Annotated in this window: 172 protein-coding genes, 4 tRNA genes, 1 pseudogene and 1 riboswitch (1 of these 178 only partly in view); of the genes and pseudogenes, 89 read left to right on the top strand and 88 right to left on the bottom strand. The window is 64.4% G+C overall.

The window, feature by feature from the left end; all coding sequences use genetic code 11:
* Positions 1–152: 152 nt before the first annotated feature.
* Complete coding sequence (gene rirA, locus FJW10_RS02865) at positions 153–614, bottom strand: iron-responsive transcriptional regulator RirA (RefSeq protein WP_140898202.1); 462 nt, start codon at positions 612–614, stop codon at positions 153–155.
* Between the two features lie 210 nt (positions 615–824).
* Here rirA and FJW10_RS02860 point away from each other — a divergent pair, with 210 nt between their 5' ends.
* From FJW10_RS02860 to FJW10_RS02850, 3 genes are all read left to right on the top strand, one after another.
* A complete protein-coding gene (locus FJW10_RS02860; protein WP_140898200.1) occupies positions 825–2,120 on the top strand; it encodes a DUF445 domain-containing protein in 1,296 nt (431 codons plus the stop codon).
* A gap of 65 nt (positions 2,121–2,185) precedes the next feature.
* Positions 2,186–2,614, top strand: a complete 429-nt coding sequence (phaP, locus tag FJW10_RS02855) for a TIGR01841 family phasin (RefSeq protein WP_140830831.1) — start codon at positions 2,186–2,188, stop codon at positions 2,612–2,614.
* A gap of 180 nt (positions 2,615–2,794) precedes the next feature.
* Entirely contained in the window at positions 2,795–3,286 is a 492-nt protein-coding gene (locus FJW10_RS02850; protein WP_140830830.1) for a MaoC family dehydratase, read from the top strand.
* 226 nt (positions 3,287–3,512) lie between these two features.
* Here the strand turns inward: FJW10_RS02850 and cml are convergent, their stop codons facing one another.
* Positions 3,513–4,706: a CmlA/FloR family chloramphenicol efflux MFS transporter gene (gene cml / locus FJW10_RS02845; RefSeq protein ID WP_140898198.1), complete on the bottom strand. Its 1,194-nt coding sequence runs from the start codon at positions 4,704–4,706 to the stop codon at positions 3,513–3,515.
* Positions 4,707–4,996: 290 nt separating this feature from the next.
* On the bottom strand, positions 4,997–6,418 hold the full coding sequence (locus FJW10_RS02840; RefSeq protein WP_140898195.1) for a PLP-dependent aminotransferase family protein: 1,422 nt from the start codon (positions 6,416–6,418) through the stop codon (positions 4,997–4,999).
* 101 nt (positions 6,419–6,519) lie between these two features.
* Between FJW10_RS02840 and FJW10_RS02835 the strand changes: the two genes are divergently transcribed.
* Positions 6,520–7,383 carry a DMT family transporter gene (locus tag FJW10_RS02835; RefSeq protein WP_140898193.1) on the top strand — a complete coding sequence of 288 codons (864 nt, stop codon included), beginning with the start codon at positions 6,520–6,522 and terminating at the stop codon, positions 7,381–7,383.
* 66 nt (positions 7,384–7,449) lie between these two features.
* On the opposite strand, the gene FJW10_RS02830 is transcribed toward FJW10_RS02835, so the two are convergent.
* From FJW10_RS02830 to FJW10_RS02815, 4 genes are all read right to left on the bottom strand, one after another.
* Positions 7,450–8,490 (bottom strand): zinc-dependent alcohol dehydrogenase family protein, encoded by a 1,041-nt coding sequence (locus tag FJW10_RS02830; protein ID WP_140898191.1) that lies wholly within the window; start codon positions 8,488–8,490, stop codon positions 7,450–7,452.
* A gap of 171 nt (positions 8,491–8,661) precedes the next feature.
* A complete protein-coding gene (locus FJW10_RS02825; RefSeq protein WP_140898189.1) occupies positions 8,662–9,135 on the bottom strand; it encodes a DUF4262 domain-containing protein in 474 nt (157 codons plus the stop codon).
* Entirely contained in the window at positions 9,125–9,775 is a 651-nt protein-coding gene (gene maiA / locus FJW10_RS02820) for a maleylacetoacetate isomerase (protein ID WP_140898186.1), read from the bottom strand. Before maiA ends, FJW10_RS02825 begins: the two co-directional genes overlap by 11 nt.
* Complete coding sequence (locus FJW10_RS02815) at positions 9,772–10,470, bottom strand: fumarylacetoacetate hydrolase family protein (RefSeq protein ID WP_140898184.1); 699 nt, start codon at positions 10,468–10,470, stop codon at positions 9,772–9,774. Before FJW10_RS02815 ends, maiA begins: the two co-directional genes overlap by 4 nt.
* Positions 10,471–10,675: 205 nt before the next feature.
* Here FJW10_RS02815 and FJW10_RS02810 point away from each other — a divergent pair, with 205 nt between their 5' ends.
* Entirely contained in the window at positions 10,676–11,359 is a 684-nt protein-coding gene (locus FJW10_RS02810; RefSeq protein ID WP_040981753.1) for a response regulator transcription factor, read from the top strand.
* Between the two features lie 11 nt (positions 11,360–11,370).
* Here FJW10_RS02810 and FJW10_RS02805 read toward each other — a convergent pair whose 3' ends face one another.
* Positions 11,371–12,708 carry a hybrid sensor histidine kinase/response regulator gene (locus tag FJW10_RS02805; protein WP_140830814.1) on the bottom strand — a complete coding sequence of 446 codons (1,338 nt, stop codon included), beginning with the start codon at positions 12,706–12,708 and terminating at the stop codon, positions 11,371–11,373.
* Between the two features lie 4 nt (positions 12,709–12,712).
* Positions 12,713–13,708, bottom strand: coding sequence for an FIST N-terminal domain-containing protein (locus tag FJW10_RS02800; protein WP_246674093.1), 996 nt, complete (start codon positions 13,706–13,708; stop codon positions 12,713–12,715).
* On the opposite strand from FJW10_RS02800, the gene FJW10_RS30680 reads away from it, so the two are divergent.
* The 5 genes from FJW10_RS30680 to FJW10_RS02780 all read left to right on the top strand — a co-directional run bounded on the left by FJW10_RS30680 (position 13,697) and on the right by FJW10_RS02780 (position 19,162).
* Complete coding sequence (locus FJW10_RS30680) at positions 13,697–14,143, top strand: hypothetical protein (protein ID WP_246674089.1); 447 nt, start codon at positions 13,697–13,699, stop codon at positions 14,141–14,143. The two genes, FJW10_RS02800 and FJW10_RS30680, sit on opposite strands and share 12 nt — an antisense overlap.
* Before the next feature lie 16 nt (positions 14,144–14,159).
* Positions 14,160–14,660, top strand: a complete 501-nt coding sequence (locus tag FJW10_RS02795; RefSeq protein WP_140898180.1) for a (2Fe-2S)-binding protein — start codon at positions 14,160–14,162, stop codon at positions 14,658–14,660.
* A 112-nt stretch (positions 14,661–14,772) separates the two neighbouring features.
* Positions 14,773–17,121, top strand: a complete 2,349-nt coding sequence (locus FJW10_RS02790) for a xanthine dehydrogenase family protein molybdopterin-binding subunit (RefSeq protein ID WP_140898178.1) — start codon at positions 14,773–14,775, stop codon at positions 17,119–17,121.
* A gap of 12 nt (positions 17,122–17,133) precedes the next feature.
* Positions 17,134–17,931 (top strand): xanthine dehydrogenase family protein subunit M, encoded by a 798-nt coding sequence (locus FJW10_RS02785; protein ID WP_140898176.1) that lies wholly within the window; start codon positions 17,134–17,136, stop codon positions 17,929–17,931.
* A 208-nt stretch (positions 17,932–18,139) separates the two neighbouring features.
* Positions 18,140–19,162, top strand: a complete 1,023-nt coding sequence (locus tag FJW10_RS02780) for an acyltransferase (RefSeq protein ID WP_140898174.1) — start codon at positions 18,140–18,142, stop codon at positions 19,160–19,162.
* 133 nt (positions 19,163–19,295) lie between these two features.
* On the opposite strand, the gene FJW10_RS02775 is transcribed toward FJW10_RS02780, so the two are convergent.
* Together FJW10_RS02775 and FJW10_RS02770 are read right to left on the bottom strand one after the other, a co-directional pair.
* Complete coding sequence (locus FJW10_RS02775; protein ID WP_181177379.1) at positions 19,296–19,805, bottom strand: GNAT family N-acetyltransferase; 510 nt, start codon at positions 19,803–19,805, stop codon at positions 19,296–19,298.
* Positions 19,805–20,560, bottom strand: coding sequence for a copper homeostasis protein CutC (locus tag FJW10_RS02770; protein WP_140898172.1), 756 nt, complete (start codon positions 20,558–20,560; stop codon positions 19,805–19,807). The genes FJW10_RS02775 and FJW10_RS02770 overlap by 1 nt, the downstream gene beginning before the upstream one ends.
* Before the next feature lie 181 nt (positions 20,561–20,741).
* Between FJW10_RS02770 and FJW10_RS02765 the strand changes: the two genes are divergently transcribed.
* Positions 20,742–21,197, top strand: coding sequence for a carboxymuconolactone decarboxylase family protein (locus tag FJW10_RS02765; protein ID WP_140898170.1), 456 nt, complete (start codon positions 20,742–20,744; stop codon positions 21,195–21,197).
* 42 nt (positions 21,198–21,239) lie between these two features.
* Here FJW10_RS02765 and FJW10_RS02760 read toward each other — a convergent pair whose 3' ends face one another.
* The 10 genes from FJW10_RS02760 to FJW10_RS02715 all read right to left on the bottom strand — a co-directional run bounded on the left by FJW10_RS02760 (position 21,240) and on the right by FJW10_RS02715 (position 31,364).
* Positions 21,240–21,671: a cupin domain-containing protein gene (locus FJW10_RS02760; protein WP_140898168.1), complete on the bottom strand. Its 432-nt coding sequence runs from the start codon at positions 21,669–21,671 to the stop codon at positions 21,240–21,242.
* 220 nt (positions 21,672–21,891) lie between these two features.
* Positions 21,892–22,182, bottom strand: coding sequence for a hypothetical protein (locus FJW10_RS02755; protein WP_246674088.1), 291 nt, complete (start codon positions 22,180–22,182; stop codon positions 21,892–21,894).
* 148 nt (positions 22,183–22,330) lie between these two features.
* Positions 22,331–23,947, bottom strand: coding sequence for a DHA2 family efflux MFS transporter permease subunit (locus tag FJW10_RS02750; RefSeq protein WP_140898167.1), 1,617 nt, complete (start codon positions 23,945–23,947; stop codon positions 22,331–22,333).
* Positions 23,944–25,038, bottom strand: a complete 1,095-nt coding sequence (locus FJW10_RS02745) for an HlyD family secretion protein (protein WP_140898164.1) — start codon at positions 25,036–25,038, stop codon at positions 23,944–23,946. Before FJW10_RS02745 ends, FJW10_RS02750 begins: the two co-directional genes overlap by 4 nt.
* A gap of 212 nt (positions 25,039–25,250) precedes the next feature.
* Positions 25,251–26,024 carry a glucose 1-dehydrogenase gene (locus FJW10_RS02740; protein WP_140898162.1) on the bottom strand — a complete coding sequence of 258 codons (774 nt, stop codon included), beginning with the start codon at positions 26,022–26,024 and terminating at the stop codon, positions 25,251–25,253.
* Positions 26,025–26,029: 5 nt separating this feature from the next.
* Complete coding sequence (locus tag FJW10_RS02735) at positions 26,030–27,364, bottom strand: dihydroorotase family protein (protein WP_140898160.1); 1,335 nt, start codon at positions 27,362–27,364, stop codon at positions 26,030–26,032.
* Between the two features lie 4 nt (positions 27,365–27,368).
* Positions 27,369–28,292 (bottom strand): polysaccharide deacetylase family protein, encoded by a 924-nt coding sequence (locus FJW10_RS02730; protein WP_140898158.1) that lies wholly within the window; start codon positions 28,290–28,292, stop codon positions 27,369–27,371.
* A gap of 70 nt (positions 28,293–28,362) precedes the next feature.
* Positions 28,363–29,385 (bottom strand): NAD(P)-dependent oxidoreductase, encoded by a 1,023-nt coding sequence (locus FJW10_RS02725; protein WP_140898156.1) that lies wholly within the window; start codon positions 29,383–29,385, stop codon positions 28,363–28,365.
* Between the two features lie 27 nt (positions 29,386–29,412).
* Positions 29,413–30,177 (bottom strand): SDR family oxidoreductase, encoded by a 765-nt coding sequence (locus FJW10_RS02720; protein WP_140898154.1) that lies wholly within the window; start codon positions 30,175–30,177, stop codon positions 29,413–29,415.
* Positions 30,177–31,364, bottom strand: coding sequence for an MFS transporter (locus tag FJW10_RS02715; protein ID WP_246674087.1), 1,188 nt, complete (start codon positions 31,362–31,364; stop codon positions 30,177–30,179). Before FJW10_RS02715 ends, FJW10_RS02720 begins: the two co-directional genes overlap by 1 nt.
* A 293-nt stretch (positions 31,365–31,657) precedes the next feature.
* Here FJW10_RS02715 and FJW10_RS02710 point away from each other — a divergent pair, with 293 nt between their 5' ends.
* From FJW10_RS02710 to FJW10_RS02680, 7 genes are read left to right on the top strand one after another with little or no spacing between them, the layout of a single operon-like run.
* Entirely contained in the window at positions 31,658–32,008 is a 351-nt protein-coding gene (locus tag FJW10_RS02710) for a RidA family protein (RefSeq protein WP_140898152.1), read from the top strand.
* 22 nt (positions 32,009–32,030) lie between these two features.
* Positions 32,031–33,461, top strand: a complete 1,431-nt coding sequence (gene hydA / locus FJW10_RS02705) for a dihydropyrimidinase (protein ID WP_140898150.1) — start codon at positions 32,031–32,033, stop codon at positions 33,459–33,461.
* The gene (locus tag FJW10_RS02700) at positions 33,446–34,360 is read left to right on the top strand and encodes a nitrilase-related carbon-nitrogen hydrolase (RefSeq protein WP_140898148.1); all 915 of its coding nucleotides are present in this window, start codon (positions 33,446–33,448) and stop codon (positions 34,358–34,360) included. The genes hydA and FJW10_RS02700 overlap by 16 nt, the downstream gene beginning before the upstream one ends.
* 7 nt (positions 34,361–34,367) lie before the next feature.
* Positions 34,368–35,687, top strand: coding sequence for a Coenzyme F420 hydrogenase/dehydrogenase, beta subunit C-terminal domain (locus tag FJW10_RS02695; protein ID WP_140898146.1), 1,320 nt, complete (start codon positions 34,368–34,370; stop codon positions 35,685–35,687).
* Positions 35,684–36,844: an FAD-binding oxidoreductase gene (locus FJW10_RS02690; RefSeq protein ID WP_140898144.1), complete on the top strand. Its 1,161-nt coding sequence runs from the start codon at positions 35,684–35,686 to the stop codon at positions 36,842–36,844. Before FJW10_RS02695 ends, FJW10_RS02690 begins: the two co-directional genes overlap by 4 nt.
* On the top strand, positions 36,841–38,124 hold the full coding sequence (locus FJW10_RS02685; RefSeq protein WP_140898142.1) for a Zn-dependent hydrolase: 1,284 nt from the start codon (positions 36,841–36,843) through the stop codon (positions 38,122–38,124). The genes FJW10_RS02690 and FJW10_RS02685 overlap by 4 nt, the downstream gene beginning before the upstream one ends.
* The gene (locus tag FJW10_RS02680; RefSeq protein WP_140898140.1) at positions 38,121–38,786 is read left to right on the top strand and encodes an isochorismatase family cysteine hydrolase; all 666 of its coding nucleotides are present in this window, start codon (positions 38,121–38,123) and stop codon (positions 38,784–38,786) included. The genes FJW10_RS02685 and FJW10_RS02680 overlap by 4 nt, the downstream gene beginning before the upstream one ends.
* On the opposite strand, the gene FJW10_RS02675 is transcribed toward FJW10_RS02680, so the two are convergent.
* The 9 genes from FJW10_RS02675 to FJW10_RS02635 are packed head-to-tail and all read right to left on the bottom strand — an operon-like array spanning position 38,771 to position 50,073.
* Positions 38,771–40,261, bottom strand: coding sequence for a D-aminoacylase (locus FJW10_RS02675; RefSeq protein WP_140898138.1), 1,491 nt, complete (start codon positions 40,259–40,261; stop codon positions 38,771–38,773). The two genes, FJW10_RS02680 and FJW10_RS02675, sit on opposite strands and share 16 nt — an antisense overlap.
* A 12-nt stretch (positions 40,262–40,273) precedes the next feature.
* On the bottom strand, positions 40,274–41,815 hold the full coding sequence (locus FJW10_RS02670) for a trimethylamine methyltransferase family protein (RefSeq protein ID WP_140898136.1): 1,542 nt from the start codon (positions 41,813–41,815) through the stop codon (positions 40,274–40,276).
* A gap of 20 nt (positions 41,816–41,835) precedes the next feature.
* Positions 41,836–42,804, bottom strand: a complete 969-nt coding sequence (locus FJW10_RS02665; protein WP_140898134.1) for a D-2-hydroxyacid dehydrogenase — start codon at positions 42,802–42,804, stop codon at positions 41,836–41,838.
* 8 nt (positions 42,805–42,812) lie between these two features.
* Complete coding sequence (locus FJW10_RS02660; protein WP_140898132.1) at positions 42,813–43,721, bottom strand: dihydrodipicolinate synthase family protein; 909 nt, start codon at positions 43,719–43,721, stop codon at positions 42,813–42,815.
* A complete protein-coding gene (locus FJW10_RS02655) occupies positions 43,718–44,305 on the bottom strand; it encodes a sarcosine oxidase (RefSeq protein ID WP_140898130.1) in 588 nt (195 codons plus the stop codon). The genes FJW10_RS02660 and FJW10_RS02655 overlap by 4 nt, the downstream gene beginning before the upstream one ends.
* Complete coding sequence (locus FJW10_RS02650) at positions 44,306–47,161, bottom strand: 2Fe-2S iron-sulfur cluster-binding protein (protein WP_140898128.1); 2,856 nt, start codon at positions 47,159–47,161, stop codon at positions 44,306–44,308. It lies immediately after the preceding gene.
* Complete coding sequence (locus FJW10_RS02645) at positions 47,158–47,424, bottom strand: sarcosine oxidase subunit delta (RefSeq protein WP_140830763.1); 267 nt, start codon at positions 47,422–47,424, stop codon at positions 47,158–47,160. The genes FJW10_RS02650 and FJW10_RS02645 overlap by 4 nt, the downstream gene beginning before the upstream one ends.
* A gap of 2 nt (positions 47,425–47,426) precedes the next feature.
* The gene (locus tag FJW10_RS02640) at positions 47,427–48,668 is read right to left on the bottom strand and encodes an FAD-dependent oxidoreductase (RefSeq protein ID WP_140898126.1); all 1,242 of its coding nucleotides are present in this window, start codon (positions 48,666–48,668) and stop codon (positions 47,427–47,429) included.
* A 7-nt stretch (positions 48,669–48,675) separates the two neighbouring features.
* Positions 48,676–50,073: an MmgE/PrpD family protein gene (locus FJW10_RS02635; protein ID WP_246674086.1), complete on the bottom strand. Its 1,398-nt coding sequence runs from the start codon at positions 50,071–50,073 to the stop codon at positions 48,676–48,678.
* A 170-nt stretch (positions 50,074–50,243) separates the two neighbouring features.
* On the opposite strand from FJW10_RS02635, the gene FJW10_RS02630 reads away from it, so the two are divergent.
* The 3 genes from FJW10_RS02630 (at position 50,244) to FJW10_RS02620 (ending at position 55,536) form a co-directional block, all read left to right on the top strand.
* A complete protein-coding gene (locus FJW10_RS02630; protein WP_140898124.1) occupies positions 50,244–51,131 on the top strand; it encodes a LysR substrate-binding domain-containing protein in 888 nt (295 codons plus the stop codon).
* Between the two features lie 184 nt (positions 51,132–51,315).
* The gene (locus FJW10_RS02625; RefSeq protein WP_140898122.1) at positions 51,316–52,971 is read left to right on the top strand and encodes an ABC transporter substrate-binding protein; all 1,656 of its coding nucleotides are present in this window, start codon (positions 51,316–51,318) and stop codon (positions 52,969–52,971) included.
* Positions 52,972–53,118: 147 nt separating this feature from the next.
* Positions 53,119–55,536, top strand: coding sequence for an FAD-dependent oxidoreductase (locus FJW10_RS02620; RefSeq protein WP_140898120.1), 2,418 nt, complete (start codon positions 53,119–53,121; stop codon positions 55,534–55,536).
* 50 nt (positions 55,537–55,586) lie between these two features.
* Here the strand turns inward: FJW10_RS02620 and FJW10_RS02615 are convergent, their stop codons facing one another.
* The 3 genes from FJW10_RS02615 to FJW10_RS02595 form a co-directional block, all read right to left on the bottom strand.
* On the bottom strand, positions 55,587–56,504 hold the full coding sequence (locus FJW10_RS02615) for an allantoinase PuuE (protein WP_246674085.1): 918 nt from the start codon (positions 56,502–56,504) through the stop codon (positions 55,587–55,589).
* 27 nt (positions 56,505–56,531) lie between these two features.
* Positions 56,532–57,608, bottom strand: a complete 1,077-nt coding sequence (locus FJW10_RS02610; RefSeq protein ID WP_246674084.1) for a histidinol-phosphate transaminase — start codon at positions 57,606–57,608, stop codon at positions 56,532–56,534.
* A gap of 1,044 nt (positions 57,609–58,652) precedes the next feature.
* Positions 58,653–58,727, bottom strand: a tRNA-Asn gene (locus FJW10_RS02595).
* Between the two features lie 211 nt (positions 58,728–58,938).
* On the opposite strand from FJW10_RS02595, the gene FJW10_RS02590 reads away from it, so the two are divergent.
* The 9 genes from FJW10_RS02590 to FJW10_RS02550 all read left to right on the top strand — a co-directional run bounded on the left by FJW10_RS02590 (position 58,939) and on the right by FJW10_RS02550 (position 70,266).
* Positions 58,939–59,199 carry a hypothetical protein gene (locus FJW10_RS02590; RefSeq protein WP_140830754.1) on the top strand — a complete coding sequence of 87 codons (261 nt, stop codon included), beginning with the start codon at positions 58,939–58,941 and terminating at the stop codon, positions 59,197–59,199.
* 117 nt (positions 59,200–59,316) lie between these two features.
* Positions 59,317–59,390: transfer RNA gene (locus FJW10_RS02585), tRNA-Cys, on the top strand.
* Between the two features lie 93 nt (positions 59,391–59,483).
* A complete protein-coding gene (locus FJW10_RS02580; protein WP_140898116.1) occupies positions 59,484–60,158 on the top strand; it encodes a protein-L-isoaspartate O-methyltransferase in 675 nt (224 codons plus the stop codon).
* A gap of 186 nt (positions 60,159–60,344) precedes the next feature.
* The gene (locus FJW10_RS02575; RefSeq protein ID WP_140898114.1) at positions 60,345–61,727 is read left to right on the top strand and encodes a TolC family outer membrane protein; all 1,383 of its coding nucleotides are present in this window, start codon (positions 60,345–60,347) and stop codon (positions 61,725–61,727) included.
* 275 nt (positions 61,728–62,002) lie between these two features.
* Positions 62,003–62,800, top strand: coding sequence for a PopZ family protein (locus FJW10_RS02570; protein WP_140898112.1), 798 nt, complete (start codon positions 62,003–62,005; stop codon positions 62,798–62,800).
* Positions 62,801–63,035: 235 nt separating this feature from the next.
* Complete coding sequence (locus FJW10_RS02565; RefSeq protein WP_140898110.1) at positions 63,036–65,819, top strand: valine--tRNA ligase; 2,784 nt, start codon at positions 63,036–63,038, stop codon at positions 65,817–65,819.
* A gap of 361 nt (positions 65,820–66,180) precedes the next feature.
* Complete coding sequence (locus tag FJW10_RS02560) at positions 66,181–67,425, top strand: OmpP1/FadL family transporter (RefSeq protein ID WP_140830745.1); 1,245 nt, start codon at positions 66,181–66,183, stop codon at positions 67,423–67,425.
* A gap of 290 nt (positions 67,426–67,715) precedes the next feature.
* Positions 67,716–69,440 (top strand): dihydroxy-acid dehydratase, encoded by a 1,725-nt coding sequence (gene ilvD / locus FJW10_RS02555; RefSeq protein ID WP_140865561.1) that lies wholly within the window; start codon positions 67,716–67,718, stop codon positions 69,438–69,440.
* Positions 69,427–70,266 carry a tetratricopeptide repeat protein gene (locus tag FJW10_RS02550; protein ID WP_140830743.1) on the top strand — a complete coding sequence of 280 codons (840 nt, stop codon included), beginning with the start codon at positions 69,427–69,429 and terminating at the stop codon, positions 70,264–70,266. Before ilvD ends, FJW10_RS02550 begins: the two co-directional genes overlap by 14 nt.
* Before the next feature lie 71 nt (positions 70,267–70,337).
* On the opposite strand, the gene FJW10_RS02545 is transcribed toward FJW10_RS02550, so the two are convergent.
* The 3 genes from FJW10_RS02545 to erpA all read right to left on the bottom strand — a co-directional run bounded on the left by FJW10_RS02545 (position 70,338) and on the right by erpA (position 72,003).
* A complete protein-coding gene (locus tag FJW10_RS02545) occupies positions 70,338–70,631 on the bottom strand; it encodes a hypothetical protein (protein WP_140898108.1) in 294 nt (97 codons plus the stop codon).
* A gap of 71 nt (positions 70,632–70,702) precedes the next feature.
* Positions 70,703–71,497, bottom strand: a complete 795-nt coding sequence (gene xth, locus FJW10_RS02540) for an exodeoxyribonuclease III (RefSeq protein WP_140830739.1) — start codon at positions 71,495–71,497, stop codon at positions 70,703–70,705.
* A 158-nt stretch (positions 71,498–71,655) separates the two neighbouring features.
* Positions 71,656–72,003, bottom strand: a complete 348-nt coding sequence (erpA, locus tag FJW10_RS02535; RefSeq protein ID WP_140646699.1) for an iron-sulfur cluster insertion protein ErpA — start codon at positions 72,001–72,003, stop codon at positions 71,656–71,658.
* Between the two features lie 70 nt (positions 72,004–72,073).
* Here erpA and FJW10_RS02530 point away from each other — a divergent pair, with 70 nt between their 5' ends.
* The 13 genes from FJW10_RS02530 to FJW10_RS02470 all read left to right on the top strand — a co-directional run bounded on the left by FJW10_RS02530 (position 72,074) and on the right by FJW10_RS02470 (position 88,131).
* The gene (locus FJW10_RS02530; protein ID WP_140898248.1) at positions 72,074–73,303 is read left to right on the top strand and encodes a deoxyguanosinetriphosphate triphosphohydrolase; all 1,230 of its coding nucleotides are present in this window, start codon (positions 72,074–72,076) and stop codon (positions 73,301–73,303) included.
* A gap of 61 nt (positions 73,304–73,364) precedes the next feature.
* Complete coding sequence (gene argS, locus FJW10_RS02525; protein ID WP_140898106.1) at positions 73,365–75,122, top strand: arginine--tRNA ligase; 1,758 nt, start codon at positions 73,365–73,367, stop codon at positions 75,120–75,122.
* A 103-nt stretch (positions 75,123–75,225) separates the two neighbouring features.
* Positions 75,226–78,675 (top strand): SPOR domain-containing protein, encoded by a 3,450-nt coding sequence (locus FJW10_RS02520; RefSeq protein ID WP_140898104.1) that lies wholly within the window; start codon positions 75,226–75,228, stop codon positions 78,673–78,675.
* Positions 78,676–78,808: 133 nt separating this feature from the next.
* On the top strand, positions 78,809–79,828 hold the full coding sequence (nagZ, locus tag FJW10_RS02515; RefSeq protein WP_140830732.1) for a beta-N-acetylhexosaminidase: 1,020 nt from the start codon (positions 78,809–78,811) through the stop codon (positions 79,826–79,828).
* Positions 79,829–79,890: 62 nt separating this feature from the next.
* Complete coding sequence (locus tag FJW10_RS02510; protein WP_140830894.1) at positions 79,891–80,691, top strand: ScpA family protein; 801 nt, start codon at positions 79,891–79,893, stop codon at positions 80,689–80,691.
* Positions 80,688–81,443 carry an SMC-Scp complex subunit ScpB gene (gene scpB, locus FJW10_RS02505; protein ID WP_140830730.1) on the top strand — a complete coding sequence of 252 codons (756 nt, stop codon included), beginning with the start codon at positions 80,688–80,690 and terminating at the stop codon, positions 81,441–81,443. The genes FJW10_RS02510 and scpB overlap by 4 nt, the downstream gene beginning before the upstream one ends.
* 181 nt (positions 81,444–81,624) lie before the next feature.
* A complete protein-coding gene (locus FJW10_RS02500; RefSeq protein ID WP_140830728.1) occupies positions 81,625–81,843 on the top strand; it encodes a twin-arginine translocase TatA/TatE family subunit in 219 nt (72 codons plus the stop codon).
* A gap of 83 nt (positions 81,844–81,926) precedes the next feature.
* Entirely contained in the window at positions 81,927–82,655 is a 729-nt protein-coding gene (tatB, locus tag FJW10_RS02495; protein WP_140898102.1) for a Sec-independent protein translocase protein TatB, read from the top strand.
* On the top strand, positions 82,652–83,515 hold the full coding sequence (gene tatC / locus FJW10_RS02490; protein WP_140830725.1) for a twin-arginine translocase subunit TatC: 864 nt from the start codon (positions 82,652–82,654) through the stop codon (positions 83,513–83,515). Before tatB ends, tatC begins: the two co-directional genes overlap by 4 nt.
* 191 nt (positions 83,516–83,706) lie before the next feature.
* Positions 83,707–85,011, top strand: a complete 1,305-nt coding sequence (gene serS / locus FJW10_RS02485) for a serine--tRNA ligase (RefSeq protein WP_140830723.1) — start codon at positions 83,707–83,709, stop codon at positions 85,009–85,011.
* 4 nt (positions 85,012–85,015) lie between these two features.
* Positions 85,016–85,774, top strand: coding sequence for a 5'/3'-nucleotidase SurE (surE, locus tag FJW10_RS02480; RefSeq protein ID WP_140898100.1), 759 nt, complete (start codon positions 85,016–85,018; stop codon positions 85,772–85,774).
* Between the two features lie 47 nt (positions 85,775–85,821).
* A complete protein-coding gene (locus FJW10_RS02475; protein ID WP_140830720.1) occupies positions 85,822–86,475 on the top strand; it encodes a protein-L-isoaspartate(D-aspartate) O-methyltransferase in 654 nt (217 codons plus the stop codon).
* A 138-nt stretch (positions 86,476–86,613) separates the two neighbouring features.
* Complete coding sequence (locus FJW10_RS02470; protein WP_140898098.1) at positions 86,614–88,131, top strand: peptidoglycan DD-metalloendopeptidase family protein; 1,518 nt, start codon at positions 86,614–86,616, stop codon at positions 88,129–88,131.
* A gap of 133 nt (positions 88,132–88,264) precedes the next feature.
* Here FJW10_RS02470 and FJW10_RS02465 read toward each other — a convergent pair whose 3' ends face one another.
* Complete coding sequence (locus FJW10_RS02465) at positions 88,265–89,137, bottom strand: ATP-binding protein (protein WP_140898097.1); 873 nt, start codon at positions 89,135–89,137, stop codon at positions 88,265–88,267.
* 266 nt (positions 89,138–89,403) lie between these two features.
* Here FJW10_RS02465 and yajC point away from each other — a divergent pair, with 266 nt between their 5' ends.
* The 7 genes from yajC to FJW10_RS02430 all read left to right on the top strand — a co-directional run bounded on the left by yajC (position 89,404) and on the right by FJW10_RS02430 (position 96,284).
* Entirely contained in the window at positions 89,404–89,742 is a 339-nt protein-coding gene (gene yajC / locus FJW10_RS02460; protein WP_140830714.1) for a preprotein translocase subunit YajC, read from the top strand.
* A gap of 51 nt (positions 89,743–89,793) precedes the next feature.
* On the top strand, positions 89,794–90,807 hold the full coding sequence (locus tag FJW10_RS02455) for a hypothetical protein (RefSeq protein WP_140898095.1): 1,014 nt from the start codon (positions 89,794–89,796) through the stop codon (positions 90,805–90,807).
* Positions 90,808–90,895: 88 nt separating this feature from the next.
* A complete protein-coding gene (gene secDF, locus FJW10_RS02450; protein WP_140898093.1) occupies positions 90,896–93,445 on the top strand; it encodes a protein translocase subunit SecDF in 2,550 nt (849 codons plus the stop codon).
* Between the two features lie 124 nt (positions 93,446–93,569).
* Positions 93,570–93,959, top strand: coding sequence for an Mth938-like domain-containing protein (locus FJW10_RS02445; RefSeq protein ID WP_140830707.1), 390 nt, complete (start codon positions 93,570–93,572; stop codon positions 93,957–93,959).
* Positions 93,960–94,826, top strand: a complete 867-nt coding sequence (locus FJW10_RS02440; protein ID WP_246674083.1) for a phytoene/squalene synthase family protein — start codon at positions 93,960–93,962, stop codon at positions 94,824–94,826.
* An 82-nt stretch (positions 94,827–94,908) separates the two neighbouring features.
* Positions 94,909–95,334, top strand: coding sequence for a hypothetical protein (locus FJW10_RS02435; RefSeq protein WP_140898091.1), 426 nt, complete (start codon positions 94,909–94,911; stop codon positions 95,332–95,334).
* Positions 95,334–96,284: a sterol desaturase family protein gene (locus tag FJW10_RS02430; RefSeq protein ID WP_181177378.1), complete on the top strand. Its 951-nt coding sequence runs from the start codon at positions 95,334–95,336 to the stop codon at positions 96,282–96,284. Before FJW10_RS02435 ends, FJW10_RS02430 begins: the two co-directional genes overlap by 1 nt.
* Before the next feature lie 7 nt (positions 96,285–96,291).
* On the opposite strand, the gene FJW10_RS02425 is transcribed toward FJW10_RS02430, so the two are convergent.
* The 5 genes from FJW10_RS02425 to FJW10_RS02405 all read right to left on the bottom strand — a co-directional run bounded on the left by FJW10_RS02425 (position 96,292) and on the right by FJW10_RS02405 (position 99,117).
* Positions 96,292–96,624 carry a type II toxin-antitoxin system RelE/ParE family toxin gene (locus FJW10_RS02425; protein WP_181177377.1) on the bottom strand — a complete coding sequence of 111 codons (333 nt, stop codon included), beginning with the start codon at positions 96,622–96,624 and terminating at the stop codon, positions 96,292–96,294.
* On the bottom strand, positions 96,608–96,898 hold the full coding sequence (locus tag FJW10_RS02420; protein WP_140646717.1) for a type II toxin-antitoxin system ParD family antitoxin: 291 nt from the start codon (positions 96,896–96,898) through the stop codon (positions 96,608–96,610). The genes FJW10_RS02425 and FJW10_RS02420 overlap by 17 nt, the downstream gene beginning before the upstream one ends.
* Positions 96,899–96,969: 71 nt before the next feature.
* Positions 96,970–98,379, bottom strand: a complete 1,410-nt coding sequence (gene trmFO, locus FJW10_RS02415; protein ID WP_140898087.1) for a methylenetetrahydrofolate--tRNA-(uracil(54)-C(5))-methyltransferase (FADH(2)-oxidizing) TrmFO — start codon at positions 98,377–98,379, stop codon at positions 96,970–96,972.
* Between the two features lie 405 nt (positions 98,380–98,784).
* Positions 98,785–98,925, bottom strand: coding sequence for a DUF1127 domain-containing protein (locus FJW10_RS02410; RefSeq protein WP_084508100.1), 141 nt, complete (start codon positions 98,923–98,925; stop codon positions 98,785–98,787).
* A 51-nt stretch (positions 98,926–98,976) separates the two neighbouring features.
* Entirely contained in the window at positions 98,977–99,117 is a 141-nt protein-coding gene (locus FJW10_RS02405) for a DUF1127 domain-containing protein (protein ID WP_006335194.1), read from the bottom strand.
* A 234-nt stretch (positions 99,118–99,351) separates the two neighbouring features.
* Here FJW10_RS02405 and FJW10_RS02400 point away from each other — a divergent pair, with 234 nt between their 5' ends.
* The gene (locus FJW10_RS02400) at positions 99,352–100,470 is read left to right on the top strand and encodes a DUF2157 domain-containing protein (RefSeq protein WP_140898085.1); all 1,119 of its coding nucleotides are present in this window, start codon (positions 99,352–99,354) and stop codon (positions 100,468–100,470) included.
* A complete protein-coding gene (locus tag FJW10_RS02395; RefSeq protein ID WP_140898083.1) occupies positions 100,467–101,048 on the top strand; it encodes a GDYXXLXY domain-containing protein in 582 nt (193 codons plus the stop codon). The genes FJW10_RS02400 and FJW10_RS02395 overlap by 4 nt, the downstream gene beginning before the upstream one ends.
* A gap of 115 nt (positions 101,049–101,163) precedes the next feature.
* Here FJW10_RS02395 and FJW10_RS02390 read toward each other — a convergent pair.
* Positions 101,164–101,248 (bottom strand) — tRNA-Leu (locus tag FJW10_RS02390).
* Between the two features lie 440 nt (positions 101,249–101,688).
* On the opposite strand from FJW10_RS02390, the gene tig reads away from it, so the two are divergent.
* The gene (tig, locus tag FJW10_RS02385) at positions 101,689–103,173 is read left to right on the top strand and encodes a trigger factor (protein ID WP_140898081.1); all 1,485 of its coding nucleotides are present in this window, start codon (positions 101,689–101,691) and stop codon (positions 103,171–103,173) included.
* A gap of 195 nt (positions 103,174–103,368) precedes the next feature.
* Entirely contained in the window at positions 103,369–103,878 is a 510-nt protein-coding gene (locus tag FJW10_RS02380) for a type VI secretion protein (RefSeq protein ID WP_246674092.1), read from the top strand.
* A 9-nt stretch (positions 103,879–103,887) separates the two neighbouring features.
* On the opposite strand, the gene FJW10_RS02375 is transcribed toward FJW10_RS02380, so the two are convergent.
* The 4 genes from FJW10_RS02375 to FJW10_RS02360 form a co-directional block, all read right to left on the bottom strand.
* Complete coding sequence (locus FJW10_RS02375; RefSeq protein ID WP_140898077.1) at positions 103,888–104,502, bottom strand: isochorismatase family cysteine hydrolase; 615 nt, start codon at positions 104,500–104,502, stop codon at positions 103,888–103,890.
* 20 nt (positions 104,503–104,522) lie between these two features.
* The gene (gene radC, locus FJW10_RS02370) at positions 104,523–105,284 is read right to left on the bottom strand and encodes a DNA repair protein RadC (protein ID WP_140898075.1); all 762 of its coding nucleotides are present in this window, start codon (positions 105,282–105,284) and stop codon (positions 104,523–104,525) included.
* A 137-nt stretch (positions 105,285–105,421) separates the two neighbouring features.
* A complete protein-coding gene (gene map, locus FJW10_RS02365) occupies positions 105,422–106,249 on the bottom strand; it encodes a type I methionyl aminopeptidase (protein ID WP_140898074.1) in 828 nt (275 codons plus the stop codon).
* A 142-nt stretch (positions 106,250–106,391) separates the two neighbouring features.
* Positions 106,392–106,550 carry an ATP-binding cassette domain-containing protein gene (locus FJW10_RS02360; RefSeq protein WP_140898071.1) on the bottom strand — a complete coding sequence of 53 codons (159 nt, stop codon included), beginning with the start codon at positions 106,548–106,550 and terminating at the stop codon, positions 106,392–106,394.
* Between the two features lie 209 nt (positions 106,551–106,759).
* Here FJW10_RS02360 and FJW10_RS02355 point away from each other — a divergent pair, with 209 nt between their 5' ends.
* Positions 106,760–107,065 (top strand): DUF982 domain-containing protein, encoded by a 306-nt coding sequence (locus tag FJW10_RS02355; protein WP_140898069.1) that lies wholly within the window; start codon positions 106,760–106,762, stop codon positions 107,063–107,065.
* A 32-nt stretch (positions 107,066–107,097) separates the two neighbouring features.
* Here FJW10_RS02355 and FJW10_RS02350 read toward each other — a convergent pair whose 3' ends face one another.
* From FJW10_RS02350 to FJW10_RS02315, 8 genes are all read right to left on the bottom strand, one after another.
* Positions 107,098–107,784 carry an aspartyl/asparaginyl beta-hydroxylase domain-containing protein gene (locus FJW10_RS02350; protein WP_140830681.1) on the bottom strand — a complete coding sequence of 229 codons (687 nt, stop codon included), beginning with the start codon at positions 107,782–107,784 and terminating at the stop codon, positions 107,098–107,100.
* A 106-nt stretch (positions 107,785–107,890) separates the two neighbouring features.
* Positions 107,891–109,384 (bottom strand): efflux transporter outer membrane subunit, encoded by a 1,494-nt coding sequence (locus FJW10_RS02345; protein ID WP_140898067.1) that lies wholly within the window; start codon positions 109,382–109,384, stop codon positions 107,891–107,893.
* Positions 109,385–109,397: 13 nt separating this feature from the next.
* On the bottom strand, positions 109,398–112,541 hold the full coding sequence (locus FJW10_RS02340; RefSeq protein WP_140898065.1) for an efflux RND transporter permease subunit: 3,144 nt from the start codon (positions 112,539–112,541) through the stop codon (positions 109,398–109,400).
* Positions 112,542–112,545: 4 nt separating this feature from the next.
* Positions 112,546–113,838, bottom strand: coding sequence for an efflux RND transporter periplasmic adaptor subunit (locus tag FJW10_RS02335; protein ID WP_140898064.1), 1,293 nt, complete (start codon positions 113,836–113,838; stop codon positions 112,546–112,548).
* On the bottom strand, positions 113,822–114,352 hold the full coding sequence (locus FJW10_RS02330; RefSeq protein WP_246674082.1) for an efflux RND transporter permease subunit: 531 nt from the start codon (positions 114,350–114,352) through the stop codon (positions 113,822–113,824). The genes FJW10_RS02335 and FJW10_RS02330 overlap by 17 nt, the downstream gene beginning before the upstream one ends.
* Positions 114,349–114,657 carry a hypothetical protein gene (locus FJW10_RS02325; RefSeq protein ID WP_140898062.1) on the bottom strand — a complete coding sequence of 103 codons (309 nt, stop codon included), beginning with the start codon at positions 114,655–114,657 and terminating at the stop codon, positions 114,349–114,351. The genes FJW10_RS02330 and FJW10_RS02325 overlap by 4 nt, the downstream gene beginning before the upstream one ends.
* Positions 114,638–114,841 (bottom strand): hypothetical protein, encoded by a 204-nt coding sequence (locus tag FJW10_RS02320; protein ID WP_246674081.1) that lies wholly within the window; start codon positions 114,839–114,841, stop codon positions 114,638–114,640. The genes FJW10_RS02325 and FJW10_RS02320 overlap by 20 nt, the downstream gene beginning before the upstream one ends.
* Before the next feature lie 107 nt (positions 114,842–114,948).
* A complete protein-coding gene (locus FJW10_RS02315; protein WP_140898060.1) occupies positions 114,949–115,602 on the bottom strand; it encodes a hypothetical protein in 654 nt (217 codons plus the stop codon).
* Positions 115,603–115,844: 242 nt separating this feature from the next.
* Between FJW10_RS02315 and FJW10_RS02310 the strand changes: the two genes are divergently transcribed.
* From FJW10_RS02310 to FJW10_RS02300, 3 genes are all read left to right on the top strand, one after another.
* Positions 115,845–116,591 carry a response regulator gene (locus tag FJW10_RS02310; RefSeq protein WP_140898058.1) on the top strand — a complete coding sequence of 249 codons (747 nt, stop codon included), beginning with the start codon at positions 115,845–115,847 and terminating at the stop codon, positions 116,589–116,591.
* Positions 116,588–117,832, top strand: a complete 1,245-nt coding sequence (locus FJW10_RS02305) for an ATP-binding protein (RefSeq protein ID WP_140898056.1) — start codon at positions 116,588–116,590, stop codon at positions 117,830–117,832. Before FJW10_RS02310 ends, FJW10_RS02305 begins: the two co-directional genes overlap by 4 nt.
* Positions 117,833–117,983: 151 nt before the next feature.
* Entirely contained in the window at positions 117,984–118,277 is a 294-nt protein-coding gene (locus tag FJW10_RS02300; protein WP_140652393.1) for a hypothetical protein, read from the top strand.
* 1,083 nt (positions 118,278–119,360) lie between these two features.
* On the opposite strand, the gene FJW10_RS02295 is transcribed toward FJW10_RS02300, so the two are convergent.
* The 3 genes from FJW10_RS02295 to phaC form a co-directional block, all read right to left on the bottom strand.
* Positions 119,361–119,435: transfer RNA gene (locus FJW10_RS02295), tRNA-Glu, on the bottom strand.
* A 448-nt stretch (positions 119,436–119,883) separates the two neighbouring features.
* On the bottom strand, positions 119,884–121,044 hold the full coding sequence (locus FJW10_RS02290) for a YcbK family protein (protein ID WP_246674091.1): 1,161 nt from the start codon (positions 121,042–121,044) through the stop codon (positions 119,884–119,886).
* Between the two features lie 326 nt (positions 121,045–121,370).
* A complete protein-coding gene (gene phaC / locus FJW10_RS02285) occupies positions 121,371–123,206 on the bottom strand; it encodes a class I poly(R)-hydroxyalkanoic acid synthase (protein ID WP_140898051.1) in 1,836 nt (611 codons plus the stop codon).
* 151 nt (positions 123,207–123,357) lie between these two features.
* Between phaC and FJW10_RS02280 the strand changes: the two genes are divergently transcribed.
* The 5 genes from FJW10_RS02280 to recJ all read left to right on the top strand — a co-directional run bounded on the left by FJW10_RS02280 (position 123,358) and on the right by recJ (position 129,465).
* A complete protein-coding gene (locus tag FJW10_RS02280; RefSeq protein ID WP_246674080.1) occupies positions 123,358–123,708 on the top strand; it encodes a hypothetical protein in 351 nt (116 codons plus the stop codon).
* 47 nt (positions 123,709–123,755) lie between these two features.
* Positions 123,756–124,973, top strand: a complete 1,218-nt coding sequence (locus FJW10_RS02275) for an LL-diaminopimelate aminotransferase (RefSeq protein ID WP_140898049.1) — start codon at positions 123,756–123,758, stop codon at positions 124,971–124,973.
* 57 nt (positions 124,974–125,030) lie between these two features.
* A complete protein-coding gene (locus FJW10_RS02270) occupies positions 125,031–126,344 on the top strand; it encodes a homoserine dehydrogenase (protein ID WP_140898047.1) in 1,314 nt (437 codons plus the stop codon).
* 215 nt (positions 126,345–126,559) lie between these two features.
* The gene (glpX, locus tag FJW10_RS02265; protein WP_140898044.1) at positions 126,560–127,543 is read left to right on the top strand and encodes a class II fructose-bisphosphatase; all 984 of its coding nucleotides are present in this window, start codon (positions 126,560–126,562) and stop codon (positions 127,541–127,543) included.
* Between the two features lie 137 nt (positions 127,544–127,680).
* Entirely contained in the window at positions 127,681–129,465 is a 1,785-nt protein-coding gene (gene recJ, locus FJW10_RS02260; RefSeq protein ID WP_140898042.1) for a single-stranded-DNA-specific exonuclease RecJ, read from the top strand.
* Between the two features lie 18 nt (positions 129,466–129,483).
* Here recJ and FJW10_RS02255 read toward each other — a convergent pair whose 3' ends face one another.
* The 3 genes from FJW10_RS02255 to folE form a co-directional block, all read right to left on the bottom strand.
* On the bottom strand, positions 129,484–130,449 hold the full coding sequence (locus tag FJW10_RS02255) for a patatin family protein (RefSeq protein WP_140830655.1): 966 nt from the start codon (positions 130,447–130,449) through the stop codon (positions 129,484–129,486).
* 84 nt (positions 130,450–130,533) lie between these two features.
* Positions 130,534–130,992: a phosphoribosyl-AMP cyclohydrolase gene (hisI, locus tag FJW10_RS02250; protein ID WP_140898040.1), complete on the bottom strand. Its 459-nt coding sequence runs from the start codon at positions 130,990–130,992 to the stop codon at positions 130,534–130,536.
* A 40-nt stretch (positions 130,993–131,032) separates the two neighbouring features.
* Positions 131,033–131,662, bottom strand: a complete 630-nt coding sequence (gene folE / locus FJW10_RS02245) for a GTP cyclohydrolase I FolE (RefSeq protein WP_140648134.1) — start codon at positions 131,660–131,662, stop codon at positions 131,033–131,035.
* A gap of 236 nt (positions 131,663–131,898) precedes the next feature.
* Here folE and FJW10_RS02240 point away from each other — a divergent pair, with 236 nt between their 5' ends.
* Entirely contained in the window at positions 131,899–132,345 is a 447-nt protein-coding gene (locus tag FJW10_RS02240; protein ID WP_140707979.1) for an iron-sulfur cluster assembly scaffold protein, read from the top strand.
* Between the two features lie 2 nt (positions 132,346–132,347).
* Positions 132,348–132,818 (top strand): cell envelope integrity protein TolA, encoded by a 471-nt coding sequence (locus tag FJW10_RS02235; protein WP_140898038.1) that lies wholly within the window; start codon positions 132,348–132,350, stop codon positions 132,816–132,818.
* 19 nt (positions 132,819–132,837) lie between these two features.
* Here FJW10_RS02235 and FJW10_RS02230 read toward each other — a convergent pair whose 3' ends face one another.
* Positions 132,838–133,755 carry a LysR substrate-binding domain-containing protein gene (locus FJW10_RS02230; protein WP_140830651.1) on the bottom strand — a complete coding sequence of 306 codons (918 nt, stop codon included), beginning with the start codon at positions 133,753–133,755 and terminating at the stop codon, positions 132,838–132,840.
* A gap of 92 nt (positions 133,756–133,847) precedes the next feature.
* Here FJW10_RS02230 and FJW10_RS02225 point away from each other — a divergent pair, with 92 nt between their 5' ends.
* The 4 genes from FJW10_RS02225 (at position 133,848) to blaOXA (ending at position 135,666) form a co-directional block, all read left to right on the top strand.
* Positions 133,848–134,006, top strand: a complete 159-nt coding sequence (locus tag FJW10_RS02225; RefSeq protein ID WP_181177375.1) for a hypothetical protein — start codon at positions 133,848–133,850, stop codon at positions 134,004–134,006.
* A gap of 68 nt (positions 134,007–134,074) precedes the next feature.
* Complete coding sequence (yidD, locus tag FJW10_RS02220) at positions 134,075–134,449, top strand: membrane protein insertion efficiency factor YidD (protein WP_140830647.1); 375 nt, start codon at positions 134,075–134,077, stop codon at positions 134,447–134,449.
* A gap of 75 nt (positions 134,450–134,524) precedes the next feature.
* A complete protein-coding gene (locus tag FJW10_RS02215) occupies positions 134,525–134,731 on the top strand; it encodes a hypothetical protein (protein WP_140898034.1) in 207 nt (68 codons plus the stop codon).
* A gap of 122 nt (positions 134,732–134,853) precedes the next feature.
* Positions 134,854–135,666: a class D beta-lactamase gene (gene blaOXA / locus FJW10_RS02210; protein WP_140898032.1), complete on the top strand. Its 813-nt coding sequence runs from the start codon at positions 134,854–134,856 to the stop codon at positions 135,664–135,666.
* A 95-nt stretch (positions 135,667–135,761) separates the two neighbouring features.
* Here the strand turns inward: blaOXA and FJW10_RS02205 are convergent, their stop codons facing one another.
* From FJW10_RS02205 to FJW10_RS02175, 7 genes are all read right to left on the bottom strand, one after another.
* Positions 135,762–136,730, bottom strand: a complete 969-nt coding sequence (locus tag FJW10_RS02205; protein ID WP_140830642.1) for an ABC transporter permease — start codon at positions 136,728–136,730, stop codon at positions 135,762–135,764.
* Entirely contained in the window at positions 136,727–137,635 is a 909-nt protein-coding gene (locus FJW10_RS02200) for an ABC transporter permease (RefSeq protein WP_348639746.1), read from the bottom strand. Before FJW10_RS02200 ends, FJW10_RS02205 begins: the two co-directional genes overlap by 4 nt.
* Positions 137,636–137,715: 80 nt before the next feature.
* Positions 137,716–138,465, bottom strand: coding sequence for an ATP-binding cassette domain-containing protein (locus tag FJW10_RS02195; RefSeq protein WP_140898028.1), 750 nt, complete (start codon positions 138,463–138,465; stop codon positions 137,716–137,718).
* Positions 138,455–139,216, bottom strand: a complete 762-nt coding sequence (locus FJW10_RS02190; RefSeq protein ID WP_246674078.1) for an ATP-binding cassette domain-containing protein — start codon at positions 139,214–139,216, stop codon at positions 138,455–138,457. Before FJW10_RS02190 ends, FJW10_RS02195 begins: the two co-directional genes overlap by 11 nt.
* Before the next feature lies 1 nt (position 139,217).
* A complete protein-coding gene (locus tag FJW10_RS02185) occupies positions 139,218–140,168 on the bottom strand; it encodes a pyridoxal-phosphate dependent enzyme (RefSeq protein ID WP_140898026.1) in 951 nt (316 codons plus the stop codon).
* Positions 140,165–141,181, bottom strand: a complete 1,017-nt coding sequence (locus FJW10_RS02180) for a succinylglutamate desuccinylase/aspartoacylase family protein (RefSeq protein ID WP_140898024.1) — start codon at positions 141,179–141,181, stop codon at positions 140,165–140,167. Before FJW10_RS02180 ends, FJW10_RS02185 begins: the two co-directional genes overlap by 4 nt.
* Before the next feature lie 75 nt (positions 141,182–141,256).
* Positions 141,257–142,444: a substrate-binding domain-containing protein gene (locus FJW10_RS02175; protein WP_140898022.1), complete on the bottom strand. Its 1,188-nt coding sequence runs from the start codon at positions 142,442–142,444 to the stop codon at positions 141,257–141,259.
* A gap of 130 nt (positions 142,445–142,574) precedes the next feature.
* On the opposite strand from FJW10_RS02175, the gene FJW10_RS02170 reads away from it, so the two are divergent.
* The 4 genes from FJW10_RS02170 to FJW10_RS02155 all read left to right on the top strand — a co-directional run bounded on the left by FJW10_RS02170 (position 142,575) and on the right by FJW10_RS02155 (position 147,691).
* Positions 142,575–143,444: an IclR family transcriptional regulator gene (locus FJW10_RS02170; protein ID WP_140830632.1), complete on the top strand. Its 870-nt coding sequence runs from the start codon at positions 142,575–142,577 to the stop codon at positions 143,442–143,444.
* Between the two features lie 269 nt (positions 143,445–143,713).
* On the top strand, positions 143,714–145,687 hold the full coding sequence (thrS, locus tag FJW10_RS02165) for a threonine--tRNA ligase (protein WP_140898020.1): 1,974 nt from the start codon (positions 143,714–143,716) through the stop codon (positions 145,685–145,687).
* A gap of 83 nt (positions 145,688–145,770) precedes the next feature.
* Positions 145,771–146,712, top strand: a complete 942-nt coding sequence (locus FJW10_RS02160) for a 1-acyl-sn-glycerol-3-phosphate acyltransferase (RefSeq protein WP_140898018.1) — start codon at positions 145,771–145,773, stop codon at positions 146,710–146,712.
* A gap of 151 nt (positions 146,713–146,863) precedes the next feature.
* Positions 146,864–147,691, top strand: a complete 828-nt coding sequence (locus tag FJW10_RS02155) for an outer membrane protein (protein ID WP_140898016.1) — start codon at positions 146,864–146,866, stop codon at positions 147,689–147,691.
* A 13-nt stretch (positions 147,692–147,704) separates the two neighbouring features.
* Here the strand turns inward: FJW10_RS02155 and FJW10_RS02150 are convergent, their stop codons facing one another.
* On the bottom strand, positions 147,705–148,670 hold the full coding sequence (locus tag FJW10_RS02150; protein WP_140830623.1) for a hypothetical protein: 966 nt from the start codon (positions 148,668–148,670) through the stop codon (positions 147,705–147,707).
* A gap of 283 nt (positions 148,671–148,953) precedes the next feature.
* Between FJW10_RS02150 and FJW10_RS02145 the strand changes: the two genes are divergently transcribed.
* A complete protein-coding gene (locus tag FJW10_RS02145; RefSeq protein WP_140898014.1) occupies positions 148,954–149,538 on the top strand; it encodes a nitroreductase in 585 nt (194 codons plus the stop codon).
* 280 nt (positions 149,539–149,818) lie between these two features.
* Here FJW10_RS02145 and FJW10_RS02140 read toward each other — a convergent pair whose 3' ends face one another.
* Positions 149,819–150,700, bottom strand: coding sequence for a CoA ester lyase (locus FJW10_RS02140; protein WP_140898012.1), 882 nt, complete (start codon positions 150,698–150,700; stop codon positions 149,819–149,821).
* Positions 150,700–151,152: a MaoC family dehydratase gene (locus tag FJW10_RS02135; protein ID WP_140830616.1), complete on the bottom strand. Its 453-nt coding sequence runs from the start codon at positions 151,150–151,152 to the stop codon at positions 150,700–150,702. Before FJW10_RS02135 ends, FJW10_RS02140 begins: the two co-directional genes overlap by 1 nt.
* Before the next feature lie 152 nt (positions 151,153–151,304).
* On the opposite strand from FJW10_RS02135, the gene FJW10_RS02130 reads away from it, so the two are divergent.
* On the top strand, positions 151,305–152,426 hold the full coding sequence (locus FJW10_RS02130; RefSeq protein WP_140898010.1) for a DUF2336 domain-containing protein: 1,122 nt from the start codon (positions 151,305–151,307) through the stop codon (positions 152,424–152,426).
* 14 nt (positions 152,427–152,440) lie between these two features.
* Here FJW10_RS02130 and FJW10_RS02125 read toward each other — a convergent pair whose 3' ends face one another.
* The 3 genes from FJW10_RS02125 to parE all read right to left on the bottom strand — a co-directional run bounded on the left by FJW10_RS02125 (position 152,441) and on the right by parE (position 157,143).
* Entirely contained in the window at positions 152,441–152,878 is a 438-nt protein-coding gene (locus FJW10_RS02125) for a VOC family protein (RefSeq protein WP_140898008.1), read from the bottom strand.
* Positions 152,879–152,964: 86 nt separating this feature from the next.
* A complete protein-coding gene (locus tag FJW10_RS02120) occupies positions 152,965–155,046 on the bottom strand; it encodes an FUSC family protein (RefSeq protein ID WP_140898006.1) in 2,082 nt (693 codons plus the stop codon).
* Positions 155,047–155,088: 42 nt separating this feature from the next.
* Positions 155,089–157,143, bottom strand: coding sequence for a DNA topoisomerase IV subunit B (gene parE / locus FJW10_RS02115; RefSeq protein WP_140898004.1), 2,055 nt, complete (start codon positions 157,141–157,143; stop codon positions 155,089–155,091).
* Between the two features lie 254 nt (positions 157,144–157,397).
* Between parE and cpaB the strand changes: the two genes are divergently transcribed.
* The 9 genes from cpaB (at position 157,398) to FJW10_RS02070 (ending at position 166,782) form a co-directional block, all read left to right on the top strand.
* The gene (gene cpaB / locus FJW10_RS02110) at positions 157,398–158,318 is read left to right on the top strand and encodes a Flp pilus assembly protein CpaB (protein WP_140898002.1); all 921 of its coding nucleotides are present in this window, start codon (positions 157,398–157,400) and stop codon (positions 158,316–158,318) included.
* Between the two features lie 101 nt (positions 158,319–158,419).
* Positions 158,420–159,787 carry a type II and III secretion system protein family protein gene (locus FJW10_RS02105; protein WP_246674077.1) on the top strand — a complete coding sequence of 456 codons (1,368 nt, stop codon included), beginning with the start codon at positions 158,420–158,422 and terminating at the stop codon, positions 159,785–159,787.
* Between the two features lie 4 nt (positions 159,788–159,791).
* Positions 159,792–160,067: a hypothetical protein gene (locus tag FJW10_RS02100; RefSeq protein WP_140897998.1), complete on the top strand. Its 276-nt coding sequence runs from the start codon at positions 159,792–159,794 to the stop codon at positions 160,065–160,067.
* 13 nt (positions 160,068–160,080) lie between these two features.
* Positions 160,081–161,295: a CpaE family protein gene (locus FJW10_RS02095; RefSeq protein WP_140897996.1), complete on the top strand. Its 1,215-nt coding sequence runs from the start codon at positions 160,081–160,083 to the stop codon at positions 161,293–161,295.
* Positions 161,292–162,713, top strand: a complete 1,422-nt coding sequence (locus tag FJW10_RS02090; RefSeq protein WP_140897994.1) for a CpaF family protein — start codon at positions 161,292–161,294, stop codon at positions 162,711–162,713. The genes FJW10_RS02095 and FJW10_RS02090 overlap by 4 nt, the downstream gene beginning before the upstream one ends.
* Before the next feature lie 4 nt (positions 162,714–162,717).
* A complete protein-coding gene (locus FJW10_RS02085) occupies positions 162,718–163,683 on the top strand; it encodes a type II secretion system F family protein (protein WP_140897992.1) in 966 nt (321 codons plus the stop codon).
* A 1-nt stretch (position 163,684) separates the two neighbouring features.
* On the top strand, positions 163,685–164,647 hold the full coding sequence (locus FJW10_RS02080) for a type II secretion system F family protein (RefSeq protein WP_140897990.1): 963 nt from the start codon (positions 163,685–163,687) through the stop codon (positions 164,645–164,647).
* A gap of 308 nt (positions 164,648–164,955) precedes the next feature.
* The gene (locus FJW10_RS02075) at positions 164,956–165,429 is read left to right on the top strand and encodes a hypothetical protein (protein WP_140542191.1); all 474 of its coding nucleotides are present in this window, start codon (positions 164,956–164,958) and stop codon (positions 165,427–165,429) included.
* A gap of 180 nt (positions 165,430–165,609) precedes the next feature.
* The gene (locus FJW10_RS02070) at positions 165,610–166,782 is read left to right on the top strand and encodes a GGDEF domain-containing protein (RefSeq protein ID WP_140897988.1); all 1,173 of its coding nucleotides are present in this window, start codon (positions 165,610–165,612) and stop codon (positions 166,780–166,782) included.
* Positions 166,783–166,796: 14 nt separating this feature from the next.
* Here the strand turns inward: FJW10_RS02070 and gcvP are convergent, their stop codons facing one another.
* The 3 genes from gcvP to gcvT are packed head-to-tail and all read right to left on the bottom strand — an operon-like array spanning position 166,797 to position 171,100.
* Complete coding sequence (gcvP, locus tag FJW10_RS02065) at positions 166,797–169,607, bottom strand: aminomethyl-transferring glycine dehydrogenase (protein ID WP_140897986.1); 2,811 nt, start codon at positions 169,605–169,607, stop codon at positions 166,797–166,799.
* A gap of 17 nt (positions 169,608–169,624) precedes the next feature.
* Complete coding sequence (gene gcvH / locus FJW10_RS02060) at positions 169,625–169,993, bottom strand: glycine cleavage system protein GcvH (protein ID WP_140647821.1); 369 nt, start codon at positions 169,991–169,993, stop codon at positions 169,625–169,627.
* A 6-nt stretch (positions 169,994–169,999) separates the two neighbouring features.
* Positions 170,000–171,100: a glycine cleavage system aminomethyltransferase GcvT gene (gcvT, locus tag FJW10_RS02055; RefSeq protein ID WP_140897984.1), complete on the bottom strand. Its 1,101-nt coding sequence runs from the start codon at positions 171,098–171,100 to the stop codon at positions 170,000–170,002.
* Between the two features lie 149 nt (positions 171,101–171,249).
* A riboswitch (glycine riboswitch) is annotated at positions 171,250–171,336 on the bottom strand.
* Between the two features lie 223 nt (positions 171,337–171,559).
* On the opposite strand from gcvT, the gene FJW10_RS02050 reads away from it, so the two are divergent.
* A complete protein-coding gene (locus tag FJW10_RS02050) occupies positions 171,560–172,564 on the top strand; it encodes a hypothetical protein (RefSeq protein WP_140897982.1) in 1,005 nt (334 codons plus the stop codon).
* A 1-nt stretch (position 172,565) separates the two neighbouring features.
* Here the strand turns inward: FJW10_RS02050 and FJW10_RS02045 are convergent, their stop codons facing one another.
* Positions 172,566–173,429: a transporter substrate-binding domain-containing protein gene (locus FJW10_RS02045; RefSeq protein WP_181177374.1), complete on the bottom strand. Its 864-nt coding sequence runs from the start codon at positions 173,427–173,429 to the stop codon at positions 172,566–172,568.
* 87 nt (positions 173,430–173,516) lie between these two features.
* On the opposite strand from FJW10_RS02045, the gene FJW10_RS30640 reads away from it, so the two are divergent.
* Positions 173,517–174,119: a DUF3011 domain-containing protein gene (locus FJW10_RS30640; protein ID WP_210239782.1), complete on the top strand. Its 603-nt coding sequence runs from the start codon at positions 173,517–173,519 to the stop codon at positions 174,117–174,119.
* A 50-nt stretch (positions 174,120–174,169) separates the two neighbouring features.
* Here FJW10_RS30640 and FJW10_RS02030 read toward each other — a convergent pair whose 3' ends face one another.
* The 7 genes from FJW10_RS02030 to FJW10_RS02000 form a co-directional block, all read right to left on the bottom strand.
* Positions 174,170–174,625 (bottom strand): GNAT family N-acetyltransferase, encoded by a 456-nt coding sequence (locus tag FJW10_RS02030; protein WP_246674076.1) that lies wholly within the window; start codon positions 174,623–174,625, stop codon positions 174,170–174,172.
* Positions 174,597–175,388 carry a molybdopterin-binding protein gene (locus FJW10_RS02025; RefSeq protein ID WP_140707945.1) on the bottom strand — a complete coding sequence of 264 codons (792 nt, stop codon included), beginning with the start codon at positions 175,386–175,388 and terminating at the stop codon, positions 174,597–174,599. The genes FJW10_RS02030 and FJW10_RS02025 overlap by 29 nt, the downstream gene beginning before the upstream one ends.
* A 1-nt stretch (position 175,389) precedes the next feature.
* Positions 175,390–176,271: a cytochrome b/b6 domain-containing protein gene (locus FJW10_RS02020; protein ID WP_140897978.1), complete on the bottom strand. Its 882-nt coding sequence runs from the start codon at positions 176,269–176,271 to the stop codon at positions 175,390–175,392.
* A 99-nt stretch (positions 176,272–176,370) separates the two neighbouring features.
* Positions 176,371–177,042: a DUF1345 domain-containing protein gene (locus FJW10_RS02015; protein WP_140897976.1), complete on the bottom strand. Its 672-nt coding sequence runs from the start codon at positions 177,040–177,042 to the stop codon at positions 176,371–176,373.
* 26 nt (positions 177,043–177,068) lie between these two features.
* Positions 177,069–177,536 (bottom strand): YaiI/YqxD family protein, encoded by a 468-nt coding sequence (locus FJW10_RS02010; RefSeq protein ID WP_140897974.1) that lies wholly within the window; start codon positions 177,534–177,536, stop codon positions 177,069–177,071.
* Between the two features lie 66 nt (positions 177,537–177,602).
* The gene (gene gfa / locus FJW10_RS02005; protein ID WP_140897972.1) at positions 177,603–178,172 is read right to left on the bottom strand and encodes an S-(hydroxymethyl)glutathione synthase; all 570 of its coding nucleotides are present in this window, start codon (positions 178,170–178,172) and stop codon (positions 177,603–177,605) included.
* 64 nt (positions 178,173–178,236) lie between these two features.
* Positions 178,237–179,364: an S-(hydroxymethyl)glutathione dehydrogenase/class III alcohol dehydrogenase gene (locus FJW10_RS02000; protein WP_140897970.1), complete on the bottom strand. Its 1,128-nt coding sequence runs from the start codon at positions 179,362–179,364 to the stop codon at positions 178,237–178,239.
* Between the two features lie 252 nt (positions 179,365–179,616).
* On the opposite strand from FJW10_RS02000, the gene FJW10_RS01995 reads away from it, so the two are divergent.
* Positions 179,617–181,629 (top strand): acetyl/propionyl/methylcrotonyl-CoA carboxylase subunit alpha, encoded by a 2,013-nt coding sequence (locus FJW10_RS01995; protein WP_140897968.1) that lies wholly within the window; start codon positions 179,617–179,619, stop codon positions 181,627–181,629.
* Between the two features lie 120 nt (positions 181,630–181,749).
* A complete protein-coding gene (gene dnaE / locus FJW10_RS01990) occupies positions 181,750–185,274 on the top strand; it encodes a DNA polymerase III subunit alpha (RefSeq protein ID WP_140897966.1) in 3,525 nt (1,174 codons plus the stop codon).
* A gap of 9 nt (positions 185,275–185,283) precedes the next feature.
* On the opposite strand, the pseudogene FJW10_RS01985 reads toward dnaE, so the two are convergent.
* Positions 185,284–186,162, bottom strand: a pseudogene (locus FJW10_RS01985) (DMT family transporter); the annotation flags it as partial.
* Between the two features lie 176 nt (positions 186,163–186,338).
* Between FJW10_RS01985 and FJW10_RS01980 the strand changes: the two are divergent.
* A complete protein-coding gene (locus FJW10_RS01980; protein ID WP_140830570.1) occupies positions 186,339–186,842 on the top strand; it encodes a hypothetical protein in 504 nt (167 codons plus the stop codon).
* 4 nt (positions 186,843–186,846) lie between these two features.
* Here FJW10_RS01980 and FJW10_RS01975 read toward each other — a convergent pair whose 3' ends face one another.
* Positions 186,847–187,178 carry the 3' portion of a DNA polymerase IV gene (locus FJW10_RS01975; RefSeq protein ID WP_140897964.1) on the bottom strand. The gene runs 997 nt beyond the window's last position, so the window shows 332 of its 1,329 coding nt (coding positions 998–1,329); its start codon lies beyond the right edge, outside the window; the stop codon is at positions 186,847–186,849.

The raw sequence follows: 187,178 nt of genomic DNA, 5'->3' as shown, positions 1-187,178 counted from the left end.
GATCCTCGGGTCTGCGCTGCGCCGCTTCGCTCCTTGCTCCGCCCTAGAATGACGAAGTCATGGGCGGCGCCCCACCCGGGAAGTCATGGGCGGCGTCGCACCAGGGAAGGCGTGGGGTGGCAGCCCTCGAGAATCAAGCCGCCAAGGCCCGATCACGCCGCCGGGGCGCGCCGCTCCAGAAGGTCGATGCCGAGCAGATGCCGGACATTCGGCCGCGCCGCGACGAGATCTGCGATCGTGTAGCGTGAAAGCACGGCGAAGAAGGCGTTGAGCGCCTCGCGCAGTGCCGAATTCAGGGCGCAGCTGTCGACCAGCGGGCATTCGGCGGCGTCGTTCTCGAAGCACTCGGCCATGGCGAAGCTCTCTTCGGTGACGCGCACGACATCGAACAGGTTGATCTGTTCGGCCGGACGGCCGAGCCGCACGCCGCCATTCCTGCCACGCACGGTTTCGACCAAGCGGGCCTCGACCAGCGGCTGCAGGATCTTGAACAGGAACAGTTCCGACACCGAATAAGCGGCGGCGATCTCGGGGATGCGGCTCAGCCTGTCGGTGTTTGCGGCGCAATACATCAGGATGCGCATCGCATAGTTGGTCTGGCGCGTGAGCCGCATGGTATCCTCGCGAAATATTAGCTTGAGCCGAATATGGCCCATAGTTTGGAACAATTCCAGACTGGACCGGGTACATAGCTGAATAATCGCGTCAACTTTTTGTGCAAGCTGGCGCGGATAGTCGCCGGATATCGCTCCTGCGCTTCGAGCGAGCGTTTTGGCAGCGCAGCCACTAGATAGATGCGGGTGCAAACAGGAAACGGCCTTTCCATGTCACAGTCAGCTCCGGCTTTCGCGCCGGTTCGATTCGACGCCGATGCCAAGGCGAAGCTATCGGCGTTGCGGCGGACCAAGTTCATCGCCGCCGCAGCGCTCACGCTGTGCATCCTCGTCTTCGCGCTCGCCAAGTCCTTCGAGGGCAGCCATCCGTGGCTCGGCTTCGTCGCGGCCTTTGCCGAGGCGGCGACGATCGGCGGGCTCGCCGACTGGTATGCGGTGGTGGCGCTGTTCAGACGGCCGCTCGGGCTGCCGATCCCGCATACGGCCATCATTCCGGAAAACCAGCATCGGATCGCCGACAATCTCGGCCGCTTCATCGAGGCCAATTTCCTGGCGCCGGAGCCGGTGCGCGAAAAGCTCGCCGAGGTCGACTTCGCCGCCCTGGTCGCCGACTGGCTGGCCGATGCCGAGCGCGCAGCCGGCCTGTCGCGATTCGTCGCGCGGCTGGTGCCGCAGACATTGACGGCGGTAGAGCAATCCGGCCTGCGCGACTTCGTCACCAGCCGCATGCTGGAGCAGATCGAAAAGGTGCCGCTGGCGCCGCTCGCGGCGGATCTTTTGTCGGCGCTGACCGACGATCGCCGCCACCAGAAGCTGTTCGACGAGTTCACCCGGGTCGTCGGGCGTTTCCTCAACGACGAACAGGCGCTCGAGACGATGCGCGAAAAGATCCGCGAGGAGTTGCCGTCGCTGTTCAACCTGTTCCGCGCCGATGCCTATCTCTTGAAGAAGATCGTCGCTTCGGCGGGCTCCCTGCTCGATGAGGTACGAGCCGATCCCGATCATCCGATGCGCGCCGAATTCGATCGTTTCGCGCTCGGCTTCATCGAGCGGCTCAGGACCTCGAAGCAATATGCAAGGCGCGCGGAGAAGCTGAAGCGCGATTTTCTCGGCCGTCCGGAGGTGAAGGCGCTGGCCGGCGATGCGTGGACAAGCCTGCGCCTGTTCATCGAGCAGGATATCAATGCGCCGAATTCGACGATCCGCGCGCACCTCGCCAACATGTTCGTCGAGGTCGGCAGGCATCTGGCCGACGACGCCCAGATCAGGGCCGACATGAACCAGGGCTTTGTCGTGGCGCTGGCTTCATTCGTGGAAAGCCAGAAGAGCGGCGTGTCGACATTCATCGCCGACCAGGTCAAGCGCTGGGACCTGACGCAACTGACACGGCTGATCGAGACGAACATTGGCAAGGACCTGCAATATATCCGTTTCAACGGCATGATCATCGGCGGGCTTGCCGGGCTGGCGCTCTATACGGCGGAGCGGCTGTTTCTCGTCAATTGACGCTGGCCCAAGGCGCACTATTCTCCTTCGGGGACGCCGCAAACGTGGCAAAACGGGAGGCAAGCATGGCAAAACAACCGGAATCCGACTCGTTCCTCGACATGTTCAGCAGGTTCGGCCGCGACCTCAAGCTGCCGAATGTCGATGTCCAGGCGATCCTGGATCATCATCGCAAGAATCTCGAAGCCCTGGAAAAATCGGCAAGGGCGGGCGCGGCAGGGGCATCCTCGGTGCTGGCGAGGCAGCATGAGATGGTGCAGAATGCCATGCACGAGATCACGCGGATGGCGCAGAACTACCAGACGCCCGGCAATCCGCAGGACCTCATGACCAAGCAGGCTGAATTTGCCCGCAGGTCGTTCGAGACGACGCTGAAGAATGCCAGCGAAGTGGCTGGCCTTGTGCGCAAATCCAGCACCGAATCGGTCGAGATACTGCGCGAGCGGATCAGGGATGCGATGGCGGAGATCCGCGCCGGTTACGAAAAGAAATAGCCTATCCGGCGGTTTCGGACCCACCATCGACCGATATGCGATGCAACCGGTCCAGTCGCCCGAGCGTTCTCGGCATGCCGTAAAAGCATCAACTCTACCGGCGAAAATCGCGGGGCGGCGAATTGACAGAGGCCGCCGCTTCATGGTCGGGAGACAGGCAAGTGTGATGGGAAAGCCGGAATGACGGAAGCACGGCCGAGAACGCCGCCGACCTTCGAACAGTTGCGCACGATGTCCGGGCAGGAACTCGGCGTGTCCGACTGGACGACGGTCGACCAGCAGCGCATCGACCAGTTCGCCGAATGCACGGGCGACCATCAGTGGATCCATGTCGACCCCGAAAGGGCGAAACGGCAGAGCCCGTTCCGCACCACGATCGCGCATGGTTACCTGACTTTGTCGATCATCGGCGCGCTGGCGCTGGAGATGGGCATCGTGCCGGAGAACACCCAGGCCGCCTTCAACTACGGCTTCGACAAGGTGCGCTTCCTGGCGCCGGTCAAAGCCGGCGCGCGCATCAGGCTGCGCACCACGCTGCTTTCGATGGAGGACCGCGGTCCCGGCCAGTATCTGATGAAGGCGGCCAACACCGTCGAGATCGAAGGCGAGCAGAAGCCGGCGCTGACGGCCGAAACGCTGGTGATGATGTACGAGCGCCGCAAGCGGGCCTAAGGTCTGCCGATATTCAGGTGGGGTCGGCCTGCGAACGGTGGCGCCCAGCGCCTCAGGTGCTCACGTACTTGAAGTACGCTCCGATCCGGCCTTCGCCGGCCGTAGCCTTCATTGAGCGGAGACACTTATGAGGACTTCGGCCGGCGTAGGCCGGTTCTCGGAAGCCACCATCCTCGGCTCGGCCTGACCTGAATCTCGACAGACCCTGGGATGCCGATCGCTTCCTTCAGGTCAATTTCGGCCTAAACTGCCCCAATGCAAACAGTGTCGCTAGCGCGAAGCTCGCGGCAAAGCCCGCCAGCGGCCATGCCGTATCGCCACCCAACAAGAAGATGAACAGTGTTCCCGCCGTCGCGACGATCACGCTCTGCGCGCAGAAATAAAGCGCGACCGCTGTCCCTGCTGCTTCGCCGAACGGCGCCAGGGCGCCGTTGGCGGTGACTGAAGCGGTCAGCACAATGCCGATGGCGATGACCCACATCGGCATGACGAAGCTCGCGAAGGATGGCTCGGCGAACAACTGTCCTATGGCCAGCAGGGCAGCACCCAGGAGCAGCATCGCCATGCCGCGCCTGACGCTGCCTTCGATGCCCCAGCGCGCGACGAAGCTTTTGGCGAAGCGGGTGGCGGCGATCATCACCAGTGCCGCGCTGGCGAAGGCCAGGCTGAAGCCGATCTGGGAAAAGCCGGCCTTGCCGATGAGCACCCTGGGCGCCGTCGAAAAGAACACGAAGAACGAGCCCATGGCGGTGGCGAAGGCCAGCGTGTAGGTCCAGAAGCCGAAGCTGCGCAGGATCGGCCCGAAACCAGCCCGGGCAGGGCAATGGGTCAGCGGGCGCGTTTCGCGCCATCTTGGCCAGGCGTTGAGCGTGGCGGCGACGGCAAGAATGCCGAGGGCGACGAAGATCGCCCGCCAGCCGAAACCATTGGCGATCAAAGCCCCGGCGATCGGTCCCAGCGCCGGCACGAAGGACAGCAGCGAGCCGAGCGTGCCATAGATGACGGCGCCTTCCGGCCTTTGCGCATAGACGTCGCGGACAGTGGCGAAGACAGCGACCAGCATGGCCGAGGCACCGAGTGCCTGCGCGATGCGAAGGGCAAGGAAGACCGGTGCAAGCGACGTGACGGCGAGCAGGAAGGAGGTGGCCGCGAACGACAGGGCGCCGCCGATCAGCACCGGGCGCCGACCGATCCTGTCGGAGATCGGTCCGAAAGCAAGTTGGCCGAGCCCCAGACAGATCATGTAGAGGCTGAGCGTCAGCTGCACCACGGCCGTCGAGGTGCCGAGCGCGCCCGGCATGATCGGCACTACGGGCAAGTAGATATCCATGGCGAGGGAGGCCAGGACGTCGAAGGGAGACAAAAGCAGCAAGGCTGCTGGCATGGACAAGGTCCATGTCGGCTGGTTCGGAGAAGACATGAGGAGAGTTCCGCTCAAATGGTGACATTCGGCGGCGATCTGCCTGAGTCTTTTCTGAAGCAATTCCGGACGGAAGGCGAAGGACCGAGCCCAACCACTTTACACTTTTCCTGGAATTGCTCACGGACGGGACAGACTGCCGCAACAACGAAGCGCTGTTGCGGCTTACTTGTCTGCTGACTTGCTGGATCCCATGGCCATCGGTCCCGGTGACGATGCGCATGCCGGCTGGCATGCGTGCTCGCGGTTTCACTACCAGCCGAAGACCGCTCGGGCAACCGACGTCGCGCTTATGCCGCCTTGCGGCGGGATGCGGCGACCGCTCTTTCCAGGGCGGTGAAAATCCGCTCATCCCCGCACTGGGCCACGTTGAAGCGCATGAAGCGGCCGGCGGTGTGCGACAGGCTGAAGGCGTTGCCGGGCGCCAGCACGACATTGTCCGAAAGCGCATGGCGGGCAACGTCGGCGGCGTCGATGCCGTCGGGCAGCCGGCACCAGAGGAACATGCCGGCAGGCTGGTCGATCCAGGGCGTGATGCCCATCGCCTTCAGCCTGCCGGCCGTCTCGGCCATGGCGCGCGACAGGCGGGTGCGCAACTGCTCGACATGTTTGCGGTAGCTGCCGTCCTTCAACAGGCTCAGCACCAGTTCCGAGGACAGCCGGGTGCCGCCGAATGTCGTGGCGATCTTGAGATCGGTGAGGCCCTCCATCCAGTCGCGGGGCGCGGCGATGAAACCGCAGCGCACGGAAGCCGACAACGTCTTGGAAAAGGAGCCGATCTGGACGACGCGCTGCAGCCCGTCGAAGGCAGCAAGCCTTGGCGCGGGACTGTGCTCGAAGTCGGCGAAGATATCGTCCTCGACGATGGTGAGGTCCGCCTGGTCGGCGAGTTTCAGGAGCCGATGCGCGGCGACCGGCGACAGGATCGCGCCGGTCGGATTGTGGATGCCGGAATTGGTGATGTAGAGGCGCGGCCGGTGCTCAGTCAGTGCTTCGGCGAAGTGCTCGATATCCGGCCCCGAAGGTGTGTACGGCACGCCGATCACCTTGGCCTGATGGGCGCGCAACAGGGCGTGGAAGTTGAAATAGCAGGGGTCGTCGACCAGCACCGCGTCGCCGGGCTCGAGCAGGAAACGGCACAGAAGGTCGATCGACTGGGTGCCGCAATCGGTCAGCATGATCTGGTCGGGCGAGGCTTCGACGCCGTGCTCGGCCATGCGCCGCGCCAGCAACTGGCGAAGCGGCGGCAGGCCAAGCGGGGTGCCGTAGTCCGCAAGCGCCACGTCGTCCGCACGGGCCGCGGTCCTCAGTGCCCGGCGCAAGGCGGCCTGCGGCATCCAGGACGCGGGCAGCCAGCCGCAGCCGGGCTTCAGCATCTCCTCGCCCGCTTCCAGCGATTGCCTCGACACCCAGAGCGGATCGACGGTCCGGTCGAGCTTGGGACCGATCTCAGCAAGCGACAGCGGCGCGAGCTGGCCGGCGGCGTAGAAACCCGAGCCCGGCCGCGAACGGATCGCGCCTTCCGCCGCAAGCCGCTCATAGGCTTCGACCACCGTTGATTTCGACACTTGCAAGGATTTGGCGAGAGCCCGGATCGACGGCAGGCGCGCGCCGGGCGTCAGCGTGCGTGCCGCGATGCGATGGCGGATCGTCGCCATCACGCTTTCGACGCGCGTGCGCGAGCCGTCATTTTCAAGAGCGAGATCTGTCATCCGTACTGCCCGAACTACCATTACAGTTTCGTGGAATTGTACCCCATTGTCTCTGGTAATGCCATGACCTGCCTCGTACGGAAGCGCAAACGGAGCAGATGATGGACAAGAGTTTTGACGGCTGGCTCAGCGGCTTCATCGGGGTGCTGATCTTCAGCGGGTCGCTGCCGGCGACGCGGGTGGCGGTGATGGATTTCGACCCGACCTTCCTGACGGCGGCCAGGGCGGCAATCGCTGGTCTGCTCGGGATTGCGATGCTGCTGCTGTTCCGCGAGAGACGTCCGGAGCGCAGCGACCTGATCTCGCTCGTCGTCGTCGCGCTGGGCGTCGTGGTCGGCTTCCCGTTGCTGACGGCGCTGGCGCTGAAGCATGTCACCTCGGCGCATTCGATCATCTTTGTCGGCCTGCTGCCGCTGGCGACCGCGATCTTCGGCGTGCTTCGCGGAGGCGACCGTCCGCGCCCGGCCTTCTGGCTGTTCTCGTGCCTAGGCAGCGCTTTGGTCGCGAGCTTTGCCCTGTCGCAAGGCTTGACTGCCTCGCCGGTCGGCGACGGCCTGATGCTCGGCGCCATCATCGTCTGCGGGCTGGGCTACGCCGAAGGGGCCAAGCTGTCGCGCAAGCTCGGCGGCTGGCAGGTGATATGCTGGGCGCTGGCGCTGTCGCTGCCGGTCATGCTGGCGCTGAGCTTTTTGACGCTGCCGCCGTCCTTCGCCGGCATCGGCTCCGGCGCCTGGATCGGCCTCGCCTATGTCTCGCTGTTCAGCATGCTGATCGGCTTCGTGTTCTGGTATCGCGGCCTCGCGCAAGGCGGCATCGCCGCAGTCGGACAGCTGCAATTGCTGCAGCCCTTCTTCGGCCTGGCGCTGGCGGCGAGCCTGCTGCACGAGAAGGTCAGCCCGATGATGGTGGTCGTCACGCTCGGCGTTGTGGCCTGTGTGTTCGGCGCGAAGAAGTTCGCGCGGTAGGCGCCTAGTGATTTGTTTTGACGCAATTCCGGACGGAAAACCGTTTCCTACTTTTCCTGGAATTGCTCAGAACTTCGTCACCACCCCGATGCCGATGCCCTCGAAACCGCCCATCGCCATCAGGGCCGCGGGCGCTTCCTCGAGGCTGATCTTCTTGCCGACCAGCAGTTCGGGTTTCAGCTTGCCGGTGCGGATCATCTCCATCATCGCGGAGTAGCGATAGGCCTGCATGCCGTGGCTGCCGAGGATTTCGAGCTCGAAGGCGATCACCTTGTCCATCGGCACCTGCGGCCGGGCGTGCTCGCCTAGCATCAGGCCGACCTGAACGTGGCGGCCGCGCCGGCGCAGATTGGCGATCGAGTTGAAGGACGTGGTCGGGTGTCCCAGCGCGTCCATCGACATATGCGCGCCGCCATTGGTGATCTGCTTGACCGCCTTGACCACGTTCGGCGTCGTCGCGGCGTTGATCGTCGCCACCGCGCCGATCTTCTCCGCAAATTCCAGTTTCTCGTCGGTGAGGTCGATGGCGATCACATTGGCGCCCATGGCGCTGGCGATCATGATCGCCGACAGGCCGACGCCGCCGCAGCCATGCACCGCCACCCATTCGCCGGGCGTAACCCGGCCCTGGTCGACGATGGCCCGGAACGAAGTGACGAAGCGGCAGCCGAGGCTGGCGGCGGTAGCGAATTCCATCTCTTCCGGCAGGCGCACGAGATTGGTGTCGGCGTGCTCGATGCCGACATATTCGGCGAACGAGCCCCAGGCGTTGAAGCCCGGCTGGGATTGATGCTCGCAGACCTGATGGTTGCCCGACGTGCATTCGAAACAGCGGCCGCAGCCGACCGCGAAGGGGACCGTGACACGGTCGCCGGCCTTCCAGCGGCTGACCTGCTTGCCGGCGGCGACGACGACGCCCGCCAACTCGTGTCCGGGAACATGCGGCAGCGTGATGCCGTCGTCATGGCCCATCCAGCCATGCCAGTCGCTGCGGCAAAGACCGGTCGCCTCGACCTTGATGACCACCCCGTCCGCGGCCGGCTTCGGATCGGGCACGGTCTGGATCGTCGGCGCCTCGCCGAATTTCTCGAAGACGACGGCTTTCATCGGCAACTCCCACCGTTGGTGCGTTTTGAGTTGACGATAGCCGATTCCACCGCTGGTCGGCCGGAAATCGATTCTGCCAGGGCCGCGACTGGCGGACTGATCAGTTACTCCGGTTGCTGGCGGAAGTCGGCGCTGGCGTTCTGGGCCGCGACGGTGAGGGTAGGGCGCTAGTTATGGCGGCGGAGTATCGAGCAGCGGCTGCCGTTCGCGAAACCATTCATCAGCCTCGACATCCCACGGCCAAATCCCGGAAGTTGTCGGAAAGATAAGCTGCACGATCCGGAAATCCGGCCCGTCGTAGAACCATATGTCCCAACCGAAATATTCCGGGTAGTGATCGGGATGGACCGCACCGAACTGACAATCGAAGCCTCCTCCCAGGAAACCCGACGCCCGCGCACCGACGCTGAACCTCTCGCCGCCGCGCACGCGTCTGCAGTACTCGTTGATGATGGTTAGCGAAAGGTCCGGCTTGTGCCCGATAACGACCAATTCAGGGACGCCAAAATTGTGCTCTATCCCGACCGAGTATGCGAATGGCGGATGCTCGTCCTCCTCCAGCACATAGAGAATGTGGCAGCCGTACTCTTCGATGTCGGCGAGTGCCTTGGCCTCCTCGGCGTCTTTGGCTTCCCTACTCGGCATCGATCTGATTCTGCGGCGCAGCCTTCTGGAACGCCGGCAGCGCCATGCAGGCGGCGTTGATGCGCGCGATCACCGGATAGGGCGCCATGTCGACGCCGAAACGTGCATTGTTGGTCACCTGGGCGGCGAGGCAGATGTCGGCCAGGCCCGGCGTGTCGCCATGGCAGAACGCGCCGGTCTCGGGCGACGAAGCCAGAATCTTCTCAAGCGGCTGGAAACCTTCATTCACCCAATGCCGGAACCAGTTGACGACGTCCTCGTCGCCGGCGCCGAACAAGGTGCGCAGCGAGGTCAGCACGCGCAGATTGTTCACGGGATGGATGTCGCAGGCGATCATCTGCGCCAGCATCCGCACCCGCGCCCGGCCCAGCGCATCCTTCGGCAGCAGCGGCGGTTCGGGCCGGATCTCGTCGAGATATTCGATGATCGCCAGCGACTGGGTCAAAAGCTTGCCGCCGTCGAGCACCAGCGCCGGCACCAGTCCTTGCGGGTTCACAGCGAGATAAGCGGGCTCGAGATGTTCGCCGTGGCGCAGGTGGTGCGGCACATAGGTGTAGTCCAGTCCCTTCATCTCCAGCGCAATCCGCACCCGGTAGGAGGTGGAGGAGCGGTAGTAGTTGTGAAGGACGAGGTCGCTCATCGCCTCGGCTGCCCGATGGTCACCGTGATCTCGCCGATGCCGTCGACGCCGCCGGTGATCCTGTCGCCGGCCTGGACCGCTCCGACGCCGGCCGGCGTGCCGGTGAAGATCAGGTCGCCGGGCCGAAGCTCGACCGCTTCGCTGCAAATCGAGACCATATCGGCGATCGGCCAGATCAGCTCGGCAAGGTCGCCGTCCTGTTTCACCGCGCCGTTGACGGCAAGCCAGATGCGGCCTTTTTCCAGATGTCCTGATTTCGCGGCCGGAACCAGCGGGCCGCAAGGCGCCGACTGGTCGAACGCCTTCGACCAATCCCAGGGACGCGCCGCCTTCTTTGCCTGATCCTGCAGGTCGCGGCGGGTGAGGTCGACGCCGACGCCATAGCCCCAGACATGGGCGAGCGCATCGGCGCGCGGAATGCGGAAGCCGGCCTTGCCGATGGCGACTACCAATTCGATCTCGTGGTGCAGGTTCGAGGTCAGCGGCGGGTAGGGGATCTCGGCGCCGCTGTCGACCACCGCGTCGGCGGGCTTGGTGAAGAAGAAGGGCGGATCGCGCTCGTCATTGCCGAGCTCGCGCGCATGCGCGGCGTAATTGCGGCCGACGCAGAAGATGCGGCGCACGGCAAACCGCTCCGCCGAGCCTGCGACGGCAACCGAAGCAATCGCCGGTGGCGGAAGGACGAATTCTGGCATGATTTTTCTCTGTGCTGGCATGAATCGTTAGCACCTTCGGCCGATTTTGCCGGGCGGGCAAGTCTCGGGCGTCCCTGCACATCGGCCTGTCGTTTCAGTGACAATGCGCCGTACCATTGGGCGTGTACTATTTGCCAATAATCTGGCCATGATCACGGGACTATCCTGTGCCGGCTGAAACCGAACCGAAGCCTGAACCCGTGCAATGACCTCCGTCAGCGATCGCGCCCGCTTCCTGATCATCGACGACCACCCGCTGTTTCGCGAGGCGCTGCACAGCGCGGTGCAGATGGCCTATCCGGACGTCGACACGGTCGAGGCGCGCTCGATCGCGGAAGCGATCGAGCTTCTTGCCGACGCCAAGCCGTTCGACCTCGCGCTGCTCGATCTGAGCATGCCCGACGTGCATGGCTTCGAGGGCCTGCTGCAGCTGAGGACCCGTTATCCGCGGCTGCCGGTTGTGATCGTGTCGGGCTATGAGGAGCCGAAGATCATCTCCGAGGCGCTGTCCTACGGCGCCGCCGGCTTCATCCCGAAATCGGCCCGCAAGAGCGATCTCGCCGCCGCCATCCGCTCGGTGATGGATGGCGCGGTCTATGTGCCGGAAAATTACGAGGGCCAGCCGCCCGATCCCGACAGCACCGACCGCGCCGACATGGTGCAGCGCCTGGCCAGGCTGACGCCTCAGCAGCTCAGGGTGCTGCAGATGCTGCGCCAGGGCATGCTCAACAAGCAGATCGCCTACGAGCTGCAGGTGGGCGAGACCACGGTGAAGGCGCATGTCTCGGAGATTTTGCGCAAGCTCAACGTCTACAGCCGCACGCAAGCGGTGATCGAGGTGTCGAAGCTCGACAATGCGGAGCTGTTTCGCGACCAGGCCGGGTTTTGAGGGCGGCATTTCTAAGCCAACAAATGCGCCAGCAGCGCGCGCAATTGCGCCGGCTTCAGCGGTTTGCGCATCAGCTCTATGCCGGCGGCGCGGGCGGCCTTGGCGACGAACTCCGAGCCGTCGGCGGTGACGATCAGCGCCGGTACGGGGCGGCCGAGATAGTCGCGCACCTCGGCGATCGTCGCGGTGCCGAGGTCGCCGCCGTCGAGATGCTGGTCGGCGATGACTATGTCGGGCACCCAGGCGGTGTCGCCGAGCAGGTCGAGCGCGTCGTCGGTCGAGGTGGCGGCACGTACCTGGCACTGCCAGCGCTCGAGCAGCGAGGTCATGGCGGCGAGCACATCGGCGTCGTTCTCGACAAGCAGCACCTTGGTGCCGAACAGGCCGTAGCCGCGGGGGCGATCCATGTCGGCGCTGGCCGTCGCCGGTTCGGCCGGCGCCATGCCGATCGGTACGTCGATGTGGAAGATGGTGCCGCGTCCCACCTTCGAGGAAAAGGTTACCGGGTGGCCGAGCGCAGCCGCCATGCGGCGCACGATGGCAAGGCCGAGGCCAAGGCCGCCGGCAAGTCCGGCATCGGCAAGCGTCGCGGTGCCGCGGTGGAATTCCTCGAAGACCGCCTCGCGCTGGTCCTCGGCAATGCCGCAGCCGGTATCGGCGACGTCGATGCGGATGGTGTCGCCGCGATGCCTGGTGCCGACCAGCACGCCGCCGGAGCGGGTATAACGGAGCGCGTTGGAAAGGATGTTCTGCAGGATACGTCTAAGCAGTGTGCGGTCGGAGCGCACGACGACGTTGACCGGCCGGAATTTCAGCGACAGGCCTTTCTTTTCCGCTTCGGGAAGGAAGTCCGAGCGTAGCGAGGAAAACAGCGCCTCCAGGCCGACATCGCCTATTTCGGGCTGCACTACGCCGGCGTCGAGCTTGGAGATGTCGAGCAGCGTGCGCAACAGGTCTTCCATCGTCTCCAGCGAGCGCTCGACCTGGCGCACCAGCTTCCTGCCTTCGTCGCTGGTCTGGACCTCGGCCAACGCCGAGACCGAAAGATGCGCGGCGTTCAGCGGCTGCAGCACGTCGTGGCTGGCGGCGGCGAGGAACCTGGTCTTGGAGAGGTTCGCCAGTTCGGCGCTCTCCTTCGCCTCGCTGAGGTCGATGTTCGACTGTTCGAGCCGGCGCAGCGTCGCGTGCAGTTCCTCGGTGCGGTTGCGCACCCGGTTTTCCAGCGAGATGGCGGTCTGGAACAGCGAGAAGGCATTGCCTTGCTGGTCCATCGAACGCTCGACGCGGCTGACAAGGGCCGCGTTGATCTTCTTCAGCCGTTCGAGGTCGTTGATGTCGCGAAGCGGCATCTCGCTACTCGGCTGCCCGGCGCTCGCCGAAGGCGATGCCGGTAAAGGTCTGGTTGAGGTGCATCGAGCGGTACTGCTCGCCATAGGTGCCGAAGCCGACGACCTTGTTGGCCCGGTAGAGCTCCGAAATGTCACGGTAGACCTGGCGGTTGCGCGCATCGAGCCGGCGCAGCACGCAGTCGAAGCCCAAGATCATGTCGATGCCGCCGAGCTTGCGTTCGGCGTCCTGCAACGCGGCGCGCGTCGCTTCCACCATGTTCTTCGGCTGGGCTATGGACAGAACGACGCCGTCGTCGATGGCGCAGAAGAACGACAGCGAGCCGTCGACATGCATGCGCTGGATGGAGCGGCAGTAATATTCGCCGCCGACCTTCACCACGACCGGGTGCGAGGCGAAGCTCAGCGGCGTCAGCGTCTGCGGCACGATGCCGACGGAGGCGGCATATTCTTCCGCCGCGTTGGTGGCGTTGAATTCGCGCACGATGCGATGATCGGGGTCGGACGCCGTCACCACCAGCTTCTCGTCGGTCGGAATGAAATTGTCGGTCTTGAAGACGTGGAAAGGGATCTCGGTCGCGACCAGCACGATGATGGCGCTGTCGGAAGTGACCTTGCCGTTCGAGATCAGGCTGGTCGTCTCGAATTTCAGGTCGTCGCCCGCCGAGCCGCCGATCAGCGGGATGTCGTCAAGCCCCCAGTGGATGGCCGAGGTCACCGCTTCCTCGGCATAGGAAAGCCCGTCGATGAAGCAGAGGGCAAAGAAGCTCTTCGCCCGTTCCTGACCGGCGCGGCAGCGCAGCAGGCGCCGCAGTTCCACGACCTCGCCGGTGATCCCGTCCATGCCGGAGGAGGAAAGGTTTTCGACCATGGTGCTGACGGTCGAAAACGACGCCGACGGCAAAAGCAGGGCAAGGGCATGCCCTTCCTCCAGTCCCTGCGGCGTGATTTCGCCGGCGGTCGAGCAGCCGGCATAGGCGAGCGACGGCGCATGGACCTTCAGCGCTTGCGCAAGAGCCGCCGCGTCGACCAGGCTTTGGGAGAAGAACAGAAGCGCAAAGCCGGCGTCGACGGCTGCCGCTTCGGCCGCGATGGCTCGTGCAAAGGCATTCGGGTCGGGCTCATCCGTGGTGAGCGCCGAAAGGCCCGATGCATAGCGTGTGCTCGAACTGGCCAGCTGCCGTCCTCCGCAATTTCCTCCAACGCTGTTTTGTGCGTGTCTTTTTCTTGTGCGTGTCAGGCACGCTTCGCGTCGAAGGCATCTTTGCCTTCAATCCCGGTTTTGGCAATGGGGCCGGTTGCTGCGCTGCACATAGCCTTTGCCATGATCGAAAGTACAATGGAACCGGCGCTGGCAGCACTGTTTTGCCCGTTGTACGCTACCCGAATAACGCACTGCCGAAGCACAAGCGCGGCATTCGGCAATGACCAAGGTTGATACCCAGGGAGGTAGCATGTCGGACGTGTCGTTGACTGTGAACGGGAGGCGGGTCAGCGGGAACGCCGAGGACCGAACGCTTCTGGTGCATTTCCTCAGGGAACATCTCGGCCTCACCGGCACGCATGTCGGCTGCGATACCTCGCAGTGCGGCGCCTGCGTCGTGCATGTCGACGGCAGGGCGGTGAAATCCTGTTCCATGCTTGCAGTGCAGGCGTCCGGATCGACCATCGTCACCATCGAGGGGCTCGCCGACGGCGCCGAGCTGCATCCGGTGCAGGCCGCGTTCAAGGAGCATCACGGGCTGCAATGCGGCTTCTGCACGCCGGGCATGATCATGACGGCGACCGACCTGATCGCGCGCCATCCCGAGGGCCTTGACGAGGCGACGGTGCGCGCCGAGCTCGAAGGCAATATCTGCCGCTGCACGGGCTACCACAACATCGTCAAGGCGATCCTCGCCGCGTCGGAGACCATGGCGAAGGGCGCCAAGGGCAGGGCGAAACAGGCAGCTTAGGGAGTAGGCAGTAGGCAATAGGGAATAAGGCAAACGGCGATACGACCGGGAGCCCCTCACTACTGCCTAACCCCTACTGCCTATTCCCTTAATTCCGGAGGAATTTCCGCAAATGGGTATCGAAGGCGTCGGCGCCCGCGTGGCGCGCAAGGAAGACAAGAGGTTCATTACCGGCGGCGGCCGCTATGTCGACGACATGGTGGTTCCCGGCATGAAACATGCCGTGTTCGTGCGCAGTCCGCACGCGCATGCGCAGATCAAGAAGATCGATGTGAAAAAGGCGCAAGCGATGCCCGGCGTCGTCGGCGTGCTCACCGGCAAGGAGCTCAAGGCCGACGGGATCGGCAATCTGATCTGCGGCTGGATGATCCATTCCAAGGACGGCACGCCGATGAAGATGGGCGCATGGTCGCCTTTAGCCGTCGACAAGGTGCGCTATGTCGGAGATGCCGTGGTCATCGTCGTCGCCGACACCAAGGGCCAGGCGCGCGACGCGGCGGAAGCGGTCGAGATCACCTACAAGGAACTGAAGGCCGTGGTCGACGCGACGAAGGCCATTCAAGCCGGCGCGCCGCAGATCCACGCCGAGTCCGACAACAATCTGATCTTCGACTGGGAGCTTGGCGACGCCAAGGCGACCGACGCGGCGATCAAGTCGGCGGCCCATGTCACGCGCATGAAGATCGTCAACAATCGTCTCGTGCCCAACGCCATGGAGCCGCGCGCGGCGCTCGGCCATTACGACAAGGCCGAGGATCACTATACCTGCTGGACGACGTCGCAGAACCCGCATGTCGCGCGGCTGGTGATGAGCGCCTTCTACAACGTCGCCCCGGAGAACAAGCTCAGGGTCATCGCGCCGGATGTCGGCGGCGGCTTCGGCTCCAAGATCTACATCTATCCGGAAGAGATCGTCTGCCTCTGGGCATCGAAGAAGACCGGCGTTCCCGTCAAATGGGTCGCCGACCGCACCGAAAGCTTCCTTTCCGACGCGCATGGCCGCGACCATGTCTCGACGGTGGAGATGGCCTTCGACAAGGACAACCGCATCACCGGTCTGAAGGTCGACACGATAGCCAATCTCGGCGCCTACATGTCGCTGTTCTCGTCCTGCGTGCCGACCTATCTTTACGCCACGCTGTTGTCGGGCCAGTACAACATCCCGGCGATCCACGCCAATGTGCGCACCGTCTATACCAACACCGCGCCCGTCGATGCCTATCGCGGGGCAGGGCGGCCGGAGGCCACCTACGTGCTCGAGCGGATGATGGAAACCGCGGCGCGCGAGCTTGGCGTGCCGCCGGCGGAACTCAGACGCCGCAACTTCATCACGTCCTTCCCGCACCAGACTCCGGTGATCATGGCCTATGACGCGGGCGATTATAACGCTTCGCTCGATGCGGCGATGAAAGCCGCCGACTATGCCGGCTTCACCAAGCGCCGCGCCGACGCCGCCAAGCAGGGCAAGCTGCGCGGCATCGGCATGAGCTGCTACATCGAGGCCTGCGGCTTGGCGCCGTCGTCGGCGGTCGGCTCGCTCGGCGCCGGCGTCGGCCTCTGGGAATCGGCGGAGGTGCGCGTCAATGCCGTCGGCACGATCGAGGTGCTGACCGGCTCGCACAGCCATGGCCAGGGCCATGAGACGACCTTCGCGCAACTGGTCACCGAGCGCTTCGGCGTGCCGATCGACTCCGTCTCGATCGTGCATGGCGACACCGACAAGGTGCAGATGGGCATGGGCACCTATGGTTCGCGATCCGGCGCCGTCGGCATGTCGGCCATCGTCAAGGCCCTCGAGAAGGTCGAGGCCAAGGCCAAGAAGATCGCCGCGCACCTTCTCGAAGCGGACGAGGGCGACATCGTCATCGAGAATGGCGAGGTCAAGGTCGCGGGCACCGACAAGAGCCTGCCCTGGTTCCAGGTGGCGCTTGCCTCCTACACCGCCCACAACCTGCCGGCGGGCATGGAGCCCGGGCTGAAGGAAACGGCCTTCTACGATCCGTCCAACTTCACCTTCCCGGCCGGCTGCTACATCTGCGAGGTCGAGATCGATCCGGAAACCGGCGTGACGGAAATCATCCAGTTCGTCGCGGCGGACGATTTCGGCAACATCATCAATCCGATGATCGTCGAGGGGCAGGTGCATGGCGGCATCGCCCAGGGCGTGGGCCAGGCGTTGCTGGAAGGCACGCATTACGACTCAAGCGGCCAGCTTCTGACGGCAAGCTACATGGATTACACCATGCCGCGCGCGGGCGACCTGCCGTCCTTCAAGGTCTCGACCTCGAACACGCCATGCCCTGGCAATCCGCTCGGCGTCAAGGGCTGCGGCGAGGCCGGGGCCATCGGTTCGCCGCCGGCGGTCATCAACGCCATCACCGACGCGCTCGGCGTCGTCGATATCGCCATGCCGGCGTCGCCCGCGACGGTGTGGGCAACCATCCGCGCGACGAAGCACTGAGGAGGAACGAGCATGTATTCCGTCAACTACCATCGCGCTTCCTCCGTCGCCGACGCCGCCAGGCAACTCAAGAATGGCGACGCCAAGCTGCTCTCCGGCGGCATGACACTGATCCCCGCCATGAAGACGCGGCTCGCGGCGCCCTCGGACCTTGTCGACGTCTCGCGGTTGAAGGACCTGCAAGGCGTCAAGGTGTCCGGCAAGACGGTCACCATCGGCGCCGGGACGACGCATTACGACGTCTCCACCGACGACAAGCTGAAGAAAGCCTGCCCGGCGCTTGCGCATATGGCATCCCTGATCGGCGATCCGGCGGTACGCTATAAAGGCACGATCGGCGGCTCGATCGCCAACAACGATCCGGCCGCCGACTATCCGGCTGCGCTGCTGGCCCTGGACGCGACGATCGTCACCAACAAGCGCGAGATCGCGGCGGACAAATTCTTCAAGGGCCTGTTCGAGACGGCGCTGAAGGAAGGCGAGATCGTCACTGCGGTAAGCTTTACCGCTCCGGCCAAGGCGGCCTACCAGAAGTTCCGCAACCCGGCTTCGCGCTACGCCATCGTCGGCGTGTTCGTGACCAAGGGGAAGGATGGGGTGAGGGCGACGGTGACCGGCGCCGGCGAGGACGGCGTTTTCCGCTCCAAGGAAATCGAGGCGGCGCTGGCGAAGAATTTCGACGTCGCGGCGCTCGGCGGCCTCAAAGTGTCGGCAAAGGGGCTGATGAGCGATATCCATGCCTCCGCCGACTATCGCGCCAATCTGATCGCGGTGATGGCCAAGCGTGCCGTGGCCGCCGCCAACGCCTGAACGCTCTCAGCCTGGGTGAAGGAAAGGGGCCCTCGCGGCCCCTTTTTCTTTTGTATTCGCAACGACTTGGCGGGAATTACCTGAGTATCCGCGGTTTCGCACTTGCACAATAATATCCCGCACTGCAAAATGACCGCGGCGGGAATACCAGACGGTCCCAGACGCGGGCAACGCTTCGCATCCGGACCTCGAGTTGCGAAGGCACGGTATGACCGACATCTCCGCAGCGTCCGTTGTCCTGCCGCGGGCCGCAATCGACAGGGAAGCCAGGGCAAGACTGGCTTACCTCGACGGCTGGCGAGGCCTGTCGATCGCCATGGTGCTGATCGGCCATTTCTTTCCGGTCCCGGGACTCAATCTCGGCGTGCTCGGCGTCGAGTTCTTCTTCGTGCTGAGCGGCCGGCTGATGGGCGAGATCCTGTTCATCGAGCGCTTTCCGCTGAAGAAATTCTTCAAGCGCCGCTTCTCGCGCATCTATCCCGCGCTGCTGGTGTTCGTGATTGCCGCCATGATCGGCCTGATCGGGACCTTCATCGCCTTCAAGTGGAAGGCGGCGCTGACGGCGCTGACCTTCACCTACAATTACGCCGGCGTCCTGATCACCCGTGCCGGCGCGCTCGACCACATCTGGTCGCTCTGCGTCGAGGAGCATTCCTATATCCTGCTCGCGCTGATCAGCGTGGTGGTTACCGGAAGAACGAACGTCGTGCGGCTGCTGATCGTGCTGGCGCTGCTGGCGATGGCCAACGGCGCCATTTCGTACGGGGTTCTCGGCATGAGCTACGAGACCACCTACTGGCGCACCGACGTGCATATCGCCTCGATCCTGCTGTCCGCCGCGATCTGCCTGCTCAAGGCCGACGGGCGCCTGCCGGCTTTCCTGCAAAGCCAGCATGTGGCGCTGGCAGCGGCCGTTGGCGGCGTGTTGCTGTTCCTCGATCCGGTGCCGACCACGATCCACTATCTTGTCGGCGTGCCGCTGCTGGCGCTCGCCGTCAACACGCTCGACTTCGCGGGCGGCTATGTGAAGGGGCCGTTGTCGTCGCGGCCCATGGTTGTGCTCGGCCTGTGGTCCTATTCGCTTTATCTGTGGCAACAGCCTTTCTACAAGTTCGTCGATGAACACGGTCGCGCGCCGATGCCGATGCTGGCGGCTGTTTTCGCCTGCGCGCTGGCCAGCTACTACATCGTCGAAAAGCCCGCACGCAGCTGGCTCAACCGCAACTGGTGAGATCAGGTTCCTGCGGCGTGCCTTCGGGGATGTCCCAGCTTTCGTCGAAGCGGAAGACATTGCTCGCCATGATGTCGCCCCAGCCAGCGGAGCCGCTATATTAGCTGTGGCTTGTTTTCCTGGCCAGCAGCGTTCAGGCGGCGATGGGCTTCGCCCAATAGCGCACCGATTTCTTGCCGCCATGGATCACAGCATCGCCGACCTCGGCGAAACCTAGCGCGGCATGGAAGGCGTCGGAGGCCGGGTTGGGCGGATCGGCATTGACCTCGCAAGTGACGATGGTGTGGCCGGCGAGGCGGGCCTGCTCGAACAGGTGCTCATAAAGCCGGCGGGCATGGCCCCGGCCACGGGCGTCCGCGGCCACGACGACACGATCGACATAGACGAAGCGCGGATAGCGCTCGCGAAACCAGAGGAAGTTCGGACTGTCGTAGCTTGCATCCTGGTCGAAGCACAGGATGAAGGCCTCGAGCGCGCCGATGCGGCGGGTGTAGAACGCTTCGCTGAGCAGGAATGAGAGCCGTTCCGGCTCGAGCCAGGACAGTTCGGCCGCATGCTCGTTGTTGAGCGCGAGGATGACGGCCTCGTCGGCGGGCGAAATGCGTTCGATCGGCAGCAATTCCTTGCTCATCGTCTTCGCCATCAGGTTCTCGCGGCTGCGATCGTCGCCGCCACCTTGGCTTGGTCGGTCACCGTGTTGCGGTATTCGCGGTCGAGGTCGGCGCCGCCCATGCCGACATTCGGGTTGCGGTAGCGCATGGCGCTCGGCACGTCCGCCAATGCCGCGAAATGCATCTCGGTCAGTCCGGTCCGCCTGCGCACCTCGCCGATGGTGTCGGGCGCGAGGGCGCCGCAGCCGAGGATGACGATGCGCGCGCCCGCCTGGCGAACAAGCTCCGCCAAAAGCTTTACGCCTTCAACCGCCGTGTCGCGCTGGCCGCTGGTCAGCACGCGGCCGACCTTGCAGCGGATCAAGGCTTCGAGCGCCTCGGCCGGATCGCGCGTCATGTCGAAGGCACGGTGGCAGGTGACGTTGAGCGGGCCGGCAGCCTCAACCAGCGCGCCCATGCGCGTCTCGTCGATGGCGCCGTCGGCGGTCAGGCAGCCGACGACGACGCCGGCCACGCCGAGCTCGCGAAGCGCTTCGACATCGGCGAGCATAGAGCGGTATTCGGCCTCGCTGTAGAGGAAATCGCCGCCGCGCGGACGCACGATGACATGGAAGGGAATGGTCGCGCTTTCGACCGCGGCGCGCACCGTGCCCATGCTCGGCGTGATGCCGCCTTCGATGAGGCTGGCGCAGAGCTCGACCCGGTCGGCGCCGGCGGCCTGGGCGGCAAGCAGCCCGTCAATGCCTTCGACGCAGATTTCGATCAGGGGTTTTTGCGTGTCCGCCACCGTTTTCCACCCATGCTTTCGACCAGATGCGCAGCCCTAGCATCGGGCGGGTCGTCGCGAAAGCCGCAACGATCGGTCCAGCCATGGAGGTGCTTGACAATACATAACTGTAAAGTTATGGATAACTCATAACTGAAAGGTTATTGATTGATGCGAGCCTTATTGGCCAAGGAGACCGACGATGGAAGCAAGATTGAAGAACCCGGTGATGCTCATCCCCGGCGCGCTGCAGGCGCTGCTGGCGCTCGACAAATCGACCGAAGCCGGCGACGTGCCTTATGTGACGCGCAAGCTCGTTCATCTGCGCGCCAGCCAGATCAACGCCTGCGCCGTCTGCGTCGACATGCATGCGCGTGAGCTGAAGAAGGCCGGCGAGAAGGACGAGCGGATTTTCGCGGTGTCGGCATGGCGGGAGATGCCGTACTTCAACGAAGCCGAACGTGCGGCGCTAGCGCTGACGGAAGCCGCGACGCGCTTGGCCGATCGTTCCGACGCGGTGCCGGACGAGGTCTGGAACGAGGCCGCGCGCCACTATGACGACAAGGCGCTCGCCGCCCTGGTGATCCAGATCGCGCTGATCAATGCGTTCAACCGGCTGAACGCCACCACGCGGCAACCGGTAGGCGCCTGGGGGTGAGGCGAGAGGAGGGTGCCCGCTTCGAAGCCGGCGCTTCGCCGGCTACTGTTTCAGGATCGTGTTCTTGGCGCCTTGCTCGACCTGGTCGATCACCAGAAGCTTCACCGGATCGACACCGATATTGGTGGCCTGGTGCCACTGGCCGATCATCTCGACGATGAAGTCGCCTGTCTTGTAGGTGTTGGCAGCACCGGTCTCGACATTGGTGACCTTGAGCGTGCCTTGCTCGACATAGGCGTAGCGCGGGAAGGGGTGCTTGTGCACAGGCAAGGTCGCCCCCGGCGCGATCTGGTAGGACGAGACCTGAACCTCGACGTTCTTCTGTGGCAGCGTGATCGGCTGTCCGGAAGCGGTCGTGGTCTTCGACGCCAGCGGCGTCACGACGACCGGCGTATTGCTGCTGTCCAACGCGTTGGCCGCGGTCGCATGGACGGTGGCTATCGCCAGCAGCGCCGATATCGTGATGTTGCGCATGGTCCCCTCCAAGTTGCCGCACCATCGCCCGACGGAAATTGACGCGCAAGCATCCTTTTGCACGTCAGATTTCGGACGCTGCGGTCTAAGCTGCTCTGGAAGACGTGAAAGGCCCCGGACATGCCGGGGCCTCGCCACTGTATCATCGCCTCAGCCGTTCGGCCGGCTGTTTCGCTGTGCGATGGAAATCAGGGACGCGCCGGGAAGGTGATCCGGCGGATCAGCTCGGTGCCTTGCCGCCGTTCTTCTTGCAGGCCGAGCGGAACTTCTCGCGATCCTTGCCGTGGAGACCTTTTTGATCCGCGAGCGTCGAGCATTGCTTTGAGATCGCGGTCTTTTCGGGCGTCATGGCGGTTTTCGGTTTCTTCGTGATTGGCGCCATGGTCGTTGTCGTGGTGGCGGCGGGCGTGGTTGTCGTTGTCGACGTCGCCGCCATGGCTCCGGTGGTGACAAATCCCGCGAGAGCGAAAGAGGCAAGAAGACGAGCTGCTACTTTCATTGCGATCTCCATTGTTTTGAGCTCCCCCCAAGCGGCGGCTAGCATCGGACTGAGGCTCTACCGTGCCGAGCCGTAGCGCGGGGTGGACACTTTGTCGTTACCGGGAGTGGCGCTTAGTGAGCACGCCATCGTGTTGCGGTGAACACTCCAAGCGGCTCTGTCACGCGGCGGGGCTGTCCTGCTGTTTGGCAGGCCCGGGCTTCGGCGCCCGGAGCAGCAAAGCGAGCGGCACGAGCAGCGCCGTCGCTATCGCGCAATAGAAGAAGACGTCGACATAGGCGAGCAGCGAAGCCTGGCGACCGATTTCCTGTCCGATCCAGCCGACGGCCTGCTGCCTGGCTTCGACCAGCGGCGAGCCCTCGGCGACGAAATGGTCCGTCACCTGGCGGAGAGTCTGCTGATAGGCCTCGCTCGACTGCGCCGTGTGGCCGACCAGCACCGACTGATGCAACTGGGCGTCCTGGGCGATGACCGTGTTGGACAGCGATACGCCGATGCTGCCGCCGATGTTGCGGGCGACATTGATCAGCGAGGATGCCTGGTCGGTCTTCTGCGGCGGCAGGCCGACATAGGCGGCGGTGGAGATCGGAATGAACAGGAATGGCAGGCCGATCATCATGTAGACGCGGGCATAGGCGAAGAAACCGAAGCTGACGTCGGGCGTCAGCGAGGTCATGTGCCAGAGCGCGACCGCGACCACCGACATGCCCATCATGATGAGATAGCGCGGCTGCACGACACCGGCGGCAAAGCCCGAGATCGGCATCAGCATCAGCATGGCGATGCCGCCCGGCATCATCGACAGGCCGGAAAGGGTGGCGGTATAGTCGAAGGTGGTCTGCTGCAGCTGCGGCATCAGCTGCGTGGTGCTGAAGAGCACGGCGCCAACCGCCATCATGACCAGGAACGACATGCCGAACTGCCGGCTGAAAAGCAGGCGGATGTCGACGATCGGATCGCGCCTCGTCCACTCCCACGGAACAAGCAGCAGGAACGACACCGCCGAGATCACGGCGAAGGCGGTGATGAAGGTCGAGGCGAACCAGTCGTTGCGCTGGCCCTCGTCGAGAAAGACTTCGAGGCAGCCAAGCGCCATCGCCACCAGGATGAAGCCGATCCAGTCGACTTTCAGCCCCTTGCTCAACCGCTCGCGGCGCTCGCGTTCGAGAATGTCGGGCTCGATCACCAGCCATTGCACGAGCGCCAGCGACATGATGCCGAACGGCACGTTGATGAAGAAGATCCAGTGCCAGGAGAAATTGTCGGTCAGCCAGCCGCCGATGGTCGGCCCGACCGTCGGCGCGACGATCACGGCAATGCCGTAAAGCGCAAAGGCCTGGGAGCGTTTCTCAGGCGGGAAAGTGTCGGCGAGGATCGATTGCTCGCTCGGCGCCATGCCGCCGCCGCCGAGCCCCTGCAGGATGCGGAAGGCGATCAGTGTCGGGAGATTGGGGGCCAGCCCGCAAAGCAGCGACGCCAGCGTGAAGGTCGCCACGCAGATCATGTAGTAGCGCTTGCGGCCGATGACGCTGGTGAGCCAGCCGCTGACCGGGATGATGACGGAGTTGGCGACGAGATAGGTGGTGATCACCCATGTGCTCTCGTCCATGCCGGCGGCGAGGCTGCCGGCGATGTTGCGCAGCGCGACATTGGCGATCGAGGTGTCGAGCACCAGCATGAAGGTCGCGATCGAGACGACGATCGCGATCAGCCAAGGGTTGCGCCCGCCGGCCGCCGACCGGCTTTCGTTACCCTGGGCTGCTGCGGCATCGCTCATCGTACCTTGACCGTCGGCACCACCGACATGCCGGGGCCGAGATAGACGCCGGGCGGCTGGTCGAACACGATCTTGACCGGCACACGCTGCACCACCTTGACGAAATTGCCGGTGGCGTTTTCGGCCGGGAGCAGGCTGAATGCCGTGCCGCTGCCGGCCTGGACGCTGTCGACATGGCCGTGGAAAGTCTTTTCCGGATAGGCGTCGATGGCGATGTCGACGGGCTGGCCGGGCCGCATCAGATCGAGCTGCGTCTCCTTGAAATTGGCCTTCACCCAGACGTCGTTGGGCACGAACATCATCAGCACCTGGCCGGGCTGCGCATAGGTGCCTTTCGCCGCCGTGATGTTGGTGGCATGGCCCGCCACTGGCGCCGTGATCATCGTGCGGGTGAGGGTGGTCTTGGCCTGATCCTCGGTGGCCTCGGCCTGCCGAAGCTTGGCCTCGGCGCTCTTGCCTTGTGCTTGCAATACCGCAACCTGGCTTTTCGCCGCCTCGGCATTGGCGTTGGCCGTGTCCAGCGCTGCCTGGTCCTGGCGTAAGGTCGAAGCGGCCTGCTGTGCCTGCTGTTGCGTCGCCGTGCCCTTGGCGAGTAGCTCGCGGTTGCGCTGGTCCTCGGATTTGGCGAATTCGAGCGCTGCCTGCGCCTGGGCGACCTGTTTCTCAGCGGCATCGATCTTGGCGTTCTGCGCCTGGGTCTGGGCCTGGACGTTGGCGATCTCGGCCTGCGCCGCCACCACGCCGGCTTCCGCTTGTTTGAGCGAAGCCTGATAATCGCTGTCGTCGATGCGCAGAAGCACGGCGCCGGCCTCGACCGGCTGGTTGTCTGTGACGGCAACATCGGTGATGCGCCCGGCAATTTCCGCGCCGATCGTCACCGTGCGGGCGTCGATGAAAGCGTCGTCGGTCCATTCGTACTGACGCGCGTTGATCCACCAGATGACTACGGCTGCGATGACCAACAGAACAAGGATGGCGACGATCGCCGCTATGTAGGGATGGCGTCTGAGGAGGCCGGGTTTGTTGTCGTCCGACGGGCTGTCATTCGACTGCGTGTCTTGCGCTCGCTCGCCGTCGCGCTCGTTATCCATGCCCTTTTCGTCATCCGGCGGGCGTTGCTGCCGATCGGACCGGGGCCGAACCCGCGTTTCCTCGGCGGGAGCGGTTTCGCGCTCTTTTCTTTCAGTTTTTGCGTCCAAGGCAACGGGTCCCAGATATCGTTGGCCCCCTCGCAGCAGGGTCAACGGGTGGTTTCCGCAAAAGTTCCTGCCCTCGGATGCCGGCCGTGGCCCGGCTGGCAGCGTCAGCCCGCCATCCAGCCGCCGTCCACCATCAGGTTTATGCCGGTAACATAGCTCGCCATATCGCTGGCGAGAAAGAGCGCCGCGCCTGCCACGTCGTTCGGATGACCGAGCCGTGGCCAGGGCGTGCGGCGGCGCGAATAGTCGAGCGCGTCGGGATCGTTGGCGACGCCCGGCTTGCCGGTGATGATCTTGCCGGGAGCAATCGCGTTGCAGACGATCAGGTCGTCGGCATGGTCGACGGCGATCTGCCGGGTCATCTGCACGATGCCGCCCTTGCTCACCGAATAGGGCAGGTCGCCGGGGCAGGCGACCATGCCGTGCTGCGAGGAGATGTTGATGATGCGGCCGCGCACCTCGTTAACCGCCGCCTGGGTCAGCATCTGCATGACCGCGCGTTTGTTGCAGTAGAAGAAACCGGTCAGGTTGACGCCGATGACGCGGTTCCACTGGTCCGGCGTGGTCTCGATCAGGTTGGTGCTGGTGTAGATCGCGGCATTGTTGACCATCACGTCGAGCCGCCCGAATTGCGCGACCGTCACGCCGACCAGCGCGTCGACGGCGCTCCAGTCAGAGATGTCGGTCTTGAGGAAGATGGCTGTGCCGCCGGCCGAACGGACCATGTCGACGGTGCCTTGGCCGCCCTCGATCGGCTGCTCCGCCGTGTCGGCGACGACGACGTTGGCGCCTTCCGCCGCGAATTTCAGCGCGATGGCGCGGCCGATGCCGGAGCTCGCTCCGGTGACTATGGCGGTTTTACCTGCGAGCAAGGCCATGGTGTTCAACTCTCCCGAGTGACGATCTTTCCCCGCGCCCGGCCGACCAGCAGGCCTTCGCGCACGATCTCGCGGCCGCGCAGGAAGACACTGGTCAAGCGCGCTTTCACGGTCCAGCCGTCAAAGGGCGTGTAGCCCGCCCGCGACACCTGATCGGCATTGGCGATGGTGCTGGATTGGCGCGGATCGAGGATCAGCAGATCGGCGTCGTATCCGGCGGCAATGCGGCCCTTGCGCCGGCCGAGGCCGAAGCGCTCGGCTGGATTGCTAGCGCACATGCGCACCAGATCGGGCAGGGCGATGAGCCCTTCGTCGACCAGCCTCAGCACGGTTGGAAGCAATGTCTGCAGCCCCGGCATGCCGCCCGGAATGTCGGCGAAAGCCGCATAAGCCGCTGCCTTCTCGGCCGGCGCGTGCGGGGCATGATCGGTGGCGACGACGTCGATCAGTCCCGCGCTGAGAGCGGCGCGCAGCGCGTCGACGTCATGCGGCGAGCGCAGGGGCGGCGAGGCTTTCAGGTTGGCGCCCTGCGCCTCGTAGTCCTGCGCCGTGAAGAACAGGTTCTGCGGCGTGGTCTCGACGCTGGCGTCGGCGACGCCGCGGAGCCGGCTCCAGGTCTCGACACCGAGCCCGGAATTGATCTGGCGGACATGGATCCTCGCCTCCGCAGAGGCGGCGGCGACAAGGGCGCGGGCGATGCCATTGGCTTCGGCGAGCGGCGGCCGGCTGTCCAGGAAGGCGGCGATGCTGCCGGAGCGATTGCGCTCGCTGCTGCCGGTCAGGATCGATTGATCGCCGGGCGAAATGCCGATCAGCGTATCGGCGCCGGCGAAAGCCTTCAGCGCCTCCGCAACGGTATCGAGCGAGGCAAAAAAGAAGGTGTCCGGCACGTCGGCGGTGAACAGCTCGAAGGAGACCGGTGCGAGACGAAGGAGGCGAGGAACGAGCGACAGGTCGCGGCTGACCACGGCCTGCAGGCCGACATCGACATGGATGCAGTCTTCGGCGGCCGCCATCTTCCCCGCGAGTTGATCGGACGTGGCCGTCCATGGCTCGTCGGTCGGCATGTCGAGCACCGTGGTCACGCCGCCGAGCGCCGCCGCATGCGTTCCGGAGGAGAAATCCTCCTTGTGGGTCAGGCCCGGGTCGCGCAGATGCGCATGCGCATCGACAAGGCCCGGGAGCAGGAGGCAACCTGAGGCGTCGATGAGCGTGCTGGCTTCCGCGGCTTCGCCAGGCGCGATGAGTGCGGCGACCTTGCCCGCGGCGATGCCTATATCGCGCCGGCCGAGGCCATCGGCGTTCACCACCGTTCCACCGCGGATCAAGGTTTCGAACATGCCCTCAGCCGCGTTGCTCGAAGCGCGTATGGTTCGCGTGCCAGAAGCGGGCAATGTCCTCGCGGCGCGTGAAGGCGGCGCCGTCGGATTTCTGGACATGCTCGATGACCTCGCGCAGGCCCGAGGCGCGATTCGGCTGACCCGTCCAACGGGCGTGGATGCCGATGGTCAGCATGCGGCCGCCGGTCTCGTCGGCTTCGGAGAGCATATAGTCGATGGCGGCGCGGCAGTCCTCGGCGAAGTCGCGCGGATTGCTGTAGCCCGGAGCCACCAGATAGCGGCTGTCGTTGAGCGTCTTGGAGTAGGGGACCACCAGGATCTCGGTGCCCCGGTGATCGAGGAAATAGGGCAGGTCGTCATTGCAGGGATCGGAGTGGTAGAGGAAGCCGCCTTCCTCGACCAGCAGGTCGCGTGTGTTGACGCTGGGCAGCGAGCGGCAGTTCCAGCCCAGGGGCCGCTTTCCCAGCAGCTTTTCGTAAAGCGCGATCGCCTCGTGCAGATGGCGCTCTTCCTCGCCGCGCTCCATGGTCGTGTAGTCGATCCAGCGCAGGCCGTGGCCCATCAGGTCATGCCGGCGGTTCTTCATCCATTCGACCAAAGGCAGGTTGCGCTCCAGCGCCACGGCGCAGGCGGAAAAGGTGACTGGAATGTCGTAGCGATCGAACAGCCTGGCCAGGCGCCAGACGCCGGCGCGGCTGCCATATTCGAAATGCGTCTCGGTGCCGAGATCGCGCACCGGCATGCTGCCGCTGAGATTGTATTCGCCCCAATTGTCGTTGCGGCCATCTTCGAGCCACGAATATTCCGAGCCCTCCTCGTAGTTGAGCACGAGGTTGACGGCGAGCTTGACGCCGCCCGGCCAGACGACGAAGGGCGGGTGCGGGCCGTAGCCGACGAAATCGCGCGGCTGCTGGAAATCGATCGGCATCTTGCGTTCTCCCTGTCGTTGTTTCTGCGCAATTCCGAACGGAACCGCTCACACTTTTCCTGGAATTGTTCTAGCTCTCGTTGGCGGCAATCCAGTCCATATAGTCGTGGAACGCTTCCTTGCCGGGACGCGGCCGCCATGCTGTGTCGCGCATGATGCGGGCGATGTCATAGGCGCCCCACATGCCGCCTTTCAGCCTCACATCCTGGACGATGTTGGCGTCGTCTCCAGGCGTCACCTCGGCCTTCAGTCCCGGCACGCGTTCCCTTGCCCAGCCGATGATCTCGCCGATGGTCTGGCTGGACCCGGAGCCGATGTTGTAGTGGCGGTAGTTGAGGCGGGGCGCGTCGATCAGCGCGAGGACCGCGGCGGCAACGTCGGTCGAGGCGACATAGTCGCCGACGGGCTCCAGGCTGTTCGGCCTGATCGTCTCGCCGGCCAAAGCCATATGCGCGACGCGGTTGGGGACATGGCGGAAGTTGCGGCTCTCGGTGGCGCGGTCCATCGGGCCGTAGACGGAAGCGAGCCGCACCGAGACCGCCGAGAGGTTGAACAGGTCGGCATAGCGGTTGGTGACCATCTCGGAGGCGAATTTCGAAATGCCGTAGAGCGTCAGCGGCGCGACATAGCCGTCTTCCGGCAGCGGCTCGCCGCCCCAGTCGGGTCCGTTGTGGCGATAGACTGAACCGGAGCTGACATAGACGAAGCGTTTCACATCCGGCCTCTCGCGCGCCCAGTCCAGCATGCGCACGGTGCCCATGAGATTGACGTCGACGATGCGGGCGGGGTCTTGGGCCTCCGGCTGGCGCTTTGCCTCCGAGGCGCTGCCGCGCGAGATCGGCGTGATCGTCGCGCCATGGACGATTGCCGTGATGCCTTGCCTGTCGAGCGTCTCGGACCAGGCTTGCGGGTCGAGGATATCGGCGGAAATCACCGTCAGTCGGTCGCGCACCGGAGCGAAGTGCTTCTCGGCCGCCGCGTCGAGGCCCGACCGGTCGAGGATAACGGCACGGGCGTTGGGATCGCGGTCCAGCCATGCGCGCGCGACCACGCTCATGACAAAGCCGGTGCCGCCGGTGACGAGCAAGGTCATGGGAGCTCCTTTGAAAGGGTTTCGGGCTCAGCGCGTCGCATAGCCGCCGTCGACGAGCATGTCTGATCCGGTGACGAAAGATGCGTCGGAGGAAAGCAGGAAAGCCGCCGCCGCGGCGATCTCGTCGGGCTCGGCGATGCGGCCGAGCAGATGGGCGGGACCAAGGCCGGCATTGGCCGCCTCGAAATCGGCGAACCGGCGCAGCAGCCGCGTCGTCGCCACCGCGCCGGGCGACAGGCTGTTGACGCGGATTTTGTCGGGCGCGTGGTCCACGGCCATCGCCTTGGCGAGGTGAATCAGTCCGGCCTTGGCCGCGCAATAGGCGACGGCCCTGGTGGTGGCGACGCGCCCGAATTGCGAGCCGATGAAGACGACGGAACCGCCGCCACTTGCCGCGATCAGCGGCACGGCGAACTTGCTCGTCAGGAAGGCGCCGGTCAAGCCGACATCGATCTCGTGCCGCCAGGCGCTTTCGTCGAGATCGACGACGGTGGCGCTGGTCGAGGGTGCTGCGGCATTGTGCACCAATCCGTCGAGCCGGCCGAAGTTTTGACGGGCGAACGCGACGGCCGCCTCCGCGGACTCGATATCCGTCACGTCGCATTGGCAAGCGGCGGCGGCAGGCCCCAGTGCGTGAGCAAGCTCGGTGGCCGGCCCGAGGCTGTAATCGGCACAGATGACCTTCGCGCCTTCGGCAATGCAGCGGCGGGCGATTGCCGCGCCGATGCCGCTCGCAGCGCCGGCGATCAGGATGACGCTGCCTTCGAGGCGGTTCGTTGCTGCATCCGCCATCAGGCCCGCTCCTCTACCGCTTGCATCGCCGGCGCGACGACCGGCCGGCGCAGGAGATTGTAGCAAGCAGCTATCGTCACCAGCACGGCGCCGCCGCCCAGAAGCAGGAACATGGCCGGCGCGCCCATATGCTCCATCAGGCCGGCCGAAATGCCCGGCGTCGCGACATTGCCGATCGAATAGAGGAGGAGCAGCGTGCCGGAGGCGCCGACCATGTGCCGGCTGTGCAATTGCGAAGCGCCGAACGCCATCGCCACGGGATAAACGGTAAGCGCCGTGCAGCCATAGAGGAAGAACAGCACGAAGAGCAGCGGGACCGAAAAGTTACCGAGCCAGGCGATCGCGGCGCAGAGCGTGACCGACAGGATGCCCTGGACAAGCAGTATGATCCTGCGCTCAAACCTGTCGGACAGCCAGCCGACGGGTGTCTGCGCCAGCATGCCGGCGATGCTGATGGTCGTGACCAGCCCGACGGTCGTTGCCGCCGACAGCCCGATCTGCGTGCCGTAGATCGGCGTCAGCACGAAGATGTTCATATTGGTGATCCCGCCCTGGAAGATCGCCACGACCGTCACCGGCGCCAGCCGGAAAAGCGCCAGCGGGCCGAGGCGCTTGACGGGCCTTGCCGAACTTGCGTGCTCCGGATCGGTGGCAGGCAGCGCCGGCCAGCGGCCACCGGCGAATTTGGAGATCAGCGCCAGCAGCACCGTCGCCGCCGCCACCGGGAACAGATGCGGCGATTGAGGGCCGACCATCGCGACCAGAACCTGCCCGAGCAACACGGCGATTGCCGTTGTCAGCATATAGATCGAAAACATCGCGCCGCGATTGTGGTGCTCGGCATAGAGGTTGATCCAGCTTTCGCAGACGACGAAAAGCGATGCCATCGCGAGGCCGCCGAGCAGGCGAAAGCAGATCCAGCTCGGCAGGAAGTCGGTGAAGACGAAACCGGAAGCCGCCAGCAGCGCGACGACGACGATGGCAACGAAGGTTCGCTCATGGCCGTATTGGGCGACGGCCGGGCGGGTCACCAGGCATCCGATGAGGAAGCCCACGGGATAGGCCGTCAAGACGATCTGCACGACCTGGGGAGAAATGCCGGGCTTGCCAAGATGCAGCGAGACGGCGGTGGTCAGCATGGCGCTGCCGATACAAGCGAGGCAGATGCCGACCATGATCGGCAGCATGGCGCGGGAGCGCTCTGCATTTTGCCAAAGCCTCATCGCGGATTGAGCGATCGACCTCATGAATGCGGCTGCGGCGGCTCCCTGGCGGCACCGTTGACCGACGGCAGCCCGAGCAGAAGCTACACTTTGTGGCGATTGCCACAAACGAAGATTGGCGCGGCTATGGCTAAAATTTTTTTGGCCATGCCGGCGAAGGAAAGCAGCGTCTCGGCGCGCTGTGGGCTTTACAGCGGTTTTGCACCCTCCTTACCATAGGCAAAAACCAAATCTGGAAACCAGCGGAAGGGAACATCATGACGATCGAACGCCTGGAAAACGGACAGCGCTTCTGCCGGGTGCTCCGCTATAACGGCACCGTCTATGTGGCCGGGCTGACCGGGGACGATCTTTCGGGCGACACCACCAGCCAGACCAAGCAGATCCTTGCCAAGATCGACGCGCTTCTCGCCAAGGCCGGCAGCGACAAGTCGAAGCTGCTCAGCGCGCAGATATGGCTCAGGGACATCGCCGATTTCGAGATGATGAACACGGCCTGGGACGCCTGGATCGACAGGAGCGCCATGCCGGTGCGCGCCACGGTGGAAGCGCGGCTTGCCGGCGACCAGTATCGTGTCGAGATCATGGTGACGGCGGCCGTCGGCTGAGCCGGCCGGCGAGGGTACGCCAATGCATGAGCTGGTGATCAAGGGCGGGCGCGTGGCGCTCGACGACGGCTGGGCCGAGTGCGACGTCGGTATCGACGATGGCCGCATCGCCTCCATAGGCAAGGCCCTTTCCGGCGAGAAGGCGATCGACGCCGGCGGCCGCTGGGTGATGCCCGGCGGCATCGACGCGCATTGCCATCTCGACCAGCCGGCCTGGGGCGGAGCCGGCAATGCCGACGATTTCTATTCCGGCACGATCTCCGCCGCTTTTGGCGGCACGACCTGCATAGTCCCGTTCGGCATGCCCGGGCAGGATATGACGACCGTCGGCGCCATGGACCGCGCGCTGGAGCGCGCGGCGGGACGCGCGGTGATCGACTACGGGCTGCATGCCGTGGTCACCATGGGCACCGGCGCGGATGTCGAGGCTCAGCTCGGCGCGCTCGCCCAGCGCGGCATCGCCTCGGTCAAGCTGTTCATGACCTATCAGGGTTTCGCCGTCGACGACGACCTCTTCTTCAAGGTTCTCGATACGGCAAGGCGGTTGGGCTGGATCGTCATGGTCCATGCCGAGAACGATGCCGCGATCCGGCGCACGCGCCAGCGGCTGATCGATCTCGGCCGCATTGACATCCGCTATCATGTCGTTGCCCACAGCGAGACGATGGAGCGCGAGGCGACGCATCGCGCGCTGGCCTTCGCCGAGATGACCGGCGCGCGCATGACCATCGTGCATGTCTCGTCCTGGCAGTCGGCCGAGGAGGTGGCGCGGGCAAAGATGCGCGGGGTCGACGCTATCGCCGAGACCTGCCCGCAATATCTCTTTCTCGGCGCGGCCGATCTCGATCGCTCGGCAATCGATGCCGCGCGCTTCGTCTTCTCGCCGCCGCCGCGCTCGCCGCGCAGCCATGAGCATCTGTGGCAAGAGCTGATCAATGGCGGCATCGACCTCTGGTCGTCCGATCATTCGCCATATTATTTCGCCGACAAGATCGGCCGCTCCGAAACACCCGGTTTCACCACGACGCTGAGCGGCATTCCCGGCATCGAGACACGCCTGCCGCTGCTGTTTTCGGAAGGGCTGCTCACCGGCCGCCTGACGCTCGAGCGCTATCTCGACCTCACCTCGCGCAATGCGGCCTCGATCTACGGCTTCGCCGACCGCAAGGGCAGTGTCGCCGTCGGGCTCGACGCGGACCTGGCGCTGTGGGATCCGACGGCGCGCTGGACGCTCGGGCACAGGGCGCTGCATTCGCGCGTCGACTTCACGCCCTACGAGGGCAGGGGTGTCACCGGCAAGCCAAGCACCGTCCTGGTGCGCGGCGTGCCGGTGGTCGCCGAGGGCAAGCTGCAGGCAGAGCCGGGCTTCGGGCGTTTTGTGGCACGCACCGCCGCCGATCCGGCGCATCTCAGAAAACCAGTCGAGGATTGGACACCATGGCTCGATGCCTGACCATCGCCGTTTGCCAGACCGGACCGATCCAGCGCAGCGCCACGCGCGCGGAAACGGTCGGGCGCCTGGTGCATCTCCTGGAGAAGGCTGCTTCCGCCGGCGGCGAGATCGCGGTGTTTCCCGAAATGGCGCTCACCACTTTCTTCCCGCGCTGGCGCATCGACGACCAGGCCGAGATCGATGCCTTCTTCGAAGCCTCGATGCCGGGGCGGGAAACGCAGCGGCTCTATGATGCGGCGGCGCGGCTGAAGGTCGGCTTCGCGCTAGGCTATTGCGAGCTTGCGCAGGAAGAGGGCCGTACGCGCCATTTCAACACAATGGATCTGGTCGGGCCGGACGGCGCCTTCATCGGCCGTTACCGCAAGATGCATGTGCCGGGCTCCAGCGAGCCGGCGGCGGGCACGACCACGCATCTCGAACGCCGTTACTTCGAACCGGGCAATCTCGGCTTTCCGGTCTTCGACTATCGCGGCGTGCGCGTCGGGCTTGCCATCTGCAACGATCGCCGCTGGCCGGAAACCTATCGCATGCTCTGCCTCAACGGCGCCGAGGTGGCGTTGCTCGGGTACAACACGCCGCTTTTGCTCGACGAAGCGCCGGCGCTGGCGCATCTGAGAATGTTCCACAACCATCTGCCGATGCAGGCCGGTGCCTACCAGAACACGCTCTGGGTCGCCGCCGCGGCAAAGGCGGGCCTGGAAGATGGCCAGGCGCTGATCGGCGGCTCCTGCATCATCGCGCCGACTGGCGAGATCGCGGCACTGGCGATGTCGCTCGACGACGAAGTCATCGTCCATCGCGCCGATCTCGATCTGATCGAGGTCTGCCGGAAGGTGAATTTCAACTTCGCGCTCTATCGCCGCCCCGATCAATACAAGCGCATCTCGGAACCGGTCTGAGGCCGCGATGGGCCTCGTCGAAACCAGTCACAACCAGGCCTCGATGCCGCCGTCGGTCGAGCCGCTGACGCTCGGCGAGATCGTCGAGAACGGCCTTTGCATCGGCTGCGGCCTCTGCCGTTCGATCGCAGGGGCGGGCCACATCGACATGGTGATGACGCCGGAGGGGCGCGAGCGGCCCGTGGCGTTGCAGGAATTGGACAAGTCGACATTGGCGAAGATCAACGCCGTGTGTCCGGGAACCCGGATCGCCGGTCCGATACAGGCGCAACTGCATGAGGCAAAGCTGTCGGACCCTGTCTGGGGGCCTGTCGAGCGGCTGGCGCTTGGCCGCGCGGGCAAACCCACGGTTCGGTTTATTGGCTCCGGCGGCGGGACGCTGACGGCGCTCGGCCAATTCCTGCTCAGTTCGAGACGGGTCAAGTTCGTGCTGCATGTCGCGGCATCGCAATCCATGCCGATGCGCACGGAACGCAAGCTGAGCTTCGACGCCGCCTCGGTGCTCGAAGGCGCCGGCTCGCGCTATGGGCCGGCGGCGACCCTGGTGGATTTCAACGACATTCTCGACCGCGGCGAGCTTTTCGCGCTGATCGCCAAGCCCTGCGACATCACCACCGTGCGCAATCTGGCGCGGCTCGATCCGCGCGTCGACGAGCATATGCGCTATGCGCTCGCCTTCGTCTGCGGCGGCGCCTCGGAGCTGACCAAGTCGGAACAGGTGCTGCAGCGTTTTGGCCTCGGCGAGGACGAGCTTGCTCTCTTCCGCTACCGGGGCCACGGCAATCCGGGACTTAACCGCATCGAAACTCGCGACGGCCGCGCCTTCGAGATCAGCTACCGGCAGCTCTGGGAAGACGAGGACAAATGGATGATCCAGCCGCGCTGCAAGATCTGCCCCGACGCGATCGGCCAGGTGGCGGATATCGCGGTATCGGATTCCTGGCTGAATGGCGGACCGGCCGTCGAGGATGAGCCGCTCAACGGTATCATCGTGCGCACCAAGCGCGGGCTGGAGCTTTTCGACGCCGCGGTCGAAGCCGGCGCGCTGGAGATCAAGCGCGAGAGCGGGATCGCCGAGATCAGCGAATTGCAGTCGCATCAGGTGCGCAAACGCCGCGCGGTCTGGGCGCGGCTGAAGGGTATGGAGATCGCCGGCAAGCCGGTGCCTTTCGTCACCGGTCTCGCCTTGCGCGAATGCGCGTCGCAGAATTCAGCGGGCGAGAATCTGGCCGAGGGACGTGGCGCTCGCGATCGAGCCCGGCGCGGCCGCCTGGGCGAACCGCCTGCGGTGCCGCGCGAAACAGTTTCAAAGGATGGGCAACCATGAGCGAGCAGACCGACGTCATCGTCATCGGCGGCGGCATGGCCGGCGCCGGTGCTGCCTTCGAGATTTCACGCAGTTCGAAAGTCGTGCTGCTCGAGCGCGAGAGCCATTGCGGCTACCACACCACGGGACGTTCGGCCGCAAGCTTCACCGAGAACTACGGCAATGGCGTCATCCGCCGCATCGTGCTGGCAAGCCGGGCGTTTCTCACCGAGCCGCCGACAGGTTTTTGCGATTATCCGCTGCTCAGCAAGCGCGGCATGATCACCGTGGCGCGCGCTGATCAGCTTGATCTGCTGCGCGAGGATCTGGAGGCGGCGCAGGCGCTGGTGCCATCGATTGTGGCGATGACGCCGGCCGAAGCGATCGCGCGCGTGCCGGTGCTTCGCGAGGACTATCTGGCCGGCGCCTACATCGAACCGCATTCGATGGATATCGACGTCAATGGCCTGCACCAGGGGTTCTTGCGCGGAGCGCGCGCGCGCGGCGCCCGCATCCTCACCAAGGCCGGCGTGCGAGCCATCGGCAGGCAAGGCGGGCAATGGCGGGTCGAGACGGAAGCGGGAACATTCCTTGCGCCGTTGATCGTCAATGCAGCCGGCGCCTGGGGCGATGAGATCGCGGCGATGGCCGGTGTGCGTCCGGTCGGCCTGCAGCCGAAGCGTCGCACCGCCTTCAACATTCCAGCGCCGGCCGGTCTCGACATTAGCGATTGGCCGCTGGTCAACGATATCGGCGCGGAATTCTATTTCAAGCCGGATGCCGGGCAACTCTTCGTCTCGCCGGCCGATGCGACACCATCGGCGCCGATCGACGCCTTTGCGGAAGACATCGATGTCGCGATCGGCGCCGAGCGTCTCGAACGGGCAACGACGATCGAGGTGCAACGCGTGTCGCGCTCCTGGGCGGGTTTGAGAACGTTCGTCGCCGACGGCTCGCCGGTGGTCGGTCCGGACGACGAGTTGCCGGATTTCGTCTGGCTGGTCGGGCAGGGCGGCTACGGCATCAAGACCTCGCCGGCGTTGTCGCGCGTCTGCGCCAGCCTGATCGCCGACGGCGGGCTGCCCGACGATGTCGCGAGGCAAGGCGTTTCTTTGGACGATCTGACGCCGCACCGGCTGCGCGGCACCGAGGACGAAGCTCGACTGGTTGCTTCATGAGCAAGGCCGCACTGGCGGCCGGTGGCAAACTGGCGGGACGCATCCTGGACGCGCTGGCCGAAGCTACGACGGACCCACCGGGAATCACGCGCGTCGCCTACGGAGCCGGCGAACGCTTCGCCCATGATCTCGTGCGCAAGGAGGCGGAAAAGCTCGGCGCTGTCGCGCGCGTCGACGCAGCCGGCAATCTCTATCTGACGCTGAAAGGCCGAGACCCTGACCTATCGGCGATCGTCATCGGCTCGCATCTCGACAGCGTGGCGCATGGCGGCAATTTCGATGGCGCCGCCGGCGTCGTGGCCGGGCTCGCGGCAATGGCCGAACTGGTCGGGCAAAATATCCGCTTGGCGCGCGATCTCATCGTGCTGGCGACTCGCGCCGAGGAAGCGGTCTGGTTTCCGCTCTCCTATCCCGGCAGCCAGGCGGCGCTTGGCCTGCTCAATCCGCAGGCGCTCGAAGCCAGGCGTTCCGACAGCGGCCTTATGCTGGCCGCGCATATGCGCGAGGAGGGTTTCGACCCCGACGCCGTGAGACGCGGCGTGCCAGGCATCGATGCAGGCCGGATCGCTGCCTTCGTCGAGCTGCATATCGAGCAGGGGCCGCGCCTAGTCGCCGCCGGAGCGCCGGTCGGCATCGTTACGGGTATCGCCGGCGGCTTCCGCTATGTCGACGCGAAATGTCTTGGCGCCTATGCCCATTCCGGCGCCGAGCCGCGCTTCGCCCGCCACGACAGCGTGCTGGGCTTTGCCGATCTGGTTGCGGGCCTTGAGGCAGAGTGGGACGCGCTCGAACGCGACGGCCACGAGGCGACGATCACCTTTGGCCGCGTGCAGTCCGATCCGAGCCAGCATGGCGGCAGCCGTGTGCTCGGCGAGCTTGGCTTCACGCTGGATGTCCGCAGCGCCGAAGCAGCCGTTCTGGATCGCATCGAAAATCGGCTCCAGACCATTTTCGCCAAGGTGGGCGCCACGCGCGGCGTCACCTTCGAGCCCGGGTCCCGCTTCACCTGGGAACCGGCGACCATGTCGCCGAACCTGATCGGCAGGCTCGACCGTGCGGCCGCCGAACTGCAAATCCGCGCCCCGCATGTGCCGAGCGGGGCCGGGCACGATGCAGCCACATTCGCCGGCGCCGGCATTCCGACCGCGATGCTCTTCGTGCGCAATGAGAACGGCAGTCATAACCCGCATGAAGCGATGGAGATCGCCGACCTCGATCAGGCAATCCGGCTGCTCCTGCGTTTCGTCACCGATTTCGACAACTCACCGGACCAGCCATGAACCTCGCCAAGACTGCCTTGCTCGTCATCGACCTGCAGAATGAATACCGTCCCGGAGCGGCCTGGCCGGTCGTCGGCTACGACGCCGTGCTCGCCAACGCTGCCGCGCTGATCGAGGCCGCGCGCAAGGCGGGCGTGCCCGTCATCCATGCGCAGGCGTGGGTCAAGCCGGAAGAGCGTGAAGGCTATGCGCGGCAAGAAGAGATCCTGACCGAGGAATTCCGCTCGGCGATCGCGGGCAGCGACGGCGCCGCGATCTGCGCCGAGGTGGCGGCCCAACCCGGCGACATCGTCATCCACAAGCACTGGCCGAGCGCCTTTCGGCGAACCGACCTTTCGCAACGGCTCGCCGCGCTCGGCATCGAAAATCTTGTCGTCGCCGGCGTGCTGACCGACAGCTGCGTGACCGAGAGCGTGTTCGATGCGGTCTACCAGGGCTTTCGCGTGTGGCTGGTGAAGGAAGCCTGCGGCAGCATGACGGAGGCGATGCACCGCACCGGCATGCTCGATATGGCGAACCGGCTCTATGGCGGCGGCATCCTGCGCCAACTGGAAGTATTGAAGGCGCTGACCGGCCAGTCCTTCGATGGCTGGCGCTGCACGCGGCCGGTGGAGTTCGCCTACACGCTGGAGAGCGTCGACCGGATTTACGAGGCGCTGTGATCGGCGCCGCAGCCGCAGGCGCCTCTGACGACCGTTTTTGAAGCCGAAGGCTTGAGAACCGCGCCGGGCAGCGCTCCGGTCGCCCTGCCGCCGCGCCAGACCGAGATGCCGTTGACGAAGACATGTTCGATGCCGGCGGCGGGTCGGCGCGGCTCCTCAAAGGTGGCGGTGTCGATGACCGTCTTGGGATCGAAGATGACGAGGTCGGCGAAATTGCCTTCGGCCAGAATGCCGCGCTCTTGGATGCCGAATTCACGCGCGGGCAGGCCGGTCATGCGGAACACGGCTTCCTCCAGGCTGAATAGCCCGATGTCACGCGCGTAGTGCCCGAGCACGCGTGGAAAGGCCCCCCACAGACGCGGATGTGGATGGATGTCGTGCGGCAGGCCGTCCGAGCCGATCATGGTGCGCGGATGCGCGATGATGTTACGGACGTCGTCCTCGTCGAGCTGGAAATAGACAGCACCCGCCGGCAGCAGACGCTCACCGGCCTCACGCTCGGTGCAGTTCCATTCGCGGGCGATGTCGGCAATCTCGCGCCTGGCCATCTCAGGATGCGGATCGGACCAGGTGACGAGGATCTTCAAGCCGGTGTCGCAGCGCTCCAGCCGCAGCACGGTCGAGCTCGCGGCATAGGGATAGACGTCCATGCCTATGTCCATCGTCGCGCGCGCCTGGTCGATCCTTTCCAGCGAGGGCCGGCTCTTGCCGAAATTGGCGCGGCCGGTGCACTGGTGGTGCGAGATCACCAGCTTGCCGCCGGCATGGTCGGCAATGTCGATGGCTTCCTCGATCGCCTCGTCCATAGTCTCGAAATAGTTACGGGTATGGGTGACGTAAGGGCCGCCAAGGCCGGCCGCCGTCGCGGCGAGCGCCTTCACTTCCTCGGTCGAGGAATTGACGGCCGGCGGATAGTCCAGCCCGGTGCTCAGGCCGAAAGCGCCTTCGGCCATGGCTTGAGCCACGGCTTCCTGCATCAGCGCTGTTTCGGCTTCATTGGCCGGCCGGTCGGTCACCGGCATGCAACGCTGGCGCAAGGTCGTGTGGCCGACGAGCAGGGCGGCGTTGGTGGCGATGCCGCGCTGCTTCAGCTCCGAGACATAATCGGCGAAGCGGTCGAAACGGAAGTTCTCGCGGCCGCCGACCAGCGTGAAGGGTGGCGGCGGCGTCCTGTCGAGCAGCAGCGGTGCAAGGCTGACGCCACAATTGCCGGCGATCACCGTCGTCACGCCTTGGCTGATCTTCGGATCCATGCCGCGCGGTGCCAGCAGCGCGCCGTCGTCATGGGTGTGCACGTCGATGAAGCCGGGTGCGACCACCTTGCCCTTTGCATCGATTTCCTCGATGCCCTGCGCATCGTCCAGCCGGCCGATGGCGGCGATCCGGCCCATCGTGACGGCGATGTCTGCCTCGAAGCGGTCAGAACCGTCTCCGGAAATCAGCGTTGCGCGGCGGATGAGGAGATCATAGGGCATTGGGCGGCTTTCCTAGCTTTCCGGGTTGGCGGCGATCTCCTCGCGGCGGCGCGCGACATAGGCGTCGAGCTCTTCGCGGATCACGGGGTCCATCACCGGTTCCTCGTAGTCGTGCAGGGCCTGCTGCCAGAGCTCGGTCGCCCGCTCCAGCGCATCCTTGCCGCCCGCTTCTTCCCAGGCGCCATGGTTCTGCCAGTTGGAGAGCATCGGCTGATAGAAGGCGGTGGTGTAGCGCGACATGGTGTGCTCGGCGCCGAAGAAGTGGCCGCCGGCCGGCACCGACTTGATCGCCTCGAAGCCGAGATCGTCTTCCTGGAACGGCAGCGGCCGCAGGAACTCCATCATGTTCTGCAGGATCTCGACGTCGAGCACGAGCTTTTCGTAGGACGCCGTCAGCCCGCCCTCCAGCCAGCCGGCCGCGTGGTAGATCAAATTGGCGCCGCCGAGCACCGCACCCCATGTGGCCATCTCGGTCTCGTAGGCGGCCTGCAGGTCGACGACATTGGAAGCGTTCGCGTTGGAGGTGCGGTAGGGCAAATTGTAGCGCCGCGCCAACTGCCCGGCGATGATGTTGGCCTTGGCGTTCTCCGGCGTACCGAAAGCCGGCGCGCCCGACTTCATGTCGACATTGGATGTGAAGGCGCCATACATCACCGGCGTGCCGGGATTGACGAGCTGCGTCAGCACGACGCCGAACAGCGCTTCGGCGTTCTGCTGGCAGAGTGCTGCGGCCAACGTCACCGGCGTCATCGCGCCCATCAGCGTGAAGGGCGTGACGGTCACCGGCTGGCCGTGCTCGGCCATGGCGATCAGGCCTTCGGCCATCGCATCGTCGAACAGGCGCGGCGAGTTGATCGAGATGATCGTCGTCACGCCGGGCGAAGTCCGCATCTCCTCGACGCTGATGCCGCGGGCGATCGCCATCATGTTGATGCCGTCCATTGCCCTGGCGCGGCCGATCGCGGTGCAGTGGAAGGAGAGGTCGCTGAGCGTCAGATTGGCGTGGTAAGTGTCGAGGTGACGCGCATTGGCCGGCAGTTCCATCGGCGCCACCACCTGGTTGCCGATGATGTGGATGGCGTTGAAGTGGTGCGCCAGCCGGATGAAGTTCTGGTAGTCGGGAAGATTGCCCTGGCGGCGGCCATTGATGCGGTCATGCACGTTGGGCGGGCCGGCGACCAGCCCGAAAACCAGCGAATTGTCACCGAGATGGACCTGCTTCTCCGGGTTGCGGCTGGTCAGCGTGAAGGACGACGGCACGTTGCGCAGGGCCTCGGTCACCAGGCTTTCATCGATCCTGATGGTCTTTTCCTCGCGATCGACGATGGCGCCGGCAGCGGCGAACAGGTCCATCACCTTCTCGCTCATGACGCGGATGCCGAGCTCCGACAGGATGCGCATCGAGGTCTTGTGCAGCTGTTCCATGCGCTCTTCGTCGAGAAGCTGCATGGGCGGGTAGGGGTTTTTCACGCTCTGCCAAGGCAGTTGCGCGATGCCACCACCGCTGCGCCCGAGTTTCGATCGGCGACCGCCGCCACGCCTGTCCTGTGACATAATTTTGTTCCCTTCCGGCTTCAGTACCCGCGTTCCGGATTGACCACGTTTTCCAGCGGCTGGCCTTTGCGGTAGCGCGCCAGATTGTCGGCGAACATGCGCACCGACTTGATGTCCCAGCCGTCATAGACCGCCGCGCAATGCGGCGTGACGGCGACGTTCTCGTAAGCCCAGAGCGGATGCCCGGCCGGCAGCGGCTCGGTGGCGAAGACATCGAGCGCCGCGCCCTTGATCCGCCCGCTGTCGAGCGCGTTGAGCAGTGCGGCTTCCTCGACGACGCCTCCGCGCGAAATGTCGATCAGCACGGCGGACGGCTTCATGGCGGCAAAGGCGGCCTTGCCAAGCAAGCCGCGCGTTGTGGGCAGCAATGGCACGCAGCAGACGATGAAATCGGCGCGGCCGATCAATGTCAGCAGCGCATCGGGGCCATGCACCTCGTCGAGCGCGGGCATCGGCTTCGGCCGCGCGCGGATGCCGAGCGTGCGCATACCCATCGCCTGCGCGCGGCGCGCGACGGCCTCGCCGGTCTTGCCGAGACCGAGGATGAGGACGGTCTTGCCCTCGATCGGCTCGACGCGGCCGCCGCCCCATTGGCGGGCTTGCTGCCGGCGCTCGAAACCGCGCAGGTCGAGCGAGAAGGAGAGCATTGCGCCGAGCACATATTCGGCCAGCATGCCGGCGGCGACACCGGCCGAATTCGTGACGGTCACATGCGCAGGATCCCAGCGCCCGAGATGGTCGGTGCCGGAGCCGCCGATCGACACCCATTTCACCGTCGGGCTCTCGACGAGCGCCTGGCGCGGATAGCGCGGCGTGCCGTCGAAACGGATCGAATAAACCACTTCCGCGGCGGTCCGCTCGATCAGCGCGGGAAGGCCGGCATAAGTGTCGCAGGCATGGATATCGAGGTCTGGATGCGTTTCGGCGAGCACGGCAAGCGCGCCGGCCGGCTTGTCGGTGTGCAGGATGACGGTTGGGCGCGCCGACATCGCGACTCTCAATTGCGGCCGATATGGTCGGCGGCGCTGCCGAGGGCGGCAAGCAGCGCCTGGCCGTTTTCCAGCGTCGCATTCTCATGCGGCGCGCGCAGGTTCAGCCAGCGCCGGTCGCCGGACCTGACCGCAAGCACCGCCTTCATCGCCGGGATCAGCCCGGCATCCTGGATCACCTTCCGGAACGCCTTGATGGCGGCATCCGCTTCGGCGACGTCCTCGCCCTTCCGGGCCGCATCATAGAGGCGGCGGATGGCGGCGGCGTTGAGATTGACGGTCGCCGAAATACAGCCTGCCGCGCCGCTCGCCAGACCCTTGGTGAGCTGCGCCTCGGAACTCGGAAAGACCGAAATACCGGGCGCGGCGGCGATGACGGCGGCCGTGTTGTTCCAGTCACCGGCGCTGTCCTTGTAGGCGACGACCGTGTCCGGAAAGGCCTTGCTCAGCCTTGCCGTCAGCGCCGGGCTGACCGGCACGCCCGAGTTCTGCGGGATGTGATAGAGGATCACGCGCATCGAAGGTTTTGCCACCTTCTCGATCAGCTCGCTGTAGTAACGCGCCTGACCGTTGTCGCCGGCGCCGGTGTAGAAGAAGGATGGCAGCACCATGACGGCAGCGCAGCCGAGCCCAACGGCATGGGCCGACAATTCGACCGTTTCCGGCAGCGCGGTGACGCCGGTGCCGGGCATCAGCCGGTCCGGCGCGATGCCGGCCTCGACCAGCCATTCCAGCGCCTGCACGCGCTCACGCAGCGAAACCGAGAGCGCTTCGCCCGTCGTGCCGAAGGGCGAGAGGAAATGCGCGCCCTGGCCGAGCACCCATTTGGCATGGGATATCCAGAGATCGCGCGCGATGCGGCCGTCGTCCTCGAACGGCGTCAGGATCGGGGCGATGGTTCCTTGGGGGCGAGTCATGAATGTCCTCTATGCTGGTCTGTGTGGCCGGCCATCGCTGCGACGGCGCGGGCGAAGTAGGCCGAGGCGGTGATGTCGAAGAGTATGTCGAAACCTGCCGGCGAACGGAACGTCACGGCCTCGATATGGCCGACGCGCGTCTGGGCGATATCATCTGCACCGAATTTTTGGGGTCTCAGGTCCAGCGCGCAAAGCCCGCTCATCGCTTCGGCAAGGCGAGGACCGGAAAGGCGCATCCACGCCCAGCCTTCCTCGCGCCATGACGAATAGCCTTTCGGCGCAACCGCAGCATGCCAGGTGTTTTTGACGTCGGCGACCGTCTCGCCGGCGTCCTCGGCGAGAAGCAGGATGTCCTCGTTGCCGAGGCGCAAGACCCGCATGCCGCGGTGGTCGCCGATGCGATTGACGGCCGGGAGCGGAATCCCTTGCGCGGCGAGCCAGGCGGCGCTGCCACCGCCTTTCAGGCCGAAGCGCGGCTTGTCTGTAAGATCGCTCAGCGCGACCGCGCCGGAAATCAGCTTCGTGCCGTCGGCCGCGCCGCCGGGCATGAAGGGGTAGACGCGTGTCGCGGTGCCGGCGGCCATCTAGATCTCCTGCCGCGCGTTGGTCGGGTCGAAGAAGGCGTGGGCGACGACCGGCGCCTCGACCAACTCGCCATTGCGGCACTTCACCGTCACGCGGCTGCCTTCCGCCTGGTCGTCGACATGGACATAGGCGAGCGCGATATGAGCCCCAAGCGACGGCGAGTATCCGACCGATGTGATCTGGCCGACCGGGGCGCCGCCGCGCAACACCAGGCAGCTTTCGCCGGGAATATTGCGACTGCCGGCGGGGAATTGCAGGCCGACCAGCTTGCGGGTCTGCCCGAGCCTTGCGCGCATCTCGATGGAGCGCTTGCCGACGAAGAACGGCTTCTTCTTCGAGACCGCCCAACCGAAACCCAGTTCGTCGGGCGTGGTGATCGCATCCGTGTCCTGGCCGATCAGGATGTGGCCTTTCTCCAGGCGCAATATGCGCGACGCCTCCAGTCCATAGGGACGCAGGCCGTGCGGTCTGCCCGCCGACATCACCGCGTTCCAGAGGCTGGGCGCCAGGCTCGAAGGGCAATGCAATTCGTAGCTTAGCTCGCCCGTGAAGCCGATGCGCATCACCCGCACCGGGACGCCGGCGACGGTGCCGTCGCGGCCGCTGAGATAAGGGAAGGCGCCGCGGCTGAAATCGATGTCGCCGTCCAGCGCCTCAAGCACCAGGCGCGCCTTGGGTCCGGTGACGTTGAGGCCTGAGAATGCGCCGGTGAGGTTGAGCACATCGACCTTCAGGCGCCACTCGGCGTTCCAGAACAGCATGTCGGCATAGACGCGCGCGACGGCCCCGGTGGTCGCCGTCACATAGAACCGGTCCTCAGTCATCCGGTAGGCGACGCCGTCATCGATCACCGAGCCCATCTCGTTGAGCATCAGGCAGTAGCGGACGCGGCCGGTGGGCTGGTTGGCATGCGCCATCGTGTAGAGGCGGTCGAGAAATTCACCGGCGTCCGGCCCACGGACCTCCAGCTTGCCGAGCGTCGAGACGTCGAGCAGGCCGACGCCTTCGCGCACGGCGAGTATTTCCTCGCGGACAGCTTCCTCGGCGCTGCTTGCAGCGCCGTAATAATAGGGCCGCCACCATGCGCCGACCGGTTTCATCGCAGCCTTCAGCGCGACGTGCCGCGCATGCAGCGCGGTGCGGCGCTCCAGCACCTCGTGGTGGCCGGCGAGCACGCCGAGCGTTTCCGGCCCAACCGGAGGACGCGCCGTGGTGATGCCGATCTCGCCGACCGTCCTACCGGTTGCCTCGGCGACGATGCGGGCCGTCGCCAGGGCCGAATGACGTCCCTGGCTCGGGCCCATGCCGACGGTGGTGAAGCGCTTGACCAGCTCGATCTCGCGATAGCCGTCCTTGGTCGCGTTCTGCAGATCCTTGACTTGGAGGTCCTCGTCAAAATCGACGAAGTCGCGTCCCTTGGGATCGGCGGCGATCGGCTGCACATAGCGCGGCCGAACGCTCTTCGGCGCGGCCGGAGGTTCTGCCGCAACTACATGGCCGAGCCGCGAAAGCGCGGTTGCAGCCGCATGCCGGCCGCTGGCGATTGCGTCCTGCAACTCGTCCGTCCCGGCAACGGCGCCGGCGAGTTGGACGGGACCGTCCGGGAGCGTGATCGTCATCGTTTGCGTGCCGGCATCGTAGCCGACCTTGCCGCCGGCCTGACACGGCAATTGCCATGCCGGCGCCTGGCCGGTCGAAACAGCCAGCAGGTCGCAGGCGATCCAGCTTCCGCCGACACGGACGCGGGCAAGATGGCGGTTTCCGGCCATGCCTTCCGCCGCCTCGACAGTTGCGCCTTTCCGGATGGCGACACCCTTGCCGCGGAGTTCGGCCTCCAGCGGGCCGGCATCGCCGGCCGGTTTCGGATCGACGAGCTCGACGACCGATACGCCTGCGTCCAGCAGATCGAGCGCCGCCCGGTAGCCGTCTTCATTCGCGGCCAGAACCACGGCGCTGTGACCGGGCCGCACGCCATAGTACCGGATCAGCCGCTGGGCCGCACCCCCGAGCATGATTCCCGGCAGGTCGTTGTTGCGGAAGACAGCCGGCTGCTCGATGGCGCCGGTCGCCAGGATCACCTCGCAGGCACGCGTACGATGAAGCCGATTGCCCTCGATCAGCGGCAGCCAGTTGTCTTCGTACCAGCCATTGCAAACGGTACCGGTCAGCACCTTGAGATTGGGCAGCGCCTCTAGCCGCGATGACAGGCCGGAGAGGGTGGCTGGATCGCAGCGGCCGTAGCTCAGCGAGCCGCCGACCTCGGGGTTCTCGTCACACAGCACCACATCGGCGCCGGCCTCCGCTGCGGCAATCGCGGCGCTCAGTCCTGCCGGACCGGCGCCGACAACGAGCACATCGCAATGCAGGTGCGTCTTGTCGAAATGCCGATGCGGAGCCTTGGTGTCGACCACGCCCAGGCCTGCCTTGCGGCGGATGATCGGCTCCCACAATTTCAGCCAGCTGTCGCGGCGCGGACCCATGAAGGTGCGGTAGTAGAAGCCGACCGGCAGGAAGCGGCCGAACCTGTCGATCACGGCGTCGCGGTCGCGTTCGAGCGAGCCGTTGACGTTCTGAGCGCTGACCCGCAGCCCTTCGCTGATCGGCGTGCGCTCGGCGGCGGCGTTCGGCTCTGACGGCAGCTGCACCAGCGCGTTGGCGTCGGCTCCGGTCATCGACAGGATGCCGCGCGGGCGATGGTATTTGAACGAGCGCGACAGCACCCATTGACCGGAAGCGGCGAGCGCGCTGGCGATGCTGTCGCCTTCGTAGCCCTCGAAGGGCTTGCCCTCGAAGGTGAAGCGGATGCGGCGGCTTCGATCGATCCGACTTCCGAAAGGCGCGGGCAGCCGGTTCATGCGCGATCCCGCTGCTCGGACGCATCGAAGGTGCGGATGATCTCGTTGCTGACGAGATCGCGCTCGGCCAGGAAGAAATAGTTGCTCGGCACGTGCCGCCACCACTCGACCACGATGCCTTTGCGGTTTTCGGCGCGGAACAGGTGCCGCGACCATTCCCTGTCTGCGGTTGCGTTGGGATCGGGCCGCGCGCGCACCGGTCCGAAGGACTGGAACTCGTCGATGTTGCGCGGGCCGTTCATCGGGCAGGTCAAAAGCTTCATCGTCAATGGCTCGCAGCGGTCGCGCCCATTTCATTGAGCAGCCTGAAGGTTTCGAACCGCTCCAATGCAAATGGTTTCAGGATTTCGGGCACACGGCCGTCGGCGATGGTCTCTGCCATGCGCTTTCCAGCGACCGGCGTCGCCTTGAAGCCCCATGTGCCCCAGCCGCAGTCGAGCCACAGATTGGCGAGCGGGCTCGCGCCCATGATCGGGCTGTAGTCCGGCGTCATGTCGGTGATGCCGGCCCATTGCCTCAGCAGCCGCACGCCCTGCAGGAAGGGGAAGAGGTGGACGGCGCCTTCGGCGAGGTGCTCCTTCATGTCGAGCGTCGAGCGCGTCGAGTAGAGCTGGTAGGGATCGGAGCCGCCGCCGATGACGACCTCGCCGCGCGACGACTGCACGAGGTAGGTGTGCAGCGAAACCGACGAGACAAGCGTGTTGAGCCAGGGTTTCAGGGGCTGGGTCACCATCGCCTGCAGCGGGTAGCATCGGATGGGAAGCTCGACGCCGGCCATCAGCGCAACGTCGTAGTTCATGCCGCCGGTGGCGACCAGCACCTGGCCGCAGGCGACGCGGCCTCGGTTCGTCTTGACGGCCTGGACCCGGTCGCCGACGACCTCGAAGCCCTGCACCTCGGTGCGTTGGTGGATCTCGACGCCACGCCGCGACGCCTGGGCGGCGTAGCCCCAGGCGACGGCATCGTGGCGCGCCGTTCCGCCGTCGGCATGCCAGAGCCCGCCGAGGATTTCGAGCGGGCCGCCATAATCCATATTCAGAAGCGGACAGAGCTCCTCGACGCCCTTCTGGTCGACGACCTCGGTACGCGTGCCCATGTGCTTGCCCATTTCGGCGCGCATATGGAAGCTGCGCATCGTCGCCTCGCTATGCGCCAGCGTGAGCTGCCCGCGCTGCGAGAACATGACGTTGAAGTCGAGTTCCTGCGACAGGCGCTCGAACAGTTCGACGCCCTCCTTGTAGAAGGCGATGCCTTCCGACGTGATGTAGTTGGAACGGATGGTGGTGGTGTTGCGCGCCGTGTTGCCGCCGGCGAGATAGCCTTTCTCCAGCACCGCCACGCTCTTTATGCCGTGATATTTAGCAAGATGGTGCGCGCAGGACAGTCCATGCCCGCCGCCGCCGATGATGACGACGTCGTAGGCCGGCTTCAGCTCGGGCGTGGCGGGGATGTCGCCGCTGACCGGATAGTCCCTGCTGAGACCGTATTTCAGAAGCCTGAAGGGCATTGCGCGCTCAGCTCAAAGTCTTGGGAGGATCGTAGAGCAGCGCCGAGAGATCGGAGAAGCGGCTGTCGCGGTCGTTGAGCGAGAGCACCGCGTTGCGGATCGCCGCGGCGCGGCCGGATCCGAGCACTGGTGCTGCGAACTGCATGTATTTGGCCTCGACGTCCTGCGCGGTCATCGGTGCTTCCGGGCCGCCGCGCGCATGCACGTCGCCCGACGCCAGCACGCGTCCGTCCGTGGTCGAGATGACGACGTCGGCCCAGCGACCGGCCGGGAAGCGGGCGCTGTGGCGCTCGGATTCGGTCACCGCGATGCGGCTGAGCATGTCCGCGACCGCGGCGTCGGCGAGCCCGGCGCCGGAAATATGCTCGAGCCCGATACGCCCATGGATGATGAAGGTCGCGACGGCGAAGCGCAGGCTGTATTGCGCCTTCGAAGTCGTGTCCGGCATGCCGTCGAACAGCGTGGCCGCATAATGGAAGCTGTTGACCTGGACGCGGGCGATGTCGGACGGAGCGAGATTGTGCGCCTGGCAGAGCCCGCGCACCGCGTCGATCGCCGCATGCGCCCAGCGGCAGATCGGGTAGGGTTTTACATATTGGTGCAGCGCCTGCCAGAAGACGCCGAGATCCTGCCAGTGCGTCGCGACGTCAGGCGCTTCCACCGTGATCGCCGGCGCGCCGGTGAAGCCGCGCTCTGCAAGCACCGCCGCCGAAAGGCCGATGAGGGCGCCGGGACCGGAGCCGTCATGCAGCATCGTCGGCGTGGCGATCTCGCGCATCATCTGGCTGCGCGGGCCGTGATACTCGGCAATTCCGAGCGCTTCGCGCAACTGTGTTTCATCGAGCCGCCGCAGCCGCGCCGCCACGGCAGCCACGCCCAAGGCGTTCCAGGCGCCGGAGGTATGGTAGTCGCTCACCGTCGCATGCAAGGCGATGCCGGCCCGGCCGGCGACTTCGTAGCCGATCACCAGGGACGCCAGCGCCTCCCGCCCGGTAAGGTCGGGCCTCGCTTCCGCGAGCGCGGCAAGCGCCGGCACGACCGCGACGCCGATATGGCCCTTGGTGGGGCTGTAGCCGTCGTGGCCGTCGAGATTGTCGGTCTGCGTGGCGACGGCGTAGGCCGCGCCGGCAATGCTGGCGCGGCGTCCGTCGAACAGCATGCGGGCCGAATATTGCGGATCGCTTGAACCATAGAGCAGCACGGCGGCGTCGCGCGCGATCCGGCCCGCGTCCATCGGCCCGGCCGCGATGGCGATGCCGAGTGTGTCGAGCAACAGGTAACGCGCCTGTGCCAGCACCGGTTGGGGAAAGACGGAAGCGGGGCGCCGCAGCACGAAATCGGCGAGGCGAGTGAACGTATCGGAACTGACGACAGGCCCCTCACGCCGGTATGACGGCACAGCCACGCGCTAATCTCCCCTGTCTCTCCACAACATCAATAAATTGGGTTCATCGCGCAAGCACGCGATTAGTTTGGCGGCTTTGACCAAAAATATTGATGCCATGTCGCTTGTCTGCGATTGAATGGCCGGTTGCCCATGCGATAGCTATGGCGATCGTGGAGCAGGAGACCCGGATGAAGCCGCCGCCCCCGTTGAATTATATCCGCTCGTTCGAGAGCTCGGCCCGCCATTTGAGCTTCACCACGGCGGCCAAGGAACTGGGCTACACGCAAGCGGCGGTCAGCACGCATGTGCGTGTCCTCGAACATTATATCGGCCGGCAGCTGTTCATTCGCTATCCGCGCAGCCTGAAGCTGACCGAGATGGGGGAGGCGTTCCTGCCGACCTTGCGCCAGGCGCTCGACCAGATCGACCAGGCGACCGAGGCGATCGTCGCGTCGTCGCGCAACCGCACGGTGGTGGTTTCCTGCCCGATGAGCCTTGCCGAGAACTGGCTGGCCGGCTGCATGGCCGCCTTCCGCAAAAAGCACCCCGAGATCGAGATCGTGCTGCACGGCACGATCTGGGAAGACTTGAGCGAGCAGATCGCCGACATCACCATCTCGACGCGGCGCTTCGACGACAGGCCGCCTTCGGCGATCCCGCTCTGGAACGACGAACTGGTCCTGCTCTGCGCTCCCGCCGTGCTCGAGGGCGAGCATGCGCTGAAGACGCCGCAGGACATGCTCAAGGTGGACTGGATCTTCGTGCATGGCCGCCAGGAATATTGGCAGGTGGTGACCGATGCGCTCGGCGTCGACCTGGAGGAGCACGACAAGGGCCTGTCGACCAATGCTTCCAACATCGCGCTCGAGCTTGCCGCCATGGGGGCCGGCCTCGTCGCCACGCAGCGCTCGCTTGCGCATGCCTATATGCGCCGCGGATTGCTCGTCGAGCCGTTTCCGATCCGGCCGCCAAGTCCCTGGAACTACTATCTGACCGAGAGCCAGCTTTCGAAGGGAAACATAGCGCGCACGGTCAAGGAGTGGATCCTGTCCAGGGCCAGGGAAGACGCCGCCTAAACGCGGCAGCGCCGTCGCCTTCAAAAATTTGACGGGCCAATGGCATTGTTTTTTTAGGCCTTCAAGGCCGGCTTTCTGCGGTTTGTGAAAGGCCGAGCCCTTCCGGGATTTTTGCATCGCCCCTAACATGCGTAACCGCAAGGGGAATGTAACGGGCGGAAAAGCCCTGAACCGGAGAACAACGATGACAATGTTCAAGAGCAACGGTGACCGCGTCCCGACGGTCATCGAAAGCTACGCAGCCGAAGTCAAAAGCGACCGGATGGACCGCCGCGAATTCCTGGCCATGGCGAGCGTGATGGGCGCTTCCACGGCGCTGGCCTACTCGATGGCGGGGATCGAGCCGGCCAAGGCCGCGGCGATCGTGCCCGGCAAGAAGGGCGGCATCCTGAAGATGCAGATGATCATCAAGGATATGAAGGATCCGCGCGCCTGGGACTGGTCGGAAATCGCCAATGTCATGCGCCAGTGCAACGACTACATGATCCGCTACACCACCGACTTTACCTTCGAGGGCCACCTGGTCGAAAGCTGGGAGGTGAGCGATGACGCCATCGAATACACGCTGCATCTGCGCAAGGGCGTGAAATGGTCGAATGGCGACGACTTCGACGCCGACGACATCGTCCATAATATCGAACGCTGGTGCGATAAGGCGGCCGAGGGCAATTCGATGGCCGGCCGCATGGGCTCGCTGATCGACCCCGCCACCAAGAAGGCGGCCGCCGGCGCCATCACCAAGATCGACGACCACACGGTGAAGCTGAAATGCAACCAATCGGACGTCACCATCATTCCGGGTTTTTCCGATTACCCGGCGGTCATCGTCCATCGCGACTTCGACAAGAACGGCGCCGACATGCTCAAGACGCCCGGCACCGGCCCGTATGAACTGATCTCCTACAAGGTCGGCGAGTCGGCTTCGGTGCGGCGGCGCAAGGACTTCACCTGGTTCGGCGGCGAGCCCTATCTCGATGGCGTCGACTGGACCGACTACGGCTCGGATGCGTCCAACCCCGCCATCGGCAGCGCCTTCGAGGCTGGCGAGATCGATTGCAACTACCAGACCGTCGGCGGCACCGTCGACCTCTATGACAGCATGGGCCTGGTCAAGGAGCAGGTGGTCACCGCCGGCACGATCGTGCTGCGCACCAACGTGACCAACAAGCCTTACGACGACAAAAGGGTGCGCAACGCCATCCAACTCGCGGTCGACAACGAGACGGTGCTCAAGCTCGGCTATAGCGGCTTGGGCCAAGTTGCCGAGAACCACCATGTCTGCCCGATCCATCCGGAATATTACGCGCTGCCGAAAGTCCCGCGCGACCTCGCCAAGGCAAAGGCGCTGATGGCCGAGGCCGGCCAGACGGACCACGAGTTCGAGCTCATTTCCTATGACGCCGACTATGTGAAGGATCCGGCCGACGTCGTTGCCGCGCAGATGCGCGACGCCGGATTCAAGGTCAAGCGCACCATCATTCCAGGCTCCTCGTTCTGGAACGACTGGACGAAATATCCGTGGTCGACCACCGACTGGGGCATGCGGCCGCTGGGCGTGCAGGTGCTGGCGATCGCCTATCGCAGCGGCGAGGCGTGGAACGAGTCGGGCTACGCCAATCCGGACTTCGACAAGAAGCTCAACGCGGCTATGGCCATCGCCGACCCCGAGAAGCGCAAGGAACTGATGAAGGACGTCCAGTTCATCCTGCAGGACTCCGGCATCCTCGTCCAGGCGTTCTGGCGCTCGCTCTACCGTCACCACGCCGCTTACGTGAAGAACCTTGGCATGCATCAGACGTTCGAACTGCAGCTGGATAAGGTCTGGCTGGACAAGGCCTGAAGCGGTCAATCGCGACAAGTATCTCAGGGGCGCGTGTTGCGCCCCTGAATTCGCCGGCGACTGTGATTGCCCAGTCGGCTAAACCAACTCGCAGAGCGTTTCGAAAGAACGCGAGACAAGTCGCCGAACAAAGGAAGAAACCTCGATATGCGTACTCATGCACAAGCCGTTGTCATTGGCGGCGGTCTGATCGGCTGCTCGATCCTCTATCACCTCGCCAAGTTCGGCTGGACGGATGTCGTCCTCCTGGAGCGCAGCGAGCTGACCTCCGGTTCGACCTGGCACGCGGCCGCCAACATCCACGGCCTGCATGATTCCACCAATATCAGCCGCCTGCAGCATTACACGATGGCGCTCTACAAGGAGCTGGAGGCCGAGACCGGCCAGGGCTGCGGCATCTTCCAGCCGGGCTCGCTCTATCTCGCCCAAACGGAGGCGCGCGAGCATCAGCTGAGGCTTCAGGAAGCCAAGGCGCGGCGCTACAAGATGAATTTCTACGAAGTCGGCCGCGACGAAGCCGAGCGGCTGCATCCGCTGGTCGATTTCGACGGCATTCGCTGCATCATGTATGAGCCGGAGGGCGGCAATGTCGATCCGTCGGGGGTGACGGCGGCCTATGCGGCGGGTGCCCGCCAGCGCGGCGCCGAGATCCATCGCTTCACACCGGTCACGGCGACCGAGGCGCAAGCCGACGGCAGCTGGATCGTGCGCACGCCGAAGGGCGACATCCACACGCAATGGGCGGTCAACGCCGCCGGCCTATGGGGCAGGGAGGTCGCCGCCATGGCGGGGCTGCAATTGCCGCTGATCCCGACCGAGCACCAGTATTTCGTCACCGAGACCATCCCCGAGATCGCCTCGATGGGCCGGCGCCTGCCGTCGGTCGCCGATCGCGACGGCGAGTATTATCTGCGCCAGGAAGGCCTGGGGCTGCTCATCGGCGCCTATGAGCGCAACATGAAATTCTGGGCAGAGGACGGCACGCCGATGGATTTCGGCCACGAGCTGTTTCCCGACGACCTCGACCGCATCGAGGAAAACATGATGCGCGCCGTCCAGCGCGTCCCGGCCGCCGCCACCGCCGGCGTCAAGAAGGTGATCAACGGCCCGATGATCTGGTCGCCCGACAGCGCGGTGCTGTTCGGGCCGGTGCCGGAGCTCAGCAACTATTTCTGCTGCAACGGCATCATCCCGGGCTTCTCGCAATCGGGCGGCATGGGCAAGCTTGCGGCCGAATGGATGATCGAGGGCGAGCCTTCGCTCGACATGTTCGGCTGGGACATGGCGCGCTTCGGCCATTGGGCCGGCAAGGCCTTCACCAAGGCCCGCGTGCAGGACCAGTACAGCCATCGTTTCAAGATCCATTTCCCGAACGAGGAGCGCGCCGCCGGCCGTCCGGTGAGGACCCGTCCGGTCTACGAGATGCAGAAGCAAATGGGCGCCGTGTTCGGCCTCAATTTCGGCTGGGAACATCCGCTGTGGTTCGCCGCGGAAGGCGAGCCGCGCGAGGAGACGATCGGCTTCACGCGCCAGAACTGGTGGGGGCCGGTCGGCCGCGAAGCCCGCATGTTGCGCGAGCATGCCGGCATCATCGACATCTCCAATTTCGCCAAATACGAGGTGAAGGGGCCGGACGCGGAAGCCTGGCTGAATGCGGTCTTCGCCAACCGCATGCCGACCAAGGTCGGCAACTCCTGCCTGACGCCGCTGATCGGCAAGCGCGGTGGCATCGCCGGCGACTTCACCGTGACCAGGCTCGCGGACGACGCGTTCATGGTGATCGGCTCGGGCATGGCCGAACGCTTCCACCAGCGCTTCTTCAAGTCCGTGCCGCTGCCGGCGGGCACGACCTTCCGCTCGCGCACGGAGGAGCTTGGGGGCTTCAACGTCGCCGGGCCGAAATCGCGCGAATTGCTGCAGCGGCTGACCAATGACGACCTGTCGAACGAGGCCTTCCCGTTCATGCGTTCGCGCCAGATTACGGTCGCCGGCGTCGATGTCGTGGCGCTGAGGGTCTCCTTCACCGGCGATCTTGGCTGGGAGCTGCATTGCCAGGCAGCCGACCAGGTCGAGCTCTATCGCGCGCTGCTCAAGGCAGGCGCGGAAGTCGGCGCCGGACCGGTCGGCTCGCGGGCACTGATGTCGCTGCGCGTCGAGAAGGGCTACGGCAGCTGGAGCCGCGAATATTCGCCGGAATACTGGCCGCAGGAGGTCAAGCTCGACAGGCTGATCAAGACGGACAAGGAATTCCTCAACCGCGAAGCCTATCTCGCCGTCGCCGACAGGCCGGCCCGGGACGAACTGATCATGCTTTCCGTCTCGGCCAAGGACGCCGACGCCACCGGCGGCGAGCCGATCTTCCTGCCGGACGGCACGCCGATCGGCCAGGTGTCGTCCGGCGCCTATGGCTATTTCGTCGATCAGTCGCTGGCGATGGGCTACGTCAAGGCCGGAACCGCCAAGGCCGGCGACAAGGTGACCGTCGCCATCCTCGGGCGGCCGCATGACGCGGTGCTGCTCGCGCATCCGCCGTTCGACCCGGAAGGCAAGCGGCTGCGCTCGTAGCGGCCGCTATTGCTTGAGAATTGGTCGGCGGCGACCGTGCCGCCGACGGCTCAGCCGCCGAACCGGTCCAGCCAATGGCGGGCGAGGTCGGAGCGGCGGCAGACCCAGATGTCGGGATGGGACGTGACCTTGTCGAGGAAGCGCTCCAGCCCGATCATGCGACCCGGCCGCGCCGCCAGCCGGCAATGCAGCGACACCGTCATCATGCGCGGGGTCTTCTGGCCTTCCTTCAGAAGCCAGTCGACGCCGTCGCTGACATATTCGAAGAACTGGCTGCCCGTCTCCAGGCCTGAACCGCGCGAAAAACGGCTGTCGTTGTTGTCGAAGCTGTGCGGCACGACAAGGTGCCGCCTGGCGCCGACGTCGACGAAATAGGGCAGGTCGTCATTGTAGTCGTCGCAGTCGAACAGGAAGCCGCCATGTTCGACCACCAGCCGCCTCGTGTTGAGGCTTGGCCGGCCGGTGTACCAGCCCTGCGGATCGATGCCGGTGACCTTGCGGACCGCATCCACCGTCATGGCGATATGCTGGCGCTCTTCCTCTTCGCTGAGCGGCGCGTAGTCGATCCAGCGCCAGCCATGGCAGACAATGTCGCTGCCAAGTGCCGCGATCGCCTTGCCCGCCGCCGGGTTGAGCTCCAGCGCGCGCCCGACGACGTAGAAGGTCGGGATCACGCCCTTGTCCTGGAACAGCGAGATCAGCCGCCAGACGCCGACGCGCGAACCGTACTCGTAAAGCGATTCCATGTTGCGGTTGCGCAGGCCGGGTGCGGCGGGCGCCACGGCAAGGTCGGACAGGATCGCTTCGGAGACGCCGTCGCCTTCGCCGATGCTGTATTCGGCACCTTCCTCGTAGTTGACGACGATGTTGAGCGCCAGTTTCGCGCCGCCGGGCCACTCAGCCTGCGGAGGCTGCTCGCCATAGCCGATGAAATCGCGGGCGGGCAGATACGGCATATGGGACGTCACGTCTTGTAAACCCCCTCGGATGGATCCCTACCAGCATTGCCGGCCGCGTATGGCGATCAGGGCGCGCAGCGTGCGGTCCATGACGTCCTGCGGCCCGACCGTTATCCTCAGGCAGTCGGCGAGGCCGTAACCGGAGAGGCCGCGCGCGATGATATCGGCGCCGCGCAAAGCGTTGTCGGCGGTGGTGGCTGCCGCCGCGTCGGCAAAGCGGACCAGGACGAAATTCGTCCGGCTTTCGGGGACCTCGTATCCGGCGGTCCGCAAGCCCTGCGCGAAGTGGTCGCGGATATCCGTGGTGCGCGCCACGATGCTGCGCGTATAGGCCTGGTCCTCGACCGCCGCGACGGCCATGGCGAGGCTGACCGTCGAGACCTGGTTCGAGTTCTGCATCTTGCGCACTTCGGCGGCGATCTGGGGCGCGAACAGCCCCCAGCCGACGCGCGCGCCGGCCAGCCCGTAGGCCTTGGACAAGGTGCGCAGGACCACGGTGTCGCCGCGCCCGGCCAGCGCAAAGACGGCTTGCGGATCCTGGTCGTCGAATTCGCCATAGGCTTGGTCGATCACCAGGAGAACGTTGCCGGGCAGCGCCGCGCGCAGGCGCAGCAGCTCGGCGTTCTTGATTCGCGTGCCGGTTGGATTGCCCGGATTGCAGACGAACACGATGCGCGTTGCCGGCGTGAGAGCCGCAAGGATGGCGTCGATCGAAACCTCGAAGCCGCGTTCCGCAGCCTTGACGTAGGTCGCCCCGACGCGCGCGGCCGCCGAGGCGGCGAAATTATAGGCATAATCCGTGCCCAGCACTTGCGTGCCCGGACCGGCGAAGGCCGCGATGGTGCAGGCGATCAGCTCCATCGAGCCCGCGCCGCACAGGATAAGATCGCGCTCGACCCCATAGGCCCTGGCGATCGTGCCGCGCAGCAAGGTCCAGTCCGGGTCCGGATAAAGGTGGCTGCGCGCCGCGGCATCGCGGCCGGCCTCGATCGCCTTGGGGCTGGGCGGGAAGGCGCTCTCGTTCTGGGCCAGCGTCGGCCGATCATACCCGCCGAAATTCGCCAGCGCGAAAGCGGACATGGCCTCGATATGGGCGGTGGCTTTCAGGGGCACGGCATAAAAGGTCCGGCTGTCGGCTTGTCGGCAAGGTGTTGCGCAGTGAAGGCTAAGGCAGGGCGGCCAACCCGCAAAGCAAAATTCGCCGGCACAATGACTATGGGAATTTGGCCCATGCGGGGTGTGGAGGCAGCGGCCGACCAGGCTCTCTTTTCTCGACTAGCAGGGTCACTAGCCTTATTCGCTATCAGCATGATCGAGACCGTCATCAAAAGCACGATGAATGTCCAAATCACCACGTTTGCGGACAGGCGCCAGCGGCGACCTTGTCTCATGCGTTTTCGCCAACGATCGGCTTGATTGGCGCCCTCGTATTCCCCCAAGCTATCCCCACAGCCGCGGCCTAGCCCGAGCAAGAGTAGCCTGGCGCAAGGGGTCGGAATAGTGGGAAGGAATGAGGCCGCCCCGATGGGCGCCACGCGGGCACTGGCCGCCGCTTCCGATTCCCCGCCATGCGCTGCTCAGTGTTTTGGCCAGAGATGGCTAGATGTCGTATCGGGGGACTATCTTCGGCGACCGCAGTTCCTGCGCGATCTTTGCCGCTTGGAAGATTGTCATGAGAACGTAGGTCGTTTCACCTTCGGTCGAGTTTATGGCCAAGACCACGCGGCCAATTTCGTCACTCATGGCGCACGACCAGTCTTTGACTGCAATTGTCCGTTTTCCCGCCATGTGCCCCTGCCTTCCCGTCGCGAGGTTACTTGGCGTTGTGAAGACCAGCAATTTGGACTGAATGCCCATTCCGTTGGGCCTAACGTCGTTCTCTCCCTTGTTTGCCTTCAACTCAGGAGCAATCGAAATGCCCGTCGTCAGATTGGCGAATTGCGGTGGCTAATGATCAAAGCCAGCGCTTCTGGTTCAGCAATCCGAGGCTGGCTGCAAAAGGAAAAGGTGCACTGTCACTGTAATTCGTTGTTACGGCGCTTGACGTTCATGCCGCCAAAATTGTGCGCGCGGATCGATCGCCTTACGCAGAGCGCGCGAATTAACCAGTAAAACCAATACGTTAGAAGCGATGGAGGTGATTTGTGAGCGCAGAATTGGCTCCCCGGGCCGGATTCGAACCAGCGACCAACCGGTTAACAGCCGGTTGCTCTACCACTGAGCTACCGGGGAACGGAGGCTCTGACGTAAGTGGCGCAGCCTATAGCAAACACCTTTCGGCTTTGCAAAGCAGCAATTCGCAATTTTTCTCCAGTTTTTAATGCGGCTATATGTGGCATCGTTTCGGCGCGCACACATATGAAGGGCGTCACACCGGCGCGAAACAAAGCGGTCGGTTACCGCATTGATACGGCATCGGTCGTAGATGGGATCTGATTTTTGAATGACGGCAACTGACGACGACAGCGCCCCGGCGCGGAAAATCACGGTTTTCGGCCGCGAGTTCGCCATGCCCCGGTCGCGCGGCCTGCGGATCGCGATCGGGGTGCTGCTGACCATTGGCGGAATTCTGGGATTCCTGCCGATTCTCGGCTTCTGGATGATTCCGCTCGGCCTCCTGGTGCTGTCCTACGAATTCGCACTGGTGCGGCGTCACCGGCGGCGTTTCGTCGTCTGGTGGGAACGCCGGCGCCGGCCCGACTGAGCGCCTGCGGCGGCTCCGCCTCAGCGATGCCGGACCCATGACAAATGACGCGCGAGCGCTTGACGACCTTTGAGCGCCAACATAATGAGTTCGCTCGGAACGCCGGGAGCATTGCGAGGCCTCGTGGCGGAGTGGTTACGCAGAGGACTGCAAATCCTTGCACCCCGGTTCGATTCCGGGCGAGGCCTCCAGATGCTTGCGGGCTCCAGCGCAATCGCGCCGGAGCAGGGGTTCCAGTCGAAGTTTTGGCCGCGCGTCTGGCGTGGAGAGCGGATTGTTGGGACATGAGCGCTGATTTCTCCGAACGCCGCGTGAAGATGGTCGACGGCCAAGTCCGGACCACCGATGTGACCAGCGCGCCGCTCCTCGAAGCGATGTTGGCCGTTCCGCGCGAGGCCTTCGTCGGCGCCGGGCAGCAGGATCTGGCCTATATCGACGAAGACATCCGCATTTCCGACGGAGCGAATGGCGGCGACGCACGCTACCTGATGGAGCCGTCGCCGCTCGCCAAGCTTTTGCAGCTGGCTGAAATCGACGCGGGCGATTCGGTGCTGGATGTCGGTTGCGGCACCGGCTATTCCGCCGCGTTGCTGTCGCGGCTCGCGCGCTCCGTCGTCGCGCTGGAGAGCGATCCCGCGCTGGCGGAGGCCGCCAAATCCACGCTTTCCAGCCTTGGCTGCCAGAACGTCACGGTGGTCACCGGGCCGCTGCCGCAGGGGCAGGCCGCCAAAGGACCCTACAACGCCATCCTCATCGGCGGCAGCGTCGAGGAAGTGCCGTCGGCATTGCTCGACCAGCTTGCGGAAGAAGGCCGCCTGGTTGTGGTCGAAGGGCGGGGCAACTCTGGCGTGGCCCGGCTGTTTTTCAAGGCAGGAGGGGTTGTAACCGGAAGAAGGGCCTTTAATGCGGCAATTAAGCCACTACCGGGCTTCGAACGTGCTCACGCGTTTGAATTCTGAGCGTTTTTGCCTTGCAGCGAATGCGCTGTCATGATCGCTTGCGCCTGACAATCGTTGCTGATTTGGTTAACCGGGTGTTTTCGGGAGGCCGTCAGCGGGGGAACGATAAACAACGCGGCGCCGGCCGATCCGTATGGGTAGGCTGACGTGGCGTGGTTCCCATGCAAAACGAATGAGGGAAATAACGTGCCGCCTCTACGCAAGAGTGTTTTAGTAGCTATCCTTGTTTCGGCCACAGCGCTTTCGCCGTTGGCCGCCTCCGCCGAAACCATTACGGGCGCGCTCGCCAAAGCCTATCAGTATAACTCCCAGTTGAATGCTGCCCGCGCTGGCGTGCGCGTCACCGACGAGGGCGTCGCCATTGCCAAATCGGGCTGGCGTCCGACCGTCACCGGTTCGGCCAACATCGACTACACCAACGTACATGGCTTTGGCACCAGCAGGAGAATAACGACGGGCAGCTTCGGCGTGCAGATCAACCAGACGCTGTTCGACGGGTTTCAGACCAAGAACAATGTCGCCGCCGCCGAATCGCAAGTAAAGGCTTCGGTCGAAAGCCTGCGCAACACGGAAGAGAACATCTTGTTCAACGCGGCCAGCGCCTATATGGACGTCATTCGCGATCGCCAGATCGCGGTGCTGACCGAGCAGAACCTGCAGTTCCTGTCCGAGCAGGCGCGCGCCGCCCGCTCGCGCTTCGAGGTCGGCGAGGGCACCCGCACCGACGTCGCCCAGGCCGATGCCTCCCGCGCAACGGCCGTGGCGCAGTTGAGCGCCGCCCGCGCGACGGCGCTGGCAAGCGCCGCCACCTACCACCAGATCGTCGGCGACGAGCCTGGCAAGCTCAAGGCAGCCTCGCCGCTTGGCAAGCTGCTGCCCGGTGGCGTCGATTCGGCCTTGGCCATCGCTTCCGCCGAACATCCCGCCATTCTGGCCACACAGCATCTCGTCGATGCCGCCGCCTTTTCGGTGAAGTCGTCGGAAGGCGCGCTGCTGCCGCAGGTGACGGCCTCGGCCGGCGTTTCGGACGACTACAGCCACACCGTTCCCAGCTCCATCAGCAGCCCCAACGGTAGTTCGACATCGGCCAATATCGGCGCTTCGCTCACCATTCCGATCTATTCGGGCGGTCGGACCTCGGCGCTGGTGCGGCAGAGCAAGGAATCACTGGGCGAGGCGCGCATCCAGGTCGATGTCAGCCGTGACCAGGTGCGCCAGGCCGTGGTCTCGGCCTGGACGCAATATGTCGCCGCGCGCCAAAGCGTGGATGCCAACAGGCAGGTGATCGATGCCGCGCAACTGGCGCTCAACGGCGTCATCGAAGAGCGCAATGTCGGCCAGCGCACAACGCTGGATGTGTTGAACGCGCAGAACGCGGTCATCACCGCCAAGATCAACCAGGCCAGCTCCGAACGCGACGTGGTCGTGGCGAGCTATGCCATCCTGTCGGCGATGGGCCGGCTGTCGGTCGATCGTCTTGGGCTGGCGGTCACCAAATACAGGCCCGAAGAGCATTACAACGCCGTCAAGGACAAGTGGTTCGGACTGCGCACGCCCGACGGACGCTGATTTCCGGTATGCTTCCAGCAAGCGCCGCGTGTCCGATGGACACGCGGCGTTTCTTTCCGGGCGGCTCATGGGGCTGCGTCGCCTAATCTGTTGAAATCCAACGCGTCCCAAGATTGGGGATTCTCGGATGACGATCGGTCGGTTACGCTGTCGCCATTGATTCGAATTCCGACCTGGGCAGGAACGGAATTCCTGAATGGGTCAAGTTCTTGAACGGGTCAGTTCTCGGACAGGGTCGAGTTCTTGGGCAGGTCACTGGGGCGGCGGATGTGACGATGGCGACGGCAAGCAGCGCGCAGCGCGAACCTTCCATGGAAGAGATACTGGCTTCGATCCGGAGGATCATCGAAGACAGCGACACCGGGCGCAAGCAGCCGGCCGAGGCCGGTGAACTGCGTCAGGATCTGGAGCCGGCCGCGGTTAGCGTACCCACGGTCGAGGTCGACGCCTTTCGTTCCGAATTGCATGCCGACACCGGCCCGCGCAAGCCAGCGACGCTGGCGGAGGTCCAGGCCCAGCTGGCCGCGGCCGATCCGGCGGTCGCACGCGTCGAGGCTCGTCCCGAGCCGGTCAAGGCGGCTGCGGCTGCGGTCGATCCCGAGGGCGCCGAGCCGAGCGCGCAAGCGGCCACGAGCAGGCCGGCCGCGGCAAATGCGCCGCAGGCAGCCGAGACCATTGTCGCCGATTGGCGGCGCGAAATAGCGGCGGTCGGCGGCAGCACGGTTACCGCAAGACCGGCCGTCCGGGTCCCGGAAGCCGCGCCGAGGGTCGAGATCGAGAAGCAAGAGCCGGCGTTTGAAGCTGCCGCGCATGCCAGCGCTCCCCGGGCATCCGAACCGGAGGCACAGCCGGCCCGGCCCACGATCCTTTCCGAGCATACGGGCCGGCAGGTTGCCGCGGCCTTCGGCGAGCTTTCCGATGCTTTTGCCAGCCGCGGCAAGAAGAGTTTCGACGAGATGGCCGAGGAGATGCTGCGGCCGATGCTGCAGGATTGGCTCGACAACAATCTGCCGACGCTGGTCGAAAGGCTGGTGCGCGAAGAGATCGAGCGCGTGGCGCGCGGGGCGCAGTAAGCTGCCGCAACACGCAAGCTGAAAAGCGCCGCCTTCGGGCGGCGCTTTTGCTTTGGGACCCGCTGCGCCCTTGCAGTCGACCTGCATCGGGCGAGCCGCCATTGCGGCACCGGCCGGGATTGTCGCCGGTCGCGGCATGCCTATCTGTAAGAGCGATCGCAGTTCTCGCGGTTGACTCGGCCAAGACCTTCCGATTTACACCGGACGCTTGTTCCCGACAGTTCGGACCTCCTCCATGCTTGATAAGACCTACGACGCCAAAGCCGTCGAGCCGAAGATCGCCAAAATCTGGGAAGAGGCCGATGCCTTCCGGGCGGGCGCCGGCGCGGAGGAAGGGGCCGAAGCGTTCACCATCGTCATCCCGCCGCCGAACGTCACAGGTTCGCTGCATATGGGCCATGCGCTCAACAACACGCTGCAGGACATTCTCGTGCGCTTCGAGCGCATGCGAGGCAAGAACGTGCTTTGGCAGCCCGGCATGGATCATGCCGGCATCGCCACGCAGATGGTGGTCGAGCGCCAGCTCATGGAAAAGCAGATCCACCGCCGCGATCTGACGCGTGAAGAGTTCATCGAGAAAGTCTGGGAGTGGAAGGCCGAATCCGGAGGCGCGATCTTCAACCAGCTGAAGCGGCTCGGCGCCTCGGCCGACTGGTCGCGCGAACGCTTCACCATGGACGAAGGCTTGTCCAAGGCGGTTCTGGAAGTCTTCGTCACCCTCTACAAGGAAGGCCTCATCTACAAGGACAAGCGCCTTGTGAACTGGGACCCGAAGCTGCTTACCGCCATTTCCGACCTCGAGGTCGAGCAGCACGAGGTCAACGGCAATCTCTGGCACTTCCGCTACCCGATCGAAGGCGAGGCGTTCGACCCTGAGAACCCGAAGACGTTCATCACGGTGGCGACGACGCGTCCCGAGACGATGCTCGGCGACACCGCCGTGGCCGTGCATCCGGACGACGAGCGCTTCACCGATCTGGTCGGTCGCAACGTCGTGCTGCCGATCGTCGGCCGCAAGATTCCGATCGTCGCGGACGAGTATTCCGATCCGGAGAAAGGCTCCGGCGCGGTCAAGATCACGCCTGCGCATGACTTCAACGACTTCGAGGTCGGCAAGCGTCACAAGCTGCCGGCGATCAACATCCTGACGGTCGAAGCGGACATCAAGCTCAAGGACAATGAGGACTTCCTCGCCGGTCTCGAGGTCACGCCGGAGCGCCAGGCCGTATGGGACGAGCTGGACGGGCTCGACCGTTTCGCCGCGCGCAAGAAGATCGTAGAGCTGATGGAGGCCGGCGGCTTTCTGGAAAAGGTCGAGCCGCATCGCCATGCCGTTCCCCATGGCGACCGCGGCGGCGTGCCGATCGAGCCTTTTCTGACCGACCAGTGGTATGTCAACGCCGCCGAGCTCGCCAAGCCGGCGATTGCCTCGGTGCGCGAAGGTCGTACCAACTTCGTGCCGAAGAACTGGGAGAAGACCTATTTCGACTGGATGGAGAACATCCAGCCCTGGTGCATCTCGCGCCAGCTCTGGTGGGGACACCAGATCCCGGCCTGGTACGGGCCGGACGGGCGCGTCTTCGTCGAAAAGACCGAGGAGGAGGCTTTAGCCGCGGCGATCGAATATTACCTTGCGCTGGAAGGGCCGTGGAAGGCGTGGGTCGAGGACAAGCTGGAAAACTTCCAGCCGGGCGAGATCCTGACCCGCGACGAGGACGTGCTCGACACCTGGTTCTCGTCCGCGCTGTGGCCGTTCTCGACGCTCGGCTGGCCCGATCAGACGCCGGAGCTCAAGACCTATTACCAGACCGACGTGCTGGTGACCGGCTTCGACATCATCTTCTTCTGGGTCGCCCGCATGATGATGATGGGCCTGCACTTCATGGACGAGGAGCCGTTCCACACCGTCTATGTGCATGCGCTGGTGCGCGACAAGAACGGGCAGAAGATGTCGAAGTCGAAAGGCAACGTCATCGATCCGCTCGACCTGATCGACGAATATGGCGCCGACGCGCTGCGCTTCACGCTGACCGTCATGGCGGCGCAAGGGCGCGACGTGAAGCTCGATCCGGCCCGCATCGCCGGCTACCGCAATTTCGGCACCAAGCTGTGGAACGCGACGCGCTTCGCCGAGATGAACGAGGTCGCGCGCGACGACGAGTTCTGGCTGAACGACGCCAAGCTGCCGGTCAACCGCTGGATCCTGACCGAGCTGACGCGGGCGGCGCGCGCTGTCACCGAAGGCATCACCAGCTACCGGTTCAACGAGGCGGCGGGCGCGGCCTATCGGTTCGTCTGGAACCTGTTCTGCGACTGGTATCTGGAACTGTTGAAGCCGGTGTTCATGGGCACGGACGAGGCCGCCAAGGCCGAGAGCCGGGCCTGCGTCGCCTTCGTGCTGGACGAGATCTACAAGCTCCTGCATCCGATGATGCCGTTCATGACCGAGGAACTGTGGGCGCAGACCGCCGGCGAGGGCAAGCAGCGCTCGTCGCTGCTGTGCCACGCCGCCTGGCCGTCGCCCGACTTCGGCGACGAAGAGGCCGCTACCGACATCAACTGGCTGGTCGACCTCGTTTCGGGCATCCGCTCGGTGCGGTCGGAAATGAATGTGCCGCCGGCGGCGATCGCGCCGCTGATGGTGATCGGCGCCAACACGCTGACGCAAGAGCGGCTGGAGCGTCACGCCCAGGCGATCAAGCGGCTGGCGCGCGTCGGCGATATCGCGCTCACCGATGCGCCGCCCAAGGGCTCGGCCCAGATCGTGCTCAACGAGGCGACGGTGAGCCTGCCGCTCGGCAGCCTGATCGACCTCCAGGGCGAGGCCGCGCGGTTGCAGAAGGAACTGGCGAAGGTGACCGAGGAGATCGCCCGCCTGCACAAGAAGCTGTCGAACGAAAAGTTCGTCGCCAACGCGCCGGAAGAGGTGGTCGGGGCCGAGCGTGAGAAACTCGCCGAATACCGCGAGGCGCAGGAGAAGCTTTCGGTGGCTCTGACCAGGGTCCGCGACGCCGGCTGAGCGTCAAGATTCGGCCTCGCTCCAAAGGCGCTTTCCGGTACGTTAGCTGCCTCGAAAATGGGCGTGCCGCTACGTTAATTTTGACGTAAACGGAAAGTTTGCGCCCCATTGTTGCCATAATGTAACAATGGGGCCCGCGAGCCCTAAAAACGGCTGTTTTTGCCCTTTTTGGGTAGTTTCTTCGGGTTTTTTCGACCGTTCGACCCCGGTTGGCGCGATTCAGACGCCGATTGCGGTGCCAGCCACCATGGCGAAAATACGTGCTGTCAAGATGTACATGTACAGCTCCTGAAATCGTTGTTGCGTCGTTAACCCGAATTGGTTCTAGCTTGAGCCACTTGTATTTCGGGGAGGGATTTCCATGAACATCTTGCGGCTCAAAGCTCTGGCGGGGGCAGGCTGCTTTTCGATCGCGTTGATCGGCGCGGCGATGCATCCCGCGCATGCCGGCGGCCTGGAGCGGGGCGGCTACGACATTGACCTGCTGTTCGACCCGGCGCCGGTCGCGACGGAGGCGGAAGCCACGTATGTGATGCCGGATCGCAAGTACAAGAATGCCACTGGTCCGGGGGGCTTCAACTTTCTCAGTTCCACGGCAGATGGGGCCGAGCCCTATTGGGTACCGCGCATTGGGGTCAAAGCCCAAGTTGTTCAAGGCGTCGACTGTATGGTCGACTATTCACAGCCTTGGGGCGCCCACACCGCTCCTGGCACGTCGTGGAACGGCGCGTTCTCCAATGTCGAAACGGATATCAAGAGCAACAACTACGCCGGTACATGCTCCTACAAGTTTGATGCCGGTAAGGGCCAGCTACGTTTTATCGGCGGCGTGTTTTATCAGGACATTTCAGGCTTCAAGGAAAGCTTGGTGGGTTTCAATCCATTTGGGCCGTCACCGATTGGTCGCGTCGACCTAGAGGCCAGCGGCTGGGGCTGGCGAGCCGGTGTTGCCTACGAAATCCCTGAGATCGCGCTTCGGGCCAGTTTGGTCTACAATTCGCAGGTCAAGCTCGACAACATCTCTGGAACGCTGACTTTGCCGGACGGCTTGGGAGGGACTGCAGCCACGCCAATCTATGGCTCGACGCAGTACATGCCTGACTCGGTCGAGTTGAAATTGCAGTCGGGTATCGCTCCCGGCTGGCTGGCCTTTGGTTCGATCAAGTGGGTTAACTGGAGCACTCTGCAAAGTGTTCCGATCTGTTCCGAACAGACCAAAGGTTTGGCTGCGTGTACAACCGTTTCTCCGCTTCCGGTTCGGCTTACCTCTCTTGACCTGATGTATCGCGACGGCTGGACCGTTTCCGGCGGCATAGGTCACAAGTTCACTGATCAATGGAGCGCCGCTGGTCAGCTTACCTGGGATCGCGGCACGTCGCACGGCTATGGCGTCCAAACCGATACCTGGACGCTCGGCGGCGGTGTTGCCTACACGCCTCGGCCAAACATCGAGCTACGCTTGGCTGGTGCTATCGGCGTCATGACCAGCGGCCATTCTGGCACGCTTACCGACGAGAATGGCTATACCGCGGGCGAAGACGCTACCTATGACGTCGGCAATGATCTGATCACGGCGATTTCAGGCGGAATCAAGATCAAGTTCTAAGTTTCTGAAAATTCATCGAAAAGGCCGGGCAGTGCTCGGCCTTTTTTGCTGTGTCAATGATGCTTTGGGTTCGCCGCTCCGCCCGCTGTTGCAGATTCGCCGCGCAACTGGCGCCCCGTACGATTGTGGCGTTTTGGCAACAGTTTATGAACAACCCCCGCGCTAAAGGACTTGCCGAGGGAACTGCCCATTTCCCGCCATAAACCCGGAGCACCCGAGATATGTCCCGGGATGCGTGCCAGGTTGGCGCGGCGAGGGGACCGGCCGCGGGGTGTGCGGCAAGGACGATGATGGACGCCAAGGCAATCTCCAAGGCCAAGCTGCCCAGCCGCCACGTGACCGTTGGTCCGGCGCGCGCGCCGCATCGTTCGTACCTCTATGCCATGGGCCTGTCGGCGGCCGAGATCGCGCAGCCTTTGGTCGGCGTCGCCAGCTGCTGGAACGAGGCCGCGCCCTGCAACATCTCGCTGATGCGCCAGGCGCAAGTGGTCAAGAAGGGCGTTGCGGCCGCCAACGGCACGCCGCGCGAGTTCTGCACCATCACCGTCACCGACGGCATCGCCATGGGCCACCAGGGCATGAAGTCGTCGCTGGTGTCGCGTGAGGTGATCGCCGATTCGGTCGAACTCACCATGCGCGGCCATTGCTACGATGCCCTTGTCGGCCTCGCCGGCTGTGACAAGTCGCTGCCCGGCATGATGATGGCGATGGTGCGCCTCAACGTGCCCTCGATCTTCATCTATGGCGGCTCGATCCTGCCCGGCAGCTACCGCGGCCGGCAGATCACCGTGCAGGACGTGTTCGAGGCGGTCGGCCAGCATTCGGTCGGCACGATCAGCGATGCCGAATTGCTCGAGATCGAGCAGGCGGCCTGTCCTTCCGCCGGTTCCTGCGGCGCCCAGTTCACCGCCAACACGATGGCCACCGTCGCTGAAGCAATTGGCCTCGCGCTGCCCTATTCCTGCGGCGCGCCGGCGCCCTACGAAATGCGCGACCGCTTCAATTTCGCTTCGGGCGAAAAGGTGATGGAGTTGATCGCCAGGAACATCCGGCCGCGCGACATCGTCACGCGCAAGGCGCTGGAGAACGCGGCGACCGTGGTGTCGGCCACCGGCGGCTCGACCAACGCGGCGCTGCATTTGCCGGCGATCGCGCATGAGGCCGGCATCAAATTCGACCTGTTCGACGTGGCGGCGATCTTCGAGAAGACGCCCTACATCGCCGACCTCAAGCCGGGCGGCAAATATGTCGCCAAGGACATGTTCGAGGCCGGTGGCATTCCGCTCTTGATGAAGACGTTGCTCGACCACGGCTATCTGCATGGCGACTGCATGACGGTCACTGGCCGCACTTTGGCCGAAAATATGGAGCACGTTGCCTGGAATGAGAGCCAGGATGTTGTGCGTCCCGCCAATCGGCCAATCACCAAGACAGGCGGCGTTGTGGGCTTGAAGGGCAACCTTGCCCCTGAAGGTGCGATCGTGAAGGTCGCGGGCATGTCGGAACTGAAATTCTCCGGTCCGGCGCGTTGCTTCGATTCGGAAGAGGAGTGCTTCGAAGCGGTCACGCAGCGCAACTACCGCGAAGGCGAGGTTCTCGTCATCCGCTACGAGGGGCCGCGCGGCGGTCCGGGCATGCGCGAGATGCTGTCGACGACGGCGGCGCTCTACGGCCAGGGCATGGGCGGCAAGGTGGCGCTGATCACCGACGGGCGCTTCTCCGGCGCCACGCGCGGCTTCTGCATCGGCCATGTCGGGCCGGAGGCGGCGGTCGGCGGGCCAATCGGGCTGATCAAGGATGGCGATTTGATCTCGATCGACGCCGTGAAAGGCACGATCGAAGTGGCCCTGTCGGACGCCGAACTGGCGGCCCGGGCAAAGAGTTGGAAGGCGCGCAAGACCGACTATCAGTCCGGTGCGATCTGGAAATATGCGCAGGCCGTAGGGCCGGCCCGCGACGGCGCGGTGACCCATCCGGGCGCCGCAGAAGAAACGCACTGCTATGCGGACATCTGAGGTGTTGAGGTCGTCTGTCTTGTCGGCACTGGTCGTGATCGCCGGTCTTGGCGCGACCTTGGGCGCCGTCGGGCAGGCCATGGCCTTCGACGACAAGGTGTTCGACGACAAGACCGGCGTGAAGCCGCAGTCGAGCCCCTGGGCGGTGTTCCAGTTCGGCTTCTCCGCCTACAAGAGCGGCCATAAGGAACAGGCGGTCGAAGCCTATAAATACGCCGCCGAGAACGGCCAGATCGGCGCCACCTGGAAGCTTGCGCGCATGTATGCCGAAGGCGACGGCGTGACGCGCGACGACTACGCCGCCTTCAAGTTCTTCTCGGAAATCGTCGATCAGGATGTCGAGCCCGGCTCGCCGGAAGAGAGCTATGTGTCGGACGCGCTGGTGGCGCTGGGCGACTATCTGCGCAAGGGCATTCCCGGCACGCCGGTCGAGGAGAACGACGTCGCGGCGCAGGAATACTACATGCGCGCCGCCGCCAACTATCGCAATCCGAACGCCCAGTTCGAGATCGGCCAGATGTTCCTCAAGGGCGAGGGCGGCGTGAAGGCCAGCGTCAAGCAAGCCGGTCGCTGGCTGCAGCTCGCGGCCGAGAAGGGCCATGCCGGCGCGCAGGCGACGCTCGGCAACCTCCTGTTCCAGAGCGGCAAAGTGGTGCGCGGCCTGGCGATGATGACGGCCGCGCTCGAGCGGGCTCCGGTGGCCGACCAGCCCTGGATCCGCAACATGCAGGAAGAGGCGTTCGCCGCGGCCGGCGAGGCCGATCGCCGGACCGCGATCTCGCTCGCCGACGATATCCTGACCAAGGGCAACAACGGCGACCAGTAAGCGCCGCTTTTCTCACGCGAATTTCAAGAAGATGCCAGCGTCCGGCCTGCGTCGACAACCGTAGCGCAGGATCAGTTCTCGGTCGGCTCCGTCGGCGCAGGGCCAGGCGACGGGGTCGACATCGACGTCGGGTGCGGCTTTGGCGCTTCGCCCGGACATTCGTCCTTGATCCTGGTCCAGGACGTGTTGTTGAGAACCATGTCGCAACGGGCGAGGTAGCTCTCGCCGGCCAGCATCAGGCACGCCGTCTCGCCGACGTTGAAGGACTTGCCGTTGGCAAGACAGGTTGGTGCCGCCAGCAACGGCGTCGGCGCGGCAAGCGCCAAGGCAAGGCCGGCTGGCCAGAAAAGAAATCGGATCGCCATTCAACCCCCACAGCAAGCCGCATCAAAGACGGGATTTGTGGCGATACTGGGTCCGGGAGCCTGGCAACGTCTCAGGCGGGCAGCAGGCTGAGCTCGATCGCGACCGGCACATGGTCGGACGGTTTTTCCCAGGCGCGGACATGTTTTTCCACCGAGGCCGACGCAAAACGGTTGGCGGCTTCGGGTGACAGCAGCAGGTGGTCGATGCGGATGCCGTTGTTCTTCTGCCAGGCGCCGGCCTGATAGTCCCAGAAGGTGTAGACGCCGGCCGAGTCGGTCACGGTGCGCACCGCTTCGGTGAAACCGAGATTCTTCAACCGACGGAAGGCTTGCCTCGTCTGCGGCTGGAACAGCGCATCGCCTAGCCAGTTTTCGGGAAACCGGGCATCGGCGGGTTCGGGAATGACATTGTAGTCGCCGGCCAGCACCAGCGCCTCCTCGAGCCGCAGCCGTTCCTGCGCCCAGCGCTCCAGCCGCGCCATCCACGCCAGCTTGTAGGAAAACTTCCTCTCATCGTCGATCGGGTTGCCGTTCGGCAGATAGAGCGAAGCGACGCGCAAGGCGCCCTGGTCGGTGGAAAAAACGCCTTCGATGAAGCGGGCATGATCATCCGCATCGTCGCCAGGCAGGCCGCGATTCACCTCGTCGAAGGGAAGCTTCGACAGGAGAGCGACGCCATTAAAACTCTTCTGGCCGTTGGTCTCGACATTGTAGCCCAGCGCCTCGATCTCGGCGCGCGGGAACTGGTCGTCGACCGTCTTGATCTCCTGCAGGCACACGATGTCCGGCGCGCTTTCGGTCAGCCAGTGGGTGAGGTTGCCGATGCGGGCGCGAACGCCGTTGATGTTCCAGGTGACGATCTTCATGCAGGCCTCGATGCGGTTCGGACGGAGGGCGTTCGACGGGCTCGATCGTATTGCCTGCGCGGGCCTTTAGAAAGGCTGTCCATGCGCATTCCTGCCAATAGCCGGGCGACAGCATCGGCTGGTTCGCACCGGTCACAGGCTTGCGAAGTTTCGGTCGATCAGATGGAGAAGCTGGTGCCGCAGCCGCAGGAGGCGACAGCGTTGGGGTTCCTGATCTGAAAGGACTGGCCCATCAGGTCATCGACGAAGTCGATCACCGAGCCGCCCATATAAACCAGCGACAGGTCGTCGATCAGGACGGTCGCGCCATCCTTCTCGATGGCGACATCGTCATCGTTGCGGCTGCCGACGAGATCGAATTTGTAGGAAAAGCCGGAGCAACCGCCGCCTTCGACGGAGACGCGCAACGCCGTCTTGCCCGGTTCGCCGGCAACGATCCTGGCGATCCGCTTGGCCGCGGCATCGGTCATTTCGACCTTCATGGCAGTCTTGGCGTCCGCGCCCATCGGCGTCACCTTGCTTTCGGTTTCACATGATAGGTATGAAGCGGGCGTGGCCAAGTCAACTGGTGGGGCAATGGACGAGCGGCAGGGCAAGGATGCTCTCGGCGACATCGGATTCGGCTACCGGCCGCGCGCGGCCTATGCGAGCGACCCGGCGCGCTCGCGCGGGCGCCTGTTCGACGAGCCCGAAAGCCCGACCCGCACGCCGTTCCAGCGCGACCGCGACCGCATCATCCATTCCACCGCCTTCCGCCGGCTGAAGCACAAGACCCAGGTCTTCGTCGCGCATGAGGGCGATCACTACCGCACGCGGCTGACGCATTCGATCGAGGTGGCGCAGATCGCACGCGCACTGGCGCGGGCGCTGCGCGGCGACGAGGATCTCGCCGAAGCAGTCGCCCTTGTACATGATTTCGGCCACACGCCCTTCGGCCATACCGGAGAGGACGCGCTCAACGAGAAGATGGCCACCTGGGGCGGCTTCGACCACAACGCCCAGTCGCTGCGCGTGGTCACGCGGCTCGAGCGGCGTTATGCCGAGTTCGACGGTCTGAACCTCACCTGGGAAACGCTGGAAGGGCTGGTCAAGCATAACGGCCCGTTGACCGATGCGAGCGGGAAGGGGCTCAAGGGTCCGGTGCCGCAGGCGATCCGCGACTATTCCGAACTGCACGACCTCGAACTCGACCGCTTCGCCGGCATCGAGGCGCAGTGCGCCGCGATCGCCGACGACATCGCCTACAACACCCATGACATCGACGATGGTCTGCGCGCCGGCCTGCTGACGCTGGACATGCTGCAAGGCGTCGGCCTACCTGGCTCGATCCTGAACGGCGTGCGCGCCAAATATCCTCAGCTCGACGATGTCCGCACCGGCCACGAATTGTTGCGCCGGCAGATCACGCTGATGGTCGAGGATGTCATTACATCGACCGCTGCCAACGTCGAGCGTCTCAAACCGAACAGCGCCGATGCGGTGCGCGCGGCGGGCGAGACCCTGGTGACCTTTTCGCCAGGGATGGCCGCGGCCGAAAAGGAATTGAAGGCTTTCCTCTACAAGCATCTCTACCGGCACCCGGAAGTGATGCGGGTGCGGGCCGAGGCCGAGCGCATCGTGCGCGAGCTGTTCGACGTCTATTTCGCCGATCCGCGCGCCATGCCCGACGGCTGGCGCGAAGGGCTCGACAGGGCCGAGGATCGCATCAAGGCGCGCAGCGTCGCCGACTTCCTGGCCGGTATGACCGACACCTATGCGCTCAAGGAACATCGGTGTCTGTTTGACCATACGCCCGATTTGAGCTAGGGCGAGCCTCGATTTTGCCGGCCAGGCTGCCGGTCGTCTCTTAAAGCCCAGAGCATATCCAATGAATATCTTCGCTGATTTCAACGCGCGGATCGTAAAGGCCGTCGAAGCCCTTGATCTCAAGGACAAGGAGGGGGCCGCGCTCGACCTGTCGCGTGTCGCGGTCGAGCCGCCGCGCGATGCAAGCCATGGCGATCTCGCCACCAATGCGGCGATGGTGCTGGCCAAGCCCACCGGACAGAACCCGCGCGCGCTTGCCGAAAGACTGGCCGAAGCGCTCCGCACCGATGAAGACATTGCCTCGGCCGAGATCGCCGGGCCGGGCTTCGTCAATCTCAGGCTCAAGGACGCGTTCTGGCACGTGCATCTGACGACGTTGCTCGGCGAGGGGCGCAACTATGGCCGCTCGACCATCGGCGGCGGCCGCAAAGCCAATGTCGAATATGTTTCGGCCAACCCGACCGGCCCGATGCATGTCGGCCATTGCCGGGGTGCCGTGGTCGGCGACACCTTGGCCAATCTGATGGCCTTCGCCGGCTACGACGTGACCAAGGAATATGTCATCAACGACGCCGGTTCGCAGATCGACGTGCTCGGCCGCTCGGCGTTCCTGCGCTATCGCGAGGCGCTCGGCGACAATATCGGCGAGATCCCGTCCGGTCTCTATCCGGGCGACTATCTGGTCCCCGTCGGCCAGGCGCTGGCCAAGGAATTCGGCCGCGGCCTGCTGCAGATGCCGGAAGAGGAAGCGCTGGCGATCGTCAAGGACCGCACCGTCGACGCGATGATGGCGATGATCCGCGAGGATCTGGCGCTGCTCAACGTGCATCACGACGTGTTCTTCTCCGAGCGCACGCTGCATGCCGACAACGCCAAGAGAATCCGGGCGGCGATCGCCGCCCTGACGCTCAAGGGCCACATCTACAAGGGCAAGCTGCCGCCGCCCAAGGGCGAGAAGCCGGACGACTGGGAAGACCGCGAGCAGACGCTGTTTCGCTCGACGGCGGTCGGCGACGACATGGACCGGGCGCTGGTCAAGTCCGATGGCTCGTTCACCTATTTCGCCGCCGACGTCGCCTATCTGAAGGACAAGGTCGAGCGCGACTTCGTCGACCTGATCTATGTGCTCGGCGCCGACCATGGCGGCTATGTGAAGCGGCTGGAGGCGCTGGCGCGGGCGGTTGCCGGCGACACGGTCAAGCTCACCGTGCTGCTTTGCCAGCTCGTGAAACTGTTCCGCGACGGCGAGCCTGTCCGGATGTCGAAGCGGTCTGGCGATTTCGTCACCCTGCGCGACGTGGTGGAAGAGGTCGGCCGCGACCCGATCCGCTTCATGATGCTTTACCGCAAGAACGATGCGCCGCTCGATTTCGACTTCGCCAAGGTCACGGAGCAGTCGAAGGACAATCCGGTGTTCTATGTGCAGTACGCGTCGGCGCGCTGCCATTCCGTCTTCAGGCAGGCGAGCGAGCAGCTCGGCGAGGCGAACTTCGACCGCAACCGGCTGGCGGCTTCCGTGGCTGCGCTGACCGACGAGGGCGAAATCGCGCTGATCCGGAAGCTGGCTGAATATCCAAGGTTGATCGAATCCGCGGCGCTTTCGCTGGAGCCTCACCGGCTCGCATTCTACCTTTACGATCTGGCTTCCGGCTTCCATGCACAGTGGAATCGCGGCCACGACAACCAGGACTTACGTTTTGTTAAGGTTAACGACCGAGAATCAACTTATGCCAGACTAGGGCTGGTGCAGGCTGTTTCGGATGTTTTGACCTCCGGCCTGACGCTGATCGGGGCAGACGCGCCCACTGAAATGCGTTAGGTTTAACTAAAAAACCTGTCACCTTTTGCCCACATTGCGCTGGTAAGGGCCAACCCTGCGCGACGTCCATGGCGTCCGACTGTGTGCGAGTTCGGGAACAATAATGGCAGACAGAACCCCGCTGAAAGTAGCCGACCACAACGACATCGCCGACGATGATCCGTTCGCGGAGCTGACCCGGATCATGGGTTTCGACCCGCGCCAACCGGTGCGGCAGTCGGCTCCTGCGGTCGAGAAGGCCGCGCCGGCCAATCAGGCTCCAGCGGCGGACGATTTCGACATCGACCTCGAAAAGGAGTTGATGGGAGAGTTCGATTCCGTCGAGGAAAGCGAGCCGGTCGCTCAGCAGGCTGCCCTGCATCAGATCGGCCATGAGCCGGCTTTCGAGGCCGCCAGCGCCGCCGCGAATGACGACGAGCTGACTGCGTCCTTCGAGCAGGATTTCGTGTTTGACGACGCGGCGGATCATGCCGATTTCGCCGTGGCCCATGTGCCGGAGGCGGATTTCGCGCCGGAGGCGCATTTTGCAGCTGAGCCGCATTTCGCGCCGGAGCCACAAGAAGCTCCCGAGCCGGAAGTCGCTTTTGACGATGATTTCGACAAGGCCGTCGCCAGTTCGCTGGATGTCTCGCCGCTCGAAGACGAGCTTCCGATCGATCAGGAAATGGCGGCTTCGCTGGACCAGGATTTCCAGCTCGACCATCACGAACCCGCCAACCTCGACTATCACGAGCCGGCTGAGGCCCGTCAGGCCGCCGTCGAAGCCGTGCAGGCCGCGAGCGAAGAGGCGTTCAACGCCGATTTCGACAATGCCGTCCAGATGTCGCTCGAAGACGAACTGTCGTTTGAGAGCCACGAGCCGGAGCAGCAGGCGCAAGCCGTCGAGCCGGTCGAAGTCTCCGCGGCCGATCCGCTGATTTCCGAGGACGATTTTGCCGGTCACTTCGACCAGGCGATGACCGATGTCAATCTCGGCCAGGCTCAGGATTTTCAGGAGCCGGAGCCGGCAGCAATTGACGATGACCCAGCGCCGATGGTCGAGGTGCCGACCGAGACGGCCCATTTCGCCGCCGAGCCGGAGTTCGCCGCGCCTGAACCTGCCGCCGCGCTGACCCTCGATGACGATTTCGAACTGAGTTTCCGCGATGCGCTGAACGAGGAGCCGCAAGCTCCGGCCATCGAGCCCGCCGCCGCGCTGCAGCCGGCCGCGGTCGAGGCGGCTCCTGTCGTCGCCGCCCCGGTTCCGCCCGTCGCCGCCGCGCTGGTTCCGCCGGTCGTCGCCGTCGAATCGGCGAGGCCGGCGGCCAGCGAACGCAGCCTGGAAGACGAGCTCAATGCGCTGCTCGGCGCCATGACCGCGCGACCGATGCCGGCCGTCAGGGAGCCCGCTCCCGCGCCACGTCTGGTTGCGGAACCCGCAAGCTACGCTGGCGGGAAGGCGGCGGCTGATGATCTCGACTGGGATCTCGACGAGCACCAGTCGGCGCAAAACGGGCAGGGCGCTCAGCCGGCAGAAAGCGACATGGACGACCTGCTTGCCAGCGAACTCGATCGCCAGGATTTCTCAAGCTCGGCCAAAACCGAGGCCGATGTTGATTTCGATGACGATTTCGGCGCTGCTTTCGCCAAGAGCATCGAAGCTGAACAGGCAGCTGCCGCCACCGCAAGGTCTCCGGTAAATTCCTCCGATTGGCTGCATTCGACGCCTACGGAATCAGGCAAGTCGTGGAGCCGCTCGACCCCGACCTCGGCTCCGCCGGTGCAGGCTTCGTTTGCCGCGCAGCCGGCGCCCTCGGCTCCGGCGCAGATGGCCGCGCCTTCAGCGCCAGTGCAGATGGCGGCGCCAGCCTACCGCAGCGAACCGGCGACGGATTATTCCGCCTATGCCATGCCGGCGCAGCCGCCGGCGCCTTCGTCGCCGCCTCGCCAGCACGAAGATGTGCCGGATGTCGAGACGGTCGATGTGCCGGAGCGCGTGGTCGCGCTCGCGGACGACCTCGACATTCCGGAGCTCAGCTTCGAGGAAGACCAGCCGGCGGCGGCCGCTTATGACGATCTCGATGCGGAATTCGCCAGCCTGCTCACCGACATGAATGCGACGGAGATCGCGTCGGCGCCCGCGCAGAACCGGGGCTATGATGACGAATCCTACAGCGCCGGCTTCAACGGTTATGACCGTCGCGACTTGCGCACCGAGGCTCCGGCGGCTCCGGTAGCCCCGGCGTCGTTTGCCGTCGCCAACGATTACGACGCCGACGACCTGCCCGGCAGCCGGCCGGTTTCGCAGGCGGAGGATTTCGCCGCCGATGAGCTCGACTACGATCCCGAGCTCGAGGAAGCGATGGCGATCCCCGGGCTTGCCGAGCGCGAGGCGGCGCAGCCGCGTCGGCGCGGCGTGATGATCGCGGCGCTGGTCGGCGCCGTGGTGGTTCTCGGCGGCCTTGGCGCGCTGGCCTTCTCCTTCGGCGGCAAGGGCGGCAGCGAGGCTCCGGTTATCGTCAAGGCCGACAATTCGCCGATCAAGGTGAAGCCCGAAAATCCGGGCGGCACGGTGGTGCCGAACCAGGACAACAAGGTTTATGACGCGGTGGCCAAGGGCGGCGGCGCGGCCAAGCCCGCCGAGCCGGTGCAGCAGAAGCTGGTGAACACCACCGAGCAGCCCGTGGACCTGGCATCGAAGGAACCGCCGCCGAGCCGGGTCGTCGATCTCGCGCCCAACGACAACGACGCCGCGGCCGGCACTGACGCCGCCGACGATTCAGCTGCAGCCCTGCCTGGCGTCGCGCAAGCGACCGTGCCGCAAAGCGCGCAACCTGCCGCGCCGGCAAGCGCGCAGCCGGCAGCGCCGGCGCCGAAGGCGGAAGACCGCATCGCCCAGGTGCTGCAGCAGGATGCCGACAACGCCGTCAACAACGACGTCGTCGCCGTCGCGCCGCGCAAGGTGAAGACCATGATGGTGAAGCCGGACGGCTCGCTGGTGCCGCGTGAAGACCCGGCCCCGGCCGCCCCGAAGGTCGCGGCGGCCGAGCCGAGCGATCCGGCGCCGCAGCATGTCGCGCCGGCCTCCGACGGCCAGCAGACGGGAACCGTGGCTTCCGACGCGGGCCAGGCCGGTACGGACCAGGCCGATGCGCCGGCCGTCAAGCCGGCGAAGCCCGCGAAGAAGGCTGAAGCCAAGGCTCAGTCGGCCAACACGCCGGCGGTGGTGCCGGTGGCGCCGGCGCGTCCGTCCGACCAGCCGGTGGATATCGTCGGTGAGGTCAAGCCGGACCAGGTCGCTTCGATCGATCCGGCGGTAGCCGCCGGCGGCGGCTCGTGGTCGATGCAGATCGCCTCACAGCCGACGGTCGAAAGTGCGCAGTCGACCTATCAGGACCTGCAACGCCGCTACGGCAGTGTGCTCTCCGGCCGCACCGCCAACATCGTCAAGGCCGAGGTCGCGGGCAAGGGCACCTTCTATCGCGTTCGCGTTCCGGCCCAGTCGCGCAACGATGCGATCAACCTTTGCACCAGCTACAAGGCGGCCGGCGGCAACTGCTTCGTATCGCGCTGATTGAATCAAGCCTATCAAAGCCGGCGCCGCCGCAAGGCCGCGCCGGCTTTTCGTTGTGGACGGTCGTGGGCTTTGGCTGGTCGGAGGGCAGGGGTGATTCCCTTTGCCCGCTCAAAGCCTTAAGCTTCCGTGCATGAGCGAATCAAAATCCATGATCCTCGGCTGCGCCGGGAAATCCCTCACCGAAGACGAAATCCGCTTCTATCGCGATGAACGTCCCTGGGGCTTCATCCTGTTTGCGCGCAACATCGGCGAAGCCGGGCAGATCCGCGACCTTGTCGCCTCGATGCGCGACTGCGTCGGCCGCCCGGACGCTCCGGTCTTCATCGATCAGGAAGGCGGCCGGGTGCAGCGCCTGCGTCCGCCGCTGGCGCCGAACTATCCGGCCGGCGGCGCGCTTGGCGCGTTGTGGCGCGACGATCGCGAGGCCGGCCGCCGCGCCGCCTGGCTTATGGCGCGGCTGCATGCCTTCGATCTCTCGCGCCTGGGCATCACTGCCGACTGCCTGCCGGTGCTCGATGTGCCAGTCGAAGGCGCCAGCGACGTCATCGGCGCGCGCGCCTATGGCAAGGAGCCCAATGCCGCGATCGAGCTTGGCCGGGCTTCGGCCGAGGGGCTGATGTCCGGCGGCGTGCTGCCGGTGATGAAGCATATTCCCGGCCACGGCCGCGCCTTTGCCGACACGCATTTCGCGCTGCCGACCGTCGATACGCCGTTCGAGGAACTCAGCCGGCATGATTTTGCCCCGTTCAAGGCGTTGAACGAGCTGCCGATGGCGATGACGGCGCATGTCGTCTACAGCGCCGTCGACCCCGACAATCCGGCGACCACATCCGCCAAGGTCGTCGACCAGGTCATCCGCGGCGAGATCGGTTTCGACGGGCTGCTGATGAGCGACGACACCTCGATGAAGGCACTTTCTGGGGATTTCCCGACAAAGGCGGCCTCGATCCTTGCGGCCGGCTGCGATCTCGTCCTTCACTGCAACGGCGTTTTCGAGGAGATGTCGGGGATCGCCTCGCGCACGACGGCGCTGTCGGGCAAGTCCTTGGCGAGAGCCGAGCGGGCGCTGACCTATATAGAGGATCGCGACGTCGCCGACGAAACCGCGATACGCGCAGAATTCGCCACCTATTTCGAAGCGGTGGCCTGAACCGAAGGGACGAAAAGCAAGTGGCGGAGACATTGGAAAGCAAGGCCGCGAAGGCCGCACCGATGGACCGTCTATGGGCCGAGAACGACGATTCACGCCTGACCGGCGACCCGTCGCTGGTCGTCGACGTGGCCGGCTTCGAAGGCCCGCTCGATCTTCTGTTGCATCTTGCACGGAACCAGAAAGTCGATCTGGCGCGCATTTCGATCCTGGCGCTCGCCGAGCAATATCTGGCCTTCGTCGAGAAGGTGCGGGCGCTGAGACTCGAGCTCGCCGCCGACTATCTGGTGATGGCGGCGTGGCTCGCCTTCCTGAAGTCGAAGCTGCTGATCCCGAAGCAGCCGGGCGAAGAGGGCGAAAGCGGCGAGGAACTCGCGGCGGTGCTGCAATTCCGGCTGAAGCGGCTGGAAGCCATGCGCGACGCCGCGGCGCGCCTGGTCAACCGCAACCGTCTCGGCCGCGACGTCTTTTCGCGCGGCCTGCCGGAAATGGTGATCATCGAGAAGCGCAACAGCTTTTCGGCCTCGCTCTACGACCTGCTCACCGCCTACGCGCAGCAGCGCCAGAAGCAGGCGATCAACAATGTGACGATTGCCAGGCGCGCCGTTTGGTCGTTGAAGGATGCGCGTGAGGTGCTGGCGCGGCTGATCGGCTCGGTCGGCGACTGGACGACGCTCGACAGCTTCCTGATCGAATATCTGGCCGCGCCGGAAGAGAAGCGCACGGCGATGGCCAGTTCCTTCGCGGCGACGCTGGAAATGGTGCGCGAGGGGAAATTGGACATGCGGCAGGACCAGGTGTTCGCGCCGATCTATCTGCGCGGCCGCGCGCAAAGGGTAAGGGCAGTCGAGGTGGTATCATGAGCGAACGCGCCAACGCTTCGGTCATCCCGTTCAAGGTCGAGGACGAACCGGAAGACGAGATGGCGGAGCAGGGTTCCATCGAAAACCCGGCCGAGCGGCTGCAATTGTCGGAGGCCGTGCGCATGGCAGAGGCGATCATTTTCGCCAGCGCCGAGCCGGTCAGCGAAAAGCAGCTTGCCGCGCGCCTGCCGGAAGGCATGAACATTGCCGCCGCCATGGCGGATCTGCAGGAAATCTATGCCAAGCGCGGCGTAAACCTGGTACGGGTCGGCGATGCCTGGGCTTTCCGGACCGCAGGCGACCTGGCTTTCCTGATGAGCCGGGACTCGGTCCAGCAGAGAAAGCTTTCGCGCGCGGCGCTCGAAGTGCTGGCGATCATCGCCTATCACCAGCCGGTCACGCGCGCCGAGATCGAAGACATCAGAGGCGTCGAGACGTCGAAAGGCACACTCGATACGCTGCTCGAAACGGAGTGGGTCAGGATGCGCGGCCGCCGCCGCACGCCCGGACGGCCGGTGACCTACGGCACCACCGACGCTTTCCTCGATCATTTCGCGCTGGAGGAGATCCGCGATCTGCCCGGCATGGAGGAGTTGAAGGGGGCTGGCCTGCTTTCGACGCGCATGCCGGCGAATTTCTCGATGCCGGTGCCGCCGGCCGATCCGGACGCGCTCGCCGAAGACGAGGACGCGCTGACCGATATCGACCTCGAGGAGCTCGGGCTGCTGACGCCGCGCGTCACCGACGAGTGATCATCAAATCGCCGCGAATGGTCTATTAGCAGAGGCTGCGCGGATTCGTAGCAAGCCGCTCACGCCGAAAGTGCGTGACATCCGCTAGCCATTTTATCAACTTCGAAGCGGTTGTGTTTGAATCCCCGAGCGAAAACGCATAGATCATCGCCAGGGAAAAACATTCGAGAGAGATTTAGCAATGGGTTCATTTTCGATTTGGCACTGGATGATCGTGCTGGTCATCGTGCTTCTGGTGTTCGGCCGCGGCAAGATCCCGGAATTGATGGGCGACATGGCCAAGGGCATCAAGAGCTTCAAGAAGGGCATGGCCGACGACGACGCCGACGACAAGCGTACCGTTGAACATCGCTCCGACGAGACCGTTTCGCCGGCCAAGGAGAAGGTCAGCAAGAGCTGATCTCGGTTGTTGCTTTGAGCTTGCCGTTGTCCCAAAACCGCTTCGCATTTTTGGGCGGCAGGCGCTCGTCGGAATAGATTGTCATGTTCGAAGTCGGTTGGAGCGAACTGCTGGTGATCGCGGTCGTCATGATCGTGGTCGTCGGGCCCAAGGATTTGCCCAACATGTTGCGCACCTTCGGCCGCACCGCGGCGAAATTGCGCGCCATGGCCGGCGACTTTCAGAAGCAGTTCAACGAAGCGCTGAAGGAAGCCGAACTCGACGATGTGAAGAGTTCGATCGATAGCCTTCGCGGTCTCAATCCGCTGAACGAGGTGCGCAAGCAGCTCAATCCGTTCGAGCAGGCCGCGGCCGACGTGCGGTCCGGCGTCGATACGATGATGAAGCCCAAGCCGGCCGCCGATCCGACAGCACCGGCCGCTGAGACTCCGCAGGCCGCCGAGCCGCTCAAGAATGGCGCGACGGACATGCCCGGCGGTAATGGAGCCGAGGCTGCTGCGGCCGCTCCGATCTTCCCGGCCATGACCGACGCCTCCGTCACCGCATCGGTTTCCGAGACCGCCGCGCCGGCCCGGCCGGCGAAAAAGGCTGCGACCGTCAAGGCAAAGACGACCGGCGCCACGGCAAAGGCAGTTGCGGCGGCGAAGGCACCGGCCGCAAAGGCGCCGACCAAACCCTCGCCGGCCTCGGTTAAAGTCGCGGCGCCCGCCAGGAAGGCGGCGCCCAGGGCTGAGGCAAAGCCAGCCACGGCGAAGAAGCCGGCTGCGAAGAAGGCAACCGACAGCAAGAAGATGGCGGGCGACACCAAGTGAGCGTTTCGGACAAGGAAAAGGAAGAAATCGAAAAATCGTCCGCGCCGCTGATCGAACACCTGATCGAGCTGCGCCGCCGGCTGATCTGGTCGCTGGGTGGCTTTTTCGTCGCCTTCCTCGTCTGCTTCTTCTTCGCCAAGCGCCTGTTCAACCTGCTTGTCGTCCCCTTCAAATGGGCGACACAGTGGGCAGGGCTCGACCCGCACAAGGTCGAGCTGATTTATACCGCGCCGCAGGAGTTCTTCTTCACCCAGGTGAAGCTCGCCATGTTCGGCGGCATGGTGATCGCCTTCCCGCTGATCGCCACGCAGATCTACAAGTTCATCGCGCCGGGTCTCTACAAGAACGAGCGCGGCGCCTTCCTGCCGTTCCTGATCGCTTCGCCCATCCTGTTCCTGATGGGCGCCTCGCTGGTCTATTTCTTCTTCACCCCGATGGTGATGTGGTTCTTCCTGGCCATGCAGCAGACCGGCACCAACGACCAGGTGCAGATCTCGCTGCTGCCGAAGGTGTCGGAATATCTCAGCCTGATCATGACTCTGATCTTCTCCTTCGGCCTGGTGTTCCAGTTGCCGGTGGTGACCAGCCTTTTGACGCGCGTCGGCATATTGTCGTCGCAGGCGCTGGCCGAGAAGCGCAAATGGGCGATCGTCCTTTCCTTCGTCGTTGCGGCGGTGCTGACGCCGCCCGATCCGATGAGCCAGTGCGGCCTCGCCATTCCGACCATCATCCTCTACGAGGTCGCCATCTGGTCCTCGCGCATGATCGAGCGCGCCCAGGCGCGCGACCGCCTGGCGCGCGAGCAGGCAGAGGCGGGGAGTTCGGTTTCGAGCGACACGCCGGACACCTCGGCCTCCTGACCTAAACGGCGCCGCCTGGGGCAGGAAATCGCAGCGGTCCATTTACCCGCCGTCTTGCATCGACGACGGATGCGGTTTACGCCCTCGATCCTTAAAGCGCGCGACGCGGTTTAAGTCTCTATTTTCATGCATGTCGTTGCCCAGAACCGCGGCACACTTGTGGGCGACATGCATTAGTTTGAGGATCGATCATGCTTGACATCAAATGGATTCGCGACAACCCGAAGGCCCTTGTCGAGGCGCTGGTGAAGCGCTCGTGGCCGGCGGGCGAGGCGCAGTCCACGGTCGACGATCTGGTCGCGAAGGACGAGGCGCGGCGTTCGCATCTCAGCGAGTTGCAGGTCAAGCAGGAGCGTCGCAACGCCGCCTCGAAGGAGATCGGCAACGCCATGCGTTCGGGCGATTCAGCGCTTGCCGAGAAGCTCAAGAGCGAAGTCAGCGACATCAAGGTGTTCATCCAGAATGGCGAGGCGCGCGAGCGCGAGCTCGACAAGGCGCTGGAAGACGCGCTTGCCGTGCTGCCCAACGTGCCGCTCGAAGACGTGCCTGTCGGCAAGGACGAGCACGACAATGTGGTCAAGCGCATCGTCGGCGAGGTGCCGACGCGGCCGAACTGGGTGAAGGAGCATTTCGAGGTCGGCGAAGCACTCGGCATGATGGATTTCGAGCGCGCGGCGAAACTGTCCGGCTCGCGCTTCACGGTGCTGAAAAGCCAGCTGGCGCGCCTGGAGCGCGCGCTCGGCCAATTCATGATCGACCTGCACACCACCGAGCACGGCTATGAAGAGATCATCCCGCCGCTGATGGTGCGCGACGAGGTGCTTTTCGGCACCAACCAGCTGCCGAAATTCGAGCTGGACCTGTTCTTCACGCCGCATGGCGACAGTCGCCTCGGCCTGATCCCGACCGCCGAGGTGCCGCTGACTAACCTCGTGCGCGAGGAAATCACCGCGCATGAGAAGCTGCCGCTGCGCTACACCGCGCTGACGCCATGCTTCCGCTCGGAAGCGGGTTCCGCCGGTCGCGATACGCGCGGCATGCTGCGCCAGCACCAGTTCTACAAGGTCGAGCTGGTCTCGATCACCGACCAGGAAAACTCGATCGCGGAGCATGAGCGCATGACGCAATGCGCCGAAGAGGTGCTGAAGCGGCTCGGCCTGCCGTTCCGCACGGTGACGCTATGCACCGGCGACATGGGTTTCGGCGCGCGCAAGACCTACGACATCGAGGTCTGGCTGCCGGGGCAGAACGCCTATCGCGAAATCTCGTCCTGCTCGGTCTGCGGCGATTTCCAGGCCAGGCGCATGGATGCCCGCTACAAGGACAAGGACGGCAAGGGCAATCGCTTCGTCCATACGTTGAACGGCTCGGGCACCGCGGTCGGCCGCGCTCTCATAGCCGTCATCGAAAACTACCAGAATGAGGATGGCAGCGTAACCATTCCTGAAGTGCTGCGGCCTTACATGGGTGGTCTTACCAAGATCGAATCGAAGTGACCGCATGCGCATTCTCCTGACCAACGACGACGGCATCCACGCCGAGGGGCTGGCGTCGCTCGAACGCATAGCCCGCACGCTGTCGGACGATGTCTGGGTGGTGGCGCCCGAGCAGGACCAGTCCGGCTATGCGCATTCGCTGTCGATTTCGGAGCCGCTCCGGCTGCGCAAGATCGGCGAGAAGCATTACGCCGTGCGCGGCACGCCGACCGACTGCGTCATCATGGGCACGAAAAAAATCCTGCCCGGACAGCCGGACCTGATCCTGTCCGGCGTTAATTCCGGCGCCAACATCGCCGACGACGTCACCTATTCCGGCACCGTTGCGGGCGCCATGGAAGGCGCGCTGCTCGGCGTGCGCTCGATCGCGGTCAGCCAGGCCTATTCCTATGTCGGCGAAGACCGCGTCGTTCCTTATGAGACGACTGAGGCGCTGGCGCCGGCGCTGCTCAAGCGCTTGGTGGAAACGCCGCTGCCCGAAGGCGTCCTGCTCAATGTCAATTTCCCTAACTGCGCGCCCGACGAAGTGGAGGGCACTGTCGTTACCGCGCAGGGCAAGCTGGTGCACAGCCTGTGGGTCGACGAGCGGCGCGACGGGCGCGGCCTGCCTTACTACTGGCTGCGTTTCGGCCGCGAGCCGGTCGAAGGCAAGAAGGGCACGGACCTCCATGCCATGCGCAACCGGCTGGTGTCGGTGACGCCGCTGCAACTCGACCTCACCGCCCATGAACTCCGCGACCAGCTGACCAAGGCGCTGTCATGAACAAGGCGTTGGCATGAATAGGGTTTTGGCATGAGCACGGTTTTGGCATGAACACGGGCATCGACGACCGCGAAGGTTTCGCCGCTTTCCTGCTCAGGCTGCGCGGTAGGGGCACGGCGCCGAAGGCGCTGGTCGCGGCCTTCGAGGCGACGCCAAGGCGTGGTTTCCTGTCGGCCCAGTTCCATGCGATCGCCTGGTCGGACGGCATGTTGCCGATCGAATGCGGCGAGGCGATCGAGGGCGCCGATCTGCAGGCGGCGGTGATCGCGGCGCTTCACATCGAGCCGGGCAATCGCGTGCTCGAGATCGGCACCGGCTCGGGTTACACGGCAGCCGTCATGTCGAGGCTTGCGGCGCGCGTCATCACCATCGACCGCTACAAGACCCTGACCGAGCAGGCCAAGCAGCGCTTCGAGGCGCTTGCCATCAGCAACGTCATCGCCCGCCAGGCCGACGGCTCCAACGGCCTGCCCAATGAAGGGCCGTTCGACCGCATCGTCGCCTGGGCGGCCTTCGAAAGCCTGCCGCGCTTCCTGCTCGACCAACTGTCGAGCGGCGGCATCGTCATCGCGCCGATCGGCCCGGAGGAGGGCGAGCAGGTGCTGGCCAAACTCACCAAGGTGGGCAGCCGCTTCGAGCGCGAGGATATCGGCATGGTCAGGCTGCAGCCGATCCTGCGCAGCGTCGCGATGGTGATTTAGCGGGCCTCACAGTCCTCGCCAAAATTTCCGCCAATGTTTTAAGAAAATTTTCGCCGGATTCTAATGGGTTAACCGCCCAGTAACATTAACGCGCTTTAATCGTGACCAGTTTGTACCGGGTCTGTGCGGGTTAGTGCGATGCAATTCAATCACTTGAAGGCAAACAGACGTAATCTGGCGCGCGGTTGCGCTGTCCTGATGATTGCCGGCGCGGCGGCCGGGTGCAGTTCCCAGTCGATGCGCTTCAACGGTGTCGATGATGTCTTCACATCCTCCACCAACAATCAGCGCGCCATCATCAACAAGCAGAATGTCGACCAGCCCTATCCGGGCGACACGGTCGCGCCTGCGCCGGTCGACGGCACCCATACCCAGTCGGTGAGCCGCTCGAGTCTCGATCCGGTTACGGCGCAGCAATTGCCGCCTCCCTCGGCGCCGGCAAAGCCGATGCGTACCGCCTCGGCTCCCGCCCTCGCGCCGGCTCCGGCGCTTGCTCCCGCGCCGCATCTCGACAGGACGGCCACCGGCACGGTTGCCACTGCCAAGCCGTTCAAGACCGCCGAGCCCGATGCGGTGCGCAATGCGAGCGCTGCGCCGCACGCGACCGAAATCGTGGTGCGGGACGGCGAGACACTTTCGGGCCTGGCGGCGCACTACCATGTGCCGGCCGATGCCATCGCCAAGGTCAACGGGATCGATCCGAAGAAGGGCATTCGCAGCGGCCAGAAGATCGTCATCCCCGCCTATGCCTATTCGAGCAAGGCGGAGCCGAAGGTCGCCGAAGGCAAGCCGACGAACACGCCGAAGCAGCCCGCTCCGGAGAAGGTCGCCGTGCTGCCGCAGCAGCCCAAGGTCAAGGACGGCAAATCCGCCGCTCAGGTCGATACGTCGGCCGCGGCCGCAGGTTCCAAGAACCCGAAGCCCGCGCCGCAGATGGCCGAGGCCAAGCCGGCAGGCGCCGGCGGCTCCTACACCGTGCAGTCGGGCGACTCGCTGTCCTCGATCGCCAGGAAGACCGGCGTCAGCGTCGTGGCGCTGAAGCAGGCCAACGGCATGCAGGACGGCTTGCTCAAGATCGGCCAGACGCTCAAGGTCCCGGCCGGCGGCACGGTCGTGGCGACCGCCAAGCCTGCCGCTGCCAAGCTTGCCGTCGATCCTGTAACGACGGCGACGACGCAGCCGCCGGCGAAGACCACGCCGTCGCAGACGCTCGCCTCCTACACGCCACCGAAGAAGGACGCCAAGGTCATCCAGCAGGCCGAGGACGACGATGCGGTGGCCCCCGACGCGACCGGCATCGGCAAGATGCGCTGGCCGGTGCGCGGCCGTGTGATCTCCGGCTTCGGTTCCGGCAAGGACGGCGTCGACATCGCGGTGCCGGAAGGAACGCCGATCAAGGCGGCCGAGAACGGCGTCGTCATCTATGCCGGCGACGGTCTCAAGGAATTCGGCAACACCGTGCTGGTGCGGCACGAGAACGGTCTGGTCACCGTCTATGGCCATGCGAGCTCGATCGAGGTGCAGCGCGGCCAGAAGGTCAAGCGCGGCCAGGAGATCGCGCTGTCGGGCATGAGCGGCACGACCGACTCGCCCAAGCTGCACTTCGAAGTGCGCAAGAATTCGGCTCCGGTCGATCCGACCGGCTATCTCGAATAGAACAAGAACCGTTTTGCGGGCCGCCTGACCTCCAGTCCGGCCCGCCGTCTTCAGCTCGCTCCGCAAGGAGCGGGCTTTTTCAGTTTGTTTCGGCCGTGAGAACCGAAGGTTCGGTTCGCGATCATGGCTAGGCCTAATCCTTCAGCGGCTTGCCAAGCCGGCCGGCGAGGTCCTGGGTGAACTGCCAGGCGACACGTCCGGAGCGGCTGCCGCGCGTGGTTGCCCATTCCAGCGCCTCGGCGCGCAGCTGCTCGGGGTCGGTCGCCAGGCCGTGATAGCGGACATAGCCGTCGATCATGTCGAGATACTCGTCCTGCGAGCATTTGTGGAAGCCGAGCCACAGGCCGAAACGGTCGGAAAGCGAGACTTTCTCCTCCACCGCTTCCGAGGGGTTGATAGCGGTCGAGCGCTCATTGTCGATCATGTCGCGCGGCAACAGATGCCGCCGGTTGGACGTGGCGTAGAAGATGACGTTGGTGGGGCGGCCCTCGACGCCGCCTTCGAGCGCCGCCTTCAGCGACTTGTATGACGTGTCGTCATGGTCGAAGGAGAGGTCGTCGCAAAACAGGATGAACCGATAAGGCGCTGCCTTCAGGAGGCCCATCAGCTTGGGCAGCGTGTCGATGTCCTCGCGGTGGATCTCGATCAGCTTCAGCGGCCGGTCGAGCTTGTCGGAGGCGTTGACGGTGGCATGCACGGCCTTGACCAGGGACGATTTGCCCATACCGCGCGCGCCCCACAAAAGCACGTTGTTGGCCGCGTAGCCGGACGCGAAGCGCTCGGTGTTGTCGAGCAGGATGTCGCGCACGCGGTCGACGCCGCGGATCAGGCCAATGTCGACGCGGTTGACCTTGCGAACCGGTTCCAGATAGCCGGGCTCCGCCTGCCAGACGAAGCAGTCGGCAATGCCGAGGTCGGTCTGCGGAACCGGCGGCGGGGCGAGGCGGGATACCGCCTCGATCAGGCTGTCGAGTTTCTTGTTCAGGGCGTCCAGGCTGTCGGTCATATCAGGTCTTTTTGTTGTGATATTTCAGCACGTCGGAGCAGCTTCCACGGCGTCGCTGCAAGAACCAAGCCCAAGCTTTTGTTGGAGCATGATTTTTTCGGTGGCCTCGAAGCCGCTTCCGCTGCGACGCTCTAGCACGCCGCAAACGGCTGGAAAAGCAACGGATTGGCCTCGCAGCGCAGTTGCATTGGCTAGTTTACCGACTATATTCCGGCCAAATTTTGCGGGGCCGCCCCGGCGGTATTTCACCATCCAGGAGTTTCTTGATGTTCGTTACACCGGCATACGCCCAGGGCGTCGGCGCTTCGCCAGACATGCTTATCTCGATTTTGCCGTTTGTCCTGATTTTCGTGATCATGTATTTTCTGATCATCCGGCCGCAGCGCGGGCAGCTGAAGAAGCGCCAGGAAATGCTCGCGGCGGTGCGCCGCGGCGACACGGTGGTGACCGGCGGCGGCTTCGTCGGCAAGGTGACCAAGGTGATCGACGACAATGAACTGGAGATCGACCTTGGCGGCGGAACCAAGGTGACCGCGCTGCGCTCGACGATCTCGGACGTGCGCGTCAAGGGCGAACCGGTGGCGAACCAGAACGCCAAGAAGTAGGCGAAATCCAGCGGTGATGGCCGCGGGCAGGGTTCTGACGAACGGCGGCATATGGTCTATCTTTCGCGCCTGAAGGTCATTTTGATCGGGCTTGCCCTGATCTCGATGGTCTTCGGCGCGCCGAATGTTCTCGCCGCCGTGCCCGGCGCGCATATCTTGTTTCGCCTGGATACCGACCAGGTAAAAAGCCGCCGGCTGGAAGCAATGCGCGACCAGGTCAGGACGCTGCTTCGCGACGCCGAACCCAGGATCAACTATAGCGGCCTTGTCGTATCGGGCCTCACGGTTCAACTGCGCATTGGCGATCCCGTGCAAATCGAGGCCGCCAAAGCGGCACTCAAGGCGGTGGTCGATCCCATTGCCGGCAAGGAAGGCCCGGTCCAGGAATTTGCGCTGGACGATAGCGAGCGCGGCCTGTTGAAATTCACCATGACCGATGCCGGCGCGAAGTATCGAACCTATGCCGCGCTCACACAGTCGATCGAGGTCATCAAAAATCGCCTCAACGAACTTGGCGTTGCCGATCCCGCGGTCCAGTTGACGGATGACGGCATACTGGTTCAGGCGCCAGGCGTCGCGGATCTGCACAGCCTGGCGCATACCCTTGCGCGGCAAGGCCGACTGAGCTTCCAATTGGTCGATACGTCGACGCCTGTGAACGATGCGGTCAACGGCCAGGCGCCTGCCGGTTCAACGGTGCTTTACACGCAGGATGATCCGCCAGTTCCCTATCTGGTCGAAGACCGGGTGCTTGTCTCGGGTGAGAGCGTGCTGGGCGCGGAAGCGATCCGCGACAGTTCGACAGAACAGTTTGTCGTCGCATTCCGGCTCGATTCCAAGGGTACGCAACGTTTCAAGTGGGCAACCACGCGGAATATCGGCAGGCCATTTGCGGTGATTTTGGACGATCAGGTGATTTCAGCGCCTATCATCCGGGAACCCATCGAGCATGGCACTGTCCAGATATCGGGAAATTTCACGGCTGAAAGTGCCAGGGAACTCGCGCTGTTATTCCGCACCGGCGCGCTGCCGGCGAGATTGACAATCGTCGAGGAAGCACGATAGGGCCGGCCATGGCCGGAATGACAACCATAGCTGACTACGAGCCGATGGCGGAACGCTGCCGCTTGTACGCCTGAACGGATAAGAACGAATGCTCTATTTCTCGCGCCTGAAGATGATCCTGATCTGGCTCGCAGTGGCCATTACAGTGATCCTTGCCGCGCCTAACCTTTTCCCGGCAAGCACGCTGGCGCAACTGCCGAGCTGGGTGCCGAAACGGCAGATGACGCTCGGCCTCGACCTTCAGGGCGGTTCGCACATTCTGCTGCAGATGGATCAGAACGACCTGATCAAGGATCAACTGCAGACGACGCGCGACGAGATCAGGACGCTGCTGCGCGACGCCAAGATCCAATATACCGGCCTTGGCGGAACAGGCCGAACCGTGCAGGTGCGCATCAACGATGCGAGCCAGGTCGAGGCCGCCAAGACCGCGCTGAAGCCGATAACCAACCCGGTCACGGCCGGTCTGTTTGCCGGTGGTTCCGTGCAGTCGATGGCGCTGGACGATTCCGAGCCTGGGCTGTTGAAGTTCACCGTTACGGATGCCGGCATCAAATATCGTACCTCGACCGCTCTCTCGCAGGCGATTGAAGTGGTGGAGCGACGCGTCAATGCGCTAGGCACGACCGAGCCGATCGTGCAGCGGCAGGGCGACGATCGCATCCTGGTCCAGGTGCCCGGGCTTCAGAATCCGCAAAGGCTCAAGGACATTATCGGCCAGACCGCGAAGCTGACGTTCCAGATGGTCGACACGTCGGTGCCGGTCCAGGATGCGATGAAGAATCGCCCGCCGGCCGGCGACTCGATCCTTTATTCGCAGGACGATCCTCCAGTTCCGTACCTCGTCGAGAACCGCGTCATCGTATCGGGCGAAGACCTGTCGAATGCGACGCCGACTTATAATTCACAGACCAATGAGCCGGTGGTTTCGTTCACCTTCAATTCCCGCGGAGCGACGCGGTTCGGTCAGGCGACCCAGCAGAATGTCGGCAAGCCATTCGCCATCGTGCTCGACAACCAGGTGATTTCGGCGCCGGTGATCCGCGAGCCGATCCTCGGCGGTAGCGGGCAGATATCCGGCAATTTCACGGCCGAGAGCGCCAACGACCTCGCCGTCTTGCTGCGCGCCGGCGCCCTGCCGGCCAAATTGACCATCATCGAAGAGCGTACCGTCGGCCCGGGCCTTGGTCAGGACTCCATCCACGCCGGCAAGGTGGCTGGTGTGATCGGCTCGATCCTCGTCGTCGCCTTCATGTTCGTCGCCTATGGTTTCCTCGGTTTCATCGCCAATGTCGCTTTGGCCGTGCACGTGGCGATGATCGTCGGCGCGCTGTCGCTGCTCGGCGCAACGCTGACCTTGCCCGGCATCGCCGGTATCGTGCTCACCATCGGCATGGCGGTGGACTCCAACGTTCTGATCTATGAACGCATCCGCGAAGAGCGGCGCAACGGCCGCTCGGTCATCCAGGCGATCGACACCGGCTTCTCCAAGGCGCTTGCGACAATCGTCGATTCCAACGTTACCTCGCTGATCGCGACCGTCGTGCTGTTCTTTCTGGGCACCGGTCCCGTGAAGGGCTTCGCCATTACCTATGCCATTGGCATTCTGACGACGGTCTTCACCGCTTTCACCTTCACCCGCATGCTGGTGTCGATCTGGCTGCGCCGCGCTCGTCCGAAGGAATTGCCGCGCGCGCCGGTCACCTTCATTCCGCCTGGCACCAAAATCCCGTTCATGGGCATCCGCCGCTGGACATTTGCTCTCTCCAGCACGTTGTCGATCCTGTCGGTCGTCGGGTTCCTGACTCTTGGCATCAACTACGGCATCGACTTCAAGGGCGGCTCGCTGATCGAAGTGCAGTCCAAGCAGGGCGATGCAGATCTCGGCGATATCCGCAGCAGGCTGTCCGAGCTCAACATCGGCGAGATCCAGGTGCAGCAGTTCGGCGCGCCGAACGACGTGCTGATCCGTGTCGGCACGCAGGACGCCGGCGAGAATGCCGAGCAGACCGTCATCGACAAGGTGCGGGGCGAGTTGCAGGACCAGTATGATTTCCGCCGCGTCGAAGTGGTGGGTCCGACGGTTTCCGGCGAGCTCGCCAAGCAGGGCACCATCGCCATGCTGATCGCGCTGGTCGGCATCCTGCTCTATGTCTGGTTCCGCTTCGAATGGCAGTTCGCCGTCGGCGCCATTGTCGCCACGGTGCACGATGTGGTGATGACGATCGGCTTCTTCGTCCTCACAGGACTTGAGTTCAACCAGTCGTCGCTGGCGGCGATCCTGACCATCATCGGCTATTCGCTGAACGACACCATCGTCGTCTATGACCGCGTGCGCGAGGATCTTCGAAAATACAAGAAGATGCCGCTGCCGCAGCTCCTGAACAACGCCATCAACGAGACGCTGTCGAGAACCACGCTGACCTCTGTCACCACGTCCCTGGCGCTGTTGGCCCTGGTGCTGTTCGGCGGCGAGGTGATCCGCTCCTTCACGCTGGCAATGCTGTTCGGCGTAGTGTTCGGCACCTATTCGTCGATCTTCATCGCCGCGCCGCTGTTGATTCTGTTCCGCTTGCGGCCGCAGGCCGCCACCGAAGAAGAGACGAAGCCGGTGAACGGCAAGGCCGTGGCGACCTGACGCCGTCAGAGCCGGATGTTTTCAGGTCGAGCCGACCTGAAATCATCCGGGCTCAAATCAAAGAGATAGAGCATGATGTCGTCCGAAAACCGCTCCACACTTTTCGGCATCATGCTCTAGACCCATGGCCAAAGGCATCATCATCCGCGAGGCGCATTTCCCGGGCAAGGCACCGATCGAGGCCTATGGCAATGGCGGCTTCCGTTTTGCCGACATGTCGCATCGGGGCTCGCTGCTTGTCCTGCCGTCGGGTATCCATGGTTGGGAGCCGGCCGATCCGCTGGCGCTGAAGGCCTCGGACTTCGACAGGCTGTTCGCCGAGGTCGGCAGGGTGGAGATCCTGCTGGTCGGCATGGGCAAGGAATTGCGGCCGCTGCCGACGGCGCTGCGCGCCGCCCTCAAGGAGGCCGGCATCTCGGCCGACCCGATGTCGACCGGGGCGGCGGTGCGGACCTACAACGTGCTGCTCGCCGAAGACCGCGCGGTGGCCGCTGCGCTGATCGCCGTAGACTGAATGGCCGGCACGTCCAACATCGTCAAGAATGGCGACGTCGTCATGGATGCGGTGCGCGCCGCCGACCATGACCGGTATCTGTCGGCGCTCTACGCGCCGGCCGACAGGCGCGACGTGCTGCTTGCGCTCTACGCCTTCAACGCCGAGATCGCCGGCGTGCGCGATCGCATCCACGAGCCACTGCCGGGCGAGGTCAGGCTGCAATGGTGGCGCGACGTCATCGCGGCCGACGGGCCGGAGGAGACCGGCCATCCGATTGCCGATGCCCTGAAGGCCGCGATCGTCGGCAATCATCTGCCGAAATCCGCTTTCGACAACATGCTCGAGGCGCGCATCTTCGATCTCTATGACGATCCGATGCCGTCGCGGACCGACCTCGAGGGCTATTGCGGCGAGACGGCCGCGGCGCTGATCCAGCTTGCGGCCATGGTGCTCGATCCCGCCGCGGCGCCCGGCTTTGCCGAACTGGCGGGCAGGGCCGGCTGCGCGCAGGCGATCACCGGCCTGTTGCTTCTGCTGCCGCTGCATCGTCGGCGCGGCCAGTGTTTCGTGCCCGCGGACATTCTGGCGGCCGCCGGCACGACGCCGGAAGAGTTCGTCAAGGGCGAGGGCGGGGCTGCCGCGGAACGCGCGGTCGCTGCGATGATCGCGCTGGCGTGGGACCATCTCAACGCCTTCGCGAAAGGCGCGCCGGCGCTTCCTGTTGCGCTGCGGCCTGCTTTCCTGCCGTTGGCGCTGACCCGTGCCTATCTCGACAAGATGGAGAAGGCGGGGGGGGCTCCGCTCGGCTCGACGGCGACGCTCTCCGCCCTGCGCCGCCACTGGCTGCTCCTGCGTCATGCGATGCGGGGCTGGACGCCCCTTTGACGTAAACGTCAATCGTGCTAGGGGTTCCGTTTATGTGGACTCGCGTCAAAGAAATGCGGGCCGCCGGAGGAGTAGCCTTTCCATGAGCCTGCCAGTCCTGGTCGTTCTTGTCGTGTTCGGCATCGCCTTGTCCGTCGCCGCCGTGCACTTCACCGGCGGTACGACGACCGCGACGCTTGCCGGACCGGATCAGGCGCTCGCACGCTTTGCCGAGGATTTTCCCGACGAGAGGCCGAGTACCGTGCAGCTGACGGCCGACAGCCATGCCGCGTTCCTTGAGCTAGGCCCGCAGCGTTGCGGCATCGTCCAGAGCATAGGCGACTGTTTTCTGACGCGCATCGTCAGGCCGCAAGACGTTCTGGCGCTGGCCAGGGAGGGGAATGTGGTGTCGATGCGGTCGAACGATTTCACCTGGAAGGGCGGCACGTTCGTCTTTGCCGACGAGGCCGGCGCGCTGGCCGTGGCGGCGGCGCTGCAAGGCCGTGATCAGATCCGAAAGGCTGCGTGATGGATGAGTATAATTTCCCGCAGGTCACCCAGCTTGCCATTCCGTTCTTCGTCGCGGCGATCCTGATAGAGCTTTGGCTGGTGCGCAGCGGCCGCGCCAGGGGATCGTTCGAAACGCGCGATACGCTGGCCAGCCTGATGATGGGGACCGGCAATGTCGTTGCAGGCCTGCTGCTCGGCGTTGTGTCCTATTGGGCGCTGCTGTGGCTCTGGCAGTTCCGCTTCTTCAATCTCGGCCTGTCGATCTGGGTGTTTTTGGCCGCCTTCCTGCTCGACGACCTGCGCTACTATGTCTATCACCGCATCGCGCACCGGGTGCGCTGGGTGTGGGCCGAGCATGTCAACCATCACTCCAGCCAGCACTACAATCTCTCGACGGCGCTGAGGCAGAGCTGGACCGGCCTGTTCACTTTCACCTTTATCTTGCAGGCGCCGCTGGTGCTGCTCGGCTTCCATCCGGCGGTGATCGCCTTCGTCTTCGGCTTCAACCTAGTCTGGCAGTTCTGGATCCACACCGAGACGATCGGCAAGATGTGGGGCTGGTTCGAGTTCATCTTCAACACGCCCTCGCACCATCGCGTCCACCACGCTACCAATCCGCGCTATCTCGACGCCAATTATGCCGGCACGCTGATCGTCTGGGACCGCATGTTCGGTACCTTCGTCGAGGAGTTGGAGGAGGACCGGCCGCGCTACGGCATCGTCAAGAACATCGGCACCTTCAACCCGTTGAAGGTGGCGTTCCACGAGTGGATCGGCATGTTCAAGGACGCGCTGGCGCCGGGACTGACGTTTGGTCAGCGGCTAAACTATCTCATCCAGCCCCCGGGCTGGAGCCATGACGGCTCGCGCGATACGTCCGAGACGCTGAAGAAGGCTTACGTGCGGAGGAACCCGGGAGAGGCAGGAAAGCCGGGATTGCCAGGGCGGGTGCCCGAGCCGGCGGAGTAAGACCCCTTCAGGATGGAGCGCTCGACCCACCGTCTCGAATCAACGTCTCGTAGTCGCGACCGCCGTAGAAGATGTTGATGATGCGAACGACATCGCTTTCGACAACATAGGTGATGACGGCAGAATGCTCGAAAGGGACGGTTCGCAAGCCTAGTACGATATCGTCGCGAGTTCGGCCGCCGCGAGGGGCGTTTCCGATGTTCTGGCAGCGGTCTTCGATGCGCAGAACGAATTTCAACGCGACGTGAGGGTTTCCGCTAGCCTCGACTATGTGTCCGAAAATATTAGCGAGATCATCTCTCGCGCTTTGGCTGTATTCGACTTCAAGCCGCTGAATCATCGTCGGGGCTCGAATACTCGGCAAACAGCCCTTGAAGATGAGCGCGCACCTGCTCTCCTGAAAGGTTCGGCCTCTTGTCCTCGATCGAAGCCTTCACCCGCGCCCGGATCGATGCCATTCGCTCGGCATGCTCTTCCTCTTCGCGCTGGAAGGCGCGGAGCGCTGCGCGGACGACTTCGCTGGCGGAGCCGAAAGACCCGTCCTCGACTTTCTCGCGGATCATGCGAGCCATGGCAGGCGTGACGGTGATGGATAGTTTCTCGGCAGATTCCATTGACATCGCTCCATGCATATAAAGTGGGATGATATCCTACTTTATATGCATGGCCAATGGGACAGAAAAGCTTATTCGGCTGCCTCAGCTCTGCCCGGCAGCCCCAACCATGCCCTGCATTCAGCCAGGGCGCGGGAGGTGATGGCGTGCCTTTTGGCGACGGTCTTGTCCTTGCCGCGCAGACGCTTGCCTTCGGTCTTCGGTGCTTCCACGGGTGGGAACAGACCGAAATTGACGTTCATCGGCTGGAAGGAGCGTTTGCCGGGCTCGTCGTCGGAGACGATATGGCCGCCGGTGATGTGGTTGAGCAGTGCGCCGAAGGCGGTGGTTGAGGGCGGCAGCGAGGGCGCCTGGCCGAGGCGCTCGGCAGCGGCGAAGCGGCCGGCGAGCAGGCCGATGGCGGCGCTTTCGACATAGCCTTCGCAGCCGGTGATCTGGCCGGCAAAACGCAAGCCGGGGCGCGATTTCAGCTGCAGCGAAGGATCGAGCAGCGTCGGCGAGTTGATGTAGGTGTTGCGGTGCAGGCCGCCGAGACGCGCAAAGTCCGCGTTCTCAAGCCCAGGGATGGTGCGGAAGATGCGCACCTGCTCGGCATGCTTCAGCTTGGTCTGGAAGCCGACCATGTTGTAGAGCGTGCCCAGCGCATTGTCCTGCCGGAGCTGCACCACCGCATAGGCCTTAACCGTCGGGTTGTGGACGTTGGTCAGCCCCATCGGCTTCATCGGCCCGTAGCGCAGGGTCTCGACACCGCGCTCGGCCATCACCTCGATCGGCAGGCAGCCGTCGAAATAGGGCGTGCCTTCCCATTGCTTGAACTCGGTCTTTTGGCCGTCGAGCAGCGCCTGGACGAAGGAGAGATACTGCTCCTTGTCCATCGGGCAGTTGATGTAGTCCTTGCCGGTGCCGCCGGGACCGACCTTGTCGTAGCGCGACTGGAACCAGGCGGTGTTCATGTCGATCGTGTCGAAATGCACGATCGGCGCGATCGCGTCGAAAAAGGCGAGCGCATCGGCGCCGGTAGCTTCGGCGATCGACTGCGCCAGCGAAGGCGCCGTCAGCGGGCCCGTGGCGATGATCGCCTGGCTCCAATCCGTGGGCGGCAGCCCCGGCACTTCCTCGCGCTGGATGGTGATCAGCGGATGCGCCTCGATCCTCGCGGTGACCGCGTCGGAAAAGCCGTCGCGGTCGACCGCCAGTGCACCGCCGGCCGGAACCTGGTTGGCGTCGCCGGCGCTCATGATCAGCGAGCCGGCAAGCCGCATTTCGGCATGCAGCAGGCCGACCGCATTGTTTTCGGCGTCGTCGGAGCGGAAGGAGTTCGAGCAGACGAGCTCGGCCAGACTGTCGGTCTTGTGGGCGTCGGTGCCGCGCACCGGACGCATTTCATGCAGCACGACCGGAACGCCGGCCTCAGCGATCTGCCACGCGGCCTCGGAACCGGCGAGGCCGCCGCCGATGACATGGACGGGATTTTTGCTCATGAGCGCCGGAATAGTCGCTTGACGGCACGATTGCAATTGCCGGCCAGCATGGGCGAAGTGGGAAGCCTGCGCCAGAAACAACAACACCCGCCGGGGGAGGAGGTCCGGCGGGTGTCGTTTTGGGGGGTCGATCCTCGGGAGGAGGTGAAGATCGACCTTATTCGTCATTGCCGGGGAGGAGGTCGGCTTTGACGAAATTCCTTATCGCCCTTGAGGACGAAAATTCTTTTCGCCTTTGAGAAGGAGCGAAGCCTTCGAAGACGAACTACGTTCGCTTCTGGAACAACGCCCGCCGGGGGAGGAGGTCCGGCGGGCGCCGTTTCGGTGGTCAACCTTCGGGAGGAGGTGAAGGTTGACCGTATCCGTCAGAGTCGGGGAGGAGGTCGACCCTGACGAAATTCCTGGTTAGATCGCCTTGCGGGCGACCATCTTGATCTCGTCGCGAACGATGCCGAGATCATGGAGCTGGCGGTTCGAAAGCCGACCCAGCTCGGTAACGGTGTCGCGGTAGACGCGCCAGTTACGATAGCTGCGGATCAGGTTCATTGTCGTTACTCTCATCAAAACTGGTTCGGACCATTTGCGGTCCGAAGCGGATTAGACCGCCTTGCGGGCGACGTAGTGGATGTCGCTGCGGCTGATGCCGAGGTCGGTCAGTTCACGGTTCGACAGGCGGCTCAGCTCGGAGACGGTGTCCCGGTAGCGGCGCCAGTTGCGGTAGTTGCGGATCAGGTTCATGGTACTTCTCGTTTCGTCTTTGGTTCGGATCATTCCGTTTGCGTACGAACAGAAAATAGGTGGGATCATATCGGTTTAAAAGTGCCGTTGGCGCATGGCAGCAATGCAAATTGTGCAATGCAACATTAACGGCCATTCACGCCTGCGTCACAAAGAAGACCGAATCGGAAAATGCCGCCGCGTCAACGGCTTGGCTGTTCCGGCTAAGGAAATGACCAGGCTTCGGGGGAAAGCATGGCGGGCTATGCAACACAGGTTAGGGCGGATATCGCGCGATGGCGGGAATCCGGGCTGATCGATCCCGCCACGGCGGAGGCATTGACACGCGACGTCGCCGCCAACGAGCGGACGTCACTGAGTTTCGGCTCCATCCTGGCAATGATGGCGGCGCTTTTGTTCGGCGCGGCGATCCTGATTTTCGTCGCCGCCAACTGGGAGGCCATCCCGCGCCTCGTTCGCGTGGCGGCCCTGTTTGCGGTCATCCTCGCAGGCTATGTCGGCGGAGCGGTGCTGAAGGCGCGCGACCATGCCGCGGTCGGCGAGGCGCTGTGGATCGTCGCCGTCGCAGCCTTCGGCGGCTCGATCGCACTCATCGGCCAGATGTATCACCTCTCGGGCGACGAGGCCTCGGCGCTGCTGACATGGTGCGCCGGCGCGGCGCTGGCGGCGGTGGCGCTGCGTTCCAACCCGCTGACCGTGGCGGCGGTCGGCATCGCCGACGCCTGGCTGGTCCTCAAGGGGTTCGGCTTCTACTGGCGCGCGGAGATCCCACATCTCTTCATCGTCATGGCGGTCGTGCTGTTCGCCATTTCGTTCTGGACGCGCAGCCAGGCCGCGCGCCACCTCATCATTCTGTCTGTCATTCTCTATCTGGTTTTGCTGACGACGGATCGCGACACGCTGCCGGTGGCGGTTTCGCTCGCCGTCGTATCGGCGTTGCTGTTTGCCGCTTCGGTCTTTACGGGCGATCCGATCGACAGGATCCTTCAGCTCGGCGGCCGGCTGCCCTTGCACGCCTTGTTCGGCTTCCTCACCGGCATGGCGATCGTCCAGTTCGAGCTGGCGGATGAAAGCACCTACAACAGCGGTTTCGCCGTCGCCTCGATCATGGCGCTTGCCGGCATCGTGGCGGCGATCATGCTGGCCGGCCGCGAGAGCAGGGGGCTGCGCTGGCTGGCCTATGCCGGCTTCGCCTTCGAACTCGCCATCATCTATGGCGTCACCTTGCGGTCGATGCTCGATACAGCCGGATTCTTCCTGGCCGCCGCCGTGCTGCTCGGCATCCTGGCGCTGATCATCATCCGCGTCGAGAAGCGCATGAGGGCGCCCGCCAAGGCAGGAGCAACGGCATGACCGGCAAGAAACTGATCATCGCGGCGCTGGTGCTGGCGCTTGTCCAGATCGGCTTTCTCAGCTGGATCATCGCCGGCCGCGCCGCAATCCTGCGCAACGGCAAGGAAGTGCTTCTGAAAGTCGAGCCCGTCGATCCGCGCGATCTCATGCGCGGCGACTACGTCTCGCTCAACAACAACATTTCGCGGATTCCGGTGAAGCTGATCGCCGACATTCCGCAAGGCGCTTTTTCCAGCGACGACAGTTCGATCGCGGTGCGATTGAAGAAGGGCGCGGATGGTTACTGGCAGCCGACGGCGGCCTGGTTCGGCAAAGCGCCGGCCCCGGCGGGTGCGGACGAGGCGGATATCGTCGGACATGTCGCCGCGGGCTGGGATCTTCGCAGCCCCGACATGACGATCGCGCCGGACTACGGGATCGATCGCTTCTATGTGCCGGAAGGCGAAGGCATGGCGATCCAGAACGACATGCGCGTGCGGCCGTTCGGCATCAAGCTCGCGCTCGCGGCCGACGGCACGGCGCAGATCAAGGCGCTGATGGATGGCGACAAGACGCTGTTCGAGGAGCCGCTTTATTAGCGCCTTGGGTTGGCACCGACAGCGCCGGTCCTCCTTCGCCAAGGCTTCGGAGGACACCTTCGGCTCTTCGAGCCCCAGGTGGCGGCCTGCCATCCGAAGCTCGAAGAGCGAAGGATGGTGCGGATGAAGGGACTCGAACCCCCACGCCTTTCGGCACTGGAACCTAAATCCAGGGCGTCTACCAATTCCGCCACATCCGCTTTCCCCGGCAATCCCATGTAGCCATCATTCTGTCAATGTCGGCGCCCAAGTCATGCTATCCGTTAAAGCGCGCCGCATCGAAATGGATTCAGGTGACGCGCTTAAGTCTTTTGATGCATGCCGTTCGCCCAAAACCGCCGCACACTTTTGGGCGGCGTGCATTGAAGCGAAGATGGTTGAAAATTAGCCTAGCCTGTGACAAAAGGCGTGTCGAATGTGACGGAATGTGAATTTCCGCCTCTGCAAGATGCGAAAAGTTATAGGAAAAACAAGAACTTATTCGCATTTGGCAAGGCGCAGTTCAGGAAGATTTGAACCGCATTAGCGGTCAAATCGCCAGGTTCCGTCCCAAAAGCCATTTCCGGCAAGATCATACCGGCAGGCTGTAAACGGCTAAGAACCGTTTGGCAGTCTCATTGTTGAAAACAAAGGTTCTAGGATGCAGGTCACCGAAACGCTCAACTCCGGTCTCAAGCGCGAGATCAAGATCACCGTGCCGGCCGGTGACATGGAAGCCAAGCTGATGGCGCGGCTGACCGACGCCCGCGACAAGGTGCGCATCAACGGCTTCCGCCCGGGCAAGGTGCCGGTTCAGCACTTGCGCAAGATGTACGGCAAGTCGTTCATGGCCGAGGTCGTCAACGAGATCCTCAACGACTCGACCCGTTCGATCATCTCGGGGCGCGGTGAAAAGGCCGCCATGCAGCCCGAAGTGATCATGACCGAGGACGAGAAGGAGGCCGAGAAGATCCTGGCCGGCGGCACCGATTTCGAATTCAGCCTCAACTATGAAGTCATCCCGCCGATCGAGATCAAGGATTTCTCCGACATCAAGGTGACGCGTCAGGTCTATGACGTGCCGGAATCGGAAGTCGACGACCAGGTCAAGCGCGTTGCGGAATCGGCGCGCAGCTACGAACCGAAGACCGGCAAGGCCGCCGAGGGCGACCGGGTCAGCATCGATTATGTCGGCAAGATCGGCGGCGAGGCTTTCGCCGGCGGCGCCGGCACCGACCAGCCGCTGGTGCTCGGCTCCAAGGAGTTCATCCCGGGTTTCGAGGACCAGCTGATCGGCGCGAAGGCCGGCGACGAGAAACAGGTCACCGTCACGTTCCCGGAAAACTACCAGGCGGCGCATCTGGCCGGCAAGGAAGCCACCTTCGACGTCACCGTCAAGGAAGTGTCGGCGCCCGGCGCGCTTGAGGTCAATGACGAGACGGCCAAGAATCTCGGCCTGGAATCGCTCGAGCGCCTGCGCGAGATCGTGCGCGGCCAGATCGAGAACCAGTTCGGCTCGATGACCCGCCAGAAGGTGAAGCGCCAGCTGCTCGACCAGCTCGACGCGTCCTATTCGTTCGAAGCGCCCTCCAAGCTCGTCGAGGCCGAGTTCAACAACATCTGGGCCCAGGTCAACCGCGACCTCGAAGCCGCCGGCCGGACCTTTGCCGACGAGGAGACGACGGAAGAAGAGGCGCGCGCCGAATATATGCGCCTTGCCGAACGCCGCGTGCGCCTTGGCCTCGTGCTCGCCGAGATCGGCGAGAAGGCCGGCGTCACCGTGTCGGACGAGGAACTGCAGCGCGGCCTGTTCGAGCAGGTGCGCCGCTTCCCGGCCAACCAGCAGCAGGAAGCCTTCGAGTATTATCGCAGCAACCCGGAAGCCATCAACGCGCTGCGCGCGCCGATGTTCGAGGAGAAGGTGGTCGACTATCTGCTCGGCCAGATTTCGGTCGACGACGTCAAGGTGGGCAAGGACGAGCTGATGGCCGACGACGAGGAGACCGAGACCGCGACCAAGGCGAAGCCGGCCAAGAAGGCCTCTTCGAAGAAGGCCGAGGCAAAGGCGGGCGAAGCCGCCGACGAGGCGGACGAGCCGAAGAAGAAGGCCGCGCCGAAGAAGAAAGCCGCCAAGGAAGCCGAGTAACAGGTTTCAATGCCGAGATTTCGAAAGGCCGCCTCCGGGCGGCCCTTTTCATTGTGATGTGTTCCATTGTGGCGGCGCGGCAACACAGACAACTTGTGTTGATGGTCTGCCGCTGGCGATACGGACCGTTGAACATTATCTGCGCTTCATAGCATTCGCGGGTGTTTGGAGGCATTGGTGAGGCTGGGGTTCATGATGAGAGACGTGGTCGTCGCCGCGGCGCTCTTGTTTGCCGCGGCCGCCGGTATCGCCCGAGCCGAGCCGGATCTCGGCAACTGGAGCGTTGGCGCCGGCGACGACGGCCAGATCACGGCATCGCTGCATGCCAGCAACAAGCTGATCACCGGCGGCGGGGCCTTGGGTTACAGCCCGGTGCTGATTTTGGCTTGCCGGTCCGATGGCGAACCACGCTGGAGCGAGCGGCTCCAGCTCAACGATGCCGTCTCCGCCAGCCGCAAGATCACCATCTCCGTCGTGGTCGACGGCGGCGGCAAAACCGATGAAAGCTGGTCGGTCGGCGCGCGCGGCAGAACGCTGGTCAGGGACGGGGACGACGGCATCAGGCGTCTGGCTTCAGCGAACCGGCTGACGCTGTCGTGGCGCTTCGGTCTCCTGTCGGGACGCGGCGAGGCCGATTTCGAACTCGCGGGCCTCTCCGAAGCGATCGGACAGATCGCGGCAAGCTGCAAAACCGATCCGCCCTGATCCCACCGTTTAGAACAGGCTTTCCAGTTCTGCGGCCGTCACCACCCGCCCGAACACCTTGCCGATGATGGCGAGCGTCGCGTTGTGCGAGGCCTCGTCCAGCCCGCCATTGGCATCGCTGACGAAAGCCACCTTGTAGTCGCGCATGAAGGCGCTGCGGGCCGTCGATTCGCAGCAGATGCTGGTCACCGTGCCGATGATGATGACGGTATCGACCTGGCCGGCGCCGCGGATGTTACGCAGCACCGTTTCCAATTGGGTGTTGTGGAACGCGTCATAGCGGTGCTTCTTGATGATCACCTCGCCCGGCAAGGGAGCGAGTTCCGCCACGATACCGGTGCCGGCGCTGCCTTCCCGCATGCCTTTGGCCTTCAGCCTTGGCTGGTAGGCGGTCTCGAGCGGGGAGATGTTGAAATGGTCGCTGAGCACATGCTGCGTGTAAACCACCGGGACACCAGTCGCGCGGCACAGTTCGACCACCTGCCGCATAATGGGAATGCGATGCCGCGCCATCGCGACTTCCATCACCGCGCCTTCATCGACGAAGTCGCTCTGCATGTCGATGACCAGCAGGGCGGCGCGTTCTTTGTCGAACGGCCAAGGTTCACTGCCGTGCTGAGACATGTCGGTTCTTCCTATTTTCTTCAGATCAGCAGCAGGCCCTTCATCGAGGCGTTGCCCTTGCGGCCGATGATGATGTGATCGTGCACGGCGATGCCGAGCGGCTTGGCCGTATCGATGATCTCCTTGGTCATCTCGATGTCCGCGCGCGACGGCGTCGGGTCGCCGGAAGGGTGATTGTGGACCAGGATGACGGCGCTGGCGGAGAGTTCGAGCGCCCGCTTCACCACCTCGCGCGGATAGACCGGCGTATGGTCGACGGTGCCGGTCTGCTGCACCTCGTCGGCGATCAGCCCGTTCTTCTTGTCGAGGAACAGGATGCGGAACTGTTCGCGGGGCTCGAAGGCCATGGCCGAACGGCAATAGTCGAGCAATTGCGTCCAGTTGGATAGGACTTCGCGGCCGCGCACCTCGCCGCGCGCCATGCGCTGGGCGGTGGCGGCGATGACTTTTAGATCGGTCGCGACGGTCGGCCCGATGCCCTTGACTTCTTCAAGCAAGGGCGCCGGCGCGCCGAGCACTTCTGCCAGCGAGCCGAAGCGGGCGATCAGCGCCTTGGCGATAGGCTTGGTGTCGACGCGCGGGATCAGCCGGAAGAGCAGCAGTTCGAGCAGTTCATAGTCGGGCAGGGCGTCCGGTCCGCCGGCGACGAAGCGATCGCGCAGACGGTCGCGATGGCCGTGATAATGGGGCTTTTCTGCTGCCGTGGCCTTTTTCGGCGCCGTCTTGGGCGGCTCGATCCAGCCTTCGGAAAAGAATGCCCGCTCGTCCTCGACTTTCCCCATGCTCGCCCGCTCCCCCTCGGGCTTCGGCTGAAACCTAAAGCAATTCCAGGAAAAGTGTGAAGCGGTTTTCCGTTCGGAATTGCGTGAAACAAGAGGATAGAGCGGTTCCATCGTTTCCATGAAACGATGGAACCGCTCTAACCCGGCAGGCCGGGGCGGTCGAGCTTTTTCGGCGACAGCGTGAAGATCTCGCAGCCGGTGTCGGTGACGCCGATCGTGTGCTCGTATTGCGCCGACAGCGAGCGGTCGCGCGTGACCGCCGTCCAGCCGTCCGACAGCACCTTCACATGCGGGCGGCCGAGATTGATCATCGGCTCGACCGTAAAAATCATGCCCGGCCGCATCTCGACGCCTTCATTGACGGTGCCGTAATGCAGGATGTTCGGCGCGTCGTGGAAAAGCCGGCCGACGCCATGGCCGCAGAAATCGCGCACCACCGAGCAGCGCTCGGCCTCGGCATAGGTCTGGATCGCGGCGCCGATGGCGCCGGTGCGGGCGCCGGGCTTGATCGCGGTTATGCCGCGCATCAGGCACTCATAAGTCACCTCGAGCAGGCGCTCGGCGGCGCGCTTGATCGTGCCCACCGGATACATGCGCGAGGAATCGCCGTGCCAGCCGTCAAGGATATAGGTGACGTCGATGTTGACGATGTCGCCTTCCTTCAGCGGCTTGTTGTCGGGAATGCCATGGCAGACGACATGGTTGATCGAGGTGCAGGACGACTTGGTGTAGCCGCGATAATTGAGCGTCGCCGGCAGCGCGCCATGGTCCATGCCGAATTCGAAGACGAAGCGGTCGATCGTTTCCGTCGTCACGCCGGGCTTCACCATCAGCACAAGCTCGTCAAGGCAGCGCGCGGTGAGGTCGCAGGCCTTGCGCATACCGGCAAAACCTTCCTCGCCATAGAGGCGAATCTGGCCGGTATTTCGAAGGGGGGCCGTGGAGGCGTCGAGATAGGTAACCATTTTTGTCCGTTTGCCGGCGTTGGCTCCAAAGGAGCCGAACGCGAAAATCTGCTCCAGATTTGGCACCGGAAGCCGCAAGGTTCAAGGACGAAGTGCGGTTGCGGCGTCCATCGCCAAGGAAAACGCGGCCTTCGCTCGGCGCCTAGAAGCCGGCGATCAACCGCAGCATCATCGTCTTGCCGCAGCCGGAAGGGCCGAGCAGCGCCGTGAAAGATCTCCGCGGAAAGGCCAGCGAAACGCCGTCCAGCGCGGTGGCATCGCCATAGCGCTTGACCAGAGGCTCGACCCGGATTTCGCTCAAATTTTCGCCCGCGGCAGCTGTGATGGCCGGCAATACGGTGGAAGTCCGGCATTGGCAATGCAGCAGCCGGTATCGATCCGGACTGACGCCGGTCCGCCGAACCGATTCTTCACCGCACTGAGGTCACATTTGCGAGTCAGAAGGCCGCAAAAGCAACTTTTCACATCGAGCGGCGTTGCTCAGGGCGGCGCCAGTTCGGGAGACAGGGAATGGACAGATTGCAATTCGAGGTGCCGGTGCGCATCACGCCCGCGCCCGGCCTGCCGGTCGAGGAAATCTACAGCGTCGAGCAGGCGCTCGACTTCCTGCAGGATTGGCCGAAGCGCCGGCAGGGCAAGGTCTTCGAAGCCGCGTTCAACGCCTGTTTCGGCGCGACGGTAGACGTGGCCAGCGCCGAGGAAGCCTGCCGCGCGTTCGCTGCCTTCTGCCGCGTCAGCGGATTGCTGGCGAGGGACGCGATGTTTCCCGGCAAGCGGGGCAGCGGGTCGGGGACGTATCGCGAGGCGCGTGCTTAAAGCGCGGCGCGCTTTGAGCCTTTGCAACTGGTTCAGCCGCCGAACGACACGCCACGATAGCGCATCCCCACCTGCACGCCGCGCACGATCACGCGCGACAGGATTTCCATGTCCAGCGGCATTTGCGGACGCCACACGTCGAGGAGGAGAGCGACGCGGGGCTGATCCGAGTTGTTCATAACCTCGTGCTCGAACGTATCGTCCCATAGCATGCACTCGCCGTCGGCGATGCGCCGTTCCTCGTGATCGATCATCATGATCGTTGCCGGACGGCCGTCCGGCTGTTTCGGGATGACCAGGCCAAGATGGAACCGCATGATGCCGCGGAAAGGTCCGCGGTGCGCCGGGATGTGCTTGCGCGGGGCCAGGAATGAGACAGCCGCCGATTTGACCTCTGGGCACTCCGCAAGCAGCCGGCTCAGGACCGGCATGCGCGCGAGGTTTTCCGGGACCGTCATGTCATAGGCCTTGAGCACGAACATGCGCCAGTCGAGACCGTCATTGGCCGAGATATCGGCCTGCTCCGGCATGATGTCGTGGAAGCGCGGCGCGTTGTTCAGCTTCGCCGCCAGCGCCTCGTCGCGGATATCCCGCCAGGCGGCGGTGAACTTCGCGGCATTGGGAAAATGCGTGCCGGCCTCAAGAATGGCCGGTGCATCTATGCGCTTCTCATAGATACGGCGGACCAGATTGGTTCCCAGATCGTAGGCGCCTGACATCTCATTACCTCAACGACGCTGTTATATAGTGGGATATTGCTTGCGGGCATGGCTCACGGGAATTTGTTCGGGCCGTTCGTGACGGATAGACAGCGCGGCTTACCGGTCATTGCGTTTTCGATGCCAGCCGCGGACCGGTGCGGACATCGATGATTTCGGGCCTGGCGGTGTCGACCGCGCCGTTCCAGCCGCCGCCGAGCGCCTTGTTGAGGGCGATATAATCGGTGGCGATCGAGACGCGGCTTTGCAGGACGGAGTCGTCGGCGGAATAGGCCGACCGCTGGGCATCGAGCACATCGAGAAGGCTGGTCTCTCCAGCCTTGTAGAGCGTTCCTTCAAGCCGCGCGGCATCGCCATAGGACTTCGCGGAGGAGGCGAGCTTGCCATTTCTGATGCGCTCCTGCGACAGCGAAACCGTGGCGTTTTCCACGTCTTCCAGAGCCGTCAGCACGGCGGCCTTGTAGCTAACGAAATACTGATCGCGTTGGGCTTTGGCGACGTCCACGGCCGCCTGCAGCTGGCCGGCGTTGAACAATGGCACGCTGAGCGTGGGGCCAAAGGACCAGCCGATGGTGGAGTTCTTGCCGAGATCGCCGAGCTTGAGGGCCGTGGTGCTGATGCCGCCGGTCAGGCTGACGCTCGGATAACGCGCCGCCTCGGCCTGGCCGATCTTGGCGGTGGACTGGGCATATTGCCGCTCGGCCAAGCGCACGTCCGGACGGGTGAGCAGGATGTCGGCCGGGACACCGGTCGGGATCGGCAGGCGCGGCGCCGGGATCGGTGCTGCGCGCTTCAAACGCTCGGTGAGCGCCGCCGGCGGCCGCCCGGTCAGCACGGAAAGTCGATGCACAGCCTCCGCATAGCTCGCTTCCAGGCTCGGAACGCCGGCTTCCGTGCCGCTGGCCTGTCCATCCGCCTTGGCGACGTCCGCCGCGGTCGCCGAGCCGGCCAGAGCCATCGTGCGGGTGAGCTGGGCGGTTTGCCGCTGCGACGCTGCAGAGCGCCGGGCAAGCGCTATGCGGGCCTGATAGCCGCGTGCCTGGACGTAGTTCGAGGTCACGTCGCCAATCAGCGTGAGAAGGGTTGAACGCAGTTCTTCTTCGGAGGCGTCCAGTCCGTAGCTCGTCGCCTCGACGCCCCTGCGGTTGGCGCCGAAGAGGTCGAGTTCCCAGCTGGAATCGAAGCCTGACTGGTACTGGCTGTAGGTCTCGCTGGCTGTCGTTCCCGCGGTGGCTGCGGAGACCCGGTTGCGGGTGGCCGAGGCCGAACCGTCGGCGGATGGAAGCAATGTGCCTACCGACTGGCGGTAGCTCGCCCGCGCCTCGCGGATCTTGGCCTTGGCGGTGGCGACATCGAGATTGCCGGCAACCGCTTCGTCGACAAGCGCGTTCAACTCGGGGTCGCGCAGGCGCTGCCACCATTTCGACAATTGCGCTGGCTTGGCCGGGTTCGCCGCTTTCTGCCCGCTCCAGCTCGCCGGCATTGCCAGCAGAGGCTTCTGGTAATCCGGACCGACGACGCATCCCGAGAGCAGGGCAGCGGCAAACGCGGGCAAAAAGAGCCCCTTCGCGGTCGCGAAACCGCGTTCAAAATCAAACATTTGAGAGAAGCCTTTATTCCTGAGTGGCTGTGGCTTGTGTCCCGCCAGTATCCTGCTTGGCCGCCTTGCCCTTAAAGATGCGGCGCACCGTGACGAACAAGAGCGGCACGAGGAAGACGCCGATCGCGGTCGCCGCGATCATGCCGCCCATGACGCCGATGCCGACCGAGTTCTGCGCGCCGGAGCCGGCGCCGCTGGCGATCGCAAGCGGCGTGACACCGAGGATGAAGGCCAGCGACGTCATCAGGATCGGCCGCAGGCGTTGTCGCGCCGCCTCGAGCGTCGCCTCGACCAATCCCATTCCGGCCGACTGTCGCTCGATGGCGAACTCGACGATGAGGATGGCGTTCTTGGCGGCAAGACCGATCGTGGTCAGCAGCCCGACCTTGAAATAGACGTCGTTGGTCTGCCCGAACAGGCTTGCCGCCGCCAGCGCGCCGAAGATACCGATCGGCACCGACAGCATGACGGCGAACGGGATCGACCAGCTCTCGTAAAGCGCGGCAAGGCAGAGGAAGACGACCAGCGCCGAAATCGCGTAGAGCGACATCGCCTGGTTGCCGGAGAGCCTCTCCTGGTGCGACAGCCCGGTCCATTCATGCGAATATCCGGCGGGCAGTTGCGCGACCAGCCTGTCGATCTCGTCCATCGCCGCGCCGGAGCTTTGGCCCGCCGCCGCCGCGCCCTGGATCTCCACCGCGGCCGAGCCGTTATAGCGTTCGAGCCGGGGCGATCCGTAGGTCCAGTGGCTGGAAGCAAAGGCCGAGAACGGCACCATGGCGCCGCCGGAATTGCGGACCTGCCATTTGTCGAGATCTTCCGGCTGCATGCGGAAGTCCGGGTCCGATTGCAGATAGACCGGCTTCACCCGGCCGCGATCGATGAAGTCGTTGACGTAGTCGCTGCCCCAGGCGGTCGACAGCGTGTTGTTGATGTCGGCGAGGCTGATGCCCAGCGCGCTCGCTTTTTCCTGGTCGATATCGACCGAGAATTGCGGCTGATCCTCCTGACCGTTGGGGCGGGTGTTGGCGAGCAGCGTGCTCTTCGCGGCCAGGCCCAGCAGCTGGTTGCGCGTCTGGATCAGTGCTTCATGGCCGGCACCATTGACGTCCTGCAGGTAGAAATCGAAGCCGTTGGTGTTGCCGAAACCCTGGATGGCGGGCGGAGCGAGCGCGAAGACCTGCGCGTCCCTGATCTTGGAGAAGGCGCCCATGGCGCGGCCGGCGACCGCCGGTGCGGCGAGAGCCGGCGTCTTGCGCTGGTCGAAGTCCTTCAGCCGCACGAAGGCGATGCCGACATTCTGTCCGGCGCCGCCGAAGCCGAAGCCGGAAGCGGTGAACACGCCTTCGACCGCGTCCTTCTCCTCGTTCAAATAATGGTTGGTCACCTCAGCCAGCACGCGCTCGGTGCGATCCTGCGTCGCGCCGACCGGCAGCGATGCGCTGGTGATCAGGATGCCCTGATCCTCGTCCGGCAGGAACGAGCTCGGCAGCCGGGCGAACATCCAGCCCATGGCGATGACGATGGCCAGGAATACGGCAAGGAAGCGCCATGACCGGTTGATGATGCCGTGCGAGCCGTCGCGGTAGGCGATCGTGCCGCGATCGAAGACGCGGTTGAACCAGCCGAACGGACCTTTCTGCGTCGCGTGGTCCTTGGCCGGGCGCAGGATCGTGGCGCATAGCGCCGGCGTCAGCACCAGCGCGACCAGCACCGACAGCACCATGGCCGAGACGATGGTGACAGAGAATTGCCGGTAGATGATGCCTGTGGAACCACCGAAGAAAGCCATTGGCACGAACACGGCCGACAGCACGGTGGCGATGCCGATCAGCGCGCCGGTGATCTCGTGCATCGATTTGCGCGTCGCCTCTTTCGGCGGCAGGCCTTCCTCCTGCATCACGCGCTCGACATTCTCGACCACGACGATGGCGTCGTCGACGAGCAGGCCGATGGCCAAAACCATGGCGAACATGGTGAGCGTGTTGATCGAATAGCCGAAGAAGGAGAGCACGCCGAATGTGCCGAGCAGCACCACCGGCACGGCGATCGTCGGGATGATCGTGGCACGCAGGTTCTGCAGGAAAAGCAGCATCACCAGGAAAACCAGCACGATCGCTTCGGCGAGTGTCTTCACCACTTCCTCGATCGACAGGCGCACGAAGGGCGAGGTGTCGTACGGGTAGACGACCTCGACGCCTTGCGGGAAGGTCGAGCTCAGGCGATTGATCGTCGCGCGCACCGCCTCGGCGGTGCTGATGGCGTTGGCGCCGGTCGCCAGGTTGACGGCGACGCCGGCGGCAGGCTTGCCGTTGTAATGGGCCTGCGTGGTGTAGCTTTCGGCGCCGATCTCGACTTTGGCGACGTCGTTCAGCCGAACCAGCGAGCCGTCGGTATTGCTCTTGAGGATGATGTTGCGGAACTGTTCGGCGGTTTGCAGCCGGCTCTTGGCCGTCACCGTGGCGTTGAGCTGCTGGCCCTTGCGCGCCGGCAAGCCGCCGAGCTGGCCCGCCGAAACCTGCGTGTTCTGCGCCTCGATGGCGGTGGCGACATCGTTCGGCATCAGCGCATATTGCGCTAATTTGTCGGGGTCAAGCCAGATGCGCATGGCATAGCCGGAGCCGAAGAGCTGCGTCGAGCCGACGCCTTCGACGCGCTTCAGGGTGTCGTTGACGGTGCTGTCGACATAATCGGCAAGGTCGGTCGAGTTCATCTTGCCGTCGCTGGAGACGAAGCCGATGACCATCAGGAAGCCGGTCGAGGATTTGGAGACGGTGATGCCGTTGCTCTGGACGACCTGCGGCAACTGCGACTGCACCAGCTGCAGCTTGTTTTGCGTCTGAACCTGGGCCGTATCCGCGTTGGCGGCGCTGGTGAAGGTCAGCGTGATCGAGGCCTGGCCGGTCGAGGTCGACGTCGCCGTCATATAATCGAGATTATCGATGCCGGTCATGCCCTGCTCGATGACCTTGGTCACCGAGTTCTCGACGGTCTGGGCATCGGCACCGGGATAGGTGGCGCTGATATTGACGGTTGTCGGCGCGATCTGCGGATATTGCGAGATCGGCAGCGATTGCAGCGCCAGCAGGCCGCCCAGCATGATCACGATGGCGATCACCCAGGCGAAGATCGGCCGGTTGATGAAGAAACCCGACATCGCTTTAGTTCCCGGTTGCGCCAGAGGCAGGTTGCTTCGCGGCGCCGGCGGCATTGCCTCCCGCCGGTGCGGCTGAGGCGGAGCTCTGCTCGCGGTCCTTGATCTCGCCGGTCGTTTCGTCGATCGTCACTTCGACCGCCATCGCGTCGCCGCCGGCGCGCACCAGCTGCAGGCCCTCGACGATGACGCGGTCGCCGTCGCCGACGCCGGAATCCACCAGCCAGTTGTTGCCGACGCTGTTGCGCACGCCCAGCGTACGCTGCTCGACCTTGCCCTGGGCATTGACCACCATGGCCGTCGCCTGGCCCTTGGGATCACGGGTGACGCCGCGCTGCGGAACCAGGAAACTGTTTTGGGCGACGCCTTCCTCGACGATGGCTCGGACATACATGCCGGGCAGCAGCAGGCGGTCGGGATTGGGGAACTGGGCCCTGAGCGCGAACGTGCCGGTCGACTGGTCGACATTGGCGCCGGCGAATTCCATCTTGCCGTCCTGGGCGTAGATGGTGCCGTTGTCGAGCTTCAGCTTGACGCTGACATTGGCCCCGCTGAACTTCAGCCGGCCTTCGTTGATCGCCTGGCGCAGATTGAGCAGGTTGGTGCTCGACTGCGTGACGTCGACATTGATCGGGTCGAGCGAGCGAATGGTGGTCAGCACCGTTTCCTGGTTGGCCGTGACCAGCGCGCCCGGCGTCAATGACGATTTGTCGATCCGGCCGGCGATCGGCGCGGTGATCGAGGTGCGGTTGAGGCTGATCTTCGCGGTCTCGACGCTGGCCTTGGCCGATGCGACGTCGGCCTGGGCCTGCGCCAGCGTCGCGGCGGCATCGTCGTAATCCTGCTTCGAGACAACATTCTGCTTCAGCAGCCCGGAATAACGATCGAATTTGGCCTGCGCGGTGGGCACCGCGGCTTCCGCCTTTTGCTGGGTGGCGACGGCGCTGTCATAGGCGGCCTGATAGCTCGCCGGGTCAATAAGGTAGAGCGGCTGTCCCGCCACCACTTCGGCGCCCTCCTGGAACAGGCGCTGCTGGATGATGCCGTCGACCTGCGGGCGAACCTCGGCGATGAGAGAGGCGGCCGTGCGGCCCGGCAGCTCGGCGGTGATCGCCACCGATTGCGGATGCAGCGTGACGACGCCGACCTCAGGCCTGCCGACGCCACCCATGCCGGCCGGCACCTGGCTCTTTTCCTGCGAGCAGGCCGCCAGGAGAAGCGCGGCGCACAGAATTCCCGCCCAGGGAGACAGGCGGCGAGGCCTCGCCAGCAACAGAGAGCGATCAGGCTTGATATGCATTGGCTGGATCTTTCGCTGGAGTTGCGGTTCCCGCTTGGCCGGTCGCGCCGGGCGCTTCGACCAACAGCTTGCCGAGATGGCGGGCGAGGAAGCCCTGGATGTCGTCCATGAAGGTGTAGACTACCAGCAGGTAGACGAGGCTGAGCACGGTCGAGGAGATGAGCCCGCCGATCACGGCGATCGCCATCGGCGCCCGGGTCTCGGCGTCGGCGCCGATGCCAAGCGCGATCGGCAGCATGCCGGCGCCCATGGCGATCGATGTCACGACGATGGGCCGGGCTCGCTTGCGGGCGGCGTCGAGCAGTGCCACGAAGCGGCTCATGTCATGCTCCTTCTCGGCGACCAGGGCATATTCGACGAGCAGGATCGAGTTCTTGGCCGCGATGCCCATGAGCATCAGTATGCCGATCAACGGCCAGATGCCAAGTGCCTTGCCCGTGACGAGCAGGAAGCCGAGTGCGCCGCCGACCGACAGCGGCAGCGCCACCATCGACCAGGAGGAGATGGCGTTCATCGCGTCTGCTCCGCCGCGCTTGCGGCATCGGCAGCTGTTGCTTCGCCGGCGGCGACGCGCACGAGATTGCCGTCATTGAGGAAGCCGGCGCCGGCGACGGTGCCGGTCGCGCTGATCGACGACGTGACCGCCTCGGGATGGACCCGCTCCACCGAAACGGTGAGCGTGGCAGCCTGAGCAGGCGCGGCTTTCCCGACGTCCGGCTCCGGCGCGCCGCGGCCATAGGCCTTCAGCATCGCGGCGACACCGGCCGCGACCAGTACGGCGACGAGGATAAGATGGCTTTTACGCAATTTTCTGGTCATGATTTTCGGTGTTCGAGGGCGAGATCGGAAGCGACAGACGGTAAGCGGCGAAGCTCAGCCGGATCGCCCTCTGCAGCGCCCGCTTCGACAGGATCCGCTGCCTGGCGCCGGCGCCGGGACGGATCGTCAGGGGCGAGCCCAGGGAGGCAAGCAGCCGCAGCATCATCAGGGCTTCCCACATCATAATGCGCTCCATGCGCGCTGGCGGTCGCGCGGACGCGTCCGCCAACTCGCAGAAAGTACCGGCCGGCCCTTGAACGGGTGGGTCAGGGGGCCGGCCGGCGCAGCCGGTCAGAGTTGCTCGCCATTCCGGGGTGGGGGTGGAGGGAGCTGTCCGCCGTGATCGGGCAGCCCTCCGGGGCCGGCTGCATCCGGCGGATCGCCCCACGGGCCGGGGGGCGGGCCATGCGGCCGGTCCGCCGAAGCGAGGATTTCGAGCTGTTCGGGTGTCAGCTTGGAGCGGAGCGCGGCGATCGCGTCCTTCAGCTTGGCCGCCGAAGCGGCGCGTGTCGTGACATCGTCGGCCAGCTTTTCCTGGAACGCGAAGGGATCGCGGGCAGCACCTGACGCAGGTCTGTCGGGACCTGCGCCGCCCAGGCCGAAGTCCGGTCGTGCCGGCGGCGCCAGCACCGCCTGCAGCGCGCTGGTGTAATCGCGCCAGGCGTCGAGCTGTTCGGAGCGGATGCCGATGCGGGTCTCGAGCAATGAAAGGTGCGCCGCGAGCATTTGGGGCGGCGGTCCCATGCGACGAGGGCCGAAATCCTCCGGTCCATGCCGCATCGCCCAGCGCTGTCCGTGCCAGCGCATCGGGCCTAGGCCCGCATCGTCCTGCCGGTCGATGGCCGGCGGCTGGTCGCCCGGCGCACCGGGCTCGGGCTGGGCGGCCAGCACCGGGTGGATCGCCGCGACCGAGAACAGGCCGAGCGCCAAAAGACTGCTTCGCATGACGTTATCCTTTTCTGCATGCTTCGGATGCAGGCAGGATAGGAAGCGACTTTTGCCGCTTCGCGTCGGCGTGTTGCCGAAGGTTTCCGCAAAAAGGAGATTTGTTTCCGAACGTTTCCGGCGCCTTGCGGGAAACGTTCGGTTGCAATTTTTCGTGCCGTTGGCGCGCGGCACTTCCTATAATCAGGGACAAGCAGTGACAAACGGGCGACGATAAACGGACAGGGTGAAACGGGCCGGGAATGCAGGTACAACCCCACATCCTTGTCGTCGACGACGACCGCGAGATCCGCACGCTGCTCGGGCGCTATCTGGACGGCCAAGGCTTTCGCGTCTCGGTGGCGGCGGACAGGCGCGAGTGCGAGCAGAAGCTGGGCGCCGGCCAGTTCGATCTTGTCGTGCTCGACGTCATGCTGCCCGATGGCTCGGGTCTCGACATCTGCAGGAGCCTGCGTGACCGCAAGCCGCACATCCCGGTCATCCTGCTGACGGCGCTGAAAGAGGATGTCGACCGCATCATCGGGCTGGAGCTCGGCGCCGACGACTATCTCGGCAAGCCGTTCAACCCGCGCGAGCTATCGGCCCGCATCCGCGCCGTGCTGAGGCGCGCGGCTCCGGAAGAGGCGGCGCCGCCAAAAGTGCGCATCTATCATTTCGCCGGCTACCGGCTGGAGCCGGACACACGCAAGGTGATCGATGCCGAAGGCGTCGCGGTCGACCTTACCGGCGCCGAGTTCGACCTGCTGCAGGTTTTCCTCGACCGTCCGGGGCGGCTTTTGTCGCGCGACCAGCTCCTCGACCTGACGCAGGGCCGCGAGCGCGATCCGCTGGAGCGCTCCGTCGACGTGCTGGTGAGCCGGCTGCGCAAGAAATTTGCCGAAGCGGGCGAGGGGTCGCTATTCAAGACGGTGCGCAACGGCGGCTATCAGCTGACCGCGCGCGTCGAGACGACGGAGCACCGCGTCCCGACGGCGGAGGCGGGCACATGACCTCGCTGCGCCGGCGGCTGATCATCCTTCTCGTCGTTTCGATCCTCGGTGTCGTGGGTCTCGCGACATTCGTCGCCGTCAAGGTGCTCGGCGGTCCGTCGCCCGAGCTGATCATGGGTCCGCTGGCCCACCAGATCCAGTATATGGTTCAATTGGCTCCCGGCCACGCGCAGACCGCGCGCGACGCGCCGATCACCGTCAGCGGCGGTCCGGCCCCCGGTATCGAGGACCGCAAGCACACGCGCGTGCTGAACGAGATCCTGCAGCATGACGGCGTCGATGTTTCGGCTGTCGTCACCCGTAACGTCGGCGGGCCCGGCATGGTCGCCTCTGTCGCTCTGCCTGGCAATCGCTGGATGATCGTCGACGTTCCCGATTTCGGGCCGCCGCGCGATGTCTGGTACGGGCTGGCGGGCTGGATGGCGCTGATCGTGCTCGGCGCCACGCCGGTGTCGATCTACTTTACCGGTGTGCTGGTGCGGCCGCTGGAGATGCTGGAAGCGGCCGTCAGCAAGATCGGATCGGACGGGGTGCTGACGGCTGTGCCGGAGAAAGGACCCGCCGAGGTCAGGGCGACGGCGCGTGCGCTCAACGAACTGTCGGAGAGGCTCAAGACCGCGATGGAAAGCCGCATGCGCCTTGTCGCGGCCGCGGGTCATGACCTGCGCACGCCGATGACCAGGATGCGGCTCAGGGCCGAGTTCCTCGACGAAGACCGCGAAAAATGGCTGAGCGATCTCGAAGAGCTCGACCGCATAGCCGACAGCGCCATCCGCCTGGTGCGCGAGGAGGTGAACCAGGACGCGGTCGAGCCGGTGGAATTGGACAGGTTGGTTCGCGATATCGAGGTCGAGATGGTCTCGCTCGGCCACGCGGTGACGATCGACCATCTCGATCATGTGTCGGTCAAAGCCGGCGCGCTTGGCTTGCGCCGGGCGCTGCGCAACCTGATCGTCAACGCCGCCACGCATGGCAAGAGCTGCAGCATCGCGCTTGCGGGGCGGGGCGGTCAAGCGGTCCTGACTATCGCCGATCGTGGTTCCGGCATTCCGCCGGACCTGTTGAACAAGGCCTTCGAGCCCTTCTTCCGAGTCGATCCGGCGCGCACGCAATTCATTCCGGGCGCGGGGCTGGGGCTCGCGATCGCGAAGGAGATCATCGAGCGCTACGGCGGCACGATCACGCTGGAGAACAGGCAGGGGGGAGGGTTGCTGCAGACGGTGGTGTTTGCAACAACCTGACGTCGTTCGTCCTCCGGCAATTCCAGACCCTTGGCACGGGCTTTCAAACGCTTTTTCAAGGCTTTGCTCGCTGCATCGTGACCGCACCGCTGTTGCGGAGCGGCGTCGCAAGATGCGAATTTGCGATACGATGTTTTGCGAGGATGCCACCATGCCCATACGCAAGATTGCGTTTTGCGCGGCAGCGATGATCGTTGCCGCCACAAATTTCGCCGATGCGAGGCCCGACACGCGCAAGATGACCTGCGCGCAGACCCAGGCGCTGATCCAGAGCCAGCATGCGGCGGTGCTGAGCACCGGAGCGAACACCTATGATCGCTATGTCCGCCAGTTCGGCAACGAGTGCGATGCTCCCTACGTGCCGATGGTCGACTATGTCCCGGCCAGTGACGGTCGGTGCATGGTTTATCGGTGCGAAGAGCCGGCGCCCATGGTTCCGGATTGATCGGCGACCAGCGCCGCTTTCCCGGCTTGCACGTAATCCCAGACGCCGGCTGATGCCATTTACTTGACCTTTTGGATCTCCGCGGCAGGCGTCTGGTCAGTCGCCGGAGCCGGCGTGCAATCCGGGCCCTTGCAGTCGAGGACCGGATCCTCGGCCGGGGGCAGGCAATTTTGCCCCTCGCAATGAATTGCCGGCGATGGTTCCGTCGCTGGCTGGCTATTCGGCTGGACAGGTTGATCGTCGGCGCGAACAGGCAAAGCGCCTGCCAGGCCAATCATCGCCGCGCACGGCAGCGCTATCCGAAGCAAGTTCATTCTTGCCTCCACGGTTGGGAGCGAGGAGAAGCTACACCTTCGGTTGGGAGCCTACACACTGTCAGCCGTGAATGGCGTTAACGGCGGGTTTCTGCCCCCGAGAGCCCATTGTCGCGCCCGACTGCCGCAATGAACCAGACCTGGCCGCGCTTCATGACGCCTCCTCTCAGTTGCCAATCCGAAGCGAACAAGACATCCAAGGCCTGTTCCGTCGAGAGGGTGCACAATGGGCATCTCTCGGCCATCTGTTCGTGCAATTTCACTCTGCAAGCGGAACGAGAGTGCGGGTTAACCAGTTAGCTCGATATGCCTACCAAGGTCAAAGAACCGCAGCCGAAGTCCGACCAGAAAAAGGGCCCTGTTCCCGATCAGGAAGGATCACCAGAGCCTGAACATGTCGATAAGCCACCGCGAGACGTACGAGAGGCACCGGCACCAAATCCCAACGGCGACAAGAAATCCTGATGAATTGCGCAAGTGAAACGATGGCCCCGCTGCTATGTGGTCAGGCCCTTGCCAACCCAACCACGGATGTAACCCAGAAGCGTTTCGCTGCTTCATCAATTGCATGAAGGTCTGATCCGGAGTGAAATTTCCAGCCGCGCCGCTTCCGGTGAGGCTATCCAAAGGCTCATCGAAGCGATCGCACACAGGAAATGAAACTGCCAATTTGGCTGATGAGCGGATCGGTCGGGAGCTTCTGCCTCAGATAATTCTCAAGCGTCAGGCCCCGATCGCCGCTCGACGGTCCTCAAATGTGCTTGAAAGCTGGTACGCCCAAGGGGAATCGAACCCCTGTTACCGCCGTGAAAGGGCGGTGTCCTAACCGCTAGACGATGGGCGCGCTCAGACGAAGCGGCTTATAATTGCGTTGTTGCCAACCGGCAACCCATCCGCAGCCAGATGCGACAACTTTTTTCGAAAGCGGGAAAGGCGCTCTTTCGGCGAGCCAGGGTGCGTTTCGCGGCCTCGCTTGGTGGCGCACCCTTGGAGATTAGCCGGGACATCCCTCGCGGTCGTCATTCTATGGCGGAGCAAGGGGCGCAGCGAGGACCATGGAATCCCTTCCGTGGTGCATGAGTGCTGCAACGGTGCAAGAACCGGCACTGCTGCATCCCGCGGCCAAGGTAACGGAATGGATCCCCGGGTCTGCGCGTCCGCTTCGCCCGTGGATGACGAAGTTCCGAAGGCTTCGGCCAATCGCGAACGTCCCGACGGATGAACAAACGTGGCGCGCTGACCGGTTCTCAACCCGCCAAACCGGCTATGCGAGCCGGACCAAGCCGAAAGTATCAGCCGTCCTCGCCACCGCCGCTGCGGCGACGGCAGCGCCAGTTCCAGTCGCGCTCGGGGCCGACGTCGACATGGACGGATTCGGTGTGGCAGTAGGTGCCGACGCCGCCGCGGCCCGGCATCGTGCGGACGTAGTTCGCCAACTCCCACTTCGAGACGCCCGGCACCTGGATGTCGGCGGCGGCGCAATACATGTGCAGCGAGTTCTTGGCACCGTTGGCGCGGCGGTTGCGCGAGGGATCGCGATAGCCGGAGGTGACGATCATCTTGCGGCCGAAATGGCCCTCGATCGTCTTCAGCACTCGCACCAGCGAAGGCTTGAGGCAGGCGACGTCGACGCTTTCGTTCTGCTTCAAAAGACCGTTGGGCGCGAGTCTCGCCATGCCGGCGGCCGACGCCACCTGGTAGGAACCGCCGCCGCCCTCGTCCTCATTGAGATCGACGTCGCTCTCGTCGTCGATGCCGGACTTGCGCTTGATCTCGAACAGCGCCGTCTGGCGCACGCCGGGGAGAGCGTCGGCGCCGGTGATGTGATTGGCCGGGTCGTCGAGCGAGGCCAGTTGCACCGACTTCTCGGTCGGGGTCGCCGAGGCCAGCGTCACGATCGGCTTGGCCGGCGGCGGCGTGGTCTTGGCCTGCGCCGCCGGCTGGTCGCCGGAGCGCGCGTTGTTGATCAAGGGGGCGGGCGCGGCCGAAGCTGGCGTCGTGCTGAACAGCGAGGCGAACAGGCTCTTCTTCGGCGCGGCGATCTGCGGCTGCGCCGGCTCGCCGGCGGTCACATAGACGCCGTTGCTCATGGCTTGCGTGGTCGCCTGCGCCTTCGACGCGACGGCGGCGGCATCGCCGGCGGCGACCTGCTGGGCGACGGCTTGCGTCTGGTCCGCCGTTTGCGCCTGCTGAACCAGCGGTTGCGGCGTGCTTCCGGCAATGGCCTGAGCGCCGGCAGGGATGGCGATGGGGAAGGTGCCGTCCGGCCGCGTCTCCGGCACATAGGCGACCTTCTCGGGCAGGGGCGTATCGTCCTCGCTCATCACGGTCGAGGCCGCCTCGGCGGGCGCCGGTGCCGGCAACGACGAATCGGCTGAAGCCGCGGTCTTGGCGCCGGATGACGCGGTCATTTCGGTCGCGGTCGAATTGTAGGCGGGCGAAACGACCGACATCGTCGGGTCGCCGGTCGACGTGCAGGAGGCCAGCAGCACGGAGAAAAGTGCCGCCGCGATGCTGCGACTTTCCCCTCGTGCAAGACGCCAACCTGCTGATTTCAAAATAAATTCCCCCTCGGTATCCGGTCGGTTCGTTATCGCCGCGCTACTCGAGAACCGCGCCGCGATAACCCTCCTGTTCCCAACCGGAAACGGGATGTGTGTCGAATCTGCAAGCCTCGGAATTATTCTACGTCGAACGCTGATTTGAGGCCGCCGAACGATTGACGCCACCATTTCGCCCTGTTTTGGCGGGGCGTCAACTCACCAGACATTACAGTCTGTTACACGCGCACCTTGACATAGGTGCCCGGCGCATCTCCCAAGGTTTTCATACGCTTGCCTGGTTTTCGGGCGGGTACGCGGATGTCGTCCTGGTTCTCGATCCAGTGTTGCCAATGCGTCCACCAGGAACCGGGATGCTCGTGCGCCGCGGCGAGCCACGCGTTGAAGTCACCTACCGGCCTGCCGCCGGTCCAGTACTGATATTTCCTGGCGGCGGGCGGGTTGACGACGCCGGCGATGTGGCCGGAACCCGCCATCACATACTCGACGTCGCCGCCGAAAAACTGTGATCCCAGGAACACCGAAAGCGCCGGCGCGATGTGGTCTTCTTTCGTGGCCAGGTTGTAGACGGGAATCGTGATGTCGGCCAGCGAGACCATGCGCCCCGCAAGCTCCATCACGCCGCGCGACAGATTGTTCTCGAGATAGCAATTGCGCAGATAAAACGAGTGGTTGGCCGCTGCCATGCGCGTGGAATCGGAATTCCAGTAGAGCAGGTCGAAGGGCAGGGGCTCCTTGCCGCGCATGTAGTTGTTGACGACGTAGGGCCAGATCAGGTCGCCCGAGCGCAGCATGTTGAAGGCGGTCGCCATCTTGGTGCCTTCCAGATAGCCCTTTTCGCTCATCGAGCGCTCGACGGCTGCGACCTGGTCCTCGTCCACGAACACCTTGAGGTCGCCGGCATGGGTGAAGTCGACCTGCGTGGTGAAGAAGGTGGCCGATTTGATGCGGTGGTCACCCTCTTGCGCCAACAGGGCAAGCGCGGCGCCGAGCAGCGTGCCGCCGACGCAGTAGCCGATCGCATTGACCTCTTTTTCGCCCGTCGCCTTCTCCACCATGTCGAGGCCGAATTGCAGGCCTTCGCGGATATAGGCCTCCCAGCCCTTGGCGCCGTGGCGTTCGTCGGGATTGATCCAGGAGATGACGAAGACGGTGTGGCCCTGCTCGATCGCCCAGCGTATGAAGGATTTCTGCGGGTTGAGGTCGAGGATATAGAATTTGTTGATCCATGGCGGGCAGATCAGCAGCGGCCGTTTCAGCACGGTCTCCGTCACCGGGTCGTATTGGATGATCTCGGCGACGTCGCTGCGGCCGACGACCTTGCCGGGCGTCGTGGCGATGTTCTTGCCGATTTCGAAGGGCGTGTAATCCGCCTGGCGCAGCCTCAGGTCGCCCCGGCCTGCGGCGATGTCCTCGGCCAGCATCTTCATGCCGCGCACGAGGTTCTCGCCGTTCGAGGCGACGGTCTCGCGGAACAGCTCCGGATTGGTCAAGATGAAGTTCGATGGCGCGATCGCGTTCGACACCTGCTTGACGTAGAAGCTCGCCTTGTGGCGGGTGTGCTCGTCCAGGCCCTCGGCATGCTCGACAAGCTCGTTCGCCCAGTGCGAGGTGACGAGATAGGCCTGCTTGAGGAAATCGAAGAAGGCGTTGCGGCCCCATTCCGGGTCCTGGAAGCGCTTGTCGCCGCGTTCGGGCTGAACCGCGTCCTGCGGCGCCTCGGCGTTGGGGTTGACTTTCTGGATGGCGTTCGCCCAGACGGTCATATAGCCGGCGAAGAGTCGCGTCTGCGCTTCGAGCGCGCGTTGCGGATCGCCGAGCCAGTATTCCGAGAGCTTGGAGAAGGTCTTGACCATGTCGACGACCGGTTCGGCGACATGGTCGCGCACTTCACCCTTCTCGCGCGGTTCGGCCCAGGCGGAAGCCGCCTTGCCAGCCTGCTCGATCATGCGCGCCACGTTCAGGGCGAAGCGCTCGGGATCCTTCACCAGATATTGCTCGATGGCCGAAGGTCCGCCATTTTCCGCTTTGTCCGAATCGTCAGGTTTGGACATGGTTCGCGGGGTTCCTCCCGGAGCGTTTTCTTGACATAGTACCATGGGACATCTGACTGGGTCCAATTCGCTGTAACCCGGCTGCCAGGAAAACAATATGACGATTAATGTTGGCCGGACTTTTTTTCTCGACGCGGGTTCGATTTGCCGCATGGCGGTCGCGGCAGGGCTGGTCGGCGTGCTGCTGCCCGCCGGCGGCTGCACGAGCACTAGCACGAACAATGCGCCGACGGCCTTGACCGAAGGCCCGAAGGACACCGGCTCCTATCCGAACCTCAATGTCCCGCCGCCGGTCGCCGCCAAGCAACTCACCAAGGAAGAGACCGCCGCGAACCTCGCCCAGCTCAAGGCCAAGGAGCAGGCGCAGATCGCCAAGGGCAGCGGCGTCAAGGCACCGGCGAATGCGGCGGCGCTCAGCACCTTGGCTAAAACGCATGGCGGCGACACGCTGAAGCAGATCGAGGGCAAATGCGACCCTGCTCTCGACCCTAGTTGCAATTAGGTTTATATCGCGCGCCGAAAGCGCCCCTTTGATCGTCTGGAACCGCCATGGAAGAATTTCACAAGGTCCGCCGGCTTCCGCCCTACGTGTTCGAGCAGGTCAATCGGCTGAAGGCCAGCGCCCGTTCGCGCGGCGCCGACATCATCGACCTTGGCATGGGCAATCCGGATCTGCCGACGCCGAAAGCCATCGTCGACAAATTGTGCGAAGTGGTGCGCGATCCGCGCACGCACCGTTATTCGTCCTCGCGCGGCATTCCCGGCCTGCGCCGCGCCCAGGCGAATTATTATCAGCGCCGCTTCGGCGTGAAGCTCAACCCCGACACGCAAGTGGTGGCGACGCTTGGCTCGAAGGAGGGCTTCGCCAACATGGCGCAGGCGATCACCGCGCCCGGCGACGTCATCCTGTGCCCCAATCCGACCTATCCGATCCATGCCTTCGGCTTCATCATGTCGGGCGGCGTGATCCGCTCGCTGCAGGTCGAGCCCGATGACGGCTTCATCCCGGCGGTCGAGCGCGGCATCCGCCATTCGATCCCGAAGCCGCTGGCGCTGATCCTCAACTATCCGTCGAACCCGACGGCGCTTGTCGCCTCGCTCGACTTCTACAAGGACGTGGTCGCCTTCGCGAAGAAGAACGACATCATCATCTTGTCGGATCTCGCCTATTCGGAGATCTATTTCGACGGCAATCCGCCGCCGTCGGTGCTGCAGGTGCCGGGCGCGATGGATGTCTGCGTCGAGTTCACCTCGATGTCGAAGACCTTTTCCATGCCTGGGTGGCGCATGGGTTTCGCGGTCGGCAACGAGCGGCTGATTTCGGCGCTGACCCGGGTGAAGTCCTATCTCGACTATGGCGCGTTCACACCGATCCAGGTTGCGGCGGCGCATGCGCTGAACGGCGACGGCGCCGACATCGAGGAGGTGCGCGAGGTCTACCACAAGCGGCGCGACGTGATGGTCGATGCCTTCGGCCGCGCCGGCTGGACCATTCCCGCGCCCGCGGCCTCGATGTTCGCCTGGGCGCCGATCCCGGAGCCGTTCCGCCATCTCGGCTCGCTGGAATTCTCCAAGCTGCTCATCGAGCATGCGGATGTCGCGGTGGCGCCGGGTGTCGGCTTCGGCGAGCATGGCGACGACTATGTGCGCGTGGCGCTGGTCGAGAACGAGCACCGTATCCGCCAGGCAGCGCGCAACATCAAGAAGTTCCTCGCGACCACCGCCAAGCAGCCCAACAATGTGGTGCCTTTAGCCGCTCGTCGTTGAGTTGCCTGACATTTTTTGCACCTGACATTTTTTGCAAGTTGAGGGGCGTCGCCGGACATGGCTGAAGCGTTGCGTGTTGGAATTGCCGGCCTTGGCACGGTGGGCGCCTCGGTGGCGCGCGTACTGCGCGACAAGGCGGCCGAGCTTGCCCGGCAGTGCGGTCGCGACATCGTCGTGACCGCCGTTTCGGCCCGCGACCCGAAACGCGACCGCGGCATCGATCTGAGCGCCGCGAAATGGTTCGACGATCCGGTCAAGATGGCCGAGAGGGCCGATATCGACGTCTTCGTCGAACTGATCGGCGGCGACGAGGGACCGGCGCGGCTGTCGGTGAAGGCAGGGCTCGAGGCCGGGCGCCATGTCGTGACCGCCAACAAGGCGCTGCTTGCCAAGCATGGCGTGGCGCTTGCCGAGATCGCCGAGAAGAAGGGCGTGCTGCTCAACTACGAGGCGGCGGTGGCCGGCGGCATCCCTGTCATCAAGACGATGCGAGAGGCGATGGCGGGCAACGCGGTGACCCGTGTCTTCGGCATCCTCAACGGCACCTGCAACTACATCCTGACCCGCATGGAAGCCGAAGGCATCGCCTTCGACGCCTGCCTGAGGGATGCGCAGCGGCTCGGCTATGCCGAGGCCGATCCGACCTTCGATATCGAAGGCCATGACACGGCGCACAAGCTGTCGATCCTGACCAGCCTTGCCTTCGGCACCAGGATCGCCGCCGGCGACATCTATATGGAAGGCATCTCCAACATCACCCAGGCCGATATCCGCGCGGCGGGCGATCTCGGCTACCGCATCAAGCTGCTCGGCGTCGCGCAGCGCACCGACAGCGGTATAGAGCAACGCGTGCACCCGACCATGGTGCCGACGGCGTCGGTCATCGCGCAGGTGCATGGCGTCACCAACGCGGTGGCGATCGAGACCGATATCCTGGGCGAGCTCTTGCTCTCGGGCCCAGGCGCGGGTGGCAATGCCACCGCTTCGGCGGTCGTCGGCGACATCGCCGACATCGCCAAGAGCCGGCCGGGCTTCCAGCACGGCCCGGTCTTCGGCCGGCCGGCGAAGGAACTGAAGCCCTACAAGAAGGCGCGGATGCGCAGCCATGCCGGCGGCTATTTCATCCGGCTGACCGTGCATGACCGCACCGGCGTCTTCGCGGCCATCGCCAAACGCATGGCCGACAACGACATCTCGCTGGAATCGATCGTCCAGCAGGCGGCCGGCCCGGAAACGCAGGCGCAGAAGACCGTCATCCTCGTTACCCACGAGACGACGGAGGCGGCGGTGCGCAAGGCCGTGGAAGGCATCACCAAAGACGGTCATCTGACCGACAAGCCGCAGGTGATCCGCATCGAGCGGGCGGAATAGCCAAGTCCGATTCCGTCTTCAATCGATTGATTTTGCTGTCATTTCAAAAATTGACGGGGCAAGTCTTGCCGTTGTCATGGAGCTTTGCCAGAAGAAGCGCGCCTTTGGCGGGAGGCGGAGCAAGTTCGGTGCTCAACGGCTCTGGAATTGCTCGCAGCAACAATTAGAGCGGTTCAGAATTGTACCGGTCTCATGTCAACGAGGAATGCCCATCCATGAACATGGCCCAGAACATCGCCGCCGGTCTCGATCGGATCCTTACCATGGAAGTCGTGCGCGTCACCGAGCGGGCGGCGGTCGCGGCGGCAAGGCTGCGCGGGCGCGGTGACGAAAAGGCTGCCGACCAGGTGGCGGTGGACGCCATGCGCCAGGAGCTCAACCGGCTGGCCATCAAGGGCACGGTGGTGATCGGCGAAGGCGAGCGCGACGAGGCGCCGATGCTCTATATCGGCGAGGAGGTCGGCACCGGCAAAGGTCCGGCCGTCGATATCGCGCTCGATCCGCTCGAAGGTACGACGATTTGCGCCAAGAACCTGCCCAATGCACTTGCCGTCATCGCCATCGCGGAAAAGGGCAGCCTGCTGTTCGCACCCGACGTCTACATGGACAAGATCGCCATCGGGCCCGGTTATCCGGACGGCCTCATCGACATCGACGTGCCGCCGACCGAGAACCTCGCCCGGCTGGCCAAGGCCAAGGGCGTGGCGGTGCCGGACATCACCGCCTGCATCCTCGACCGGCCGCGCCATGCCAGACTGATCGACGCAGTGCGCGCCACGGGCGCGGCGATCCGGCTGATCGGCGACGGCGATGTCGCCGGCGTCATCCACACCACCGATCCAGACGAGACCGGCATCGACATCTATCTCGGCACCGGCGGTGCGCCGGAAGGCGTGCTGGCGGCGGCCGCACTTCGCTGCACCGGCGGACAGATGCAGGGCCGGCTGATCCTCGACACGCCGCAGAAGGTGGCGCGAGCCGAGAAGATGGGCATTTCAGACCCGAAGCGGGTCTATCGCGTCCAGGACATGGCGCGCGGCGATGTGCTCTTCGCCGCGACCGGCGTCACCGACGGCAACCTGCTCGACGGGGTGAAGTTCGGCCGCACCTTCATCACCACGCACACCATCGTGCTGCGCTCGTCCTCGCGCACGGTGCGCGAGATCAAGGCCAGGCATCAGGATCTGGATAAGTTCTGATCTCGCTTAGCCCGAGCGCTTTCCGCAATTCGGGGAAAACGTTCCACACCTTTCCCCGGATTGCCCGCTTCCCCGCAATTGCTCTGGACGTCGCATGTTGATATCTGCGCAGCAATGATGTGCAGACGGCGCGTCGCATGACCGGCGAGAAACGGTTCTTCCTCGATGTCAGGCAATCGGCGACCGGTGTTTCCTGGGAACACCGGCTGACCGAGCGGCAGGACATGGCCGCGCTCGCGATCGCGCAAGGCCATGGCGTGCCGGATATTGTGGCGCGGGTGCTTGCCGGGCGCGGCGTCAACGTGGAGCAGACCGAGCGTTTCCTCGATCCGACCATTCGCGAGCTTCTGCCGAACCCGGCATCGCTGACCGATATGGAGAAAGCGGCGGCGCGGCTGGCCGATGCGATCGTCGTCCGCGAGAAAGTGGCGATCTTCGGCGACTACGACGTTGACGGCGCCGCGTCGTCGGCGCTCATCAAGCGCTTTCTCACGCATTTTTCGGTGCCGTCGGAAATCTACATCCCGGACCGCATCTTCGAGGGCTACGGACCCAATCCGGAAGCGATGCGGGAGCTGATCTCGCGCGGCGCGAAGCTGATCGTCACCGTCGACTGCGGCACCAACAGCGCGACCTCGATCGACGCGGCCAGCGAGGCCGGCGCCGATGTCGTGGTGCTCGACCATCATCAGGTCGGCGGCCCGCTGCCGGCCGCGGACGCCGTGGTCAACCCCAATCGCGAGGACGACCTGTCGGGGCAGGGACATCTGTGCGCCGCCGGCGTCGTCTTCCTGTGTCTTGTCCAGACGGCGAAGGTGCTGCGCGCGAGGCTACCGGACGCCGCGCCGGTCGATCTGCTTTCAATGCTCGACCTGGTGGCGCTGGCGACGGTCTGCGACGTGGTGCCGCTCACCGGGGTCAACCGCGCCTTCGTGGTCAAGGGGCTGCAGGTGGCGCGCCAGCAGAAGAACGAGGGGCTGGCGGCGCTGGCGCGGGTTTCACGCGTCGGCGAGCCGATCAACACTTTCCATCTGTCCTTCCTGATCGGCCCGCGCATCAATGCCGGCGGCCGCATCGGCGATGCCGCGCTCGGCAGCCGGCTTTTGGCCACCGACGATCCCGTCGAGGCGACAGGGATTGCCGAGACGCTGGACCGGCTGAACCAGGAACGGCAGCAAATGGAGCAGGAGATGCTGGCGCAGGCGCGCGCCGAGGCCGATGCAGAGCTTGCCGGCGGCAACGGCCCGGCAGTCATCGTCACCGCCAGCAACACCTGGCATCCGGGCATCGTCGGGCTGATCGCTTCTCGGCTCAAGGATTATGCGCGCCGGCCGGCCTTTGCCATCGCCTTCAATTCGACCGGCATCGGCACGGGCTCCGGCCGTTCGGTGACCGGCTTCGATCTCGGCCGGCTGGTCCGCGAGGCGGCCGAGGCCGGGCTGATCGTCAAGGGCGGCGGCCACGCAATGGCGGCGGGTATCACCGTCGAGCGCGCCAAGCTAGGCGAACTGCGCGCCTTCTTCGAGGAGCGCGCCGCGGCCGACGTGTTCCGGCTGCAGAACGAGGAGAGCCTGGCGATCGACGGCGCCTTGGCCGCCGAGGGCGCCACCATCGCGCTGCTCGACGCGCTGGAGAAAGCCGGGCCGTTTGGCGCCGGACACATCGCGCCGGTGTTCGTGCTGCCGCGCCATCGGCTGGCCGACGCGCGCGCGATCGGCACCAACCACATCCGCGCGGACCTGCAGTCGCAAAGCGGCGGCAAAATCCAGGCCATGGCGTTCCGTGCCGTCGACACCGCGCTCGGTGAATTCCTGTTCAAAAACAGGGGCAGGACCGTGCATATCGCCGGTTCGCTCTCGGGCAATTACTGGAACGGCAACCGCACGGTGCAGTTTCGCATCAGCGATGCGGCGCTGGCTTAACGACGCGATAGGGGGAATTCAGACCAGAACGGTCTGCAGCCGGGTCAGTTCGTTGATCTGGGACTTCGTCGCCTGGTAGCCGAGGCTGATCGCCTCGTCGGCGCGATGGAATTCCGTCAGGCCGATATGGCTGAGCTTGGGCTGCAGCGACATATCCGGCGGATCGCCCGCGAGCCTGGCCCGCGAAATCCGGTCCTGGATGATGTTGAAGGCCTCTACCATGACGCCAGTGATACCAAGGCGGGTCTGGTGTGATTGGGGATTGACCTGACCGGGGCGCGGCGCGTCGTTCTCGACAAGCAGTTCGCCGGCGCTGTGCTTGATGACGGCGGCGCGGCCGAACAGGTCGTAATGCAGGTTGACGGCCACGACGAGCGGCTGCTCATAGGCGCGGCAGACCGAGACCGGCACCGGATTGACTAGCGCGCCGTCGACCAGCATGCGGCCGTTGCAGGCCACCGGCTCGAAGACGCCCGGCAGCGCATAGGAGGCGCGCATGGCGGTGACGAGCGAACCGCTCGACAGCCAGATCTCATGACCGGTGCGGATTTCAGACGCGACGGCGACGAAAGGTTTCGACAAGTCCTCGAAACGGGCGCCGTCGAGGTGCTCGCGCAGGCGCTGATCGAGCCTCATGCCGCCGAACAGGCCGCTGCCGCGAAGATTGAGATCGAGAAGGCCGAAAATGCGCCGCTTGGTCAGGCTTCTGGCGAATTCTTCCAGTTCGTCGAGCTTGCCGGCAAGGTAGCAGCCGCCTACCAGCGCCCCGATCGAGGTGCCGGCGATCATCGATACTTCGATACCGGCCTCGTCAAGCGCGCGCAGCACGCCGATATGGGCCCAGCCGCGCGCGCATCCGCCGCCGAGCGCCAGCGAGATACCGGCTTTCCTGCCTGGCTTCGGGTCAGACGCCCCGCCGGACGATGCGGGGCCGTTGGCCTCCCGAACGTCAGGTCTGCTGCGCAATGACGCCCATTCGAGCATCACGATCTCCCTTGTCCCATATCCCTTCTACCGCAAGGATATTTGAGAATAGTGAATATGGGTGGTTTTTGAATATTGAATGGTTCACACCGGCTTCCGATACGTCTGGTCCGCATCGAACAGCGGTCTGCTGCCGTCGTCGACAAGCGTCGCCTTGCCGTCGTTGAGCCCCACCGTCCGATAAAAGCATGAACGCCTTCCGGTGTGACAGGTTGCGTCGTGGCCCAACACTTTGACGCGCAACCATATCGCGTCCTGGTCACAATCCGTGCGCATCTCGACGACGTGCTGGAAATTGCCGGAGGTTTCGCCCTTCTTCCACAGCGCGTTGCGCGAGCGCGACCAGTAATGGGCAATGCCGGTCTCCAGCGTAAGCGCCAGCGCCTCGGCATTCATATGCGCGACCATCAACAGCATGCCGTCGCCGGCGTCGGTGACGACGACGGTGACGAGGCCCGCCGCATCGAAGCGCGGAGAAAGGATAGTGCCTTCCTCCAGCGCATTCTTGTCTGACGAAGCTTTTGGGAATTCGACTGCCGACATCGCCGGTCCTTGTATGTTCGGGCCGGCAAGGGCCGGCAAATCAGCCGGCGCGCACCATAGTGACGAAGCGGACCTGCTCCTCGGGCGTATCCTTGAAGACGCCGGTGAAGGTCGAGGTCAGCGTGGTCGAGCCCTGCTTGCGGATGCCGCGCATGGCCATGCACATATGCTCGGCTTCGAGCATGACGGCGACGCCGCGCGGGTTGAGAACATCCTGGATGACGCCGGCGATCTGCGCCGTCATCGCTTCCTGGGTCTGCAGGCGATGCGCGAAGATGTCGACGACGCGCGCGATCTTCGACAGGCCCACGACCTTGCCGTCCGGCAGATAGCCGACATGCGCCTTGCCGATGATCGGCACCATGTGGTGCTCGCAATGCGAATGGAACTTTATGTCCCTGACAATGACGAGATCGTCATAGCCGGCGACTTCCTCGAAGGTGCGGCCAAGCTCGTCGGCCGGGCACATGTCATAGCCGTTGAACATTTCGCGGAAGGCTTTGGTGACACGCTTGGGCGTGTCGATCAGGCCTTCGCGGTCCGGATTGTCGCCGGTCCAACGCAAAAGCGTACGCACGGCGGCTTCGACCTCGGCCTCGCTCGGCCTGTCGGTGACCGGCTTGTCCAAATACTCGGACGGGGGCATGATTTTCTTGATGACGGCATCCATAAAGGCGTCTCCCGTAGTCCCACTCAAAGGTGGGACGAGTTGAACGGACCACGACCTTTTGGGTGAAAATCGCCCATTTCCATCCCGCAAGCGGCGTGAACATATGGACAGGGACAGCGGCTTGTCGTCGCCTTGTCGATGCCCGACTGCGATTATTATATATGGTTCTGGCGGCGCGAAAGGAAGACGCGACAGCGGCAAAGCCTGTTCGCTGGGCGGCGACGGATTGGAAAAATATGATCGACGACGTCTACAATGCGAAAATTCTCGGTTTCGCCGGGAACATAGGGCGGATCGGCCGGCTCGACGATGCCGACGCGACAGCCAGGGCGCATTCCAAATTGTGCGGCTCGACCGTCACCGTCGACCTCAAGATGGACGGCGACGTGGTGACGGATTTCGCTCATGACGTGAAGGCCTGTGCACTCGGCCAGGCCTCATCGTCCATCATGGCTCAGCATGTGGTCGGCGCCCGCGCCGACGAACTGCGTGCCGTGCGCGAAACCATGCTGAAGATGCTCAAGGAGAACGGCGCACCGCCCGATGGCCGTTTCGCCGACCTCAAATATCTGGAGCCGGTGCGCGACTACAAGGCGCGCCATGCCTCGACCATGCTGACCTTCGACGCGGTGGTCGATGCGATCGGCCAGATCGAGAAGAAGCGCGCCGGACAGGCGGCTTGAGGTTGGGAATTCAGCTTTCGCTAGGGGTGGGCGTGCGAGCTTCCGTTTTTGCATTGAGCTTTGCTACTTTACTTGCGTTGAGCGGCGGCGTGAGCCGGGCTGACGTGGCGCTCCAGCGGGATATCGGCGCCTATTTGATGAGAGCTATCCAAGTCTGTTGGATCCCGCCGGCCGATACCCACGGCGTTGCGCGCGTCAAGATCAGCCTGAACAAGGACGGCTCGCTCGCCGGCCCACCAAGGATACTTAGTCCCGTGACACCATCGCCGGACAAGGTTGCCGAGGCTGCTGTTCGGGCGATCAGGCGTTGCGCGCCATTTCCCGGGCTGACATCCTATGCGGACCACTACGATCTATGGCGCGATGTCGTTCTCACATTCAACCCGGCAGAGGACACGTCACAGAAGCCCTTGGGCATCGATGCCAAGGATCTCGAAAAACTTCTGGAAAAATATAGCAAGAAGCCGGATTAACCGGAGCAGCGCGCGCGCCTCAGATGTTCGCTTCCTGCGCCTGCCTGCTTTTGGCGAATTCGATTCTCACCCAGTCGGCAAAAGCCTTGGCGGGTTCCGGCAGACTCCGCAGGCTCCTGGCCACCAGCCAGTAGGCGCCGGAAGCGACATCGATATCGAACGGCTTGATCAAAGTGCCTGCCGCGAGTTCCTCGCCGACCAGCAAGAGATCGCCGAGCGCCACGCCATGGCCGAGCAGCGCAGCCTGTTTCGAAAGCGAGATGTCGGCCAGCATCGGGCCACGCGCGGGGACCGCATCGGCGGGCACGCCGGCTGCTTGGAACCAGCGCGCCCAACCTTGGCGGTTTTCCTCGTGCAGCAGCGTGTAGTGGCGAAAGTCGATCGGCTTCTCCAGGGGAGGGCCGGATGCCAACAACCCCGGCGACAGAACCGGTGAATCGACGGTCGAGACCAGGCGCTCGGCCTCGCTGCGCGGCCATGACGTGGCGTGCGCGCTGAAACGCAAGGCGAGTTCGGGCTGATCGCTGCGGAACTCGATCGGCCGTGGGTCGACTTCGAGGGAGACATCGATATCGGGCCGCAATTGGCGGAAGCGATTGAGCCGCGGCACCAGCCACACGGCGGCAAGCGACGGTTCGACGCTTACACGGACGACGGCTTGCGCCGGCGAGGCCGTAAGCTCCGAAAGCACCCGGTCGATGTCGTCGAAGCTCCTGACCAATCGGTCGAGCAGCCGTTGCCCCGCATCCGTCAGTTCGACGCGGCGATGGAGGCGCAGAAACAGCGGTCTGCCTAGGAAGGTCTCGAGCTCGCGGATCTGACGGCTGATCGCGGCCTGCGAGACATAAAGCTCTTCGGCCGCCCGGCTGAAGCTCAAATGCCGGCCGGCCGTCTCAAAACTCCTGAGCGCCGTCAGCGGCAGCCGTCCTCGCTTCATTCGCATAACCTCAAGTTATCCGATGAGGAAATTATACTCGTTTGAGAGGGAAGGCCAGCGGCAGTCTAATCGGTGCTCAAAGGAGCACTGCCATGAACCAGTTCCTGACCATTTTGAACGACGTCATGCGGATCGCCACCTTTCAATGGCACGGCGAAGCCTTGCGAGGCGGCTGCGAGGAACGTCGGAATGCACCCTGCCACCACGTGCCGCCCGCCAATAGGTATCCCACCCGGCGCTCCCGGCTTTGACGGCAAACATTGCGTTTTCGCGCCGAAGGTCACATCTATCGCGCAGTGAAACAGGCCTGCGGAGACAGATGGGCGACCATCACGGATATACGCACGGCGCCCGGCCGATCCGGCGCGGGCGCAACTGGCCGGGGCCTTGGCGCAAAACGCCCGGGCGCATCCTGGGCACGTCGCTCGTGCGCCTCTATCAACTGACGCTCTCGGGCTTTGTCGGCAACAGCTGCCGGCACCTGCCGACCTGCTCCGAATATGCGCATGAGGCGATCGCTCGCCATGGCCTTTGGGCCGGTGGCTGGATGGGCTTGTTCCGCGTCCTGCGTTGCGGGCCGTTCGGAACGCACGGCATCGACCGCGTGCCGGAGACGCTTGCCCGGCGCTATGTCTGGTTCATGCCCTGGCGCTACTGGCGGATCGGCAAGAAACGCGGCGAAACCAACAGCTGAGGCTTGTCCCGAAACGGGTGGCGGCGCCCGCCGGCCGAAGCGACACTGGAGCCCTCCAAGATGCGAGGTTTCCCCATGATGTCTCTGTTCCTGGCCATTCACGCCCATGCCGCCAAGCGGGGCGATGGGCTGCGGCCCCAATTCCTCGGACTGGTGCCGCAGCCACGCGATATGCCGAAAGCCGTGAATGAAAATCCAGTCAGCTCTGCCGATGAGCCAAATGGCGCTTTGAAGGCCGATCCGCAGCCGGGCAAGACAGTTCGTAGGCCTGTCATCGTCTAAGCTTTGTTTACCGTCCGGTAGGGTTAACGCGAAGCTGCACGAACACTGCGAATTTGAGACAAAATCGAGACATGTCGTCTCGCTAAGCCGCTCCCGCAATCTCATTCCGGAGTGACTTCGCCATGCGCCAGATGGACCGCTATCCCTTCATTTTCGCCATCGTCCTCTTCCTTCTGGCATGGATGCTGGGCTTGCCGGCGCGGGCGCAATCGGCGCCGCTCGACGATATCCACTGCACGCTGATCCAGGATTCACGGAGCGGCGAAACGCTTTACCAGGACGGCGTCTGCGACAAGCGCGTCAGCCCGGCGTCGACGTTCAAGGTGCCGCTGGCGCTAATCGGCTACGATTCCGGCATTCTGAGCGATCAGCACACGCCGAGCTGGGACTACAAGCCGGAATTCAAGGCGGCGAAGCGTGACCAGAAGACCGTCGATCCGACGATCTGGGAGCGCGACTCCATCGTCTGGTACTCGCGCGAGATCACGCGGCGTCTCGGCGCCGAGAAGTTCTCCTTCTACGTGTCGAAATTCGGCTATGGCAACAAGGACGTCTCGGGCGATGCGGGCAAGGACAATGGGCTGACGCAATCCTGGATAAATTCCTCGCTCGAGATATCGCCGGTCGAACAGACGGCTTTCCTGCGCCAGCTGCTCGCAGGCAAGATGCCGGTGTCGGCCAAGGCGCATGAGATGACCAGGGCGATCCTTCCGACCTTCGCAGCAGGGGATTGGACCGTGCAAGGCAAGACCGGCAGCACCAGGCTCGGCCAGGACGGCAAGCGCTCGCTCGGCTGGTTCGTCGGCTGGGCCGAGAAGAATGGCCGCCGCATCGTCTTTGCCCGGCTGGTCGTCGATGCCAAACGGACCGATAAGCCGAAAGGCCTCGCGACGCGGGCGGCGTTCCTGAAGGATTTGCCGCAACTGGTGAAATGAGGCTCGCCCGACATAAAGTTAAGAGAAGGCGATCCGACAGTGGGACCAGTCGCGGCTGATCGGACGGTGCGCCAGGCACGCTCAAGCGATCGCGCTCAGATCAGCGTGCGGACGTGGGCTTCGCGGCCATAAATCGAGACCAATGCGAGAATGACGAGCCCCAGGGCGGCTTGCACCGTGGAAGGCGCGAGGCCGAGGCCGATTAGAAATGTGTTGAGCTCGATCAGGACTGCCGAGCCGGCAATCGTGCCGATCAGGCTGCCGCGCCCGCCGACGAGCGCGGTGCCGCCGATCACCACCGCGGCAATGGTCTGGAACAGGTAAGGTTGGCCGACGTCGCCATAGGCCGAGCCGGTGAAGCCGAGCAGGAGGATGCCCGCGAGCGCGGCGAACAGGGCGCTCAGCGCGTAGCTGACGATAACGATCCGATGCGGGTCGATCAGCGCCAGCGGCGCCGCGGTCGGGTTGCTGCCAAGTGCATAGACCTGCCGGCCGAACGGCGTGCGAACAAGCATCACATGGACAAAGATCGCCAGCACCGCGAAGCACGGCACGACCCATGGCACAGGCAGCCGGCCGATGGTTCCACCGATCGACACGAACTCGCTTAGATAGGCCGGAGCCGAACCGGTGGGCAGCCCACCGGTCCACATCAGCACGATCCCCTGTACGGTGGTGCCGACGCCGAGCGTTACGATCAACGGGTGGATCCTGAGGAAAGAGGATAGCGTGCCGTTGAGGGCTCCGATGGCCATCGACAGCAGCGCCACGACGAGGCAGACCAGCCAGAACGCCATCCCGTCGCCATAGAGCGAGGCGGCAACGACATTGGCGAAGCCGATGACGAAGGGGATCGACAGGTCGATTCCGCCAAGCAGGACCACCAGTGTCTGGCCGATGGACGCCACGGCTATGAATGTCGCCAGAACGAGCATCGAGCGGATGGCGAACGGTGCGCCGAAGCCCTCGATCGCCAGCGAGCCGAGGACGAGCAGCACCAGAGCCATACCGATGGCGCCCAGGGTGCGGCTTGTGTTGGCGCCGAGGCCGGGAAGGACGTTCATCTCGATCCTCCAGCGATCCGGCCGGTCAGCGCGTTCAGCGACACGGATGCGACCAGGATGACGCCGTAGAGGGTGTGCAGCAGGAAACTCGAGACGTTGAAATAGGTGAGCGTGCTCTGCAGCAGGAAAATCACCGCCGCGCCCAGCGCCGCGGCCGCGAAGCCGCCGCGCCCTCCTGCGAGGCTCACGCCGCCGAGCGCCACCCCGGAGATGGCGACCAGCGTGAAGGTCGGGCCGACATTGGGGTCGGCCGAGCCGAGCAGCGCGCTGAGCAAAAGCCCCCCGGCACCGGCAAAAAGGCCGCCGAGCGTGTAGGCGAAGACACGCACGCCGGTCACGGGGACGCCGGCGGTGAAGCAGGCACGGTCATCGCTGCCGCACGCCATCAGCCAATCATAGACGGTCAGGCGTTTCGCCAGCAGCCAGATTGCCGCCATGCCGGCGAGCGGAACTATGGAGTAGGGGCCGGCAAGGGCCTTCAGCCAGCCGGGCGCGGTGCCCTCCGGCGCTGGCAGAAAGGTCAGCGTCACGCCGCTGAGCACCAGATAGGTGCCGAGCGTGGCCACGATCGGCTGGATGCGCAGCACCGCGGAGAGCAGCCCGTTGAACAGCCCGACAAGCGCGCCGATCGCAAGGGCGACCGGCACCAGCACCCAGGGTTGGTCGATACCCAGATCGCCCGCCAGTACCTTGACCAGGATGATGTTGATGAACCCCATCAACGGACCGATCGACACGTCGATGCCGCCGCGCCCGGCCATGATCGCCGGCATGGAGGCGATGGCCGCCGCCAGCGTTGGGCCGGCCAGGCCGATGACGGTGCCCCAGGAGCCGGGCAGCATCCAGGCCCGATTCAGCCATAGGTCGACGATGAGCAGCGCGAGAAGGATAACCAAGGCCGGCACCGACTCGCGGCGACCTGCCAGGAGCGCTCCGATGCCACGGGATCGCGTGGGCGCGTCGCCGGCAATTGGCACGGAGGCTGTCATGCGACGCGCCCGAACATTGCCGCGATCACGGTGCCGCTGTTCATATCAGCCCCCGAAAAGGTAGCGACGAGGCCCTGCTCTCTGAACACAAGAAGCCGATCGCAGAGGCGGAAGATCTCCTCGAGCTCCGAGGACAGCACGACGAGCGCCATGCCCTCCTGTCGCGCGAGATCGCGGAAGGCTTGGTAGAGCGTTTCACGGGTCCGCTGATCGACGCCGCGAGTGGGGTCGTTGAGGAGGAGAATCCGGGGTTCGCGCGCCAGCCAGCGCGCCAGCAGCACCTTTTGCTGGTTGCCGCCCGAAAGAGCGGTGATGGGCTTGTTGCCCCCGGGCGCCACGATCGACAGCCGCTCGCGGTAGCGTTCGAAGCGTTCGCGCCTGGCTCGCGTGCTGATCAATCCGAAGCGGCAATCGCGCCCCAACGTCGCCATGCTGAAATTGTCGAGGATCGACAGCGAGGGGAAGATGCCGTTGGCTCTGCGGTCGCGGGCAAGATAAGCGATGCCTAGCCGCGTCGCGTGGCGGAAATCGTCGATTTCGACATAGTCGGTTCCGCCATGACGGACGAGGACGCGACCGCCGACCGGCGCGCGCAAGCCGGCAAGCGTTTCGAGGAAGGCGTCCTGGCCATGCCCGTCGAGCCCGGCGAGGCCGACGATCTCACCCGCATGGATGAGTTCGTCCAGCCCGGGCGTATTGTGGGCAAGCGACACGCCTTCGACGCGCAGGGCCGGCTCAGAGGGCATGATCGAGCTCCCTGGCGGCGGCGGGCGCCATCAATTGCAGCAGCCGCTCGGCCGAAACCGACGCGGTTTCTAGCGTATCGACCAGTTGCCCATTGCGCAGCACGGTGACCCGATGGGCTAGACGCATCACCTCGTCCATCCGGTGCGAGATGAACAGCACCAGGCCGCCCGCCCGGGCATGGTCCTCGATCATCTCGAACACCGCGTTGCGGTCGCCGAGATCGAGTGCGGCGGTGACCTCGTCAAGCACAAGGACCTTCGGGCGGCGGACCAGAGCCCGCGCCAGCACGACCAATTGGCCCACCGCCAGCGACAGCGACCCGGCGGGCGCATCGAGATCGATCGGCAGGCTGGTGATCCGCGAGAGAGCCGAGGCGGCTATGCCATGACGCGATGAGCGGCTGGCGCGCCAGCCGAACGCCGAGCCGGTGCCGAGCACGATGTTGTCGGCGACGGAGCGTTCGGGGGCGAGCAGCACTTCCTGGAAAACGGTCGCCAGGCCGAGTTGCTGGATGCGCGCCGGATTGGAACTGGTGACCGGCCGGCCAAGCATCCGGATGCTCCCGGACGAGGGCGCGACGATCCCCGAAAGCAATTTGACCAAGGTGCTCTTGCCGGAGCCGTTCTCACCCAGGATGGCGTGGACCGAGCCGGCCTGGAAGGCGAGATCGAGGTTCGACAGCGCCAGGGTCTCGCCATAGCGCTTCGACAGACCGCACGCTTCGAGCATCGGGGTGCGCTCGTCTGTCATCTCATTGGCCATCCGCGCCAATGCCATTGCTGCCGGCGCCGCAGATAAGCGTCGCGACCTTTGCGCGCGGCGGCAAACGAAGCCTGCCCGAGCGCAAGGCTGCGATGCCGGCCGCGCCGCTCAGGTCGGCCGCGATGCCGAATTCGAACCACAGCCAGCGCGCAGCCGCCTGCATATCCTCGTCGTTCACAAGGACGATCTCGTCGACATGATCGCGCACGATGCAGAAGATGCGCTCGTCCGTTCGCCCGCAAGCCATTGTGGCGATGCGGGTGGTGACGGCCGGCAAGGTGACCACATGACCGGCGGCAAGTGAGGCCTTGAGCGTCGGCGAACCGACGGGCTCGATGCCGACGATACGGATCGAAGGTTTCAGCGCCTTGAGCGCGACCGAAATGCCGGAGATCAATCCGCCGCCTCCGATGGCGACCAGCACGACGTCGAGTTCCGGCAGCGCTTCGATAAGCTCAAGCCCGATCGTGCCCTGGCCGGCCACGACCTGGGGGTCGGCAAAGGGGTGGAAATAGGCCGCGCTGCGCTCCTTGGCGAACGCCAAGGCCGCGCGGTTGGTGGCATCCCAGATGGCGCCCTCGACGCGGACCTCGGCGCCCCACATACGGAGCTTTTCGATCTTCGCCTGCTCGGCCGTCTCCGGCACGAACACCGTCGCCCGCACTCCGGCGGTCGTTGCCGCCCGCGCGGTCGCAAGGCCATGATTGCCGCCCGAAGCGGTCACGATGCCGGCGGCGAGCGCTTGCCGGGGCGTGGTCAGCAGCCGGTTGGTGGCCCCTCTGGCCTTGAAGGAGCCGGTCGGCTGCAGCGACTCGAGCTTCATCCAGACTTCGGCATCCGCCAATGGCTGCCGAGTGACCGTCGCGTTCACGACCGGCGTGCTTCGGATGTATGGGGCGATGCGTTCGGCGGCCGCCCGCACATCGTCGAGGCCGATCACGGCAATTGCCCGCGATAAGGCGTCGCCACGACCATGCAGACGTTGCCGGGCCGGACCTGGCCCGGCTGGCGACGTACGTAAACGATGCCGTCGGCCCGGTAGCGGAGCGTTTCGGGGGCGCGACCGGGATTGGCAAGGAAATGAATGCGCCCGGCCGGCTCGCCGGCATGCACCTCAACGCCGTTGAGATGCAGGGGTTCGAACACGCCTGTCTCGGTGGCGAGCACATAGGCATCGGGAGTGACCTCATAGATATCAGGCCGCTTCAAGGAAGGCGGCCCATCCTTTCCGGGCGGCAGCACGCCAAAATGCGCCAGCAGGTTGCGCAGGCCTCGCCGGACGACCGCCAGCGCTTCAATGGATACCGCGCCGCCGCCGGCGAGCTCGGTGCCGACCACCGTCAATCCCGCGCGCACCGCCGTGGCCGTCGAGGTTCGTGGATCACCGCGATTGGAGATGACCACGACCATGGGCGCGCCGAACGCCACGACCGCGTCGATGTTGCGCTTGAAGTGCGCTGGATCGGCGGCCGGCTCGATGGCGGCGCTCGGCACGTTGACGGATGACGATCCGCCGGAATGGAGGTCGACGAAGACGTCGGCCATCGGGAATAGGACATCGCTGATGAAGGCGGCGATCTGGGCGGTAATGGTGCCGCCGTGATCGCCCGGGAATACGCGATTGAGATTGAGGTCGTCGACCGGCGAGGTTCGACGACCCGCCACGACCGCGGGCAGGTTGATCGCCGGCACGATGATCAGCCGGCCCGAGATGGAGGCCGGATCGAGATCGCGGATCAGCTCGCCGAGCGCGATCGGCCCTTCGTACTCGTCGCCGTGGTTGCCGCCCTGCAGCAGGATGGTCGGCCCTTTGCCGTTCTTGATGACGGTGAGCGGGATCGGCACGACGCCCCAGGCATCCTCATGAACGGAAAGCGGGAGGTTGACGAAGCCGATCTGTTTTCCGTCCTTTTCGAAATCGATATCCGTGCTGGCCGTGCTGACGAGCTTCATGATGGTTCTGCCAAAAAATGTCTGGAAGTGAGGAAGGGCCCTCCGAGGAGGGCCCTTGTGAGGTCTTGACGGGAGTTATTGGGCGCAGGGATCCGGCGTTTTGGCGTAGTCGAATTCCGGCGTCGGCGCCGGCTTCTTGAAATACCCGTTCATCAGGTCTTCCGGCATCGGATCCTGCGGCGCGACCGGGAAGACCGACACGGCGTCGGCCGTCATGCATGAGCGGTACCATGAACCGAGGTCGCCGACCTTGACGTCGGGGATCGGAATTTCCATCAGGCTCACCTTGGGCTCCTGGCCCAGCAGCATCCGTACGCCGACGCGCACGGCGGTCTGCGCCGTCCATGATGGCAGCAGCGCGCCGCCCGTGAACTTGAAGTCCGGATGCGCTTTCCAGTAGCCGAGGGCATCGCCCGAGATGCTGCCGGTGATGACTGGCGCCGGCCTGCCGGCCTGAGCGAAGGCCTCGGCCACCACGCGCGCTTCGCTGCCCGAGGTCCACACCGCGTCGATCGGACCCGGATTGGTTGCAAGCGCCTGCAGCACCACCGTCTTGGTCACCGCCGCGGTCCAGTTGCCGTTGACGTCGCGCACGACCTTCACGTCGGGCGATTCCGCGAACCCCTTGTCGGCTCCGACGCGCTGCTCGGCGACGAGCGGACTGCCGGCAATGCCCTCGACCCTCAGCACATTGCCCTTGCCGTTAAGCGCCGTGGTGATGTCCTTGGCCATGTCATAGCCGAACTTGATGTAGTTGGAATCGACGCTGACCGCGTAGGGCGTGGTGACGAGGCCCACCGAGACCACCGGAATGCCCGCCTTATAGGCCGCCTCGATGGCGTCGTTCAGCGCTGTAGACGATCCGGCCACGACAGTGATGACGCTGCATTTCTTGTCGATGAAGGCACGGAGCTGGGCGATCTGCTGGCTGGTGTCACCGTTCGAGTCCGAAAGCTCGAAGCTGCTGACGCTGCCGTCGGCCTGGAAAGCGCCGACGAGGCTCTTGAAGTGATTGGTCAGCGCCACTCGCCAGGGATTCCCCTGATACGATTCAGAATGGCACCATTTCCACGGCTTGGCCGGCATCGCGAAGCCGTCGAAGGCCGAAGGCTGCACATTCTGTTCAGCCCCGACATAGAGGCCGCGCAGATTGTCCGGCAGCGTGGCGAGCGCCGCCTTGCCGTCGGCAAGAGCGGCTATCGGATTTGCCAGCCCGGCGAGTAGCACAGCTGGGAGAAGTATGCGCACGGCATGCGTATCCATGGTTCGAGTTCCCCTGTTGATTTCATATATGATAGCATGTTTTAATAGGTAATAGAAACTTCGGGCGCTTGTCAATTGCCGCCGAGATCAGCAAATTCCTGCCGACCGGAACCAGCGGGACCAGAATCAGATGGGTGGGCCAAGAAAAAGCGACGTCGCCGCGCCGGCGGAAAAAACGCCCAGAGAGGGGCAAGCAGCCTATCTCGCGCCCGCGCTGGAGAAGGGCCTGGACGTGCTCGAGCTGCTTGCCCGACAATCCGAAGGACTGACCCAGAGTCAGATCGCGCAGCAGCTCAGCCGTTCGCTGCAGGAAGTCTACCGTATGGTCGTCTCGCTGGAGCGCCGGGGCTATATCCGCCGCGGACCCCAGGACGAGGCCTTCAGGCTGTCGATGAAGCTCTACGACCTTGCGCTCGCTTTCCCGCCGATCGAGATGCTCACCACGGCAGCCAACCCGATCCTCTTGCGGCTTGCGGCCGAAACGCAGCAGTCGATCCTGCTGACGGTGCTGGAAGGGGCGTTCATTCGCACCATCGCCTACGCCGACAGTCCGGCACCGCTGGGCTTCCGGGTGCGGCTCGGCACATCGAGTCCGGCAGAGCATACCGCCTCGGGCCGGGTGATCCTCGCTTTCCAGCCGCCAACGATACGCGAGTGGAATTTCGACGCGCTGGCGGCCAACGGCATCGATCGGGCGGAATTGCGACGGGTGCGGCAGCGCATCGAAGCCATCGCCGCGCGGCACTACGAGCTGATCGCGGGTGAAAACATTGCCGGTATCACCGACGTGAGTTTCCCGATCCTCGACGGCCGGGGGCAGGCCTTGGCTGCGCTGACCATGCCATTCCTCCAGTCGGTGCGCGGGCGGGTGCCGATCCAACAGGCTGCCGCTTCGCAATTCAAGGCGGCCTGCGAGCTGTCGAACATCCTGGGCGGCACGCCGCCCGAGCCCGAATTCCCGCTATCGGACCCGTTGACCCGCGCCCCGCACCCCGAATGAGAGCGGCTTTACACGGGGCTCGACCCAGGCAAGGGCTCCGCCATGATAGGCCGCGATATACCCCCGGCTTTCGGTCCGCTCATAAAAGCGGCGGCAGGCGCAGGCCTTACGACATTTCCTGACGGCCGCTCTTTACCTCGCGCGACACTGCCTCTAAAACCGCGCCGCTGCCGGACGCCTCCGGCTAACCCTCTGCTTGCCGCAACGCATCCGGCGGCATGCATTTTCACCACCCGCGCTCGTTTGCGGGACTGGATAGGAGAACCCTGATGCCGAATTCCGTTTCCCTGACATTTCCCGATGGTTCCGTCCGGGAGTATGACGCGGCGCTGACCGGCGCGGGTCTTGCCGAATCGATCTCCAAGTCGCTGGCCAAGAAGGCTGTCGCCTACAGTCTCGACGGCACCGTTCGCGATCTTTCCGATCCGCTCGGCACCTCCGGCAAGGTCGAGATCATCACCCGCGAGGATCCGCGCGCGCTGGAACTCATCCGCCACGACACGGCGCATGTGCTGGCGGAGGCCGTGCAAGAGCTGTGGCCGGGAACGCAGGTGACAATCGGGCCGGTGATCGAGAACGGGTTCTATTACGACTTCGCGCGCAACGAGCCGTTCACGCCGGACGATTTCCCGGCGATCGAGAAGAAGATGCGCGAGATCATCGCGCGCAACAAGCCGTTCACCAAGGAAGTGTGGTCGCGCGAGAAGGCGAAGAAGGTCTTCGCCGACAAGGGCGAGCGCTACAAGCTCGAGCTGATCGACGCCATTCCGGAAGACCAGGACCTCAAGATCTACGCCCAGGGCGACTGGTTCGACTTGTGCCGCGGTCCGCACATGGCCTCGACCGGGCAGATCGGCAATGCCTTCAAGCTGATGAAGGTGGCAGGCGCCTATTGGCGTGGTGACTCGAACAATCCGATGCTGACGCGCATCTACGGCACCGCCTTTGCCGACCAGGCGCAGCTCGAGGCCTACCAGACGCTGCTGGAAGAGGCGGAGAAGCGCGATCATCGCAAGCTCGGCCGCGAGATGGACCTGTTCCATTTCCAGGAAGAGGGGCCGGGCGTCGTCTTCTGGCACGCCAAGGGCTGGAAGATGGTGCAGAACCTGATCAACTACATGCGCCGCCGCCTCGACGAGCACGGCTATCAGGAGGTCAACGCGCCGCAGGTGCTGGACAAGAGCCTGTGGGAGACGTCGGGTCACTGGGGCTGGTATCGCGATGCGATGTTCAAGGTGACTGTCGCCGGCGACGACACCGACGACGACCGCGTCTTCGCGCTGAAGCCGATGAACTGTCCCGGTCACGTGCAGATCTTCAAGCATGGGTTGAAGTCTTACCGCGAACTGCCCGTCAAGCTTGCGGAGTTCGGCAATGTGCATCGCTACGAGCCGTCGGGCGCGCTGCACGGGCTGATGCGCGTACGCGGCTTCACCCAGGACGACGCGCATATCTTCTGCACCGAGGAGCAGCTCGCGGCCGAATGCTTGCGCATCAACGACCTGATCCTGTCGACCTATGCCGATTTCGGCTTCGACGAGGTCAGCGTGAAGCTGTCGACCCGGCCGGACAAGCGCGTCGGCACCGACGAGGCTTGGGACCATGCCGAGGCGATCATGAGCAACGTGCTGGAGACGATCCGCGCGCGCTCCGGCAACCGCATCAAGACCTCGATCAATCCGGGCGAGGGCGCCTTCTACGGTCCGAAGTTCGAATATGTGCTGAAGGACGCCATCGGCCGCGAATGGCAATGCGGCACCACGCAGGTCGACTTCAACCTGCCGGAGCGCTTCGGCGCCTTCTATATCGGCTCGGACTCGGAGAAGAAGCAGCCGGTGATGGTGCATCGCGCGGTCTGCGGCTCGATGGAGCGGTTCCTCGGCATCCTGATCGAGAACTATTCCGGCCATTTCCCGCTGTGGTTCGCGCCGCTGCAGGTGGTGGTGGCGACGATCACCTCGGATGCGGACCAATACGCCATCAAGGTCGTCGAACGGCTGAAGGCGGCCGGGCTGTTGGCCGAGACCGACCTGCGCAACGAGAAGATCAACTACAAGGTGCGCGAACATTCCCTGGCCAAGGTCCCGGTCATCCTCGTCTGCGGCAAGCGCGAGGCGGAAGAGGAAACCGTCAATGTCCGCCGGCTGGGCTCCCGCGACCAGGAATCGCTGAAGCTCGACGAAGCGGTGAAGCAGCTTTCCAACGAGGCGGTCTCGCCCGACCGCAAGCGTCGCGCAGCCTGACCTACCAGCACTTCCTAGAATGGCGGTGGCGTCTCCACCGCCATTTTCATATGCCTGTCACGCCAGCCTTGTAACGAGCCGCCATGCTCAAGTTGAAACTGCCGGAAAGACGATTTCCCGAGCTTTCCTACGCCAACCCGCATCAACCGGTGCTGACGCGCTGGTTCATCCATTCGGTCGAGGGGCTGTCGGGTCGCGACCGCTTTGCGGCGCTCTATGACTTCTGGCGCCGCCAGGTGGTTCCCACCGGTGATCGGGTGTTCACCCGCATGCTGGAGCTGATCGATGTCAAGGTGCGCAACGCTGTGCGGTGGCCGCCGGCGGCGCTGCCCGATACGCCGCTGGTCATCGTCGCCAACCACCCCTTCGGCATCGGCGACGGCATTGCCGTGCTTTCGCTTGTCGAGCAGTTGGGCCGCCCGTTCCGGGTCATGATCCACAAGGACTTGCTCAGGATCCGCGAGATGGAGCCCTATTCGCTGCCGATCGATTTTTCCGAGACAAAGGAAGCGCTGAAGAACAATATGGCGGTGCGCCATGAGGCCGTGAGGCTGTTGAAGGAAGGTGTCACCATCGTGATCTTCCCCGCTGGCGGTGTCGCCACGGCGCCCAAGGTCTTCGGCCGCGCCATCGACCTGCCATGGAAGATGTTTCCGGCCAAGCTGGTTCAGGAGGCCAAGGCCTCTGTCATCCCGATGCACTTTTCCGGCCAGAACGGGCGTCTGTTCCACCTCGTCAGCGGTCCGATGAACATGGCCGAGCGCGACAACCGCGTGGCCAAGTTCATCGGCAAGGCATCGTTGACGCTGCGTCTTTCCCTGCTCATCCGCGAGTTCGCCCGCCTGTCAGGCAGGACAATCGAGGTGCGCATCGGCGATGTGCTGAGCTGGCGCGACCTCGAGCCGCTGCGCGAGCGCAAGGCGCTGCTCGATCGTCTCTACCGCTCGGTCTTCGACCTGGCGACGCCGGCTGCGCAACGCGGTCGTGTGCCGTTCCTGCCGAGGCGGACGCGCAAGGCCGCCTGAATGACAAGCTGCCGTCTTGGCGACATAGTCACCCTTGATGGCCTTATTTAGCTGTTGCTTGAGTAATTTATAGATACTTATACTGTGGCTCAATAGCCACAGTCACAAGTTGCGCGATTTGCTATCAAAGGCTGGGTGGGGAGCTGAGCCGATGAATATCGCCAACACTATTGTACTGACGGGACTGGTCCTGGGTGCCGCAGGAGTTGGTATCAACTCCGCAATGGCCGGCGATGCGGCCCCCTCCTGGAGTGGCGCCTATATCGGCGCCAATATCGGCTATGGCTGGGATTCGGGGGATTTGGGTTTATTATTGAAACCTGGGCCTGAACACGCACCGCCTGATTTTCCTATTGAAGACATTCAGGCGATTGTAGACGCTCTAAACGAGGTCGGTGCGTTTCCAACGTCGATGTCGCCCTCCGCACGCGGCGTCGTTGGCGGCGGGCAGGTTGGCTATAACTGGCAGCTGCCTTCCAACTGGGTCGTCGGCATAGAGGCGGATATTCAGGCGTCGGGGATAAAGGGCTCGGAGACGCAACTAAGGAGCCCCCAGTTTTTTGATCAGACAGATACGACCGTCAGCAAGAAAGTTGACTGGTATGGCACCGTGCGCGCCCGCGCCGGCTATCTCGTCGATCCGCAATGGCTGGTCTACGCGACTGGCGGTTTGGCCTACGGCAAGACCAATATTGGCTTCAGCACGGTCAATTTACCTGCCATACCCGTGCAGAATCCCTGCTCCGAAGTTGATATTTGCGTGAACAGTTCGTCCGACAGCACCCGGTTGGGCTGGGCGTTGGGAGCGGGCGTCGAGACGATGCTGGCGCCCAACTGGAGCGTCAAAGCCGAGTACCTCTATGTTGATCTCGGGCGTCGGTCTTTTACAGCTCCCGCGACTGCTCCGCTGGATTTCAAAGTGTCGGCCAAGTTCCACGAGCATACCGTTCGCATCGGCCTGAACTACCACCTCAACTGAGAGCCGGACCCGGTCAGTCGGCGCCTTCCTCCGGATCGATGGCGGACGATTCATTGGCCACAACCTCGATTTCCTGGTTCTGGCCGGCAACCACCGTGAAATCCTTCTGATAGATGCGGTCGCGGTTCTTGGCGATGATGGTGTATTGGCCTTCGGCCAGCACCATCGAGGCGAAGGCGCCGACCGCTTCCTTGATCGGATCGCCGCTCTCGTTGAGCAGCGACCAGGATGTGTCGGCGATGGCTTCGCCGCCGGGCTCGCGCACCAGCTTCATCGTCATTTCGGCGGCGCGGTGCTCGACGGTTGCCTCCGTCAGCTTGCCGGCCTCGACACGGATGTCGGAGCGGATCACCGCGTTGACCGCGCCATAGGTGGAGACGACATGGTAGGTGCCGGCGTTCAGCCGCACCACGGTGTTGGGTGCGACTTCAGGGGCGATCAGCGCGCGGTCGCCATTGGCCGCGGCCTCGCCTTCATAGATCGAGAAGCGCAGTTTCTTCGACGGAATGGGCGCGCCGCCCGATGTCACCGCGTCGAGCTTCAGGCCGCCGGCGTCGAGCACGAGGCTTTCGCGCCTGGCCTCCTTGCCGACGGTGATGCGCTTGGTGGCGCCGGCGCGTCCGTAGGAGGCATGGACGAGATAACTGCCGGGATCAAGCTGGAACACGGCCGCGCCGCCATGCGCGGACGCCACCATCGGCAGCTTGCCGTCGCTGGCGGGTTCCGGCTTGAAGACGCGCCAGACGATGCCGCGGGTGATGTCGGCGCCCTTGTCGGTCAACTGCGCTGACAGCGTGATGGCGCCGCCGCTGCCGAGCGCCAGCGGAGCCTGGCTCTTCGGCGTCGCATAGCTCGAAATGCCTGGAAGTTTGATGTCGCCGACATCATTGGCGTTCTGGGCGAGCGCGAAGGAAACCGGCACCGCGAACAACGCAGCGACCAGTGCGATCACGAAAAGGCGCAGAGTCCCCTCAAACATGCTTGCGTTGAAGCCCAAGGCGGTGGCAATTTCAAGACCTAGAGCCGAATGATTTCAGGTCGAATTGACCTGAAATCTGAATCCGGCTCTAAGTCAAAGAAGTAGAGCATGATGTCGTCCGAAAACCGCCTCACACTTTTCGGCATCATGCTCTAGAAGCGCGTCGCCCGACGCGGCAGCTTCTTATCCGGCGCAAAACGCCACCGCCCGAGCCGCCCGACCTCCCGATGGCGTGCTTCAGCTCAAAATTGAATGCTATTGAATGCTTAGGAGACTTGCGCCCATGGTGTCGCCGATCATCGACTTCCTGCTCACCCGCAATTCCGCGCCGATCCCCGACCTCAAGGAGCCGGCGCCGAGCGACGCCGAGATCGCGACGATGATCGCGGCGGCCTCGCGCGTGCCCGACCATGGCAGGCTCGAGCCCTGGCGTTTCATCCTCTATCGCGGCGAGGCGCGCATCGAGGTCGGCAAGAAGCTGGCGGCGCTCGCCGAACAGCGCGAGGGGCCGTTGCCGGAAGGCCGACGCAACCAGGAACTGGCGCGCTTCTCGCGCGCGCCGCTGGTGATCGGCGTCGTGTCGGTGCCGAAGGAGAACCCGAAGATCCCACAATGGGAGATGTTCCTGTCGGGCGGCATGGCCGCCATGAACCTGATGATAGCGGCCAACGCGCTGGGCTATGGCACCAACATGATCAGCAACTGGTATTCCGACGTGGCCGAGGGCAGGGCGATCCTGGGGCTGTCGCCGCAGGAGCGCGTCATCGGCTTCGTCCATATCGGCTCCCATCAGGGACCAACGCCGGAGCGACCGCGGCCCGATCCGGCAAAGCTCTACGGCGATTACACGGGACCATGGGCAGGGTGAACCGTCTATGGACGCCGCAAAGGGGCGCGGCCTGGCTCACGATTCTTCGAAGGCGGTGCGTCCGCGCCGACGGAAGGATTGGAGCGGCGCGCTGTCATGACAGCGCGCACGTAGCCGGGCTCTATGACGATTACGCCGCGAGCGTTCGCTACAAACTGATCCCGATGGTCTGGTAGCGGTCAGGCGGAACTGCCTGCCGCCCTGGAGCATTTCACCGTTTCCGTGAAACGGTGAAATGCTCTATCCCCTTGTTTTTACGCAATTCCGGACGGAAAACCGCTCACACTTTTCCTGGAATTGCCCTGGCGCGCGCCAGCAGTCGTTCGGCCAGCCGCAGGTGCGGCCGGTCGTACATCTTGCCGTCGATGCCGACGACGCCTGGATTTCCCGCCGCCGCAAAGGCGTCGACGATCGCCTGCGATCGCCCGACCGCTTCGGCGGATGGCGTGAAGGCGGCGTTGATGACCGGCACCTGCGCCGGATGGATCGCCATCTTGCCGGTGAAGCCGTCGCGCTCGGCCTCGCGGCATTCCTTCTCAAAGGCGGCCATGTCGCGGAAATCCGGAAAGACGGTGTCGATGGCGGCAACTTCGGCCGCGCCGGCCGCCAGAATGGTCATGGTGCGCGCCAGGCGAAACAGGTCGGTGTAACAGCCGTCCTCGTCGCGGGTCGAGCGCGCGCCGATCGCGGCCGACAAGTCCTCGGCGCCCCAGGTCAGCCCGGCGAGCCGCGCGCTCGTTCCGGCATAGCTTGCCGCCGACAGCACGCCCGCCGCGGTCTCGGTGATGATCGGCACGATTCTTATGGCGCCGTCAGGCAGCCCGTTTTCGGCCTCATGCACCCGGAGCTTCGCCGCCAACTGCTGGACATCCTGCCCGCTGTTCGACTTGGGCAGCATGATGCCGTGGGGCTTCGCGGCGACGAGTGCCGCGAGATCGGCGTCGGTGAGGCCGGTCGACAGGTCATTAACCCGCACATAGATGGCGGAACCCGTCCGGTGTCTTTGGCTCGAAATGAACCCGGCCGCGGTCGTGCGTGCCGCCCCCTTGTTCGCGGTGGCGACGGAATCCTCGAGATCGACAATGACCACGTCGGCGCCGGCGCCAAACCCTTTTTCCAGCTTCCGCTCGGAATCGCCGGGTACGAAAAGCAGCGAGCGCATCAGGCCGCCTTCTTCAGCATCATCGCCTGCCTTGTGCATTTGGCGACGAGAACGGCATTTTGATTGTAGGCGCGATGCTCGAACTCGACGATGCCGCGGTCGGGCTTCGACTTGGACTCGCGCACGGAGACGACCGTCGTCTCGACCCGGATGGTGTCGCCGTGAAAGACGGGATGCGGGAACACCGTCTCCTTCATGCCGAGATTGGCGACAGTGGTGCCGACCGTGATGTCGTTCACCGAAATACCGATCATCAGGCCGAGCGTGAACAGCGAATTCACCAGCGGCTTGCCCCATTCGGTCTTTGCGGCGAAGTCGAAATCGATGTGCAGGGGCTGCGGGTTCAGCGTCATCACCGAAAACAGCATGTTGTCGCTCTCGGTCACCGTCTTGCGCAGCGCGTGATGGAAAACGTGGCCGACGACAAACTCTTCCAGATAAAGCCCGGCCATGGTTCGACCTCCTCCAATGCACCTGCTTGATAGGCGTTGGCTGCGCCTCCATCAAGCCGGTTAAGAAACATGGTGAACCGTTCGTAAACCATTTCCAGCCTACCGTTGACAACGGGGCCGGGAACATTCCGGCATGGGCGTAGCTGGTCGGCATGGTTGTTTCGCACTTTCTAAAATGGATTGATACGGCAAGGGTTTCCGAGCGTGCCGCGGCCGCGAGCGCGCTGGCGCGTGCCTATATCAATTCCGATCTGCCATTCGAGGATCGCTGCGCCGCCGAGGCGGCGCTCACGCTGCTTCTGGACGACGCTTCCTCCAAGGTGCGGCTGGCGCTCGCCGAGGCGCTGTCGATGAGCCATCACGCGCCGCCGCAGGTGATCAGCGCGTTGGCAGCCGACCAGCCGGAAGTCGCGGCGCTGGTTCTGGCGCGTTCGCCGCTGCTGACCGATGCCGATCTGATCGAGCGCGTCGCCTGCGGCCAGAAGGCGACGCAGAAGCTGATCGCCAACCGTCCGGTCGTCTCGATGTCGCTGGCGGCGGCAATCGCCGAGATCGGCGAGCCGGAGGCCTGCGCCGCGCTGGTCGGCAACAGCGGCGCCGAGATTGCTTCGCTGAGCTTCCGCCGCATGGCCGAGCGGCACGGCCACCTGCCGCTGGTGCGCGAGGCGCTGATTGCCGATCGACGCTTGCCCGCCGATTGCCGGCACATGCTGCTGGTCAAGCTCGGCGAGACCCTGAAAGGTTCACCCCTGGTGCTGGCGATGATGGGTGCGGCACGCGCCGATCGCGTGATGCGCGACGCCTGCGTGAAAGCCTCGGTGACGCTGATCGAGGGAACGCGCCTGGAAGAACATGCCGCGCTGATCGAGCATCTGAGGCTGCGCGGCGACCTTACGGCAAGCTTCATCATCCGCACCATCGCGCATGGCAAGGTGGACTTCTTCGGCTCGACTCTGGTGGCTTTGGCCCAACAGTCCGAGCAGCGGGTGACAGCGCTTCTAGCCGGCGGGCACGACGTTGCACTGCAGGCGCTGTTCCGCAGCGCCGGACTTGCGCCGGCCACGCATGCCATCATCCTGCGCGCACTCAAGATCTGGCGCGAGGTCGCCAACGGCCGGCGTGTCGCCGGGGTACAGGAAGTGAGCTGGCTGATGCTGAAGGAGCTCGGCGGCCAATCCGCCGACGGCGATCTTGCCGGGCTGGTGAAGTCTATCCACCTCGATGCCTTGCGGGAAAACGCGCGCGGGCACGCGCTGGCCATCGCCGCGGCCTAGGGCATATTCAAGTCTCAGCCGAGTTCCTGGGCGAGGCCGATGAGAAGCCCTTCAGGCCCGCGGATGTAGCAGAGCCGATACGCGTCTCTATACTGGACCACTTCGCCGACGAGCTCGGCGCCGCGCTTGCGGAGTCTCTCAAGGGTCTCGTCGACGTCGTCCACGGTGAACATGGCGCGGAGATAGCCCAGGGCGTTCACCGGAGCGTTGCGGTGATCCGCGATGACAGGCGGTGTGATGAAGCGGGACAGCTCGAGCCGGCTGTGGCCGTCCGGCGTGCGCATCATGGCTATCTCGACGTGCTGATCGCCCAGTCCGGTGACACGTCCGGCCCACTCTCCCTCGACCGTGGCCCGCCCCTCGAACTCGAGGCCGAGCTCGCGGAAGAATTCAATCGTCTCGCCGAGGTCCTCGACGACGATTCCTATGTTGTCCATCCGTTTGAGCGCCATGTGTCCAACCTAAAAATGTCTCGACCAGCCTGACAAGAACCATTCCCGAACCGGTCTGACCTGAAACGCGGCACGCTCCGAATTGTTCAGGCGCGACCCTTCGCAAAGAAATCCGGATAATCTTCCATCGCCGCGGCGATGATGCGTAGCGAGGCGGCGATCTGCAGAATTTCGAGCCGATCGCTGCGTTGGGCGATGCTGGCCGCATATTGCCTCGCCACCGCGACGGTCGCGGTCTGCGGCTCGCCCGGCCGCCTAAACAGCAATTCGCCCGCCAGGCCGCGCAAGAAATTGCCGATGGACTCGACCGTTTCGTGCGGGACGGCGGAGTTCAGTTGCGCGTGGCGCAGCCGCAGCACTTCCAGCCCGACGGTTACGGCCGAAATGCTTCCGCCAAGAATGGGGTCGCCCTTGCGGCCCGTCTGCTGCACCTGTGGCATCAGCTGGTTGATCCGGTCATAGGCGAGGCTTTCGAAGGCCGAGCGCCGGGGAATGCGCTCATGCAGGCAAAGCCGCGCCAAATCCTCGCGCATCGCCTGCGAGATGCGCTCCACGGTGACCCAAGGGTCGGCGGGCAGCACGACAATGAAGACGCCGATGGCAATCAGGATGCCGACCAGGATCGACGCCGAGCCGGCGAAGAACGGCCCGGGATCGTAGATCATCTGTTGATGCGGGCTGAGGAAGGCGAGAAAGTTGATGGCGAAGGCGGTGGCGACACCGACATGGCGGGGATTTGCCATGCCGAGCGCCGCGGGCAACAGGATCGGCACCACGAAGAGCGTGAACCAGCCGAAGCCCGGCAGCGCCGGCAGCGCGACCTGGCCGACCAGAAACGCAAACGGCAGCGCGATCAGCGTTCCGGTGAAGAAACCCCAGGCGGACTGCACCGGATCCGGGCGTGCCGCGAACAGGCTGGAGACGACGGCGACGAGGATGACGGTGCCGGCGGCTTCCGACCATTTGGTCGTCAGCCAGAAGGCCGCCACGAGCAACGTCGCGAGCGCCGCGCGCACGGCGTTGCGCCATGCGGCCTGGTAGTCGCGGTGGACGACCAGCGCCGGCTGGCCTCGCTCGCTCGATTTCCGGGAGACAGGCGAGCGGAGCGCGTCAAGACCGCGCATCACCTGCTTCAGCGCCTCGGCGAAATCGCCGGCAATGGTCAGGCGGGTGATGGTGCCGACCTTCTCTTCGGCGGTATCGTTGGAGCCGTTATCGTTGGGCAGGTCGGGCATCTCCCTGGCCTTGCTTGCGATCGCATCGAGCCGCGCCACCCAGGGGCCGGTGTCGTCGAGCGCGCCGGGTGTCGCCGAAAGTTCGCCGACGAAGGCCTTCAATTCGCTGCGCATGGGAATGAGCGCCGCGTTCTTCGGCCTGCGGTGGCTGTGCAGTGCGCGCGCTGCCGAAAGCGCCCACAGAAGCTGACCGATCGTGCGCCGCACCGGGTGGGCGCGGGTGGCGAAGCTCGGCGCCTCCAGGCGCGCATAGGTGCGCATCTCGGCAAGCGTCTGGGCATCGGTGATCAGCTTGCGCTGGAGTGCGGCGAGGCTTGCGGGATCGCCGTTGGAAAAGGCGCCGCCGGCATATTCGGCGAGGTCGAGGATGCTGCGCTTCAACCTGGAAATGATGGCGTCGGCCGCGAGCTTCGGCAGGATCAGCCGGCTGGTGACGCCGGCGCAGACGATGCCGAGCGCGATCTCCGCGCAGCGGGCGACGGCGAGGTCGACGACAATATGCGGCTGTCCGAGGGCCGGCAGGCTGATGATCATCGCGGTATAGCCGGCAAGCGCGGCGCCATAGGCTTCCGGGTTGCGCAATAGCGACGAGACCAGCGTGCAGACGCCGATCCAGAGCGCCAGCACACTCACCAACAGCCAGGGATTGGCACCGAACAGCGATGTGATGCCGACGGCCGCCAGGCCGCCGGCCAGCGTGCCGAGCAGCCGGTAGAAGCCCTTTGCCAGCACCATGCCGGCGACCGGCTGCGCGACGATGAACACCGTCATCATCGCCCATTGCGGATGGTCGAGCTTCAGCGCGTAGGCGACAAGCAGCGCGATCAGTCCGGCCGAAACCGTGCGCAGGGCAAAAATCCAGTCCGAACGGGTCGGCTGCGTCAAACCGCTTAAGGGCGTCTCGACAACCTCTTTCAACCGCGTCCAGGTCACATCGGTTCTCCGCGCCGGAGACTGTTATGGACCGGCGGGCGATCAGATATCCAGCACATCCGCCTCTGTGAATTCGGCGCGCTCCTGGATGAAGCGGAAACGCGCCTCGGGCTTGGTGCCCATCAGCGCGTCGACGGCATCCTTGGTGGCCTGCTCGGCGTCGATCACGTCGACCCTCAAAAGCGTGCGCTTCCTCGGATCCATCGTGGTCTCCTTGAGCTGCGCGGCCATCATCTCGCCCAGGCCCTTGAAGCGGCCGATCTCGACCTTGCCGCGGCCGGTGAATTCGGTGCGCAGCAGTTCGTCCTTGTGCGCGTCGTCGCGGGCGTAGCCGACCTTGCCGCCCTGCCGGATCGAATAGAGCGGCGGCACGGCCATATAGAGATGGCCGCCGCGGATCAGGTTCGGCATCTCCTGATAGAAGAAGGTGATCAACAGCGAAGCGATGTGCGCGCCGTCGACATCGGCGTCGGTCATGATGATCACGCGGTCGTAGCGCAAATCCTCGTCGCGGTATTTCGAGCGCGTGCCGCAGCCGAGCGCCTGGATCAGGTCGGAAATCTGCTGGTTGGCGGCAAGCTTGTCGTTGCCGGCGGAGGCGACGTTGAGGATCTTGCCGCGCAGCGGCAGCACCGCCTGGCTGGCGCGGTCGCGCGCCTGCTTGGCCGAGCCGCCGGCCGAGTCGCCCTCGACGATGAAGATCTCGGCGCCGGCGGCGGCGTTCTGCGTGCAGTCGGCGAGCTTGCCCGGAAGGCGCAGCTTGCGCACCGCGCTCTTGCGCGAGACTTCCTTTTCCTGGCGGCGCCGCACGCGCTCGTCGGCGCGCGCGATCACCCACTCCAGAAGCTTCGAGGCTTCCTGCGGATTGTCTGCCAGCCAGTGGTCGAACGGGTCGCGAAGGGCGTTCTCGACGATGCGCATCGCCTCGATCGTCGCCAGCCTGTCCTTGGTCTGGCCGACGAATTCAGGCTCGCGGATGAACACCGACAGCATGCCGGCGGCCGAGATCATCACGTCGTCGGTGGTGATGATCGAGGCGCGCTTGTTGCCGATGAGGTCGGCGTAAGCGCGCAGTCCGCGCGTCAGCACGTTGCGGAAGCCGGCCTCATGCGTGCCGCCTTCGGGGGTCGGAATGGTGTTGCAATAGGAGTTGAGGAAACCGTCGCCGCCGAACCAGGTCACCGCCCATTCGAGCGAAGCGTGGCCACCCTGCTTGTCGCTCTTGCCGGCGAAGACCTCGCGCGTGACCTGGAATTCGTCGCCGAGCGTCGCCTTGAGATAGTCCTTCAGGCCGCCGGGGAAATGGAACTCGGCCTTGGCCGGCGTCTGGTCCTTTTCCTTGATCAGCGACGGATCGCAGGTCCAGCGGATCTCGACGCCGCCGAACAGATAGGCCTTCGAGCGCGTCATGCGGTAAAGCCGCGCCGGTTCGAAGGCGGCGCCCTTGCCGAAGATCTGCTCGTCGGGATGGAAGCGGGTCCTGGTGCCGCGGCGGTTGTGGACCTCACCGAGATGCTCAAGACCGCTGACCGGGACGCCGCGCGAAAAACGCTGGCGGTAGAGCTGACGTCCGCGCGCGACCTCGACCTCGAGATGGTCGGACAACGCGTTGACGACCGAGACGCCGACGCCGTGCAGGCCGCCGGAGGTCTCGTAGACCTTGGAGTCGAACTTGCCGCCCGAATGCAGCGTGGTCATGATGACTTCGAGCGCCGGCTTCTTGAATTTCGGATGCGGATCGACCGGGATGCCGCGGCCGTTGTCGGTGACGGTCAGGAAGCCGTCGGCGGAAAGCTCGACGTCGATGAAGGTGGCGTGACCGGCGACCGCCTCGTCCATCGAATTGTCGATGACCTCGGCGAACAGGTGATGCATCGCCTTGTCGTCGGTGCCGCCGATATACATGCCCGGACGGCGTCGCACCGGCTCGAGCCCTTCCAGCACCTCGATGTCGGCGGCGCTGTAGCCCTCGCTGCCGTCGCGGACGGCGGTCGAACGCTTCGCGGCCTGAACGAGCGGATCGGCCGGGCGTGACGGCGCGCGCACCGGCTGTGCCGGCTTTTCCATCTTGCCGAAGAGGTCGTTGCTGTCGTCCATGCTGGGCCTAGCGTCCGGTAATGCGAATCACGTCTCGATACTGCCACGCTTTTGGCGGGCGAACGAGTTCCTGTTCCGTTCAGGGATCAAACTGTCTCTTATTCCAAAACCATTCGATAACCAAGCCGGCCGAAATAGGGCGGCCGGCGTGCCCCGGTGTTCCCGATTCTTTAACATTAACGCCTAGCGTGAGGCCTAACCAACAAAAGACCACGGGCGTCAGGGGTTTCGTTGTGAGGGGCAGGGCCATAACCATGATCGGCATCGCCGCCGTGTTCGGCGCGATCTCGATCTTTGCGGCGGATTTCTGGGTCAAGAGCCAGGCGAAGGCGCAGCCCGAGGTCAAGGTCGTCTCCGTCATGGCGCCGCAGCAGCCCAAGGTCGAGTTCAAGACCATCGTGGTCGCAAGCGCGCCGCTGCGCTACGGCATGGAGCTCGGACGGCCGCAGCTCGCCGAGATTCCGTGGCCGCAGGATTCGCTGCCGCAAGGTGCTTTCCCGACGATCGACAAGCTGCTTGCGGACGGCAGCCGGGTCGTGCTGTCGCCGGTCGAGGTCAACGAACCGGTGCTGCTCACCAAGCTGTCGGGGCCGAATGGCCGCGCCACCCTTTCCAACATGCTGTCGCCGGGAATGCGGGCCGTCACCATCCGCACCGATGAGATCGCCGGTGTCGGCGGCTTCATCACGCCGGGAGACCGCGTGGACGTCGTGCTGACACGCGACGCTGGCGATATCCAGGAAGTGTCCAAGAATGCGCAAGGCGCCGCCGGGTCGACCGTCACGTCCGAGATCGTCGTCTCCGACGCCAAGGTGCTTTCGGTCGGACAGGGCGCCGACGAGCGCAAGACCGAGCCGCAAATCGCCAATTCCGTGACCCTCGAAGTCACCAACGAAGGGGCGCAGAAAGTGGCGCTTGCCCGCACCGTCGGCACGCTGTCGTTGTCGCTGCGGTCCGCCGCCGACGCAACCGCCAGCAATGGCGGGCTTACGACCATCTCGTCCTTCGGCGGCTCGGTTGCCGCAAACGCGCAGGCGAGCACCGCCTCGCTCGTCAACGCAGTGACGAAAGACCAGGGCGAGCCGAAACTAAAGACGGTGATCGTGACGCGTGGCGACAAGGTCGAGGAATACAAGGTTCCTTCACGGGAACCGCCGCAGGAACTGCAGCAATAGCCGGTGGGGACCGGCAGGGACGGGGCAAGATGTTCGGGTTTGATGCATTTCGGACGACCGGGGGATGGCGTCTTCTCGGCGCGATAGCGCTGGCGGCGGCAATGCTTGGCGTCGCCGCGCCGGCAAGGGCTGGCAATGACGTCGTCTATGTCTCGGCGAACAAGAACGCCTCGATCAAGGTGGCCAAGGGCAAGCCGAAGACGATCATGACGAGCGCCGCCTTCTACCAGATCGTCATCGGCGATCCGGAGATCGCCAACGTCAATCCGCTGACCGACAAGTCCTTCTACGTGCTCGGCAACAATCTGGGCACCACCGGCATCGCCCTGTTCGACCAGAACAAGCAGCTTGTCGGCACCATCGACATCGAGGTGACGCTGGACACCGACCAACTGGCCAGCACCATCCGCGCCAGCGTGCCCGACGCCAAGATCAAGGTCGGTTCGGCGAACGGCCGCGTCGTGCTGTCGGGCGAGGCCGACGATGCGGTCGCCGCCGACAAGGCCAGCAAGATCGCGTCGCGCTTTTCCGGCAACGAGGAAATCATCAACTCGGTCAACATCTCGTCCTCGCAGCAGGTGCAGCTCAACGTCCGCTTCGTCGAGATCAATCGCCAGGCCGGTCAGGATCTCGGCGCCAAATACGCCGCCAATTTCGCCTATGGCATCGGCAACCGCAAAGTCGTGCTGAACCCGGATGGGGGAAACCTGACGGCTGCCGGAACAGGCGAGATCATCGGCAGCCTGCTTTCGAACGGCGTTTCCATCGACATCGCCATCAAGGCGCTGGAGGAACGCGGCCTGGCGCGGCGGCTGGCGGAGCCAAACCTGATTGCACGTTCGGGCCAGACGGCGAGCTTCCTTGCCGGCGGCGAGTTCCCGATCCCGGTTTCCGAAGACAATGGTAAGATCAGCGTCACCTACAAGAAGTACGGCGTCGGCCTGGATTTCACGCCGACGGTGCTGAAGGACGGGCTGGTAAGCCTCGACATCGCGCCGGAAGTGTCCTCGATCGACCCGTCCGCTTCCATCCAGGTCAGCAGCGGCATTTCCATTCCGGCCTTCATCGTGCGCCGCGCCAGGACATCGGTCGACCTCAAGAACGGCCAGAGCTTCATGATCGCCGGCCTCCTGCAGTCGCAGAACGACATCACGACATCGCGGGTGCCGGGGATCGGCAGGCTGCCGGTGCTCGGTCCGCTGTTTTCGTCGAAATCCTATCAGCGGCGTGAGACCGACCTGGTCATCATCGTCACGCCTTACCTGGTCAAGCCGGTCGATCCCTCGAAGAATATGGTCGAGCCGACCGACGGCACTCAGCCGGCAAGTCCCGCCGACTATTTCCTGAACAACACCGAGGAAGTGGACGCCTCGGCGTCGAAGCGTCCGGTGACGCTGGCGGACGGCAGCGCCGCCCGCCCGATGGCTGCCGCCACGTCCGGCCACTTCCTCGATCTGCCAAAGGACTAAGGCCATGCGCATCCCCGTTTGCATCGCTCTGCTCCTGTCGGGTTTCGCCGGCGGCTGCACCAGCGACGACTATGTCCGCACCGAAGGGGTGACGCCCGGAGTCGGCAACGCACAGGCTTCCAACACCGCCATGCAGATGGTCGATCCGTGGAAGTACGGCGTGCAGAACACCCGGCTTCTCGTGCCGGCCCGGCGTCCGGGTTCCGAGAGCACCGCCGTCGGTGCGAAGGCTGGCTCGGGGTCGGCGCCGACGACATCATCATCAACGACATCGGACTGACGGGCTGACGACGATGGCATCTGGTAGCAAGACCAAGAAGATCCTGCTCGTTTCGACGGACACGACGTTCTTGCAAGACACACGGACGGCTTTCGCGGCCTCCGAGGTCATCGAGCTTTTGACGCTGGAAAAGAGCGTCAACGAGCTGCGCGGCGAGATCCTCGAGACGGACTTCGGCACGGTCATCGTCGACATGGATGCAGCCAAGCTCGAGGAAATCGAGTCGCTACAGCGCGTCATGCGACGGCTGGAAGGCCGCATTCCGGTGATCGTCGTGACCCAGGAATTCAACGCGGCGGCGGTGCGTATCCTGGTGCAGCTCAAGGTCGCCGATTTCCTGGTCAAGCCGATCACCACGGCCGACCTGGTGCGTTCCGTCATCCGTGCGCTGCAAGGGCCGGGGCGGGAAGAGAACACCGAATCGCACATCTACACGTTCATGCCGGCCGCCGGCGGCGTCGGCACCACCACGCTCGCCTTGCAGACGGCGTTCCAACTGCATCATTCGGTGACGCGCGGCGCCTCGACATGCGTCGTCGACCTCAATTTCCAGCAAGGCGCCTGCGCCGAATATCTCGATCTCGAACCGCGCTTCGACATCACGGAAATCGAGAACCAGCCGGAGCGCCTCGACCGGCAATTGCTTGACGTGATGCTGTCCAAGCATGCGAGCGGGCTGTGCGTGCTTGCTGCTCCCACGCGCCCGTCGGACATGCGCTCGTTCAAGACCGATGTCGTGGTGCGCATGCTCGACCTCGTGGCGGCCTATTTCGACAATGTCGTCATCGACATGCCGCGCACATGGTTCCCCTGGACAGAGACGGTGCTGCTCGGCTCGAACAAGCTCTATATCGTCGCCGAGATGACGGTACCCTGCCTGCGCCATACGCAGCGTCTCATCCAGGCCGTCTATGAGACCGCCGGCAAGGAAGTGAAGCCCAACGTCATCGTCAACCGCTTCGAGCAGAAGATGTTCGACAGCGGCATCAAGCAGGCTGACGTCCAGGAGATACTCGGCGAGCATTTCGTCGGCGGCATCTCCAACAATTACCGGCTGGTGCGCGAGGCGGTCGACCGCGGCGTGCCGCTGCACGCCATCGATCCCAACGCCAATGTCGTCAACGACCTGAAGAAGATCATTCTGCCGGAGGAGGCCGTGCAGACGATGGCCAAGTCGAAGTCGCTGTTCGGCCTGGGCAAGGGCTTGCTGAAGAGGAAAGCAGGATGAACAGCCGCTTTTCCAACCTGCAGAGCCGCGACGTTCGTCCGCAGCGGGCGCCCGAACCCGTTTCGGTGACGCACAATGCAGTGATCATTCCGACGACCCGCAAGCCGGCGCCGCCGAAGCCTGAAGCAGCGCCTGCAAAGAGCGCCAACAAGGTGCTCGATGCGCGTGTGCGTATCCATCGCATGCTGCTCGAGGAGATCAACCTCGTGGCGCTGGAGCGGCTGCCCCGGGATGAAATGCGCCGGCAGGTGCATGAATTCGTCTCGGAAAAGACGCGCAACGAGCGGATGGCGATCAACAACGCCGAACTCGACGCCCTGGTCGACGACATCGTCGACGAGATGGTGGGCCTCGGCCCGCTAGAGCCGCTGCTCAAGGACCCCGAGATCAACGATATCCTGATCAACGGTCACCAGAACTGCTTTGTCGAAAAGCGCGGCAAGTTGCAGCAGGTCAACATCCCGTTCAAGGATGAGGCACATCTACTTCGAATCATTAATAAAATCGTCGCGGCGGTCGGCCGCCGCGTCGATGAATCGCAGCCGATGGTCGACGCCCGCATGCTCGACGGCTCACGCTTCAACGCGGCGATCCGCCCGGTCGGCGTCGACGGGCCGCTGGTGTCGATCCGCAAATTCTCCAAGAACAAGCTCGGCCTGCACAAGCTGGTCGAATTCGGCGCCATCACCCAGAACATGGCCGAGGTGCTGGCGGCGGCGGTGCATGCCCGCAAGACCACGATCATCTCAGGCGGCACCGGCACGGGCAAGACGACGATGCTCAACGCCTTGTCGGCCTTCATTCCGGAAGACGAGCGCCTGATCACCATCGAGGACGCGGCCGAGTTGCAACTGCAGCAGCCGCATGTCGCGCGCATGGAAACGCGTCCAGCCAATATCGAGGGCCACGGCGAATTGAAGCAGCGCGATCTGGTCAAGAACGCGCTGCGCATGCGCCCCGACCGCGTCATCCTCGGCGAGTGCCGCGGCGAGGAGGCCTTCGACATGCTGCAGGCGATGAACACCGGTCATGAAGGCTCGATGGCCACAATCCATGCCAACACGCCGCGCGATGCCATCTCGCGTCTGGAACAGATGCTCGGCATGACCGGCATGCCGATGACCGTGCAGTCGATCCGCAGCCAGATATCCAGCGCCATCGACATCATCGTCCAGCTGACGCGCCTGTCCGACGGCAAGCGCAAGGTTACCAGCGTCGCCGAAGTGACCGGCATGGAAGGCGACGTCATTCAGATGCAGGAGATCTTCCGCTTCGTGCGCACCGGCATGGAGGCGGACGGAAAGATCCTAGGCCACTTTGAAGCGACCGGCATCCGGCCACGCTTCCTCGAGGACTTGCGCAACATGGGCATCGAATTCCCGGGCAAGTATTTCGAACCCGGCCGGCCGCAGGACTAGGCCGGTGTTCGAGGGATACAGCCCGGTCTATGTCGTCTACGCCGCGGCGGCGCTCACCGGCATCATGATCGCCGAGGGCCTTTATTTGCTCTATGCCGGGCGCAGCGACAAGCGCACGGCCATCAACCGGCGCATGAAGCTCGCGGAGAACAAGATCAGCCAGGAGCAGGTGCTGATCCAACTGCGCAAGGAACGCGGGATCGACGGCGGCGGCTCCATCTTTTCCCTCGACCGCTTCCGCGCCCTGCGCACGCAGTCCGGCATGACCACGCCGCTGCCGAAGTTCCTGACGATCACCTCGGGCGTGGCCGCGGCGCTGGCGCTTGTCGGCATCTGGAAGGGCCTGCCGCTCCTGTTCGGCCTCATCCTGTTTGTCTTGCTGTTGCCGGTGCTGCCGGTAATGGCCATGCGCTTCCTGCGCAAGCGCCGGCACAAGCGGTTCGGCATGCAACTGCCCGAGGCGCTGGAGCTGATCACGCGCGGCCTGAAGGCCGGCCATCCTGTGCCGGTGGCGGTTGCCATGGTGTCGCGCGAAATGGCCGATCCGATCGGCACCGAGTTCGGCGTCGTCGCCGACGAGGTGACCTATGGCTCCGACCTGGTCTCGGCGCTGAACAACCTTTTCGACCGGGTGGGGCATGAGGACCTGCCGCTGTTCGTCACGGCGGTGTCGATCCAGAGCAGTTCGGGCGGCAATCTGCGCGAGATCCTCGACGGCCTGTCGGCGACGATCCGCGACCGCGGCAAGCTGCGCCGCAAGGTGCGCGCCATTTCGACGGAGGGGCGCATGTCGGCTTACATCCTGACCGCGGTCCCCGTGCTTCTGTTCACCGCCATCATGGTGCTGATGCCGCAATTCTACCAGGATGTCTGGGACGTGCCGAAGACCTGGTACATGCTGGGCGGCTCCGTCTTCTGGCTGCTGCTTGGCAACGCCATCATGTTCAAGATGTCGAATTTCAGGTTCTGAGATGGAAGACGTCATCCGCTTCCTCGCTTCGCTCGCGCCGACCTCGCCGATGCCGGTCGCCGTGCTGCTCCTCGTGCTGGGCGGCGGCGCCGTCGCCTGGCCGCTGGTGCTCGCCAAGGGCGATCGCGGCGACGTCAAGCGCCGGCTGAAGGTGGAGATTTCGCAGCCGACCGAGCAGGCGGAGCCCGCGCCCAAGAAGAGCACCAACGCCGTGCGCGAGAAGGCGGTGAAACGGGCGCAGGAGTTCTATGCCAAGAGCGATCCGGAAAATGTCGCGCGGCTGCGCCTGAAGCTCATCCAGGCCGGCTACATGGAGCCGCGCGCCGTCGGCATGTTCTTCCTGATCCGTTTCGCCGCGCTGGTCGGCGCGGCGCTCGGCGCATTCCTGGTCAACCACTGGGCTGCCAGTGCCGAGTCGACCATGACCAGCCGCTGGACCTTCATCATCCTGTCGGGTGCCGGCGGCTATTTCCTGCCTGGCCTGGTGCTGACGCAGAAGGTTCGGGAAAAGATGCGCGAATACCGCAACGGCTTTCCCGATTTCATGGATTTGATGATCGTCTGCTCCGATGCCGGCATGAGCATGGAGGCCGGCATCGAGCGGGTCTCCAGGGAGCTTGCCAGGACCTACCCGTCGCTCAGCCAGAACCTGATCCTGGTGTCGCTGGAGTTGCGGGCCGGGCGCAGCCTCGACGACGCCCTGAAGGCGCTTGCCGACCGCCTCAGCCTCGACGAGGTTCGCTCCTTCGCGACGCTGCTGCAGCAATCCAAGGAACTCGGCACCAGCCTGTCGGGCTCGCTGCGCGTCTTTTCCGACGAAATGCGGCACAAGCGCATGTCGCTGGCCGAGGAGAAGGCGCATGCCCTGCCGGCCAAGATGTCGGTCCCGGTGACGGTTTGCATCCTTCCGGTGGTGCTGATGATCGCCATCATACCGATCGTCGTGAAGCTGACCGCGCACTAAGGATGCAGGTGAGGCCGGCCTGCAAATGGCGGCCTTCTGCGCTTCCGTACTTCAAGTACGCTCGCTGTGGCCTTCGCTGGCTGACGCTCTCATAAGTATCTCCGCTCCATGAAGGCCACGGCCGGAGTAGGCCGGTTCTCGGAACCCGTCGCTCTCGGCCCGGCCCGACCTGAATCCGGGCAGCCGTGGTTAACGCATCCTCTGCGGGCAACCAAAATTTAGCTGCATTTCGGCACCGAAGCTTAATCGCTCTTCTGTATGGTTTTTCCTGAAGAACGACCCGGCAAATCGGGCGATGGGGCAGGGGCATGCGTCAGAGACTTCCCAGGGCAGCGGCAGCGTTGGCGGCCGTCTTGATGATTACCGGCTGCACGACGAACAACAATGTCGACACGACCAAGACCACGGCGATCCAGCCGGTGGCCAAGGATGTGAGCGCCAACGACCTCGTTGAAGGCAAGGCGCAGTTCCGCGAGGCGAATTTTGGCCTTGCCGAACAGCATTTCCGCAAGGCGGTCGAACTCAAATCCGACAATGCCGAGGCCTGGATGGGGCTTGCCGCATCCTATGACGAGCTTGGCCGCTTCGACTTCGCCGATCGCGCCTATATGCAGCTGTTGAAAGTCGCCGGGCGCAAGCCGCAGATCGTCAACAATATGGGTTATTCGCAGCTTCTGCGCGGCAACAAGAAGAAGGCGCGCGCTCTGCTGCTCGAAGCCAAGGCCGGCATGGCCGACCAGACGGTGGTCAACGCCAATCTGGCGCTGCTCGACAAGGGCTGATCCGTCTGCGGGTTCCCGTTTCCCGTGTATCCTCACGGGATTTCGCCTCACATGTCGACGCTTTGTAAACCCTGTGTCGAGGTAGCGTTGGGCATCGCCCGAAAACGGTTTGCGCCAGCCGCAGTCAGCCTACATTGGGGGGACGGGCACCGGTTAGACGCTAGAGGCAGTTCTTCACGGATGTTGGATTTCAGTTCGCTCCTGCTCGCGGCGGCGCTGTCGGGCACATGCCTCAGCATTACCATGTTTGCCATCTGGCTCACCACGCCGCGGGCGCGCTTCGTGCTCACGGTCGCCTGCGGCACCCTGGTGCTCGTCGCCCATGTCGTCGCGTTCTGGCGCTATGCCAAGGATGCCGATCCCTGGCTGTGCCAGGTCGTGCTGGCGCTGTTGACCCTGGGTTTCCTGATCATCTGCCTGTCGGCCATGCAGTATCTCGGCTTTCGCGACTACCGCCGCGCCATCGTGCCGGCGCTGGCCGCGATGGCGGCCTGCGCTCTGGTCACCTATCTCGGCTTCGACGGCATCGGCTTCCAGATCACCTATGCGGCCGTGACGGCGCTGCTCGCGGCGATCGGGGCGATGTTCTGGATGAAGGGGGATCACGCCCGGCGAATCCTTCTGGTCGTCTCCTTCCTCAGCGGAGCCTGCGGTCTGTCCTTCGCGCTGTGCGGCCTGGTGTTGCTCGTCCAGGGGCAATGGGTCCTCGGCGCCGCGCCCGACAATTGGGCGGAACGGCTGAACTCCGTCGTCGCGGTCGCCTGCATGACCGGCCTCGGCGCGCTGACGCTTTCGCTGCACCACCTGCAGGCGCAGATCGAGCTCAAGGCCGAAACGATGACCGATCCGTTGACCGGCCTGATGAACCGCAGGGCGCTCAACGAGCTTTACGGCGATCGCAGCTTCGGTCCGTTCATGGCGCTCGCGATGTTCGATCTCGACCATTTCAAGATGACCAACGACGTCTTCGGTCATCCCGTCGGCGATCAGGTGCTTTGCCGCTTCGCGGCGGTGATCAAAAAATACGGCAGGGCAGGTGTCGACGCATTCCGGCTGGGCGGCGAGGAATTCGCGCTCGTCATGGCGCGCGTGACACCGGAAAAGGCGCATGACATGGCCAGCCGTATCGGCGTCGCTTTCGGCACCGAGATCGTTGCGACCCATCGCGGCCCGCTGCGCAGCAGCGTCAGCGGCGGCGTGGGATTCGGCTCGACCGCCGGCCGCCCCCTCGACGAGGTGCTGGCGCAAGCGGACGCCGCGCTTTATGCGGCCAAGCGTGCAGGACGCAACCGCGTCATCGCTCAGACCGAATTGGGCCAACCCGATGTGGGGCCGGCCCTGAAAACCGCCTGAGCAAAACCTGGCTGCTACTCCGCGGCGCCGAGGTATTCCGACAGCGGCGGGCACGAGCAGACCAGGTTGCGGTCGCCGGCGACATTGTCGATGCGCGAGACCGGCGGCCAGTATTTCGCCGACAGATCGGCGTCGCCCGTCGGATAGGCCGCCTCCAACCGCGAGTAGGGATGCTTCCACTCACCGGCAAGCGCCTCCGCAGCGGTGTGCGGGGCGTTGACCAGCGGGTTGTCGCTGGACGGCCACTCGCCCTTCGCCACTTTCGCCGCCTCGCCGGCGATGGCGATCATCGCCTCGCAAAAACGGTCGAGCTCACGCTTGGGCTCGGACTCGGTCGGCTCGACCATCAGCGTGCCGGCAACCGGGAACGACATGGTCGGCGCATGGAAGCCGTAGTCGATCAGGCGCTTGGCGATGTCGTCGACGCTGACGCCGGCGCTTTCCTTGAGCACGCGCGTGTCGAGGATGCATTCATGCGCGATGCGATCGCTCCTGCCTTTGTAGAGCAGCGGGTAGTGCGGCGCGAGCCGCGTCGCCACGTAGTTGGCGGAAACGATCGCCGTCTCGGTCGCCTGCTTCAGGCCGGAGCCGCCCATCATACGGATGTACATCCACGTGATCGGTAGGATCGACGCACTGCCGAAGGGCGCGGCGGCAACGGCATGCGCCGAGCCTTCGGTGACATGGCCCGGCAAATAGGGTTTCAGATGCGCCCTGACGCCGATCGGGCCGACGCCCGGGCCGCCGCCGCCATGCGGGATGCAGAAGGTCTTGTGCAGATTCATGTGGCAGACGTCGGCGCCGATGTCGCCGGGGCGGGCGAGGCCGACCAGGGCGTTGAGGTTGGCGCCGTCGAAATAGACCTGGCCGCCATGCTCGTGGATCAGTGCGCAGAGATGGCGCGCCCCTTCCTCGTAGACGCCATGCGTCGAAGGGTAGGTGAACATCAGCGCCGCGAGGTTCTTGGAATGCTCGTTGGCCTTGGCGCGCAGATCGTCCATGTCGATGTTGCCGTCGTCCAGGCAACGCACGACGACGACACTCATGCCGGCCATCGCGGCGCTCGCCGGATTGGTGCCGTGCGCGGAGGACGGGATCAGGCAAACGGTGCGGTGGCCGTCGCCGCGCGCGCGGTGATAGGCGCGGATGGCGAGCAGGCCGGCATATTCGCCCTGGCTGCCGGCATTGGGCTGCAGGCTGACGGCGTCGAAACCGGTGATTTCCGACAGCCAGGTCTCCAGATCGCCGACCATCTTGCGATAGCCCTCGGAATGGCCGGCCGGCGCGAAGGGATGCAGATTGGCGACGCTCGGCCAGCTCACAGGCATCATCTCGGCGGCGGCGTTGAGCTTCATGGTGCAGGATCCGAGCGGGATCATGGTGCGATCGAGCGCGAGGTCCTTGTCGGCCAGCCTGCGCAGGAAGCGCATCATCTCGGTTTCGGAACGGTTGTCGTGAAAGACCGGCTGGGTGAGGAATTCCTTGCCGCGCGGCTTGCCAGGCATGGAGCTGCCTTCCGCCGCGCCGGGCTTGGCCCCGAACAGGGCGGCGATCGCCTCGAGGTCGGCTTCCGTGGAAGTCTCGTCGAAGGCGACACTGACGCAGTCGGCATCGATGACGCGCAACAGCCGGCCGGTCTTCTCGGCTGCAGCGGCTATTGCCGCGGCCTTGCCCTTCACTTCCGCGGTCACCGTGTCGAAGCGGCTTGCGCCAAGCACAGCAACGCCCGCAGCCTTGAGACCCGAGGCGAGGCGGCCGGCCAACCCGTGGATCTGACCGGCAATCGCCTGCAGGCCGGTAGGACCGTGCCAGATCGCATAGGCCGTCGCCATATTGGCCAACAGCGCCTGCGCGGTGCAGATGTTGGAGGTCGCCTTGTCGCGGCGGATGTGCTGCTCGCGCGTCTGCAGCGCCAACCGGTAGCCCGGGCGGCCCATGGTGTCCGTCGACTGGCCGACGAGGCGGCCGGGCATCAGGCGGGTCAGCTTGTCGGAAACGGCGCAATAGGCGGCATGCGGGCCGCCAAAGCCCATCGGCACGCCGAAACGTTGCATCGGGCCGACGGCGATGTCGGCGCCAAGCTTCGCCGGCGCGTCCGTCAGCGTGAGCGCCAGCGGGTCGGCGATGAAGACGACGAGCGCGCCGGCGGCACGGGCCTTCTCGATCGCCGCCTTATGGTGGCCGTAGACGCCGAATGTGTCCGGCCAGGATACGAGCAGGGCGGCGGTGTTGTCGTCGATCGTCTCGCCATCGACCTCGATGCCGAGCGGTTCGGCGCGGGTGCGCACGACGTCCAGCGTCTGCGGATGCGGCGTGCCGGCAAGCGCCACCTTGGTTCGCTTGTCGCGGTGGTGGCGCAGCGCGATGCCGACGGCTTCGGCGACGGCGGTGGCTTCGTCGAGCAGCGAGGCGGACGCCACCGGCAGGCCGGTCAGTTCCGTCACCAATGTCTGGAAGTTGAACAGCATTTCCAGCCGGCCCTGGCTGATCTCGGCCTGGTAGGGGGTGTAGGCCGTGTACCAGGCCGGGTTCTCGAACAGGTTGCGCTGGATGACCGGCGGCACGAAGACGCCATGATAGCCGGCGCCGATGAAGCTTTTCAGCACCGTGTTCTTCGCCATGATCGCAGAGAGTTCGGCCAGGGCTTCCGCCTCGCTGGCCGGAGCGGGCAGGTTGAGCGGCTGGTCGAGGCGGATCGATCTCGGCACGGCCTGGCTGATCAACGTTTCGACGGACGGAACGCCGAGCACGGCAAGCATGGCTCTGACATCGTTGACGCCCGGGCCGATATGGCGGGCCGAGAAGGGAGTAAGCGCTGCGGTCATGTCTTTATGTCCTGATATCAGCCGATATGGGCTTTGTAGCCGGCCTCATCCATGAGGCTGTCGAGCTGGCTTTCGTTGGCGAGCTTCATCTTCCAGAGCCAGCCGTCGCCGGTCGCGGCCGAGTTGACCAGCGAGGGATCGGCCGACAGCGAGGCGTTGGCCTCGGTGATCTCGCCGTCGACCGGTGCGTAGACGTCCGACGCCGCCTTGACGGATTCGACGACCACGGCCGTGTCGCCCTTGGCGAGCTTGCGGCCGATTTCCGGCAACTCGACGAAAACGAGATCGCCGAGCTGTTCCTGCGCATAGTCGGTGATGCCGACAGTGGCGACGCCGCCCTCTACGCGCAGCCACTCATGGTCTTCGGTGAAATAGGTCTTTGCCATTGGGTCTTATCCTTTGCGGTAGCGATGCGGGGTGAAGGGCAGGGACGCGACGTCGACCGGGATTTTCGTCCCGCGGACGTCGGCGAAAAGTTTCGTGCCGGGCTTGGCCAGCGGGGTGTTGACGTAGCCCATGGCGACGGGGTGCCCGGTCGAAGGGCCGAAGCCGCCCGAGGTGACGTGGCCGGCCGGGTTGCCGTCTGCGTCGATGAGCGCCGCGCCGGCGCGCACCGGCTGGCGCCCGTCGGGCTTCAAGCCGACGCGCTTCTGCGACGGCCCACGCTCGATGACAGAGCGCAGCGCGTCGGCGCCAATGAAATGACCAGAGGTCCGAACCTCCTTGGGAATCGCCCACATCAGTCCGGCGCTTGCCGGGTCGATCTCCGGCGTCAGGTCCTGGCCGTGCAGGCAAAGCCCGGCCTCGAGCCGCAGGCTGTCGCGGGCGGCAAGGCCGATCCACTGCACGCGCTCGTCTTCCAGGAGTCTGGCGACAAGATCGCGGGCATCCCTCTCCGGCAGGCCGATCTCGAAACCGTCCTCACCGGTGTAGCCGGAACGGCTCATGAACCAGTTTTGCCTGGGCTCGACCCCGTGCATGAAGAGCAGCGAGCCGGTTTCGATGCCGGCCCGCGCGAGGGCTGCCCAGGCGTCCGGTCCCTGGATCGCCAGGAAGACGCGGTCAAGCGGCTCGACCTTGGCGTCGAAATCGGCGGAGAGGTCGCGCAGATGCTTCTCGTCCTCGACGGCGTTGCCGGCGTTGGCCACCACCATGAACCGGTCATCGCCCAGGCGCGTCACGATCAGGTCGTCGATGATGCCTGCCGCCTCGTTGAGGAAGAAAGTGTATTTGGACTGCGAGATGTCCAGCGCGCCGGCATCGAGCGGGCAGGCGCGGTTCAACAATGCGATGGCTCCCGGACCGGCGACCTCGAACAGCTTCATATGCGAGATGTCGAACAGGCCGGCATGGTCGCGTGAGTGAAGATGCTCCTTCATCACGCCGGGCGGGTAGGTGAGCGGCATCGACCAGCCGGCGAAGGCGCCGAAACGCGCGCCCGCGGCCTGATGCAAATCCTCAAGGGGTAGATGTCTGGTGTCGTCGCCTGTCATGTCTTCTCCAGAGTCGCACGCAATCGACCGCCGGCGGCGGCCTAATTCGTGCCCCTCTGTCTGAAGCCTGAGAGACTCGCGCCCCGTAACTCTGTCGGCAGCGCTTACACCTTCGGCGCGGGACGAATCCCGACTTTCCAGAGTTGTCTTTCCCGTCTACGGTTCTTTTGCCTGAGAGATTTCGGGCGATTTCCCCTTCGGCGACAGCTTGCGCTGCTCTCTCCCGCAAACAGGTAGGACTCAGTCGCCTGAGCCCCCGACGCGCCATCCATAGCCCGTCGGCGACACCTTGTCACCTCCCAGCGACATTTAAAGCGTGCGCTGCGTTTCGGCGATATGCATTGGCCGACAAGGCTTCGCTAACCACGCCGTTTGCCGGTTTCTCAAGACGATGCTGATAAAGCTCGGTGGGGTAATGCACTGAGTTCGCCGGCAACGGGCGACGGGCAGGGGCGGCAAATGGGCGAATTGATCATGAGCGCTCCGGTGGCGGGGCTGACCTCGAAGAACAAGATCACGGCCGAAGACGTGACGATGCTGCGGCGCGAGGTTTTCGCGGATGGCGTGGTGAGTCGCGGCGAGGCGGAGGCGCTGTTCGCGCTCGACCAGACGGCGCGCGACAAATGCCGCGAATGGGCGCCGTTCTTTGTCGAGGCGGTGACCGACTATATCGTCCACCAGGAAAAGCCGGAAGGCTACATCTCCGAGCAGAATGCCGACTGGCTGGTCCGCACGATCTCGCGCGACGGCATCGTCGACGGCCACACCGAGCTGGAGCTGCTGGTGCATGTGCTGGAGGAAGCGAAATCCTCGCCCGGCCAGCTCTCGGCCTATGCGCTGGAACAGGTTGCGCATGCGGTAATCGACGGCAAAGGCCCGTTGATGCTCGGCGGCGATCTCGTGCCCGGGCTGATCGCCAAGGCCGAGGTCGATCTGTTGCGGCGCATCCTCTATGCCTATGGCGGCGACGGCAACATCGCCATCAGCAAGGCCGAGGCGGAGGTCCTGTTCAGGATCAACGACCGGACCGCGGCCGCCGAAAACGATCCGTCCTGGAATGACCTCTTCGTCAAGGCGATCGCCAACTATGTCATGTGCTCGACCGGCTACGAGCCACCGACGCGGGAAGTGGCGCTGCGCCACGAGACCTTCCTCGACGAGGCAGGCCCGACGCTTGGCGGTTTCTTCAGCCGGATGGTCTCGGGCGGATTCGCCGCGATCCTCGAAGCCTACCATTCGCCCGGCGATATCGAGGCGGAATGGGAAGCCAGGAACCGGGCCACAGAAGCGCTTGCCCGCCGCGCCGAGACGATCGACGCCAGCGAGGCCAACTGGCTGGCGGAGCGCGTCGGCGGCGGCCGGCGGCCGCTGCGCGACAACGAGCGCGCACTGCTGACGCTGATTAGGCATGCTTCGCCGGAAATCCATCCGGCGCTGAAGCCGCTGCTTGAGAAAGTGGCCTGACCTACTGCTTCGGCTTGGTCTGTGCCGGCTTGGCCTGGTCCGCTTTGGCCTTGTCCGGCTTGGCTGAGGTATCGAAGCGCGACAGCCATTTGAAGCCGCCGAACCAGTAGCGGCGGACACCGGCGATGGTGCCGTCGGCTGTGCGCGCGCCGATCCAGTTGTTGACGTACTGGATGAGGCGGATGTCGTCGGGGCGCATCGCGAAGGCTTCCGGCGTGCGCAGAAGCGGGCCGCCGACCAGCCTGAATTTCGCATCGTAGAGCCTCGCCGCCATCTGCGGAGTCGGCGAGGTGGCGACCATCGCCTGCGCGTCGCCGCCGATGATCGCGGCAAAGACATCGGCGGTGTTGTCGAAGGACAGGATGTTCGCCTTCGGAAAGGCTTCCCTGGCGGCTGCCTCGTCCGTGGAGTTGGACAGCACGGCGATCTTATATCCGGGCGCCGCCAGCGCCCTTCCAGGCCTTTTGCCGAGGCTGGCGATCGAGGCCACCATGCGGATGTCGGCGGTGCCGGTCGGATTGGAGAACACAATTTCGCGGGCGCGCTCCGGCGTGCTGGCATAGCCAGTCGCAACCAGATCGAAGTCGCCTTTGAGCAGCCGCGCCTTCAAGTCGTTCCACGGCACTTCGACCAATTTCAGGTCGACGCCGAGATCGGACGCCAGGGCGCTGGTGAGGTCGACATCATAGCCCGCGAATTTGCCGTCCGCGTTCTTGAGGACCCATGGCGGGTTGAGCGCCACTCCGACCGTCAGTGTCTTCTGGTCGATGACGCGCTTGAGGCTGTCGTCGGCGCGAGCCGGCAATAACGCCAGCCAGGCAGAGAGAACAAGTATGATCGCCGCGATCGTTTTGTTAGCGCGCATGAATATATCCTCGCTGCAACCCGTCTGGTTGTAAGACTTACACAGAGGTGCCATTCTGTCGATAGCGAACCCAATTGGAGACTTGCGATGTCGGCGCGAATGGCGGTTACCGGTTCGATGGTGTTGCTGGCCAGCTTCCTGGGCAATCCGGCGCAACTGTCGCTGCTGTCCGATGCCGCGCAGGCCGCGGGCCCGATGCGCCTAGTCTGCTCGAGTTCCAACTACCGCTACTCCTATTGCGGGGTCGACACCCGTGGCGGCGTGCAATTGACCGGCCGGCTATCGAAGTCGCGTTGCCAATTCGGCACGAGCTGGGGTTATGACGGCGGCGGCATCTGGGTGGACAAGGGCTGTTCGGCGCAATTCCTGGTCGCCGGCTCCGGCCGCGGGCCGTCTCCGGGCGATGCGGCGGCGGCCATCATCGTTGGCGGCATTGTCGGTGCCATCCTCGACGACAATGACAGGCACGGCCGCCATTCGGACAATTACTATCCGAGGCCGAAGCCGCGCCGCGACGATCGATGGATCGACCCGACGCCGCAATTCGACAGGGACGGCAATCCCAATTTCGATACCCACGGCAACTATCAGGGATGCCACGGCATGGGCTGCATGGTGGACAATCCGGATGAAATGGGAGATGCGCCGCCCGAGCCCGGTCAAACCACGTTCGACAGTTCGGACGACTGATCGCGTCGCAAAGCTGCGCCCGCTGAACGCCCGGCTCGTCCGGCCGCTGCTTAGCGGGAACCGATCGTCTTGCAAAGGATGATGTTGGAATGGCCTTCGGGCCACCCTGTCAATTCAGCCATGCGCTCGAAGCCGGCCTTTTCGTACAAGCCCGGTGCCTGGAAGTCGTGGGTCGAGACCCATATCCGCAGCGAGCCGCGCGCGGCAGCCTCCGCGACGAAGGCATCGAGCAGCTTCCTGCCGTGGCCGAGGCCCCGATAGGCCTCGTCGACCCACATCAGCGTGATCTCGGCGATGCCGGCCCAGGAATAGCCCGCGGCGGCTCCGACGACGCGCCCTTGCTCATCCCGCAGTGCAAGGACGAGGGCACGGTCGTCGCCCCGACCGGTCAGCCGCCGGTTGTCGTTGTCGAGACGCTGCTGGATGGCGTCGAGCCCGGCTGCCGCAAGATCGTGCTCGGCCTGCAGGCGAGGACCATCAAATCCCGCCATACCAGTCGTAGCCATTGTCCTCCCAGTAGCCGCCGCGGCCGCCGCCGACATTGGCAAAACTGTCGACCAGCTCGATCTTGTAGATGTATTTGGGCATCTTGTAGCCGAGCTGGCGCTCGACCCGCACGCGAAGCGGCGCGCCGTTCTCGACCGGCAAGGGCTTGCCGTTCAGGCCATAGGCCAGAATCGTCTGTGGATGGCGGGCGTCGATCAGGTCGATGGTGCCGTAATATTTGATGTTGCCGGACAGGCTTTGCTCGATCGTGTCGAGGCAGTGGAACATGACATAGCGGGCCTGCGGCTTGACCACCGCCTGGTCCAGCACCAGCGACAGCGGCGTGCCGGTCCATTTGGCGATGCAGCTCCAGCCTTCGACGCAGTCGTGGCGCGTGATCTGGGTGCGGCTCGGCATGTTCTGGAGTTGCTCGCGGGTCAGCGACAGCGGTTTTTCGACCAGGCCTGAAACCTCCAGGCGCCAGTCCGCGAAATTGTTGGCGAGCAGACCCTTGTAGGTGTCGTCATCGGGCGCCGTGATGCCATTCGGCCGTTGCGGCTGGCGGATATCGGCCTCGGTGAATTCCGGCGCCAGCGCGTCGCGGCCGGCAAGCAGGCGCTGCGCGCGCCAGGTCAGGCCGTTGGCGTTTTCGAGGAAGCTGCGCAGGCCGCCGCCGATGCCGAGGCCGCTGTCGAAGGCATCGCAACCCGACAGCGCGATGCCGGACAGGCCGAGGCTGCTGGCGGTCAGGAATTTACGGCGACTGATCTGGAATTTAGCCATGTCAGGCGCTCCTCTCGGTGGGCTGGTCGTCATTCGCCTGGGGGTCGGTGCGGTACCAGCCGGTGATGATCGAGCGCAGTTCGTTGATCGGGCCGGCGGCGAGGATCATCAGGATATGGATGACGAAGAAGCCGACCAAAAGCACCATGACGGTGAAATGGATGGTCCGCGCCGTCTGCCTGCCGCCGAGTATCTCATTCAGCCAGGGCAACACCGAATTCATGCTCGGCGACATGGCGAGGCCGGTGACGATCATCAGCGGCAGCAGCACGAACAGCACGCCGCCATAGGCCATTTTCTGCAGCGTGTTGTATTCGCGCGTATGGTGGAACTTCAGCTTGGCATGGTCGACGATGTCGCGCGGCAGCTTGCGAAGGTCCGACACGCGAGGGGCGAGATCGCGGCGGATATGGCCGTTGATCAGGCCGGCGATCAGCCAGACGAGCAGCGTCGTGGTCAGGATCCAGGCGAAGAAGAAGTGCACGACGCGGGCGGTGCCGAGATCGTAATAGGAGGGAATCGTCGCCCAGGCCGGGAAGGCGCGCGGCGTCTCTTGTCCCGGCGGCCCGGACCAGCCGAGCACGCCTGTGGTGTCGAAGCGATGGCCGAAGATTTCGGTGAAACCGCGCGGTCCGTTCGCGGTGTTCTCGGCGCCGATCTCGAGAACGGTGTTGTGGAACTCGAAGCCGGACTGCTTGCCGACATAGAGCTGCGGCCGCGCATTGAAGATCTGCAGACCGGAAAGCAGCATGAAGAACAGCGAGAAAGCCCAGAGCCAGTGGGTAAGGCGGGTCCAGCCCGACTGCCGGTAAATGAGCGGCCCGTTTTTCGGCGCAGGTTTATCGGCCTCTGCTACCGGCTCGTTCCTGGCAATGGCTTCCATCGTCGTCTCCGGCCCTGCATCGCTCACCGCTTACCGGCTTGCGTTCTTCCTCCCAATACGCCGTCAGGCAAAGCGTTGTTTCATGCGATCACGGATTTATTACGGAGAACCTAGGCTGACCGCGAGATTGACCGCCGCGGCAACGATCACCGTGTTGAAGAAAAAGGTCAGGACCGAATGGACGAGCACGACCAGCCGCATCCGCGAGGTGGTGATGGCCGTGTCCGCCGTCTGCGCCGTCATACCGATGACCGTCGCGAAATACAGGAAGTCCCAGCCTTCCGGTCTTTTGCCGCCTGGAAAATCGAGGCCGCCGACCGGCAGCTTCTTCCGGGTTTTCTCGTCGAGTTTGTCGCCATCCTTCCAATAGACATGCGCATAGTGCAGCGACGCCATGGCATGGATGGTGAACCAGCCGAGCGGGATCGACAGCATGGCGAAGCCGAGCTGCACGGGATGCGCGGCATCCTTCTGGTTGATGAGCAGGAACAGCGACACGATGGCCGCGCCGACGACAAAGAGCGTGACGGCGAAGATCAGAAGGACGGGCAGATCGGTCGAGCGCGCGTTCTTGCTGAGATAGCGCCCGGTAAGGCTGGGCATCAGGGCCAGCACCAGGGCGATATAGCTGACGAAGAACACATTGGCGCCGATCGAGTAGGGCAGCGGCGCGCGCAGCAACAAGGCAAGAAGCAGCGCGACGATGCCGATGGCCGCGGCGAGGGCGAACTGCATGTGCCGATGCATCGGCGTGTTGAGATCCTCACCCATGGCCCGAGGCCCCTGAAGACGTTGGATCAGTCCGGTGTGACGGATTTCAAAGCCCGCCGCAAGATGCGGTCGAGCTCGCCGAGAAACTGCGAGCGGTCCTTCTGCGTGAAGGAGGCGTTGAAGCCCCGGCTCTCGCCGGTTTCGCGCAGATGCTGCTTGAGGTCGCGCATCGCCACCGCCATGCCGATGGTTTCCGGCGTGAAGGGGCGGCCGGTGGGGCCGAGCACATGCGCGCCGAGCGCCACCGTGCGCGCCGCGAGCGGAATGTCGGCCGTCACCACGACATCGTTGGCCTTGGCATTCTCGACGATCCAGTCGTCCGCCGCGTCCGCGCCCTTGGAGACGACGACGTTGCGGACCATCGGATCGCGCGACGGCCGCAGGCCGCCATTGGAGACATAGGTGACGACGACGCCATGGCGCTCCGCGACCTTCTCGACCTCGGCCTTGACCGGGCAGGCGTCGGCATCGACGTAGACAACGGGTGCGAGCATCGTTACTTCCAAACAAATATGGGGCCGGCGTGTCAGCCTGCCCCATGGCAGAAATCGCAGGATTTGTCAGGCCGCCAAGGCGCCCGACTTCTTGGCGGTCCAGGTGGCGATATAGTCCATCAGGCCGGGGTTGAGGCAGTCATAGGGTTCGAGCCCTATCGACTTCAGCTGGCCGCGGATGCCGTCCATGCGGTTCGGATCGACGCCGGATTCGATGATCGAGGAGACGAAGGCGGTGAAGCCCGGCGGCGACCAGCCATCCTCCTCGAAGCGTTCGGGATGGATGAAGGACAGGCCCTTGAAGGGATGGTCGCGCTCGACCGGGCCGTACATGTGGACGCCGCAGCCGCTGCAGGCATGGCGCTGGATCAGCGCTGCCGGGTCGACCACCTTCAGCTTGTCGCCGTTCTCCGTCACGGTGACATCGCCGCTGCCGGCAACGGCCACTACCGAGAAGATAGCGCCGTCCGGCTTCCAGCATTTGGTGCAGCCGCAGGCGTGGTTGTGGGCGATCTGGCCCTTGACCTTCACCTTCACCGGATTGCTGGTGCACAGGCAGACCAGCGTGCCGCCGGCGAAGCTTGCGCTTTCCCTGGGCAAGCCGTTGTCGATCGAGTGATGCAGTTTCTCGGCCATTTACACTTCCTCCCGTTTGACCACAGAAGTCGCGGGCGCTCGGCCGGCGGCCTAGTGGCTTTCCTCAGTAAACCACGACGCTCCGGATCGACTTGCCCTCATGCATGAGGTCGAAGCCCTTGTTGATGTCCTCGAGCTTCAGCGTATGGGTGATCATCGGATCGATCTGGATCTTCTTTTCCATGTACCAGTCGACGATTCTGGGCACGTCGGTGCGGCCGCGCGCGCCGCCGAAGGCGGTGCCCATCCAACTGCGCCCGGTGACCAGCTGGAACGGCCTGGTCGAGATCTCCTGGCCGGCGCCGGCAACCCCGATGACGACCGACTTGCCCCAGCCGCGATGCGAGGCCTCCAGCGCCTGGCGCATCACCTTGGTGTTGCCGGTGCAGTCGAAGGTGTAGTCGGCGCCGCCGATCTGGTCGGCGCCGCGCTTGGTCAGGTTGACCAGGTAAGGCACGACGTCGCCCTCGATCTCCTTCGGATTGACGAAATGCGTCATGCCGAACTTCTCGCCCCAGGCCTTCTTGTCGTTGTTCAAATCGACGCCGATGATCATGTCGGCGCCGGCAAGGCGAAGCCCCTGGATGACGTTCAAGCCGATGCCGCCGAGGCCGAAGACCACGGCGGTCGCACCCTGCTCGACCTTGGCGGTGTTGATCACGGCGCCGATGCCGGTCGTCACGCCGCAGCCGATGTAGCAGATCTTGTCGAAGGGGGCGTCGGGATTGACCTTGGCGACCGCGATTTCCGGCAACACGGTGAAGTTGGAAAAGGTCGAGCAGCCCATGTAATGAAACAGCTTGTCCTTGCCCATCGAGAAGCGCGAGGTGCCGTCGGGCATCAATCCCTGGCCCTGCGTGGCGCGGATGGCGGTGCACAGATTGGTCTTGCGCGACAGGCACGACGGGCACTGCCGGCATTCGGGCGTATAGAGCGGGATGACATGGTCGCCCTTCCTGACCGAGGTGACGCCCTTGCCGACATCGACCACGACGCCAGCGCCCTCATGGCCGAGGATCGCCGGAAACAGCCCTTCCGGATCGGCGCCCGACAGCGTGAACTCATCCGTATGGCAGATGCCGGTCGCCTTGACCTCGACTAGGACCTCGCCGTCGCGCGGCCCTTCGAGGTCCACCTCCATGATCTCAAGCGGCTTTCCGGCGGCAACGGCAACGGCGGCACGCGTTTTCATGAGGCACTCCTCCCAGGGCAATCTGTAAACTTTAGCTAACGGCAAGCTATCCGTGGCGAATGGCAGCCTGCCATCCGTTCGGCGTCACGGGCAAGCTTAGCGAGTTCCGCGCTGGCGGCCAACGTCTGTTGCGACGTTTTTCGGCGCGGTTTCCGCAATCGGCGCCAGCCGTGGGAGGTGGCCCGCGGGCACTTGAGGCGCGCCGGAATTGTCCATAGAACTGGACCGCTTCGCCGGAGGGACGACATCCGAATGTTCAAGAAAATCCTGATCGCCAATCGCGGCGAGATCGCCTGCCGTGTGATCAAGACGGCGCGAAAGATGGGGATCGCCACCGTCGCGGTCTATTCGGACGCCGACCGCGATGCCGTGCATGTCGAAATGGCCGACGAAGCGGTGCATATCGGACCGCCACCGGCGGCACAGAGCTATCTGGTCCCTGAGAAGATCATCGCTGCCTGCAAGGAGACCGGCGCGGAAGCCGTGCATCCGGGTTATGGCTTCCTGTCCGAGCGTGCCTCCTTCTGCGAGGCGCTGGAGAAGGAAGGCATCGTCTTCATCGGGCCGAAGCCCAAGGCCATCAAGGCGATGGGCGACAAGATCGAATCGAAGAAGTTCGCCAGCGAGGCCAAGGTCTCGACCGTGCCTGGATGGCTGGGCGTCATCGAAGACGCCAACCATGCCGAACGGATCGCGGGCGAGATCGGCTATCCGGTCATGATCAAGGCCTCGGCCGGCGGTGGCGGCAAGGGCATGCGCATCGCCTGGAGCAAGGCGGAGGTGCGCGACGGTTTCGACCGGGCGCGTTCGGAAGCGAAAAGCTCCTTCGGCGACGACCGCGTCTTCATCGAGAAGTTCGTCATCGATCCGCGCCACATCGAGATCCAGGTGCTGGCCGACGCGCATGGCACCGCGCTCTATCTCGGCGAGCGCGAATGCTCGATCCAGCGCCGCAACCAGAAAGTGGTCGAAGAGGCGCCGTCGCCATTCCTCGATGCCAAGACCAGAAAGGCGATGGGGGAGCAGGCGGTGGCGCTGGCCAGGGCCGTCGACTACCAGAGCGCCGGCACGGTCGAGTTCATCGTCGACAAGGACAAGAACTTCTATTTCCTTGAAATGAATACGCGATTGCAGGTCGAGCACCCGGTGACCGAGCTCGTGACCGGCATCGACCTGGTCGAACAGATGATCCGCGTCGCCGCCGGCGAAAAGCTCGGCATCAAGCAGGGCGACGTGAAGCTCAACGGCTGGGCGGTGGAAAGCCGCCTTTACGCTGAGGATCCTTTCCGCAACTTCCTGCCCTCGATCGGCCGGCTGACCCGTTACCGGCCGCCGGAGGAGGGCACGTTCGGCGATGTCGTGGTCCGCAACGATACCGGGGTCGCCGAAGGGTCGGAAATCTCGATGTTCTACGACCCCATGGTGGCCAAGCTCTGCACCTGGGCGCCGACCAGGCTTGAGGCGATCGACGCCATGTCGAAGGCGCTGGACAGTTTCGTCGTCGACGGCATCGAGCACAACATCCCTTTCCTTTCGGCGCTGATGCAGCACCCGCGCTGGCGCGAGGGCAGGCTGTCGACCGGCTTCATCGCGGAGGAATATCCGGACGGCTTCGCGCCGGTCGAGCCGGATGGCGGGGAGAGGGCGGTGTTCGCCGCCGTTGCAACCGCGATCGAACTGCTGCGCCGCGACCGGCTCGACCGCCTGGGCGGCCGGCTGGCGCCGCATTCCGGCCATCTCAAGCGCGACTGGGTGGCGAAAATCGACGCTGACTATCTTCCGGTCGAAATCGTCGACGGCATGGTTTCCATCCCGATGGAGGTCGATCTGTCGATCGATGGCGGCGGGCCGCTGACCGTCGCTTCGGACTGGCGGCCGGGCGACGCGATCTGGCAGGGCACGGTTGGCGGCAAGAACATCGCCGCCCAGATCCGCCCGATGCTGAACGGTTTGCGCATCGCCTGGAAAGGCATGTCGGTGACGGCTCAAGCCATGCTGCCGCGCACCGCGGAGCTCGAAAGGCTGATGCCGGAAAAGCTGCCGCCCGACACCTCGAAGATGCTGCTCTGCCCGATGCCTGGGCTCGTCGTCTCGATCGCCGTGGCCGAGGGCCAGGAGGTCAAGGCCGGCGAGACGCTGGCCGTGGTCGAGGCCATGAAAATGGAGAACGTGCTGCGCGCCGAACGCGACCTCACCATTGCCAAGCTCAACGCCAAGCCGGGCGACAGCCTGGCGGTCGATGCGGTGATCATGGAGTTCGCCTGAGACGAGGCGATACGGGGCCGCAAGCCTGTGGCCTGTGGGTCGATTGTGCTGGACTGGCATGGCCCCGTCCGGAACAATACATCTGCATGGATTTGAGTCTTTGGAACGGCGCGAAAAAATATGGCGGATGAACGACTTCCACGCGACCCGTTGCAGCGCGAAGCAGCCGTGAGGGCCGCGCGGCCGGAAGCGCCGGCGCGGACCTTCATCCATCTGCGCGTGCATTCGGCCTATTCGCTGCTGGAGGGCGCCTTGCAGCTTGGCGCCATCGTCGGCCATGCCGTCAAGGACGAGGCGCCGGCGATCGCGGTCACCGACACCAACAATTTGTTCGGGGCGCTCGAATTCGCCCAGAAGGCGGTCAAGGACGGCATCCAGCCGATCATCGGCTGCCAGGTCGATCTCGCCTTTTCCGGCGAGGCGGGCGACGGCCAGCGAGACCGCCGCCGGCATGGACCGGAAATGTCGCCTGTCGTGCTGATCGCGGCCAGCGAGGCCGGCTATGCCAATCTCGTGCGGCTGATCAGCAAGGTCTATCTCGAGACGCCGCCCGGCGAGCCGGTGCACCTGACCAGCACGATGCTGGAAGGCCGGTGCGACGGGCTGATCTGCCTCACCGGCGGGCCGCGCGGCCCGATCGGCACCGCTCTGAAGGCCGACCGGCGCGATCTTGCCGAACAGCGGCTGCTCTTCCTCAAAGGCCTGTTCGGCGACAGGCTCTATGTCGAGCTGGAGCGGGTCGCCGGCTATGACCGCATGGTCGAGAAGTCGACGGTCGACCTTGCCTATACGCATGAGCTGCCGCTGGTCGCCACCAACGAGGCGTTCTTCTTCAAGCGTGACGACTATGAGGCGCATGACGCTTTGATCGCCATCGCCGAGGGGTCGGTGGTGGCCGCCGACAACCGCCGGCGGCTCGCCGCGGACAATTTCCTGCGCAGCCAGGCCGATATGGCGCGGCTCTTCTCGGACCTGCCGGAAGCGATCGACAACACGGTCGAGATCGCCATGCGCTGTTCCTATTATCCGAAGAACCGCAGCCCGATCCTGCCGCGCTTCACCGGCGCCGACGCCGCAGACAAGGACGCGGCCGAGAAAGCGGAGGCGGCCGAGCTCGCCCGCCAGGCGCGCGAAGGGCTGGAGGCGCGGCTTGCCGCGCACGGGCCGACGCCCGGCTACACGGTCGAGCAATATCGCGAACGGCTGGAATTCGAGCTTGGCATCATCGAGAAGATGAAGTTCCCGGGCTACTTCCTGATCGTTGCCGACTTCATCAAATGGGCGAAGGCGCAAGGCATTCCGGTCGGGCCGGGCCGCGGTTCGGGCGCCGGCTCGCTGGTCGCCTATTCAACCACCATCACCGACATCGACCCGCTGCGTTTCTCGCTGCTGTTCGAGCGCTTCCTCAATCCGGACCGCGTGTCGATGCCCGACTTCGACATCGACTTCTGCCAGGACCGGCGCGAGGAGGTGATCCGCTACGTCCAGCAGAAATACGGCCGCGACCAAGTCGGGCAGATCATTACCTTCGGTACGCTCCAGGCGCGCGCCGTGCTGCGCGACGTCGGCCGTGTGCTGCAGATGCCCTACGGCCAGGTCGACAAGCTCTCCAAAATGGTGCCGCAGAACCCGGCCAATCCGGTCAAGCTGGCGGATGCCATCGCCAACGAGCCGCGCTTTGCCGAGGAAGCGGAGAAGGAACCGATCGTGCAGACGCTGCTCGACACGGCGCAGAAGCTCGAAGGCCTCTACCGCCATGCTTCGACGCACGCGGCCGGCATCGTTATCGGCGATAGACCTTTGTCGGAACTGGTGCCGATGTATCGCGATCCGCGTTCGGACATGCCGGTCACCCAGTTCAACATGAAATATGTCGAGCAGGCGGGGCTGGTGAAATTCGACTTCCTCGGCCTGAAGACGCTGACCGTGCTGGAGACCGCGGTGAAGCTGATCCGCCGGCGCGGCGTCGACATCGATCTGGCGACGATCCCGCTCGATGACCCAGACACCTACGCCATGCTGTCGCGCGGCGAGGTGGTCGGCGTGTTCCAGGTTGAAAGTGCGGGCATGCGCAAGGCGCTGATCGGCATGCGGCCCGACTGCATCGAGGACATCATCGCGCTGGTGGCGCTCTACCGCCCCGGCCCGATGGAGAACATCCCGACCTACAACGCCAGAAAGCATGGCGAGGAAGAGATGGCCTCGATCCATCCCAAGATCGACCATCTGGTGAAGGAGACCCAAGGGGTCATCGTCTATCAGGAACAGGTGATGCAGATCGCGCAGGAGCTGTCCGGCTATTCGCTCGGCGAAGCCGACCTGCTGCGCCGCGCCATGGGCAAGAAGATCCGCGCAGAGATGGACAAGCAGCGCGAGCGCTTCGTCTCGGGCGCGGTCGAGCGCGGCGTCTCAAAGCCGCAGGCCGACTTCATCTTCGACCTCTTGGCCAAGTTCGCCGACTACGGCTTCAACAAGTCGCATGCGGCGGCCTACGCGGTCGTTTCCTACCAGACCGCCTATCTCAAGGCGCATTACCCGGTCGAGTTCCTGGCGGCGTCGATGACGCTCGACATGAGCAACACCGACAAGCTGGCCGATTTCCGCCAGGACGCCATGCGCCTCGGCATCGAGGTGGTGGCGCCGTCGGTGATGTCGAGCTTCCGCCCCTTCGAGGTCGGCGAGAACAAGATCTTCTATTCGCTGGCGGCGCTCAAAGGCGTCGGCGATGCGGCGGTCGAGCACATCGTCGAGAAGCGTGGGCAGAAGCCGTTCAAGAACCTTGCCGATTTTTGCGAGCGCGTCGATCCGAAGATCGTCGGCAAGCGCGTTTTCGAAAGCCTGATCATGGCGGGCGCGCTCGATTGCTTCGGCCACGACCGCGCCCAGATGACGGCCGGAGTCGAGCGCATGATGGGCCTGGCCTCGCTGGCGCAGCAGAACGCCATTTCCGGCCAGGCCGACATTTTCGGCGCATCGCTTGGGAGCCAATCGCAGGCGCTCAACCTGCCCGCGACCGATCCGTGGCTTGCCGCGGACCGGCTGCACCGCGAATTCCAGGTGGTGGGCTTCTACCTCTCGGCTCATCCGCTCGACGAGTACAAGGCGGCACTCCAGAAGATGCGGGTGCAGAACTGGGCGGAATTCTCGGCTGCGGTGAAACGCGGCGCAGCGGCCGGACGCCTCGCCGGCACGGTCACCTCCAAGCAGGAGCGCAAGACCCGCACCGGAAACAAGATGGGCGTGGTGCAGTTTTCCGACACGACGGGACAGTATGAGGCTGTGCTGTTTTCCGAAGGTCTGGCGCAGTATCGCGACATGCTGGAGCCCGGCAGTTCGGTGGTGATTATGGTTGCAGCCGAAGATAGGCCTGAGGGCGTAAACCTGCGCATCAACTCGGTGCAATCACTGGACGACGAAGCCAGCCGCATCCAGAAAGCGCTACGCATTTTTGTCAGAGACGATGGGCCATCATCGATCATTCAATCGCAGCTCAAACAGCGTGGCGACAGTCAAGTCAGCATCATCGTTCTCAAGGGAGAGGCGCAGGGCGAGGTTGAAATCGGCTTGGGTAATTATCGCGTCTCGCCGCAAATCGCTTCTGCCATGCGTGCGGTGCAGGGCGTGGTGGAAGTGGAGTTGGTCTAGCTCAGGGCTTGCCGCCTCCGCCTCTGCCGCTTGCGGTGTCTTGCGCTGCAAATTGAGCAGATTGCCCATCAGGATCAGCGCCGCGCCGCCGGCGGTGAAGACGTCGATCTGCTCGTGATAGAGCAGCCAGCCGACCAGCGCCGACAGCGGCACGCGCAAAAAATCCATCGGCGAGATGATGGTGGCGTCAGCGTGGGTGAGCGCGCGCGCCAGGCAGAAATGCGACGACATGCCGGTGAAGGCGATGATGAAGATCCAGGGCCAGAGGCCGGGCGAGGGGGTGTGCCAGCTATAGAGAGCGGGGATCAAACCAACCACCGACTGGATGATCAGCATCCAGAAGATGATGCGCACCACGCTTTCGGTCTTGGTCATCGACTTGACCAGCACCATCGAGATGCCGAAGCAGGCCGCGGCGCCCAGGACGACGAGGTGGCCGGGGTCCATCGAACCGGCGCTTGGGCGCACGATGACGACCACGCCGATCAGACCAAGCACGATCGCCGTGAGCTTCGACCGGGACAGTTTTTCCCCCAGAAAGCTGACGGCGAGAATCGCCGTCCAGATCGGCGTGGTGAACTCGATCGAGATCAGCACGCCCAGCGGAATGAGCGTCAGCGCGTAGAGCCAGGCGGCCTGGCCGGTATAGTGGATGATGTTGCGGGCGATATGGGCGAACGGACGCTCGGTGCGCATCGCGGCAAAACCGCCGCTCATCATCACCAGCGGCAAAAGGATGAACAAGCCGATCACCGAGCGCAACTCCAGCACCTGGAAGACGTTGAGCTCGGCGGTCGTCTCGCGGCCGGCAACCGACATCGCCAGCATCGAGGCGATTGACAGAGCCATCCAGAACGCGGCTTTTGGGATCGAGGGAGCGGGCGCCATTTGGGGCCTATGTCGCAAGCCAGGTCCTGGGCCGCAACCGTTAGTGGCGTCATTCCACTGGGCCAGCGGACTGGATGTCAAGAAACCGTCATCGCCGCGACGGAACCTGGCGCCTGGGCACCCGTTAAGTCCACGCTTTCCATCGGAAGGCTATGATCGCAGGAGGGGACGTCTTGATGAAATCGACTGCTGCCTTGCTGGCCGCCGCCTGCCTTTTCTGCTCGACGGGCGCGCATGCAGACGAGGCGGCTTTCCTGCGCTCGCTGCAGGGAAAGTTCTCCGGCAAGGGAACGGTCAGGATCAGGACGAACACGCCGGTGATGAACATCAACTGCACCTTCACCTCGGACGCGACGGCGGACTCGCTGTCGCTTGACGGCACCTGCCGCGCGCTGCTGATCATGTCGCGCGAAATCCGCGCCGACCTGAAGGTCAGCGGGGCGAGCTACACCGGCACCTATATCGGCTCGCGCAGCGGACCCGCCGGGCTCAGCGGAAGCCGCAAGGGCGATGCGATCAATCTCGACATCCATTGGGCGAAAATCGTCAATGGCGACCGGGACGCGGAACTGACGGTCGAGAAGATCGGACCGGACAATATGCGCATGACGGTGACCGACATGGATCCGGCAACCGGCAAGATGGTGGTGACGAGCCGGATCGACCTCAAGCGGACCTGACCCCTCAATCCTCCAGCGGCTCGGGCGGATTGGCGGCGCGGCCCTTGCCGAATGTGTAGCCGGTCTCGACGGCTTTCCCGCCGAACTTGTCGCGCAGCGTGTCCATCGCGCCTTCCGCCAGCGCGCGCTTGCGCGACTGCATGTCGACCAGGTCCGGCGGATCGGCCTTTTCGTCGTCGGAGAGGTCGCTGACGCCGATGCCGAGTAGGCGGAATCTAGTGCCGTCGGCCTCGCGGCGCAACAGGTCGAGCCCGGTCTGGAAAATGCGGTCGGCCAGGCGCGTCGGGTCGCCGAGCTGACGGTTGCGGGTGCGGAGTTTGAAATCCTGCGTCTTCA

The sequence above is a fragment of the Mesorhizobium sp. B4-1-1 genome (assembly GCF_006439375.1).
Taxonomy (GTDB): domain Bacteria; phylum Pseudomonadota; class Alphaproteobacteria; order Rhizobiales; family Rhizobiaceae; genus Mesorhizobium.
This window is presented reverse-complemented; position numbering and strand designations above follow the sequence as displayed.

Bases quoted from the DNA above. Each gene is read 5' to 3' on its own strand.
- FJW10_RS02510 (WP_140830894.1), top strand. From the start codon at position 79,891: ATGGACCGTCTATGGGCCGAGAACGACGATTCACGCCTGACCGGCGAC.
- FJW10_RS02135 (WP_140830616.1), bottom strand. From the start codon at position 151,152: ATGGCCGGGCTTTATCTGGAAGAGTTTGTCGTCGGCCACGTTTTCCAT.
- FJW10_RS02545 (WP_140898108.1), bottom strand. From the start codon at position 70,631: ATGGCGATCCGATTTCTTTTCTGGCCAGCCGGCCTTGCCTTGGCGCTT.
- FJW10_RS02580 (WP_140898116.1), top strand. From the start codon at position 59,484: ATGAGCGCTGATTTCTCCGAACGCCGCGTGAAGATGGTCGACGGCCAA.
- FJW10_RS02735 (WP_140898160.1), bottom strand. From the start codon at position 27,364: ATGTTCGAAACCTTGATCCGCGGTGGAACGGTGGTGAACGCCGATGGC.
- maiA (WP_140898186.1), bottom strand. From the start codon at position 9,775: ATGAGCGACCTCGTCCTTCACAACTACTACCGCTCCTCCACCTCCTAC.
- scpB (WP_140830730.1), top strand. From the start codon at position 80,688: ATGAGCGAACGCGCCAACGCTTCGGTCATCCCGTTCAAGGTCGAGGAC.
- FJW10_RS02345 (WP_140898067.1), bottom strand. From the start codon at position 109,384: ATGTTTGATTTTGAACGCGGTTTCGCGACCGCGAAGGGGCTCTTTTTG.
- FJW10_RS02290 (WP_246674091.1), bottom strand. From the start codon at position 121,044: ATGTCGGTCGTTTCGCCCGCCTACAATTCGACCGCGACCGAAATGACC.
- FJW10_RS02710 (WP_140898152.1), top strand. From the start codon at position 31,658: ATGACGATCGAACGCCTGGAAAACGGACAGCGCTTCTGCCGGGTGCTC.
- FJW10_RS02095 (WP_140897996.1), top strand. From the start codon at position 160,081: ATGGCATCTGGTAGCAAGACCAAGAAGATCCTGCTCGTTTCGACGGAC.
- surE (WP_140898100.1), top strand. From the start codon at position 85,016: ATGCGCATTCTCCTGACCAACGACGACGGCATCCACGCCGAGGGGCTG.
- FJW10_RS02725 (WP_140898156.1), bottom strand. From the start codon at position 29,385: ATGACCTTGCTCGTCACCGGCGGCACCGGCTTTGTCATGAGCGTGGTC.
- FJW10_RS02835 (WP_140898193.1), top strand. From the start codon at position 6,520: ATGGACAAGAGTTTTGACGGCTGGCTCAGCGGCTTCATCGGGGTGCTG.
- FJW10_RS02335 (WP_140898064.1), bottom strand. From the start codon at position 113,838: ATGCATATCAAGCCTGATCGCTCTCTGTTGCTGGCGAGGCCTCGCCGC.
- gfa (WP_140897972.1), bottom strand. From the start codon at position 178,172: ATGGCCGAGAAACTGCATCACTCGATCGACAACGGCTTGCCCAGGGAA.
- FJW10_RS02175 (WP_140898022.1), bottom strand. From the start codon at position 142,444: ATGGATACGCATGCCGTGCGCATACTTCTCCCAGCTGTGCTACTCGCC.
- FJW10_RS02625 (WP_140898122.1), top strand. From the start codon at position 51,316: ATGACAATGTTCAAGAGCAACGGTGACCGCGTCCCGACGGTCATCGAA.
- FJW10_RS02850 (WP_140830830.1), top strand. From the start codon at position 2,795: ATGACGGAAGCACGGCCGAGAACGCCGCCGACCTTCGAACAGTTGCGC.
- radC (WP_140898075.1), bottom strand. From the start codon at position 105,284: ATGGGGAAAGTCGAGGACGAGCGGGCATTCTTTTCCGAAGGCTGGATC.
- FJW10_RS02180 (WP_140898024.1), bottom strand. From the start codon at position 141,181: ATGAAGCTCGTCAGCACGGCCAGCACGGATATCGATTTCGAAAAGGAC.
- FJW10_RS02225 (WP_181177375.1), top strand. From the start codon at position 133,848: ATGAACCAGTTCCTGACCATTTTGAACGACGTCATGCGGATCGCCACC.
- thrS (WP_140898020.1), top strand. From the start codon at position 143,714: ATGCCGAATTCCGTTTCCCTGACATTTCCCGATGGTTCCGTCCGGGAG.
- secDF (WP_140898093.1), top strand. From the start codon at position 90,896: ATGCTCTATTTCTCGCGCCTGAAGATGATCCTGATCTGGCTCGCAGTG.
- hisI (WP_140898040.1), bottom strand. From the start codon at position 130,992: ATGTCGGCAGTCGAATTCCCAAAAGCTTCGTCAGACAAGAATGCGCTG.
- FJW10_RS02785 (WP_140898176.1), top strand. From the start codon at position 17,134: ATGTATTCCGTCAACTACCATCGCGCTTCCTCCGTCGCCGACGCCGCC.
- FJW10_RS02565 (WP_140898110.1), top strand. From the start codon at position 63,036: ATGCTTGATAAGACCTACGACGCCAAAGCCGTCGAGCCGAAGATCGCC.
- FJW10_RS02080 (WP_140897990.1), top strand. From the start codon at position 163,685: ATGGAAGACGTCATCCGCTTCCTCGCTTCGCTCGCGCCGACCTCGCCG.
- FJW10_RS02470 (WP_140898098.1), top strand. From the start codon at position 86,614: ATGCAATTCAATCACTTGAAGGCAAACAGACGTAATCTGGCGCGCGGT.
- FJW10_RS02445 (WP_140830707.1), top strand. From the start codon at position 93,570: ATGGCCAAAGGCATCATCATCCGCGAGGCGCATTTCCCGGGCAAGGCA.
- FJW10_RS02425 (WP_181177377.1), bottom strand. From the start codon at position 96,624: ATGATTCAGCGGCTTGAAGTCGAATACAGCCAAAGCGCGAGAGATGAT.
- FJW10_RS02645 (WP_140830763.1), bottom strand. From the start codon at position 47,424: ATGAAGCTTTTGACCTGCCCGATGAACGGCCCGCGCAACATCGACGAG.
- cml (WP_140898198.1), bottom strand. From the start codon at position 4,706: ATGTCTTCTCCGAACCAGCCGACATGGACCTTGTCCATGCCAGCAGCC.
- FJW10_RS02630 (WP_140898124.1), top strand. From the start codon at position 50,244: ATGAAGCCGCCGCCCCCGTTGAATTATATCCGCTCGTTCGAGAGCTCG.
- FJW10_RS02780 (WP_140898174.1), top strand. From the start codon at position 18,140: ATGACCGACATCTCCGCAGCGTCCGTTGTCCTGCCGCGGGCCGCAATC.
- serS (WP_140830723.1), top strand. From the start codon at position 83,707: ATGCTTGACATCAAATGGATTCGCGACAACCCGAAGGCCCTTGTCGAG.
- FJW10_RS02520 (WP_140898104.1), top strand. From the start codon at position 75,226: ATGGCAGACAGAACCCCGCTGAAAGTAGCCGACCACAACGACATCGCC.
- FJW10_RS02300 (WP_140652393.1), top strand. From the start codon at position 117,984: ATGCCCATACGCAAGATTGCGTTTTGCGCGGCAGCGATGATCGTTGCC.
- FJW10_RS02840 (WP_140898195.1), bottom strand. From the start codon at position 6,418: ATGACAGATCTCGCTCTTGAAAATGACGGCTCGCGCACGCGCGTCGAA.
- FJW10_RS02755 (WP_246674088.1), bottom strand. From the start codon at position 22,182: ATGGAGATCGCAATGAAAGTAGCAGCTCGTCTTCTTGCCTCTTTCGCT.
- rirA (WP_140898202.1), bottom strand. From the start codon at position 614: ATGCGGCTCACGCGCCAGACCAACTATGCGATGCGCATCCTGATGTAT.
- yidD (WP_140830647.1), top strand. From the start codon at position 134,075: ATGGGCGACCATCACGGATATACGCACGGCGCCCGGCCGATCCGGCGC.
- FJW10_RS02465 (WP_140898097.1), bottom strand. From the start codon at position 89,137: ATGACCGACAGCCTGGACGCCCTGAACAAGAAACTCGACAGCCTGATC.
- FJW10_RS30640 (WP_210239782.1), top strand. From the start codon at position 173,517: ATGTCGGCGCGAATGGCGGTTACCGGTTCGATGGTGTTGCTGGCCAGC.
- gcvH (WP_140647821.1), bottom strand. From the start codon at position 169,993: ATGGCAAAGACCTATTTCACCGAAGACCATGAGTGGCTGCGCGTAGAG.
- FJW10_RS02440 (WP_246674083.1), top strand. From the start codon at position 93,960: ATGGCCGGCACGTCCAACATCGTCAAGAATGGCGACGTCGTCATGGAT.
- FJW10_RS02570 (WP_140898112.1), top strand. From the start codon at position 62,003: ATGGCGACGGCAAGCAGCGCGCAGCGCGAACCTTCCATGGAAGAGATA.
- FJW10_RS02270 (WP_140898047.1), top strand. From the start codon at position 125,031: ATGGCTGAAGCGTTGCGTGTTGGAATTGCCGGCCTTGGCACGGTGGGC.
- FJW10_RS02695 (WP_140898146.1), top strand. From the start codon at position 34,368: ATGGGCCTCGTCGAAACCAGTCACAACCAGGCCTCGATGCCGCCGTCG.
- FJW10_RS02590 (WP_140830754.1), top strand. From the start codon at position 58,939: ATGACGGCAACTGACGACGACAGCGCCCCGGCGCGGAAAATCACGGTT.
- FJW10_RS02650 (WP_140898128.1), bottom strand. From the start codon at position 47,161: ATGAACCGGCTGCCCGCGCCTTTCGGAAGTCGGATCGATCGAAGCCGC.
- FJW10_RS02090 (WP_140897994.1), top strand. From the start codon at position 161,292: ATGAACAGCCGCTTTTCCAACCTGCAGAGCCGCGACGTTCGTCCGCAG.
- argS (WP_140898106.1), top strand. From the start codon at position 73,365: ATGAATATCTTCGCTGATTTCAACGCGCGGATCGTAAAGGCCGTCGAA.
- FJW10_RS02105 (WP_246674077.1), top strand. From the start codon at position 158,420: ATGCTTGGCGTCGCCGCGCCGGCAAGGGCTGGCAATGACGTCGTCTAT.
- FJW10_RS02355 (WP_140898069.1), top strand. From the start codon at position 106,760: ATGGACAGATTGCAATTCGAGGTGCCGGTGCGCATCACGCCCGCGCCC.
- FJW10_RS02830 (WP_140898191.1), bottom strand. From the start codon at position 8,490: ATGAAAGCCGTCGTCTTCGAGAAATTCGGCGAGGCGCCGACGATCCAG.
- FJW10_RS02745 (WP_140898164.1), bottom strand. From the start codon at position 25,038: ATGGATAACGAGCGCGACGGCGAGCGAGCGCAAGACACGCAGTCGAAT.
- FJW10_RS02050 (WP_140897982.1), top strand. From the start codon at position 171,560: ATGGGCGAATTGATCATGAGCGCTCCGGTGGCGGGGCTGACCTCGAAG.
- FJW10_RS02330 (WP_246674082.1), bottom strand. From the start codon at position 114,352: ATGAACGCCATCTCCTCCTGGTCGATGGTGGCGCTGCCGCTGTCGGTC.
- parE (WP_140898004.1), bottom strand. From the start codon at position 157,143: ATGGACGACAGCAACGACCTCTTCGGCAAGATGGAAAAGCCGGCACAG.
- recJ (WP_140898042.1), top strand. From the start codon at position 127,681: ATGACCGGCGAGAAACGGTTCTTCCTCGATGTCAGGCAATCGGCGACC.
- FJW10_RS02160 (WP_140898018.1), top strand. From the start codon at position 145,771: ATGCTCAAGTTGAAACTGCCGGAAAGACGATTTCCCGAGCTTTCCTAC.
- dnaE (WP_140897966.1), top strand. From the start codon at position 181,750: ATGGCGGATGAACGACTTCCACGCGACCCGTTGCAGCGCGAAGCAGCC.
- FJW10_RS02500 (WP_140830728.1), top strand. From the start codon at position 81,625: ATGGGTTCATTTTCGATTTGGCACTGGATGATCGTGCTGGTCATCGTG.
- FJW10_RS02140 (WP_140898012.1), bottom strand. From the start codon at position 150,700: ATGCGCTCGCTGCTTTTCGTACCCGGCGATTCCGAGCGGAAGCTGGAA.
- FJW10_RS02530 (WP_140898248.1), top strand. From the start codon at position 72,074: ATGGACGAGCGGCAGGGCAAGGATGCTCTCGGCGACATCGGATTCGGC.
- FJW10_RS02310 (WP_140898058.1), top strand. From the start codon at position 115,845: ATGCAGGTACAACCCCACATCCTTGTCGTCGACGACGACCGCGAGATC.
- blaOXA (WP_140898032.1), top strand. From the start codon at position 134,854: ATGCGCCAGATGGACCGCTATCCCTTCATTTTCGCCATCGTCCTCTTC.
- FJW10_RS02430 (WP_181177378.1), top strand. From the start codon at position 95,334: ATGGATGAGTATAATTTCCCGCAGGTCACCCAGCTTGCCATTCCGTTC.
- FJW10_RS02560 (WP_140830745.1), top strand. From the start codon at position 66,181: ATGAACATCTTGCGGCTCAAAGCTCTGGCGGGGGCAGGCTGCTTTTCG.
- FJW10_RS02475 (WP_140830720.1), top strand. From the start codon at position 85,822: ATGAACACGGGCATCGACGACCGCGAAGGTTTCGCCGCTTTCCTGCTC.
- FJW10_RS02315 (WP_140898060.1), bottom strand. From the start codon at position 115,602: ATGCGAAGCAGTCTTTTGGCGCTCGGCCTGTTCTCGGTCGCGGCGATC.
- erpA (WP_140646699.1), bottom strand. From the start codon at position 72,003: ATGGGCGCGGACGCCAAGACTGCCATGAAGGTCGAAATGACCGATGCC.
- hydA (WP_140898150.1), top strand. From the start codon at position 32,031: ATGCATGAGCTGGTGATCAAGGGCGGGCGCGTGGCGCTCGACGACGGC.
- FJW10_RS30680 (WP_246674089.1), top strand. From the start codon at position 13,697: ATGGACCTTCAGCGCTTGCGCAAGAGCCGCCGCGTCGACCAGGCTTTG.
- FJW10_RS02775 (WP_181177379.1), bottom strand. From the start codon at position 19,805: ATGGCGAAGACGATGAGCAAGGAATTGCTGCCGATCGAACGCATTTCG.
- FJW10_RS02030 (WP_246674076.1), bottom strand. From the start codon at position 174,625: ATGGCTACGACTGGTATGGCGGGATTTGATGGTCCTCGCCTGCAGGCC.
- FJW10_RS02155 (WP_140898016.1), top strand. From the start codon at position 146,864: ATGAATATCGCCAACACTATTGTACTGACGGGACTGGTCCTGGGTGCC.
- gcvP (WP_140897986.1), bottom strand. From the start codon at position 169,607: ATGACCGCAGCGCTTACTCCCTTCTCGGCCCGCCATATCGGCCCGGGC.
- FJW10_RS02340 (WP_140898065.1), bottom strand. From the start codon at position 112,541: ATGTCGGGTTTCTTCATCAACCGGCCGATCTTCGCCTGGGTGATCGCC.
- FJW10_RS02015 (WP_140897976.1), bottom strand. From the start codon at position 177,042: ATGGGTGAGGATCTCAACACGCCGATGCATCGGCACATGCAGTTCGCC.
- FJW10_RS02395 (WP_140898083.1), top strand. From the start codon at position 100,467: ATGACCGGCAAGAAACTGATCATCGCGGCGCTGGTGCTGGCGCTTGTC.
- FJW10_RS02715 (WP_246674087.1), bottom strand. From the start codon at position 31,364: ATGCTGCCGATCATGGTCGGCATCTGCCTCGCTTGTATCGGCAGCGCC.
- tatB (WP_140898102.1), top strand. From the start codon at position 81,927: ATGTTCGAAGTCGGTTGGAGCGAACTGCTGGTGATCGCGGTCGTCATG.
- FJW10_RS02150 (WP_140830623.1), bottom strand. From the start codon at position 148,670: ATGTTTGAGGGGACTCTGCGCCTTTTCGTGATCGCACTGGTCGCTGCG.
- FJW10_RS02690 (WP_140898144.1), top strand. From the start codon at position 35,684: ATGAGCGAGCAGACCGACGTCATCGTCATCGGCGGCGGCATGGCCGGC.
- FJW10_RS02550 (WP_140830743.1), top strand. From the start codon at position 69,427: ATGCGGACATCTGAGGTGTTGAGGTCGTCTGTCTTGTCGGCACTGGTC.
- FJW10_RS02230 (WP_140830651.1), bottom strand. From the start codon at position 133,755: ATGAAGCGAGGACGGCTGCCGCTGACGGCGCTCAGGAGTTTTGAGACG.
- glpX (WP_140898044.1), top strand. From the start codon at position 126,560: ATGAACATGGCCCAGAACATCGCCGCCGGTCTCGATCGGATCCTTACC.
- FJW10_RS02170 (WP_140830632.1), top strand. From the start codon at position 142,575: ATGGGTGGGCCAAGAAAAAGCGACGTCGCCGCGCCGGCGGAAAAAACG.
- FJW10_RS02020 (WP_140897978.1), bottom strand. From the start codon at position 176,271: ATGGAAGCCATTGCCAGGAACGAGCCGGTAGCAGAGGCCGATAAACCT.
- FJW10_RS02435 (WP_140898091.1), top strand. From the start codon at position 94,909: ATGAGCCTGCCAGTCCTGGTCGTTCTTGTCGTGTTCGGCATCGCCTTG.
- FJW10_RS02215 (WP_140898034.1), top strand. From the start codon at position 134,525: ATGATGTCTCTGTTCCTGGCCATTCACGCCCATGCCGCCAAGCGGGGC.
- FJW10_RS02375 (WP_140898077.1), bottom strand. From the start codon at position 104,502: ATGTCTCAGCACGGCAGTGAACCTTGGCCGTTCGACAAAGAACGCGCC.
- folE (WP_140648134.1), bottom strand. From the start codon at position 131,662: ATGGATGCCGTCATCAAGAAAATCATGCCCCCGTCCGAGTATTTGGAC.
- FJW10_RS02640 (WP_140898126.1), bottom strand. From the start codon at position 48,668: ATGCCCTTCAGGCTTCTGAAATACGGTCTCAGCAGGGACTATCCGGTC.
- FJW10_RS02795 (WP_140898180.1), top strand. From the start codon at position 14,160: ATGTCGGACGTGTCGTTGACTGTGAACGGGAGGCGGGTCAGCGGGAAC.
- tig (WP_140898081.1), top strand. From the start codon at position 101,689: ATGCAGGTCACCGAAACGCTCAACTCCGGTCTCAAGCGCGAGATCAAG.
- FJW10_RS02280 (WP_246674080.1), top strand. From the start codon at position 123,358: ATGGCGGTCGCGGCAGGGCTGGTCGGCGTGCTGCTGCCCGCCGGCGGC.
- FJW10_RS02010 (WP_140897974.1), bottom strand. From the start codon at position 177,536: ATGCTCGCACCCGTTGTCTACGTCGATGCCGACGCCTGCCCGGTCAAG.
- FJW10_RS02350 (WP_140830681.1), bottom strand. From the start codon at position 107,784: ATGTCAGGCGCCTACGATCTGGGAACCAATCTGGTCCGCCGTATCTAT.
- xth (WP_140830739.1), bottom strand. From the start codon at position 71,497: ATGAAGATCGTCACCTGGAACATCAACGGCGTTCGCGCCCGCATCGGC.
- gcvT (WP_140897984.1), bottom strand. From the start codon at position 171,100: ATGACAGGCGACGACACCAGACATCTACCCCTTGAGGATTTGCATCAG.
- FJW10_RS02455 (WP_140898095.1), top strand. From the start codon at position 89,794: ATGGTCTATCTTTCGCGCCTGAAGGTCATTTTGATCGGGCTTGCCCTG.
- FJW10_RS02670 (WP_140898136.1), bottom strand. From the start codon at position 41,815: ATGTCACAGGACAGGCGTGGCGGCGGTCGCCGATCGAAACTCGGGCGC.
- FJW10_RS01995 (WP_140897968.1), top strand. From the start codon at position 179,617: ATGTTCAAGAAAATCCTGATCGCCAATCGCGGCGAGATCGCCTGCCGT.
- FJW10_RS02765 (WP_140898170.1), top strand. From the start codon at position 20,742: ATGGAAGCAAGATTGAAGAACCCGGTGATGCTCATCCCCGGCGCGCTG.
- FJW10_RS02240 (WP_140707979.1), top strand. From the start codon at position 131,899: ATGATCGACGACGTCTACAATGCGAAAATTCTCGGTTTCGCCGGGAAC.
- map (WP_140898074.1), bottom strand. From the start codon at position 106,249: ATGGTTACCTATCTCGACGCCTCCACGGCCCCCCTTCGAAATACCGGC.
- FJW10_RS02730 (WP_140898158.1), bottom strand. From the start codon at position 28,292: ATGCCGATCGATTTCCAGCAGCCGCGCGATTTCGTCGGCTACGGCCCG.
- FJW10_RS02070 (WP_140897988.1), top strand. From the start codon at position 165,610: ATGTTGGATTTCAGTTCGCTCCTGCTCGCGGCGGCGCTGTCGGGCACA.
- FJW10_RS02750 (WP_140898167.1), bottom strand. From the start codon at position 23,947: ATGAGCGATGCCGCAGCAGCCCAGGGTAACGAAAGCCGGTCGGCGGCC.
- FJW10_RS02410 (WP_084508100.1), bottom strand. From the start codon at position 98,925: ATGAACCTGATCCGCAGCTATCGTAACTGGCGCGTCTACCGCGACACC.
- ilvD (WP_140865561.1), top strand. From the start codon at position 67,716: ATGGACGCCAAGGCAATCTCCAAGGCCAAGCTGCCCAGCCGCCACGTG.
- FJW10_RS02205 (WP_140830642.1), bottom strand. From the start codon at position 136,730: ATGAACGTCCTTCCCGGCCTCGGCGCCAACACAAGCCGCACCCTGGGC.
- FJW10_RS02740 (WP_140898162.1), bottom strand. From the start codon at position 26,024: ATGGCCTTGCTCGCAGGTAAAACCGCCATAGTCACCGGAGCGAGCTCC.
- FJW10_RS02405 (WP_006335194.1), bottom strand. From the start codon at position 99,117: ATGAACCTGATCCGCAACTACCGCAACTGGCGCCGCTACCGGGACACC.
- FJW10_RS02680 (WP_140898140.1), top strand. From the start codon at position 38,121: ATGAACCTCGCCAAGACTGCCTTGCTCGTCATCGACCTGCAGAATGAA.
- FJW10_RS02380 (WP_246674092.1), top strand. From the start codon at position 103,369: ATGAGAGACGTGGTCGTCGCCGCGGCGCTCTTGTTTGCCGCGGCCGCC.
- FJW10_RS02195 (WP_140898028.1), bottom strand. From the start codon at position 138,465: ATGCCCTCTGAGCCGGCCCTGCGCGTCGAAGGCGTGTCGCTTGCCCAC.
- trmFO (WP_140898087.1), bottom strand. From the start codon at position 98,379: ATGAGCAAAAATCCCGTCCATGTCATCGGCGGCGGCCTCGCCGGTTCC.
- FJW10_RS02025 (WP_140707945.1), bottom strand. From the start codon at position 175,388: ATGGCTAAATTCCAGATCAGTCGCCGTAAATTCCTGACCGCCAGCAGC.
- FJW10_RS01980 (WP_140830570.1), top strand. From the start codon at position 186,339: ATGAAATCGACTGCTGCCTTGCTGGCCGCCGCCTGCCTTTTCTGCTCG.
- FJW10_RS02255 (WP_140830655.1), bottom strand. From the start codon at position 130,449: ATGCTCGAATGGGCGTCATTGCGCAGCAGACCTGACGTTCGGGAGGCC.
- FJW10_RS02790 (WP_140898178.1), top strand. From the start codon at position 14,773: ATGGGTATCGAAGGCGTCGGCGCCCGCGTGGCGCGCAAGGAAGACAAG.
- FJW10_RS02420 (WP_140646717.1), bottom strand. From the start codon at position 96,898: ATGGAATCTGCCGAGAAACTATCCATCACCGTCACGCCTGCCATGGCT.
- FJW10_RS02810 (WP_040981753.1), top strand. From the start codon at position 10,676: ATGACCTCCGTCAGCGATCGCGCCCGCTTCCTGATCATCGACGACCAC.
- FJW10_RS02675 (WP_140898138.1), bottom strand. From the start codon at position 40,261: ATGCCCTATGATCTCCTCATCCGCCGCGCAACGCTGATTTCCGGAGAC.
- FJW10_RS02805 (WP_140830814.1), bottom strand. From the start codon at position 12,708: ATGCCGCTTCGCGACATCAACGACCTCGAACGGCTGAAGAAGATCAAC.
- FJW10_RS02665 (WP_140898134.1), bottom strand. From the start codon at position 42,804: ATGTCGGCGCGCCCAACCGTCATCCTGCACACCGACAAGCCGGCCGGC.
- FJW10_RS02320 (WP_246674081.1), bottom strand. From the start codon at position 114,841: ATGATGTGGGAAGCCCTGATGATGCTGCGGCTGCTTGCCTCCCTGGGC.
- yajC (WP_140830714.1), top strand. From the start codon at position 89,404: ATGTTCGTTACACCGGCATACGCCCAGGGCGTCGGCGCTTCGCCAGAC.
- phaC (WP_140898051.1), bottom strand. From the start codon at position 123,206: ATGTCCAAACCTGACGATTCGGACAAAGCGGAAAATGGCGGACCTTCG.
- FJW10_RS02045 (WP_181177374.1), bottom strand. From the start codon at position 173,429: ATGCGCGCTAACAAAACGATCGCGGCGATCATACTTGTTCTCTCTGCC.
- FJW10_RS02655 (WP_140898130.1), bottom strand. From the start codon at position 44,305: ATGGCCGCCGGCACCGCGACACGCGTCTACCCCTTCATGCCCGGCGGC.
- FJW10_RS02760 (WP_140898168.1), bottom strand. From the start codon at position 21,671: ATGCGCAACATCACGATATCGGCGCTGCTGGCGATAGCCACCGTCCAT.
- nagZ (WP_140830732.1), top strand. From the start codon at position 78,809: ATGAGCGAATCAAAATCCATGATCCTCGGCTGCGCCGGGAAATCCCTC.
- FJW10_RS02700 (WP_140898148.1), top strand. From the start codon at position 33,446: ATGGCTCGATGCCTGACCATCGCCGTTTGCCAGACCGGACCGATCCAG.
- FJW10_RS02325 (WP_140898062.1), bottom strand. From the start codon at position 114,657: ATGACCAGAAAATTGCGTAAAAGCCATCTTATCCTCGTCGCCGTACTG.
- FJW10_RS02620 (WP_140898120.1), top strand. From the start codon at position 53,119: ATGCGTACTCATGCACAAGCCGTTGTCATTGGCGGCGGTCTGATCGGC.
- FJW10_RS02000 (WP_140897970.1), bottom strand. From the start codon at position 179,364: ATGAAAACGCGTGCCGCCGTTGCCGTTGCCGCCGGAAAGCCGCTTGAG.
- FJW10_RS02275 (WP_140898049.1), top strand. From the start codon at position 123,756: ATGGAAGAATTTCACAAGGTCCGCCGGCTTCCGCCCTACGTGTTCGAG.
- FJW10_RS02660 (WP_140898132.1), bottom strand. From the start codon at position 43,721: ATGACTCGCCCCCAAGGAACCATCGCCCCGATCCTGACGCCGTTCGAG.
- FJW10_RS02860 (WP_140898200.1), top strand. From the start codon at position 825: ATGTCACAGTCAGCTCCGGCTTTCGCGCCGGTTCGATTCGACGCCGAT.
- FJW10_RS02825 (WP_140898189.1), bottom strand. From the start codon at position 9,135: ATGCCGAGTAGGGAAGCCAAAGACGCCGAGGAGGCCAAGGCACTCGCC.
- FJW10_RS02815 (WP_140898184.1), bottom strand. From the start codon at position 10,470: ATGCCAGAATTCGTCCTTCCGCCACCGGCGATTGCTTCGGTTGCCGTC.
- FJW10_RS02720 (WP_140898154.1), bottom strand. From the start codon at position 30,177: ATGGCGGATGCAGCAACGAACCGCCTCGAAGGCAGCGTCATCCTGATC.
- FJW10_RS02145 (WP_140898014.1), top strand. From the start codon at position 148,954: ATGGTGTCGCCGATCATCGACTTCCTGCTCACCCGCAATTCCGCGCCG.
- cpaB (WP_140898002.1), top strand. From the start codon at position 157,398: ATGATCGGCATCGCCGCCGTGTTCGGCGCGATCTCGATCTTTGCGGCG.
- FJW10_RS02190 (WP_246674078.1), bottom strand. From the start codon at position 139,216: ATGACAGACGAGCGCACCCCGATGCTCGAAGCGTGCGGTCTGTCGAAG.
- FJW10_RS02685 (WP_140898142.1), top strand. From the start codon at position 36,841: ATGAGCAAGGCCGCACTGGCGGCCGGTGGCAAACTGGCGGGACGCATC.
- FJW10_RS02075 (WP_140542191.1), top strand. From the start codon at position 164,956: ATGCGTCAGAGACTTCCCAGGGCAGCGGCAGCGTTGGCGGCCGTCTTG.
- FJW10_RS02125 (WP_140898008.1), bottom strand. From the start codon at position 152,878: ATGGCGCTCAAACGGATGGACAACATAGGAATCGTCGTCGAGGACCTC.
- FJW10_RS02305 (WP_140898056.1), top strand. From the start codon at position 116,588: ATGACCTCGCTGCGCCGGCGGCTGATCATCCTTCTCGTCGTTTCGATC.
- FJW10_RS02400 (WP_140898085.1), top strand. From the start codon at position 99,352: ATGGCGGGCTATGCAACACAGGTTAGGGCGGATATCGCGCGATGGCGG.
- phaP (WP_140830831.1), top strand. From the start codon at position 2,186: ATGGCAAAACAACCGGAATCCGACTCGTTCCTCGACATGTTCAGCAGG.
- FJW10_RS02130 (WP_140898010.1), top strand. From the start codon at position 151,305: ATGGTTGTTTCGCACTTTCTAAAATGGATTGATACGGCAAGGGTTTCC.
- FJW10_RS02100 (WP_140897998.1), top strand. From the start codon at position 159,792: ATGCGCATCCCCGTTTGCATCGCTCTGCTCCTGTCGGGTTTCGCCGGC.